Annotated in this window: 215 protein-coding genes, 16 pseudogenes and 1 riboswitch (2 of these 232 only partly in view); of the genes and pseudogenes, 125 read left to right on the top strand and 106 right to left on the bottom strand. The window is 65.0% G+C overall.

The genetic code is table 11. From position 1 onward, the window contains the following. A protein-coding gene (locus tag ACSKB9_RS09675; RefSeq protein ID WP_438072781.1) for a hypothetical protein crosses the window boundary here: on the bottom strand, window positions 1-381 show its 5' end (the start). The gene continues 450 nt to the left of window position 1, outside the view; the window shows 381 of its 831 coding nt (coding positions 1-381); its start codon is at window positions 379-381; the stop codon falls past the left edge of the window. A gap of 221 nt (window positions 382-602) precedes the next feature. After that, complete coding sequence (locus tag ACSKB9_RS09670) at window positions 603-5,570, bottom strand: negative regulator of septation ring formation (protein ID WP_438072779.1); 4,968 nt, start codon at window positions 5,568-5,570, stop codon at window positions 603-605. 382 nt (window positions 5,571-5,952) lie between these two features. Between ACSKB9_RS09670 and ACSKB9_RS09665 the strand changes: the two genes are divergently transcribed. Beyond that, window positions 5,953-6,330, top strand: coding sequence for an Hpt domain-containing protein (locus ACSKB9_RS09665; RefSeq protein ID WP_438072777.1), 378 nt, complete (start codon window positions 5,953-5,955; stop codon window positions 6,328-6,330). A gap of 161 nt (window positions 6,331-6,491) precedes the next feature. Then, on the top strand, window positions 6,492-6,812 hold the full coding sequence (locus tag ACSKB9_RS09660; protein ID WP_016841525.1) for a 2Fe-2S iron-sulfur cluster-binding protein: 321 nt from the start codon (window positions 6,492-6,494) through the stop codon (window positions 6,810-6,812). A 6-nt stretch (window positions 6,813-6,818) separates the two neighbouring features. On the opposite strand, the gene ACSKB9_RS09655 is transcribed toward ACSKB9_RS09660, so the two are convergent. Further along, window positions 6,819-7,280, bottom strand: coding sequence for an acyl-CoA thioesterase (locus ACSKB9_RS09655; RefSeq protein WP_092085034.1), 462 nt, complete (start codon window positions 7,278-7,280; stop codon window positions 6,819-6,821). 164 nt (window positions 7,281-7,444) lie between these two features. Between ACSKB9_RS09655 and ACSKB9_RS09650 the strand changes: the two genes are divergently transcribed. Then, window positions 7,445-8,473, top strand: coding sequence for an NAD(P)/FAD-dependent oxidoreductase (locus tag ACSKB9_RS09650; RefSeq protein ID WP_057016688.1), 1,029 nt, complete (start codon window positions 7,445-7,447; stop codon window positions 8,471-8,473). Window positions 8,474-8,627: 154 nt separating this feature from the next. After that, on the top strand, window positions 8,628-9,194 hold the full coding sequence (locus ACSKB9_RS09645; protein ID WP_057016746.1) for a DUF2147 domain-containing protein: 567 nt from the start codon (window positions 8,628-8,630) through the stop codon (window positions 9,192-9,194). A 69-nt stretch (window positions 9,195-9,263) separates the two neighbouring features. On the opposite strand, the gene ACSKB9_RS09640 is transcribed toward ACSKB9_RS09645, so the two are convergent. After that, window positions 9,264-11,231 carry a hypothetical protein gene (locus ACSKB9_RS09640; protein ID WP_438072774.1) on the bottom strand — a complete coding sequence of 656 codons (1,968 nt, stop codon included), beginning with the start codon at window positions 11,229-11,231 and terminating at the stop codon, window positions 9,264-9,266. A 102-nt stretch (window positions 11,232-11,333) separates the two neighbouring features. Continuing rightward, window positions 11,334-12,410, bottom strand: coding sequence for a lysylphosphatidylglycerol synthase transmembrane domain-containing protein (locus ACSKB9_RS09635; protein WP_028337716.1), 1,077 nt, complete (start codon window positions 12,408-12,410; stop codon window positions 11,334-11,336). A 617-nt stretch (window positions 12,411-13,027) separates the two neighbouring features. Between ACSKB9_RS09635 and ACSKB9_RS09630 the strand changes: the two genes are divergently transcribed. Next, window positions 13,028-14,416 carry an MFS transporter gene (locus ACSKB9_RS09630; protein WP_438080134.1) on the top strand — a complete coding sequence of 463 codons (1,389 nt, stop codon included), beginning with the start codon at window positions 13,028-13,030 and terminating at the stop codon, window positions 14,414-14,416. A 147-nt stretch (window positions 14,417-14,563) separates the two neighbouring features. Continuing rightward, complete coding sequence (locus tag ACSKB9_RS09625) at window positions 14,564-16,966, top strand: EAL domain-containing protein (protein WP_438072772.1); 2,403 nt, start codon at window positions 14,564-14,566, stop codon at window positions 16,964-16,966. A 79-nt stretch (window positions 16,967-17,045) separates the two neighbouring features. Here the strand turns inward: ACSKB9_RS09625 and ACSKB9_RS09620 are convergent, their stop codons facing one another. Beyond that, a complete protein-coding gene (locus ACSKB9_RS09620; RefSeq protein WP_438072770.1) occupies window positions 17,046-17,480 on the bottom strand; it encodes a hypothetical protein in 435 nt (144 codons plus the stop codon). 44 nt (window positions 17,481-17,524) lie between these two features. Here ACSKB9_RS09620 and ACSKB9_RS09615 point away from each other — a divergent pair, with 44 nt between their 5' ends. Then, a complete protein-coding gene (locus ACSKB9_RS09615; RefSeq protein ID WP_438072768.1) occupies window positions 17,525-18,178 on the top strand; it encodes a hypothetical protein in 654 nt (217 codons plus the stop codon). An 18-nt stretch (window positions 18,179-18,196) separates the two neighbouring features. Here the strand turns inward: ACSKB9_RS09615 and ACSKB9_RS09610 are convergent, their stop codons facing one another. Beyond that, on the bottom strand, window positions 18,197-19,540 hold the full coding sequence (locus tag ACSKB9_RS09610; protein WP_438072767.1) for a PLP-dependent aminotransferase family protein: 1,344 nt from the start codon (window positions 19,538-19,540) through the stop codon (window positions 18,197-18,199). A 255-nt stretch (window positions 19,541-19,795) separates the two neighbouring features. Between ACSKB9_RS09610 and ACSKB9_RS09605 the strand changes: the two genes are divergently transcribed. Then, window positions 19,796-19,957: a DUF1127 domain-containing protein gene (locus tag ACSKB9_RS09605; protein ID WP_080583391.1), complete on the top strand. Its 162-nt coding sequence runs from the start codon at window positions 19,796-19,798 to the stop codon at window positions 19,955-19,957. Window positions 19,958-20,224: 267 nt separating this feature from the next. Next, complete coding sequence (locus ACSKB9_RS09600) at window positions 20,225-22,765, top strand: sensor domain-containing protein (protein WP_438072765.1); 2,541 nt, start codon at window positions 20,225-20,227, stop codon at window positions 22,763-22,765. Between the two features lie 124 nt (window positions 22,766-22,889). Here ACSKB9_RS09600 and ACSKB9_RS09595 read toward each other — a convergent pair. Both ACSKB9_RS09595 and ACSKB9_RS09590 read right to left on the bottom strand, forming a co-directional pair. After that, window positions 22,890-24,529: pseudogene (locus ACSKB9_RS09595) on the bottom strand (arylsulfatase). A 13-nt stretch (window positions 24,530-24,542) separates the two neighbouring features. Then, window positions 24,543-25,541, bottom strand: a complete 999-nt coding sequence (locus ACSKB9_RS09590; RefSeq protein WP_438072763.1) for a formylglycine-generating enzyme family protein — start codon at window positions 25,539-25,541, stop codon at window positions 24,543-24,545. 406 nt (window positions 25,542-25,947) lie between these two features. Between ACSKB9_RS09590 and ACSKB9_RS09585 the strand changes: the two genes are divergently transcribed. Together ACSKB9_RS09585 and ACSKB9_RS09580 are read left to right on the top strand one after the other, a co-directional pair. Then, on the top strand, window positions 25,948-27,039 hold the full coding sequence (locus ACSKB9_RS09585) for a SphA family protein (protein WP_438072761.1): 1,092 nt from the start codon (window positions 25,948-25,950) through the stop codon (window positions 27,037-27,039). A gap of 650 nt (window positions 27,040-27,689) precedes the next feature. Further along, window positions 27,690-27,821: pseudogene (locus ACSKB9_RS09580) on the top strand (IS5/IS1182 family transposase); the annotation flags it as partial. 223 nt (window positions 27,822-28,044) lie between these two features. Here ACSKB9_RS09580 and ACSKB9_RS09575 read toward each other — a convergent pair. Together ACSKB9_RS09575 and ACSKB9_RS09570 are read right to left on the bottom strand one after the other, a co-directional pair. After that, window positions 28,045-28,470 (bottom strand): universal stress protein, encoded by a 426-nt coding sequence (locus ACSKB9_RS09575; RefSeq protein WP_016840840.1) that lies wholly within the window; start codon window positions 28,468-28,470, stop codon window positions 28,045-28,047. A 157-nt stretch (window positions 28,471-28,627) separates the two neighbouring features. Next, window positions 28,628-29,169, bottom strand: a pseudogene (locus tag ACSKB9_RS09570) (SixA phosphatase family protein). Window positions 29,170-29,264: 95 nt separating this feature from the next. Between ACSKB9_RS09570 and ACSKB9_RS09565 the strand changes: the two are divergent. The 5 genes from ACSKB9_RS09565 to ACSKB9_RS09545 all read left to right on the top strand — a co-directional run bounded on the left by ACSKB9_RS09565 (window position 29,265) and on the right by ACSKB9_RS09545 (window position 37,169). Then, complete coding sequence (locus ACSKB9_RS09565; RefSeq protein ID WP_438072759.1) at window positions 29,265-30,761, top strand: NAD(P)/FAD-dependent oxidoreductase; 1,497 nt, start codon at window positions 29,265-29,267, stop codon at window positions 30,759-30,761. 75 nt (window positions 30,762-30,836) lie between these two features. Then, window positions 30,837-31,337: a peptide-methionine (R)-S-oxide reductase MsrB gene (gene msrB / locus ACSKB9_RS09560; RefSeq protein ID WP_057016674.1), complete on the top strand. Its 501-nt coding sequence runs from the start codon at window positions 30,837-30,839 to the stop codon at window positions 31,335-31,337. Window positions 31,338-31,520: 183 nt separating this feature from the next. Next, a complete protein-coding gene (locus ACSKB9_RS09555) occupies window positions 31,521-33,353 on the top strand; it encodes a flagellar hook-basal body complex protein (protein ID WP_438072757.1) in 1,833 nt (610 codons plus the stop codon). 46 nt (window positions 33,354-33,399) lie between these two features. Further along, a complete protein-coding gene (flgK, locus tag ACSKB9_RS09550; protein WP_438072755.1) occupies window positions 33,400-35,304 on the top strand; it encodes a flagellar hook-associated protein FlgK in 1,905 nt (634 codons plus the stop codon). Further along, window positions 35,286-37,169, top strand: a complete 1,884-nt coding sequence (locus ACSKB9_RS09545) for a flagellar protein (RefSeq protein WP_438072754.1) — start codon at window positions 35,286-35,288, stop codon at window positions 37,167-37,169. Before flgK ends, ACSKB9_RS09545 begins: the two co-directional genes overlap by 19 nt. Window positions 37,170-37,304: 135 nt before the next feature. Here ACSKB9_RS09545 and flbT read toward each other — a convergent pair whose 3' ends face one another. After that, window positions 37,305-37,736, bottom strand: a complete 432-nt coding sequence (flbT, locus tag ACSKB9_RS09540) for a flagellar biosynthesis repressor FlbT (protein WP_028337700.1) — start codon at window positions 37,734-37,736, stop codon at window positions 37,305-37,307. 366 nt (window positions 37,737-38,102) lie between these two features. On the opposite strand from flbT, the gene ACSKB9_RS09535 reads away from it, so the two are divergent. The 3 genes from ACSKB9_RS09535 (at window position 38,103) to ACSKB9_RS09525 (ending at window position 40,239) form a co-directional block, all read left to right on the top strand. Next, window positions 38,103-39,272 (top strand): flagellin, encoded by a 1,170-nt coding sequence (locus tag ACSKB9_RS09535; protein ID WP_028337699.1) that lies wholly within the window; start codon window positions 38,103-38,105, stop codon window positions 39,270-39,272. Between the two features lie 207 nt (window positions 39,273-39,479). After that, on the top strand, window positions 39,480-39,845 hold the full coding sequence (gene flaF / locus ACSKB9_RS09530; RefSeq protein WP_016846762.1) for a flagellar biosynthesis regulator FlaF: 366 nt from the start codon (window positions 39,480-39,482) through the stop codon (window positions 39,843-39,845). Window positions 39,846-39,873: 28 nt separating this feature from the next. Further along, a complete protein-coding gene (locus ACSKB9_RS09525) occupies window positions 39,874-40,239 on the top strand; it encodes a hypothetical protein (protein WP_438072752.1) in 366 nt (121 codons plus the stop codon). 18 nt (window positions 40,240-40,257) lie between these two features. On the opposite strand, the gene ACSKB9_RS09520 is transcribed toward ACSKB9_RS09525, so the two are convergent. The 4 genes from ACSKB9_RS09520 to ACSKB9_RS09505 form a co-directional block, all read right to left on the bottom strand. Then, window positions 40,258-40,644, bottom strand: coding sequence for a hypothetical protein (locus ACSKB9_RS09520; RefSeq protein WP_076825676.1), 387 nt, complete (start codon window positions 40,642-40,644; stop codon window positions 40,258-40,260). 160 nt (window positions 40,645-40,804) lie between these two features. Further along, on the bottom strand, window positions 40,805-41,308 hold the full coding sequence (locus ACSKB9_RS09515; RefSeq protein ID WP_092084913.1) for a hypothetical protein: 504 nt from the start codon (window positions 41,306-41,308) through the stop codon (window positions 40,805-40,807). A gap of 19 nt (window positions 41,309-41,327) precedes the next feature. Continuing rightward, the gene (flgJ, locus tag ACSKB9_RS09510) at window positions 41,328-41,684 is read right to left on the bottom strand and encodes a flagellar assembly peptidoglycan hydrolase FlgJ (RefSeq protein WP_028337696.1); all 357 of its coding nucleotides are present in this window, start codon (window positions 41,682-41,684) and stop codon (window positions 41,328-41,330) included. Beyond that, the gene (locus tag ACSKB9_RS09505; protein WP_038385504.1) at window positions 41,684-42,808 is read right to left on the bottom strand and encodes a flagellar basal body P-ring protein FlgI; all 1,125 of its coding nucleotides are present in this window, start codon (window positions 42,806-42,808) and stop codon (window positions 41,684-41,686) included. Before ACSKB9_RS09505 ends, flgJ begins: the two co-directional genes overlap by 1 nt. A gap of 268 nt (window positions 42,809-43,076) precedes the next feature. Between ACSKB9_RS09505 and ACSKB9_RS09500 the strand changes: the two genes are divergently transcribed. Further along, window positions 43,077-43,490, top strand: coding sequence for a flagellar assembly protein FliX (locus ACSKB9_RS09500; RefSeq protein WP_057016669.1), 414 nt, complete (start codon window positions 43,077-43,079; stop codon window positions 43,488-43,490). 57 nt (window positions 43,491-43,547) lie between these two features. Here the strand turns inward: ACSKB9_RS09500 and ACSKB9_RS09495 are convergent, their stop codons facing one another. After that, window positions 43,548-43,934: a winged helix-turn-helix transcriptional regulator gene (locus ACSKB9_RS09495; protein ID WP_028337693.1), complete on the bottom strand. Its 387-nt coding sequence runs from the start codon at window positions 43,932-43,934 to the stop codon at window positions 43,548-43,550. A gap of 104 nt (window positions 43,935-44,038) precedes the next feature. On the opposite strand from ACSKB9_RS09495, the gene ACSKB9_RS09490 reads away from it, so the two are divergent. The 3 genes and pseudogenes from ACSKB9_RS09490 to ACSKB9_RS09480 all read left to right on the top strand — a co-directional run bounded on the left by ACSKB9_RS09490 (window position 44,039) and on the right by ACSKB9_RS09480 (window position 46,272). Continuing rightward, window positions 44,039-44,650: an NAD(P)-dependent oxidoreductase gene (locus ACSKB9_RS09490; protein WP_229160160.1), complete on the top strand. Its 612-nt coding sequence runs from the start codon at window positions 44,039-44,041 to the stop codon at window positions 44,648-44,650. Window positions 44,651-44,860: 210 nt separating this feature from the next. Further along, window positions 44,861-45,227, top strand: a pseudogene (gene dksA, locus ACSKB9_RS09485) (RNA polymerase-binding protein DksA). A 238-nt stretch (window positions 45,228-45,465) separates the two neighbouring features. Beyond that, window positions 45,466-46,272, top strand: a complete 807-nt coding sequence (locus ACSKB9_RS09480) for a phytanoyl-CoA dioxygenase (protein ID WP_438072749.1) — start codon at window positions 45,466-45,468, stop codon at window positions 46,270-46,272. A 30-nt stretch (window positions 46,273-46,302) separates the two neighbouring features. On the opposite strand, the gene ACSKB9_RS09475 is transcribed toward ACSKB9_RS09480, so the two are convergent. Beyond that, the gene (locus tag ACSKB9_RS09475; RefSeq protein WP_438072748.1) at window positions 46,303-46,575 is read right to left on the bottom strand and encodes a winged helix-turn-helix transcriptional regulator; all 273 of its coding nucleotides are present in this window, start codon (window positions 46,573-46,575) and stop codon (window positions 46,303-46,305) included. A gap of 252 nt (window positions 46,576-46,827) precedes the next feature. Between ACSKB9_RS09475 and ACSKB9_RS09470 the strand changes: the two are divergent. Both ACSKB9_RS09470 and ACSKB9_RS09465 read left to right on the top strand, forming a co-directional pair. Next, window positions 46,828-47,857 (top strand): annotated as a pseudogene (locus tag ACSKB9_RS09470) (SDR family oxidoreductase). Between the two features lie 108 nt (window positions 47,858-47,965). Further along, entirely contained in the window at window positions 47,966-48,751 is a 786-nt protein-coding gene (locus tag ACSKB9_RS09465; RefSeq protein WP_057016665.1) for a 2-keto-4-pentenoate hydratase, read from the top strand. Between the two features lie 112 nt (window positions 48,752-48,863). On the opposite strand, the pseudogene ACSKB9_RS09460 reads toward ACSKB9_RS09465, so the two are convergent. Continuing rightward, a pseudogene (locus ACSKB9_RS09460) lies at window positions 48,864-49,615 on the bottom strand (carbonic anhydrase). Between the two features lie 653 nt (window positions 49,616-50,268). On the opposite strand from ACSKB9_RS09460, the gene ACSKB9_RS09455 reads away from it, so the two are divergent. The 5 genes from ACSKB9_RS09455 to ACSKB9_RS09435 all read left to right on the top strand — a co-directional run bounded on the left by ACSKB9_RS09455 (window position 50,269) and on the right by ACSKB9_RS09435 (window position 52,494). Next, a complete protein-coding gene (locus ACSKB9_RS09455) occupies window positions 50,269-50,592 on the top strand; it encodes an ArsR/SmtB family transcription factor (protein WP_438072746.1) in 324 nt (107 codons plus the stop codon). Further along, window positions 50,589-51,020: an SRPBCC family protein gene (locus tag ACSKB9_RS09450; RefSeq protein WP_057018633.1), complete on the top strand. Its 432-nt coding sequence runs from the start codon at window positions 50,589-50,591 to the stop codon at window positions 51,018-51,020. The genes ACSKB9_RS09455 and ACSKB9_RS09450 overlap by 4 nt, the downstream gene beginning before the upstream one ends. 217 nt (window positions 51,021-51,237) lie before the next feature. After that, window positions 51,238-51,471 (top strand): hypothetical protein, encoded by a 234-nt coding sequence (locus ACSKB9_RS09445; protein WP_076825666.1) that lies wholly within the window; start codon window positions 51,238-51,240, stop codon window positions 51,469-51,471. 59 nt (window positions 51,472-51,530) lie between these two features. Next, the gene (locus ACSKB9_RS09440; protein ID WP_076825664.1) at window positions 51,531-51,962 is read left to right on the top strand and encodes a DUF1801 domain-containing protein; all 432 of its coding nucleotides are present in this window, start codon (window positions 51,531-51,533) and stop codon (window positions 51,960-51,962) included. A 34-nt stretch (window positions 51,963-51,996) separates the two neighbouring features. Continuing rightward, entirely contained in the window at window positions 51,997-52,494 is a 498-nt protein-coding gene (locus ACSKB9_RS09435) for an N-acetyltransferase family protein (RefSeq protein ID WP_438072743.1), read from the top strand. Window positions 52,495-52,524: 30 nt separating this feature from the next. On the opposite strand, the gene ACSKB9_RS09430 is transcribed toward ACSKB9_RS09435, so the two are convergent. The 7 genes and pseudogenes from ACSKB9_RS09430 to flgF all read right to left on the bottom strand — a co-directional run bounded on the left by ACSKB9_RS09430 (window position 52,525) and on the right by flgF (window position 57,586). Next, on the bottom strand, window positions 52,525-52,845 hold the full coding sequence (locus ACSKB9_RS09430; RefSeq protein WP_050387610.1) for a hypothetical protein: 321 nt from the start codon (window positions 52,843-52,845) through the stop codon (window positions 52,525-52,527). Between the two features lie 202 nt (window positions 52,846-53,047). Further along, entirely contained in the window at window positions 53,048-53,341 is a 294-nt protein-coding gene (locus ACSKB9_RS09425; RefSeq protein WP_028337177.1) for a hypothetical protein, read from the bottom strand. Between the two features lie 96 nt (window positions 53,342-53,437). Beyond that, window positions 53,438-53,770 (bottom strand): hypothetical protein, encoded by a 333-nt coding sequence (locus ACSKB9_RS09420; RefSeq protein ID WP_375166679.1) that lies wholly within the window; start codon window positions 53,768-53,770, stop codon window positions 53,438-53,440. A gap of 429 nt (window positions 53,771-54,199) precedes the next feature. Continuing rightward, on the bottom strand, window positions 54,200-54,952 hold the full coding sequence (flgH, locus tag ACSKB9_RS09415; protein WP_438072740.1) for a flagellar basal body L-ring protein FlgH: 753 nt from the start codon (window positions 54,950-54,952) through the stop codon (window positions 54,200-54,202). A gap of 5 nt (window positions 54,953-54,957) precedes the next feature. Continuing rightward, window positions 54,958-56,013 carry a flagellar basal body P-ring formation chaperone FlgA gene (gene flgA / locus ACSKB9_RS09410; RefSeq protein ID WP_438072738.1) on the bottom strand — a complete coding sequence of 352 codons (1,056 nt, stop codon included), beginning with the start codon at window positions 56,011-56,013 and terminating at the stop codon, window positions 54,958-54,960. A 2-nt stretch (window positions 56,014-56,015) separates the two neighbouring features. Further along, complete coding sequence (gene flgG, locus ACSKB9_RS09405) at window positions 56,016-56,804, bottom strand: flagellar basal-body rod protein FlgG (RefSeq protein ID WP_028337173.1); 789 nt, start codon at window positions 56,802-56,804, stop codon at window positions 56,016-56,018. Between the two features lie 16 nt (window positions 56,805-56,820). Then, a pseudogene (flgF, locus tag ACSKB9_RS09400) lies at window positions 56,821-57,586 on the bottom strand (flagellar basal-body rod protein FlgF). A 381-nt stretch (window positions 57,587-57,967) separates the two neighbouring features. On the opposite strand from flgF, the gene fliL reads away from it, so the two are divergent. From fliL to ACSKB9_RS09380, 4 genes are read left to right on the top strand one after another with little or no spacing between them, the layout of a single operon-like run. Continuing rightward, the gene (fliL, locus tag ACSKB9_RS09395; RefSeq protein WP_057018626.1) at window positions 57,968-58,456 is read left to right on the top strand and encodes a flagellar basal body-associated protein FliL; all 489 of its coding nucleotides are present in this window, start codon (window positions 57,968-57,970) and stop codon (window positions 58,454-58,456) included. A gap of 19 nt (window positions 58,457-58,475) precedes the next feature. Further along, complete coding sequence (gene fliM, locus ACSKB9_RS09390) at window positions 58,476-59,678, top strand: flagellar motor switch protein FliM (protein ID WP_438072735.1); 1,203 nt, start codon at window positions 58,476-58,478, stop codon at window positions 59,676-59,678. Next, entirely contained in the window at window positions 59,675-60,139 is a 465-nt protein-coding gene (locus ACSKB9_RS09385) for a DUF6468 domain-containing protein (protein WP_438072733.1), read from the top strand. The genes fliM and ACSKB9_RS09385 overlap by 4 nt, the downstream gene beginning before the upstream one ends. Next, window positions 60,136-60,960, top strand: a complete 825-nt coding sequence (locus ACSKB9_RS09380; RefSeq protein ID WP_438072732.1) for a MotE family protein — start codon at window positions 60,136-60,138, stop codon at window positions 60,958-60,960. The genes ACSKB9_RS09385 and ACSKB9_RS09380 overlap by 4 nt, the downstream gene beginning before the upstream one ends. A 12-nt stretch (window positions 60,961-60,972) precedes the next feature. Here the strand turns inward: ACSKB9_RS09380 and ACSKB9_RS09375 are convergent, their stop codons facing one another. Further along, window positions 60,973-61,419, bottom strand: coding sequence for an SgcJ/EcaC family oxidoreductase (locus ACSKB9_RS09375; protein WP_438072731.1), 447 nt, complete (start codon window positions 61,417-61,419; stop codon window positions 60,973-60,975). A gap of 441 nt (window positions 61,420-61,860) precedes the next feature. Here ACSKB9_RS09375 and ACSKB9_RS09370 point away from each other — a divergent pair, with 441 nt between their 5' ends. Next, window positions 61,861-62,775, top strand: coding sequence for a c-type cytochrome (locus tag ACSKB9_RS09370; protein ID WP_438072729.1), 915 nt, complete (start codon window positions 61,861-61,863; stop codon window positions 62,773-62,775). A 1,091-nt stretch (window positions 62,776-63,866) separates the two neighbouring features. On the opposite strand, the gene ACSKB9_RS09365 is transcribed toward ACSKB9_RS09370, so the two are convergent. From ACSKB9_RS09365 to ACSKB9_RS09355, 3 genes are all read right to left on the bottom strand, one after another. Continuing rightward, window positions 63,867-64,775, bottom strand: a complete 909-nt coding sequence (locus ACSKB9_RS09365) for a pentapeptide repeat-containing protein (RefSeq protein ID WP_438080132.1) — start codon at window positions 64,773-64,775, stop codon at window positions 63,867-63,869. A gap of 2,134 nt (window positions 64,776-66,909) precedes the next feature. Beyond that, window positions 66,910-67,128: a hypothetical protein gene (locus ACSKB9_RS09360; protein WP_438072727.1), complete on the bottom strand. Its 219-nt coding sequence runs from the start codon at window positions 67,126-67,128 to the stop codon at window positions 66,910-66,912. Continuing rightward, window positions 67,125-67,745: a glyoxalase superfamily protein gene (locus tag ACSKB9_RS09355; protein ID WP_438072725.1), complete on the bottom strand. Its 621-nt coding sequence runs from the start codon at window positions 67,743-67,745 to the stop codon at window positions 67,125-67,127. Before ACSKB9_RS09355 ends, ACSKB9_RS09360 begins: the two co-directional genes overlap by 4 nt. Window positions 67,746-68,018: 273 nt before the next feature. Here ACSKB9_RS09355 and ACSKB9_RS09350 point away from each other — a divergent pair, with 273 nt between their 5' ends. The 5 genes from ACSKB9_RS09350 to ACSKB9_RS09330 all read left to right on the top strand — a co-directional run bounded on the left by ACSKB9_RS09350 (window position 68,019) and on the right by ACSKB9_RS09330 (window position 71,796). After that, window positions 68,019-68,255: a hypothetical protein gene (locus ACSKB9_RS09350; RefSeq protein ID WP_438072723.1), complete on the top strand. Its 237-nt coding sequence runs from the start codon at window positions 68,019-68,021 to the stop codon at window positions 68,253-68,255. Between the two features lie 25 nt (window positions 68,256-68,280). After that, window positions 68,281-69,225 carry a LysR family transcriptional regulator gene (locus tag ACSKB9_RS09345; RefSeq protein WP_438072721.1) on the top strand — a complete coding sequence of 315 codons (945 nt, stop codon included), beginning with the start codon at window positions 68,281-68,283 and terminating at the stop codon, window positions 69,223-69,225. A gap of 221 nt (window positions 69,226-69,446) precedes the next feature. After that, the gene (locus ACSKB9_RS09340; protein ID WP_438072720.1) at window positions 69,447-70,157 is read left to right on the top strand and encodes an SDR family NAD(P)-dependent oxidoreductase; all 711 of its coding nucleotides are present in this window, start codon (window positions 69,447-69,449) and stop codon (window positions 70,155-70,157) included. A gap of 22 nt (window positions 70,158-70,179) precedes the next feature. Beyond that, the gene (locus tag ACSKB9_RS09335) at window positions 70,180-70,431 is read left to right on the top strand and encodes a tautomerase family protein (protein ID WP_038385470.1); all 252 of its coding nucleotides are present in this window, start codon (window positions 70,180-70,182) and stop codon (window positions 70,429-70,431) included. A 120-nt stretch (window positions 70,432-70,551) separates the two neighbouring features. Beyond that, complete coding sequence (locus tag ACSKB9_RS09330; protein WP_438072718.1) at window positions 70,552-71,796, top strand: YbfB/YjiJ family MFS transporter; 1,245 nt, start codon at window positions 70,552-70,554, stop codon at window positions 71,794-71,796. On the opposite strand, the gene ACSKB9_RS09325 is transcribed toward ACSKB9_RS09330, so the two are convergent. The 5 genes and pseudogenes from ACSKB9_RS09325 to ACSKB9_RS09305 all read right to left on the bottom strand — a co-directional run bounded on the left by ACSKB9_RS09325 (window position 71,793) and on the right by ACSKB9_RS09305 (window position 75,663). Beyond that, on the bottom strand, window positions 71,793-72,944 hold the full coding sequence (locus ACSKB9_RS09325; RefSeq protein ID WP_438072716.1) for an aminotransferase class V-fold PLP-dependent enzyme: 1,152 nt from the start codon (window positions 72,942-72,944) through the stop codon (window positions 71,793-71,795). The genes ACSKB9_RS09330 and ACSKB9_RS09325 overlap by 4 nt on opposite strands. Window positions 72,945-72,999: 55 nt before the next feature. Continuing rightward, window positions 73,000-73,473 (bottom strand): hypothetical protein, encoded by a 474-nt coding sequence (locus tag ACSKB9_RS09320; protein ID WP_438072714.1) that lies wholly within the window; start codon window positions 73,471-73,473, stop codon window positions 73,000-73,002. Further along, the gene (locus ACSKB9_RS09315; RefSeq protein WP_438072712.1) at window positions 73,380-73,820 is read right to left on the bottom strand and encodes a hypothetical protein; all 441 of its coding nucleotides are present in this window, start codon (window positions 73,818-73,820) and stop codon (window positions 73,380-73,382) included. The genes ACSKB9_RS09320 and ACSKB9_RS09315 overlap by 94 nt, the downstream gene beginning before the upstream one ends. A 155-nt stretch (window positions 73,821-73,975) precedes the next feature. Further along, a pseudogene (fliP, locus tag ACSKB9_RS09310) lies at window positions 73,976-74,725 on the bottom strand (flagellar type III secretion system pore protein FliP); the annotation flags it as partial. Beyond that, the gene (locus ACSKB9_RS09305) at window positions 74,722-75,663 is read right to left on the bottom strand and encodes a flagellar biosynthetic protein FliO (protein WP_438072711.1); all 942 of its coding nucleotides are present in this window, start codon (window positions 75,661-75,663) and stop codon (window positions 74,722-74,724) included. The pseudogene fliP and the gene ACSKB9_RS09305, both read right to left, overlap by 4 nt. Window positions 75,664-76,022: 359 nt before the next feature. Between ACSKB9_RS09305 and flgB the strand changes: the two genes are divergently transcribed. From flgB to ACSKB9_RS09260, 9 genes are all read left to right on the top strand, one after another. After that, window positions 76,023-76,433 (top strand): flagellar basal body rod protein FlgB, encoded by a 411-nt coding sequence (gene flgB / locus ACSKB9_RS09300; protein ID WP_028337153.1) that lies wholly within the window; start codon window positions 76,023-76,025, stop codon window positions 76,431-76,433. A gap of 39 nt (window positions 76,434-76,472) precedes the next feature. Then, entirely contained in the window at window positions 76,473-76,898 is a 426-nt protein-coding gene (gene flgC, locus ACSKB9_RS09295; RefSeq protein WP_438072707.1) for a flagellar basal body rod protein FlgC, read from the top strand. A 28-nt stretch (window positions 76,899-76,926) separates the two neighbouring features. After that, on the top strand, window positions 76,927-77,238 hold the full coding sequence (gene fliE / locus ACSKB9_RS09290; protein WP_057018333.1) for a flagellar hook-basal body complex protein FliE: 312 nt from the start codon (window positions 76,927-76,929) through the stop codon (window positions 77,236-77,238). Between the two features lie 145 nt (window positions 77,239-77,383). Beyond that, on the top strand, window positions 77,384-77,647 hold the full coding sequence (fliQ, locus tag ACSKB9_RS09285) for a flagellar biosynthesis protein FliQ (RefSeq protein WP_016844766.1): 264 nt from the start codon (window positions 77,384-77,386) through the stop codon (window positions 77,645-77,647). Between the two features lie 18 nt (window positions 77,648-77,665). Next, window positions 77,666-78,436 (top strand): flagellar biosynthetic protein FliR, encoded by a 771-nt coding sequence (gene fliR / locus ACSKB9_RS09280; protein WP_016844767.1) that lies wholly within the window; start codon window positions 77,666-77,668, stop codon window positions 78,434-78,436. An 11-nt stretch (window positions 78,437-78,447) separates the two neighbouring features. Continuing rightward, a complete protein-coding gene (flhB, locus tag ACSKB9_RS09275) occupies window positions 78,448-79,521 on the top strand; it encodes a flagellar biosynthesis protein FlhB (protein WP_057018335.1) in 1,074 nt (357 codons plus the stop codon). Between the two features lie 142 nt (window positions 79,522-79,663). Further along, window positions 79,664-82,228 carry a cell cycle histidine kinase CckA gene (cckA, locus tag ACSKB9_RS09270; protein ID WP_438080130.1) on the top strand — a complete coding sequence of 855 codons (2,565 nt, stop codon included), beginning with the start codon at window positions 79,664-79,666 and terminating at the stop codon, window positions 82,226-82,228. Between the two features lie 242 nt (window positions 82,229-82,470). Continuing rightward, window positions 82,471-83,433, top strand: coding sequence for a Tim44 domain-containing protein (locus ACSKB9_RS09265; protein WP_438072704.1), 963 nt, complete (start codon window positions 82,471-82,473; stop codon window positions 83,431-83,433). Between the two features lie 150 nt (window positions 83,434-83,583). Beyond that, window positions 83,584-84,261 (top strand): lectin, encoded by a 678-nt coding sequence (locus tag ACSKB9_RS09260; RefSeq protein WP_438072702.1) that lies wholly within the window; start codon window positions 83,584-83,586, stop codon window positions 84,259-84,261. A gap of 125 nt (window positions 84,262-84,386) precedes the next feature. On the opposite strand, the gene ACSKB9_RS09255 is transcribed toward ACSKB9_RS09260, so the two are convergent. Further along, window positions 84,387-84,782: a DUF3606 domain-containing protein gene (locus ACSKB9_RS09255; protein ID WP_438080128.1), complete on the bottom strand. Its 396-nt coding sequence runs from the start codon at window positions 84,780-84,782 to the stop codon at window positions 84,387-84,389. Between the two features lie 152 nt (window positions 84,783-84,934). Between ACSKB9_RS09255 and ACSKB9_RS09250 the strand changes: the two genes are divergently transcribed. Continuing rightward, entirely contained in the window at window positions 84,935-85,642 is a 708-nt protein-coding gene (locus ACSKB9_RS09250) for a glutathione S-transferase (protein ID WP_438072701.1), read from the top strand. A gap of 101 nt (window positions 85,643-85,743) precedes the next feature. Here ACSKB9_RS09250 and ACSKB9_RS09245 read toward each other — a convergent pair whose 3' ends face one another. Both ACSKB9_RS09245 and ACSKB9_RS09240 read right to left on the bottom strand, forming a co-directional pair. After that, complete coding sequence (locus tag ACSKB9_RS09245) at window positions 85,744-86,100, bottom strand: GFA family protein (protein ID WP_057018339.1); 357 nt, start codon at window positions 86,098-86,100, stop codon at window positions 85,744-85,746. A gap of 9 nt (window positions 86,101-86,109) precedes the next feature. Then, entirely contained in the window at window positions 86,110-86,784 is a 675-nt protein-coding gene (locus tag ACSKB9_RS09240) for a methyltransferase family protein (protein ID WP_438072699.1), read from the bottom strand. A gap of 146 nt (window positions 86,785-86,930) precedes the next feature. Between ACSKB9_RS09240 and ACSKB9_RS09235 the strand changes: the two genes are divergently transcribed. Further along, window positions 86,931-87,257 carry an ArsR/SmtB family transcription factor gene (locus ACSKB9_RS09235; RefSeq protein ID WP_438072697.1) on the top strand — a complete coding sequence of 109 codons (327 nt, stop codon included), beginning with the start codon at window positions 86,931-86,933 and terminating at the stop codon, window positions 87,255-87,257. Further along, window positions 87,257-87,697: an SRPBCC family protein gene (locus tag ACSKB9_RS09230; protein WP_438072695.1), complete on the top strand. Its 441-nt coding sequence runs from the start codon at window positions 87,257-87,259 to the stop codon at window positions 87,695-87,697. The genes ACSKB9_RS09235 and ACSKB9_RS09230 overlap by 1 nt, the downstream gene beginning before the upstream one ends. Here ACSKB9_RS09230 and ACSKB9_RS09225 read toward each other — a convergent pair whose 3' ends face one another. Together ACSKB9_RS09225 and ACSKB9_RS09220 are read right to left on the bottom strand one after the other, a co-directional pair. Beyond that, a complete protein-coding gene (locus ACSKB9_RS09225) occupies window positions 87,698-88,159 on the bottom strand; it encodes a hypothetical protein (protein WP_438072693.1) in 462 nt (153 codons plus the stop codon). Window positions 88,160-88,261: 102 nt separating this feature from the next. Beyond that, window positions 88,262-88,579 carry a hypothetical protein gene (locus ACSKB9_RS09220; protein ID WP_438072691.1) on the bottom strand — a complete coding sequence of 106 codons (318 nt, stop codon included), beginning with the start codon at window positions 88,577-88,579 and terminating at the stop codon, window positions 88,262-88,264. Between the two features lie 231 nt (window positions 88,580-88,810). Here ACSKB9_RS09220 and ACSKB9_RS09215 point away from each other — a divergent pair. Both ACSKB9_RS09215 and ACSKB9_RS09210 read left to right on the top strand, forming a co-directional pair. Continuing rightward, window positions 88,811-90,467: pseudogene (locus ACSKB9_RS09215) on the top strand (fumarate hydratase). 9 nt (window positions 90,468-90,476) lie between these two features. Next, window positions 90,477-91,148, top strand: coding sequence for a DUF429 domain-containing protein (locus ACSKB9_RS09210; protein WP_438072689.1), 672 nt, complete (start codon window positions 90,477-90,479; stop codon window positions 91,146-91,148). Here ACSKB9_RS09210 and ACSKB9_RS09205 read toward each other — a convergent pair. The 5 genes from ACSKB9_RS09205 to ACSKB9_RS09185 all read right to left on the bottom strand — a co-directional run bounded on the left by ACSKB9_RS09205 (window position 91,145) and on the right by ACSKB9_RS09185 (window position 95,351). Beyond that, on the bottom strand, window positions 91,145-92,089 hold the full coding sequence (locus ACSKB9_RS09205; protein WP_438072688.1) for an SH3 domain-containing protein: 945 nt from the start codon (window positions 92,087-92,089) through the stop codon (window positions 91,145-91,147). The genes ACSKB9_RS09210 and ACSKB9_RS09205 overlap by 4 nt on opposite strands. Before the next feature lie 20 nt (window positions 92,090-92,109). Then, the gene (locus tag ACSKB9_RS09200) at window positions 92,110-92,406 is read right to left on the bottom strand and encodes a hypothetical protein (RefSeq protein WP_438072686.1); all 297 of its coding nucleotides are present in this window, start codon (window positions 92,404-92,406) and stop codon (window positions 92,110-92,112) included. A 118-nt stretch (window positions 92,407-92,524) separates the two neighbouring features. Continuing rightward, window positions 92,525-93,079 (bottom strand): inner membrane-spanning protein YciB, encoded by a 555-nt coding sequence (locus tag ACSKB9_RS09195; protein WP_438072684.1) that lies wholly within the window; start codon window positions 93,077-93,079, stop codon window positions 92,525-92,527. Between the two features lie 49 nt (window positions 93,080-93,128). Then, window positions 93,129-93,704 (bottom strand): hypothetical protein, encoded by a 576-nt coding sequence (locus tag ACSKB9_RS09190; RefSeq protein WP_438080126.1) that lies wholly within the window; start codon window positions 93,702-93,704, stop codon window positions 93,129-93,131. A 243-nt stretch (window positions 93,705-93,947) separates the two neighbouring features. Continuing rightward, complete coding sequence (locus tag ACSKB9_RS09185; protein ID WP_438072682.1) at window positions 93,948-95,351, bottom strand: carotenoid oxygenase family protein; 1,404 nt, start codon at window positions 95,349-95,351, stop codon at window positions 93,948-93,950. A 113-nt stretch (window positions 95,352-95,464) separates the two neighbouring features. Between ACSKB9_RS09185 and ACSKB9_RS09180 the strand changes: the two genes are divergently transcribed. Further along, window positions 95,465-96,190, top strand: coding sequence for a TetR/AcrR family transcriptional regulator (locus ACSKB9_RS09180; RefSeq protein WP_438072681.1), 726 nt, complete (start codon window positions 95,465-95,467; stop codon window positions 96,188-96,190). A gap of 506 nt (window positions 96,191-96,696) precedes the next feature. Here the strand turns inward: ACSKB9_RS09180 and ACSKB9_RS09175 are convergent. After that, the gene (locus ACSKB9_RS09175; protein ID WP_438072679.1) at window positions 96,697-97,269 is read right to left on the bottom strand and encodes a hypothetical protein; all 573 of its coding nucleotides are present in this window, start codon (window positions 97,267-97,269) and stop codon (window positions 96,697-96,699) included. Between the two features lie 195 nt (window positions 97,270-97,464). Between ACSKB9_RS09175 and ACSKB9_RS09170 the strand changes: the two genes are divergently transcribed. Beyond that, a complete protein-coding gene (locus ACSKB9_RS09170) occupies window positions 97,465-98,136 on the top strand; it encodes an SET domain-containing protein (RefSeq protein WP_438072678.1) in 672 nt (223 codons plus the stop codon). Between the two features lie 103 nt (window positions 98,137-98,239). Continuing rightward, window positions 98,240-99,000, top strand: a protein-coding gene (locus ACSKB9_RS09165) for an IS5 family transposase (RefSeq protein WP_438072676.1) whose coding sequence is annotated in 2 segments (ribosomal slippage) — window positions 98,240-98,585 and window positions 98,585-99,000 — 762 coding nt in all. Because the reading frame shifts where the segments join, the coding sequence is not laid out codon by codon here. A 13-nt stretch (window positions 99,001-99,013) separates the two neighbouring features. Here the strand turns inward: ACSKB9_RS09165 and ACSKB9_RS09160 are convergent. Further along, window positions 99,014-99,304 (bottom strand): DUF6522 family protein, encoded by a 291-nt coding sequence (locus ACSKB9_RS09160; RefSeq protein ID WP_438072674.1) that lies wholly within the window; start codon window positions 99,302-99,304, stop codon window positions 99,014-99,016. Then, window positions 99,301-99,735 carry an RrF2 family transcriptional regulator gene (locus ACSKB9_RS09155; RefSeq protein WP_438072672.1) on the bottom strand — a complete coding sequence of 145 codons (435 nt, stop codon included), beginning with the start codon at window positions 99,733-99,735 and terminating at the stop codon, window positions 99,301-99,303. The genes ACSKB9_RS09160 and ACSKB9_RS09155 overlap by 4 nt, the downstream gene beginning before the upstream one ends. A gap of 83 nt (window positions 99,736-99,818) precedes the next feature. On the opposite strand from ACSKB9_RS09155, the gene ACSKB9_RS09150 reads away from it, so the two are divergent. Together ACSKB9_RS09150 and ACSKB9_RS09145 are read left to right on the top strand one after the other, a co-directional pair. After that, entirely contained in the window at window positions 99,819-100,280 is a 462-nt protein-coding gene (locus ACSKB9_RS09150) for a group III truncated hemoglobin (RefSeq protein WP_438072670.1), read from the top strand. Further along, a complete protein-coding gene (locus ACSKB9_RS09145) occupies window positions 100,277-100,435 on the top strand; it encodes a hypothetical protein (RefSeq protein ID WP_194295321.1) in 159 nt (52 codons plus the stop codon). Before ACSKB9_RS09150 ends, ACSKB9_RS09145 begins: the two co-directional genes overlap by 4 nt. Before the next feature lie 55 nt (window positions 100,436-100,490). On the opposite strand, the gene ACSKB9_RS09140 is transcribed toward ACSKB9_RS09145, so the two are convergent. Then, window positions 100,491-100,889, bottom strand: a complete 399-nt coding sequence (locus tag ACSKB9_RS09140) for a hypothetical protein (RefSeq protein WP_092085014.1) — start codon at window positions 100,887-100,889, stop codon at window positions 100,491-100,493. Window positions 100,890-100,921: 32 nt separating this feature from the next. Next, entirely contained in the window at window positions 100,922-101,146 is a 225-nt protein-coding gene (locus tag ACSKB9_RS09135) for a hypothetical protein (RefSeq protein WP_438072667.1), read from the bottom strand. A gap of 94 nt (window positions 101,147-101,240) precedes the next feature. Between ACSKB9_RS09135 and ACSKB9_RS09130 the strand changes: the two genes are divergently transcribed. The 3 genes from ACSKB9_RS09130 (at window position 101,241) to ACSKB9_RS09120 (ending at window position 103,519) form a co-directional block, all read left to right on the top strand. Next, window positions 101,241-102,065 carry a helix-turn-helix domain-containing protein gene (locus ACSKB9_RS09130; RefSeq protein WP_438072666.1) on the top strand — a complete coding sequence of 275 codons (825 nt, stop codon included), beginning with the start codon at window positions 101,241-101,243 and terminating at the stop codon, window positions 102,063-102,065. A gap of 63 nt (window positions 102,066-102,128) precedes the next feature. Beyond that, the gene (locus ACSKB9_RS09125; RefSeq protein WP_438072664.1) at window positions 102,129-102,794 is read left to right on the top strand and encodes a DsbA family oxidoreductase; all 666 of its coding nucleotides are present in this window, start codon (window positions 102,129-102,131) and stop codon (window positions 102,792-102,794) included. 86 nt (window positions 102,795-102,880) lie between these two features. Next, window positions 102,881-103,519: an NIPSNAP family protein gene (locus tag ACSKB9_RS09120; protein ID WP_438072662.1), complete on the top strand. Its 639-nt coding sequence runs from the start codon at window positions 102,881-102,883 to the stop codon at window positions 103,517-103,519. 268 nt (window positions 103,520-103,787) lie between these two features. Here ACSKB9_RS09120 and ACSKB9_RS09115 read toward each other — a convergent pair whose 3' ends face one another. Together ACSKB9_RS09115 and ACSKB9_RS09110 are read right to left on the bottom strand one after the other, a co-directional pair. Continuing rightward, window positions 103,788-104,972: a GNAT family N-acetyltransferase gene (locus ACSKB9_RS09115; protein WP_438072660.1), complete on the bottom strand. Its 1,185-nt coding sequence runs from the start codon at window positions 104,970-104,972 to the stop codon at window positions 103,788-103,790. Between the two features lie 173 nt (window positions 104,973-105,145). After that, entirely contained in the window at window positions 105,146-105,598 is a 453-nt protein-coding gene (locus tag ACSKB9_RS09110; protein WP_438072658.1) for a hypothetical protein, read from the bottom strand. 159 nt (window positions 105,599-105,757) lie between these two features. Here ACSKB9_RS09110 and ACSKB9_RS09105 point away from each other — a divergent pair, with 159 nt between their 5' ends. From ACSKB9_RS09105 to ACSKB9_RS09075, 7 genes and pseudogenes are all read left to right on the top strand, one after another. Continuing rightward, the gene (locus tag ACSKB9_RS09105; RefSeq protein ID WP_438072656.1) at window positions 105,758-105,985 is read left to right on the top strand and encodes a hypothetical protein; all 228 of its coding nucleotides are present in this window, start codon (window positions 105,758-105,760) and stop codon (window positions 105,983-105,985) included. A 120-nt stretch (window positions 105,986-106,105) separates the two neighbouring features. Beyond that, window positions 106,106-107,008, top strand: a complete 903-nt coding sequence (locus tag ACSKB9_RS09100; RefSeq protein ID WP_438072654.1) for a caspase family protein — start codon at window positions 106,106-106,108, stop codon at window positions 107,006-107,008. After that, entirely contained in the window at window positions 106,989-107,555 is a 567-nt protein-coding gene (locus ACSKB9_RS09095; protein WP_438072653.1) for a hypothetical protein, read from the top strand. Before ACSKB9_RS09100 ends, ACSKB9_RS09095 begins: the two co-directional genes overlap by 20 nt. Window positions 107,556-107,626: 71 nt before the next feature. Then, window positions 107,627-109,365 (top strand): annotated as a pseudogene (locus ACSKB9_RS09090) (pyrroloquinoline quinone-dependent dehydrogenase); the annotation flags it as partial. A gap of 27 nt (window positions 109,366-109,392) precedes the next feature. Next, complete coding sequence (locus tag ACSKB9_RS09085; RefSeq protein ID WP_438080634.1) at window positions 109,393-109,650, top strand: hypothetical protein; 258 nt, start codon at window positions 109,393-109,395, stop codon at window positions 109,648-109,650. Window positions 109,651-110,469: 819 nt separating this feature from the next. Then, window positions 110,470-111,432 (top strand): alpha/beta fold hydrolase, encoded by a 963-nt coding sequence (locus ACSKB9_RS09080; protein ID WP_438072651.1) that lies wholly within the window; start codon window positions 110,470-110,472, stop codon window positions 111,430-111,432. Between the two features lie 354 nt (window positions 111,433-111,786). Continuing rightward, window positions 111,787-112,080 carry an HdeA/HdeB family chaperone gene (locus ACSKB9_RS09075; protein WP_168854955.1) on the top strand — a complete coding sequence of 98 codons (294 nt, stop codon included), beginning with the start codon at window positions 111,787-111,789 and terminating at the stop codon, window positions 112,078-112,080. 378 nt (window positions 112,081-112,458) lie between these two features. On the opposite strand, the gene ACSKB9_RS09070 is transcribed toward ACSKB9_RS09075, so the two are convergent. Next, complete coding sequence (locus tag ACSKB9_RS09070; protein WP_076828387.1) at window positions 112,459-112,920, bottom strand: PaaI family thioesterase; 462 nt, start codon at window positions 112,918-112,920, stop codon at window positions 112,459-112,461. Window positions 112,921-112,958: 38 nt separating this feature from the next. Then, window positions 112,959-114,434, bottom strand: coding sequence for an amidase (locus ACSKB9_RS09065; protein WP_438072648.1), 1,476 nt, complete (start codon window positions 114,432-114,434; stop codon window positions 112,959-112,961). A 328-nt stretch (window positions 114,435-114,762) separates the two neighbouring features. Between ACSKB9_RS09065 and ACSKB9_RS09060 the strand changes: the two genes are divergently transcribed. The 3 genes from ACSKB9_RS09060 (at window position 114,763) to ACSKB9_RS09050 (ending at window position 115,703) form a co-directional block, all read left to right on the top strand. Then, the gene (locus ACSKB9_RS09060; protein ID WP_225647285.1) at window positions 114,763-114,894 is read left to right on the top strand and encodes a peptidylprolyl isomerase; all 132 of its coding nucleotides are present in this window, start codon (window positions 114,763-114,765) and stop codon (window positions 114,892-114,894) included. A 176-nt stretch (window positions 114,895-115,070) separates the two neighbouring features. Continuing rightward, window positions 115,071-115,373 carry a hypothetical protein gene (locus ACSKB9_RS09055; RefSeq protein WP_057018365.1) on the top strand — a complete coding sequence of 101 codons (303 nt, stop codon included), beginning with the start codon at window positions 115,071-115,073 and terminating at the stop codon, window positions 115,371-115,373. Between the two features lie 99 nt (window positions 115,374-115,472). Beyond that, window positions 115,473-115,703 (top strand): hypothetical protein, encoded by a 231-nt coding sequence (locus ACSKB9_RS09050; RefSeq protein ID WP_438072646.1) that lies wholly within the window; start codon window positions 115,473-115,475, stop codon window positions 115,701-115,703. Between the two features lie 67 nt (window positions 115,704-115,770). On the opposite strand, the gene ACSKB9_RS09045 is transcribed toward ACSKB9_RS09050, so the two are convergent. The 3 genes from ACSKB9_RS09045 to ACSKB9_RS09035 form a co-directional block, all read right to left on the bottom strand. After that, on the bottom strand, window positions 115,771-115,974 hold the full coding sequence (locus ACSKB9_RS09045; protein ID WP_438072645.1) for a hypothetical protein: 204 nt from the start codon (window positions 115,972-115,974) through the stop codon (window positions 115,771-115,773). Between the two features lie 1,028 nt (window positions 115,975-117,002). Beyond that, entirely contained in the window at window positions 117,003-117,242 is a 240-nt protein-coding gene (locus ACSKB9_RS09040; protein WP_028337110.1) for a hypothetical protein, read from the bottom strand. A gap of 722 nt (window positions 117,243-117,964) precedes the next feature. After that, window positions 117,965-118,201, bottom strand: coding sequence for a hypothetical protein (locus tag ACSKB9_RS09035; RefSeq protein WP_438072643.1), 237 nt, complete (start codon window positions 118,199-118,201; stop codon window positions 117,965-117,967). Window positions 118,202-118,649: 448 nt separating this feature from the next. Here ACSKB9_RS09035 and recA point away from each other — a divergent pair, with 448 nt between their 5' ends. Both recA and ACSKB9_RS09025 read left to right on the top strand, forming a co-directional pair. Continuing rightward, a complete protein-coding gene (gene recA, locus ACSKB9_RS09030) occupies window positions 118,650-119,738 on the top strand; it encodes a recombinase RecA (protein WP_438072641.1) in 1,089 nt (362 codons plus the stop codon). A 337-nt stretch (window positions 119,739-120,075) separates the two neighbouring features. Further along, complete coding sequence (locus tag ACSKB9_RS09025; protein WP_438072639.1) at window positions 120,076-120,954, top strand: hypothetical protein; 879 nt, start codon at window positions 120,076-120,078, stop codon at window positions 120,952-120,954. Window positions 120,955-120,987: 33 nt separating this feature from the next. Here the strand turns inward: ACSKB9_RS09025 and ACSKB9_RS09020 are convergent, their stop codons facing one another. The 4 genes from ACSKB9_RS09020 to gcvT form a co-directional block, all read right to left on the bottom strand. Next, on the bottom strand, window positions 120,988-121,419 hold the full coding sequence (locus tag ACSKB9_RS09020) for an acyl-CoA thioesterase (RefSeq protein WP_092090370.1): 432 nt from the start codon (window positions 121,417-121,419) through the stop codon (window positions 120,988-120,990). Window positions 121,420-121,600: 181 nt separating this feature from the next. After that, window positions 121,601-124,474, bottom strand: a complete 2,874-nt coding sequence (gene gcvP / locus ACSKB9_RS09015) for an aminomethyl-transferring glycine dehydrogenase (RefSeq protein ID WP_438072637.1) — start codon at window positions 124,472-124,474, stop codon at window positions 121,601-121,603. A gap of 23 nt (window positions 124,475-124,497) precedes the next feature. Next, a complete protein-coding gene (gene gcvH, locus ACSKB9_RS09010) occupies window positions 124,498-124,863 on the bottom strand; it encodes a glycine cleavage system protein GcvH (RefSeq protein WP_057018368.1) in 366 nt (121 codons plus the stop codon). A gap of 20 nt (window positions 124,864-124,883) precedes the next feature. Further along, complete coding sequence (gcvT, locus tag ACSKB9_RS09005) at window positions 124,884-126,029, bottom strand: glycine cleavage system aminomethyltransferase GcvT (protein ID WP_438072635.1); 1,146 nt, start codon at window positions 126,027-126,029, stop codon at window positions 124,884-124,886. Between the two features lie 141 nt (window positions 126,030-126,170). Further along, window positions 126,171-126,259: riboswitch (glycine riboswitch) on the bottom strand. A gap of 201 nt (window positions 126,260-126,460) precedes the next feature. Here gcvT and alaS point away from each other — a divergent pair. Both alaS and ACSKB9_RS08995 read left to right on the top strand, forming a co-directional pair. Next, window positions 126,461-129,148, top strand: a complete 2,688-nt coding sequence (alaS, locus tag ACSKB9_RS09000; protein WP_438072633.1) for an alanine--tRNA ligase — start codon at window positions 126,461-126,463, stop codon at window positions 129,146-129,148. Window positions 129,149-129,159: 11 nt separating this feature from the next. Beyond that, window positions 129,160-130,410, top strand: coding sequence for a cyclic nucleotide-gated ion channel (locus ACSKB9_RS08995; RefSeq protein ID WP_438080124.1), 1,251 nt, complete (start codon window positions 129,160-129,162; stop codon window positions 130,408-130,410). Window positions 130,411-130,508: 98 nt separating this feature from the next. Here the strand turns inward: ACSKB9_RS08995 and ACSKB9_RS08990 are convergent, their stop codons facing one another. The 3 genes from ACSKB9_RS08990 to ACSKB9_RS08980 all read right to left on the bottom strand — a co-directional run bounded on the left by ACSKB9_RS08990 (window position 130,509) and on the right by ACSKB9_RS08980 (window position 134,114). Continuing rightward, window positions 130,509-131,009: a DUF3455 domain-containing protein gene (locus tag ACSKB9_RS08990; RefSeq protein ID WP_438072631.1), complete on the bottom strand. Its 501-nt coding sequence runs from the start codon at window positions 131,007-131,009 to the stop codon at window positions 130,509-130,511. Window positions 131,010-131,045: 36 nt separating this feature from the next. After that, window positions 131,046-132,260 (bottom strand): NADP-dependent isocitrate dehydrogenase, encoded by a 1,215-nt coding sequence (locus ACSKB9_RS08985; protein WP_438072629.1) that lies wholly within the window; start codon window positions 132,258-132,260, stop codon window positions 131,046-131,048. A 126-nt stretch (window positions 132,261-132,386) separates the two neighbouring features. Then, the gene (locus ACSKB9_RS08980; RefSeq protein ID WP_438072628.1) at window positions 132,387-134,114 is read right to left on the bottom strand and encodes an alpha/beta hydrolase family protein; all 1,728 of its coding nucleotides are present in this window, start codon (window positions 134,112-134,114) and stop codon (window positions 132,387-132,389) included. 314 nt (window positions 134,115-134,428) lie between these two features. Between ACSKB9_RS08980 and ACSKB9_RS08975 the strand changes: the two genes are divergently transcribed. Continuing rightward, window positions 134,429-135,628: a TrmJ/YjtD family RNA methyltransferase gene (locus ACSKB9_RS08975; RefSeq protein ID WP_438072626.1), complete on the top strand. Its 1,200-nt coding sequence runs from the start codon at window positions 134,429-134,431 to the stop codon at window positions 135,626-135,628. A gap of 246 nt (window positions 135,629-135,874) precedes the next feature. On the opposite strand, the gene ACSKB9_RS08970 is transcribed toward ACSKB9_RS08975, so the two are convergent. The 4 genes from ACSKB9_RS08970 to ACSKB9_RS08955 all read right to left on the bottom strand — a co-directional run bounded on the left by ACSKB9_RS08970 (window position 135,875) and on the right by ACSKB9_RS08955 (window position 139,473). Then, window positions 135,875-136,720: a class I SAM-dependent methyltransferase gene (locus ACSKB9_RS08970; RefSeq protein WP_438072624.1), complete on the bottom strand. Its 846-nt coding sequence runs from the start codon at window positions 136,718-136,720 to the stop codon at window positions 135,875-135,877. Between the two features lie 190 nt (window positions 136,721-136,910). Further along, window positions 136,911-137,147, bottom strand: coding sequence for a hypothetical protein (locus ACSKB9_RS08965; protein WP_438072622.1), 237 nt, complete (start codon window positions 137,145-137,147; stop codon window positions 136,911-136,913). Window positions 137,148-137,327: 180 nt separating this feature from the next. Then, window positions 137,328-138,020, bottom strand: coding sequence for a glutathione S-transferase C-terminal domain-containing protein (locus tag ACSKB9_RS08960; protein WP_438072620.1), 693 nt, complete (start codon window positions 138,018-138,020; stop codon window positions 137,328-137,330). Between the two features lie 214 nt (window positions 138,021-138,234). Beyond that, on the bottom strand, window positions 138,235-139,473 hold the full coding sequence (locus ACSKB9_RS08955; RefSeq protein WP_438072618.1) for an ABC transporter substrate-binding protein: 1,239 nt from the start codon (window positions 139,471-139,473) through the stop codon (window positions 138,235-138,237). A 245-nt stretch (window positions 139,474-139,718) separates the two neighbouring features. Here ACSKB9_RS08955 and ACSKB9_RS08950 point away from each other — a divergent pair, with 245 nt between their 5' ends. After that, the gene (locus ACSKB9_RS08950; RefSeq protein WP_438072616.1) at window positions 139,719-140,447 is read left to right on the top strand and encodes an SDR family oxidoreductase; all 729 of its coding nucleotides are present in this window, start codon (window positions 139,719-139,721) and stop codon (window positions 140,445-140,447) included. A 16-nt stretch (window positions 140,448-140,463) separates the two neighbouring features. Here the strand turns inward: ACSKB9_RS08950 and ACSKB9_RS08945 are convergent, their stop codons facing one another. Both ACSKB9_RS08945 and ACSKB9_RS08940 read right to left on the bottom strand, forming a co-directional pair. Then, complete coding sequence (locus ACSKB9_RS08945; protein WP_438072614.1) at window positions 140,464-141,681, bottom strand: diguanylate cyclase domain-containing protein; 1,218 nt, start codon at window positions 141,679-141,681, stop codon at window positions 140,464-140,466. A 298-nt stretch (window positions 141,682-141,979) separates the two neighbouring features. Continuing rightward, window positions 141,980-142,645: a TetR/AcrR family transcriptional regulator gene (locus ACSKB9_RS08940; protein WP_438080123.1), complete on the bottom strand. Its 666-nt coding sequence runs from the start codon at window positions 142,643-142,645 to the stop codon at window positions 141,980-141,982. A gap of 254 nt (window positions 142,646-142,899) precedes the next feature. On the opposite strand from ACSKB9_RS08940, the gene ACSKB9_RS08935 reads away from it, so the two are divergent. The 7 genes from ACSKB9_RS08935 (at window position 142,900) to cynS (ending at window position 149,769) form a co-directional block, all read left to right on the top strand. After that, window positions 142,900-143,442: an OsmC family protein gene (locus ACSKB9_RS08935; RefSeq protein ID WP_038385944.1), complete on the top strand. Its 543-nt coding sequence runs from the start codon at window positions 142,900-142,902 to the stop codon at window positions 143,440-143,442. 36 nt (window positions 143,443-143,478) lie between these two features. Beyond that, entirely contained in the window at window positions 143,479-144,654 is a 1,176-nt protein-coding gene (locus tag ACSKB9_RS08930) for an acyl-CoA dehydrogenase family protein (RefSeq protein WP_438072612.1), read from the top strand. 125 nt (window positions 144,655-144,779) lie between these two features. Beyond that, window positions 144,780-145,658 carry a sulfurtransferase gene (locus tag ACSKB9_RS08925; RefSeq protein WP_438072611.1) on the top strand — a complete coding sequence of 293 codons (879 nt, stop codon included), beginning with the start codon at window positions 144,780-144,782 and terminating at the stop codon, window positions 145,656-145,658. A gap of 106 nt (window positions 145,659-145,764) precedes the next feature. Then, window positions 145,765-147,156, top strand: a complete 1,392-nt coding sequence (locus tag ACSKB9_RS08920; protein WP_438072609.1) for a CmpA/NrtA family ABC transporter substrate-binding protein — start codon at window positions 145,765-145,767, stop codon at window positions 147,154-147,156. Between the two features lie 157 nt (window positions 147,157-147,313). After that, window positions 147,314-148,153 (top strand): nitrate ABC transporter permease, encoded by an 840-nt coding sequence (gene ntrB, locus ACSKB9_RS08915; protein ID WP_438072608.1) that lies wholly within the window; start codon window positions 147,314-147,316, stop codon window positions 148,151-148,153. A gap of 196 nt (window positions 148,154-148,349) precedes the next feature. Then, window positions 148,350-149,261, top strand: a complete 912-nt coding sequence (locus ACSKB9_RS08910) for an ABC transporter ATP-binding protein (RefSeq protein WP_438072606.1) — start codon at window positions 148,350-148,352, stop codon at window positions 149,259-149,261. Between the two features lie 19 nt (window positions 149,262-149,280). Then, on the top strand, window positions 149,281-149,769 hold the full coding sequence (cynS, locus tag ACSKB9_RS08905; RefSeq protein ID WP_438072604.1) for a cyanase: 489 nt from the start codon (window positions 149,281-149,283) through the stop codon (window positions 149,767-149,769). A gap of 67 nt (window positions 149,770-149,836) precedes the next feature. Here cynS and purB read toward each other — a convergent pair whose 3' ends face one another. The 3 genes from purB to ACSKB9_RS08890 form a co-directional block, all read right to left on the bottom strand. After that, the gene (purB, locus tag ACSKB9_RS08900) at window positions 149,837-151,267 is read right to left on the bottom strand and encodes an adenylosuccinate lyase (protein ID WP_438072602.1); all 1,431 of its coding nucleotides are present in this window, start codon (window positions 151,265-151,267) and stop codon (window positions 149,837-149,839) included. Between the two features lie 166 nt (window positions 151,268-151,433). Next, window positions 151,434-152,324, bottom strand: a complete 891-nt coding sequence (locus ACSKB9_RS08895) for a hypothetical protein (RefSeq protein ID WP_225647254.1) — start codon at window positions 152,322-152,324, stop codon at window positions 151,434-151,436. Between the two features lie 316 nt (window positions 152,325-152,640). Further along, the gene (locus ACSKB9_RS08890) at window positions 152,641-153,468 is read right to left on the bottom strand and encodes an isocitrate lyase/PEP mutase family protein (protein WP_438072600.1); all 828 of its coding nucleotides are present in this window, start codon (window positions 153,466-153,468) and stop codon (window positions 152,641-152,643) included. Window positions 153,469-153,580: 112 nt separating this feature from the next. Between ACSKB9_RS08890 and ACSKB9_RS08885 the strand changes: the two genes are divergently transcribed. After that, window positions 153,581-154,525 carry a LysR family transcriptional regulator gene (locus tag ACSKB9_RS08885; RefSeq protein WP_253589906.1) on the top strand — a complete coding sequence of 315 codons (945 nt, stop codon included), beginning with the start codon at window positions 153,581-153,583 and terminating at the stop codon, window positions 154,523-154,525. A gap of 29 nt (window positions 154,526-154,554) precedes the next feature. Here the strand turns inward: ACSKB9_RS08885 and ACSKB9_RS08880 are convergent, their stop codons facing one another. Next, on the bottom strand, window positions 154,555-154,878 hold the full coding sequence (locus ACSKB9_RS08880; RefSeq protein WP_438072598.1) for a DUF1476 domain-containing protein: 324 nt from the start codon (window positions 154,876-154,878) through the stop codon (window positions 154,555-154,557). A 349-nt stretch (window positions 154,879-155,227) separates the two neighbouring features. On the opposite strand from ACSKB9_RS08880, the gene purC reads away from it, so the two are divergent. From purC to ACSKB9_RS08845, 7 genes are all read left to right on the top strand, one after another. After that, on the top strand, window positions 155,228-155,995 hold the full coding sequence (gene purC / locus ACSKB9_RS08875) for a phosphoribosylaminoimidazolesuccinocarboxamide synthase (protein ID WP_016843454.1): 768 nt from the start codon (window positions 155,228-155,230) through the stop codon (window positions 155,993-155,995). A 15-nt stretch (window positions 155,996-156,010) separates the two neighbouring features. After that, window positions 156,011-156,253 carry a phosphoribosylformylglycinamidine synthase subunit PurS gene (gene purS / locus ACSKB9_RS08870; RefSeq protein ID WP_057018386.1) on the top strand — a complete coding sequence of 81 codons (243 nt, stop codon included), beginning with the start codon at window positions 156,011-156,013 and terminating at the stop codon, window positions 156,251-156,253. 11 nt (window positions 156,254-156,264) lie between these two features. Continuing rightward, entirely contained in the window at window positions 156,265-156,519 is a 255-nt protein-coding gene (locus tag ACSKB9_RS08865; protein ID WP_057018387.1) for a hypothetical protein, read from the top strand. Beyond that, a complete protein-coding gene (gene purQ, locus ACSKB9_RS08860) occupies window positions 156,516-157,217 on the top strand; it encodes a phosphoribosylformylglycinamidine synthase subunit PurQ (protein WP_438072595.1) in 702 nt (233 codons plus the stop codon). The genes ACSKB9_RS08865 and purQ overlap by 4 nt, the downstream gene beginning before the upstream one ends. A gap of 102 nt (window positions 157,218-157,319) precedes the next feature. Continuing rightward, window positions 157,320-158,243: a tripartite tricarboxylate transporter substrate-binding protein gene (locus tag ACSKB9_RS08855; protein ID WP_438080122.1), complete on the top strand. Its 924-nt coding sequence runs from the start codon at window positions 157,320-157,322 to the stop codon at window positions 158,241-158,243. 130 nt (window positions 158,244-158,373) lie between these two features. Then, window positions 158,374-159,978 carry an ABC transporter substrate-binding protein gene (locus ACSKB9_RS08850; protein WP_438072593.1) on the top strand — a complete coding sequence of 535 codons (1,605 nt, stop codon included), beginning with the start codon at window positions 158,374-158,376 and terminating at the stop codon, window positions 159,976-159,978. Between the two features lie 248 nt (window positions 159,979-160,226). After that, entirely contained in the window at window positions 160,227-160,823 is a 597-nt protein-coding gene (locus tag ACSKB9_RS08845) for an invasion associated locus B family protein (protein ID WP_083715041.1), read from the top strand. 42 nt (window positions 160,824-160,865) lie between these two features. On the opposite strand, the gene ACSKB9_RS08840 is transcribed toward ACSKB9_RS08845, so the two are convergent. Continuing rightward, window positions 160,866-161,843 carry a DMT family transporter gene (locus ACSKB9_RS08840; RefSeq protein ID WP_438072591.1) on the bottom strand — a complete coding sequence of 326 codons (978 nt, stop codon included), beginning with the start codon at window positions 161,841-161,843 and terminating at the stop codon, window positions 160,866-160,868. A gap of 235 nt (window positions 161,844-162,078) precedes the next feature. On the opposite strand from ACSKB9_RS08840, the gene pstS reads away from it, so the two are divergent. Further along, window positions 162,079-163,140 (top strand): phosphate ABC transporter substrate-binding protein PstS, encoded by a 1,062-nt coding sequence (gene pstS, locus ACSKB9_RS08835; protein ID WP_438072589.1) that lies wholly within the window; start codon window positions 162,079-162,081, stop codon window positions 163,138-163,140. 14 nt (window positions 163,141-163,154) lie between these two features. On the opposite strand, the gene ACSKB9_RS08830 is transcribed toward pstS, so the two are convergent. The 3 genes from ACSKB9_RS08830 to ACSKB9_RS08820 form a co-directional block, all read right to left on the bottom strand. Next, window positions 163,155-164,165, bottom strand: coding sequence for a methyltransferase (locus tag ACSKB9_RS08830; protein WP_057018393.1), 1,011 nt, complete (start codon window positions 164,163-164,165; stop codon window positions 163,155-163,157). A gap of 247 nt (window positions 164,166-164,412) precedes the next feature. Continuing rightward, window positions 164,413-166,647, bottom strand: a complete 2,235-nt coding sequence (locus ACSKB9_RS08825; protein ID WP_438072587.1) for an alkaline phosphatase family protein — start codon at window positions 166,645-166,647, stop codon at window positions 164,413-164,415. Window positions 166,648-166,892: 245 nt separating this feature from the next. After that, window positions 166,893-167,291 carry a rhodanese-like domain-containing protein gene (locus ACSKB9_RS08820; protein WP_438080120.1) on the bottom strand — a complete coding sequence of 133 codons (399 nt, stop codon included), beginning with the start codon at window positions 167,289-167,291 and terminating at the stop codon, window positions 166,893-166,895. A gap of 68 nt (window positions 167,292-167,359) precedes the next feature. Between ACSKB9_RS08820 and ftrA the strand changes: the two genes are divergently transcribed. Then, a complete protein-coding gene (ftrA, locus tag ACSKB9_RS08815; protein WP_438080118.1) occupies window positions 167,360-168,385 on the top strand; it encodes a transcriptional regulator FtrA in 1,026 nt (341 codons plus the stop codon). A gap of 22 nt (window positions 168,386-168,407) precedes the next feature. On the opposite strand, the gene ACSKB9_RS08810 is transcribed toward ftrA, so the two are convergent. After that, window positions 168,408-168,884 carry a PaaI family thioesterase gene (locus ACSKB9_RS08810; protein WP_438072585.1) on the bottom strand — a complete coding sequence of 159 codons (477 nt, stop codon included), beginning with the start codon at window positions 168,882-168,884 and terminating at the stop codon, window positions 168,408-168,410. Between the two features lie 171 nt (window positions 168,885-169,055). On the opposite strand from ACSKB9_RS08810, the pseudogene purL reads away from it, so the two are divergent. Further along, a pseudogene (purL, locus tag ACSKB9_RS08805) lies at window positions 169,056-171,287 on the top strand (phosphoribosylformylglycinamidine synthase subunit PurL). A 97-nt stretch (window positions 171,288-171,384) separates the two neighbouring features. On the opposite strand, the gene ACSKB9_RS08800 reads toward purL, so the two are convergent. Both ACSKB9_RS08800 and soxR read right to left on the bottom strand, forming a co-directional pair. Beyond that, entirely contained in the window at window positions 171,385-171,645 is a 261-nt protein-coding gene (locus ACSKB9_RS08800) for a GlsB/YeaQ/YmgE family stress response membrane protein (RefSeq protein ID WP_016843463.1), read from the bottom strand. A 108-nt stretch (window positions 171,646-171,753) separates the two neighbouring features. Then, window positions 171,754-172,230 (bottom strand): redox-sensitive transcriptional activator SoxR, encoded by a 477-nt coding sequence (soxR, locus tag ACSKB9_RS08795; RefSeq protein WP_438072583.1) that lies wholly within the window; start codon window positions 172,228-172,230, stop codon window positions 171,754-171,756. 132 nt (window positions 172,231-172,362) lie between these two features. Here soxR and ACSKB9_RS08790 point away from each other — a divergent pair, with 132 nt between their 5' ends. Then, a complete protein-coding gene (locus ACSKB9_RS08790) occupies window positions 172,363-173,478 on the top strand; it encodes an efflux RND transporter periplasmic adaptor subunit (protein ID WP_438072582.1) in 1,116 nt (371 codons plus the stop codon). Between the two features lie 33 nt (window positions 173,479-173,511). Continuing rightward, complete coding sequence (locus tag ACSKB9_RS08785; RefSeq protein WP_438072580.1) at window positions 173,512-176,592, top strand: efflux RND transporter permease subunit; 3,081 nt, start codon at window positions 173,512-173,514, stop codon at window positions 176,590-176,592. A 1-nt stretch (window position 176,593) separates the two neighbouring features. Here the strand turns inward: ACSKB9_RS08785 and ACSKB9_RS08780 are convergent, their stop codons facing one another. Beyond that, on the bottom strand, window positions 176,594-177,778 hold the full coding sequence (locus ACSKB9_RS08780) for an acyltransferase family protein (RefSeq protein WP_310881207.1): 1,185 nt from the start codon (window positions 177,776-177,778) through the stop codon (window positions 176,594-176,596). Between the two features lie 187 nt (window positions 177,779-177,965). Between ACSKB9_RS08780 and ACSKB9_RS08775 the strand changes: the two genes are divergently transcribed. Further along, window positions 177,966-178,139 (top strand): DUF1328 domain-containing protein, encoded by a 174-nt coding sequence (locus ACSKB9_RS08775; protein WP_024582607.1) that lies wholly within the window; start codon window positions 177,966-177,968, stop codon window positions 178,137-178,139. A 128-nt stretch (window positions 178,140-178,267) separates the two neighbouring features. Here ACSKB9_RS08775 and ACSKB9_RS08770 read toward each other — a convergent pair. Then, window positions 178,268-178,626, bottom strand: a pseudogene (locus tag ACSKB9_RS08770) (DUF427 domain-containing protein). A gap of 187 nt (window positions 178,627-178,813) precedes the next feature. Between ACSKB9_RS08770 and ACSKB9_RS08765 the strand changes: the two are divergent. Together ACSKB9_RS08765 and ACSKB9_RS08760 are read left to right on the top strand one after the other, a co-directional pair. Further along, window positions 178,814-179,050: a BolA family protein gene (locus tag ACSKB9_RS08765; protein ID WP_016843470.1), complete on the top strand. Its 237-nt coding sequence runs from the start codon at window positions 178,814-178,816 to the stop codon at window positions 179,048-179,050. Between the two features lie 33 nt (window positions 179,051-179,083). Next, window positions 179,084-180,312: pseudogene (locus ACSKB9_RS08760) on the top strand (low temperature requirement protein A). Here the strand turns inward: ACSKB9_RS08760 and ACSKB9_RS08755 are convergent. The 3 genes and pseudogenes from ACSKB9_RS08755 to egtB all read right to left on the bottom strand — a co-directional run bounded on the left by ACSKB9_RS08755 (window position 180,273) and on the right by egtB (window position 182,972). Beyond that, entirely contained in the window at window positions 180,273-180,668 is a 396-nt protein-coding gene (locus ACSKB9_RS08755; RefSeq protein ID WP_438072577.1) for a DUF4345 domain-containing protein, read from the bottom strand. The pseudogene ACSKB9_RS08760 and the gene ACSKB9_RS08755 sit on opposite strands and share 40 nt — an antisense overlap. Before the next feature lie 27 nt (window positions 180,669-180,695). Continuing rightward, window positions 180,696-181,665 (bottom strand): annotated as a pseudogene (egtD, locus tag ACSKB9_RS08750) (L-histidine N(alpha)-methyltransferase). Window positions 181,666-181,718: 53 nt separating this feature from the next. Further along, a complete protein-coding gene (gene egtB / locus ACSKB9_RS08745; protein WP_438072575.1) occupies window positions 181,719-182,972 on the bottom strand; it encodes an ergothioneine biosynthesis protein EgtB in 1,254 nt (417 codons plus the stop codon). Between the two features lie 291 nt (window positions 182,973-183,263). Between egtB and grxD the strand changes: the two genes are divergently transcribed. The 4 genes and pseudogenes from grxD (at window position 183,264) to ACSKB9_RS08725 (ending at window position 186,842) form a co-directional block, all read left to right on the top strand. Next, a complete protein-coding gene (gene grxD, locus ACSKB9_RS08740) occupies window positions 183,264-183,596 on the top strand; it encodes a Grx4 family monothiol glutaredoxin (protein WP_016843475.1) in 333 nt (110 codons plus the stop codon). Beyond that, window positions 183,509-184,051 (top strand): annotated as a pseudogene (locus ACSKB9_RS08735) (O-acetyl-ADP-ribose deacetylase); the annotation flags it as partial. The gene grxD and the pseudogene ACSKB9_RS08735, both read left to right, overlap by 88 nt. Before the next feature lie 141 nt (window positions 184,052-184,192). Continuing rightward, entirely contained in the window at window positions 184,193-185,476 is a 1,284-nt protein-coding gene (locus ACSKB9_RS08730; protein ID WP_438080116.1) for a serine hydrolase domain-containing protein, read from the top strand. Window positions 185,477-185,579: 103 nt separating this feature from the next. Beyond that, window positions 185,580-186,842, top strand: a complete 1,263-nt coding sequence (locus ACSKB9_RS08725; protein ID WP_438072572.1) for a serine hydrolase domain-containing protein — start codon at window positions 185,580-185,582, stop codon at window positions 186,840-186,842. 76 nt (window positions 186,843-186,918) lie between these two features. Here the strand turns inward: ACSKB9_RS08725 and ACSKB9_RS08720 are convergent, their stop codons facing one another. The 6 genes from ACSKB9_RS08720 to murI form a co-directional block, all read right to left on the bottom strand. Beyond that, the gene (locus ACSKB9_RS08720; protein WP_438072571.1) at window positions 186,919-187,986 is read right to left on the bottom strand and encodes a threonine aldolase family protein; all 1,068 of its coding nucleotides are present in this window, start codon (window positions 187,984-187,986) and stop codon (window positions 186,919-186,921) included. Between the two features lie 92 nt (window positions 187,987-188,078). Further along, a complete protein-coding gene (gene rpsD / locus ACSKB9_RS08715; protein WP_438072569.1) occupies window positions 188,079-188,696 on the bottom strand; it encodes a 30S ribosomal protein S4 in 618 nt (205 codons plus the stop codon). Window positions 188,697-188,964: 268 nt separating this feature from the next. After that, window positions 188,965-189,750: an acyltransferase gene (locus ACSKB9_RS08710; RefSeq protein ID WP_253607955.1), complete on the bottom strand. Its 786-nt coding sequence runs from the start codon at window positions 189,748-189,750 to the stop codon at window positions 188,965-188,967. Window positions 189,751-189,870: 120 nt separating this feature from the next. Then, window positions 189,871-190,260: a cupin domain-containing protein gene (locus tag ACSKB9_RS08705; RefSeq protein ID WP_168858981.1), complete on the bottom strand. Its 390-nt coding sequence runs from the start codon at window positions 190,258-190,260 to the stop codon at window positions 189,871-189,873. 204 nt (window positions 190,261-190,464) lie between these two features. Beyond that, window positions 190,465-191,241 (bottom strand): HpcH/HpaI aldolase family protein, encoded by a 777-nt coding sequence (locus ACSKB9_RS08700; RefSeq protein WP_438072567.1) that lies wholly within the window; start codon window positions 191,239-191,241, stop codon window positions 190,465-190,467. Between the two features lie 157 nt (window positions 191,242-191,398). Continuing rightward, window positions 191,399-192,196 (bottom strand): glutamate racemase, encoded by a 798-nt coding sequence (gene murI, locus ACSKB9_RS08695; RefSeq protein WP_438072565.1) that lies wholly within the window; start codon window positions 192,194-192,196, stop codon window positions 191,399-191,401. Between the two features lie 184 nt (window positions 192,197-192,380). On the opposite strand from murI, the gene ACSKB9_RS08690 reads away from it, so the two are divergent. Both ACSKB9_RS08690 and ACSKB9_RS08685 read left to right on the top strand, forming a co-directional pair. After that, a complete protein-coding gene (locus ACSKB9_RS08690) occupies window positions 192,381-192,953 on the top strand; it encodes a cytochrome b (RefSeq protein ID WP_438072563.1) in 573 nt (190 codons plus the stop codon). Then, entirely contained in the window at window positions 192,950-193,990 is a 1,041-nt protein-coding gene (locus ACSKB9_RS08685; RefSeq protein ID WP_438072562.1) for an agmatine deiminase family protein, read from the top strand. Before ACSKB9_RS08690 ends, ACSKB9_RS08685 begins: the two co-directional genes overlap by 4 nt. Window positions 193,991-194,045: 55 nt before the next feature. On the opposite strand, the gene ACSKB9_RS08680 is transcribed toward ACSKB9_RS08685, so the two are convergent. The 3 genes from ACSKB9_RS08680 to ACSKB9_RS08670 form a co-directional block, all read right to left on the bottom strand. Further along, complete coding sequence (locus tag ACSKB9_RS08680; protein ID WP_438072560.1) at window positions 194,046-195,218, bottom strand: M20 aminoacylase family protein; 1,173 nt, start codon at window positions 195,216-195,218, stop codon at window positions 194,046-194,048. 168 nt (window positions 195,219-195,386) lie between these two features. Beyond that, window positions 195,387-196,055 carry a response regulator gene (locus tag ACSKB9_RS08675; protein ID WP_438072558.1) on the bottom strand — a complete coding sequence of 223 codons (669 nt, stop codon included), beginning with the start codon at window positions 196,053-196,055 and terminating at the stop codon, window positions 195,387-195,389. Window position 196,056: 1 nt separating this feature from the next. Continuing rightward, window positions 196,057-197,427, bottom strand: coding sequence for a sensor histidine kinase (locus ACSKB9_RS08670; protein WP_438072556.1), 1,371 nt, complete (start codon window positions 197,425-197,427; stop codon window positions 196,057-196,059). A gap of 244 nt (window positions 197,428-197,671) precedes the next feature. Here ACSKB9_RS08670 and ACSKB9_RS08665 point away from each other — a divergent pair, with 244 nt between their 5' ends. The 7 genes from ACSKB9_RS08665 (at window position 197,672) to ACSKB9_RS08635 (ending at window position 203,418) form a co-directional block, all read left to right on the top strand. Then, window positions 197,672-198,454, top strand: coding sequence for a MotA/TolQ/ExbB proton channel family protein (locus tag ACSKB9_RS08665; RefSeq protein WP_438072555.1), 783 nt, complete (start codon window positions 197,672-197,674; stop codon window positions 198,452-198,454). Next, window positions 198,451-199,140, top strand: a complete 690-nt coding sequence (locus tag ACSKB9_RS08660; protein WP_438072553.1) for a hypothetical protein — start codon at window positions 198,451-198,453, stop codon at window positions 199,138-199,140. Before ACSKB9_RS08665 ends, ACSKB9_RS08660 begins: the two co-directional genes overlap by 4 nt. Continuing rightward, on the top strand, window positions 199,133-199,741 hold the full coding sequence (locus ACSKB9_RS08655; RefSeq protein ID WP_438072551.1) for a hypothetical protein: 609 nt from the start codon (window positions 199,133-199,135) through the stop codon (window positions 199,739-199,741). The genes ACSKB9_RS08660 and ACSKB9_RS08655 overlap by 8 nt, the downstream gene beginning before the upstream one ends. 620 nt (window positions 199,742-200,361) lie before the next feature. After that, window positions 200,362-200,496 carry a hypothetical protein gene (locus ACSKB9_RS08650; RefSeq protein ID WP_016843141.1) on the top strand — a complete coding sequence of 45 codons (135 nt, stop codon included), beginning with the start codon at window positions 200,362-200,364 and terminating at the stop codon, window positions 200,494-200,496. Then, the gene (locus tag ACSKB9_RS08645; RefSeq protein ID WP_028336783.1) at window positions 200,493-201,086 is read left to right on the top strand and encodes a TetR family transcriptional regulator; all 594 of its coding nucleotides are present in this window, start codon (window positions 200,493-200,495) and stop codon (window positions 201,084-201,086) included. The genes ACSKB9_RS08650 and ACSKB9_RS08645 overlap by 4 nt, the downstream gene beginning before the upstream one ends. A 107-nt stretch (window positions 201,087-201,193) precedes the next feature. Beyond that, on the top strand, window positions 201,194-201,934 hold the full coding sequence (locus ACSKB9_RS08640) for a metallophosphoesterase family protein (protein ID WP_438072549.1): 741 nt from the start codon (window positions 201,194-201,196) through the stop codon (window positions 201,932-201,934). A 5-nt stretch (window positions 201,935-201,939) separates the two neighbouring features. Further along, window positions 201,940-203,418, top strand: coding sequence for a serine/threonine protein kinase (locus ACSKB9_RS08635; protein ID WP_438072547.1), 1,479 nt, complete (start codon window positions 201,940-201,942; stop codon window positions 203,416-203,418). 13 nt (window positions 203,419-203,431) lie between these two features. Here the strand turns inward: ACSKB9_RS08635 and rpe are convergent, their stop codons facing one another. After that, complete coding sequence (rpe, locus tag ACSKB9_RS08630) at window positions 203,432-204,133, bottom strand: ribulose-phosphate 3-epimerase (protein ID WP_028339914.1); 702 nt, start codon at window positions 204,131-204,133, stop codon at window positions 203,432-203,434. 252 nt (window positions 204,134-204,385) lie between these two features. Here rpe and ACSKB9_RS08625 point away from each other — a divergent pair, with 252 nt between their 5' ends. Then, the gene (locus tag ACSKB9_RS08625; RefSeq protein ID WP_438072545.1) at window positions 204,386-205,165 is read left to right on the top strand and encodes an EF-hand domain-containing protein; all 780 of its coding nucleotides are present in this window, start codon (window positions 204,386-204,388) and stop codon (window positions 205,163-205,165) included. Between the two features lie 158 nt (window positions 205,166-205,323). Here ACSKB9_RS08625 and ACSKB9_RS08620 read toward each other — a convergent pair whose 3' ends face one another. From ACSKB9_RS08620 to ACSKB9_RS08595, 6 genes are all read right to left on the bottom strand, one after another. Next, complete coding sequence (locus tag ACSKB9_RS08620; RefSeq protein ID WP_438072543.1) at window positions 205,324-206,319, bottom strand: P1 family peptidase; 996 nt, start codon at window positions 206,317-206,319, stop codon at window positions 205,324-205,326. Between the two features lie 180 nt (window positions 206,320-206,499). Further along, on the bottom strand, window positions 206,500-207,618 hold the full coding sequence (locus ACSKB9_RS08615) for a branched-chain amino acid ABC transporter substrate-binding protein (protein ID WP_229162539.1): 1,119 nt from the start codon (window positions 207,616-207,618) through the stop codon (window positions 206,500-206,502). Window positions 207,619-207,784: 166 nt separating this feature from the next. Beyond that, entirely contained in the window at window positions 207,785-208,534 is a 750-nt protein-coding gene (locus ACSKB9_RS08610) for an ABC transporter ATP-binding protein (protein WP_018272406.1), read from the bottom strand. Next, complete coding sequence (locus ACSKB9_RS08605; RefSeq protein WP_438072542.1) at window positions 208,531-209,364, bottom strand: ABC transporter ATP-binding protein; 834 nt, start codon at window positions 209,362-209,364, stop codon at window positions 208,531-208,533. The genes ACSKB9_RS08610 and ACSKB9_RS08605 overlap by 4 nt, the downstream gene beginning before the upstream one ends. Then, the gene (gene livM, locus ACSKB9_RS08600; RefSeq protein ID WP_310881187.1) at window positions 209,361-210,686 is read right to left on the bottom strand and encodes a high-affinity branched-chain amino acid ABC transporter permease LivM; all 1,326 of its coding nucleotides are present in this window, start codon (window positions 210,684-210,686) and stop codon (window positions 209,361-209,363) included. The genes ACSKB9_RS08605 and livM overlap by 4 nt, the downstream gene beginning before the upstream one ends. Before the next feature lie 10 nt (window positions 210,687-210,696). Further along, entirely contained in the window at window positions 210,697-211,614 is a 918-nt protein-coding gene (locus ACSKB9_RS08595; RefSeq protein WP_028339921.1) for an ABC transporter permease subunit, read from the bottom strand. A gap of 369 nt (window positions 211,615-211,983) precedes the next feature. Here ACSKB9_RS08595 and ACSKB9_RS08590 point away from each other — a divergent pair, with 369 nt between their 5' ends. Continuing rightward, complete coding sequence (locus ACSKB9_RS08590; protein WP_162832451.1) at window positions 211,984-212,130, top strand: hypothetical protein; 147 nt, start codon at window positions 211,984-211,986, stop codon at window positions 212,128-212,130. Between the two features lie 89 nt (window positions 212,131-212,219). Here ACSKB9_RS08590 and ACSKB9_RS08585 read toward each other — a convergent pair whose 3' ends face one another. Then, window positions 212,220-212,978 carry a hypothetical protein gene (locus tag ACSKB9_RS08585; RefSeq protein ID WP_057018424.1) on the bottom strand — a complete coding sequence of 253 codons (759 nt, stop codon included), beginning with the start codon at window positions 212,976-212,978 and terminating at the stop codon, window positions 212,220-212,222. 192 nt (window positions 212,979-213,170) lie between these two features. On the opposite strand from ACSKB9_RS08585, the gene ACSKB9_RS08580 reads away from it, so the two are divergent. Further along, a complete protein-coding gene (locus ACSKB9_RS08580) occupies window positions 213,171-213,704 on the top strand; it encodes a hypothetical protein (RefSeq protein WP_438072539.1) in 534 nt (177 codons plus the stop codon). A 72-nt stretch (window positions 213,705-213,776) separates the two neighbouring features. On the opposite strand, the gene ACSKB9_RS08575 is transcribed toward ACSKB9_RS08580, so the two are convergent. The 3 genes and pseudogenes from ACSKB9_RS08575 to ACSKB9_RS08565 form a co-directional block, all read right to left on the bottom strand. Then, window positions 213,777-214,160, bottom strand: a complete 384-nt coding sequence (locus ACSKB9_RS08575; RefSeq protein ID WP_092090102.1) for a carboxymuconolactone decarboxylase family protein — start codon at window positions 214,158-214,160, stop codon at window positions 213,777-213,779. A 253-nt stretch (window positions 214,161-214,413) separates the two neighbouring features. Next, entirely contained in the window at window positions 214,414-215,196 is a 783-nt protein-coding gene (gene pcaD, locus ACSKB9_RS08570; RefSeq protein ID WP_438072537.1) for a 3-oxoadipate enol-lactonase, read from the bottom strand. A gap of 83 nt (window positions 215,197-215,279) precedes the next feature. Next, window positions 215,280-216,636 (bottom strand): annotated as a pseudogene (locus tag ACSKB9_RS08565) (3-carboxy-cis,cis-muconate cycloisomerase). Between the two features lie 208 nt (window positions 216,637-216,844). Between ACSKB9_RS08565 and ACSKB9_RS08560 the strand changes: the two are divergent. The 8 genes from ACSKB9_RS08560 to ACSKB9_RS08525 form a co-directional block, all read left to right on the top strand. Next, window positions 216,845-217,291, top strand: coding sequence for an SRPBCC family protein (locus tag ACSKB9_RS08560; RefSeq protein ID WP_016840413.1), 447 nt, complete (start codon window positions 216,845-216,847; stop codon window positions 217,289-217,291). A gap of 155 nt (window positions 217,292-217,446) precedes the next feature. Further along, window positions 217,447-217,932 carry a (2Fe-2S)-binding protein gene (locus ACSKB9_RS08555; protein WP_028336799.1) on the top strand — a complete coding sequence of 162 codons (486 nt, stop codon included), beginning with the start codon at window positions 217,447-217,449 and terminating at the stop codon, window positions 217,930-217,932. 36 nt (window positions 217,933-217,968) lie between these two features. Beyond that, window positions 217,969-218,775 (top strand): FAD binding domain-containing protein, encoded by an 807-nt coding sequence (locus ACSKB9_RS08550; protein WP_050383296.1) that lies wholly within the window; start codon window positions 217,969-217,971, stop codon window positions 218,773-218,775. Window positions 218,776-218,823: 48 nt separating this feature from the next. After that, window positions 218,824-219,732 carry an AAA family ATPase gene (locus ACSKB9_RS08545; protein ID WP_438072534.1) on the top strand — a complete coding sequence of 303 codons (909 nt, stop codon included), beginning with the start codon at window positions 218,824-218,826 and terminating at the stop codon, window positions 219,730-219,732. Window positions 219,733-219,842: 110 nt separating this feature from the next. Further along, window positions 219,843-221,045 carry a vWA domain-containing protein gene (locus ACSKB9_RS08540; RefSeq protein WP_310881182.1) on the top strand — a complete coding sequence of 401 codons (1,203 nt, stop codon included), beginning with the start codon at window positions 219,843-219,845 and terminating at the stop codon, window positions 221,043-221,045. Window positions 221,046-221,073: 28 nt separating this feature from the next. Next, the gene (locus tag ACSKB9_RS08535; protein WP_438072532.1) at window positions 221,074-221,397 is read left to right on the top strand and encodes an XdhC family protein; all 324 of its coding nucleotides are present in this window, start codon (window positions 221,074-221,076) and stop codon (window positions 221,395-221,397) included. Window positions 221,398-221,399: 2 nt separating this feature from the next. Further along, window positions 221,400-222,101 carry an XdhC family protein gene (locus ACSKB9_RS08530; RefSeq protein ID WP_438072530.1) on the top strand — a complete coding sequence of 234 codons (702 nt, stop codon included), beginning with the start codon at window positions 221,400-221,402 and terminating at the stop codon, window positions 222,099-222,101. Further along, window positions 222,098-222,767, top strand: the beginning of a protein-coding gene (locus ACSKB9_RS08525) for an NTP transferase domain-containing protein (RefSeq protein WP_438072529.1). It continues 935 nt past the right edge of the window; the window shows 670 of its 1,605 coding nt (coding positions 1-670); it begins with the start codon at window positions 222,098-222,100; the stop codon falls past the right edge of the window. Before ACSKB9_RS08530 ends, ACSKB9_RS08525 begins: the two co-directional genes overlap by 4 nt.

Below are 222,767 nucleotides of genomic sequence, written 5' to 3'. Positions count from 1 at the left end.
GGAGCCTGCCGGGCTGACCGGCGGGGCCTCGGTGCGGCGCGAGCTCGTCATGCCGAGATCCGGCGGCGGCAGCGTCGAGGCGCTGTTGCCGTTGTCCCGCATGCGCACGTCGCCGCGGCCGCCGGCGGCAGCCACCACCGGCTCCTCGTGGCGAACGCTGGCGCGGTTGGTCGAGACCACGTCGAGTCCGCGGCCGTGATGAGCGACGATGCGGTTCAGCTCGGCCAGCGCCTCGATCTGGTCGACGATCACCTTGCGCATCTGCGCGGTGTTCTCGGCGGCCTCCTGCGGCATCTCGAGCACGCCGCGGCGCAGCTCGTTGCGGGTGGCCTCGAGCTCGTTGTGCATCTCGCTCGCCATCTGCTTCATCGCCGTGACCATCGCGGAGAACTTCTCCGTCGAATTCCTTGAACATCGCATCGGTCTCGGCGTTGCTCTGCTGGTAGAGGTCGTTCATCGCGTCGACGGTCTGCTGACGCTCGTTCTCGGCCGCCTGGCGCACCGCCTCGAACTGCCTGCTGATCGCAGCCGAACCGGCGCCTGCGGTCTCCGCCACCACACGGGCGATGTCGCGGGCGCGTTCCTCGGCCGCTCCGAGCAATTCATCGAGCAGCCCGGTGAAGCGCGACAGCCGCTGGTCGAGATCGGTGGTGCGCAGGTCGATGGTCGTGACCAGCGCTTCCAGCGCCGACTTGCGCTCGCTGACGGAGGCCGTCGTCGAGCGGTTGGCCTGCTCGACCACGGCAGCCGCATCGATCAGCGCCTTGCCATGGGTCTCGAACTGGCTCGATAGCGCGCCGAGATCTTCCAGCGCCTTGCCGGTCTTGCTGTTGAACACCGTGAGCTGGTCTTCCAGCGTCTGGGTTGCCACGCCGTTGCGCGAGGTGACGTCGTTCATGGCGGACACGAAGTCGGCCACGCGGGTCACCAGCGCGCGCTCCAGCGAGTTGAGGTTGTCGTGGGCGCCGGTCGAACACTTCCTGCAAGAGGATGTTGCCTTCGCGCAGCCGCTCGAACAGCGCGACCGTATCGGTGCGCAGGATCTTGCTGGTCTCCTGCATCTCCGTGACGGCCGAGATCGAGACCTGGCGCGACTGGTCGATCGCCGTGCGCGAGGCCTGCTCGAGCTCCTTGAGCGACTTCGCCACCGCGCCGGTCGCCTGATCGCCGGCCGAGGTGATGTTGCGCGCGACATCGCTGCCATGGGCCGCCATCGACTGCGAGAAGGCGAGGCCGCGGGTTTCGATCGCCTTCAGCGCATCCGCGGTGGCGCGATCCATGTCGCTCGACAGCTGCGTGGTCTTGGCGGTCAGCGCCTCGACCAGCGAGCCGCGGCGGCCGTCGACCATCTGCGACAGACGCTCGGTCTGCTGCTGCACATAGGTGACGATCTCGTCGGTCTTGCCGGTCATCGCCGAGCCGAAGGCGCTGGAGGCCGACAGCACCGAACGTTCGATGTCGGCGGAGGTCGTCTTGACCTTGGTCGAGACCTCGTTGGACATGGTGATCAGCGCGGCCTGCGCGTTCTGCGCCGAGGTCTGGATGTTGTCGGTGGTCTTGACCGTGACCGCACCCAGCGCGCGCTCGATATCGGTCGAGAGCGTGCGGATCTGGGCGGCGGCATCGGCAGAGGTCGCCGCAAACGAGCTCTGGGCCTCGCGGGCGCTGCCCAGGATGGTCTGCGCAGTCTCCGCACTGGCCGTGGTCAGCGAGCGCTCGATCTCGGCGGAGATCTCGCGGATCTGGCTTGCGGCTTCGCTGGAGGTTGCCACGAACGAGCTCTGGGCTTCGCGGGCGCTGCCGAGGATCGCCTGCGCGGTGTTGGTGCCGACCGAGGTCAGGGTGCGCTCGACATCGACGGCCAGCGACTTGACGTGGTTGGCTGCTTCCGTCGACGCGGTGACGAGGGTGTTCTGCGCCTCGCGGGCGCCGGCCGTCAGCATCTCGACGGTGCCGGAGCCGGCCATCGACAGCGCACGCTGGATGTCGGCGGCAAGTGCCGACACCTTCGTCGCAGCCTCGGTCGACGCGTTGACCAGGGTGCTCTGGGCCTCACGCGCGCCTGATGTGATCGATTCCGCGGTGGCGGAGCCGGCCATCGACAGCGAACGCTCCATATCGGCCGCCAGCGAGCGGACCAGATCGGTGGCCTCGGTGGATGCGCCAGCCAGCGTGCTCTGGGCCTCGCGGGCGGAAGCGACGACGGCTTCCGCGGTGGCGGAGCCTGCCATCGACAGCGAGCGCTCGATGTCGGCCGACAGTGTCCGGACCAGATTGGTGGCGTCGGTCGACGCACCGGCGAGCGTGCTCTGGGCCTCGCGGGCGGAGGAGACGACGGCTTCCGCGGTGGCGGAGCCGGCCATCGACAGCGAGCGCTCGATGTCGGCCGACAGCGTGCGCACCAGATTGGTGGCGTCGGTCGACGCGCCGGCCAGCGTGCTCTGGGCCTCGCGAGCGGAGGCGACGATGGATTCCGCGGTGGCGGTGCCGGCGGTCGAGAGTGAGTGCTGCACGTCGGCCGCGAGCGTGCGGACCAGGTTGGCGGCTTCGGTGGATGCACCGGTAAGCGTGCTCTGGGCCTCGCGAGCGGAGGCGACGACGGCTTCCGCAGTCGCGGTGCCGGCCATCGAGAGCGAACGCTCGACGTCGCTGGCGAGCGACTTGACCTGGCCGGTGACGTCGGTGGACGTCGAGATCAGCGTGGTCTGGGCCTCGCGGGCACCGGTCATGATCGCCTCGGCGGCGGCAGAGCCGGCCATCGACAGCGACTGCTCGACATCGGTGGCCAGCGACTTGACCTGGCTTGCGGCCTCGACCGAGGCGCTGACCAGCGTGGTCTGCGCGTCGCGGGCGCCGGACAGCACGGAGGCTGCGGTGGCGCTGCCGGCCGCCTGCAGCGTGCGCTCGACATCCTCGGACAGCGCCTTGATCTGCGAGGCGACGTCGCCGGAGGCCGTGACCAGCGACACCTGCGCGTCGCGGGCACTGGTGAGGATCGAGTTGGCGGCGCTGGTGCCGACGGCGGTCAGCACGCTCTCGACCTCGGCCGAGCTCAGCTTGAGCTGGTTGCCGACGTCCGCGGACACCGTGAGCAGCGCCTGCTGCGCGGTGCGCGCGCCGGTCTGGATGGTTTCGCTGGTGTTGACCACGAGGTTGGTCAGCGAACGCTCGGCGTCCTCGACATGGGACTTGATGCTCGACGACAACAACTCGGCGCGGGACATCAGGTCCTCGCTCGCCTGGCGGCCGCTGCTCTCGATGCGGCCGGCGACGGCCTCGACGCGCGAGCCCAGCAGATCCTCGAACTGCGCGACGCGGGTGTCGATGTCGCCGGCGATGACGCCGACGCGGCTCTCGATGCCCTGCTGGATGTCGGCGAACCGCGCCGAGATGGTGTCGGTCAAATTCGCGCTGTGACCATTGATGGTGTCGGCGAGGCGGGTGCTGTGGCCGTTGAGGGTGTCGACCAGGCGGACGCTGTGGCCGTCGATGGTCTCGGTGACGCCGTTGATGCGATGGTCGACCGCGGCGATCGCCTGCACGGTGCCTTCGGTCAGGGTGGTGGTGAGCAGGCCAAGCCGCGAGTCGATCGACTGGATCGCCTGGGAGGCGCCGTCGGTCAGCTGGGTCGCGAGCGTGCCGAGATGGCCGTCGATGGTGTCGGTGACCGACTTGGCGCGGCTCTCGAAGGTGACCTCGAGGGACTTCATGCGGCCGTCGATCGCATCATCGAGCGATTGCAGACGGCCGTCGAACGAGCCGATCTTGCTGGCGAGCGAACTATCGAACGACGACAGCTTGTCGGTCAGCGAAGTGTCGAGATTGGTGACGCGGCTGCCGAGCGTGGTCTCGAACTGCAGCAGGCGCTGGTCGAGTGAGGCGGTGATTTCGCCGCTGTTGGTGGTGACACGATGGTCGAAGGTGTCGACATAGGTCTTCAGGCTGTCGGCGATGTCCTGGGTCCGCTGGCCCATGCGCTCGACGATGTCGCCGCCGAAGGTCTTCACCGTGCGGTCGAATTCCGAGATGTGGCGGGTGATCAGCGCGCCGAGCGTGCCGGAGTCGCGGGCGAATTTCTCGGCGAGCTCGCTGCCGTGGTTCTTCACCAGGTCGTCGAACGCGCTCATCTGCAGCGACAGCGAGTCGTGCGCGGTCTCGGTCTGGCCCACCACCTTGGCGACCAGCGAATTGACAGTGACGTCGAGCGCCTCGCTTGCCTTGTCGCCGGACGTCATGATCTGGCCGGCGAGGCGGTTGCCGGCATCGTCGATCTTGCTGACGAGGTCGTTGCTGCGCAGCTCGAGCTCGAGCAGCAGCGAGTCGGCGGAGTTCTTCAGGGAGTCGTGGACCTCTTCGGTACGGTCGGAGATGCCGTCGACGATGACAGACGAACGCTGCTCGAACTCGCCGGTGATGCGGTCGATGCGCTCGTTCAGCAACTCGTGGACGCGATCGGCCAGATCGACGAACTCGTCATGGACGTGGCCGGTCTTGAAGTTGAGGCTGGTGGTCAGCCGCTCGGAGGCGTCCATCACCGCGCGCGTGGTCTCGGCGCTGGCTTCCTCGAGGCGGTCGAGCAGGTCGCCGCCGCGCTCGCCGAGCGCGAGGATCATGTTGTCGCCGGCATGGCTCAGCGCGGTGGTGATGTGCTGGCCGCGCTCTTCCAGCGCGCCGGTGATGCTCTTGGCGACCTCGTCGACGCGCGAGGCGATCGCGTCGGAGATCAGCGCGATGTCGTGGCGCAGGTCGATCTGCACGCCGGAGATCGCGCTGCGCACCTGCTCGGCCTGGCCGACCAGATTGTCGCGCTGGTGGGCGATGTCCTGCAGCAGCGCGCGGATGCGCACCTCGTTGTCGGAATAGGCGCGTTCCAGCGCCGCGACCTCGTTGGCAACGAGGGTCTCGAGTTCGCCGGCGCGCGCGATCGCGCGCTCGACGCCGTCGCCCATCGCCGCGACCTCGCGGCGGATCGCCTGGCCGACCGTCACCATGGAATCGGCGGCGGCGTTTTCCGGCTCGGAGAATCGCATCGCGACCTGCGCCATCGATTGCGCGATCATCTGCATGCGCTGACCGTGTGCGGCGAGGCTGGCGAGATGGTCGAACAGCAGGATCGGCACGGCGAACAGCGCGGCGAGGCCGGCGAGCACCAGGACGCCGGTGCCCTGGGCCATCGAGGCCTGCAGGGCCGGCCAGAACGCGATGGTGAGGATGACGCCGCCCAGCAGCCAGGCGCCGGAGCAGACAAAGAACAGCGTGAAGGCGTTGCGCGCGCGTCCTCCCTGCAGCGTCTGCAGCATCTGGCCGATGGTTTCGCGATCATCGTTGGCGGCGCGGCGCGGCGCGCGCGGTTCTTCGATCGGCTCGAACGCCGAACGATCGGAATTACTCGGACGGAACTCGAACGATGTGGCTGAAAAATCGGCGGCGGGCGGCAGGTTCGGCGGCGCGGCGCCGTCGTTGAGGGGGCTGCGATTCTCCGCGCCCTGTTCGCTGATGTTGAGGGCTTCCTGGATGGCAGAAAGCGCGACTTCGGTGGGATCTTTGACCTTCTTGGGAGTGTTCGCCATGTTCAGTCTGAGCCCTCTCACTATTTTACGCGTCGGCGAGCCTGCGATCGTCCCCACGCAAGCTCGAAGCCGGTGCCCACAAGCGGAGCGCAAGCCGGCCCCCTGGGCGGCTTGTCCGCTACATCCGCAAACATCCTATTGGGAGAGCGATGCGAATGAAATGCTTGCGATTAATACTTTCTTAATCATCGTTAACAGCTTTGCGCCATAAGGCCTTATGGGCACTCGAAATTCCCGCTGTAGAGCGCCGATTGTGTCCGGAAATTGTCCAGAATCGGGCGGTTTTGCCGATCATCCCAACAACAATCCGTTAACCAGTTTCGTGATTGGCTGGGGCAACGATCCGCCGGCAAGGGCCCGGCGGAGACGACAGGGACAGGCCATGCCGCTTCACCTCGAACGGGTCGAATGGACGCAATCGCCGCCGCTGGCGCCCGGCGCCGGGCCGATCGACGTCGATCATCTTCAGCGCATGACGCTGGGCGATCCGGGCCTCGAGCGGGAAGTGCTGGCCATGTTCTCGACCCAGTCGGCCCGGATCCTCGGTGAACTGGCCACCTTGCCGCCCGAGGCGGCGACCCATGCCCACACCCTGAAAGGATCGGCGCGGGCGATCGGCGCCTTCGGCGTCGCCGAGGCTGCTGCCCAGCTGGAGACCGCGCTGACCGGCGGTTCCGATGCGGCCCAGCCGCTCGCCGCGCTCGGCGCCGCGATCGCCGAGGCGCGCACGGCGATCGAGTTGATCCTGGGCCGCTCCTAGGCGTCCGGTATCTCGGCGGCCCGCCGCGACGGCTTGGGCGGCTTCCCAACCGGCGGGCAGGTTTTCGGTCTCCGCGCTAGCGCTGTGCGGATCGACCCGTTATACGACTGCCCGGGACCTTTCCATCCATCGTCCGGCGCATTCCGGCAGCACGAGCAATCATGGCCAAAATCCACTTTATCGACCATTCCGGCGAGAAACGCACAGTTGACATCGAGAACGGCGCGACGGTGATGGAAGGCGCGATCCGCAACGCCATTCCCGGCATTGAAGCCGAATGCGGCGGCGCCTGCGCCTGTGCGACCTGCCATGTCTATGTCGATGAAGCCTGGCGCGAGAAGGTCGGCGCGCCGTCGCCGATGGAAGAGGACATGCTGGATTTCGGCTTCGACGTGCGTCCGAATTCGCGGCTGTCCTGCCAGATCAAGGTGACCGACGATCTCGACGGACTGGTCGTGTCGACGCCGGAGCGACAGGCCTAAGATCTCTTATTCGCCGTCCGGATTCACCCCGCGACGGACCCAGCGGCGGAAGTTCTGCTTGACCTCCGCCGGCAGCGGCGCCGGCCTGCGCGTGGCCTCATCGATCATCACCGTGACCGCCTTCGCCGACGCCACGCATCTGCCTTCCGAAAACACCACCTGGTCGAAGGTGGTCGATGTGCGTCCAAACTTGACGAGACCGAGCCCGAGCTCGATCTGACCCGGCCAGTGCAGCTCGGCGCGGAAATGGATGTCGAGGCGCACCATGATCCAGCCGAGCCCCGCCGGCATCAGCCCCATGCTGCGGTCCTTCACCAGCGTGACGCGGCCGGTTTCAAAATAGCTCGCATAGACGGCGTTGTTGACGTGCCCGTTGGGGTCGAGATCGGCAAAGCGCACATTGTCGGACAGGCGGTAGGGAAAGTCTTCCAGGCGCGGCGCATCGTCAGCACGAACAGGGGCATTCACGAGGGGGATCTCCGTCGGTTTCCCGCCCATACAGCCGACTTGCGCAGGCTCGGCAAGGGGTTGCCGCGCCAGCCGCTGTCCCTATTATGCATGTCGCGATCCGGCCCACTTGGCTGGACAGGCGAAAAAGCCGTCCAGTCGATCTCAACTGAAAAGAAGCGGACATGAGCGAAGCGATCAAGACCGATGTGCTGATTATTGGCGCGGGCCCCTGCGGACTGTTCGCCGTGTTCGAACTGGGCCTGCTCGACATGAAGGTGCATCTGGTCGACATCCTCGACAAGATCGGCGGGCAGTGTGCCGAGCTCTATCCGGAGAAGCCGATCTACGACATTCCCGGAATTCCCTTCGTCACCGGTCAGGGCCTCACCGAACAGCTGCTGGAGCAGATCAAGCCGTTCAATCCGACCTTCCATCTCAACGAGATGGTGGAGAGCATCGAGAAGATCGGCGATCCCTTGTTCCGCGTGAAGACCGATGCCGGCAAGGAGTTCGAGTGCAAGGTCGTCGTGATCTCGGCCGGCGGCGGCTCGTTCCAGCCGAAGCGCCCGCCGGTGCCGGGCATCGAGGCCTATGAAGGCACGTCGGTGTTTTATGCCGTGCGCAAGATGGAGCAATTCCGAGACAAGAACATCCTGATCGTCGGCGGCGGCGACTCCGCGCTCGACTGGACGCTCAATCTGCATCCGATCGCCAAGCGCATCACGCTGCTGCACCGGCGCGACGATTTCCGCGCGGCGCCGCACAGCGTCGAGCAGATGCGTGCGCTCGTTGCCGACGGCAGGATGGATCTGAAGATCGGCCAGGTCACGGGGCTCGAAGGCGCCAACGGCCAGCTCTCGGGCGCGGCGCTCAAGGGCAACGACAATGCGGTCTCGACGATCGCCTGCGATACGATGCTGCCGTTCTTCGGACTCACCATGAAGCTCGGTCCGGTCGCGAACTGGGGCGTGGCGCTGGAGAACAATCTGGTGCCGGTCGACACCGCGGCGTTCGAGACCAACGTGTCAGGCATCTTCGCGATCGGCGACATCAACACCTATCCGGGCAAGCTCAAGCTCATTCTCTCCGGCTTCCACGAGGGTGCGCTGATGGCGCAGAAGGCGCACCGCTACGTGTATCCGGACAAGCGGCTGGTGTTCCAGTACACAACCTCGTCATCGAGTCTGCAGAAGAAGCTCGGGGTGAACTGATTTCACTCGGGCAGAGACCAATGCCAGGGGCATGGGCCACTTCCTGCGCGGCTCCTGCGCGGCGCGGGCACTGTCCGTAGCGGGCACTGGAACGCTCCGTGAAATGGCCGTAGTCTGCTTGTAGTCGAGTTGGTCGATTGATCAGGTGATGATGATGCGGAACACGCTATCCAGACTTCGGCTGATCCTCGCGATCGCCACGGCCTTTGCGCTAGCTGCTCCGCTTGCGGCCTCGGCGGCCGACCCGTCGGCTGCCGGCCTGTGGCAAAAGATCGAAGACGGCAAGCCCGAGGGCTGGTTCCTGGTGATCGAGCGCAATGGCCTGTTCGAAGGCATGATCGCAAAGATGTTCTCATCGCCCGGCGACCCGCCCAATCCGGTTTGCTCGAAATGCACCGACGATCGCAAGGACATGCCGTGGCTCGGCATTCCCCTCATCCGCGACATGAAGCGCAACGGGCTCGCCTATGAAGGCGGCAACGTGCTCGATCCGCGCAACGGCAAGGTCTACAAGGCCAAGATGACGTTGAGCGCCGATGGTCAGACGCTGACCATGCGCGGCTTTCTCGGCATCTCGCTGTTCGGCAAGGATGAGGTCTGGACCCGGCTGCCTGACACCGCGGTGGCCCAACTCGATCCCGCGATCGTCGCCAAATATCTGCCGGCGCAAGCCGCCGTGGCGAAGCCGGCGGCGCCGGTGCCCGCGACGAAGCGGCACTAACACTTCTCTCTCGCTGACGCTCCGATCTGCGCACGCTCGTGCTCCGCTCTTGCGTGGCAGCGTGAGCGTTCAGCGCTGTCCCGTCGGTGCAATCGGCATCGGCAGTGGCGCGACCGGCTCGGTAATCACTTCGGGCACAGCGGTATTCAACTGCAGCACGGTGGTGGCCGCGGGGACCGCCGCATCGGCCATCGCGGCATGGCCTTCGGCGCTCGGATGCACCGCGCCGCCATACACCGCCGACAGGATGCCCCATGTCGCGTCGTGGATGTCGCTTGGCTGCATCGAGGACGGCAGGCCCTGCGGGTAGGTCATCGCCGTGAAGTAGCTGTCATTGGCGTCGCGGATCCAGCGCGCGCGCGGCAGATAGGCGCGGTATTCGCCGGCGCTGCGGCCGCATTTCAGCGGCTGGTTGGCCGCGGCGACGATGTCCGAGACGAAGCTGTCGCCGTTGGCGGCGAAGCAGTCGCGGTCGAATTCCGGATCGGTCGAGGCGCGTGCGCAGAAGCCATGGCTCGCAAACGCGTCCTGATGCGCATCGACGAAAGTCATGCGGTCGGCCTGCGGATTGCGGCAGATGATGCCGGACTGGCACTGCGCGATCGCCTTGAGCTGCGGCAGGAACTCGTTCTGCACGAAGCTCGAGACCGACGCGAGGCGGTTGGGATCCGCATTGAACGAGGGATGGATCTCGAAGCCGGCGCGGCCGCCGGGGCAGGGCGCGCCGCCATTGGCCAGCGCCGGATTGGCATAGGCCGTGTAGATCACGTGCGAGAGATCGCCGCCGACCAGCGGCTTCAGCGCATCGCGCAGCTTGGCAAAATCGGCCGGCAGGTCGCGCGCCAGCGCCGAACGGGCATCCTCGACGCTGGCCATCGAGCCGCCGCGGCTGAACAGCGTGCGCTCGGTCGGAGTATCGACGATCACGTTGGCGACGAGGCCGGAGAAGTAGATGTCGTTGGCGCCGATCGACAGCAGCACGAGGTCGAGGGTGCGGTCGGGCTGACGGCGCTTGGCGGCGGCGAGTGCCGTGCGCAGCTCCGCGATCTGGCCGTTGACGGTGCCCGAGCAGGTGTTGGCTGTCTTCGTCGGCAGGCATTCCCGCGCCTGCTGCGAGCCGAGCAGGCCGTCGGCGATGGTGGCCCCGGTGCAGGCCAGCGGCAGATAGGTCACCGCGATGTGCGGATATTGCACGGCGAGCGCGAGCGCCGTGCGGGTCTGGTAGCTGTACAGCGACCGGTGACAGGCCGAGTTGAGCCACAGCGCGCTCTGGCGCTGCCAGTTGGTCAGGGTGTCCGGTGCTTCGCAGGCGCGGCCGCCTTTGTAGCCGGCGCGGCTCGGCCGGTAATATTGCGCTCCGCCGAGATAGGAGCGGAAGCAGAACCCCTCGTCGGAGAGCGCAATCGCGCGGTCGGGATTGCCCTCGCCGGATGCGATGCTGTCGCCGAGGCCCGCGATCAGCAAGTCACGTACCTCGATCTGCGTCGTCACGCGCTGGTTGGCGTCCGAGCCGCTTGCGACGTCGACGGTCGCGACCGTGGTGCGGCCGTAGCGGACGCGCAGGTTGATCGGCTCGGCGCAATCGAATGTCGAGGATTGCGGCCCATCGCCGTCGTCGAATGACCAGGCGCAGGTCGCGCCGACCGGAACCGGCCCGGTGAGCCGTACGACGATCGGATGATCGATCGGCGTCAGATAGCTTTCCTTGACGTTGTCGCGCGTGCAGGGCTCGCTGACGCGGCCCTGCAGGTCGATGCAGAGCCGGTTCACGGTGTTGCGCGCCCAGCCGCGGCCGTCGCTTTGCAGTTCCAGCGTCTGTTCCGAGGCCAGCACGCTGCGGCCAAGCCCGCTTTCGACATGCAGGCGGAAGTCGCGTTCCTCGCGGAACAGGCGGAAGCGGTTGCGGACCTCCCAGGAGATCTGCAGCTGGTTGTCCTGCGCCTCCGCGGCCGATGCGAAGACCGCGGCCAGCGCGCTGCCGAGCAGCACGCTGCAGACCGTCACCCGAAACGAAAATCGAACCAAAAAGCCAATCATGGCGCGGTTTGACGCGAGCGGTACGGCGAAAATAAGAGAAGCGGCCGCGAGGATCGAAAATCCGGGGTCGAGGGCCCGCACAGGGGCCGATAACGTTGTCCGTTACCGTTTCAGCTGCCTGACCCGCTGCTGCCGGCTTTCGATCGGTTGCCGCACGGTCGCCGAAGCCGTGCAGGCTTGGCTTAGTCGTTTCCGCTCTTGCCAAGGCTGCACCACGTTGAGCCAGAGCTCGCGCATGCCCATGATCGAGATCGAAATCCCGAACGGGATCAGGAAGTAGAGGATGCGGAACACGACCAGCGTCGCCAGCAATTGTTCCTTGCTGAACTCCGGCAGCGCCACCAGCATCGCGGCGTCGAACACGCCGATCGAGCCGGGGGCGTGGCTGGCGAAGCCGAGCAGCGTCGCCAGGATGAACACGACCGCCAGCGAGACGAAGTCGATATGCGGCTCGGTCGGCATCAGCAGGTACATCGCGAGCGCGCAGAAACCGAGATCGACCACGCCGATCAGGATCTGCAGCAGCGTCAGCTTGGCCGAGGGCAGCACCACCTTCCAGCCATTCTGGCCGAGCTCGCGGCGCTTCTCGCCGGTCAGGAGCCAGACGAAATAGGCGCCGATGCCGGCAAGGCAGCCGAGCGCGATCAGCCGGTTCATCGCCGGCGGCAGCAGGTCCATCGCCGACGCCGCCGCCGGGTGCCAGGCCATGCCGAAGCCGAGCACGAACAAATTGCCGAGCCAGAAGGTCAGGCCCGACAGAAAGCAGATCTTGGCGACGTCGATCGCGGAGAGGCCATAATCGGAATAGATCCGGAAGCGGATCGCGCCGCCGGTAAACACCGTGGCGCCGATATTGTGGCCGATCGTGTAGCTCGTGAAGCTCGACAGCGCTGCGATGCGGTAGGGGACATGGATCTTGCCGATCGTGCGCAGCGCGAAGAAGTCGTAGAAGGTCAGCGTGCAGAACGCCCCGACCACGCAGAGCGCCGCCAGCGCGATCCGGTGCGGCGCGATGTTGGTGAGCGCGGTGAGAATGATGCCGGTATCGACGCCCTTCAGGGTGTGAACAAGCGACGTGATCGCGAACGCGATGATCAACACACTCGCGGCGATCCCGAGCCGTTTCCAGCCGATCTTTTCCTTGAAACCACGCCCAAGCGTGGTCAGCAGCCGAAGCATTCATCCTCCCGGCGGGGCGGCAAATTTCAGTGGGACCCGGTCACGGACGGCGACGGGTGACGGGCAAACGCACCGTACGCGATGACCCATAAGGCAAAACCGATGCGTTGTGCAGCCCTTGACAAGCCAACCTTCGGCCCTCGTCCAGCGTCATTGTCATATTGGCTACATATGTTCTCGCTCTGCGGAATGTGAGTCGCAGGACCGCGATGGGGCCACTGCATGTTCCGCCGTTTCAGGCGGTTTCGTCGGCTTTTTTGCCGATTTTGCGGCCGTCCCGGCGTCGATGCGGGTTCGTTGGCGCGAGGCGAATGGACGATATGCATCAGCATGGGGACGGCTGAGCCGGCTGTGACGTTTACCAAAGTGTGAAGTCGACGCACGCATGCGCATGATCCGCCCTGCGCTCGGGCCGGTGAGCCGCGCGAGGGCGGTCCGTAGGTCTATTGAGGCAAAACGCCGCGCAAGCGGGCCGCTGTCGGACAGATCGGCCAGGCACGCGATTTCACACTTCGATCCGTGGCGAAGTGTTGCGGCGAAACGAAGGCCTATGTCTCGCATTGGTTGCCGAGAGCAAGGACAAGACCATGCAACAGACATCCCTGAACGTCCGGCACATGCCGGACCGCCGCGCAACGTCGCATCGGCAAACGAGCGGGCTCGCGGCGACGTTGACGCTTGCCGCGATGAGTCTCGGCTATGGCGTCGTGCAGCTCGACGTCACCATCGTCAACACGGCGCTCAACGCGATCGGCGCCTCGCTCGGCGGCGGCGTTGCCGAACTGCAATGGGTGGTCAGCGCCTACACGATTGCCTTTGCGGCCTTCATCCTGACCGCGGGCGCGCTCGGCGACCGGATCGGCGCCAAGCGCATCTTCATGGCCGGGTTTGCGATCTTCACCGCGGCATCGGTTGGCTGCGCGGTCGCGCCTGATGCGGCGACGCTGATCGCCGCCCGCTGCGTGCAGGGGCTGGCCGCGGCCATCCTGGTGCCGAACTCGCTGGCGCTGCTCCGCCATGCCTATGAAGACGAGAAGGCGCGGGGACGGGCGGTCGGTGTCTGGGCCGCGGGCGCGAGCCTTGCGCTGACCGCCGGCCCGTTCGTCGGCGGCGGACTGATCGCGCTGGTCGGCTGGCGCGCGATCTTTCTGGTCAACCTGCCGATCGGCCTCGCCGGCTTGTGGCTCGCCTGGCGCTTTGCCAGCGAAACCACGCGTCATCAGCAACACCGGCTCGATCTGCCGGGGCAGGTCGCGGCGATCGCCGCGCTCGGCACGTTGGCCGGCGCGCTGATCGAAGGCGGCGCGCTCGGCTGGGGCAACCCGTTCGTGATCGCAGGCTTCGCTCTCGCCGCCGTCTTCTCCGTGCTGTTCGTCTGGCGTGAGGCGCGCGCGCCGCAGCCGATGCTGCCGCTCTCGCTGTTCCGCCACCGGATGTTTGCCCTGACCTCGCTGGTCGGCCTCCTGGTCAATGTCGCGTTCTACGGCCTGATCTTCGTGCTCAGCCTCTACTTCCAGCAGGTCAACGGGCTGTCGGCGTTCGCCACTGGCCTCGCGTTCGTGCCGATGCTCGGCGCCGTGCTGCCCGCCAACCTGATCGCGCCGCATGTCGCGGAGCGGATCGGCGCGCCGGCGACAATCGCGCTCGGCGCCGCTCTCTCCGCCGCCGGCTGTCTTGCGATGCTGTTCATCGGCCCCGGCACGAGCTACCTCGCAATCTGCCTGCAATTGCTGGCCATGAGCGGCGGCCTCGGCCTGCTGGTGCCGCCGCTGACATCGGCGCTGCTCGGCAGCGCCGAGCCGCAGCATGCCGGCATCGCGGCCGGAGTGTTGAATGCGACCCGGCAGACCGGCAGCGTGCTCGGTGTTGCACTGTTCGGCTCGATGGTCAGCCGGTCCGCGGCCTTCATCGCCGGCCTGCATGCGGCCCTCGTCATCTCCGCCGGCGTATTGCTGGCGGCCGCTGCACTGATCTGGATCGGCGCATGGTCAGAGACTCGGCGTTGAGACGCACTGCCGCGAGGCATCTCCGCGTTGCCCTTGCGCGATCGCGTGCATTCAAGGCTTTTTCACCATGCGTGGAACCTTGCTGCGGTGCGGTTACCGTTCCTACACGAATGCGTCTGTTCTTATAGGTCCATAAAGGGGGCCTATATGTATCGCGTTCTGACTTGTCTCACTTTGGAACATGACTGGCGGTTGGTCGTCCTCGGCGGGGTGATCTGCCTGCTCGCCAGCGCCGTCGCGATCAGCCTGTTTCACCGTGCCCGCGCTGCGCAGGGGCGGGCCCGCGAGATCTGGATCGGCCTCGATGCGGCGGTCGGCGGTTGCGGTATCTGGGCCACCCATTTCGTTGCCATGCTGGCGTACGATCCCGGCATCGAGGCCGGGTACAACATTCCCATCACGCTACTGTCGCTGGTGCTCGCGGTTGCGATCCTGGCGGTCGGATTGGCCGTCGCCACGCTCGATGGACGCTGGCAGACGGTTGCGGCCGGTGGCGCGATCGTCGGCGCCGGTGTCGCGGCGATGCATTACACCGGCATGCTCGGGCTGGAGCTGCCCGCGCGCATCGTCTGGTCGCCCGGCATCGTCGCCTCGTCGATCGCGTTCGGAAGCCTGTTCGGCGCGCTCGCGCTCGTCGTTGCGACGCGTGGCGAACGTTTCGGCACCACCGCCGCCGCGACCGGTCTTCTGACCGTCGCGATCGTCTCGCATCATTTCACCGCGATGGGCGCGGTGACGCTCGTCCCGGATCCGACGATCGTGTCCGGCGGACTTACGGTCTCGCCGCGCGTGCTCTCGTTCATGACCGCCGTTGCGGCCTTCGCGATCCTCGGCCTCTCGCTGATCGCCTCGATCCTCGACCGTCGCGCCAAGACCGAGCTTCACAAGCAGAAGATGGTGCTGGATACCGCCCTCGAGAACATGTCGCAGGGGCTGTGCATGTTCGATGCCGACGGCCGCATCATGCTGTTCAACGAGCGCTACAGCGAGATGATGGGGCGCAGTCGCGTGCCGCTGCAGGGACGCCTGCTGATCGACGTCCTGCAGGACCTCCATTCCATCGGCGAGTGGGACGGCGATCCCGAGGAGTTCTGCAATGCTCTCGTCGCCGAGGCAAGGGCCGGCCACAGCGCGACGCGGATCGTCAGCCGCAACGAGCGCGCGATCCGTGTCGTCGACCAGCCGATGAAGGGCGGCGGCTGGGTCGCGACCTTCGAGGACATCACCGAATGGCAGCAGGCCCAGGAACAGATTTCGCACATGGCGCGGCATGACGCGCTGACCAATTTGCCGAACCGGACGCTGTTCCGCGAGCAGCTCGAGAAGGCCTCGAGACTGGCCAAGCGTTCCGACCAGCTGGCCGTGCTCTGTCTCGATCTCGATCATTTCAAGGAAATCAACGACACGCTCGGACATCCGATCGGCGACGCGCTGCTGCGCGAAGTCGCGCGCCGGCTGGGCCAATGCGTCACCGAGCACGACACCGTGGCGCGGCTCGGCGGCGACGAATTCGCCATCGTGCAGTTCTGCAGCAATTGCGAGCCGTCCGTCGTGTCGTCGCTGGCAAGTCTCGTGGTCGAGCGGATCGCTGCGCCCTACGAGATCGGCGGCCATCAGCTCGTGATCGGCGTCAGCATCGGCATCTCGCTCGCGCCCGAGGACGGCAAGGATCCCGACGAATTGCTGCAAAAGGCCGATCTTGCGCTGTACCGCGCCAAGGCCGACGGCCGCGGCACCTATCGCTTCTTCGAGACCGGGATGGATGCGCGTGCGCAGGCGCGGCGCCTGCTGGAGCGCGACCTGCGGCTCGCGCTCGAGCATGACGAGTTCGAGGTCTACTACCAGCCGATCCGCGATGTCGCGGGCGATCGGATCGTCGCCTTCGAGGCGCTGGCGCGCTGGAACCATTCGTTGCGTGGCCTGATCGCGCCGAACAATTTCATTCCTGTCGCCGAGGAGACCGGGCTGATCGTTCCGCTTGGCGAGATCGTGCTGCGCAAGGCCTGCACGGATGCCGCGGGCTGGCCCGAGGCTGTCGCGGTTGCCGTCAATCTCTCGCCGGTGCAGTTCAAGAACCCGAACCTGGTGTCATCGGTGAAGGCGGCGCTGGAAGCATCCGGCCTGTCGGCGGACCGGCTTGAGCTCGAGATCACCGAATCGGTGCTGCTGCAGAACAGCGAGGCGACGCTCGCGGTGCTGCATGAGCTGCGCGGCTTCGGCGTCCGCATCTCGCTGGACGATTTCGGCACCGGCTATTCCTCGCTGAGCTATCTGCGCAGCTTCCCGTTCGACAAGATCAAGATCGACCGGTCTTTCGTCACCGACCTTGCGACACGCGAGGACTCGATGGCGATCGTGCGCGCGGTCACCGGCCTCGGCAAGAGCCTCGGCATCGTCACGACAGCCGAAGGGGTCGAGACCGCTACCCAGTTCGACCTGCTGCGTCGGGAGGGCTGCACGCAGGCGCAGGGCTATCTGTTCAGCCCGCCGCGACCGGCAGCCGACGTCGCCAAGATGTTGCGTCGGGTGCCGGAACGTTCGGTCGCCTGAGTTGGAAGGCCGGAGAGCTGGATTCTGGTTTGGACGCGTTTTCATCACGCGAACCGCGTCCACTTCGCTCGAAAACGCTCTAGCTCTTGCGCAGGGCAAAATAGGCGCCGCAGAACGCCATCAATGCGCCGAGGCACAGGGCGGCAAGGCCCGCGAGCACGGCGGAAATTGTCGAGACCGTGCTCGGCGCCGACGCCGCCTGGCCGGCGCCGGCCAGCATCAGCACGCCGACGATGATCAGGAAGTTGCGCATCCGTTGCGGGATCTGGCCGGCCACCGCGCTGTGCATCAGATTGGCGGTGAAGTAGCCGCCCGAAAATCCGACGCTCGCGATCAGCCACCACGCGATCGCCGCACCCGCCGGCATGAACTCATGGCTGTCGGAACGCCACAGGCCGCCGAGGTCGAGCCCGTAACGCGCGCCGAGCATGTGCACGGCAAGCGCCAGCAGCACGCCGGATATCATCGCGCCGCCGAGGATGAGGTAGCGCGGAAAATAGGTCGTCTCGGGCATGGCTCGCTTGTAGGATAGCCGTGACGTTCCGCGCAAGCGCGCGGATGGATTTGGACGGGTGGAACGGCGGCTTGCCAACAACGTTGCAGGATCGATCGGAGGCAGGCGAGGGCTCGCCGCTGCGCTACGCCTACAAGGCCTCCTTGATCGGTTCGGCGCACCAGTTCGAGCTGACCGAGGACGGGCTGGCGTGGCGGATCGCCGGCAGGTCGGGCGTGTGGGATTACACCGACATCTCCGTCGTGAAGCTGTCCTATCGCCCGGTCTCGATGCAGCAGCAGCGGTTTCGCGCCGACATCGATAACGCCAAGGGCGGGCGGATCGCGATCCTCTCGACCACCTGGCAGACCGCGACGCTGGTGGCGCCGCAGGGCCATCTCTACCGCGACTTCATCGTCGAGCTGCATCGCCGGATGCAGGCGGCGGGTAGCAACGCCAGGCTGGTCGGAGGCCTCGGGCCGAAGACATACACCGCCGCGCTGGCGCTGCTGGCCTGCCTTGCGGTGGCAATGATCGGATTGCTGCTGACGGCGCTGCTGACCTCGAACTGGATGGGCGCGCTGTTCCTGGTCGGCTTTGCGGCGCTGTTCACCTGGCAGGTCGGCGGCTTCGTCACGCGCAACCGGCCGCGGCGCTACAGCTTCGATCAATTGCCCGATGCGCTGCTGCCGAAGGCGGTTCGCAATCAAGCCCGATGACGTGCGACGGCGTCGCACTCACTCCGTCGAGTCAAAATCCTCTTCGGTCGCGCTCAGCATGCCTGCCAGCGTGCGCAGGCCGAGGTCGAGTTGCTCCATCGGCGGCGCGGCCAGCGCGAGTCGCACCGCATTGGGAGCATGGCCCGGTGTGGCTGCGAAGGTGGTCGACGGCGTCAGCGCGATGTCGCGGCGCGCCGCGGCCGCGACCAGGGTCTGCGAGCGCCAGTGCGGCGGCAGCGTGAGCCAGAGATGATAGGACTTCGGGTTGGTCTGGATCTCGAAATCGGCCAGATGCTTCGCCGCCAGCTGCTGGCGGCGGCCGGCGTCGATCCGTTTCAGCCGTGACAATTCGGCGGCGGTGCCGTCGGCCATCAGCCGCTGCCCCGCGGCGAAGGCGTAGCCCGACGCGGTCCAGCCGCCCGAGCGCACCGCGGCCATGATGCTCTCGCGCAGCCGCGGCGGCGACACGATGAAGCCGAGCGCGAGGCCCGGCGCGACCTTCTTCGACAGGCTGTCGAGCACGATGCAGCTGTCGGGCGCGAGCGCGGCGAGCGGCGCCTCATCGTCGAGGAATCCGTAGACGCCGTCCTCGATGACGATGAGGCCGAGCTTCTCCACCACGCGCAACAGCTCGGCGCGGCGCTCGGCCGGCATGGTGATGCTGAGCGGGTTCTGGATCGTGGGCTGGACGTAGATCGCGGACAGGTGCGCCTCGCGATGCGCCTTCTGCACCGCATCCGGTCGCACGCCGTGTTCGTCCATCGCGAGCGGCACCAGCGAGATGCCGAGCCGCGCCGCGATGCCCTTGACGAACGGGTAGGTCAGCGCCTCGACGCCGCAGCGTCCGCCGGGTGGCACCACGGCGGCGAGCGCGGCGGCGATGCATTGCCGGCCATTGGCGGTGAACACGATCTGGTCGGGATTTGGCGTCCAGCTTTTGCGCGCCAGAAATTCCGAGGAGATGGTGCGTGCCGCCCGCGTGCCAAAGCTGGTCGCCGGCCGCAGCGCGCCCTCGAGCACCTCGGGCCGCTCCAGTCCTTCGAGGCTCTTGGCGATCATCGTCGCCTGGTGCGGCAGCAGCGGATAGTTGAACTCAAGGTCGATGCGGGCGCCGCGCGGCTCGGTCGGGGCCGTGATGCCGCGGCGTGCCTCGCCGGACACGAAAGTGCCGCGGCCGACTTCACCGACTACCAACCCGCGCCGCAACAGTTCGGTGTAGACCCGGCTCGCCGTCGAGACGGCGATGTTGCGGTCATAGGCGAAATGACGCTGCGGCGGCAGCCGGTCGCCCGCCTTCAGCGCGCCGCTGGCGATCTCGGCGGCCACCGCATCCGCCAGCTTCAGATATTCGAACCTCGACATTATTGCACCGAGAGCAATGTTTTACTTGCTCCGAGCAATGTACCGGATCATTTAGGAGGGAACAAGCCCATGATTGCACCGAGGAGCGCGCAAGCAATCCGAGGTCCCCACGACGCAAGCGCTGAAATGGCGTTTGCGTCAATGGCGTAGCTTTGTCCATGGGCAGCGAAGGAGATGATAATGTCAGCGATATCCTCAGCCGCTGCAGTGCCCGCGCGGCCTGGTACATTAGGCGGATTGCTCCGATTGCTCCGAGTGTGGGGCGATGCACTCGCGACCTATTGGGTGCGCCGCGAGGCGATCAAGACGCTGCGCCAGCTCGATGACCGGGCGCTGCGTGATATCGGACTCTCGCGCTGCCAGATCGAGACCGCCGTCACCGGCGACTTCGACCTTGAGCTGGTGCGGATCCGTTAAGATGCCGGTGCTGCGCTAATGCATGATCCGGAAAAGTGCGAAGCGGTTTTCCAAAAAGGTCATGCTCAAACAAAGAGCTAAAGCGCGATGACAATTCAACCCAATCACGTCGCGCCTTAGGGCCGGGCGCCGACTGCCGGTTGCAGAATTCACCGAAACTACACCAAAGAAGCGGAAGAGCCCCGGCTCGTCACCGCCGTCGCTCCAAGGTTGTGACGCTCTATGCTAGCCTGTTAGCTGCGTACGCTAGCGTTGAGTTGGGGACCGATGGCCGCTCGCAAATTGTCGCAAGGGCAGGCCCCGACCCGGGAAGCGCGTCGCCGCTGGCATGAGGAGCGATCGCTGCGCTGTGCGATCCGGTTGGCCCGCATGGGCTACTGGGAGTCGCAGAGTGCCGCCGCGACCGATCTCTGGATATCGCCCGAGCTCGCCGCATTCTACGAATTCGACACAGCCGACGGCTACATCCCCATCGCCACGGTGCGCGAGCGCTATCTGCCTGAAAGCCGGAAGCTCCTGGAGGCGCATTACGCGGCCTGCTGGGCGGAGGGGCGGCCCTATGCGGTGCGGACGAGGCTCCGCAGTTCCGATGGCAGCCTGCTCGACTGCGTGGTGCACGGCGAGCCGGAATTCGACGCGGACGGCCAGGTTCGACGCGTGTCCGGCATCGTCCGCGACGTCACGGAGGAGACCTCCGCGCTGCGGCGCCTGGCGGAGAGCGAGCAACGGCTGGCCGATTTCGTCAGCACCGCCTCGGACTGGTGCTGGGAGAGCGACGCCGAGCATCGGCTGCTGCCCTATCCCAAATCGCTTGCCGGCAATGCGGCGTTCCAGACGGTGGCCGCTGGCAGGAAGGCGCGCTGGGAACTGACTTATGCGCCCGAGGATGGCGAGGCGATGGCGCGGCACCGGGCCGATATGGAGGCCCATCGCCCTTTTCGCGACTTCACCTATACGCTGATCGGCAAGGACGGCTCGCGCGTCAGTATCTGCACCAGCGGCAAGCCCATCTTCGCCGATGACGGCAGCTTTCTCGGCTATCGCGGCACCTCCAGCGACATCACCCAGCTCAGGGCGGCCAAGGCGCTGCTCGACCAGCGCACGCGGGCGCTGGAGGAGGCCCACCGCCTCGGCAAGATCGGCACCTGGAGCTTCCGGCTGGACAGCGGCCGCCCGATCTGGGCGCCCGAACTCTACCAGCTCCTCGGCTTGCCCGACACGTTCGAGCCGACCGACGAGAACATGGGACCCTATTTCCTGGACGGCGACGCCGACCGCTTCCGGGATGTGCAGAAACGGGTGCTGCGCACCCGCCGGACCGAGGCCACCGACCTGCGCATCCTGCACGCGGACGGCATGCCCCGCGATCTGGCTGTGATCTGCAAGGCGGAGGTTGCCCACGACAAGGTCATCGGCATCGTCGGTACCGTGCAGGACGTCACCGAGCGCAAGGAAGCCGAGCGCCAGCTCGAGCAGCTCGCCTACAGCGATCCATTGACCGGCCTTGCCAATCGCGCGCTGTTCACGCGCCAGCTCGCCGCCCTGACCGAAGGCTGCTCCCAGGGAGGCCGGACTGGTGCGCTGCTGCTCATCGACCTCGATCGCTTCAAGGAGGTCGATGATTCCCTCGGCCATGCCGCCGGTGACGAATTGCTGATCAAGGTGGCGGCTGCGTTGCGGCAGGACTTGGGGCCGCGCGCCTTCATCGCCCGGCTCGGCGGCGACGAATTCGCTGTGCTGGCGGACGGATGCGACACGTCCGACGCCGCGCTGACCGGGCTTGCCGATCGGCTCGTCGGCAAACTGTCCGGCCCCGTCGATCTCGCCGAGGGCGAGGCCTCGGTCGGCGCCACCATCGGCATCGCCCGCTTGCCGGAGCACGGCGCGACGGCTGAGACCGCCGTGCGCAACGCGGACCTCGCGCTCTACATGGCCAAGGAGGCCGGGCGCGGCCGGGCGCAACTGTTCGAGCCGGTCTATGCGCAGGCGGTCGATGAAAGGCTCGATCTCGGCCGCCATCTGCGCCACGCCGTGGAGGCCGGCGCCCTCGAGGCCCATTACCAGCCGCAGGTGGATCTGAAGACCGGCCGCGTCACCGGTTTCGAGGCGCTGCTGCGCTGGACCCATCCCGAGCGCGGGCCGATCTCGCCGGCGGAGTTCATCCCGATCGCCGAAAGCTCCGGCCTCATCGTCGACCTCGGCCTGTGGGTGCTGCGCGAAGCCTGCCGGCAGGGCCGCGCCTGGCTGGATGCCGGGATGCCGCCGCGCTCCATCTCGGTCAATGTCTCGCCGGCGCAGATCTGGAGCGTGGATTTCGAGACCGCGGTCTCGGCCATCCTGGCAGAGACCGGCTTTCCGGCGGAGCTGCTCTGCCTGGAGCTGACCGAAAGCCTGTTCGTGGATCATACCGAGCAACGGATCAGTCGCACGCTGACGGCGCTGTCCGGCTTGGGCGCTCGGCTGGCGCTGGACGATTTCGGCTCGGGCTATTCCTCGCTCGGCTACCTGACGCGCCTTCCTTTCGACTGCCTGAAAGTGGACCGCGCCTTCGTGGATGGCATTTCCACCGCGCCGGAGAAGCGCAAGCTGCTCGGCGGCATCATCGCCCTGTCGCACGGGCTCGGCATGACGGTCGTGGCGGAGGGCGCCGAATTGTCCGCCGAACTGGACGTGCTCGGCGGGCTCGATTGCGATTTGGTGCAGGGCTTCGTGTTTTCCCCGCCCATCGCCGCCGACAAGGCGCCGCTGGTCGCCGCCAGTATCGAGCGCGAGGTGCGTCGGATGCAGCCGCAACGGAATCGCCTCTAGGCGAACACCGCTCTTGGCCCGCTCCACTCCCGGAAGCGGATTTCGGTAAACCGACCTGCGATATCGAAAGGCTGAAGGAGACGGTGTTGGGCGGCATGGACGCCGCCCAACACGATCATGAATCTCATTTTGCCATTGCCGTCCTGGCGGCCTCGATTTTCGCCTTCACGGCATCGAGGTTGAAGCTCGCGCCCTTCTGCATCGGCGGAAACTCGACTGCGGTCATGGCCAGCTTCTCGACCTCCTGTTGAACGAACACGAAGCGCCAGAACTCATATTTGAACCAGTCGAAGTACTGTTGCGCGCCGTATTTGGTCCCGCTGTCGGGCCAGCCCGTTCGCTCGAACGGATCCAGACGGAGGTTGATCAGGTAGGGGACGTCAACCTTGGCTTTTTCGCCCAGCCAGCCACCGGGCTGGTCGATGAAACGATACTTGTAGTCGTCGATGCGCACGGCCCCCAGCTCGCTCTCGCCGAAGTACCAGATTTCGTGTCGGTTCGACGGACCCTTGCCGGTGATCATGTCCATCTGATTATAGCCATCTAGATGGCACTTGTAGTTGCGATCCCCGATTTGCTTGCCCTTCTTCAGTTGCTCGACAATATCAGGGTTGCCGGCAGCCGCCAGCAGGGTCGGGAACCAGTCCAGACCGGAGATGATGCCGTTCTCGACCTTGCCCGCCGGCACCTTGCCCGGCCAGCGGATCATCGCCGGCGCGCGGAAGCCGCCTTCCATGACCGTACCTTTGCTCTGCGCGAAAGGCGTCTGTCCGCCATCCGGCCAAGTGAAGACCTCGGTGCCGTTATCCGTGGTGAAGATGACAATGGTGTTGTCATCCACGCCCATGTCCTTGAGTTTTTTCATGACGAGGCCGACATCGTCGTCGAGCTGCGCCATGCCGGCTTCATGAATCGACCACCGTTCTTGGAGTTGCGCATCGCCTGGTACTTCGGCGACAAATGCGTGACGATGTGCATGCGGGTCGGATTGAGCCACAAGAAGAACGGCTTGTTATCGGCCTTGGCCCTTTCAATGAACGACAAGGCGAAGTCTCGGATCTCATCGTCCACCGTCTCCATCCGCTTGGGATAGAGCGTTCCGGCGTCTTCAATCCTCTGCTTGCCGACCTTGCCCCAGCGGGGATCCACGGTGGCGTCGTCCACATTGGTCGCCCACGAATGGATCATGTTGCGCGGGCCGACCTTGTTCAACAGCTCCTGCGGATAAGCAGGGTGGGCCGGATCTTCCATCGCGTCGAGGTGATACAAATAGCCGAAGAACTCGTCGAAGCCGTGCACGGTCGGCAGAAATTCGTTCTTGTCGCCAAGGTGGTTCTTGCCGAATTGGCCGGTGGCATAGCCCATGCCCTTGAGCGCGGTGGCAATGGTCACTGCCTCCGCCGGCAAGCCTGTGGGGGCGCCGGCCTGGCCGACCGTTGTCATGCCGGTGCGGATCGGCAGCTCGCCGGTGATGAAGTTGGCGCGGCCTGCGGTGCAACTCGCCTCGGCGTAATAATCGGTAAACAGCATGCCTTCTGCGGCGATCTTGTCGAGGTTCGGCGTCCGGCCGGCCATCATGCCACGATGGTAAGCACCGATATTCCAGATGCCGATGTCGTCCCCCATGATGACGACGATATTGGGCCGCTGTCCGCTCGGTGTCTGCTGCGCTTGGGCCAGTGCCTTTTCGACCGATGCGGCGGCGCCTAATGCGGATGCCGCCGCCAGGCTTGTCGTCGCGAGCAAAACATTTCGACGGCTCATATCGCGTGAGGCGTTATCCTTGTCGTCGCTCATCACTTGCTCCCTTCCTTATGATGCATCGAAAGCCAACATGGCTCGTGGACGTATCCACCGCTTCCGCATGGCGCGCAGCCGGGCGATAGCGACGGCAGTAATTCGGCGCGCAGAGATGCGAGCCGCCTTTGAGAACCTTGCGGGAAATCTTGATCTTGGGCAGAGACGGGTCGTGGCTGTCTTGCTCTCGCCCGCCGCGTGGATCGTGAGGAACGCAGCACGCCTTGGCCGCGTCGGGCGCATGCCTGGTGGACCACCAATCGGTGGTCCACTCCCAGACGTTGCCGATCATGTCATGAAGGCCGTAGCCATTCGGCGGGAACGCCGTCACCGGCGAGGTGCGCGTGTGACCATCGTCGCTGAGATTCTGGTATGGAAAAACACCTTGCCAGGTATTCGCCATTGGCCTGCCGGCGGGCATCAGCTCGTCGCCCCAGGCGAACTCGGCTCCGTCGAGGCCGCCGCGCGCGGCAAACTCCCATTCGGCTTCGGTCGGCAAGTCCTTGCCAGCCCACGCCGCGTAGGCCTCGGCATCACGATAAGCAATGTGGACCACGGGATGATCGTCGAGGCCGCTGATCGAACTGCGGGGGCCGTACGGCCGGCGCCAGTTGGCGCCAAATTTGAAACGCCACCATTGCGACCAGTCGCGCAAATCGACCGGACGCTTCGGTGGCGTGAAAACCAGCGACCCTGCCTTGAGCATGTGCGGCAGCGCGCCGGGATAGTCCTTTGCGTCAGGCCGCGTCTCCGCTGACGTCACGTAGCCGGTTGCGTTGACGAACTTGCGAAAATCGCGATTGGTGACCGGCGTCCGGTCCATCCAGAAGCCGCTCACCGAGACGCGATGGACCGGCGCCTCTTCGGCATAGTGGCTGTCGGAGCCCATGCGGAACGTGCCGCCCGGAATCCAGGCCATACCCCCCTCACTGGGCCCATCCGACAAAGGTACGCCTGCCGCAACGCCAACGTCGTGCATGGGCTACTCGCAGTGAACGAGTTTCAAAATTACGAGCGTCGCCCCAGGAATCTCTCTCTCTCGGCAGCTTTTTAGCGCCAATTCTTCCGGGGAGGAGCGCGGCTTAACACCTTAGTCAGTCAACATGACAATCGAACATCTGAAGCGGTGGTACGTTCGCAGCGGCACAACCTTCTTCTATTGATCTAGATCAATCGAGCCAGGCCGCCTCTTCCTTGCCGAGAGCCCCTGACGACTATGCAAAAAGTGCCAGGGTTGTGGCGTTATGGACACAACCTTCCACTAAACCTCCGGCTGAACTCAACTCTGCCGAATTCGCGTGGACGAACGGCGGCGTCAGCTTATTCTTTCCGAGTTTCTACCCCGCCGGAGCAATGGTGGGATCGCGAGAGTCGGGGAATCGGCGATGCGGCACTTTAAACTGAATCTGGGACGCAGATTTTTTTCGCAGTGGCATTTGAGTGTTGGGGTGCTTGCCGCTCTGCTGGTGCTTTCCACCCAAGCGGCCCGTGCCGATGAAAATGGCATCAGCTTTTGGCTGCCCGGATTTTTTGGCAGCCTCGCGGCTGTTCCTCAGCAGGCGCCGGGCTGGTCGGTGACCTCGGTTTATTATCACACCTCTGTTTCCGCCGGCGGCGACGTGGCGCGGTCGCGCGAAATCACGCTTGGTCGCTTTCCCGCGAATCTGACGGCCAACGTCAACGCGAGCGTCAATGCGAATGTAAATCTTGGACTTGTCGCCGGGACCTACACCTTTGCAACGCCGGTGCTGGGCGGTCAGGCCTCTGCCAGCCTGTTGGCGACCTACGGCTCCAACTCCACGTCGCTGGCGGGATCGCTCGTTGGGACATTGACGGGACCGGGCGGCGGCACGTTCCCCTTCTCCCGGTTTGACAGCATCGACAGCTCGCTCATCGCATTCGGCGACCTGATCCCGCAGTTCGCGCTGCGCTGGAATGCCGGTGTCAACAATTACATGACGTACGTTACCGCCGACCTTCCGGTCGGCGCCTACCAGTCGGGCCGCCTTGCGAATCTGGGGCTTGGGCACTGGGCAGTCGACGCAGGCGGCGGCTACACCTATTTCGATCCAAAGACCGGGCACGAATTTTCGACGGTGCTGGGATTCACGTACAACTTCGTCAACCCCTCCACCCAATATCAAAGCGGCGTCGACATGCACCTCGACTGGGGCGCATCGCAATTCCTGACCAAGCAGTGGCAGGTCGGCCTCGTCGGTTACCTCTATCAGCAGCTCGGCTGCGACAGCGGCTCCGGCGATCGCGTCGGCTGCTTCCGGTCGCGCGTGGCCGGTGTCGGCCCGCAGGTCGGCTACATTTTTCCGGTCGGAGACATGCAGGGATATCTGAACCTGAAGGGCTACGGCGAATTCGCCAATGAAAATCGGCCAGCAGGCTGGAACGTCTGGCTGACGTTCAATCTTCAGCCCGCGGCGCCAACGCCGCCGACATCAACAAGGCCCAGATTCACGAAATAGCAATAGCGGTGACGCTGCCACCGGTGCCGTGCTGAAGGCTCAATCTGGCGCGGCGGTAGCGACGCAATCAGCCAATGGATACTCCGCGAGCGTGCGGACATGTCGGGGTTGGGGCCAAAACAGGGACATCAACAGGACGATGCCAGAGTCATGGCAGCTTGTCGGCGGCCATGGCCTGATGCACTTTTTCGCTTTGCGTTGATCCCGGGGCTTCAAACCCGATTCACTGTCCCGGCCATAACGCCGATAAACGATCCGGTGAAGAAAGAGGCACTAAGCACCATTAGACTGCCCGTCACGGAGAGAACAAACTTGTCTTGAACAAAATGAAGTACGATCCACCCCAGCAGCAGGCAAATTAGCCCGCAGCCTGCCGGCCAAATCGCACGCCGCCGAACTGCGAGCCGCTGGGCCGGGCCAAGCAGCTCAGAGTTCCGTGATAGATTCAGGATCGACGAAACGATACCTCGAAACTCAAGGCTACCACGATCAGACAGGCAGTGAGGAAGTAACCAGACATTACCCTTGGTGCCAACCGTTACCATCTTGAAGGATACAGGCGAGACAATAGCGTGGCTTGATTGCCTCGACCTTAAGGGGATAGCGAACAAACTGCTGTATCGGACCACCTATTCCAAACTCGTCAGCGAAGTCCGCTCAAGTACTGCCGGCGTGTGGCAACGCGCTACGACAAACTCGCTGCCAACTGCCTCGCATTCATCCAACTCGCGTCAATCCGGCTGTGGCTACGCGCTAATGAGTCCACGTCCTGGTTGGATTAAAGCAGGCTGAGATTAGGCTGCGACCGCAAATAGGGCGCGTCCCCTCTCTCGCCTGGGGGCGAGGGGATGTGGGCGCAATTTCGGAATATTAGAAGAATATTCCTGAGTTGCCCGACGTGTCAAGTCGCCTGGTCGAACGCCGGCCGCCGCCGGCTACTTTGCATGGGGTTGTTTTCGATATTTTGGCAGCGCCGCCTGCGGCGACCCCGTAACTCATCCCGCTTTAGTGCCGTACCACCAGCACCGAGCATTTGGCGTAGCGCACCACGTGCCCGGCATTGGAGCCGAGGAAGTAGGTGCGCATCGCCGGCCGGTGCGAGGTCATCACGATCAGGTCGGCCTTCATGGTCGCGGCCTCCTCGAGGATCTCGTGATAGATGCCGCCCTGGCGGACCACGCCCGAGATGCGGGAGGGCGCGATGCCGGATTCGCGCGCGACGATCGCAAGCGCCTCTTCCGACGTTTCGCGCTGCTGGCTGTCGAAATCCGCCGGCACGTATTCGGCGAGCATCACCGGCGTCATCGGCAGCACGTTGAGCAGACGAACCGTCCCGTTCCATGTTTGCGACAATGTTGCAGCGGTTGCGATCGCCGGCTTCGCCAGATCGGTATCGGCGAGGTCGATCGGAACGAGAATGGACTTGTACATCTGCGCCTCCTGTCCGCGATTGGTCTGGAGCCGTTTGGTCCCGGTGCCCGGGACGCGCGCCTTCTTCTTCTTGAAGTCGTTCTGGTATCGACGCGAACCGGTCCCCCTGTCGCGCAGAGGCCAATATAGCATGGCGGCGCGGCGCTGTCCGCTTGCGTCAGCTGCGCGAGGCCTGCTTCAACAGCTTAGGGCTGACGAACAGGACGAGCTTGCCGCGCCGGAACGAGACGTCGTTCCAGTCGTCGGTCGCGAAGTCGAAGACGGCGAGCCCCGAGGTCGGCAGATTGTTGCCGAGCGCGCGCTTTGCGGCCTCGTCGCCGCTGCCGGTCAAGGTCAGCGCGAGCTCGTGCATGCCGGGGTTATGGCCGATTAGCATCAGCCGCTTCGGATCGGTGACCGAAGCCATCCGGATCGCGGTCAGCAATTGCGCCGGATCGGCGCCGTAGAGGTCCGGCACGAATTCGACTTTCGGCGCAGACCCGGCGCCCTTCAGCACCTCGCGCACGATCTCCAGGTCTGCCTGGTGCGGACAGCCGGCGAGACCAGCGCCAGATTGGGCAGGGGTGGATGACGGGCGATCCAGCCGCCGATCTCCGCTGCGTCGCGGTGGCCGCGCTCGTCGAGACGGCGGTCCTGGTCGTGCCCCGAAGGCGCGTCGTGTTCGGTTTTGGCGTGACGCAGCAGCAGCAAACGGCGCATGGACTTCCATTCTCGATTCGGTCAGGTCGAATTAATTCTACAGGCTCATGCCCTGGACAAGGTGACAAGCGCCGCAGCGGTCCGTAAGAAACGCCATGAGCGAGAGTTCCACAAGTGCGGCGGACGGCCCCGATCAGGCGGCCTCGCCGTTCCGCGACCGTCTGGCGTTCGACCTCGACGTCGACATTTGCGTGGTCGGGGCCGGACTGGCCGGCCTGACCGTGGCGCGTGAGGCGGCGCGGCTCGGTGCGAGCGTTGCCGTGCTCGAGGGCCGCCAGATCGGCTGGAACGCCTCCGGTCATCATCTCGGCACCGTGATGCCGGGATTCGGCCTGCCGATATCAGATGTGATCGAGCGCGTCGGCCTCGACGATGCCCGCGAATTGTGGGCGCTATCGAAGGAGGGCGCCGACTATGTCCGCGCCACCGCTACCGAAGATTTGATCCCGGGCATCAAGCCGAGCGATGGCGCGCTGGAAGTCTCCAATGTCGATGTCGGCGAGGCGCTGATCGGCCGTCTGCAGACGCTCGGCGAGGATTTCGCGACCGAGGTCGAGGGCTGGCAGGTCGATCGCGTGCGCAGCGTGCTCAGGACCGGCCGCTATTTCCACGGCATCTATTATCCGAAGGCGTTCCAGATCGATGGCCGCAAATATGTGCACGGCCTCGCCGCGCTGGCGATGCGAGCTGGCGTGCGGATCTTCGAGGAGACGCCGGTCGTCAGCATCGATTTTTCCGGCATCCGCAAACGCATCGTGACGCCGACGGCGCGGCTGCGGGCCAACCATATTGTCCTCGCCGGCAATATCCATCTCGGTGCGCCGTTGAAGCGGCTGTCCGATACGCTGCTGCCGGTGTGGCGCTACGCGGCATTGACCGAGCCGCTCGGGGAGCGGCTGGCCGAGACCATCGCCTTTCCCGGCTCGGTCGTCGACAGCGACGGCATCGACCATTTCCGTGTCGTCGATGGCGATCGGCTGCTGTGGGCCAGCCCCGAAACCACCTGGGACGCACGGCCGGAGCGCCTCAGCTCGGCGGTGCAGCGCCGCGTCGCCACGGTGTTTCCGCAACTCGGCAAGGTTCCGATCGCGGAGATGTTCGGCGGCGCGGTCGGCGTCACCGTGCATGGCATGCCGCAGATCGGCCAGTTGCGCCGGGGCCTGTGGGTGGCGAGCGGCTTCGGCCGGCAGGGACTCAACACTTCGGCGCTCGCCGGGCAGCTGATCGCGCGCAGCATCCTGCGGGGCGACGATCGCTGGCGGCTGTTTTCGCCGTTCGAGTTGGTCTGGGCCGGCGGCACCACCGGCCGCGTCGCCGGTCATTTCGTCAGCCTGTGGGCGAGGGGGGCCGCGTCCGTGGCGGGTGTTCTGGCGCGCTACCGCGAGGGTGCACGTGCGAAGGAACGCGTGCGCGAGGCGCGGCTCGCCGAGGCCGATCTCAGGGCGGGAACCCGGGGACCTGCACCCCGCCGCCCACCCCCGTCGGCCGTCCGGCCGGCGCGTCCGTCCGCGCCCAGGCCGATCGAGGACGGCGAGGCGCCGTATCCGGATGCCTCGCAAGAAAGTGAGCGGATCTCCGACGGGCGGATGTAACGTCCGCCGGCGGGGTTCGTATCTGTTGACGAACCTCGGGCACGCCCCCTGAGCCGTCCGCACCGGAGATGATTGATGATCGATCGCCGCATCCTGCTTGCTTCCGTCGCCGGCCTGTTCGGTTTCGCCGCCTTCCGCTGGCTGCGCGCCTCGCCGGCGCAGGCCGCCGAGAAATTCGAGATCGAGAAGACCGACGCCGAATGGCGCGCGCAGCTGACGCCGCAGCAATACGAGATCCTGCGCAACCAGGGCACCGAGCGGCCGGGATCGAGCCCGCTGCTCAAGGAGCACCGCAAGGGCACCTTCGCCTGCGCCGGCTGCGACCTGCCGCTGTTCTCGTCCGAGACCAAGTATGAGAGCGGCACCGGCTGGCCGAGCTTCTACAAGCCGCTGGACAATGCGGTCGGCACGACGTCGGACCGCACCTTCGGCATGGTGCGCACCGAGGTGCATTGCCGCCGCTGCGGCGGCCATCTCGGCCACGTCTTCGACGACGGCCCGAAACCGACCGGACTGCGCTACTGCATGGACGGTTTCGCGCTGGTGTTTCACCCGGCGGCGCCGTCGGCGACCTGACATTCCTTCCCGGCAATTGTTGCCGCTCCCGGCAAATGTGCCCCGGTCGAACGACCGGGGCATTTTTTTCAAGCGGATGATTTTGTTGCGTTTTGTTTCGTGGCACGACCTTTGCGACATGCTCCGCCGATGCGGCCATTCCTGTGATTGCCAGCCGCCGGGAATCGAATTGGAGAACATGTCATGGGTATCTTCGGCGCTCTCACGACGGCTGTCGGTGGCTTGCGCGCGGGGTCGTACGCGCTCGAAAACATCTCCGGCAACATCGCCAACTCCCAGACCACAGCCTTCAAGCGCATCGATACCTCGTTCCTCGACCTCGTCCCGCAGACCGCGCTGACCGCGCAACTCGCCGGCGGCGTCACCGCGCAGTCCCGTTCGACCAACTCGGTGCAGGGCGACGTCCAGTCGGCATCGGTCGCGACCTTCATGGCGATCAACGGCAACGGTTTCTTCGCGGTGCAGAAGCCCGGCAGCTTCACCGACGGTGCGCCGGTGTTCGACGGCGTCGACCGCTACACCCGCCGCGGCGATTTCCAGCTCAACAAGGACGGCTATCTCGTCAACGGCGCCGGCTACTATCTCGAGGGCGTGCCGATCGACCCGACCACCGGCAACCCGGCAGGCTCATCGCCGCAGGTGCTGCAATTCAAGAACAACTTCCTGCCGGCGCAGCAGACCACCAAGATCGACTATCGCGCCAACCTCGCGTCCTATCCCTTGACCACCGCGCACGACACTTCGGTTCCCGGTTCCGAGCTGATCCGGCCGGGCGCGTTCAGCGCCGGCTATAACCCGCTGGTGCTGGGCACGCCGGCCGCGCCGTATACCGATTCCTCCGTCACCGGCACGGAGCAGAAGAACAAGGCGACGCCGTCGGTGGACAATACCGCCGCGACCTTGCTTTCGGGCGCTGCGGGCACCGATTCAATCAACACCAGCTTCAGCGCCGGTTCGGCCGGCCCACCCGTCGTGCCCGCCGATACGATCACGGTCAACGGCACCGTCATCACCTTCGTGGCTTCGGGTGCGACCGGCAACCAGCTCAACGTCACCGACAGCATCGGAACGCTGCTCGCCAAGATCGACGCGATTACCGGCACCACGACGCCATCGACAATCAGCGGCGGCAAGATCACTCTGCACTCCGGCAAGTTGGCGGACCTCAACGTGACGAGCTCGAACTCGACCGCCTTCGCGGCGCTCGGCTTCACCGGCTCGGCGGTTGCGACCCGCGGCGGCGGCGGCACGGTCGGCACCGGCCAGGTGGTCGGCAACGACAACTCGACCTTCCTGAACGAATCCGTCTCGGGCGGCGCCGTTACGGCCTACGACGTCTCGGGTGCGCCGGTGAACCTGCAATTCCGCTGGGCCAAGACCGACAGCTCCTCGCTGGGCAGCCCACATACCGACACCTGGAACCTGTTCTACCAGGTCAATCCCAATGCGACCGGCACGCAGGTCTCCTGGCAGAACGTCAACGTCAACTTCACCTTCGCCTCGAACGGCCAGATGTCGCCGGCGATCTCCTCGGTGGCGCTCACCAATGCCGTCGTCAACGGTGTGTCGCTGGGCAGCCCCGTGATCAATTTCGGCTCCGGCGGCGTGACCCAGTTCGCCGACGCCAACGGCAACGTTCAGGTCAACCAGATCCAGCAGGACGGCTTCCCCGCCGGCCAGCTGCAGTCGGTCAGCGTCTCCACCAACGGCCGCATCGTCGGCAACTATACCAACGGCCGCAACATCGACCTCGCCGAAATCTCGGTGGCGACCTTCAACGGCACCAACTTCCTCAAGCGCATCGACGGCGGTGCGTTCGAGGCGACCGACGAGTCCGGCGCGGCGCTGTTCGGCAAGGCCGGCACCATCGTCGGTTCCTCGCTCGAGAGCTCGAACACCGATATCGCCGACGAATTCACCAAGCTGATCGTGACCCAGCAGGCCTATTCGGCGAACACCAAGGTGATCACCACAACCAATTCGATGGTGCAGGATCTCCTGAACGTGGTGCGCTGATCGCATCGTTGCTGCACGTGTGAAGAAGTAAAGGCGAGTACACATCATGGGTTTGAGCCAAGCCCTCTCCACCGCGATGTCGGGCCTGCGCGCCACGCAGGCCTCGCTCTCGCTCGTGTCGTCGAACGTCGCCAACGCGGAGACGCCCGGCTACGTCAGGAAGACGCTCAACCAGGTCACCGGCACCACCGGCCAGTACGGATCGAGCGTCCTCATCACCGGCGTCAACCGCCAGCTCGACGAATTCCTGCAGACCCAGCTTCGCACCGAGACGTCGGGCGCGGCCTACGCCGACGTCCGCTCGGATTTCCTGGCCAATTTGCAGGGCGTGTACGGCAATCCCGACTCCACCGGCACGATCGAGGACGCCTACAACAAGTTCCTGACCGCGCTGCAGGGGCTGTCGACCAGCCCGGAATCGCAGTCGGCCCGCATCGGCGTGATCAATGCCGCGCAATCGATGGCGCAGCAGCTCAACGCGACCTCGCAGGGAATCCAGACGCTGCGCGCCAACGCCGAGGCCGGCATCAGCGACTCCATCAACAGCGCCAACAATGCGTTGCAGCAGATCGCGTGCCTCAATGTCCAGCTGGCGGCCAATGGCGGCACGACCGATGCCTCGACCGCGGCATTGCTCGATCAGCGCGACCGCTACGTCACGCAGCTCTCGCAGCTCATGGACATCCGCACCGTCACCAACAGCCAGAACCAGGTGAGCGTGTTCACCAATTCTGGCGTGCAGCTGGTCGGCACCGAGGCCGCGACGCTCAGCTTCAACGCCCAGGGCACGATGACGCCCAACACGTTGTACAATACCGACCCGACCAAGAGCACGGTCGGCACCATCACCATCACGTTCCCGCATGGCGGCACCTATGACATGGTGTCGACCAACTCGATTCGCTCCGGCAAGATCGCCGCCTATCTCGAGTTGCGCGACAACACGCTGGCGCAGGCCCAGACACAGATCGATCAGTTCGCCGCCGCGATGTCGAGCGCGTTGTCGGACAAGACGACCGCGGGCACCGCGGCGACGGCGGGGGCGCAGTCCGGCTTCGACCTCGATCTCTCGGGGCTGCTGAACGGCAACACCATCCACGTCTCCTACAAGGACAACACCACCGGCCTCACGCATAATCTGTCGATCATTCGCGTCGACGATCCGAGCGTGCTGCCGCTGAGCAATACCGCGACCGTCGATCCGAACGACGAGGTGCTGGGCATCGATTTCTCAGGCGGCATGAGCTCGGTGCTGTCGCAGCTCAACGGCGCACTCGGCGGAACCGGCCTGCAATTCTCCAATCCGTCCGGGTCGACGCTGCGCGTGCTCGACGACGGCGCCGTCAACAAGGCCGATGTGACCGCGGCGTCGGTCACGTCGACAGTTTCGTCGCTGACCTCGGGCGATCCGCACCTTCCGCTGTTCACCGACAATGGCGGACTCTACACCGGCGCGATCACCGCGAACGGCTCGCAGACCACCGGCCTTGCCGCGCGCATCAGCGTCAACACCGGCCTGATCGGCGATCCCTCGCGCATGGTGGTGTACTCGACCAATCCGCAGACGCCGGCCGGCGACACCACGCGCGCCAACCTCGTTCTGAACCAGCTGTCGAACGCCTCGTACAGCTATTCGCCGCAGACCGGCCTTGGCACGTCAGGCGCGCCGTTCACCGGCACGCTGCTCAACTTTGCCAAGCAGTTCATCAGCCAGCAGGGCGAGTCGGCGACCGCCGCCAAGCAACTGGCTGACGGCCAGGACGTCGTGCTGAACACGCTGCAGACCAAGATGGACTCGACCTCCGGCGTCAACATGGACGAGGAGATGGCGCATCTGCTTTCGCTGCAGAACGCCTATTCCGCCAATGCGCGCGTGATGTCGTCGATCAAGCAGATGTACGAACGCGCTGCTGCAGCTCACGTGAGGGTAACATGTCGATCGACGGCGTAAGCGGCAGAACTTCCTATATCGGCACCACGATCCTCAACCTGCGGAATCAGCTCAATGACCTGACCACGCAGCTTGCGACCGGCAAGGTATCGACGACCTATGCGGGGCAGGGGCTCGATCGCGGTTTCGCGCTCAGCCTGCGCGCGCAGATCAGCGGCATCAACGCATTCTCCGATACCGCAACCAACCTCAACACGCGCCTGAGTGTCGCGAACCTCACCCTGCAGGGCCTGTCCGACGTCGGGACCCAGGTGAAGAACGCCGCGACGACGGCGACGCTGACGCTCAACGACAGCGGCCAGACCTCGGGCCAGATCACGGCGCAGGCGGCCTTCGCCAACGCGGTCGCGATGCTGAACAGCCAGTCGGGCGACCGCTATCTGTTTTCCGGTCGCGCGATGGATACGCCGGCCACGGTGTCCGCCGATACCATGCTCAAGGGCACGGCAACCCAGGCCGGCCTGACGCAGCTCATCAATGAGCGCAAGCAGGCCGATCAGGGCGCCGGCATGATGGGACGCCTGAGCGTCTCGTCGCCGCCGGCGACCACGACGGTCACGAGTATCGCCGAGGACGGCTCGCCGTTCGGCCTGAAGCTCTTGTCGGTGCAGTCGTCGTTGACGGGTGGCGCCACGGTGACGCAGCCGGCCGGCACGCCGAAGACCGCGTCGGTCGATCTCGGCGCCGTCAATCCGAAGGACGGCGACAAGATCAAGTTCAACTTCACGCTGCCCGACGGCACCACCGAAGCGATCGAACTCACGGCGACCACGACGAACCCGCCGCCCGCCGGTTCGTTCCTGATCGGCACCGACACCGCGGCGACGACGGCCAACCTGCAGTCGACGCTGACCTCGTCGATCAAGACGTTGAGCGACACGTCGCTGGTCGCGGCGTCCGCGGTCGCAGCGTCGAACAATTTCTTCAATCCGGTCGCGACCGTCTCGGGCGCCGCGGTCAACAACCAGAACACGCCGCCGGCGCCGATCAGCGGCGCCACGGCGCTGTCGGGGGCGGCGGGCACCGACTCGCTGTCGACGAGCTTTGCCGCCGGCGATACCATCACGGTGAACGGCACGCCGATCACCTTCGCGGCCTCGGGCGCCACCGGCAACCAGGTCAACGTCACCGACAGCGTGCAGACGCTGATGGCCAAGATCGACCAGATCAGCGGCACCAAGAACCCGTCGACCATCAGCAACGGCGCGATCACCCTGCACGGCGCCGACGGCGAGAGCCTGTCGATCTCGAGCTCCAATACCGCCGCACTCGGCGCGCTCGGCATCGCCAACAACACCACCGCAGCGCCGGCGCCGCTCAGGGTAGGGGGACCGCCGTTCGACACCGCGACCAACCTGGTCGCGGGCACGCCCGGCAACACCGTCTACTGGTACACCGGCGAGAATGGCCCGGGATCGGCGCGCGGCACCGCGGTCGCGCAGGTCGATCAGTCGATCACCGTGCAGTATGGCGCGCGCGCCAACGAGCAGGCCTTCCGCTATTTGCTGCAGAACGTCGCGGTGTACGCAGCCGTCACCACCAATGCCAGCAACCCGAATGCGAGCGCGCAGGTGACGGCGCTCGCGCAGCGCGTGAGCGCCAACCTCGCCCCGCAAAACGGTCAGCAGCAGATCCAGGACGTGCAGGCCGAATTCGCCGGTGCCCAGACCGCGACCAAGGCGGCCACCGATCGGCAGACCCAGCTGAAGGGGATGGCGGAAACGATGCTCAACTCGGTCGAGGGCGTCAATCAGGACGAGGTCGCGACCAAGATCCTGGCGCTGCAAACCAGCTTGCAGGCGTCGTACCAGACCACGTCGATGCTGTATCAGACGACGCTGCTGAAATATCTCCCGATCAGCTGATCACGCGCCCCTGAACTCCAGCCAGCAAAAAGGCCTCCGCGCGGAGGCCTTTTTCGTTCAGTCGAGTGGGGCTAGAGCGTTTTCAAGCGACGTGGACGCCGGTTCGCGCGAAGAAAGGCGTCAAAACAAGAAGCTCTACGCGCTCTTGCGTGTGTCGTCCCGTTCGGCGTTCTGCTGGTCGCGCGCGGTTTCCAGCAGCTTCTCTTCGTGTGCGATCAGCTTCTTGGATTCCTTCAGCGCGTGATAGAGGTCGCCGTTGAGGATGAAGTTGTTGACGCTTTCGATGAAGGGCCACGCGCTCGGCATCGCGGTGATGATGTCGCGCACCAGACTGAAATAGGTCGGGTGGTGCGCCATCGGGTCCGGCGACAGATACATCAGCTGCACGGCCAGATAGATCAGCTTCGCGGGCGTATCCGCGGTCTCGGGCGTCAGGATATCCTTCTCGCGCAGGATCGGGATGCGGTCGCCGTCGATCAGCAGGCGGGCGCGCTGGTCGGTGTTGGTGATCACGCAATTGCCGACGATGATGCGTTCGTTCGGTTTGAGTTCGACCTTCAGGGCCATGACCGTTCTCCTTTGCCTGCAGTCGCGCGACGTCTTCGCTGGCGGAGCGAAGTTGTTCGGCACTGCTTAGCAGCCGCCGTTGCGGGCAGGGGCCGATGCGACAGCGATCCTTTCCCATGATGGTTAATGCTTGGTGAACGAGGGGCGGGCGCTGGCGTCGTTATCTGGCCGGAATTGTCAGTCGTCTCAGTAGCTTTCGGGGTGAACCTCGCCCAATGGCGACAATTTTATTCTTCGGCCTTTGTCTCAAATGCCGTGCCGGAGATTTCTTTTTCCTTCGCGGCCAGACCGCAGGATCGGCCATCCGCCCGATCAGAAAGGATTGGAGCGGCTTTTTCCTCAGTTTCACACCAGAAAGGTATGAAAATGTCCGATATCATTCTCTCCTCCTCGGTTCGCCAGAACCTCCTCTCCCTCCAGTCCACCGCCGATCTGCTCTCCACGACGCAGAACCGCCTTGCCACCGGCAAGAAGGTCAACACGGCGCTCGACAACCCGACCAACTTCTTCACCGCGCAGTCGCTCGACAACCGCGCCAGCGACATCAACAACCTGCTCGACGGCATCGGCAACGGTGTGCAGGTGCTGCAGGCCGCCAACACCGGCATCACCTCGCTGCAGAAGCTGGTCGATACCGCGAAGTCGATCGCCAACCAGGTGCTGCAGAGCCCGACCGGCTACACCACCAGGTCGCAGGTCACCTCGACTGCGGCGCTCGGCGGCACGTCTGCCAACCTCGTCGACGGCACCACGATCAAGAGCGGCGACGTGCTGGCGATCGCGGCTTCGGCCGGCCAACCCGCCTTCAGCTTCACCTTCGGCGCCAGCACGTCGCTGGCGCAGCTGAACACGTCGCTGGCGGCGAGCAACCTGACGGCGAGCCTCGACAGCTCCAACAAGCTCGTCATCACCACGACCAATGACGCGGCGTCCTCGACGATCGGTGCGGTGACCTTCACCAACACCGGCGGCGGCACCGCGACGTTCAGCGCGGCCGGCACGGCCCCGGTCGCCGACCAGGCCTCGCAGTCGGCGCGCGCCGCTCTGGTGACGCAGTACAACAACACCATCGCGCAGATCACGACCACGGCGCAGGACGCCTCGTTCAACGGCATCAACCTGTTGAACGGCGACAGCCTGAAGCTGACCTTCAACGAGACCGGCAAGTCGACACTCAGCATCACCGGCGTCACCTTCAATGCCAGCGGCCTCGGTCTGAAGGCGCTGACCGCCGGCACCGACTTCCTCGACAACAACTCGGCGAACAGCGTCATCTCGTCGCTGAGCTCGGCGAGCTCCGCGTTGCGCAGCGAAGCCTCGACGCTCGGTTCGAACCTGTCGATCGTGCAGATCCGTCAGGACTTCTCGAAGAACCTGATCAACGTGCTGCAGACCGGTTCGTCCAACCTGACGCTGGCCGACACCAACGAGGAAGCGGCCAACAGCCAGGCGCTGTCGACCCGCCAGTCGATCGCGGTCTCCGCGCTGGCGCTCGCCAACCAGAGCCAGCAGAGCGTGCTGCAGCTGCTCCGCTAAGCGCGCCGGCAAGTGCTTCGGGAACGGCGGGGGAAACCCCGCCGTTTTCTTTTGTCTCCGGGATATTACGGTGTCTGTCCATGCCGTCAGAACGACGCATTTCGTAACGGCTGCTAACCATATTTAAAGGCGCCGGATGCATAAATATCGGGCGCTAGAATTGCGTCTTCGCGGCTCGAGAAATCCGCATCCCATCGAGGTCATTGAATGTCGAATGCAGCCCAGGCCTACGCTCGTACCTCCACGACGACGGCGTCCCCACGTGAAATCGAAGCGCAGGCGCTGTTGAAGGCCGCGCGGCAGCTGCAGGAAGTCCAGACGAACTGGAACGGTCCCGACAAGGCGCTCGATCACGCGTTGCTGTTCAACCGCCGGCTGTGGTCGATCTTCCTCAGCGCCGCGCAAGGCGACGACAATCCGCAGCCGCTGGAGATTCGCCAGAACATCGCCAATATCGGCGTGTTCGTGATGAAGCAGACCGTCGATATCCAGATGAATCCGGATCCGGCGAAACTGAAGTCGCTGATCGATATCAACTGCAATATTGCCGCCGGCCTCTCGGGTCGCGGCTGATCGATCGATTCCTGACGGAGCCCTCGGCATGGCCGACGTGTTGAGCATCCTGTCGGCCAACTACAAGGCCGCCGGCCTGACGGTCCCGTCGAAGACGCCCTATGTGGCCGTCGATCCGAACCTCTATGAGGGCAGCTGGAGCGGCAAGTACGCCAACAACAAGTCGTTCAACATCTCGGTGTCGAACGTCGATGGCTTCCGCGCCAAGGTCCACTACCAGAGCGACGGTACCAGCAAGTATCAGGACGTGCTGATCAAGGATGGTGGGTTCCGGATCGGCGATACCAAGTTCGCGCTGGTGAAGCAGGGGACGGCGTTGATCGCCAATGTCGTCACCGATCCGGCCACCGGGGCGACCTATCTCGACAAGGCCTACGCCACGCAGAAGACCTGAGCGGTCGTTGGTCCGCGCCTAGGCGCGGCGATCGGTGGCACGCACCCGCGTCGGCGCGTCCTTGCTGAGATCGAGCGCGTGGAAATAGGCGCGGCGGCGCAATACGGCTTCTTCCGGAAACTGCCTCACCACCAAATTCGTGCGATTATCGACCACCTGATAGACCACGGCGCGCGCGTCGCGGTCGATGATGACCTGATCGCTGACCGACGGAGCCTGATTTGAAATCGATGCGTTGACGGCGTCGGGATCGATGGTGACGCGCACGCTCGGCTCCGGAGCGGTGACGCTCTGGCTCGCCGGCAGTTCAGTCTTGACCGCCTTCTGCGCCGTATCGCTCGTGGGAGAGACCATCGGCGCCGCGACCGGTGCCCCCACCGGCTTGATGTTGAAATCTGTACTCATGGCAGCCTCGTAGTGCACAGGCACTAGTTTGCTTGAGTCAAATCCCAACCCCTCACGATCCGCAACTCTACGGGGAACCTCTCAATAGGCTGTTAGAAAACACGCTGAATGCCGCGCTGCCGGGGCGGCGTCGAATTGAGCTAAATTGTAGGCGTAGGCGTCAGAGTGTGCGGCTGATCGCGATCGGCGTCATGTTGCGGGGGCCCGGCGTGGCGCGCTGTCCGCTCGCGGTATAGGTGTTCGGAATGTTGCGGCGCTGCACCTCGGCATTGACGCCGCGCACGATGCCTTCGGAGACGGCGTGCGCGGTTGCAAGCACGGTCAAATTGACCTGCAGCATGGCGCGGAATGTCTCGTGATGACGGCGCAGTGTCGCGAGCAGCTCGGGATCGGTCTGCGACAGCATCTTCTGCATCGATTTCAGATGCTCCACCGCGAGCATGTAGCGCCGCGACAGCTCGGACTTCTGCGGCTCGAGCCGCATGCCCTCGCGGATCTTGCCGGCGCGGACGAACTCGGTCTCCTGCTCGATCACGGCAAGCAGGCCGCTCATCACTTCGGTCAGCTCGTTGGCGAGACGCGCGACGTCCGGCGGCGTCGACGTCGCGGACCGCGCGGCGGAGGCGGATGCTACTGGCCGCGGCTGCTGTGGACGCTGGTTCATCGCGCTGCTCCTTGAAACCCTAGCTCTTGTTCGCCTGCTGCAGGATCAGCGAGCGGAACACTTCGTTGGAAATGCCGACGCCGCCGGCCTTGGCGAAATTCTTCGAGTATTCGTCGGTCAGCATCGACCGCCACGCGCCGGTGCCGACGGTGTCGCCGTACGGGCCATCGCCCTTCAGGCCGGTCGTCATCTGCGAGAACATCGAATTGAGGAACATCGATTCGAAATCGGTCGCGGTCGCCTTTGCCTTGGCGGCCTGCTGCGGCGTCACCTTCTTCAACGCGTCCTGCAGCACGGGATCGGGGCGGCCGTTGAACATCGGCATCAACGCCTTGTTCGGCATGCTGCCGGTGGTGCTGTTGATCAGGCTCGCCATCACATCACCTCGATGTCGGCTTCGATCGCGCCGGCGGCCTTGATCGCCTGCAGGATACTGATGAGGTCGCGCGGTCCGATGCCGAGGCCATTGAGGCCGTCGACCAGTTGCTGCAGCGAGACGCCGTCCTTGACCACGGCGAACTTCTTGCCGTCCTCGCTGACGCCGACGCTGGTGCGCGGCGTCACGACTGTCCGGCCGCGCGACAGCGGATTGGGCTGGCTGACCTGCGGACTCTCGGAGATCGAGACGGTGAGATTGCCCTGCGCGACGGCGACGGTGGCGACGCGAACGTCGCGGCCCATCACGATGATGCCGGAGCGCTCGTCGATCACGATCTTGGCCACCAGATCGGGATCGACCTGCAGCTGCTCGATCTCGGTCAGGAAGGCGACGACGTTGCCCTTGAACTCCGTCGGGATCGCAAGCTGCACCGTGGAGGGATCGATCGGCTCGGCGGTCTTGACGCCGAGATAGTCGTTGACCGCGGCGGCGATCCGCTTGGCGGTGGTGAAGTCGGCGTTGCGCAGCGCGAGGCGTACATTGGGCAGGCGGTTGAGCGCGAACTCGATCTCGCGCTCGATGATGGCGCCGTTGGCGATCCGGCCGACGGTCGGCACGCCGCGTACGACGCTGGCGGCGGCGCCTTCGGCCGCGAAGCCGGCGACCGCCACCGATCCCTGCGCCACCGCATAGACATTGCCGTCGGCGCCGAGCAGGGGGGTGACGAGCAGGGTGCCGCCCTGCAGGTTCTTGGCATCGCCGAGCGCCGAGACGGTGACGTCCATGCGCGTGCCCTGGGTGCCGAACGCCGGCAGATTGCCGGTCACCATCACCGCGGCGACGTTGCCGGTGCGGATGGTGGCGCCGCGGATGTTGACGCCCATGCGCTCGAGCATCGCTTGCAGCGATTGCTTGGTGAAGGGGATGTTGTTGAGCGTATCGCCGGTGCCGTTGAGACCGACCACGAGGCCGTAGCCGATCAGCTGGTTCTGGCGCACGCCCTCGATATTGGCGAGATCCTTGATCCGCGACGTCGCGGCCGCCGGCATGACGGAGGCCGCCAGCGCCAGCAGCGCGGCGCAGGCCACTCCGAACAGATTTGCGATGCGGATGCCGGGCATCCCGATGCTCCCCTCGAACTGAACTCGCGGATCGCGCGACACTCCCATGACGGCGATCCGCCATTAACCATGCGAGCTGCGTGCCACTCTGCTTCGCTTGGGCAATGTGTTGATATATTTATCGAAATTGTCGGATCGTCATTTTCCTCCGGTTCGCCAGGGAGCGCGAAACTGCCGCGCGGCGGCAGAAGTTGCCGGGTCGTTTACGCGCCGTTAACCATAAAACAGCGATGCTCGGCCCATTCAGGCCTGCGGGATCATCACGACGATGCGCATCTACGGACCGAACGGCACCACGCTTGGCACGTCCACCAGCGCCACGCGGCGTACCTCGTCGAGCGGCTTCTCGCTGCCGGATGCGACGACCGCGCAGGAGGAGGTCCGCTCCACCGCGGCGCCGAAGGCCGCCGCCAGCCTCGATGCGCTGCTCGCGCTGCAGGGCGTTGAGGACCCGACCGAGCGCCGCAAGCGCTCGGTGGCCCGCGGCAAGGGCGCGCTCGACGTGCTCGATGCGCTCAAGCTCGGCCTGCTGTCCGGCAATTTCGATTCCTCCACGGTGAACCGGCTGCGTGACGCCGCGGCGAGCCTGAAGGAATCTTCCGGCGATCCCGGTCTCGATGCCGTGCTCGGTGAGATCGAACTGCGCGTCGAGGTCGAGCTCGCCAAGGCCGGGCAATACTAGGCTCCTCCCGATCAACTCACCTGTCCCACGCCGCCAGTGCCTGCGGGCCGAAGTGCCTCAGGCCGCCAGCGCCTTGCGCTGCGCGTCGTAGCGGCGCTGCGCGGCCAGCACGTCCTTCAGATTCCGTTCGGCCCAGTCGCGCAGCGGGTCGACGGCTTCGGCGAGCGTCGATCCGAGCGGCGTGATTGAATACTCCACCGTCACCGGCACCGTTGCGATCGCCCGGCGACGCAGCAGCCCGTCGCGCTCCAGGCTTTTCAGCACCTGCGACAGCATCTTCTGCGAGATGCCTTCAATCGCGCGTCGGAGCTGGTTGAAGCGCATCGGCTCGCTGCGCAGCAACAGCAGGATCAGCACCGCCCATTTATCGCCGACCCGGTCGAGGATCTGGCGCGTCGGGCAATTGGCGGCATAGGCGTCCGGCTTGAGGCTCGTGGCTTTCATCGCGGTTACTCCGGCGTGATCAGGTGAGGCGAGAGTGCCTTCTTCACACCTACATCCTTTTCGCTATCTAGTCACCATTGGAAACTATCAATCGGAGACTTGAGATGAAGATCGCCATCGCCGGCGCGTCCGGCCAGGCCGGCTCGCGCATCACCGCGGAACTCGCCCGCCGCGGCCACGCCGTCACCGCCATCGCCCGCAACCCGGAGAAGATCGCCAGCCTGCCCAATGTCACCGCCCGCAAGGGTGACGCGAACGACCAGGCCGCCCTGGCCGCGCTGTGGGCCGGCCACGACGCCGCGGTCAGTTCGATCCATTTCCTGGCCAGCGACCCCGCCAAGCTGATCGGGGCGGCCAAGTCATCCGGGGTCGGCCGCTATCTCGTGGTCGGCGGCGCCGGCAGCCTTGAGGTGGCGCCGGGCGTCCGCCTGGTGACCACCCCCAACTTTCCGCCCCAATACAAGGCCGAGGCCTCCAAGGGGGCTGAATTCCTCGACCTGCTGCGCCAGGAGAAGGACCTGAACTGGACCTTTTTGTCGCCCTCGGCGCTGTTCGTGGCCGGCGAGCGGACCGGCAAGTTCCGCCTCGGAACCGACCAGCTTCTGACCGCAGCCGACGGCAAAAGCTCGATCTCGTTCGAGGATTTCGCAGTTGCACTCGCCGACGAAATCGAGCGCCCGGCCCATATCCGCCGGCGTTTCACGGTCGGCTATTGAGGGGGCAGGGCCGTCCCCGGGCAGGGCGGATAAGTTTGCCTGTGCAAGGCCTTGGGGGCGGCCCGCCTTTCGCGGTGGCAGATATTGTCTGTCACATGACGTGGCTATATAAGGCGCCGCGCGGAGGAGTTGTGTTCCCTCCGCCTGACAGGGACATGGCTGCCTTTGGAAAAGCTGAAGAACTACCGGCCGACTGAAAAAGAGCCTTTCATGAATGAGCGGCAGCGCGATTATTTCCGCGCCAAGCTGCTGGCCTGGAAGGATGAAATCCTCCGCGAAATCGAAGGTCACGTTGCAGACGTTGCAGGAAGAGAACGTCAATCATCCCGACCTCGCGGACCGAGCGTCCTCGGAAACCGACCGCGCGATCGAACTTCGTGCCCGCGACCGTCAGCGCAAGCTGATCTCCAAGATCGACGCGGCGCTCCAGCGCATCGAAGACAACACCTACGGCTATTGCGAAGAGACCGGTGAACCGATCTCGCTGAAGCGGCTCGAAGCTCGCCCGATCGCAACGCTGTCAGTGGAGGCGCAGGAACGCCACGAGAAGCGCGAGAAGGTCTATCGCGACGAATAGTGGCGACGGATCGCCACGGATTGCTACCGGCGCGTACCGATTGTACGTTCGCGCCGCCATGATGACACGCACTCTCAACATCGATTCGGTGTTTTTCCTGGGCTGATCCCGCTTCCTCCCGGAAGCGCTGAGCGGCCACACGAGCTTTCGCTCCTGGGATTCCAGTGAAACCGAATGAGCCGGTCAGGTTCCGCGCATCGCGGAGCATCGATGGCCGGCGACAGTTTGAGAGACAATCATGACCCGTCGAAACGACCCGCGTGCGCTTGACGGCGCGCAGATCGAGCAATTCATCCAACAGGGCTTTGTCCGGATCGACCGCGCCTTTCCCCGGGAACTCGCCGACCAAGGACGTGCCATCATGTGGCGCGACTTGCCATGCAGCGAGCACGACCCTTTGACTTGGACCCAACCGGTGATCCGGTTGCCGGGGTACGGCGGTACGCCGTTTCGCGAAGCGATCAACACGCCGCTGCTGCACCGGGCGTTCGATCAGATCGCCGGTCCCGGCCGCTGGCGTCCGCGCGACGACATCGGAACCTTTCCGGTGCGCTTCCCGCATCCGGACGATCCCGGCGACGCCGGCTGGCACATCGACGTCAGCTTCCCCGGCGAAGATTGCGACCCGAACGAGCGCAGCGACTTCTCCGCCTGGCGGGCCAATGTCGTCTCGCGCGGCCGGGCGCTGCTGATGCTGTTCCTGTTCTCCGACGTCGGCGAGGACGACGCGCCGACCCGGATCAGGGTCGGCTCGCATCGGTCGATGGCGCGCTATCTCGCGCCCGCTGGCGAGGCCGGGCGCGCACGCATGGTGCTCGACGATGTCGGCGCCGACTGCGAGGTCGCGCTCGCGACCGGCGAGGCCGGCACGGTCTATCTGTGTCATCCGTTGCTGGTGCATGCCGCGCAGAAGCATCGGGGCACGACGCCGCGCTTCATGGCCCAGCCGTCGCTCGCTGCCGGCGAACCGTATCGGCTGGAACGTGCGGATGGCGCGTATTCGCCGGTCGAGATCGCGATCCGAAAGGCGCTTGGCATGGAGTGATCGGACGCCGATCTGAAGGCGAGGCGATATTCAGGCCAACCCGGCTCCGAGTATCGCCTCGCTTGCCTCCGCCTGACGGCGCGGGCCGAACGTCTTCGACCATGCCAGCAATTCGCGGAAAGCCGGCGTCAGGCTCCAGGCCGAATCCGTCAGCTCGTATTCGACCTGCAGCGGCTTCTCGGCGAGCACCCTGCGCGCCACCAGGCCGTCGCGCTCGAGCTCGCGCAGCTGCGCAGTCAGCATGTGCTGGGTGATCGGCGCGAGCGCGCGGCGCAGCGCGCCGAACCGCACACCGCCATTCATCAGCGTGAACAGGATCTCGAGCTTCCATTTCCCCCGAGCGCATGGATCGCGTGCTTGAATTCGATCAGCACATTGGGGTCGGTGGGCAGCTCTCGCATTCACCGCCGTCACACATATCGCTGGTATTGTTTTCCATACCGGTCTCGAATTTCATCCTACTTGTCCAAGATCAGATAGTGACCAGATGCGGCCTGTGCAGGGCGGGCAGTGCAATGTTGGGCCCATCCGCCGAACCATGAAGAGGGCAGGGACATGAGCACGGTTTTGGTCACAGGCGGATCGGGATTCATCGGCGTGCATACGATTCTGCAGCTGCTCGCCGACGGGTATGCGGTGCGAACGACGGTGCGCAATCCGGGTCGCAGCAACGACGTGATCGCGATGCTGCGCGAGGGTGGCGCGCTGGCGCCCGACCAGGTCGGCTTCGTCACCGCCGACCTGCTGCGCGACGACGGTTGGCGCGAGGCGGCCACCGGGTGCGACTACGTGCTGCATGTCGCATCACCGCTCGGCGCCCGTGTGCCCGAGGACGAGAATGAGCTGATCGTCCCGGCGCGGGAAGGCACGCTGCGGGTGTTGCGCGCCGCGCGTGACGCAGGCGTCAAGCGCGTGGTCGTGACGTCGTCGTTCGCGGCAATCGGCTACGGCCATCCGCCGCAGGCGGCGCCGTTCAACGAGACCGTATGGTCCAATCTCGATGGCGAGGGCGTGCAGGCCTATCCGAAATCCAAGACGCTGGCCGAGCGCGCCGCCTGGGATTTCGTGGCGCGCCAAGGCAATGGCCTCGAGCTTGCCGTGGTCAACCCCACCGCGGTGTTCGGCCCGGCGCTCGGTGCCGATTTCTCCGAGTTCGATCGGCATCATCAAGGCGCTGCTCGACGGCGCGATGCCGGTGGTGCCGCGGATCCATTTCGGGCTCGTCGACGTGCGCGATGTCGCCGACCTGCATCTGCGCGCCATGATGTCGCCCGAGGCCCGCGGTGAGCGCTTCCTGGCGGTCGCCGGCGAGACCATGTCGATCCTCGGGGTCGCCCGGGTGCTGCGCGCAAAACTCGGCAGCAAGGCGCGTCGCGTGCCGCGGTTCCAGGCGCCGGACTGGATGATGCGGCTCGCCGCACGGCGCAACCCGATGGCCCGTGCCGCGCTGCCGCTGCTCGGCAAGGTGCGCCGCGCGACCAGCGCCAAGGCGCAGCACCTGCTCGGCTGGCGCCCGCGCGGCAATGAGGAGATGATCGTCGCGACCGCGGAGAGCCTGATCCGGCTCGGTCTCGTCAAGGCCTGACGGCAGCTCCCGTGCAGCGTGCTTGCCAGACGCGTCGGCGAGTGCTGAATTGCAGCGAGCAGACGGAGGCGCCACCGCGCCGCCGAGAACACCAGGGAGGCTGCGCAGATGGATCGGGTCCTCGCGGCCGCAAAGGCGATCGCCAGCGCGCGCCGCAGCCGGGCGCCGCTCAAGGCGCTTCCGAAGGACGTGGTGCCGCGCGACGAGGCCGAAGGCTATCAGGTGCAGTACGCGCTGCACGCTCTGATGCAGCCACACGTCGGCAGCCTCGTCGGCTACAAGATCGGCTGCACCAGCGCGGTGATGCAGGAATATATCAACATCCCGCACCCCTGCGTCGGTGGCGTGTTCGAGAAGGTCGTGCATGACAGCGGCGTGCGGCTGCCGGCGGCCGAGTTCGTCCATGTCGGCGTCGAGTGCGAGATCGCGGTGCGGCTCGCCCGCAATCTCGCTCCCAGCGAGGCGCCGTTCACCGCCGAATGGGTCGCGGAAGCGATCGATGCCTACTATCCCGCGATCGAGATCGTCGACGACCGCTACGTCAAATGGGAGACATTGGGCGCGCCGACGCTGATTGCCGACGACTTCTTCGCCGCCGGTTGCGTGCTCGGGGAGGAGGTGCCGCGCATCACCGTGCCCGATCTGCGCGCGGTCGCGGGACGCGCGATCGTCAACGGCAAGGAAGAAGGCCGCGGCACCGGCGCCGACGTGCTCGGGCATCCCCACAACGCGCTCGCCTGGCTCGCCAATCATCTCGCTACCGAAGGCCGTGGCTTGCATGCCGGCCAGATCGTACTGACCGGCAGCCTGGTCAAGACGGTGTGGCTGAACGCGGGCGACACGGTCGTGATGGAGCTCGACGGCCTCGGCAAGGTGGAAGCGGCGTTTACGTGAGGTGACGTTGTGCGAGCCTGCCTCCACATAAGGACGTCGTCCCTGCGAAAGCAGGGACGACACCGAGCGTGTTGCGCGACCTTGACCTGACTTTACTGAATTCACCTGACTTTCAAGTCGCCGGGCGCCTGGCGTCCGTGACCAGTTCGACCTTGCCGTCGGTCAGCCGGTAGACCGCGCCGACCACCCTGAGCTTGCCCTGATCGACCGCGGCGCTGAGGATCGGCGTTGCCGATTTCAGCTTCGCGACGTTGTCGATGACGTTCTGCCTGATGGCGTTGGCGAGCCGGTCGCCTCCCTTGCCTTCGGTCGCCTTCACCGCCGGTGCGATCGCATTGACCAGCGAGGGCAGATGGCCGGGCAGGGTGGTGTTGTCCTTCAGCGACTTGATGGCGGCGTCGACCGCCCCGCAGCTGTCGTGGCCGAGCACCATGAACAGCGGCACGTTGAGCACGGCCGATGCATATTCCAGGCTCGCGATGGTCTCGTCGCTGGCAAAATTGCCCGCGATGCGGCAGACGAACAGATCGCCGCGGCCGGTGTCGAAGGCGTATTCCGGTGCGATGCGGGAGTCCGCGCAACTCAGGATGCCGGCGAACGGATCTGTCCGCCGGCCAGCGCCTCGCGCTCGTGCTTGAAATCATGCCGCCGCGAGACGCCTTCGACATAGCGGTGATTGCCCTTCACCAGCCGCTCCAGCGCCGCGTCCGGCGCCAGCACATTCTGCGGCTTCGGCGGCGATTTGGTTTCCCTGGCGGAAACCGGCGGGGCAAGGGCGAGGCTGGCGGCGGTGCAGGCCGCGGCAGCGAGGAAGCGGCGCCGGGAGGTCTGGGTGGGAGCTGCGATTTCGCAAAGCTGGCACATCAAAAATCTCCGTAAAATTATCCGAGAATAGCAATCGCGTCCGTGCAAAGGTTGTAGATCATGCGCAGTGCCACCGCAACGATGTGGTTTCACGCGCTCGGATGCTGCAGGCGGGACTCGTCGTTGCAATAGTGCATGACAATTCGCTTCGGTGGTTATGGGTCCCTGCTTTCGCAGGGACGACGACGAGGATGGTTCTCGATTCAAGATGGCAAACACGCGGTGTCATCGCCCGCGAAAGCCACACACACGATCGTCGTCCCGGCGAAAGCCAGGACCCATAACCACCGCACTTGATGATAAACGGGATCGTGGCCCCAGCATCGCGCAACAACTCTCATTTGGGGTAATGGGTCCTGGCTTTCGCCAGGACGACATGGAATGGGCTGCGCGCGTTGTGAGTCAAACTTCCGCATTCTCGCGACATGATTTGCCGAGCTTTGCTCTTCGTTCCGCCCTGAGTTGCCCGACGGGCCGATCGGCGCAGCCGGATAACCTGCGGGTTATGAAAGGCGCGGGCGGTCTTGGTGTGCCATCGCGCCGGAAAACCCCGGGTGGCGCGGCCGCCGTCGAGCCGCCGAAGTTTGCGATTGAACTCATCCATAGCTGGTTGGTTATACGTCAATCCATAACCAATGGGTTATTGATCGCAAATGCCTGACGCTCACGACATCCTGTTTCGAACCCTTGCAGACCCGACCCGCCGGGCCATCTTCGAGCGCCTGTGCCGCGAGGGCGAGCAGACCGTCGGCGCGCTGACGGCCCGCGCCAGGATCTCGCAGCCGGCGGTGTCGAAGCATCTCGGCGTGCTGAAGCAGGCCGGGCTGGTGCGCGACCGCCATGAAGGCAGGCAGACCCATTACAGCGCGCAACTCGGCGCGCTGGCGCCGCTGATCGACTGGACCAGCCAGATGGCGGGCTTCTGGCAGAACCGGTTCGACCACCTCCAAGATCTCCTCAAAAGGATGGACCAATGAACAAGACCACCGCTGAAACGCGTTCCGCGATCGTCGAGCGTGAATTTCCTCATCCGCCGGAAAAGCTCTGGCGCGCGCTGACCCAACCGCATCTGATGGAGGAGTGGCTGATGAAGAACGACTTCAAGCCCGAGGTCGGGCACAGCTTCAACCTGCGCGGCGAGTGGGGCGGCGTGCTGGACTGCAAGGTGCTCGCTGTGGAGCCGCACAGGACGCTGTCCTACACCTGGAATTTCGTGCATGCGGATGCCGCCTACAATCTCGAGAGCGTTGTGGTCTTCACGCTGACGCCGACGGCGACCGGCACCCATCTGCGCGTCGAGCAGTCCGGCTTCCAGCCGCATCAGAAGCAGGCCTATGGCGGCGCTCATGCCGGATGGAAGCAGTTCCTCGAGAATCTCGATCAGCTGATGGCGCGGCAAGGTTGACGGTCTCTCTCTCTCTCTCTCTCTCTCTCTCTCGTCATTGCGAGCCAACGGGTCGGCGCATAGCGCCGCCCGATGACAGGCTCCGCGAAGCAATCCATCGTGCCGCATACACGGATAGATGGATTGCTTCGTCGCTTCAGCGCAAAATTGCTCTGCAATTTTGTCGCGAGCTCCCCGCAATGACGCTGGATCATTCACTCACCAACAGGAGGTCACATTGAACTGGAACAACTGGATCCGGCAATCGCACCGCTGGCTCTCGATCGCCTTCACGGTCGCCGTCATCATCAACATCGTCGCCATGGTCCTGCAGCAGCAGGCGGTCTGGATCGGCCTGCTGGCGCTGTTCCCGCTGATCTTCATGCTGCTCAGCGGCCTTTATCTGTTCGCGTTGCCATATCTGTCGCCGCGGCGTCAGCATGGGGGATCGACGTCCGCGTCCCAAGTGTGATTGCATGACGTGACGACTTGACGTGACGACTTGGGGCGGATGAGGCGCGAGAGACAGCAATGACGGCATCGGAACGTATCGACCGGATGATCGAGGACCTCACCGACTGGCGCGGCAAGACGCTCGCCAGCCTGCGCAAGAGCATCCTCGCCGCCGATCCTGAGATCATCGAGGAGTGGAAGTGGATGGGCAGCCCGGTGTGGTCGCGCGACGGCATCATTGCGGTCGGCAACGCCCACAAGGGCAAGGTCAAGCTGACCTTCATGTATGGCGCGCAGCTGCCCGACCCCGACAAGCTGTTCAACACCGGCTTCGAGGGCAATGCGCGGCGCGCGATCGATCTGTTCGAGGGCGACAAGATCAACGCCCCTGCGCTGAAGACGCTCATTCGTGCTGCGATCGAACTCAACCAGGCCAAATCCAGGAAATCTGCGAAGAAGCCGGCAAAGAAGGCCGCGGGTACCCGCGCGACCGCAAAGAAGAAGGCGTGAGCTGCGCCGCCATGGTGCTCGCGATCCATCCGCGATGATCAAGACCAGGCTCGCCACATTGTCCGATGCGGACGCCATCTCCGCGCTGTTGACGGCCAACAACGGGGAGCACGGTGGCATGCTGCTCGGGCAATGGCCGCGCGACGTGATCGAGACGCGCATTGCAAGCGGGCAATCGATCGTCGTCGCGACCGACGATGAGGGCAGACTGCTCGGCGCGCTCCTGACGTCGGAGACGGGATATGGCGAGGCGCCGCCGGTGCAGGCCATGCTGAAGGCCTGGCCGGGGCGGGCAGATGCGTATGTTTATGGTCCGGTGTGCGTCTCGCGGGACGCGCGCGGCCTTGGCGTGCTGGATGCGTTGTACGCGAAGCTTCAGGCGACGTTCCCCGGCCGCGAGGCAATCCTGTTCATCAGGGAAGACAACCCGCGTTCGCTCAAGGCGCATCTGCGGCTCGGCATGCGCGAGGTCGCGCGATACGACTTCGGCGGCAAGGTCTTCATTGTCCTGAGCGACAGGCCCGACGCGTGAATGCGGCCGTCGCGCTCCCGCGCAGGCAAGCTAGGCCGAGATGTCGACCGCCTGGCCGGCCTTGCCGGCGTTCTTCTGGAACGCCTGCTCGATCAGCTCCTTGATCTTCTGCTCGACCGCGGCGCGCTGATCCGGCGTCATGTTCTTGAGATCTTCTTCCGACATGCCCATGCTTTTGAGGATGTTCGCGCGCATCCGGTCCATCGGGCTCATCTGCGCATATTTGAGAAACTTCTGCTCGACGGTGTCGCCGAGCGAGCTGCCGCCGGTGGCGTCGGCGGTCAGCGGTTTCTTCAATGTGCCAGTCGTCATGCTGGCGGTGACCGATCCAAGGGCCGAGATCGACGTCATCTGCGCGCGCAGTCCCCATTGCAATGCTGCAATCGTGGAGCAAATGGCGTGCCATCCGTTGCAGCCGTGATTTCAACGGGATCGCGACGCCGCCACGGGCGCACGACGCGCAGCCGGCAGCTTCTGCCGGGCGAAGTTTGCCGGGCGCTGCCGTCAGGCTATGGTGTGCACGATCACGGGACCAGCGACCCGGTTGCGGCCGCTATGCCTTGGTATGCACGATCACTGGACCCGCAACCGCGGTGGCCTGGCCGACCAGCAATGGGCCGAGATTGTCGTCGATCCAGGCCAGCGCGCGGCGGTTGGCCTCTTCGGCGCCGGCATGGTTGTTGAAGACGCTGATCGCGGTGACGGTATCGTCGCCGGCATAGACCACGTAATAGGCCATGAAGCCTTCAACGTCGCTGATGATCGGGATTGCGCCTTCCTTGATCCGGCGCGCGAGTTCCTCGGCGCTACCAGTCTTCGCCTTGGCGTGACGGATGGCGGCATACATGCGTTCCTCCTTCCGGCTGCATCGATCGGGCTGCGCTTCGCGCATGCGCGATCGTACGCCGGACCGGGTGGCGACGCCATCGGGATTGCGGACGGATTAGCTGAAACGCCTGCTCACGACCGTCGTGCGCCGGCCGGGGAGCTTCGGCAGCCTCGCCACACCCGCGCGTGTTGTCGTGGTCCTTGGGCCGGGGGCGGGCTCCGGCTCCTGTTGCTGCAGAAACAGCGTGGCTTCGAACAGCACGCCGGGGGCCTGCTTGGCCGTGCCCGAGCACACCGCCCGGTTGCCGTTGAACGAGCCGGTCAGCTGCGCCTCGACCTCGTCGCATCCGAACACGGTGGTGAACGGGCCGTCGGCATAGCGGTGCGTCGTCAGCGTCGCCGTGAAGCGGTCCTGATCGAGTTGATAGGTGCCGCCATAAATGAACATGGCGTCGCCGCCCGAGATCCTGCCATTTGCAAGCTGGACTATTCCGGTGCCTTCGCCCCGCGGCGTCCGGAACCACGCCGCATATCGTCCGTCTCTTTGCATGACCGTCATACAAACAGAAAACCCTGCGTTGTCGTCTCCCTACGTTGCAAGCGCCGGGACTTCTACTGCGCGCTGCTGCGAGGGTTAACGAACCGACAAGGCGATGGCGCGACTTTCGTAAAGCGGTATCGGACTGGTGCACGGCGATCGCGCCGGCGCACGCCATCGGTCACAAAAAGCCACGACCCTCGCCAGGGGAGCTAGCGAGGGCCGTGTTGGTACACCGCGCCGCGCCTAGGTTCGCGACGAGATGTGGGAGCTCGTAAAAGTCCTACTCAGGCATGATCCGTTTCCGAAAACCGGTTTCCACTCTTCGGGATCATGCCGTCAGAAGGGCAGCAGCACGTCGAGAACCTGCTGGCCGTAGCGCGGCTGTTGCACGTCGGTGATCTGGCCGCGGCCACCATAGGCGATGCGGGCCTGGGCGATCTTCGAGGAATTGATGGTGTTGTCGCTCTGGATGTCCTCCGGGCGCACGATGCCGGCCACGATCAGCTCGCGGATTTCGAAGTTGACGCGAATCTCCTGCTTGCCTTCGACCACGAGGTTGCCGTTCGGCAGCACCTGGGTGACGACCGCGGCGACGTTGGTCTGCAACGCTTCCTGGCGGTTCACCGAGCCCTTACCGTCGCTGGAGGCCGTGGAGTCGGCGGTCAGGATGCGGCCGGGCAGGATCTTGTTCGGCTGCGTGATGGTCTGCGAGCCCAGGAAGTTGGTGATGCCCGAATCCTCGGAGTTGGTACGGCTGCGCTGGGTCTCGTTGGCGATCGCGGCCTTGTCGGTGAAGTTCACCGTGATGGTCAGGATGTCGCCGACGCGCGCGGCGCGCTGGTCCTTGAAGAAGGCGCGGGAGCCGCTGCGCCACAGCGAGTTCGGACTGTAGGAGGCGACCTCGGGCTTCGGCATCGGCATCTGCACCGGCTTGTAGCCGGGCTGGGTGGTCGGATTGTCGATCGACGACAGCTTCGGCTGCTCGCCGATCTGGGAGAGACGGTCGATCGACGAGCAACCGCTGGCGATCGTTCCGAGCGCGAGCAGCGCACCGGTCAGGACGAGGCGGTTGATGCGGTACTGGGACATGAACTTTACTCGGCGTTTGGTGCGACTGAACTCAGCTTGACGGAAGCGGAATTGGATTCGGTGGCGTCGGCGGTCGGCGCCGGGCGCGGGGTCGCGACCGAGATCGAGACCTCGCCGCGGCCGGTGACGACGCCGGAGACGGCACGCTTGGACTGCAGATTCATCACGCTGACGGTGTCGCCCTCGGCGCCGCCATCCATCGCCTTGCCGCGGATCGTCAGGTAGAGGCCGGCGGTGCGGTAGATCAGCGTGACGTTCTGGTCGCGGGTGACGAGATCGGGCTTCGCGAGGTCGGCGACGCGCAGCGCCTGGCCGGGGCGGAGCTGGCGGCGGACCTGCATGCCGACGGCGCTGTCGCGCACCGCCGCGTCGTTGCCGATTTCGGCCTTCGGACGGCGCTCGACGATCACGTCGGAGGCCTTCAACACGTCGCCGCGCTCGACATTGCGCGTCAGCACGGCGGCCTCGATGGTTTCGATCGCGGTTCCGGTGAAGCGCAGCTTCGACGGCGCGGCGCCGGCGTCGTTGCCGATCTCGAAGGTCAGGTCGAAACGCGTCGAGCGCGGGTCGTAGCGCACGGCGATCGGCTGCATCGCGCCGGTATTGGTGGCCTCGAGGCGGATGTCGCCGGGATCGCGGTCGAAGGTCAGCGCGATGTTGCCGGCCCTGCCGAGCCCGTGGCGGCCCTCCAGCGCGCGCGACACCTGCTGCTCGATCTCCTTGCTGTCGATGGTGCGTGCCAGCCGGGTGACGGTGATCTCCTTCAGCTCGCGGGCATCGACGCCGATCACCTGGTGCGAGCGCAACACGTTCAGCACCTGCGCGACCGGCAGCGTGCCTGTCGTGCCGAGGTCCGGAGCGCGGTAGACCGCGACGCTGCCGGCGCTGCCGGCATTGTCGATGAGGTCGCCGACCCGCACGATGTCGTCGGCGACCGTGATGCTGGCGCGCAGCGTCGGCACCGCGATGGTCTCGCGGCGGCTTTGCGCGGCGGACGGCGCCACGGTGACGGCGAGGAGCGCGGCTGCGATCAGGAGTGAGCGGGCGATCATCGACATCATCCTCAGCGGAACAGGTTGGAGGTCGACTGCATCATCTGGTCGGCGGCGGAGACCACCTTCGAGTTCATCTCATAGGCGCGCTGCGCGGCGATCAGGTCCGAGATTTCCGAGACCACCTCGACATTGGCCTGTTCGAGGTTGCTCTGCTGCATGTCGCCATAGCCGTCGGTGTTGGCGGTGCCGTCCTGCGGCTGGCCGGAGGCCGGCGTTTCCTGGAACAGATTGTCGCCGATCGGCATCAGGCCGGCCTTGTTGATGAAGCGGGTCAGGCCGATCTGGCCGATGTTGGTCGATGCGGTCTGGCCCGGCAGCGTCACCGAGACCTGGCCCTGCGCATTGATGGTGAGGCCGGACGCGTTCTGCGGGATCGTGATCGTCGGCTGCAGCAAATTGCCCTGCGCGTTGACGATGCGGCCTTGATTGTCCATCTGGAACGAGCCGTCGCGGGTGTAGGTGAAGGTGCCGTCCGGCATCAGGATCTTGAAGAAGCCTTCGCCGCGGATCGCGATGTCGAGATCGTTGCCGGTCGGCGACAGCGTGCCCTGGGTCATCATGCGCGGCGTGCCGACGGTCTTGACGCCGCCGCCGAGGTCGATGCCCATCGGCATGATGGTGTTCTGGTCGGAGGCCTGCGCGCCGACCCGGCGCACATGGTCGTAGATCAGGTCCTGGAACGCGGCGCGCTGCTTCTTGTAGCCGGTGGTGCGCAGGTTCGCGATGTTGTTGGAGATCACCTGAACGCTGAGTTCCTGTGCCGCCATTCCGGTCGCAGCTGTATAAAGTGCGCGCATCGGTCAATCCCCTGGATCAGTTCGGCACGTCGGCGAGCTTCTCGATCGCCGATTTGTGCAGGTCGCTCTGCTGCTGCAGCAGCGAGGCGATTTGGGTGTAGGTCCGCGTGATCTCGATCATGCGGCTCATCTCGACGACGGAATTGACGTTCGACTTCTCGATGAAGCCCTGGCGGATCTGGGCCTTGGTGTCCGGCAGAGCCTGCGTGCCTTCGCCCGGCGCGTAGAGGTTGGAGCCTTCCTTCAGCAGGCGCTGGGCCTGCGCGAACGAGACGAGGCGCAGCTTGCCGCGGATCGAGTTCGAGACGGGAGGTGCCCTCGAGCACGGTGATGTTGCCGTCGGCGGCGATCGAGACGTCGTGGTCGGTCTGCTGGAAGGTGATCGGGCCGGCGGTGCCGAGCACCTGGTAGCCCGAAGCGGTGACCAACTGGCCGCGATTGTTGATCTGCAGGCTGCCTTCGCGGGTGTAGCGCTCGCCGCCCGGCGTCTGCACCACCAGGAAGGCATTGCCGTCGATCGCGACGTCGAGCGGGTTCTTGGTCTCTTCGGTCGGGCCCTGCGAGAAATCGTGGAAGGTCGCGCGGTCCTGCACGAAGGAGACGCGGCGGTCGGAGGAGGCGAAATTGTCCTCATGCGCGTTCGAGGACAGATATTCCTGGAACAGCGACCGGTCGGCCTTGTAGCCGTTGGTGTTCATGTTCGCGATGTTGTTGGAGACGACATCCATCTGCCGTTCCAGCACCATCTGCTTCGATAGGCCGACCAGAAGCGTATTCTGCATCGGTGGTTCTCCCCTGTGAGGCGATCCGAATGCAGGTTCTCCCAAACCTTCACGCCGGACCCGTCGGTAACCATTGGGTTCTCCCAAACCCGCGGGTTACGCCGTCCTCTCAGCGAAAGCCGTGCCAACTTGGAATAGTGTGTTATTTGAATGGTTTAGTTGTCTTACCGGGTGTGGCCCGGGGCGGCAGAAAGGTCTTGTTGACCATGTTTGCCCGGCAGTTTTTTCCTAGTGGAAGGTAAATCCTAAGCTTCCGTTAACCATTATGACCCCAGTGTTGCCGGCATTGGGGCGCGTGTGCGCCGGCGGCATTGTATCGCGTCTTCAGGCCAAGGCTGGGGCAAATCGCGTTCGCATCCTTCAGAGTGAAGCGAGCGGACGATGGCAGACGAGGAAAAGACGGACAGCGGCGAGGGCGCGGCCGCTCCGAAGAAGGGCAAGCTCAAGCTGATCATTGCCGTCGTCGGCTTCCTCGTCGTGCTCGGCGCGGGCGCTGGCGGCTGGTTCTTCTTCATGCGCGGCCACGGCGAGGAGCAGCACGCCGAAGCGCCGCCGCCGAAGCCGCCGAGCTTCGTCGACGTGCCGGACATGCTGGTCAATCTGGTCGGCGCGCCCGGCGAGCGCGTGCAATATCTCAAGCTGAAGCTCGTGCTCGAGGTCAAGGAAGAGAAACAGGTCGAGGCGATCAAGCCGGCGCTGCCGCGCGTCACCGACCTGTTCCAGACCTACATGCGCGAGCTGCGCCCGAGCGACCTCAACGGCTCGGCCGGCCTGTTCCGCCTCAAGGAAGAGCTGACCAAGCGCGTCAATCTCGCGCTGGCACCCAACCAGGTCAACGCGGTGCTGTTCAAGGAAGTCGTGATCCAGTGACGGGGTGGATGTAAAAGCCATGGCCGGCAACGACCAGATGGACCAGGACGCCATTGCGGCGCAGTGGGAAGCCTCGCTCGATTCCGAGGATCCCGCGGCGGCCGCGGCGGAAGCGGCCAAGAACGAGCTCACCGAGAACATGGCGCTGCAATGGGCCGCCATGGTCGAGGACGGCAGCCGCGACTTCGGCAGCAAGAGCACCAATGGCGAGCGCGTGCTGTCGCAGGAGGAGATCGACAATCTCCTCGGCTTCACGGTCGGCGACGTTAGCCTCGACGACCATTCCGGCATCCGCGCCATCATCAATTCCGCGATGGTGTCCTACGAGCGTCTGCCGATGCTCGAAATCGTGTTCGACCGCCTGGTGCGGTTGATGACGACCAGTTTGCGCAATTTCACCTCCGACAACGTCGAGGTCTCGCTCGACCGCATCACCTCGGTGCGCTTCGGCGACTACATGAACTCGATCCCGCTGCCGGCGGTGCTCTCGGTGTTCAAGGCGGAGGAGTGGGAGAACTTCGGGCTCGCTACCGTCGATTCCAGCCTGATCTATTCGATGATCAACGTGCTGCTCGGCGGCCGCCGCGGCCAGACCCAGCTGCGCATCGAGGGCCGGCCCTACACCACGATCGAGACCAACCTCGTCAAGCGCCTGGTCGAGGTGGTGCTGTCGGATGCCGAGCAGGCGTTCCGGCCGCTGTCGCCGGTGACCTTCACGATCGACCGGCTCGAGACCAACCCGCGCTTTGCCGCGATCAGCCGCCCGGCCAATGCCGCGATCCTGGTGCGCCTGCGCATCGACATGGAAGACCGCGGCGGCAATGTCGAATTGCTGCTGCCCTACGCCACCATCGAACCGATCCGCAACGTGCTGTTGCAGATGTTCATGGGCGAAAAGTTCGGTCGCGACCCGATCTGGGAAGGCCATTTCGCCACCGAAGTGGCGCAGGCCGAGATCTCGGTCGACGCGGTGCTCTATGAAGCCGATATCCCGCTGAAGGAGCTGATGAAGCTCAAGGTCGGCAACACGCTGCCGCTGGATATCCGCTCCGACGCGCTGGTCTCGGTGCGCTGCGGCAACGTCACCCTGACGGAAGGGCGCATGGGCCGGGTCGGCGACCGCGTCGCGATCCGCGTCACCAAGAATTTGCGTAAACCCCAAACCACCTTCGCGATGTTCGAGAAGGCGGACGAGCGGACCAAGATGATGGAGGCACCATGAGTCATGTGCTTGGATTAGCAATCGAGAGTCTGGTAGCCGTGCTGCTGATGCTGACGATCGGCTATTGCTGGCTGCTCAACAAGCGGCTGCAGCGGCTGAAGGCCGACGAGCATTCGCTGAAGGCGACGATCGCCGAATTGATCACCGCGACCGAGATTGCGGAGCGGGCGATCGGCGGGTTGAAGCACGCGGTGCGCGACGTCAATGAGAACCTCGGCAACCAGCTCGATGCGGCGACGCAGATGTCGGCGCTGCTGAAGAACCAGCTGGCGGAGGGTGACCACGTGGTGCGCCGCTTGTCCAAGATCGCGCTGGCCGCGCGGCCATCGGAGCCCGCGCAGGCACCGACACAAGCAGCTGCGCCCGCCGCGCCGGCGCCCAGGGTCTCGGCCGCGCACGCGGTTGCCGCGGCGGCTGAAGCCTTCACCGAGCGCAGGAGGGCCGGCGGCCTCGCTGCATGAAGTTGCTTCGTGACATCAGAGTGATGCCTGTGGTGCTGGTCGCGATCTTCAGCCTGATGGTGCTGAAGGTCGCGGGCCTCGTGCTCGATGGCGGTTACGTGTTTGCCGACGATACGCCGCCGGCCGGCCCGGCTGGCCCATCTTGGGCGCAACAGAATTTCAACTTCCCCGGCGCCGGCAAGGCGGTGGTTGACAGCAAGATCAAGGCCGATCCCGGCGACATCACGGGATCGGTCGAGCACAAGGACGCCAAGAAGGACGAGAAGAAGGACGAGGCGCCGAAGCCGGCCGTACCGGCCGCGGAGCCGTCCAAGCCCGATGGCGTTGTCGTCAATCTGGATGCCCCGGCGCCAGTGTCGGCGTCGGAGCGCGCGATCCTGGAACGGCTACAGTCGCGCCGCCAGGAGCTCGAGACGCGCGCGCGCGAGGTCGAGATCCGCGAGAGCCTGCTGAAGGCCGCCGAGAAGCGCATCGAGGCCAAGGTCGAGGAGGCCAAGGCCAACGATGTCAAGGCGAATGCCGATGCCGCGGCAAAGGCGGAAGCCGATGCCGCGCGTTTCAAAGGCATCGTCACCATGTACGAGAACATGAAGCCGAAGGACGCCGCAAAGGTGTTCGATCGCCTGGAAATGAACGTGCTCTACCAGATCGCCTCGCAGATCCAGCCGCGCAAGATGTCCGACATCCTCGGCCTGATGCAGCCGGAAGCCGCCGAACGGCTCACGGTCGAACTCGCCCGCCGTGCCGGCGGCGACAAGTCGGCCTCGACCGACGATCTTCCCAAGATCGAAGGCAAGATGCTCACGCCGAAGACGAATTGATGGGGTCTGTCGTCAGGTTTTCGGGAGTGGAGACCGGTGCAGATGGACAATCTTCCAATCCGAGCCTTGCTTCGCGATCACGAATGTGACGCGGCCGAGACTGCTATAAGGCTGGCCATCCTTCATGACGCCGGAGATGGTGTCGAACCCGGCAAGCACCACCGTCCTCTCGTCGATCAGGAGAGCCTCTGCGCTTTGCAGCGCCACAGTGTTGGGGGGCGAATTGAGGATTGTCGCTTCGAAGTATTTGCGGATTTGCTCTGGCTTCGTCATGACGACCTTGCCGAACGTCCCGATCATGGTCGCTTCCGGGGCATAGAAACTGACGATACCGTCAAGGTCGGCGTCAGCGAAGGCTTTGCTCCAGCGCTCAACGAGCTGCGCTGCGTCCTCCTTCGGACCGGCTTGGGCAATCGAGACACTCATTAAGAGAGCAAGAATTGATAGTGGCTTTCGCATGGGCGATCCTCTCAAAAAGAAATTATTGCAGAACAATCGGAAATCGAGTGAGGCAGCAGTGCTGCTTCCGCGTTGCGATAAATCATTATTACCAATCAACGGGGCGGCTTGACCGCTCCGATGTCCGTCCGGCCGAGTTCGCCAAGTCGCCCCGATCCGGTGCAAATGGACAAGCGGGCACAAGGCGGCCTGATGGTCACGATCCTTTGCCGACATAAGCGGAGCAGGGCGGCTTGTGGCCCCCTCTCGTGGCGCCTCGGCGTACATCCGTGCCGAACGGCGCCAAGGCCATTGCAACAGAGCCATCGCGGACATTGCCAAAGTGCTTGATGCGGGTCTAGCATTGGCGTGAGGAAGGCCAGCGTGACTTCGCTGCTTTGGAGCCTTCCGCGATTGCGGTCGCATGGACCGCCGCTTGAGTTGATTGATTGAATTGCTCTTGTGCCGGGCGCGAAGCTGCGCCCGATCAGGAAATTGAATTTTTCATCACCAGGAAATTTCGAGGAAACCAATATGCGTAGCCTGTTCATGATGCTTGTCGTCATCGCCACCACCAATCTGGCATGGGCCCAATCCGAACTCGTCAAGCGGGGCGATTACCTTGTCAACGGCATTCTGGCTTGCGGCAATTGCCACACGCCCAAGGGACCGAACGGCGATGTTTTGGAGAAGGCATTCTCGGGCGGAGGTTACTGGGACGAGCCGCCATTCACAGTGCATGCCGCCAACATCACGCCAGACAAGGAAACAGGCATCGGAAACTGGAGCGATGCCGATATCAAGAAACTGCTGCGGACCGGGCAAACCCCAAAGGGCGTGCATACCGCGATGGTCATGCCGACCAGCTTCTATCACATCCTGACTGAAAATGATCTCGACGCGGTCGTCGCATATTTGCGTACGATCACGCCGGTCCACAACAAGGTGCCCGATCCGATCTACAAGGTGCCTCAAGTCGAGAACGTTCCGCCGGGCGGCGAGAACCCATTCGCCGAACCGATGATGAGCGACAAGGTGCAGAAGGGATTTTATCTTGTCACGATCGCGCATTGCATGGCGTGCCATACGCCGATTGGACCGAGGGGACGAGAATACAAGAGCAGTCTTGGCGCGGGTGGCGTCAAATTCTCCGGGCCGTGGGGTATCTCGGTCTCACGCAACATCACGCAGAACAAGACCAATGGGATCGGCACATGGAGCGACGACGAGATCAAGCGTGCGATCACCGAAGGTGTCAGCCGCGACGGCAGCCGTCTCGGTCGACCGATGGGATACCACTACTACGCCCGGATCAGTTCCGATGACCTCGATGCCATCGTGGCGTATTTGCGCACGGTACCCGGCAGCGCGGAGTAAGGCTCGTTGCAAGGCCAAATCCTGTCCGGTCACTGCCGCGCGGCGGGCTCCCGGCTGACTCCAAAGGATAGCGCGCCCCGCCAGCTGTGGCGCTCGGCGGCGCTCGGAACAGGGTTCAGCTCCAAACCGAGTGCTTTTGGTCGCCATTCCGTGGCAGGGGCCGGTCCGAAACAATCCGTTGACGTTAACAGGTCCTTAACGCCGCCCGATCCAAGATCGGGAGGCGTGGGCGAGGCGCTTCGCGCTTGGTGTGGCTGGGGTCCCGAGAAGACGTTCGAGATGGCGCGAACCGCTGCCGCTGGAACATGGTCGCTAGGCCGCGCCTGGGCGCGGACCGCGCGTCTGTGCCTGCTTGCCACCGCCCTTGCGCTTACAACCCTTACCTATCCGACTGCGGCGCGGGCCGAAGACGCGGTGCCGGGTGAGGCGACATTCTCCGCCGCGAACGGCTATGCCCGGCTGGTGCTGAAGCTGAAGGAGGATGTCGAGTCGGAGGTCACGACCGCCGGCTCGATCATCGTGATCCGCTTCAAACGTCCGGTCGATATCCCCGTCGAGAAACTGCAGGATGCGGTGCCCGATTATGTCGGCGCCGCGCGCCGCGATCCCGACGGCTCGGCGATCCGTCTGTCGCTGGCGCGCCGCGTCTCCATCAACACCATGACCGCCGGCGAGCGCATCTTCATCAACTTCCTGCCCGACAGCTGGACCGGCCCGCCGCCGTCGCTGCCGCAGGAGGTGATCCGCGAGCTTGCCGAGCGCGCCCGCGCCGCCGAGCGCCTGCTGCGCATGCAGCGTGCCGCCGACGCCGCCAAGAAGAAGCCGCCGGTGCGCGTTCGCGCGCTGGTGCAGCCCACCTTCGTCCGCTTCGTGTTCGAGGTGCCCGACGGGGTCAGCGTCTCCTCGGTGCTGAACGAGCAGAAGTTGACACTGTCCTTCAACTCGGTCCTGATCTTCGACCTTGCCGATGCCAAGGTTGCGGCCCCACCGAATGTCGCGTCGATCAGCGCGCGCGCCGATACGGACACGTCGGCAGTCGACGTGTCGCTGATTGGCGATGTCGACGTGCATTCGTTCCGCGACGAGAAGAACTACATCGTCGACGTCGCCTTCCAGCAGAACGAGCAGCAGCAGGCGGCAAAGCCCTCACTGAGCTCGTTGTTGCCGGCGCGCGCCAAACCAAAAGGCGCCGCGGCGATCGCGCCGGTGACGTCGGAAAGCATCGCCCAGCAGGCCAAGATCGAGATCAAGCCCGAACAGTCCAAATCCGAACCGGCGAAGTCCGAGCCTGCCAAGTCCGAGCCTGCCAAGTCCGAGCCTGCCAAGTCCGAACCGCAGCACTCTGAGCCGCTCAAGCCGGAGCAAGCCACGAGCGAGCAACCGGCGGCCGCGCCCGCCAAAACGGAGCAGCCCCGATCGGAACCGTCCGATCCCGAGCTGCCGAAAATCGCGGCGGCACCTGCGGCCAACGCCGAGAACGCTGCTGCGCCGACCCCGCCGCACGACGGTGGCGCCGGCTCTGCGGCGGAACAGAACACGGCGCCCGTGACCAACGCACCACAGCCGGTGCCCGCTGTCGCCGCCGCGCCGGCGATGGAAGCGCCGAAGGCGGCTGCCGCGCCATCGCCGCCTGCTGCCGAGGCCCGTGCCGGCGGCAAGCCCGCGGTCGAGGCCCAGCGGGATAGCGACGGCTTGCGCGTGACATTCTCATTCCCCGGCGCGACGCCGGCGGCACTGTTCCGCCGCGCCGACACGGTCTGGATGGTGTTCGACACGGCTGAGGCAATCGACGTCGATCCGGTCCGCGCCAAGGCCGGCTCGCTGATATCAGATGTCAGCCGGATCGCGCTGGAAAAGGGCCAGGCGGTGCGCTTCCGCCTCAACCGGCCGCAGATGCCGTCGCTCGAAAGCGACGACCGCTCGCGCGGCGTGAGCTGGACGCTGACCTTTGCCGACCGGGTGCAGAAACCGCCATTGCCGCTCACCGTGGTGCGCAACATCTCGGAGCCCTCGCTCGCCAATGTCAGCGTACCGCTCGCCAATCCCGGCCAGCTGCACAGACTGGTCGATCCCGACGCCGGCGATACGCTTTGGGTGGTGACCGCGCCGCCGCCGACCCGCGGCATCATCAAGCGGCAGGATTTCGTCGAGCTCTCGCTACTGGAATCGATCCACGGCGTCGTGGTTCATCCGAACGCGGACGACGTCAAGGCCGAGGTCGGCGCCGACAAGGTGATGCTGGGCCGGCCGGGCGGCCTGACGCTGTCATCGGCCGACGTCGCCGCCGAGCGCGCGACCGCGGCGGTGAAGCCGTTGTTCGATCCGGACGAGTGGCGCAAGAACCAGTCGGACACGTTCCTCAAGCAGCTCGACGGCCTGATTGCGGCGACCGCGTCGGCCAATGCCGAGCAGCTGCCGCAGGCGCGGCTCGATCTCGCCGACTTCTACATGGCGCGCGGCCTGTATCAGGAAGCCCATGGTGTCGCCAATCTGATCCTGTCCGAGAGCAAGCGCGGCAGCGAGACGGCGTCGGTGGTGATGGTGCACGCGGTCGCCAGCATCCTGATCGGCCACCCGGCGCAGGGCCTGAAGGATCTCGCCAATCCGGTGATCGGCAACGGCTACGATTCCCAATTGTGGAAGGGGCTCGCCTTCGCCCGCGAGGGCAAATGGGCCGAGGCGCGCGAGAAGTTCAAGAACGCCGAATTCGCGGTGGCGACGCTGCCGCCCGATTTGCAGCGCATCGTCACCATGGACTCGATGAAGGCCTCGCTCGAGGTCAAGGACTATGCCGGAGCCGCGCGGCGCAAGAGCGATCTCGACGTGGTCGGCGTTCCCGGCGAGCTGAAGCCCGCGGTTGCGGTGCTGCGCGGCCGGCTGGCCGAGGCGCTCGGCCAGGAGAAGGATGCGCTCGACGCCTATCGCTTCGCCGCCAATTCGGCCGACCGCCAGGCTGCCGCCGAGGGCAGGTTGCTGGAGACGCTGCTCAAGCAGAAGCGCGGCGAGATCGGCCGCGACGATGTGCTGAAGGAACTCGAACTGCTGTCGATGCTGTGGCGCGGCGACAATATCGAGCTGAAGACGCTGTACGTGCTGTCGAAGATCTACGCCGAGACGGCGCGCTATGCCGACGCTTTCGCGGTGACGCGTGCCGCGACCCGGCTGCAGCCGAATGCGCCGGAATCGCGCCAGGCGCAGGATGCCGCCTCGGCCTTGTTCGTGCAGCTCTACCTCGGCCCCAGGGGCGACGAGATGTCGCCGATCGATGCGCTCGGCACCTTCTACGAATATCGCGAACTGACGCCGATCGGCCGCCGCGGCGACGAGATGATCCGCCGTCTCGCCGACCGCCTGGTCGGTGTCGATCTGCTCGACCAGGCCGCCGACCTCCTGCAATACCAGGTCGACAAACGGCTCGAAGGCGCGGCCCGCGCCCAGGTCGCGGCGCGCCTTGCGATGGTCTATCTGATGAACCGCAAGCCCGACCGCGCCGTTGCCGCGCTGCGCTCGACCCGGATCGCGGACCTTTCCGGCGAACTGCGCCAGCAGCGGCTGCTGCTCGAGGCGCGCGCGCAGAGCGACGTCGGCCGGCACGATCTCGCGCTCGACATCATCTCGAACATCACCGGCCGCGAGGCAATCCGGCTGCGTTCCGACATCTATTGGGCGTCGCGGCACTGGCGCGAGGCGTCCGAGCAGATCGAGCTCTATTATGGCGACCGCTGGCGCGACTTCACCCCGCTCAATCCGGGCGAGAAGGCCGATATCATCCGCGCCGTGGTCGGCTACGCGCTTGCCGAGGACGCCATCGGGCTGTCCCGGTTCCGCGAGAAATACGCGCCGCTGATGTCTGGCGATGCCGACAAGCTCGCCTTCGACTCGGCCAGCAAGCCGGTGGCGACGTCCAGCGCCGAATTCGCCCAGATCGCGCGAATGGCCGCCAGCGTCGACACGCTCGACGGCTTCATCCGCGAGATGAAGACCCGCTTCCCCGACGCCACCGCCCGCGCGCCATTGCCCGATCCGGTCGCGACCGGATCGGTGACTGACAAGCCAAAGGTCGCGCCGGTGAGCGCGCTGCCGGCGATCAAGGGCGAGCGCCGCGCCAGCGCGGCGCCGTAGCCGCGCTGGGTCTCACGGCCCGGCAGACACCCACGCGGTCGAAATGATCCCGGTGGCGTCGAGCGCGATCCGCCAATGCGAGGCACCGTTGGCGTGCCGCACACTGTAGACATCCTCGCCCTGCGCGCCGACGCCGAGGAAGCGGGTGGCTTCGATCGCGCCGAGGTCGGCGAGGAAAGGCTGCAGGTGTGGCAATTGCTCGCGGGTCGCCGCGGCGAGCGCAGGGGTCATGTCCGCATAGTCGGGCTGTCCCGATGCGCCCCCTCGATCAGGCGGCGGAGCGCAGCCTCGGTTCCTGGAGCCGGCGACTGTTTCTTCACACGCTCTGCGGTGCGATCCGCAATCTGTTTCGCACTAGCAGCGTCAATGCGCGGCATCGGCTTGTCGCCATTTTGATGCAGGATCAGTGACGTCGCCTGACCGTCAGCCGCGATGACAAAGCTGATCTGCGCGTCGACCTCCCTGGCGAAAAACCCGGTCTGGCTCTCCGCAAAGAACGGTACGGCACGCTGCCCGGTGAGCTGTACAGCCAAGTGGTGATCCTCGCGCATCACACTGAGGACGGCTTGCTCGCTGAGCTGGTAGAAGCCGGCATAGCGGTCGAGCACCGCGGCAGCGACTGCGATCTCTTGCCGCACGACATCCGGCGGCGATCGCGGAGCGGAAGCCGGCACATCGGCGGATCCGCCGGCGGCCTGTATCCGTGCCGCCAGCGTGTTCCAGTCGCGCTGGCCGAACAGTTTGGCGATAAGTTCCAGGCTGTCGCTGTGGGTGAGGGGGATCGATTTGGCGCCGAGCGCTTCGCGCAGGGTTTGCGCCATGGCCTTGGCATCACGAAAGTCGCGCATGGGATCAACCTTTGCATCGACGAACGGAAAGCGTCAGGGGCTTGCGTTGCTGACCCGTTCGCGCGGGCAAAGGAAGCCTGAAACATGGCTTGATACCTTCACCGTCCCCGGGTGGGGTGCAAGCGGCGGGTGGTATCGACCCTGCCAAATGTTCGCCGGGGACGAGCATTTTGTCAATTGCAACTGGTTGTGATCGCACGCGTGCTCTCGACATCCTGCCGTCAAATCGGCAACCATGGCGTCAGTTGCACAGCGCCGGGAGGACGTCGTTACATGAGCAAGCCGATCAAGACCGAAGCCGAACTGATCGCGATGGCGCGGGCCGAACTGAGGGCCCATGCCGACTGCCCCGACGGCATCGACATCTCCGTGCTGCGCGACGGCGACAGCTGGGAGTTTCGCGCCAGCGCCAATGACGCCACGGTGGCGAGGCCCGGCTATCCCGAATGCGTCGCGATGCTGGTGCAGATCGGCGACCACCTCAGCAAGCAGTATGACGTGAAGGAGTAACGGCGACCGCGAAGCGAGGGGATCGATGGACCGCATCGACGCCATGAAGGTCTTCGTTGCGGCGGTCGACGAGGGTAGCCTCGCCGGTGCCGGGCGGAAACTGCGGCGCTCGCCGGCAGCGGTCAGCCGGGCGATCGCTTTCCTTGAGCATCATGTCGGCGCCGAGCTGTTACATCGCACGACGCGCTCGCTGAAGCTGAGCGATGCCGGCCAGCGCTATGCGGCCGCATGCCGTCGTATCCTCGGCGAGCTCGAGGAAGCCGATATCTCGGCGGGCGGCGAGCGGTCAGTGCCGCGCGGCACGCTGACCGTCACCGCGCCCGTCGTGGTCGGCGAGGACGTGCTGCGGCCGGTGCTCGATGCCTTCATGACGGACTACCCGGCGGTGTCGGTGCGGCTCGTGATGCTCGACCGCACCGTCAATCTGATCGACGAGGGGATCGACGTCGCGCTGCGCATCGCCCATCTCGCCGATTCCAGTTTCATCGCGATCAAGCTCGGCGAGGTACGCCGCGTGGTCGCGGCATCGCCCGGCTATCTCGCGCAGCATCCGCTGATAGCCGAGCCGGCTGATCTGGCGAAGCACCAGATCATCGCCATGACGCATTTCGGGCTCGACTCCTGGAGCTTCCCGCCGGCCGCGAAGTCGAAGATCGCGCGCGCGGTCCAGTTCACGCCGCGGCTGGTCGTCAACACGGTGCGCGCGGCGGTGGCCTCCGCCAGCGAAGGACACGGCGTCACCCGGCTGTTCTCGTATCACCTCGCCGAGGAAATCCGTGACGGGCGGTTGCAGATCCTGCTCGCCGGCGACGAGCATCCGCCGCTGCCGGTGCATCTTTTGGCGCCGCAGGGTCGCTTCGACGTGCCCAAGGTGCGCGCCTTCGTCGATTTCGCGACGCCGCGGCTGAAGCGCTATTTCGAGCGGCTGTCGCGCGAGGCCAGCAAGGCTGGCGCAAAAGCGCGACGATAGGTTCATCGCGCTTTTGTTCTGTTTGTTTGCGCATGATCTCTGCGCAAACGCTTCGCGTTTGTCGCGCCGGAAAACCGCTTCACACTTTTCCGGATCATGCTCAGTCGTTCGCGCCGCGGAAGAGTGTCTGCCGAATAGCGGGCATTCGCGCGGAAAGCGAATGTATCTAGCTTGCTCTCCATCGAAGCGGCGCTGGGTCGCTTCACAGATGGAGAGAGATCATGGGTGCAGAGCAGAAGGTTGCCATCGTCACCGGTGCGTCGCAGGGCCTCGGCGAGGCCATCGTCAAGGGCTATCGCGACCGCAACTGGCGTGTCGTCGCCAATTCCCGCAGCATCAAGCCGTCGAGCGACAGCGACGTTCTGACCGTGGCAGGCGACATCGGCGATCCCGAAGTCGCCGACCGCGTCGTCAAGCAGGCGCTCGGGCGCTTCGGCCGCATCGACACGCTGGTCAACAATGCCGGCATCTTCCTGGCCAAGCCGTTCACCGACTACACCGACCAGGACTACGCGCAGGTGCTGGCGACCAATCTCAACGGCTTCTTCTACATCACCCGCCGCGCCGCCAGGGAGATGGTGAAGCAGGGGTCCGGACACATCGTGCAGATCACAACCAGCCTCGTCGATCACGCCAACAGCAACGTGCCCTCGGTGCTGGCCTCGCTGACCAAGGGCGGCCTGAACGCCGCCACCAAGTCACTCGCGATCGAATATGCCGCCAAGGGCATCCGCGTGAACGCGGTCTCGCCGGGTGTGATCAGGACACCGATGCATGCGCCGGCAACGCACGACTTCCTCGCCAAGCAGCATCCGGTCGGACGCATGGGTGAAGCCAAGGACATCGTCGACGCCGTGCTGTTCCTGGAAGGCGCGGGCTTCGTCACCGGCGAGATCCTGCATGTCGACGGCGGCCAGAGCGCTGGCCACTAACGAGCACGATCCGGAGAGTGTCATGCCTATCGTCACCATCCAGGTCACGCGTGAGGGGACGGCGCCGGGGGCGTCGTCCACCACGCCGGAGCAGAAGGCTGCATTGATCAAGGGCGCCAGCGAGTTGCTGCGTGACGTGCTTGGCAAGCCGATGGAGTCGACCTTCGTTATCATCGAAGAAGTCGATACCGATAATTGGGGCTGGGGCGGGCTTCCCGCGCTGGACTATCGCAAGAAGCTCGCTGCAGCTGCGGCGTCCAAATCTTCCCGCTGAAGGCTTCCCCAAACCGAATGTGCACCTCTCCCGATCGGGAGAGGTGAGCCGTGATCGCTGCGAGCGATTGCTGCGATCGCAACTAATCATTTTTCACGAACGGCCGGAGGGCCTACTGCGATGTCCATGTCAGCCAACGTCAATCATCAGCCGCGCCATCATCACGCCGCGCCGTATCGCGATGCAGGCGGGCCGCTTTGGCTGTCCGCGGTCGCGGGGCTGTGCGCCTCGCTGGTCGGGCTCGGACTGGCGCGCTTCGCCTACACGCCGCTGATCCCGGCTTTGATCGCCGCAAAGTGGTTCACGCCGGCGGAAGCGGTCTATCTCGGTGCGGCCAACCTTGCCGGCTATCTCGCCGGCGCGCTGATCGCCCGCGATCTCGGAGCGCGCATCGGCTCGGTGTGGGCGCTGCGCGGCATGATGGTGCTCGCCGCGATCACCTGCTTTGCCTGCGCGGTGCCGATCTCCTTCGTGTGGTTCTTCGGCTTCCGCTTTCTCGCCGGCGTCAGTGGCGGCGTGATCATGGTGCTGGCGGCAACCGCGATCCTGCCGCATACCGCGCCGAGCAAGCGCGGCCTGATCGGCGGCGTGATCTTCGCCGGCGTTGGCCTCGGCGTCGCCGCATCCGGCACACTGGTGCCGCTGTTGCTGCAGCAGGGCGTCGAGCAGGCCTGGTACGGCCTTGGCGTGCTGTCGGCAGTGCTGACACTGATCAGCTGGAAGGCGTGGCCCGCCGAAGCTCCTGCCGCGCGTGGCGTGGTCGAGCAGCCCGCCGCGTCGCATGGCGTGCGCTCGCCGCTGGTGATCGCGCTGTGCCTGGAATACGGCCTCAACGCGCTGGCGCTGGTGCCGCACATGGTGTTCCTGGTCGACTTCGTCGCGCGCGGGCTCGGGCAGGGGATCGCGGCGGGATCGCATTACTGGGTGCTGTACGGCATCGGCGCCGTGGTCGGTCCGTTGCTCACGGGACACCTCGCCGATCGCGCCGGCTTCGCCGCGGCACTGCGCGCGGCGTTCCTGATCGAGGTCGTTGCGGTTGCGCTGCCCGCCGTGACGACATCGCCTGCCGCGCTGATCGTGTCGAGCCTGATCGTCGGCGGCTTCACGCCCGGCATCGTGCCGCTGGTGATCGGCCGCATCCACGAATTGATCCCGCATTCCGCGGCGAGCCAGCGCTCAGCCTGGGCGCAGGCCACCACGACCTTCGCGCTGTTCCAGGCGGCGGGCGCCTACGGCCTGTCCTGGCTGTTCGCGCGCTGCGGCGGCGACTATGCGCTGCTGTTCGTGATCGGCGCGGCCGGAGTGGCCGTCGCGTTAGCGATCGAACTGTTCGGCGTCGTCGGACTGCGGCACAAGTCCAGCTAACCGCGCAACGTTTTGGTCAAGACAGTGACGAGGCGATCGACATCGGCCTCGTCGTTGAAAACGTGCGGCGAGATCCGCATCCGGCCGAGCCGCAATGCGACATGGATGTTCTCGGCGGCGAGGCGCGCGATCAGTTCTTTCGGAATGCCGCCCGCCATGCCGAGGCTCAGGATGTGCGGCGCGCGCACGCTGTGCGCCGGCACGTCGAGTCCGAGGTCACGCACGCCGCCCGCGATCCGCTCGTTGAGCATCGCGAGCCGCGCGCTGACGGCAGCGGCGCCCCATTCCGCCATCATCTCCATGCCGATCGAGGCCATCTCCAGCGTGATGAAATGATCGCGCTCGCCCATGTCGTAACGCGTGGCGTTGTCGACATAGGCGAGATCGCCGAAATAGACCGGGTTCTCGGAATTCACGTTGCGGCGGCCACTGGAGGTCTGCTCCAGCGGCACGCCGTTCTGGTGGCGTTTTGCAATGTAGAGGAAGGCGCGGCCGTAGGGGCCGATCAGCCATTTGTAGGTCGGAAACATCACGGCGTCGGGGTCGAGCCTTGTCACGTCCATCGCCACGACACCCGCACTCTGCGTCGCGTCGATCACGAACATCGCGCCCTGCCGCCGCAGCGCGGCCTGCACCTTGTCGACGTCGATCATGCCGCCGTCCGACCAGTGCACCGAGGAGATCGAGGCGAGGCCGACCGGCGGCGCGCCCGGCCGCTCGATCGTTGCCAGCACTGCCGATGTCCAGTCGCCGTCGGCGGGCTGGCGCACGGTGTCGACGACGAACCCTTGCGCCTCGGCGCGGGCGTGCCATTCGAGGACCGGCGAGGAATGGTCGTTCTCCAGCACGATGACGCGGGTGCCGCGCGGAATGCTCAGCGCCTTCGCCACCGTCGCGACGCCGTAGCTGATCGCGGGGATCAGCGCGACATCGTCAGGTGCGGCATTGATCAGGCGGGCCGCCGCGCTACGGGCGCGCTCATGCTGGCGGCCGGCGAAGCCGGGATCGATCGTCCAGGGCTGGCCTTTGCGTCCGACCGCTGTGCGGCCGGCATCGAGCGTCTTCAGCGGCAGCGGGCTGTAGGACGCCGAATTCAGGTAGCAGACCTCGCGTGGAACCTCGAACAGATGGCGCTGGGAGGGAAGCATGTCGTCTCGTTTGCTGGAATTTGCGGATCATGACGTGACGCCGAAGAGCGCGCGCTCATCCGTCATACTGGTCCGGCCCCATCGCCCAAGGCGCCTGGTCATAGCCGTTGGCGAAGGTGCGGTTGGTCTGCGCCGGGTTGCGATTGACCAGCGGCCGCAGATACATCGGGTGGGTAGCGCTGCGCACCTCGTGCTCGACGGTGAACAGATGCCGGCCGTCGGCCGGATCGACGATATCGCAGAAGCGGTACTGGTATTGATTGTCTTCGCGGGAGACCAGATTGCGTTCGCGCAGTCGCTGGTAGGGGCCCGAGAAGTCCGTGATGTAGATCTGGATGTGATGGCCGTCGAATTCGCCCTGCGCCGCGTCGCTCTCGCGGAATTGCAGATACTGATCCTTGCCGACCTTTGCGCGCGCGACGACGCCATCGCTGTTCACGACGCTGGCGGGGATGCCCATGATCTCAGGATAGAACCGGCTGATCGCCTCAGCCGTGCCGCGCGGCACCTCGAACTCGACATAGGGCATGCCGAGCGCGATGCGCCCGAACCGTTTGGCGTCCGGTTCAAAGCAGCGTAGCCGGTTGCCCAGGGGCAGATGGCCTCGACGTGATCATTGCGCTCGCGATAGCTGAACGCGGTGCCCTCGAGCTTGGGCGCGACCGCGGCGAGCCGCTGCAGCAGGGCCTGCCGCCCGGCGATCACGATGCCGGTGTGGCCGCGCAGCACCTGCTGGCGGCCGGTCGGCAGGTGAAACTGGCTGCGGCCGACATTCACCCACATGTTGCTGTCGGAGACCATCAGATAGGGATCGCGGGTCAGCCCGATGCCGGCGACGTAGAACAGCGTGGCGAGGCGCTGGTCCGGCACCTGCACGTTGACATGTTCGAGATGGATGGCGTTGCCGAGATCTTCTGCGGCGCGGTCGAATGGCTGCTGCACGGCGCGGCTCCCTGGATGCGGTGCCGCGCATGATAGTGCAACGGTGTGGCCGATCCAGCTGACGGGCCATGAATGTTTCGCAGGGCGCTACCCCCGTAACTCTGCACCAGGCTGCCGGCGACCAAAGCCCAGCCGTCGACCAGCACGAAGAAGATCAGCTTGAACGGCAGCGAGACCACCACCGGCGGCAGCATCATCATGCCCATCGACATCAGGACCGAGGCGACCACGAGGTCGATGATCAAAAACGGCAGGAACAGCAGGAAGCCGATCTCGAAGGCGCGTTTCAGCTCGGAGATCATGAAGGCCGGCACCAGGATGCGCAGCGACATCTCCTCCGGCGTCGCCGGCGGCGGCTCGCCGGAGAGGTCCATGAACAGCTTCAAATCCTTCTCGCGGACGTTCTTCTGCATGAAGCCGCGCAAGGGGACCGAGGCGCGCTGCAACGCGTCCTCAACGCCGATCTGGTTGGCGACCAGCGGCTTGATGCCGTCGTCATAGGATTTCTGCAGCACCGGCCCCATCACGAAGGCGGTGAGGAACATCGCAAGCGCGATCATCACCGAGTTCGGCGGCGCCGTGGCGGTGCCGAGCGCGGTGCGCAGCAGCGAGAGCACGACCACGATGCGCGTGAACGACGTCATCATGATCAGGATCGACGGCGCGATCGACAGCACCGTCAGCAGCGCAATCAGCTGGATCGCGCGCTCGGTCACGCCGCCATTGCCGTCTCCGAGATTGATGCTGATATCCTGCGCCATCGCCGGATCAGCGAGGGATCCGGCGGCGATCAGGACAGCGATGAAAAAAACTCTACGCGGGACTGCCCCTGGCCTCACGAAGGATTCTTCGGTCGGCCGAGCAGCGAGGCCATCTCGTCCTCGAGATTCTCGAACCCGCTCTTCTGTCCGCCGGCGGGCGGGGCGGGCGGCTCGCTGCGCTGCGGGCGCGCCGGCGGCGCCTCGGGCGCAACCGGCGGCGCGACGGTCTCGCCGGCGCCGGTCGGGCGGCGCAGCGCCGCTTCGAGCCGTTGCGCCATCTCGGCGAGATTGGCGTCGGCGTTCGATGGAGGCGGCGGGGCCGGAGGCGCCTGCGTTGCAGCCGGCGGCGGTGCCTGGGGAGGCGGTGGCGGCGGCGTCACGGCGCGCTCGGCTGTGCGCAGCGGTGGCGGCGCCTTCGGCGGCTCGGCGGCGCGCGGCGGACGCGGGACGACCGGCTCGGAGCGCGGCGGCAGGCGTGGCGGCATCGGATCGGGCCGCGGCTCGCCGCGTTCGGGCGTGAAGCCCGCGAGCGGATCGCTGCGACGCTCGGCGATCGGTGGCGGGGGCCGGCGCAGCTCGTCGGCGAAGGAGGGCCGCGTCTGACGCGGCGGCAGCTCCGGCTCGGGAAGGTCGAAATTGTCGGAGCGGGCGGCTTCGCTCTCGTTCCAGGCTGCATCCGGAAGCGGCGCCACGCGCGGCGGCGCGGCATCGGCTGCGACCGCGGGGCGGGTCGACATTTGATCGCGCGCGGGCATCGCGCGGACGATATTCGGCTCGACGACGATATCGGTGGGGCCGCCGATCATCAGGAGATGCTCGATGTTGTCGCGGCGGACCAGCACCAGGCGGCGCCGCCCGTCAACGGCGGCAGCGTCGATCACCGCCAGGCGCGGCATGCGCCCGCGGTTGGCGTTGGCCCCGAGGCGGTTTCCGGCGAAGCGGCGGACGAGCCATGCGGTCACGCCGATCAGCGCCAGCACGACAACGAATGCCAAGACGAATGTAATGACCTGCATATTGGAGTCCCCGGCCATCTTGGCCTTCCTCAGCTTTCGCCATCAACGGGCGCGGATTGATAGGTGCGGTTTGCGCAGCGAATCGCGCCCGAGATTCGCCTTATTTCTTAATTCCCAGCGGCTTGCAGCCGGCTGTTCTATTAATAAACCGAAAATCGCTTGTCCCAAAACGACTTCTCAGCGCCCCACGCTGTCTTGGTTTGTGCTGGTTAACGCAGCATTCGTGGCGAAAATGCGCTCGCAGGCCGCAGTTGCGGCGTTCTCCACGGATCCGTCCGGCATTTTAACCACCCGTTAACCATACACCGGGCAAATTCTGCCTACCTCGGAAGAGCCCAGAGGTTAACGGAGCCGCGGCGATGGCCATGAACGATCTCCCGATCCTGTCGGCGTTGCGCACCAAGATGCAGTGGCACCAGGAGCGCCAGCGGGTGCTCGCCGAGAACATTTCCAATTCCGACACGCCGAACTTCCGGCCGCGGGACCTGGTCGAGCCGAAGTTCGACCGGGCCGGCGCCACGGTTGGCGGCGGCGTGGGGACGCTGCCGATGATGCAGACCAGCGCTACCCACATGGCGGCGTCCGGCGCGCCCGACAGCTTCGACAACGATCGCGGCAAGAGCGGGTTCCAGACCCGTCCGGCCGGCAACGCGGTCAATCTCGAGGAGCAGATGCTGAAAGTGTCGGCCAACCAGATGGACTATGCGGCCGTCACCTCGCTCTACAGCCGCAGCCTGCATCTGCTGAAGACTGCGATCGGCAAGGGCTAGAGCAAGGGTTAGCCCGCCTGACGGCGGCAGGAGGATCCCATGGCAGATGGAACAAGCGATTTCGCCCGCTCGATGAGCATCGCGACCTCAGGCCTGCGGGCGCAGGCGGGGCGCATGCGGGTGATCTCGGAAAATATCGCCAATGCCAATTCGACGGCGCAGACCGCGGGCGGCGACCCTTACCGCCGCAAGGTGCCGACCTTCTCCTCCACGCTCGATCGCACGCTCGACGCCCAGGTCGTGGCGCTGGGCCGGATCCGCCCCGACCAGTCTTCGTTCCGTGTCAAGCACGAGCCGGGCAATCCGGCGGCGGACGCCTCGGGCAACGTCAAATATCCGAACGTCAATGCGATGGTCGAAATGACCGACATGCGCGACGCCCAGCGCTCCTACGAGGCCAACCTCAACATCATCAGCGCGACGCGGCGGATGATCCAGCGCACGCTCGACATCCTCAAGTCCTGACGCAACAAGAACAGGGAACGTAAATATCATGGCTTCACCGACAGTCGCCGCCAACGCCTACGCCAACCTCGCCAAGATGATGGAGCGCGGCGGCGCCGAGAAGGCCGGGCAGGCCGTCGCCGGCCCATCCTTCAGTGCGCTGCTGAAGGACTCCGTCGGCAGCGTCCTGGAGGCGGGCAAGAAGTCCGACGCGCAGACCATGGCGATGACCTCGGGCAAGGCGAACGTGATGGATGTGGTGACGGCGGTCGCCGACACCGACGTTGCGGTATCGACGCTGGTCTCGGTGCGCGACCGCGTGATCCAGGCCTATGAAGACATCATGAAGATGCCGATCTGACGTCGCTTGCGACGCCATCCCGGGGCGATGCGCAGCATCGAGCCTCAGATGTGCAATTGCACATCAAAGATCTCGAGGTTCCGGGTTCGATGCGTTGCATCGCCCCGGAACGACGGTGCAAACAACTGACAGCGAGAACTCAACAATGACCGGCCCCGAAACCCTCGACGTGGCGCGCGATGCGATCTGGACCATCGTGGTGGTGTCGTCGCCCCTGATGGTGGTCGGCCTCGTGGTCGGCGTCGTGGTGTCGCTGTTCCAGGCGCTGACGCAGATCCAGGAGCAGACCCTGATCTTCGTGCCGAAGATCCTCGCGATCTTCGTCACATTGCTGCTGGCGCTGCCGTTCATGGCGGACTCGCTCAGTAGCCACATGATGCGGATTTCATCGCGAATCATCGGCGGTTGATGCACTAATGCCGCAGTCATGCGCATCGATGTCTCCCTGCTGCCGGCGCTGGCCGCGATCTTCGTGCTGGTCTTCGCGCGCGTGGGCGCGATGGTGATGCTGCTGCCCGGTTTCGGCGAGAGCAACATCCCGGCGCGGGTCAAGCTGTCGATCGCGCTATTGCTGACGCTGATCATCCTCCCCCTGCATCGCAACGCCTATCATGTCGACCTGACGTCGATCTCCTCGCTCGGCGTCCTGATGGTGCATGAGCTCATCATCGGCATCGTGCTCGGCGCGACCGCGCGGGTGACGTTGTCGGCGCTCAACGTCGCGGGCTCCGTGATCGCGCAGCAGCTCGGCCTCGGCTTCGTCACCGCGGTCGATCCGACCCAGGGGCAGCAGGGCCAGATCATCGGCAACTTCCTCACCATCCTCGGCCTCACGCTGCTGTTTGCGACCGACAGCCACTATCTCGTCATTGCGGCGCTGAGCGAGAGCTACCGCATCTTCTCGCCGGGCGAGATCATGCCGACCGGCGATGTCGCCGCGCTTGCGACCTCGGCCTTCTCCGCCGCCTTCAAGATCGGCCTGCAGCTGTCCGCGCCGTTCTTGGTGTTTGGCCTGGTCTTCAACATCGGGCTTGGCGTGCTGGCGCGGCTGATGCCGCAGATGCAGGTCTATTTCGTCGGCGTGCCGCTCTCGATCATGGTCGGGTTCCTGATCTTCGGCGTCGTGCTCGCCGCGATGATGAACACCTATCTCGACTATTTCCTCGGCGTCATGCGCCAGCTCGCTCCGATGAACTAGGGGGAGAAGAAGTGGCGGACGATACCGAAGACAAAACAGAAGACCCTACGCAAAAACGTCTCGATGAAGCCCTCGAGAAAGGTGACGTCGCCAAGAGCCAGGAGGTCAACACCTGGTTCGTGATCGCCGGCGGCACCTTGGTGTTGTCGACCTTCTCGGGTTCGATCGGCAGCGGCATCTTGATGCCGCTTCGTAACCTGATTGCCAATTCATGGATGATCCGCACCGACGGCGCCGGCCTGCTGGCGCTGACCCAGTCGCTCGGCTACGCGGTGGTCGCCGCGATCGGCGTGCCGTTCCTGTTGCTGGCGCTGGCCGCGATCGCGGGCAACATGGTGCAGCATCAGCTGGTGTGGTCGGGCGAGCAGCTGAAGCCGAAATTCTCCAAGATCTCGCCGGCGGCCGGCTTCAAGCGGCTGTTCGGCAAGCAGGCGGTGGCGAATTTCCTGAAGGGCCTGTTCAAGCTGATTGCGCTCGGCGCCGTGATGGTCGCGGTGCTGTGGCCCGACCGGATGCGGATGGAATCCTTCCTGCGGGTCGATCCGGCCGAGCTGCTGCCCGCCATCACCGGCATGACGGTGCACCTGTTGGCGGCGGTGGTGGCCATCCTCGCTGCGGTTGCGATCGCCGATTACTTCTTCCAGTACCGGACCTGGTACGAGCGTCACAAGATGTCGCTGCAGGAGATGAAGGAGGAGTTCAAGCAGTCGGAAGGCGACCCGCACGTCAAGGGCAGGATCAAGCAATTGCGGGTCCAGCGCGCCAAGAAGCGCATGATGGCCCAGGTTCCGAAGGCCTCGGTGATCATCACCAACCCGACCCACTATTCGGTGGCGCTGGCCTACGACCGCAGCATGTCGGCGCCGATCTGCGTCGCCAAAGGCGTCGACAATCTTGCCTTCAAGATCCGGGAGATCGCCAAGGAGCACGACATTCCGATCGTGGAGAACGTGGCGCTGGCCCGGGCGCTCTATGCGACGGTCGAGCTCGACCGGGAGATCCCGGTCGAGCACTATCACGCGGTTGCCGAAATCATCGGCTACGTGATGCGGCTGAGGCGCGGCTTGTCCGGCCTGCGGCAGTAAGGGGCGGAAAACCCGCTTGAAATGCGCGTAACTTGCGAAATTGCCGCCTGTTGGACTTGCGTTTTCGGGTCCGATTCAGGCACTCAGGGGCGAGGTGGCCGGCCGGTCGCCTTCGTGATGCAGACGAGCCATGTCTCTCCAGATGACCGCCGATAGCAACGATCCTTCCGTGACCGAGCCTTTCGTGGCCCACGGGCCAGCGCGGCGGAACGGCAGCATCCTGCTGGTGGTCCTGATCGCCGCCGGCATCGTCGCGGTGGCGGTCTGGCTGATGACCATCGGCCGCACCGAGGCGCAGCCCTATATCCTCGGCGTGCTGGCGCTGCTCGCCACCGTCGGGCTGTTCAACCTGTTCGCCCTTGCCGCTGGCATCATCCGCTTCTCCGACCGTGCCACCGATGATCCGGTGATGGCGCGGATCGCCGACCAGGCCCAGGAAGGGCTCGTCGTCACCGACTCCCGCGGCCACGTGGTCTATTCCAACGCCGCCTATCTCACGCTGACCGGCGCGGCCGGGCCGCAGGACGTCCGTCCGGTCGAGCGCGTCTTCATCGGCAACCCCGACGTCTCCGAGGCCGTGTTCCGCCTTTTGAAGGCTGCCCGCGAGGGCAAGCGGCAGCAGGAGGAGGTCCGCGTCGCCGGCCAGGAGGCCGGCCAGGGCCGTTGGCTGCGCCTGCGGGTACGCCCGCTCGGCGAGGGCAAGCGCGATGCGAAATATGCGGTTTGGTCGATCGCCGACGTCACCCGCGACCGCGAGCGCCAGGAAGACGTGTTCCAGGAGCTGCGGCACGCGATCGAATATCTCGATCACGCGCCATGCGGCTTCTTCTCGGTCAATCCGGCCGGCGAGATCGCCTATGTCAACGCCACGCTGGCCAACTGGCTGGACTACGATCTGGCCGAGATCGGCTCGGGCGGCCTGAAACTGACCGACATCGTCTCGGGCGACGGCGCGGCGCTGTTGACCTCGATTGCGGCGGTGCCGGGCGAGGTCAAGACCGAGGTGTTCGACATCGACCTGCGGATGCGCGGCGGCAAGACCGTGCCGGTGCGGCTCTATCACAAGCTCGCTTTCGGCTCCGACGGCGCGGCGGGCGCCTCGCGCACGCTGGTGATCAGCCGCGCCCGCGACGAGCATTCCGATCCGGAGCGCGCCGCCGAGGTGCGCTTCATGCGCTTCTTCGACCATACGCCGATGGCGATCGCGACCGTCGATCGCGGCGGCAATGTGGTCGGCGCCAATGCGCGCTATGCCAAGCTGGCGCAGGGCCTGAACGGCGACGGCGGCGCCGCCAAGTCGATCTTCCGCGCCGTCAATCCGCGCGACCGCGGCCTGCTGATCGCCGCGATCAACCAGGCGGCCGAGGGCCAAGGCGACATCGCGCCGGTCGAGGTGATGCTCGACGGGCCCAAGGAGCGCTTTGCCCAGTTCTTCGTCACCACCGTCGAGAAGGACGAGCGCGACGCCGAGACCGCGATCGTCTACATGCTCGAAACCACCGAGCGGCGCGCGCTGGAGAACCAGATCAACCAGTCGCAGAAGATGGAGATGGTCGGCCAGCTCGCCGGCGGCATCGCGCACGACTTCAACAACGTGCTGTCGGCCATCATGATGGCCAACGACTTCCTGCTGAACGCGCACAAGCCGACCGACCCGTCGTTCCAGGACATCATGCAGATCAAGCAGAACGCCACCCGCGCCGCGACGCTGGTGCGGCAGCTGCTTGCATTCTCGCGCCGCCAGACGCTGCGGCCGCAGGTGCTCGATCTCGGCGATGCATTGAGCGACCTCACAATGCTGCTGCGCCGGCTGATCGGCGAGAAGGTCAAGCTCGACCTCGTGCATGGCCGCGACCTGTGGCCGGTGAAGGTCGACGTCTCGCAGTTCGAGCAGGTGGTGGTCAATCTCGCGGTCAACGCGCGCGATGCGATGCCCGACGGCGGCAAGCTGATCATCCGCACCGCCAATGTGCCGACCGAGGAAGCCGCCCAACTCGCCAACAAGGGCATGCCGGCGGCGGACTATGTGAAGATCGAGATCGCCGACACCGGCACGGGCATTCCGGCCGAGATCATCGACAAGATCTTCGAGCCGTTCTTCTCGACCAAGGAAGTCGGCAAGGGAACCGGCCTCGGCCTGTCCACGGTCTACGGCATCGTCAAGCAGACCGGCGGCTTCGTCTATGTCGATTCCGTGCCGGGCGGCGGCACCACGTTCCGGATCTATTTGCCGCGGCATCGCCAGGAGCAGGAGGTCGCACCGGAGGCCCAGGCCGGCAACGGTGCGGCCAAGGAAACCGCCATGGAAGCCGCCAAGCCGAAGCCCGATCTCACCGGGCAGGGCACCATCCTACTGGTGGAGGACGAGGACGGTCTGCGCTCGCTCAATGCGCGCGGCCTGCGTTCGCGCGGCTACAGCGTGATCGAGGCGGCGAACGGCGTCGAGGCGCTGGAAGCGTTCGAGGAGAAGAACGGCGCTGTCGATCTCGTCGTCTCCGACGTCGTGATGCCGGAGATGGACGGCCCGACGCTGCTGAAGGAAATGCGCAGCCGCAACGCGGAGCTGAAGATCATCTTCGTCTCAGGCTATGCCGAGGACGCCTTCGAGAAGAGCCTGCCGGAGAACCAGCAGTTCGCGTTCCTGCCGAAACCCTTCACGTTGACGCAGCTGGTCGCCGCGGTGAAGGAAACCATGACGGCGAACTAGCCGGTTGCCGCGGCAACCGGCTTTACTTCTCGCAAGTGCGAGGCGAAATTCCGCGGTAACTGTGGTTGAAACCGGGCCTCATCCCGCGGTAGGACGCGCCGTCGCATCCACAAGGACCATAGTGTCACATCTCCGCGACCGAGGGCCGCAGCCGCGGTTCCCGTTTCCCGCTTCACTTTTAACCGGCCCTGCCCATCTTAGGGGCGTTTCCCCATGCCGGGGAATCCTTTGAGGAAACCAACATGAATTTCTCGCAACGCACGCGTGGAATTGTTCGGGCGATCGCCGTCGCGATGGCGCTGGCGCTGCCCGTGATGATGACCGTTTCGGCGGCCGACGCCCGCGTTGGCGGCGGCGGCTCGCGCGGCTCGCGGACATTCTCCGCGCCGCCCTCGACCAACACGGCGCCGGGCTCGGTTGCGCCGATGAACCGCACCTTCAGCCAGCCTGGTAGCCCGAACATGGGCGCGCCGGCGGCGGCGAATTCCGGCGGCCTGTTCGGTCGCGGCGGGATGGGCCGCGGCCTGCTCGGCGGTCTGGCCGCGGGCTTCCTCGGCGCGGGCCTGTTCGGCATGCTGTTCGGCGGCGGGCTGTTCTCGGGTCTCGGCGGCCTGTCGTCGATGCTCGGCCTCTTGCTGCAGATCGGTCTGATCGTGCTCGTGGTTCGCCTTGCGATGTCGTGGTGGCAGCGCCGCAACACGCCGGCGGCCGCCTATGCGGGTGGCCCCGACGTCGGCCCCGGTCCGCAGGCGAACGCCCGCTCGGGCTTCGGCTTCGGGCTCGGCGGCGGATCGAATGCGCCGGTGGAGATCGCGCCTGGCGACTATGAGACGTTCGAACGGCTGCTCAGCGACATCCAGACCGCGTGGTCGAACGAGGACATCGCGAAGCTGCACACGCTCGCGACGCCGGAGATGGTGTCGTACTTCTCGAAGGATCTCGAGGAGAACAAGGCGCGCAACGTCACCAACAAGGTGACCAATGTGAAGCTGCTGCAGGGCGATCTGGCGGAAGCCTGGCGCGAAGGCGACAGCGAATATGCGACGGTCGCGATGCGCTACTCGCTGGTCGACACCGTGCTCGAGCGTGGCACCGGCCGTCAGGTCGGCGGCAGCACGCAGCCGGAGGAGGTCACGGAGGTCTGGACCTTCGTGCGCCAGCGCGGCGGCAATTGGGAGCTTTCGGCGATCCAGCAGACCAACTGATCGATTGCCGGAGATGACAGATACAAGGCGCCGCGGCCTGGTCCGCGGCGCCTTCGTTTTGTGCATTCATTCACATGTCGCGGCGCCGGAATATCCGGAGGGCCTGCGGGTTGATCTCAGCGGACCATAACAACCATCGGGAGGATTGAGATGAAGATCGTTGCGCATATCGCGGTTCCGGCCTGTCTTGCGTTCGTCGTCGTGGCGGCGCCGCCGGCGGCGGCGCAGACCGCCGACACCAGCTTCTTCCTGACCAGCAACGGCATCGGCAACGGCGGCAATCTCGGCGGGCTCGCCGGCGCCGACAATCATTGCCAGACGCTGGCGCAGGCCGCCGGCTTCGGTGCGCCGAAGACCTGGCGCGCCTATCTCTCGACCCAGGCGGCCGACGGCAAGGCGGCGGAGAATGCGCGCGATCGTATCGGCAAGGGACCGTGGAAGAATGTAAAGGGCGTCGTGGTCGCCAAGGACGTCGCCGACCTGCACAGCGCCGGCAACAATCTCACCAAGCAGAGCGCCCTGTCCGAGAAGGGCGAGGTCGTCAACGGTGCCGGCGACACGCCGAACCGCCACGACGTGCTGACGGGGTCGCAAGCAGACGGTACGGCGTTTGCGGTCGGCGAGGACCGCACCTGCAAGAACTGGACAAGCAGCACACAAGGCGCCGCCATGCTCGGGCATTTCGACCGCAAGGGCCTGCGCGACGACGAGCCGTCAAAATCCTGGAACACGTCGCATCCCTCGCGCGGTCCCGACGGCGGCTGCTCGCAGGCCGACCTGAAGAGCACCGGCGGCGACGGCCTGCTGTACTGCTTCGCGGCGAACTGAGAGGACGGGGAACGGCGCATGAAAGTCCGTCGTCATTGCGAGGAGCGATAGCGACGAAGCAATCCATCTGTCCGCATATGCTGGGCGATGGATTGCTTCGCTTCGCTCGCAATGACGGAAGCCGCTCAGCTCTTCTTGCGCTTTGCGGTCTTCTTGGCAGCCTTCTTTTTCTTCGCGGTTTTCTTCTTCGCCGCGAAATAGGCTTCGACCTTCTTCGAGGAATGTCCGACGGCTGCGACCGCGGTCTTGAGCCGGGCAGGGGTCACCTTGAACTTCTTCGACCAGTAGCGGACCTCGTAGGGCTCGCTGATCGCGATCCGCGCGCGGTCGGCGGCCTTGTGGCGCTGCTCCTTGAAATGGGCTTCCACCTTCTTGGCGGAGTGCCCGACCTTCTTGACGGCGGCTTTCAGCTTCGCCGGCGTGACCTTGAACTTCTTGGACCAGTACGCAACTTCGTAGGACTCGCTCAACGCGATCAGAGCGCGATCCGCCGCGCCCCGCTTCTTCTTGCTGTCCGCCATAAGATGATCCTTCATCGAAGATTCGGCGTTGGAACCTTAGCAGCCTCTGTGCGGTTCGCACAGGCAGCGGTGTGCGATGGACGATCTGATCGCGGCGTGGCTACGATCGAGTTGAAGCGAACCGATGCGGCGAAGTTTTCGGAGGTAAGTGCATGCACTATCAGCTTTACTACTGGCCGATGATCCAGGGCCGCGGCGAATATGTCCGCCTCGCGCTCGAGGATGCGGGCGCCGGCTACACCGATGTCGCGCGCGCCAAGGGCGGCATGGGTGCCATGACGAAGATGATGGAGGCACACAAGGGCACGCCGCCCTTCGCGCCGCCGTTCCTCAAGGCCGGCAGTCTCGTGATCGGGCAGACCGCCAATATCCTGCTCTATCTCGGCGCGCGCCACGGCCTGGCGCCGAAGGCGGAGGGCGGAAAGCTCTGGGTGCACCAGCTGCAGCTGACGATCGCGGACTTCGTGGTGGAGATCCACGATACTCATCATCCGCTCGGGCCATCGCTGTATTACGAGGACCAGAAGGCTCCGGCGAAGAAACGCTCCGAGGAGTTCTGGGATTCGCGGGTGCCGAAATATCTCGGCTATTTCGAGGATCTCGTGCAGGCCAACCGAGGTGCGTTCGTCACCGGCCGCCGGCTGACCTACGCCGACCTGTCGCTATTCCAGATCGTGGACGGCCTGCGCTACGCGTTTCCGAAGCGGATGGCGGCATTCGAGAAGAATATCCCGCGCCTGATCGCGCTGCGCGATCGCGTCGCCGAGCGGCCGAACATCCAGACGTATCTGGCCAGCGAGCGGCGGATTCCTTTCAACGAAGAGGGCATTTTCCGGCGCTACAAGGCGCTGGATTTGTGATCGCCGTCATTCCGGGGCGCGAAGCGAACCCGGAATCTCGCGCCACAATCTCTGGATTCCGGGTTCACGCTCCGCGTGCCCCGGAATGACGGCGTGGAAGGCTACCGGCTCCGCCCATCCACCGGCGTCATCGCGATCTTCGACAGATCGATGCCATCGATGCAGCTGACATTCAGCGCCACGATGTCGGTGCCGTCGGGCTTCTTGCCGCGCGCGAACACGTCGACGCCGCAATCGACGCAAAGTTGATGGCGGATCGCATGGCGGTTGAAGAGATATTCCTTGAGGTTCTCGGCGCCGGCGCGAAGCTGGAAGCTCGACGGCGGCATGAACACGAAGTGCAGGCCCTTCTTGGTGCAGATCGAGCAGTTGCAGGCCGTCACCATGGCCATATCGGTGGTGCATTCGAAGCGGACCTGTCCGCAATGGCAACCGCCGGTGTAGGTCTTCTCCGCCATGATGATCCCTCACCACAGCCCGGGCACGAGGCGGTAGCGCACCCGTGCCGTATAATCGGCGTAGCCTGACAATCCCGTCACCAGCGTGCGCTCCTCAATCCGGGTGCGGATCGCAAACATCACGAAGAACACCGGCACGAAGGCGAGGCCCCACCAGGAGCCGAGCGTCAGCGGCACGCCGATGAAGAACAGCATCACGCTCGTATACATCGGATGGCGGACCAGCGCGTAGGGACCGGTCGAGATGACGTGATGGTCGCGCTCGGTCTGCACCTTCACGACCGGCGCGGCGAACGAGTTGGTGCGGAACACCCACAGGATCGCCACGGTCGAGACCAGATACAGCACAAGGCCGAGCACGATCAGCGTCACGCCGTCATTGACGCCGCCAAAGCGCCGGTCGAGCCCCATCGCGACGAACCACAGCACGGCAACGACCAGGAACACCAGCATGAACCGCTTGTCCTCGGTGGGCTGGCCTTCACGCGCGGTGAGGCGCATGCGCTCGGCCAGCAGTCCGGGATCGACCTTGGCGAGCCACAGCCCGCAGGCCGGGCCGATCACGGCCGAGGCGATCAGATAGGCCCATGCGCCGGGCCAGTGCAGCGTACCTGCGAAGGCAAACAGCAGCACGGCCATGGCGATGACGAAGAAGGTATTCTGCAGAAGGAGCTTTGCGATCATGAGCGGCTCCGCGCGATTCCAGTCGATATTATCGCACCCTTTTCCCGGCAAACATGCGACCGCAGCGATCAACTTTCGGAGCAAGCGAGACGTTCCTCCGTCGCGACTGTCTTGACAATCATATAAGCAATTTCTTATATATTTTCATGCCCGCCGCCACGCAGCTGACCGATGTGTTGAAGACCCTCGCGGACCCGACGCGGCGAGCGGTATTCGAGCGGATTGCGCGGGAAGGCGAGATCGCCGCGACCGGCCTGGTGCAGGGTTCAAAGGTGTCGCAGCCGGCGGTGTCGCAACATCTGCGCGCGCTGCGCGATGCAGGGCTGGTCGCTGAGCGCCGCGACGGCCGGCATATCCATTATCGCATCGCGCCGAAGGGGCTCGGTCCGCTGATCGACTGGCTCGGCCATTACGAGACGTTCTGGGCCGAGCGCTTCGCAAATCTGGAACGGCTGTTGAAGGAGAGTGAGTGATGGGTGAGACGCACGCGATCACGGTCGAGAAAATGCTGCCTTACGCGGCCGATAAGATCTGGCGGACGCTGACGACGAGCGATCGAATCGCGAAGTGGCTGATGCCGAACGATTTCGTGCCGGCCGTTGGCCATCGCTTCAATTTCCACACCAAGCCGATGGGCGACTGGGACGGTGTCGTGCATTGCGAGGTGCTGGATTGCGATCCGCCGCGCCTGTTGCGCTACTCCTGGAAGGGCGGCGCTGATACCAATCCGGAATACGGCTCGAAGCTCGATACGATCGTCACCTGGACGCTGACGCCGGTCGAAGGCGGTACCCATCTGCGGATGGTGCATGACGGCTTCGTGCTGCCGGGCAACCGCTTCGCCTTCGACATGATGAGCCCGGGATGGGGCCGGGTGCTCGACGCCATCGCGCGCATCACCGGCGAAGGCTGATCACTCGTTGTTGCCGCGACGAACCGTGATCGAGGCGTCGGTCTTGTTGCGGGTGCATTCGAGGTCGAGGCGGCGATAGCGCATCGTGATGGTGTTGCCGCGCAAGATGCCCATGCGCTTCAGGCAGCGTGAGGTGCCGGTGACGGCGTCGTCCTTCGGCACGGTGAAGATCAGCGCCGTGGCGGAGCCGACCAGGTTGAAGAACTCCGGCTTCATCTTGCGATCGGTCTTGGCGTAGAGCTCGATCGAGTAATCCTTGCCGCGGCAGCCAAGCGACAATTCCTTCGCCGCCGGGTGCGTGAGATAGGTGATGTTGGCGGCGCTGAAATTGACCTTCAGCCCGTCGATCTGGCCGGCGAGCTGCTTGGCGATGTCCACGCAGGGATCGGCATGCGCAGGCGCTGCGACGAAAACCGTCGCCAGCGCGATCAGCGCGGCCGGCAGAGTGGAGCGGATGCTCAAAGGCAAGCGTCGGCGCAACGATGCTGTCACGAAATACCCCCGCGGTATGAAAGTACGCGAAGCTACATGCAGGCTCCCGCGGAGCGCGTCAATATGGCCACGTCAGGACGAGCACTTGCCGTCCTGCGCCTTGGAGGCCCCGGCGGCCCGGCGCTCGCAATCATTGCCATAGGTCTTACCGTCGCAGCCGCATACGGGCTTGAAGATCTTGTTGCAGATCGTTCGGCGGAACGCGCAGGTGCCGGTCTGGTCGAAGCGGCCGCAGGTCCCGGGCTTGAACTGGCAGAACTGGCCGCGACCGCTGCATTGCAGTCCGGCAAGGCCGCCGCACGGCCTGCCGAGGCGGGCGGCATCAGCGCCGGTCGGGATCACGACCAACATGGCCAGCGCCGCGAACCAGACGAAAAGCGCTGTCTTCATGAAGGTCTCCTGATGGCTTCCTGATGGTTTCCTTGGCCGTTCCGCGGCTTGCCGGCGTTGTGGCAACCTGGGATTACGATGGCATGAAACATAGCACGTGGATTGCCGGTCCCACGCATGGCTGGAAGGCGGCCCGCTTCCCTTTCCTTTGTCGGAAAAAGGCTTAGAACGGCTCTACATTGCCGGCGGCCCCGCGGCCGGCACCGGCCTTTCGAAACCGACGAGCAACTCATGAACGCCCCCTCAGCCTTCCCCGACCAGCAGAAGCCCGTTCCGCCCTACAAGCACACGCCTCTGTTCCCGCTTGGTGCCGACACCACGCCCTACAAGAAGGTCACGAGCGATGGCGTCCGGGTCGAGAAGGTGTTGGGCAAGGACATGCTCGTGGTGTCGCGGGAGGCGCTGCGCGCGCTTTCCGAGGCGGCCTTCGGCGACATCAACCACTATCTGCGGCCGGGCCATCTGAAGCAGCTCCGCTCGATCCTCGAGGACAAGGAAGCCAGCGACAACGACAAGTTCGTCGCCTTCGATTTCCTGAAGAATGCCAACATCGCGGCCGGCGGCGTGCTGCCGATGTGCCAGCGACACCGGCACTGCGATCATCATGGGCAAGAAGGGATGCAACGTCATCACCGACGGTGACGACGAGGCCGCGCTGTCCGAAGGCGCGCGCGATGCCTATCTGCGCCGCAATCTGCGCTACTCGCAGGTAGCTCCCTTGTCGATGTATGAGGAGAAGAACACTGCCAACAACATGCCGGCGCAGTGCGAGATCTACGCCGAGGGCGACGACGCCTACAAGTTCATGTTCATGGCCAAAGGCGGCGGAAGCGCCAACAAGAGCTTCCTGTTTCAGGCGACGCCCTCGGTGCTGACCAAGGACCGGCTGCTCGCCTTCCTGAAGGAGAAGGTGCTGACGCTCGGCACCGCGGCGTGTCCCCCGTACCACCTTGCGATCGTGATCGGCGGCACCTCGGCCGAGCTCTGCATGAAGACCGTGAAGCTCGCCTCGGCGCGCTATCTCGACGCGCTGCCGACCCACGGCTCGGCCGACGGCAATGCGTTCCGCGACCTCGAGATGGAGCAGGAAATCCTCAAGATGACGCAAAGCTTGGGGGTGGGCGCGCAGTTCGGCGGCAAGTATTTCTGCCACGATGTGCGCGTGATCCGGATGCCGCGCCACGGCGCCTCGCTGCCGATCGGGCTCGGCGTGTCCTGCTCGGCGGACCGCCAGGTGCTCGGCAAGATCACCAGGGATGGCGTCTATCTCGAGGAGCTCGAGCACAACCCGGCGCAGTATCTGCCCGCGGTCGAGCAGTCGCTCGGCGGCGAGGTTGTCAAGATCGACCTCAACAAGCCGATGAAGGAAATCCTCGCGACACTGTCGCAATATCCGATCAAGACCCGCGTCTCGATGACCGGCACCATGATCGTGGCGCGCGACTCCGCGCACGCCAAGCTGCGCGAGCGGCTGGAGAAGGGCGAGCCGCTGCCCGATTATTTCAAGAACCATCCGGTCTATTACGCCGGTCCCGCCAAGACGCCCGATGGCTACGCCTCCGGTGCGTTCGGCCCGACCACGGCGGGACGCATGGATTCCTTCGTCGACCAGTTTCAGGCCGCGGGCGGATCGATGGTGATGGTTGCCAAGGGCAACCGCGCGGTCGCGGTGCGCGAGGCCTGCAAGAAGCATGGCGGCTTCTATCTCGGCTCGATCGGCGGCGCCGCGGCGAACCTCGCCGAGCACTGCATCAAGAAGGTCGAGGTGGTCGAGTATCCCGAGCTCGGCATGGAAGCGATCTGGCGCATCGAGGTGGTCGATTTCCCGGCCTTCATCATCATCGACGACAAGGGCAACGACTTCTTCAAGGAATTGAATCTCGGTTGAGGATCCGGGTTGATTGCGGTCGGCCTCGACGGATTTTCCAAAGGCTGGGTCGCCGTCACCATCGACGGCGACCGGCGTACGATTTCCTTTCACAGCGACATTGCGGGCGCGCTTACGCGCCCGTTCGATCGCGCCGGGATCGATATCCCGATCGGTCTGACCGATGACGGCGAGCGCGATTGCGACCTGCTTGCGCGCGCAAGATTGCGCCCGCACACCTCGCGTGTCTTCGCCGGCGCGCGGCGCTGGCTGTGGCAGCAGTTTGACGAACCTGATCTCGCGAATGCGGAAGCACTGCGCCGCGGCCAGACCCGTGTGTCGCGCCAGCTCTGGCATCTCGGCAAGAAGATCATGGAGGTCGACGGGTTCGTGCGCGCGAACGCCACGCGCGATATCCGCGAGGTGCATCCCGAGCTGGTGTTCCTGCAATTGAACAGCGGCGAGCCTTTGCCGCGCAAGAAGTCGGAGGAGGGCGATGCGCTCCGACGCAGGCTGCTGAAGCGATCAGGCTTCCGCGAGATCGATCGCTGGCAGACGGAAGTTCGGACCGGCACCGGCGCGAAGCGCGACGATGTGCTGGATGCGTGTGCAGTGGCGCTGGCTGCGCGCGAACCATGCGGAAGCGTTCCCGAAGCGCCGCCGCGAGACGCGTACGATCTGCCGATGCAGATCTGGTTCTAGCTGCAGTTCGTCACCTGGTTGGAGCACAGGCTGCGCCACCAGCCGCGCACGCCGTCATGGCTCTCCACCAGCGCCCAGTGCCCGCTGCAGGCGAGGATGCGTTTCGGACCATCGTCGGTATCGAACTCACCGCCGAGCTTGCGCAGCGCCGGCGTCCACTTGGCATCGACGAAGGGCGCCTGGAACAGCCCGCCCATGCGGGTGTAGCCGTTGGCGTAGCTCGCGCCGACCTTGTTGGTGGCAACCCATCCGCGCCCGGCATAAGGCTTTGGCGCGTTGCGCGGATAGCGCTTGTCGTCCTCGTAGGCCTTGCCCGGCGGCATCGCGCCCTCGATCAGGAACCAGCCGTCCTTGAAGCCGATGATACGAAACTCGGTGAGCCAGCCGCCCTCGGGCGTGTTCTCGGCCCCGCCCATCTTGAGATGGTAGGGTGGCGGCAGCTTGCCGAGCACGCGTGCCTTCACCGACGGCTCGGCGCGCACGTTGAGGCCCGCGAGGTCCTTGTCCTCCGACCAGGCGCCGAGGTCGCATGGCTCGGTGCCCGCGGGCAATGCGTTTCGGTTCGCGTCAAGTTCGGCCTGGCGCGCGGCAAAATCGTTGTCCGCGCCGTCGGCATTCCCTGTCGCGATGTCGCTCGGACCGCGCGGCTTCAATTCGGCCGACAGCGCGCGCGTGCCATCCTTGCTTAGCGTCACGACCATCATCTGACGCGGCGCGAAGACGCTTGCCGGCGTCTTCGGGTCTTCCGCGCTCGCGGCATAGACCGCGAGGTAGCCGGTGGTGCGGGCGGCATCCGTGCTGGAAGAGGTGCCCGCAACATATCCGGCCGGCACCAGCGCGACCGCGCTCCCGCGCCACGCCGGTTCGGCTTCGCTTGCCTGCTGTGCGGAAGCCGTCGTGGCTGATACCGCCAGGACGGCAATGGATGCCAGGATGCGCATGCGTGGTGCGCGTGCTGCGGTTACGTCCGCGTGCCGGTGAAGGGGAAGCTGCCCATCGGGCCGATGCCCATCTCGCCGGAGATGCCGTCGCCGGAGACCTTGCCGGTGAATTCGAGCGTCAGCGGCATCGGGTTGGTGATGGAAACCTTCCAGGCGACGTCGTCGCCGTTCACGGTGCCGTCAAAGATTTCGGTGGAGTTGCCCTCGGCGCCCTGCGTGCCGGTGAGCGTGCCGCCCGAGCTTGCCAGCGACAGCGTCGCCTTGCGCTCGCCCATCGGCGTCGTCATCGTGAGATTCCAGTTTCCGTCCACCGCCATTGATGTCTCCCCTCCAGGTGAAGCGCCTTCAAGCGAAATGGCTACCGTTCGCGCGAAGAAAACGCGTGCGCGGGTATAGCCCATCTTGCCGCGCGCGCCTAGTTCGCGGCTGCGGCGATCAGGCGCGGGCGGCGGCGCGCAGCCGGCTTCCGACCAGGACGCGGAAGGCGACATACTGGATCGCGAAGGCGGCGATCTTGGCGCCGACCAGCACCACCGACACGTAGAATGCCCAGAGCTTCATGTCACCGGTCGCCGCGATCGCAATGGTGCCGGCCGCGAGGATGAACATCAGCCCGGCCCAGGCGTAGCCGGCGAGGGTGGCGTATTCCGGAATCGTCTCGGTCACGATCGGCGGCAGATAGCGCAGCATCCAGCCGCGCCTGAGCATGATCGCGCCGATCGCGATGTGGCCGATCGCGGGCTTCGCCAGCACGAAGCGCGGATCGTTGGTGAGTAGCGTCGCGCCGCCGAGCACGATCACCAGCCCAAGGCTCGCCCAGGTCATGTAGCCGAGTGACTGTCCCTTGACGCGCGCATAGACCACTTGGGCGATTGCGCCCGCGATCGCAACGCCGGTGGCGATCAGGACATTGTCGGTGGCGAAATAGACCACCAGGAAGACGATGGTGGAGAGGAAGTCGCTCGCAAGCCTGGCAAATACGCTCTTCATCGTCGTGGTTTCCGTTTCCTCGGGATAATGGTTGTGATGATGGCAGCGTCTAGCGTGAGGGCAGCGCGCCGGCCGGCGGCGTCGCGTCCTTGACCGCGCGATAGTGCGGATACCAGTGGGTAAAGCCGACCGCGGCATTGCGTGCGGCGAAGGCGATCAAGAGGCCGGTCCACAGCGGCAGCGCCGGCACGTATAGCACCGCAACGTTGCCAATCAGCATGAGCAGCATCGCCACGGTCCAGGCGCCGGTGATCAGGTAGTTTGCATGGAGGAAGCCGGGCAGCTTCGCGGTCTCGGCATCGACCTGCTCCAGCGCGTATTGCCGCGTGAAGGGACGGCCGATCATGATCGAGCCGAGCGACACCAGCAGAATGCCGGCATCGACCGCGATCTTCACCGCGGTGTTGCTCAGCGTCGCATCGACGAAGGTCAGGTAGGAGCCGATCGCGGCGAATATGACGACCGAACCGACGCCGAGGATCTTGATGCTGCGGCCGCGCGCGACGTCGAACGCGATGACGGCGAGGCAGATCAGGGCGGCACAGAGCAGGCTCACCGTGGCCGAGGTCACCAGCATCAGCATGGCGAAGGCGCCGTAGGGAGCGAGGATCAGGAAGATCGTCATGGTGAGCCTCATCGGCTTATCTTTACAGTGTAAAGATAGCCTAACGGTGAGCAACGGGGGCGTCAAGCGAAATCTTTACAGTGTCAAAATCGTGAGGCGGTGGAAAAATCCAAGGTTTGGCAATGACATAAAGTGACCGACCGCTCGTTTTCGGTCGGCGGCGACAGAGACGTGGATGCCCGGGACAAGCCCGGGCATGATGCGTGGAGAGGTTGGCGCACTGACGTCCGGGGTGATCGTTGGCTACTCCGCCCCAACCCAATTGCCGTGGAAGCCATCGGGCACGCGGTGGCCGAGATGGACCAGCGCGGTCGGGCCCGCTTCGACATCTTGCGCGTTGAACACGGCGAGGTCGCTGCGGTTTTCGCGGGCGCGCCAGACCACCGCGAGCAGCCAGCCGTCGCCTTCCGCGGCGTCAGCGCTGCGCTCGACGAAGACAGGCTCGGAGATCGTGTCGCCGGCGGGCAGCAGATAGTGGCCGAGCCGCTTGCCACGGCCGTCGACATGCACGATGCCTGACAGCGCGCCGAACATCGGCAGATCGGGGTTGGCGCAGGCGTACCAGCCGTGATTGCTGGCAAATCCGGCGCGGCGATCGTCGACGCGGGGAAATTCGCCGGTGAGGTCGTCGAGATAGGTTTGCGTGAAGCGGTCGGTGTTGCCGGAGAGGTCGAAGGTCCAGCGGCAATAGCGCGCGCGGTTCTTCCGCGGGTCCGTCGGCGAGCCGTCGGGATGATTGAACAGCGGCGCTTCCTCGAACTGCATCACGTCGGCGATGATGCGGTTGCCGTCTTCCCACGCGTTCATCACGTGGAAAACGTAGCAGGTCTCGGCGCGGAACCAGACGATGTCCTTTGACGCGCCGCTGCGCTTCATGACACCGACATAGGCGCCTTTCTCCGGCTCCCAGGCGTAGGGCGCCTGTCCGCGCATCGCGCGCTGCATGCTGCCGGTGATCGGCAGGATCGGAAACAGCACATGATTCTCGGTGACGATGAAGTCGTGCACCATGCTGGCATAGGGCGCCTCGAAACGTTCGACCCGCGTCACCACGCCGGACGTGCTCACCGCGCCGAACGACAGCGCCGGCGTCAGCGGGCCCGCGGCGTTATAGCCGAAGAACACCATTTCGCCGGTCGCCGGATCGATCTTCGGATGCGCGGTGAACGGGCCTGTGATCGCGCCCTTGTAGTCGCAATAGCCGAGGCGATTGAGCGTGCCGGGCTCGATCTCGGTCGGCAGATGGCCTTCCTCCAGCGCGAGCAGGCGGCCGCCATGGAAGATAATGTTGGTGTTGGCGACGCCGCCGTCCGTCGTCGTGGTGGCCGGCGCATCCGGCATCTTGCGGCCGAAGCCGCCGAACAGCGCGCGGCCGGCATCGTGCTCGGCCTGCCATTTCGGCGTACGGACCCAGCGGTTGCGGTAGCTGGCGCGGCCGTTCTCGAGATGGAAGGCGTGCAGCATGCCGTCGCCGACGAACCAGTGCGCGCCCGGCGCCTCGAACTGCGGATTGGGGCCGTTGCGATAGAGCGTGCCGTTCAGCTCGCGCGGCAATTCGCCCGAGATCTTCAGGAACGGCGCGTCGGCTTCGAATGGGATCGGCGCCAGATTGGTGCGCGCAGCATTGGATGTGACCTGGTCGAGCATTCCGCATCTCCCTGCATTTATGATCTTTACATCGTAAAGATATCAATAAGAATGACGCCGCCGATCGTCAAGCAAAATCTTTACAGTGTAAAAATTGCGACTTATAAGGCCGCATGGCAAGAATCTCCAAAGAAAACAAGGCGACTCGCCCGGCACGGGCTCCGACCCGTCGGGTTGCACGGACTGCGGCAGTTCGTCCGGTCCAACGGCGCCGCGCCAACGACACGCCGTATCATCACGGCGATCTGCATGAGGCACTATTGAAGGCCGCCGAGCGCGTGCTCGAGCGTGATGGATTGGCGGGGCTGACATTGCGTGCGGTGGCGCGCGAGGCCGGCGTGTCGCACGCCGCCCCGACGCATCATTTCGGCGATCTCACCGGTTTGCTCAGCGAACTCGCGGCGATCGGTTTCCGGCAATTCGGCCTCGCGATGGCGGCTGCGGACGCTTCGGCGGCCACGACGCCCGAGAAGGGCGTGGCGAGCGCCAAGGCTTATGTTGCCTATGCCCAGGCACATCCCGGCATGTACGGGCTGATGTTCCGCAGCGAGCGGCTCGATCACTCGCGCCCGTCGCTGCACGAGGCGTCCGAGGCTTCGTTCGCAGGGCTGACCCGCGGCGTCGGCGCCAGCCGGCACGAGCAGATTTCCAAGGAGCAGCTTACGTTGGATCAGGCCGCCGCGATCGCGTCGGCCTGGTCGCTGGTGCATGGTTTCACCATGCTGCTGCTCGACGGACGCCTCAAGACGATCCTGGATCGGTCGCCGGAGGGTACATCCGCGGAAACGCTGTTGACCGCGATGCTGCGATTGTCCGCGGGCCGCTCGGCGCGGCCGTAGCGCAAGACGGCGAAAGCCAAGGCGGCAAAAGCCTCGACGCGGAAGCGCGCCGGCAGTGCACGCGAAAAGGATCCGCGCGGCGGGCTCACCGCGGACGGCCGACGCGGCATGCGCTGTCGGCCCATGCCTGGGGTGAACCCGTTCCCAGAACAGTGGCCGCCGCGCGCCGCATCGCGGCCAAGGGCGAACGGCTGCTGCAACGCTACAAGCGTGCGAGGCAGAAGAGCTGAGGTTCTATTCACCTCGCCCCGCCTGCGGCAGGGCAATCGCATATGGCTCTAGCACCGGTGTTACCGCGCCGTCATGGCCGGGCTTGTCCCGGCCATCCACGTCTTTGTGTCGCGGAAACCAAGACGTGGATGCCCGGCACAAGGCCGGGCATGACGAGTTTGTGGAGCGATCGAGCCCACATGCGATTGCCCTGCCGCAAGCGGGGCGAGGTCGGAACGCATCGCTAGAAGCGTTCCGGGTGAGGGGAGGGGAGAGGGAGCGCAACGCCGTGCGCGCTAGCGTTTGGTCAGCGACGTGGTCCGGCCGCTCTGTCCGATCGTCTTCACCGCATCCGTGCCGCATTTGAAATCGCGGGCGAAATCGTCCGCCGCCTGCCGCGCCAGCTCGTTGGCGTTGGGATTGGCCGCGACGTCGACATAGGCGACATGACAGACATCGCCCGGCGGCAGCCGGGTCACGGCGAGCATTGCCCGCGAGACCGGGCCGCCGCGCTTGTCCTGCTCGCTGTTGTCGGCGATCTGCCAGCGCTGGATGATCGCAAACGGTTTGCCGCCGGCTGCACGCCATTCGACCCTATCGCCGGTCGAGCTGAACGGGCCGAACCAGGCCTGCGCCGCCGGTTCCCTGGCTGCCGCCTCGCGGTTTCGGCCCACCGAGACCACTTCGCGCAGGTCGCCCTCGTTGATCAGCACCACAAGTCCGGATTTTCCCGGACAGACCCTGGTGGTGCTGCCGTCCTCTTCGCTGGGCTTGCCGATCATGCGGCAGGCCTTCGGCGCGGTCGATGAGTAGCTGCTGCTGATCGCCTCAGAGCCGGCATGACCAGGATTTGCGCTGGCGGCCGTCATAAAGACTGTTGCAAAAGCAAGGTATTTCATCGGGGGAAACCTGCGATCCGGACGTTACTTTGTGTCTGACATATGCAATCTGGGGAAGGTTCAATAGACACGCGGGAAACACCTGACAGGCGCGCGGAATCGTCCTGAGAAGGGCGGCTTCGCAACTTCTGTCGCGTGCACCTGCGTGCCGTAACCTCGATCGTCATGCCCACGATATCATCCAACAAGCCCTATCGCGTCGGCCGTTCCCGTACCGGTCTTGGCCTTTTCGCCACCAAGCCGATCAAGAAAGGCACCAAGATCATCCGTTATTTCGGGCCGTTGCTCGACTCGAAGAAGAAGGATGAGGACGCGATCGAGAACAAATATCTGTTCGAGCTCACCAACCGCTGGACCATCGACGGCTCGATCCGCGAGAACGTCGCGCGCTACATCAACCACGCCTGCAGGCCGAACGCGGAATCCGACGTTCGCCCACGCAAGCGCAAGGTGTTCATCCGCGCCATCAAGGACATCGAGCCGGGCGACGAAATCAATTACGACTACGGAACCGACTATTTCAAAGCCTATCTGAAGCCGATCGGCTGCAAGTGCGATGCCTGCGAGAAGAAGCGCAAGAAGAAGCGCGCGGAGGCGAGGGCGGAGCGGGTGCGGCTGAAGGAAAGAGCCGAGCGGAAGGCACAGCGCAAGGCCGAAAAGCTCGCCGAGGAGCGGGCCAGGCAGCGGAAGGCGAAGAAGGCTGCCAAAGCAAACGGCAAGCTCGCCAACGGCACGGCGATGAACGGCAGTCACCTCAATGGTCACAGCCTGATCAACACGGCGGGCAAGAAGGCCGCCTCGTCGAAGCGCGGCACCGCTCGGGCGCTGAACGCCTGAGACCCACGTCGCCCGAAAACGCTCTAGGACCGATCGACATTCAGGATTCCCAAGCGGTTTGATCGCTGATTCATAGAGTTCCGTGATTCGAGACACGGAGCAGATGGTGGCGGCGAAACGATATGAGCTGACGGAGGCGCAATGGGCGAGGATTGCGCCACTGCTGCCGGGGAAAGCTGGCGACCCGGGACGTACGGCTGCGGACAATCGACTGTTCGTCAACGGATGTTTGTGGGTTTTGCGATCGGGCGCACACTGGAGCAACCTGCCGGAACGGTACGGCAAGTGGAAAACGGTGCATCAGCGCTTCAGCCGCTGGTGCCATGCCGGCGTCTGGGAGTGCGTGTTCGCTGCTCTGACCGCCGATCGCGACAACCAGTATCTGATGATCGACAGCACCATCGTTCGCGCCCACCAGCAGGCGACGAGCGGAAAAGGGGGGCCAAAGATCAGGCGCTGGGGCGTTCCCGAGGTGGACTGACCACCAAGATCCACATGCTGGCTGATGCGCTCGGCCGTCCGCTCCGCTTCATCGTCACGGCTGGGCAAGTTAATGACATCACCCAGGCGCCCGCACTGCTCCACGGCCAGAGCGGCGATGCCGTGCTCGCCGACAAGGCCTATGACAGCAACGCCCTGCGGGCGATCATTGCGGAAATCGGCGCAACGGCGGTAATCCCGTCAAACCGCACCCGCAGGATCATCATTCCGCACGACGCCGACGCCTACAAACAGCGCAATCGCATCGAGCACTGCTTTTGCCAGCTCAAACACTTCCGACGCTTGGCAACCCGTTATGACAGGCGAGCCGCCAACTTTACCGGCTTCGTCCATCTCGCTGCCGCAATGATCTGGATGCAATGAATGTCGATCGGTCCTAGCCGCCCGGCCGGTGCGCCGCGCGTGGCAACGGTGAATTGCCGAAATCCAGCGTCGAGCGCTGGATGATCGTGCCGTGCTCGTCGATGACGAGACGGAAACGCTTGCTCCCCGAGAAGAATGTGAGGCGATGGCGCCCCTGATCGGCGTCGAGCCCGCGCTCCGAACGCGTCGTGATTGCGCCCGAGCGCATCCCGGCCTGCAGCAGCGGAACCGCGATACCAAGGCCCTCGGCGACGATATTGGCGTCGACCTCGAACGCGCCGTCTGCGAATGCGATCGTCGTCATGATGACCTCGCGGGATGGCGGACGGGACGCGGCAGGTAGGCGCATTCGGCGAGCGTCGTTCCGTCGAGCTCGCGCATGAAGGCCTCGCGTGCCGCCGCAAGCTTCGCCTTCAGCCGGCAGCGCGGCAGCAGCAGGCAATCTCCGCCATCATCCCTGAAACATTCGACCAGCGCGCTGTCGCCTTCCAGCGCACGGACCACCTGGCCGAGGGTGATGGTCTCCGCCGGCCGCGCCAGCGAGAACCCGCCGCCCGCGCCGCGCTGGGTGGCAATGAAGCCGGCGTCGGCAAGGTCGCGCACCACCTTGGCAAGGTGATTGCGGGAAATGTCGAACTCGGCCGCGATCTCGCTGGTCGCAAACGACCGGTCCGGCTCGCCGGCCAGCCGCATCAGGGCGCGGAGCGCAAAATCCGTGAACAATGTCAGGCGCATGGAAGCCCTTCGAAATCAGCACTTGGCGGATCAGCTATAGCAGGCTAAATAGGCATTTGAAATACCTATTCAGGATGTGACCCATGACAGCAGCAGAGCGCCGCGAGCAGATCACCGCCGGGATTGTCGCGCGGACCGGGATCACCGAGGTCATGATCGAGCAGCTGGTGCGCGCCTTCTACGCCAAGGTCCGCAAGGACCCGATGATCGGACCGGTGTTCGAGACCGGGATCAGCAATTGGGAGCCGCATCTGGCGCAGATGTGCGCGTTCTGGTCTTCGGTTGCGCTGATGACCGGGCGCTATCACGGCACGCCGATGGTCAAGCATATGCCGCTGCCGATCGACGCCGCGCATTTCGACCGCTGGCTCGAACTGTTCGAGGCGACCGCGGCCGAGCTGTGCCCGCTTGACGCGGCGGCGCATTTCATCGATCGCGCGCGGCGCATCGCCTCGAGCCTCGAGATGGGCGTCGCCGGCGGACAGGGCGTGATGCTGGCGGTCGGCGAGCGTTACAGGCGAAGCGAAGCAGGAGCAGTGCAATGAGGAACAGAGCGAAAGCGATCGCGCGTGCGATCGACGGCGCGTGGTTTCATCAGGATCAGGCCGATCCGTTTGCCGGCAGCAGTCTGGTGCCGATGCTGATCATCGGCCTGGCGCTGACCTTTGCCGGCATGATCGTCGCGGTCGTGCTGAGCTGACGGAAACGGCCGCCGCGTTTGCCGCGACGGCCGCTCGTCACATCCGGCATTCGATTTACGCCGCGACCGTCTCGCCGCTGCGGCGCAGCCCGACATATTGCAGCTCGGCGAACACGCCGGTGGCGATTGCCTGGGCCAGGATCACGATGGTCCCGAAGAGGTTCGGCGACACCGCGCCCGACAGCAGCAGCGCGATGCTGGCGAGCGTCCAGGCCGCGTTGCCGACGACCACCAGCATCACCAGCAGCTTCGGCACCGACATGCGCGTGCCGAGCCAGCCGACCAGCGCGGTATAAGCGATCAGGAACAGGCCGGTCTCGCGCAGCAGCGCTTCCGGCAGGCCGAGCAGCGATGCCAGCGCGCCGGCGTCGAGCACCATGGCTATGGCGGATACGCCGCTGAAGACGGCGTCGGCAAGCAAAGCGCGGCGCAGCAGCTGGGATGAATGGATCATGGCAGTGTCTCCTCGGGTTGGGATGGGGGTGGTCAGGGGAACAGCGACTGCAGCTGACGCCACAGCCGGAGCGGACACAGCGCCTTGCCGACCCTCATCTCGACCGCATAGACCTGCGCGAACACGAACACGCCGGTCGCGTGCACGAGCGGCTGCGGCATGTTGAGCGAGCGCGCCAGCAGCCAAGTGGCCAGATGGACCAGCCACGGGAGCAGGACGGCGAGGGCGCGGACAAGGGATAGCATCAGCATGGTCATCTCCTGTGCCGTGGAGGATGAGCCGGCCGATGCGCCAATTCGATTACCTCAGGCGTAATGGAACGGGTGAATTCCGCATGGTAGGTTTTGCATCATGAACGCACATGCATCCATGGCGCGGGCCGAGCCCGCAAAACCCGTCCCGATCGGCGAGCACCTGCGCGAGTGGCGGCAGCGCCGTCATCTCAGCCAGCTCGACCTTGCCGTTGATGCCGAGATCTCGGCGCGGCATTTGAGCTTCGTCGAGACCGGCCGCTCGGCACCCTCGCGCGACATGGTCCTCAAACTGGCGGAGCGCCTCGACGTGCCCCTACGCGAACGCAACGTGCTGCTGGTCGCCGCGGGTTTCGCGCCCGCATTCCCGCAACGCTCGCTGGATGATCCGGCGCTGAAATCGGCGCGCGAGGCCATCAACCTGGTGCTGAAGGCGCACGAGCCCAATCCGGCGCTGGCCTATGACCGGCACTGGAATCTGGTCTCCGCCAATCGCATGGTGGCGCCGCTGCTCGAGGGCGTGCCGCAGCGGCTGCTCGGCCAGCCCTTCAACATCCTGCGGCTTGCCTTCCACCCCGAGGCCCTCGCCCCGCGCACCGTGAACCTCGCGGAATGGGCCGCGCATCTTCTGGAGCGGCTGCATCGGCAATGCGAGGCAACGGCCGATCCGGAGCTGCTCAAGCTCTATCAGGACCTCAAGTCCTATCCGATCCCGGCGCGGTCGGCCCCGATCACCACCGACAACAACGTCGCGCTCCCCTTCAAGCTCCGCCTCAATGGCGAGATCCTGAGCTTCATCTCGACCACCATGGTGTTCGGCACGCCGGTCGACATCACGCTGCAGGAACTGGCGCTGGAGACCTTCTTCCCGGCCGACGAGCTGACCGCCGAGCGGATGCGGCAGATGGCAGCCAGTATGAAATAGCGGCTTGTCTCGGAGCGCTTTCGGCCTACCTTTGGGGTTCCATTTTCCGCCGGGAACCCCGCCATGAGCGATCTGAAGCCACTTCGCCTCGACATCGTCTCCGACGTCGTTTGCCCCTGGTGCTATATCGGCAAGCATCGCATCGAGGATGCGCTCAAGCTGGTGCCCGATGTACCGGTCGAGGTGCATTGGCGGCCGTTCTTCCTCAACAACTGGGTGCCGCGCGAAGGCATCAGCCGCGAGGAATATCTCACCGCCAAGTTCGGCTCGGTCGAGGCCTACAAGGGCATTGCCGGCCGCGTGGTCGCCGCCGCCAATGAGGAGGGGCTCACCTACCATCCCGAGCTCGTCAAGCGGCAGCCCAACACGATCGACTGCCATCGCCTGATCCATTGGGCCGAGGCCAGGGGCAAGGCGGCCGAGATGAAGCAACGGCTGATGGAGCTGTATTTCCGCGACGGCGGCGATCTCACCGACAGCAACGTGCTGGTGCAGGCGGCAAGCGATGTCGGGCTCGATGCTGACGACGTGCGCAAGCGTCTTGCCACCGACGAGGATGTCGCGCTGGTCTCGGCGCAGGCCCAGGAGGCCGCCGAGAAGGGTATTTCCGGCGTGCCGACCTTCGTGTTCGCGCAGAAATACGCGGTGTCCGGCGCCCAGCCGGCCGAGCAACTCGCCCGCGCCATCCGCCAGGTCTCGGCCGAGATCAACGCAGAGGCTGCGGAGTAGTCCGCAATCCCTATCGAAAGCCCGGCTCATGCCGGGCTTTTTCGTTCGCCCACATCATCCATCGGAAACAATCAGGGGAGACCACCATGATCTATGAGCTGCGCACCTATACGGTCCGTCCAGGCGCCGTCGGCGAGATGGTGAAGGCGGCGAGCACGATCTCGCGCGATATCCGCGCCGACAATTTTGGCAAGCTGGAAGGCTACTGGATCACCGAGATCGGTCCGCTCAATCAGGTCATGCACATGTGGAGCTACGCCGATCTCAACGAGCGGACGCGGCTGCGCGCCGAGCTCGCCAAGAACCCGCGCTGGACCGGCGAGTATATTCCGGTGATCCGTCCGCTGCTGGTGCGCCAGGAGGTGCGGCTGCTCAATGCAATCATCCCGCCGGTGGCGCCGGTGACATCAGGCAACATCTACGAATTCCGCAACTACCGCGCCAAGCCGGTCGGCGGCGCCAAGCAATGGCTCGATCTGATCACCGGCGTGATGCCGGAGCGCGAGAAATACTCCAAGATCGTCGGTCTCTGGACCACCGAAGCCGGGCAGCCCAACGAAGTCTGCCACATCTGGGCCTATCCCGATCTCAACTCCCGCGCCGCCGCGCGCGGCAACGCGATGAAAGATCCGGCCTGGCTGGAATTTTTGAGCAAGGGCACGCAGGTGCTCGAGGAGATGCACTCGACCATCATGCTGCCGGCACCGCATTCGCCGTTGCAGTAAGAGCGCGTCGCGACGAGCCGTGTTGTCCCAAGCGCAAGACAGAGAGGCCGCCGGTTGAGGCGGCCTTTTCGTCTTTGCGTCAGGATGTCACGAGCGCCGGCAAAAAGCCCCATCCGATGTTTCCATCAGATGAGGCTTTCGAAGCAAGGGCGCGCGCCGTCTGAGAACCAGCGCGCCGCAACGCTAGTCGGGCCAGCTGACACCAACCTGACGGCGGCAGCCCGTTGTTTCCCGATGTGTCTGCATGCCTACGAAAGGGTAAACCGCATTATCCGGGCTTGCCGCGCCGGCTGCGGATGAAGCGGACGGCGCCGCGCGCGGCTTCGTAGGCGAAGTTGTTCAGGCTCAGCGCGATGTGAATGGCGGGCACCAGCGGATCGCGGCGCCGCAGCGGCAGCAAGACGTCGCCGATCGCGAAGCGGCCGCGCCAGATCGGGTCGATCATGGGGTGGCCCGGCGCCGCGGTGGAATTGGCCGAATTGATCGTGGGATCGGCGCAGAGATGGCGCGTCAGCTCCAGCGTCAACTGCGTGCCGGGCGAATGTTTCGCAAAGCGCTCGTCGACGCCGATCTTGAAGAAGAAGGCGCGGTCCTGGTGACGCACCACGATGCCGCCCGCGACCGGCGTGTCGCCCGCATGCAGCGTGATGATCTCGCAGCGGCCGGCTTCGGCCATCGTCGACGTCGCGCGGCGGATGAAGGCCGCATCGCCGGCATGCTGGCTGAGCGCCGTGCCGCGCTTTCCCTTCCAACCACCGGCTTCGAGGACAAGGAAAGTCTCGAGCGCCGTCGCAACCTCGCGCGGCGTGCGAGCGACATCCAAGCGCACCGCGCCGTGGTCGGACAGGCGATGATGCTGGCGGCGCAGCTCCTTCAGCTTCTTGGGCCCGAGCGCGTCGCGCAACAATTCGTCCGCATCGCGCGTCGCATCCAGCTGGGCGCGCTGATAGGCGCTCAGTATGCGCGGCTGCAACCCGTCTCGCGCCAGCACCGCGCGGATCGCCGCCATGGCCGGGCCCTCGAGCGACATGGTGCGCAGGATCAGCGCATGCGCGCCCGCATTGCGCGCCTGCCGCAGCATCTTGCCCGCCGCTTCCTCGGCGGCGTCGCGGTCGAGCAGCGGCGTGCACAGCGTGCCATAGGGTTCGACGCCGACCAAAGCGGGCAGGGGAATCCGGTAGATCCGCCGCATCGGAACGACGGGCAACAGGCCGATCAGTTGCCCGGCATCGTCGGCGGCGCTGAGCAGCGCCGCGCCGGTGCGGCCGCGCGCGGAGGCATCGACCGCCAATTCCCAGTCCGCCTGATAGTAACCATTGGCCTCGATCGCGCGCGCGGCAAGCGCACGCCATGCATTGAGCGGCGCGGCCGACAGCGGCGGCAAGGTGCGATCGTTCGTGGCATCCTTGCGCGATGCACGGTGCACCATTGCTTGGTCAGCAATATCGGCCACGTCCTTGTTTCCCCACTCCGCGAGGCTGATTGGGCCTTGCGTTCGTCAGGGCAACGCTAGCGGAAAGAAATGGAAAATGCCGTTGAGGCCACCGCGCAATTTGAACGGTCGTGTTAACGGACCGTTCAGCATACCCGGTGCGCAGCGGCTTGGCCGGCTCGCCGGCTCAAGCGCTAGGGTTTGGCGCCCCGCTGCGCTTCCGCCGCAACGGTGCTCTCGACCGGCTCGTAAGTCTCCGTCACGCAATTGTCGTCGGCCCCGACCTGCCGGCGATCGAAGATCGAGCCTTCATTGATGAAGACGCGATAGGTCTGCGTCCCCAGCGGCTTGCCGATCACCGATGTCAGCTCGGCGCGCACGCAGGCCGTCCAGCCGGTGCCGCGCGGGTCGTGCAGCGGGGCGGAGACCCGAACATGGGTCGGCTGTGAACCGGCCGTGAACACCGAATCCAACTTGCCCGCGACCAGCCGTTTGACGTCCGGAGGCGTCTCGAGCGGCGCCGGCTCGGCGGCCTTGACCTTCAAGGCCTCCGGCCAGACCGCGTGGCTGTCCGCCAGCCCGCAGCCACTCAATATTAAGGCGGCGCCGGCCAGCAGCGCCGCCAGATGTACTTGTCCCTGTCCCATTCAGCGCATTTAATGTGCCGCCGCCAGGATTGCGCCCCCTGGCGGCGCTGAATTCGCATCAGGCGGCGCTTTGTCGATCAACAAATGTCGAGCGACAAGTTATCGTTGGGGTAGAGGTATTACCGGATGTTGCTGCGGCGGCGGGGGAGACAGACTGACATGAAACGCTTCACGGTTGCTGCCGTCATTCTGGCGCTGCTCGCGACACCCACGCTCGCCCAGGGCCGGCGAGGGGGCGGTGGGGGCGATACGAAGACGGAGCAGAAGCCCAAGGTCGACGAGAAGGCCTACAAGGCCGCGCTCGATCGGATCCCCGAGCCCAAGGAGAGATATGATCCTTGGGGCGTCACCAAGCCGGCAGCGGATCCGGCCAAGAAGCCGAAATAGCCGGGCTCACGAACTCGGCAGCCATTCGACCGTCGTCGGTCGGCAGTACATTGCCGCATGGCATGAACCTTGGCCTGACGGCCTCCGACCCATCTCCGATGTCATTTGTCGGAGGCCGCCATGCTTCGCCGTTCGCTCCTCAGCCTGATTGTTCCGGCAGCGATCCTGCTCGGCGCCGTGCCGGCATCGGCGGAAAACCGGCTGGCGCTGGTGATCGGGCAGTCGGCCTACAAGTCGGTGCCCGCGCTGCCGAATCCAGCCAACGACGCCAGGGCTGTGTCGCAGATGCTGACCGATGCCGGATTTGCGGTGACGGCCGCATCGGATCTGTCCCAGGACGAGATGCGCGCACGGCTCAGCGATTTTGCCGGCCAGGTGGCGGCGAAGGGCGCCGACACCGTGGCGCTGGTGTTCTATGCCGGGCATGGCCTGCAGATCGACGGCGAGAACTATCTGGTGCCGGTCGATGTCGATCCGAAGCGCGAGGCTGATATCCCGATCCAGGCGGTTCGGCTCAACGACGTCCTGAATACGCTCACCTCAGTTCCGAGTCGGATGCGCATCGTGCTGCTCGATGCCTGCCGCAACAATCCATTCCCGGAACTCAGCAAGACCGCGGGGCATGGGCTCGCCATCGTCGATGCCAGGGTCGGCGCGCCCGGCACGTTTGTCTCGTTCTCGACCTCGCCGGGAGCGGAAGCCGAGGACGGCAGCGGCGCCAACAGCCCCTACACCAACGCGTTGCTGGCCTCGGCCAAGGAGCCGGGCATCCCGATCGAGGACACCTTCAAGCGCGTTCGCCTGGCGGTGAACAGGGCAACCGACGGTCGCCAGACGCCGTGGGACTCGTCCTCGCTCACCGACGACTTCCGTTTCATGGCGGGTGCTGCGGCGTCGCCCGCAGTGACGCCGCCGCCGGCCGCAGCCAAACGCACCGTCGACGAATGGAAGCGCGAGTTGCAAGGCAAGCCGATCGAGGCCGCGAATGAACTGATGGTGGTCGATGGCTCCGACGAATCCTGATGAGGCCTTCGCCGCGATCTTCGCCGGCACGCCGCGTGGCCTGCAGGCGCGCGACTGGCTCGACCGGCATCGCCGCATGGTGGCGTGGAATAACGCCGTTCTCGCCAACACGGCCGCGGCCTATCGCGGCTTCCTCGCGCAATATCCTGACACCGACCTGACAGCGACCGCGCGCAAGATGATCGAACGGCTGCGCTACCGTCCCGATCCGGCGCCCGCCGTCGCGCTCAGCGTGCCCGCGACCAGCGTCGCGCTGGCGGCGCCGACCTGTCCCTGCAACGCGGTGCCGCCGCAACAGCCGCTGCAGCAGAGGGCCAACGTGCCGGTGAAAAAGCGTGCCGATCCCGATCCGCCGCGGCGCGCGGGCAAGCGCCCGCCGCGCGTCGTCGTTGAGGACGACGTCGTGGTGGTGCGCCGTCCGCCTCCAACCGTGGTCTACGAGCCTGCCGGACCGCCGATCGGAATCGGAATCGGGATCGGCATCGGCGGCGGCGGTGGTGGTTATCGCGGCAACTACGGCGGCGGCTATCGCCGGGGTGGATACTGACGCGCCGATCGCGTAAATGCTTTCCCGCATGAGATGCGGCGCCTGGTGATCGCATCCTGGGGGAGGACGCGATGCGGTCGCTGTTTTGCCTGCTTGCCGCGCTGCTGCTGTGTGGTCAGCCGGCGCGCGCCTGGGAGTATTGGGGCGGCGATCGCGGCGGACAGCGCTTCTCGCCGCTGACGCAGATCACATCGGACAATGTCGGCACGCTGCTGCGCGGCTGGGAATTCCGCACCGGCGATCTCGATACGCGCCCGCCCGAGGTCATGAAGCGCACCAAGTTCGAGGTGACGCCGCTGTTCGTCGAGGACAGTCTGATCCTCTGCACGCCGTTCAACGAAGTGATCGCGCTCGATCCCGGCACCGGTGTGCAGAAATGGCGTTTCGATCCGAAGATCAGCATGGCGCAACGGCCGGCCAATCGCTTTGTCTGCCGCGGCGTCGCGCACTGGACGGACGATCGTACGGCGGAAGGCGCCGCCTGCAAGTCACGCATCTTCACCGGCACCAACGACAGGCGCCTGATCGCGCTCGATGCCCGAACCGGCAAGCCTTGCGCCGATTTCGGCAACGGTGGCGAGATCAGGATCGACATTGGCATGAAGCTGGAATGGCCGGGCGAGTTTCAGATCACGTCGGCGCCGGTGACGGGACGCGGCGTGGTCGTGGTGGGGTCCGCGATCGGCGACAACCGGCGGGTCGACGCGCCGCTCGGCGCGGTGCGCGCCTTCGATGCGCGAACCGGCCAGCCGCGCTGGAGCTTCGATCCGCTCGTGCATGACGGGATCGAGGCCGGCCACAGCAATGTCTGGGCCCCGATGTCGGTCGACGAGGAGCGCGGGCTGGTGTTCCTGCCGACGACTTCGCCCAGTCCGGACTTCTGGGGCGGCAAGCGCCCCGGCAATGACGAGCACGCCAATTCCGTGGTCGCGCTGCGGATCGAGACCGGCGAACTCGCATGGGCATTCCAGACCGTGCATCACGACGTCTGGGACTACGACCTGCCGGCGCAGCCGACGCTGGCGCGGATCGACGCCGGCGACGGTCAGCGCGACGTCGTGATCCAGCCGACCAAGCAGGGCTTCGTGTTCGTGCTCGATCGCGACAGTGGCAAGCCGGTGTGGCCGGTCGAGGAGCGCGCGGTGCCGCAGAACGGCGCCGAGGGCGAGAGGCTGTCGCCGACGCAGCCGTTCCCGACCCACGTGCCGCCGCTGCTGACGCAGCGGATGACGGCCGATGATGTCGCCGGGTTGCTGCCGGGCATCGGGAGCTCGGCTTGCGAGACGCTGCTCGCGCAATCCCGCAATGAGGGCCTTTACACGCCGCCGTCGACGCAGGGCACTGTGATCTATCCGATGACCGGCGGCGGTGTGAACTGGGGCGGCGCGGCGTTCGATCCGGTCAATCAGATCCTCTACGCCAATGTCAGTCATGCGGCGCACATCGTCACACTGATTCCGCGCGACCAGGCCAACGGCTTCAATCCGCCGCCGGGTCATGAATTCGGCCAGCAGGAGGGGGCGCCGTTCGCGATGTCGCGGGCGCTGGCGAAGTCGGCGGTCGGGTCGCCCTGCAACAAGCCGCCATGGGGCGAGACGGTGGCGGTCGATCTCAGGGCCGGCAAGATCCTCTGGCATTCGTCGGTCGGCACAGCGAGGATCTCGCACCGCTCGGCATCGCGCTCAAGACCGGCACGCCGCTGGTCAACGGCGTCGCGATCACCGCGGGCGGCCTGGTGTTCACCGGCGCGATGGATGCCTATCTGCGCGCGTTCGATGCCAGATCGGGCCGGCAGTTGTGGCTCGGCCGGCTTCCGGTGCCGGGCGTCGCCAATCCGATGACCTATCTCTGGAAGGGCGAGCAGTACGTCGTGATCGGCGCCGGCGGCCATTCCGAGGCCGGCACATCGATCGGCGATAGCGTGGTGGCATTTCGCCTGCCGCGCCAGGGCGAGGGGGCATCGTTGTGGACCCGCCTGATCGATCGGCCCGGCGGGCGGTTCACCGCCAAGGCTGTGGCCGCCGGTCTCGTGCTCGTGGCCCTCGTTGCGCTGTTCTGGCGCGGGCGGCGGAGCCGCCGCTCGCGATCCGCTTAGGTGCTCCCTGCCGCAGTGCGCGCCGCCAAAATATCGAAAACAACCCCATGCAAAGGTGCCGGCAGCTGCCAGCGTTCGAAAAGCAACTTGACACGTCGGGCAACTCAGGGTTACTTTTCTACTATTCCGAAATGGTGCAGGCGTCGCCTCGCTCCGCTAAAGCGCGATGAATTCAGGTTGAATCAGCCTGGCGGCATTCGCTGCATCTCCCCCGCAACCGGCAGGGCAATCGCACATAAAAATCTGTCGGGCAGCGTCCTCGCGGCCATCCTTCGAGACGCCGCTGCGCGGCTCCTCCAGCGACAAAGGCGAAGCCTTTGCGCGGGGATGACGGGTCGTGTGTTGCGGCACAGCAGGAGACCCTCATGGTGAGGAGCGCCGCTTGTGGCGCGTCTCGAACCACGAGGCCGAGGTGCCTCCAAGGGTCATATGCGATTGCCCTACCACAACCAGCGAGGGAGCGCAGGTTGTTCGCGGATGCAGTTGAACCCGGGGCGTGGGCTCATCTGGGATATCGGTTCCGAGATGCGGGCACGCGGCGTTGACCGCGGGGATGTCGCCCTGTGGACCAACTTCGGTCCGGTGTTGGATGCAAGTCCGGACTTCTCACCAACGATCCCCGACCGCCGCATTTGACCCGAAGCCGACCTTGCGCCGATGCTGCCGGAGGCGCGGTGCGGGCTCGAAAATAAATTCGTAGAGCATGTCGTTTTGGCGGTCCGCCGTTCGACTGGGTGTCGGCGGGGCCACTTCGGTTGTGGCTGGAGCTCACAATGTGACTGATTAGCTATCAGATCAATGATCTTGCGGAGGTTGGCAATGACGATCTCGCTTCGATTTATAGAGACAAATGGCATTCGAATGCACCTGGCCGAAGCAGGGAGCGGCCCCACTGTGCTTCTCTGCCATGGCTTTCCGGAGTGCTGGTATTCGTGGCGGCACCAATTGGAAGCGCTCGCTGCCGCCGGATATCGCGCCATCGCGCCCGACATGCGTGGTTACGGGCAGACGGACAAACCGGATGCGATCGATCAATACACTCTATTGCATTTGACCGGAGACATGGTCGGATTGCTCGACGCGATCGGCACGGATCGAGTGGTCGTTGTCGGACATGATTGGGGAGCGCCGGTCGCTTGGCGCTGCGCTCTGTTTAGACCGGATCGATTTAGGGCTGTCGCTGGCTTGAGCGTGCCGTTTCCGGTGCGTGGTCCCGACCGACCAAGCACTGTCATGCCGAGGGCCGAAAAGCAGCGCTTCTATCAACTGTATTTCCAGACGCCGGGCGTTGCCGAGGCAGAACTCGAAAAAGACGTCCACAACGCAATCAAGACGACATTGTTCGCCCTATCTGGCGATGCGCCGGTTGAGGATCCTGCGTCGCTCACGATGCTTCCTAGTGAGGGGGGGTGGCTTGATGGGAAGCCTACAACCCAATCATTGCCGACGTGGCTCACGGACAGTGACATCGAATTTTACGTTGAGGAGTTCAAGCGCACCGGCTTTGGAGGAGGTTTGAATTGGTATCGCAACATTGATCGCAATTGGGAGTTGCTCGCACCATGGTCCGGCGCAAAGGTTCAGGTCCCGGCACTCTATGTCGTTGGCGATCGAGACGGGGTTTACAGATCGCCGAGTTGGAGCCATCTCGTCCCTAGCCTGAAACAGTTCGTGCCCTTGCTTCGCGAGACAATAGTCTTGAAAGGTTGCGGTCATTGGACTCAGCAAGAGCGCGCCAAAGACGTAAGCAATGCGATCCTGGAATTCCTGAAACAGTTATAGATCGCGAACGGGGACTTGCGTAGACGCGGCAAGCAACGCAACGTCGCGTTTTGGCCCTGAGCGGACATTCCCCAAAGCATCGCCGAGGTCTGCTTTGAGAGCGGCACGGATCTCGCTATCCCGCTCGTATACACTGGATTTTCGAGTACACGCCCTGTTCTCATCACGCTCTAGCGCGGCGCCGTCACAAATCAGAAACACGAATTCTCAATCCGTGCAGCGAAGCGATGTGCGGACTGATTTGCGCGATGCCGTGCTTGCGTTCGTCGCGACGCTTCGCTTACGAGGTCGCGAGCGGAGCCGCCGGGCTTCCGGCGACCTGTTCATTTCAGATCATTGCCCATGGAGATTGCGATGAAGATCACTGCCTCGATCATGCTTGCCGCCGCGCTCGCTCTGTCGTCGGCGCCGGCCAGCGCCACCGTCCTCGATCTCTCGACCATGACCTGCAAACAGTTCGTCGAAGGCGGAGACGACACCATCAAAATGGTGCTGGTCTGGATGGACGGCTGGTATAAGGGCGACTCCGACGAGGCGATCATCGACACCGACGTGTTCACCGAGAACGCCAAGAAGTTCGGCACCTATTGCGGAAAGAATCCGACCATCAGCATCGTCAACGCGGCGGAGGCCGTGCTCGGCAAGTAAATCTTGCAGCGTGATTAGCCTGAACCCTCATGGTGAGGAGCGCGGAACGCGTGTCTCTGTACGATGCTTCGCATCGCCAGGCGAACCGTGAGGCCGGGCTGGTAACCTCGTCCTTCGAGACGCCTGCTGCGCAAGCTCCTCAGGATGACGGGATTGAAGGCGGGACAACATGTCCGACGTCGTCCCTGCGAAAGCAGGGACCCATAACCACAGGGTTTAATTGTTGCGGAAGGCTGTGGCCGCAGCCCTGCGCAACAATGGTCTTCGGTGGTTATGGGTCCCGGCTTTCGCCGGGACGACACTGAATGTTTGGTGCCGCTCCTCCGCCATACATTCACATCCTTCAGGATGAGATAGACCGGCCATGATGCGAGAGGCCTATCCCGGCAGCATCGCGAACGCGCTCGACACCATCGCCACCGGCTTGTTGTCGGTGGCAGAAGATAGCGTGACGCGACCGAAGCTCATGGTGCGGCCGAGCCGGACCACGCGAGCGTCGGCCAGCACGTCGGACGCCGTCACCGCGCGCATGAAATGCGTGGTCTGGTCGACCGTCGTCATCGGCCGGTAGCCCTTGTTGGCCGCGAGGTTGGCGAGCACCATCGCGGTGTCGGCGAACGCCATCAGCGCCTGGCCGCAGACGATGCCGCCATTGCGGCACAACCGCTCGGAAAACGGCATGCGCAGGATGGCGCCGGGCTGCCAGTCGGCATCGCCGGCAGGCGGCGTGATGTCGAACTGCTCGATCGACAGATTGAGGTCCTGCACCCATGGCGCAAAGACGTCGCCGAGCACGCGTTTCGCGTCGTCGATCCCGAATTCCCCGGCTTGCTGCTGCATGACGTCCCGCTCCCTCTGTTGATGCTATCTATCTTGTTCTAGTTGCGCGTGACATGCACGGCCGGCGTGTTGCCCGCATTCCACTTGCCGTCGATCGCCCGTTCGATCTGGGCGGCGAGCTGCAGCAACAGCCCGTCACTCGCTTGCTTTCCGATCGCCTGAATGCCGAGCGGCAGGCCGTGCTCGTTGGTCGCGAGCGGCAGCGAGATCGCGGGGATGCCGCAGAGATTGGCGAGCGGCGTGAAGGCGAAGTTGCGCCAGAGATTGCCGAACCAGTCCAGCACCGACGGATTGTCGCTGATGGTGAGATATTCCGTGGTGCCGACCTTCGGCGTCGGCAGTGCCGTGATCGGCGTCAGGATGATGTCCCAGTCCTCGAAGAAGGCGCCGAAGCCGCGCGAGGTGGTGTTGAAGACGGCCTGCATGCGTGCGCGATCGGCGAAGCTGAAGTCGCGGCCATGCTCCCAGATGCGGATGTTGATCGGCTCGATCAGCTCCGCCGGCGGCCGCTCCAGCCCGCGCGCGGCGAGCATGTTGCCGATCACGACGGCGAAATTGCTGATGTAGCAGGTGGTCTGCGCCGCGAAGGCTTCCCGATAGTCGATCGCCGGCAGTGCATAATCGACCTGATGGCCGAGGCCTTCGAGGAAACGTCCGACCCGCTCGAGCTCGGCTGTGATGTGCGGCGTGGCGCGATAGTCGCCCCATGTGTGCGACAGCGCGATTCTGAGCCGGCCGGGATCGCGCGCGATCATTGCGGCATATGGCTCGGGCGAGGTCCAGAACGGCATGAACTCGCCGGGCGCAGGTCCCCGGCAGGCATCGATGAAAACAGCGGTGTCGCGCACCGTGCGCGACTGGCAGCCCTGGATCGAGACCAGCCCGGTGAGATCGGACAGATGCGGCGCGAGCGAGAACACGCCGCGCGAGACTTTCAGCCCGATATTGCCGTTGACCCCGGCGGGAATGCGGATCGAGCCGCCGCCGTCGGTCGCATGCGCGATCGGCACCGCACCGGCGGCGACCATCGCCGCGCTGCCTGCCGACGAGCCGCAGGTGGTGTAGTCGGTGTTCCAGGGATTGCGCGTGACATAGACCGCGGGATTTTCCGCCGAGCTGCAGACCCCGAACTCCGGCGTCGTGGTGCGGCCGATCAAATTGAGGCCGGCCTTGCGCATCTTCGCCGTCAGGAAGGTGTCCGCCGCGGCGCGATTGCCGCGCATCATCAGCGAGCCCATCTCCTGCAGCCGCCCCTTCAAGGTCGGGCCGAGGTCCTTCATCAGGAAGGGCAGGCCGGCGAACGGGCCGTCGAGGTCGGCACCGTCGCGCGCCGGATCGGCGATCACATCGTCGAACAGCTCGACGACGCCGGAGAGCGCGGGATCGACCTTGGCGACGGCGCTGGCTGCCTGCGACGCCAGCTCACGGGGCGTCAGCTCGCAGGACCTGACGCGCTCCGCGAGCGCCGTCCCGTCGTGCTGCGTCCACTCGTCCCAGCTCATCGCCAAAGTCATTTGATCGATTCCTTTTCTGCTTTGTTGCGCACTGTAATTTGCGCGGCCGTCCGGTCAAACCAGTGCGCGCCGGCAGCCCGTCCGACGCGCGCTTGCGCTCCGACGCGCACTGCGCTGCGCTCCGACGCGCACTGCGCTGCGCTCCGACGCGCACTGCGCTGCGCTCCGACGCGCACTGCGCTGCGCTCCGACGCGCACTGCGCTGCGCTCCGACGCGCACTGCGCTGCGCTCCGACGCGCACTGCGCTGCGCTGCAAGTGCCGTGCCCGGCTTGAAAATGCCCCAGTTTCGGCGCCCAATCGCCCCCTCGCGAGTGGTGGGGGCGTGCATGTTCCGCAGGTTGGTGTTGCTGGGCGGCGTGGTTGTGATCGGGCTTGCGCTCAGCGGTTGCACGCGCTGCGGTCCGATCTGGGACGACTGGATGCAGTCGCCGAAATCCTGCAAGTCAGACCATCTCTAAGGGCATGATCCGGAAAAGTGGAAACCGGTTTTCCGAAAAAGATCATGCTCAAACAAAGAGATGAGAACATGATGCGATTCCGCGGAAACGCATCATGTTCGGGGCCGGGGCAGGCGCGCTTGGCGACGGCTTTGTTGCGGTGATATACCGCCGACGAAAATGCAGGGAGTGTTCTCATGAGAGTTTTGAGCGCAGTTGCGGTTGCGGTGCTGCTGTCGGCGCCGGCCTATGCGCAGATGCCGAACGTCAACCTGATGCCTGAGGTCAAGACCAAGACCCAGGATGAGAAGGAGCAGGACGCGGTCAGGGACAAGGCCTACAAGGATTCGCTCAGCAAGATTCCCGATGCCAAGGGATCGTCCGATCCTTGGGGCGTCGTGCGCAGCGATCCGCCGAAGGCGGCCGCCCATCCCGCCAAGCCGAAGACCAAGACCGGAAGCTCCGCGCAGCCCGGAAGCGCCGCGCCGCGTAGCCAGTAACGCCCGTTCGGGGCGACCTCGTCCGCCTCCCTCCGACTCGGATTCTCCCGCCGCCACCCCTATATTGGGGGTGTCGTCAATTGGTCCGGAGTTGCGGCAATGGTGTCTCGTCCGCGCGATCTCGCCAGCCGGATGGCCGAGCGGCGAAAGCCGGACGACGGCTATCTGCGCGAGACCTTCAGCCTGCCACGCGATCAGGCCCGCGTGAGGGCGCGTGACTTTCTCAAGCGCTACCCGAAGGCGGCCTATATGAGCGCCATCGAGAGCTGGCGCGAGCTCCCCGGCGGCGACATCGAGTTCACGATGCGGCGGCTGGCAAGCGCGGACTGAAGCGTTTTCGAGCGAAGTGCGCGGGCCAGCGCGTCAGGGCCCCGCAGCGTGCGCGACGGACTGTGCCTCAGTCCCCATTGCTGCCGCGGGTCCGTTCCCGCCCCAGATTGTTCAGCTCGCGATCGATCCGCAGCTGCACGCGGCGGATTGCCAGAAGATCGAGCTTTGCTTCGGTTTTGCCCGTGAAGACGCGATCGCCGATCTGGAAGCGCCATTTCCAGACGCCGGCCGTCAGCTGAGTGACGCTGAACTCGATGCCCCTGTGGATCATCTGTACGGTTCCGCGAATGAAGGGCGGTCGTCGGTATTTAAACCATTAGTTGTAGTAATGATCAGCACCCGTAAAAAGATCGTGTGAAAGGCCGCGCCCGTTCGAGCCGTCGTTGTGGATTCCGGAAGGGGTTTCGTCCGCCGGCAGCGTCGCCAGGGAATCGTCGCCAGCTGTATTGCCTGCCCGGCGACGCGCAATTCGCGTTGGTTGAGCAGGCCAATGTTACGAACACTGGCGGAACCCGAGTCTTCCGTCGAACGCTACGGAGTTTTTCCAGGGCTCAGGAGGGGTACGAAGGTAGTATGCAGATTGTGCCAGCCGTTATCGGACGCCGTCGCGCCTGTCAGGTTAACTTGTTGATTATCAGGGGAACTTCGGGCGCAAGGCGCGTCGCATGGCCGGAACTTTGTTCTTGGCCGGAGAACTACGGAATTTTAAACGGCCCCAACAGGGGGCCGCCAACCCGTCCCGGAGGCGGGTTTTCCTCCAGCAGTCGGGGGGCTACCTGTCTGGCTGGGGGCCCCCAAATAAGGGCACTGCCGGGTCAATTGTTCCAGTAAACATTCCGCGAGAACAGATCGCGACCCGCAGGAAATTATGGGGCCAGAACATCTGAGGGCCTTCTCAGTAGTCCTACCGAGAACATCGGCTAACCCTTGGTTACGACGGGGTTAAACCCAAGCCGGGCCACTCGAAAAATCAAAGCAGGCCATTGTGGATGGAAACAGGCCGGCACCGGTCTGTTGGTGCTGTCCTAGTTAGGACACTCGCTTGGGGAAATCAGGACACTCATTCACTTATGCAAATGCCCTTCCGCGCCATGGAGGTTCTAGCTTGAGGTGGGGGTGTCCAGAATCTTTCCCTACCCCACGGGCGCTCCTCGGCCTCAGCCTCCCTGTCGGGTGCTGGGGCCGTTTGTTTATGTAGAATCCAGTTCGGCTGGGGCCGCAACACTCGGAGGGTCCCTGCCCAGTAGCGGCGCGGTGAGGCGGCCTCAGCGTTCGTTCCAACGCGCTGGGGCCGTTTCTTCAGGACACCTGATGCCGGCGCACTTCTCCGGCCGCCATGTTGAGAATTGGGATGTGATCGGCGGCCAGCTGTCGCTGAATGAGGCTAACAGCCCATCCCTCCGGGATTGCATCCAGCACTCGGTCAACGGCTTCTTCGCGCGAGGTCGCGGCGAGCCAGATTTGGACCTCGCCGTCATCGGTCGTCACCCGGACTAGATGAACCTCGGTCGCCTGTTGCATGAGCAATAAAAGCGGCATCGAGGGAATCGTTTCAAAAATCTTCGCTTAAGTTAAGCCTGGAACCGCAATTAGGGCGCTATCGCTGACATGCCTACTTTAATGCGGACACGAAGACCGTGGCGCAAGCTCTCTGTATGTTCAGGCTCAGTCACCACGACGGCGTCGAGTACGGCTTCATGGCGTTGGCGGCGATATCGTTCGTAGCGCTCATCGTAGGTATAGGCGCCCTGTTTATGTGATGAGCCTGTCATCTCATGGATGATCCAACCGCCTTGGCCTCAGCGTGTACCCCCTCGCTGGGGCCGTTCTTTGGGCCAAGAAAAATCCCGGCTCGCCGGGCTTCATAGTTCAAGCTGACCTGCGAGATAGCGCCGCTTCTCGACTGCCGCGATGTCGAGAGCCTTTCAGCACCTCATTCACGCGACCGGGATTCACGTCATATGTCGCAGCGATTCGACGGGAAGGGCCTGTAATGAAAGAGGCCGCCAAGTGAGGCGGCCTCTTTCTCACATGAATATTGCAATCGCAGCGATAGCAATGGGGCACAGCCCCAGCACCACAGTGCTCGCCCTAAAAAGTAGGTCATTGGTCATGACACAACCCCTGCGTGGGTTGAAATCTAACTCCGGATGACCACCAAACCAAAGTGCAGTTTGTGCCATGCTAGGAAATTAATCGTGCGCTAGATGAGATAATCGTGCGCTAAATGAGAATAGGCCGCCAACTGAGGTGAGGCGGCCTTACTCTGCCAGTTCGCTGCGGATGCGGTCCCGGTGCTGAACGTGCAGAACCTGGCACGAGTAGAAGTTATCCAGAAGCTTCTTCGCCTCCGTTAGGTCATGGCCATGACTGGCGAGGCCTTCAATCAGTTCCTCTTGCTCGGCAATGTGTCGTTCGCCTTGGGCAATATGCCGCTCGGCTTGCTCCAGATGGCGAAGCTGCATCTCGCGGTGCGCTATTGTGGAATGGTTCGGCATGGCCGCGCTCCCTTCCTATGCAGGCGGGAGCGCTCTCGGTCTCTCAGCCACCGACGCCTACGGGCAAAGCCTTGGCCGGTGAAAGCCTTGGCCGGTGATGGTAATATCGTATCACGTTCCATTGCTCCCGGTTCGTTCTCCCAAGATTAAATTCCCTGATCGCGGTCAAAGGCGGGACGGGGATAGAACATCTGGTGGGGTGCCTCGGTAGTCCTACTGAGAACATCGGCCAAGCTACGGTTTCCGTTCGCTTAATCGGAATTAGGACACTCTCAAAATCAAATGAGGACACGGGGGCTTAAATACGGCCAGCACTTGGTCTGCTCGAAAGAACATATTGCGAACTTAGAACAAACATGGTACGAGGTTCCAATCAGCAACGCATTCCACCCGATCTCATCGCCCGTTTTCCCGCTAGCGAATCCCCGCCATAAGGAGCACATCCCAAATGTCCGCCACCGCACTGCGTATCGTCGAAGGATCCTCCATGGACAAGTCCAAGGCCCTCTCAGCCGCGCTCTCCCAGATCGAGCGCCAGTTCGGCAAGGGCTCGGTGATGAAGCTCGGCAAGAACGACCGTTCGATGGATGTCGAGACGGTGTCGTCGGGGTCGCTCGGGCTCGATATCGCGCTCGGAGTCGGCGGTCTGCCGAAGGGGCGCGTCGTCGAAATCTACGGGCCGGAATCGTCGGGCAAGACCACGCTGGCGCTGCACACCGTGGCGGAAGGCCAGAAGAAGGGTGGCATCTGCGCCTTCATCGACGCTGAACATGCGCTCGACCCGGTCTATGCGCGCAAGCTCGGCGTCAATATCGACGAGCTCTTGATCTCGCAGCCGGACACCGGCGAGCAGGCGCTGGAGATTTGCGACACGCTGGTGCGCTCCGGCGCGGTCGACGTGCTGGTGGTCGATTCGGTTGCGGCGCTGGTGCCGAAGGCCGAGCTCGAGGGCGAGATGGGCGATGCGCTACCGGGTCTGCAGGCCCGCCTGATGAGCCAGGCGCTGCGCAAGCTCACCGCCTCGATCAACAAGTCGAACACGATGGTGATCTTCATCAACCAGATCCGCATGAAGATCGGTGTGATGTACGGTTCGCCGGAGACCACCACCGGCGGCAACGCGCTGAAATTCTACGCCTCGGTCCGCCTCGACATCCGCCGCATCGGCGCGATCAAGGAGCGCGACGAGGTGGTCGGCAACACCACCCGCGTCAAGGTGGTGAAGAACAAGCTGGCGCCGCCCTTCAAGCAGGTCGAGTTCGACATCATGTATGGCGAGGGCGTTTCCAAGATGGGCGAGATCCTCGACCTCGGCGTCAAGGCCGGCATCGTCGAGAAGTCCGGCGCCTGGTTCTCCTATGACAGCCAGCGGCTCGGCCAGGGTCGCGAGAATTCCAAGGCATTCCTGAAGTCGAATCCCGACATCACCGCCAAGATCGAAGCCGCGATCCGGCAGAACTCCGGCCTGATCTCCGAGCAGATCCTCGCCGGCACACCCGAACGCGACGCCGAGGGCGAGGAGCCGACGGAGGAGTAAGTCTCCGGCATGATCCGGAAAAGTGCGAAGCGGTTTTCCCTCGCGACAAACGCGGAACGCGTTTGCGCGGAGATCATGCTCAAACGAACACATGACTTCGCTGCAAGCGGGCGCTGAGGACGTTGAGTTGCCGACGTCTTCGGCGCCCGTTTGGTTTTGTGTGTCTTTTGTAAAGCAGTTGATCCTCAGCTTGCGGTGCTGATGCCATCCCGCGTAGCCGGAGAGCATCGTTACAAGTCTGATCCTGGCGACAAGTGAACTCGCGAGCTATCGCCTGAGGCAGGCGGGAAGGGCGGACATCGTCGTCGGGTTGAGGCCGCGCTTCGTTTGGGGGAAAATGCCCTCGTCGGATGACCTCACGACCCTGCTGGAACCGCGTTCCGCAAAGCACGTCGATTTCGACACGCACTGGCTCGACTTCGCCAGTTCAAGATGGACCGGCTCGATCGGCAGGGACATCGGTCTTGTCGAACTGTGTGAGCGTTGCGACAGCGTAGAGCTATGGGCTGATCCCCAGCCGAATGACCAGTTGGTGCTGGCCTGGTTGCTCGACGTGCTCCGCCCGCACCGCCACATCGTAGCGAAGCTCAAGCTGGTCCAGAACGATGTCGAGATCGGCAGGTACCGAGGCGAGAGCTTGGCGAAATGGCGATTGCCTGCACTTGCGGTGACCGATGATCGGCTGGAATTGGCCGGTCGCGCCTGGACTGCCTATCGCGCTCCGACGCCCGAGCCCTGTTTCGACCTTCTCATGCAGGATCTGTCGGCCATCCCGCAGCTCCGCGCGGCGCTGATTGCGTTGCTCGAGGAGCTACCCGGGCAAGACACCGGCCTCGGCGCGTCCGAACTGCGGATGCTGGATCTCGTTGCCGACGGCGAGACAAGCCCACAGGTCCGTTCAAGCGAGCTGAACAGGGAACGCGGCGTGTTCGATTTTCAGGAAGCGGAGCTGATCCTGGACCGGCTCGCCTATTGTCCATCACCGGTCCTGACCGGATTCCCCGCGGAGATCGAAGCGCCCGACGATCTGAAGGCCCGAAACAACCGACTCCTGCACAGTCGGCTGTCGCTCACCGATTTCGGCCAGGAAGTGTCGGATCGCGAGCTCGACTTCAGCCAATACAACACGATCCATCGCTGGTGGGGCGGCACCGAACTGACCAATGAGCGCCTGTGGCGCTGGGACGCCGAGAGCCGGGCCTTGGTTGCCCCGTAAGCCTGATCCGCACAACCTGTGTGCGCAATCAGCCTATGCCAGCGTCTTCTCCCGGCTTGCGATCAGTGCCCGCAAATCCTCGGTCACCGCGACCGACTGATGGGTCTTCTGATCGGTCGCGACCCAGATGATCTCGCCGGTGGCGCGCAAATCATCGGAGCCTTTGGCGAAGATCGCGAGCGCAAGATTGATCGAGGAGCGGCCGATCCGCGCGACGCGGACGCAGACCTCGATGTCCTCGTCGAACCGGATCGGCGCCTTGTACTCGACGACCGATTTCACGGTGTGGAAGTCGATGCCGGTCCGCGCCACCTCGCCGAGATAGTCGTAGCCGAGCGCGCGGAAATATTCGGTGATCGCGGTGTCGAAATAGGTGAGGTAGTGGGCGTTGAACACCACGGCCTGCGCGTCGACCTCCGAATAGCGGACGCGAAACGGGAAATGGAACCAGAATTCCTCGCGCATGTTTCCTCCTGCCGCGGGCGGCCCTCGCTATCGTTCGTCCCGCGGTTAGCAGGGACGTTACGATCGCTGGACCGTAGGATGGGTAGAGCGCAGCGAAACCCATCGTTCACGGAGCGTGATCAGCAGTGATGGGTTTCGCTGCGCTCTACCCATCCTACAACAATGGCTACGAGAAGGGCGCTTACTCAGCCGCCTGCGCGTAATCCTCGACCGGCGGGCACGAGCACACCAGGTTGCGGTCGCCGTAGACGTTGTCGACGCGGCCGACCGGGCTCCAGTATTTGTCGGACCGTGACACGCCGTCCGGGAAGCAGCCTTCGGCGCGGGTGTAGGCCCTGTTCCAGGCATCGTCGGCGATGTCGTGCACGGTATGCGGCGCGTGGCGCAGCGGCGAGGCCTCGACCTTCCAGCGGCCCTTCTCGATCTCGGCGATCTCGCCCCGGATCGCGATCATGGCGTCGCAGAAGCGGTCGATCTCGAACTTCGATTCCGATTCCGTCGGTTCGATCATCAGCGTGCCCGCCACCGGGAAGCTCATGGTCGGCGCGTGGAAGCCGTAATCGATCAGGCGTTTTGCGATGTCGTCGACGGTGACGCCGCTGGTCGTCTTCAGCGCCCGCGGATCGACGATGCACTCATGCGCAACGCGGCCGCGCTCGTTGCGGTACAGCACCGGGAAGTGCGGCTGCAGCCGCGCGGCGATGTAGTTGGCATTGAGGATCGCGATCTCGGTCGCCCGCGTCAGACCTTCGCCGCCCATCATCAGGATGTAGATGTAGGAGATGGTCAGGATCGACGCCGAGCCGAACGGTGCGGCCGACACCGCGCCGATCGCATGCGCCGTCGCTCCATCGGTCGCGGGATGGCCCGGCAGATAGGGCGCAAGATGCGCCTTCACGCCGATCGGGCCCATGCCGGGGCCGCCGCCGCCATGCGGAATGCAGAAGGTCTTGTGCAAATTGAGATGGCTGACATCGGCGCCGTAATCGCCGGGCCGCGACAGTCCGACCTGCGCGTTCATGTTGGCGCCGTCGAGATAGACCTGTCCGCCATGCGCATGCACGATGTCGCAGATCTCGCGGATATGCTCCTCGAACACGCCGTGGGTCGACGGATAGGTGATCATGACCGCGGCAAGGTTGGCGGAGTGCTTCTCCGCCTTGGCGCGGAGATCATTGACGTCGACGTCGCCGCGCGCATCGCACGCGACGACCACGACCTCCATGCCGACCATCGCGGCCGACGCCGGATTGGTGCCGTGCGCGGAGGAGGGGATCAGGCACACCTTGCGGTGCGGCTCGCCGCGCGCGAGGTGATAGCCGCGGATCGCCAGCAGCCCGGCATATTCGCCCTGCGCGCCGGAATTCGGCTGCAGCGAGACCGCGTCATAGCCGGTGATGTCGCACAGCCATTGCTCCAGCCGCTTGAACAGCGCGTGATAGCCCTTGGCCTGATCCGCGGGCGCGAACGGATGCAGATTGCCGAACGCCGGCCAGGTCAGCGGGATCATCTCGGTGGTGGCGTTGAGCTTCATCGTGCAGGAGCCGAGCGGGATCATCGCGCGGTCGAGCGCGAGGTCACGATCGCTGAGCTTGCGCATGTAGCGCAGCAGCTCGGTCTCGGAACGATGCGTATTGAACACCGGATGGCTGAGGAAGGCGCTGGTGCGCCGCAGCTCCTTCGGCAGCGCCTCGTGCGCGCCGGCCTCGATCTCGGCATAGCTGAGCTTGCCGCCGAACACGCGCCACACCGCCTCGACCGTCTCCGGCGTCGAGGTCTCGTCGAGCGCGATGCCGAGCGTGGTCGCGCCGATCCGCAGATTGATCCGCTCGGCCTGCGCGCGGGTGACGAGCTCGATCTGCTTGCTACCTGCCTCGACGGTCACGGTATCGAAGAACGCTTCGCTGGTCGGCGCAAAGCCGAGCTTGCGCAGGCCGGCGGCGAGCACGGTGGCGCGACGATGCACGCTGCGTGCGATATGGGTCAGGCCCTCGGGACCGTGATAGACCGCATACATCGAGGCGATCACGGCGAGCAGCACCTGCGCGGTGCAGATGTTGGAGGTCGCCTTCTCACGGCGGATGTGCTGCTCGCGGGTCTGCAGCGCGAGGCGATAGGCGGGCTGGCCACGCGAATCCACCGAGAGGCCGACGATGCGGCCGGGCAGCGAGCGCTTCAGCGTGTCGCGCACCGCCATATAGGCGGCGTGCGGTCCGCCATACCCCATCGGCACGCCGAACCGCTGCGCCGAACCGATCGCGATGTCGGCGCCGAGTTCGCCGGGCGAGGCGAGCAGCGTCAGCGACAGCAGGTCCGCCGCGACGATCGCAAGCGCGCCCTTGGCGCGCAGCGACGCGATGGCAGGCTTGAGGTCGCGTACTGCGCCCGACGTTCCCGGATATTGCAGCAGCGCGCCGAGCACGTCGGCGCTGTCGAGCTCGGTCAGGGGATCGCCGACCACCAGCGCCCAGCCCAGCGGCGCGGCGCGCGTGCGCATCACCGCCAGCGTCTGCGGATGCACCTCCTTGTCGACGAAGAACACCTTCGCCTTGACCTGCGAGTGGCGCTCGGCGAGCGCCATCGCTTCCGCCGCGGCGGTCGCCTCGTCGAGCAGCGAGGCGTTGGCGACGTCGAGCCCGGTGAGATCGCAGATCATGGTCTGGAAGTTGAACAGGGCCTCGAGCCGGCCCTGGCTGATCTCCGGCTGGTACGGCGTATAGGCGGTGTACCAGGCCGGGTTCTCCAGAATGTTGCGCTGGATCACCGCGGGCAGGATGGTGCCGGAATAGCCCTGGCCGATCAGCGAAGTGAACACCTGGTTCTGCGCGGCGAGCTCGCTCATATGCGCGAGCGCCTCGGTCTCGCTCAGCGCCCGGCCGAGATCGAGCGGCGCCTTCTGGCGGATCGACGCCGGCAGCGTCTCATTCATCAGCGCCTGCAGGCTCGCGGCGCCGACCGTCTCCAGCATCGCGTTGACGTCGCGCGGCGACGGTCCGATGTGGCGGCGGACGAAATCGGTGGCGGCTTCGTTGATCGGCTTGAAGGGCGCGTTCATGACGTGATCCTCGGGGTGATCCTTTAGGCGGTGTGCGCGGCGTAGGCGGCCTCGTCCATCAGGCCGCCGAGCTCGCCCTTGTCGGCAATCTTCAGCTTGAAGAACCAGGCCTTGCCCCCGGCATCCGAATTGACCAGCGCGGGCTCGGCGGCGAGCGCGTCGTTGACCTCGACCACCTCACCGCTGATCGGTGCGTAAACGTCGGAAGCGGCCTTGACGGATTCGACGACAGCGGCGGCCTCGGCCTTCTTCAGGCTGCGGCCGACCTTGGGCAGTTCGACGAACACGACGTCGCCGAGTTGCGACTGCGCATAGTCGGTGATCCCGATCGTGGCGACGTCGCCCTCGATGCGGAGCCATTCGTGGTCAGACGTGTACAGCGTCGTCATGGGGATCGATCCTTTGGCGTTCAGCGTTTGTAGGTATTGGGGACGAAGGGCGTAGCGGCGACCTTCAGCGGCAGCCGCTGGCCGCGCACTTCGGCGAAAACGGTGGTGCCGACGGCGGAAAGGGCGGTGGGCAGGTAGCCCATCGCAACTGGCGCACTGAGACTCGGGCCGAAGCCGCCCGAGGTCACCTTGCCGATCTGCTCGGTCGAGCCGGCATCGGCGAACAGTGCGGCGCCTTCGCGCACCGGTGCGCGGCCGTCGGGCTTCAGGCCGACCCGCCGGCGCGCGGCGCCATCTGCGAATTGCGCGAGAATCTTGTCGGCGCCCGGGAAGCCGCCGGCGCGGGCGCCGCCGCTGCGGCGAACCTTCTGCACCGACCATTCCAGCGCGCCTTCGACCGGCGTCGTCGTGGTGTCGATGTCATGGCCATAGAGGCACAGCCCGGCTTCGAGCCGCAGGCTGTCGCGCGCGCCGAGCCCGATCGGCAACACGTCGGGATTGTCGAGCAGCGCGGTGACCAGGGCTTCCACCTTGTCTGCGGGCACGGAAATCTCAAAGCCGTCCTCGCCGGTATAGCCGGAGCGCGAGACGAAGCAGTCGACGTCGCCGACGCGGCGCGGACCGGCGTCCATGAATTTCATCGAACCGACATCTGCACAAAGTTTCGCCAGCACCGATTCGGCTTTCGGGCCCTGCAGCGCGATCAGCGCGCGGTCGGCCAGCGAGACGATCTCGCAGGCGTCGGAGAGATTCGCACGCAGATGCGCCTCGTCCTCGGCCTTGCAGGCGGCGTTGACCACCAGGAACAGGTGATCGCCGAAATTCGCCACCATCAGGTCGTCGAGCAGGCCACCGTCATTATTGGTGAATTGCGCGTAGCGCTGCCGTCCCGGTGCGATATCGACGATGTCCTGCGGCACCAGTTTTTCCAGCGCGAGCGCGGCATCCGCGACCTTGCCGGATTTGGCCTTCAGCACGAGCTGGCCCATGTGCGACACATCGAACAGGCCGGCTTCCTTGCGGGTGTGCAGGTGCTCCTTCAGCACGCCGGCCGCGTATTGCACCGGCATGTCATAGCCGGCGAACGGCACCATCTTGGCGCCGCGCGCGAGATGCAGCGCGTGCAGCGGGGTCTGTTTCAGCGGGGAGGTTTCGCGCGCAAGCATCACAGGGCCCTCGCGGTTCCCGCCGGGGACCTATTTCCCCTTGAGAAACCTGCAGAAAGCCCCATCTGTCGCTGTGCCTGAGAGTATTATCCCGTCGGCGGACGCATCGGGGCGAACCCCAGCGTCTCTTTCCAGATGTCAGACGTCACGCGGTCCTTTTGCCTGAGAGTTTCCGGGGCGGTTGCTCCTTCGGCGCCGGCGATAAGGCCGGTCTCTCCCGACGTGACTAGGTATAGGTAGGTAGAAAACACGGCGCCACCAAGACTGTCAACGCAGCTGCAGCAACTATCCAATGGGCTTTGTGCTGCCGCGGCAAGCCCATGATCCGCCTGCACAGTTTCTGGACACCGCAGCTGGCAATGTCTAAAAGCGTTCGGCCGGAAAATGACGCCTTTTTGCGGCTGGCCGGCCCCTTTTCCGATTGGATGAACATGAGCAGCGTCAACGACATCAGGTCGACATTTCTGAACTTCTTCAAGGAGAACGGGCACGAGATCGTGGCCTCGTCGCCGCTGGTTCCGCGCAACGACCCGACCTTGATGTTCACCAATGCCGGCATGGTGCAGTTCAAGAACGTCTTCACCGGCGTCGAGAAGCGCGGCTATCAGCGCGCCACGACGTCGCAGAAGTGCGTGCGCGCCGGCGGCAAGCATAACGACCTCGACAATGTCGGCTACACCGCGCGCCATCTCACCTTCTTCGAGATGCTCGGCAACTTCTCGTTCGGCGATTACTTCAAGGAGCGCGCGATCGAGCTCGCCTGGAATCTGATCACCAAGGATTTCGGGCTGAAGAAGGACAAGCTGCTGGTCACCGTCTACCACACCGACGACGAGGCGGCCGGCTACTGGAAGAAGATCGCGGGCTTCTCGGACGACCGCATCATCCGCATCCCGACCTCGGACAATTTCTGGGCGATGGGCGACACCGGCCCGTGCGGACCGTGCTCCGAGATCTTCATCGACCGCGGCGAGCACATCTGGGGCGGCCCTCCGGGCAGCCCGGATGAGGATGGCGATCGCTTCCTCGAATTCTGGAACCTGGTGTTCATGCAGTACGAGCAGGTGACGAAGGAGGAGCGCGTAGCGCTGCCGCGTCCCTCGATCGACACCGGCATGGGGCTCGAGCGCATGGCCTGCATCCTGCAGGGCGTTGAGAGCGTGTTCGAGACCGATCTGTTCCGCAATCTGATCGATGCCGCCGCGTCTACCCTCGGGCACGGTCCGAACGAGCAGAACGTCGGGTCGTATCGGGTGATCGCGGACCATCTGCGCTCGTCCGCGTTCCTGATCACCGACGGCGTGCTGCCGTCGAACGAGGGCCGCGGCTACGTGCTGCGCCGGATCATGCGCCGCGCGATGCGCCATGCACAGCTCTTGGGCGCGAGCGAGCCGCTGATGCATCGCCTGGTCTGGGCGCTGGTCCGCGAGATGGGCCAGGCCTATCCGGATCTGGTCCGTGCGGAGAAGCTGATCGAGGAGACGCTGCGGCTGGAGGAGACGCGCTTCCGCAAGACGCTGGCGCGCGGCCTGTCGATCCTCGACGAGAAGAGCGCCGGCCTCAAGAAGGGCGACATGTTCGACGGCGACACCGCGTTCACGCTGTACGACACCTATGGCTTCCCGCTCGATCTGACGCAGGACGCGCTGAAGTCGCGCGGCATCAGCGTCGACCAGGCGTCGTTCACCGACGCGATGGAGCGGCAGCGCGTGAAGGCGCGTGCCTCCTGGGCAGGTTCGGGCGAGGCGGCGAGCGAGGCGATCTGGTTCCCGCTGCGCGAGAAGCTCGGCGCGACCGAATTCCTCGGCTACGAAACCGAGAGCGCGGAAGGCGCGGTGACGGCGCTGATCAAGGACGGCGCCGAGGTCGAGAGCCTGAAGGCCGGCGAGAGCGGCGCGATCGTGCTGAACCAGACCCCGTTCTACGGCGAGTCCGGCGGCCAGGTCGGCGACACCGGCGTGCTGACCGGGGAGGGCGTCAAGTTCCGCGTCACCGACACGCAGAAGAAGGCCGGCGATCTGTTCGTGCATCTCGGCACGGTGGAGCAGGGCACGCTCGGCGTCGGCACCACATTGCAGCTCGAGGTCGATCACACCAGGCGCTCGTCGATCCGCGCCAACCATTCGGCGACGCATCTGCTGCACGAGGCGCTGCGCCAGGTGCTCGGCGATCACATCGCGCAGCGCGGCTCGCTGGTCACGCCGGACCGGCTGCGCTTCGACTTCGTGCATCCGAAGCAGATCACGCCGGAAGAGCTCGCCCGGATCGAGGACATCGCCAACGATGTCGTGCTGGAGAATGACGAGGTCACGACCCGGGTCATGGGCGTCGACGATGCTCGCGAGGCCGGCGCCCGCGCGCTGTTCGGCGAGAAATACGGCGACGAGGTTCGCGTCGTGTCGATGGGCAAGGGCGCCCGCGATCACGGCCAGAACGCGCTTGGCTGGTCGGTCGAGCTCTGCGGCGGCACCCATGTCCGCCGCACCGGTGACATCGGCATGATTTCCGTGACCAGCGAGGGCGCGGTCGCGTCCGGCGTGCGCCGTATCGAGGCGCTGACCGGGCACCATGCGCGCAAGCACGCCAACGACACCATCGCGCTGGCCAAGACCGCGGCGCTGGAGCTGCGCACCACGATCGACGACGTGCCGGCGCGCATCACAGCTCTGATGGAAGAGCGCAAGAAGCTCGAGCGCGATTTGTCCGACGCCCGCAAGAAGCTCGCGATGGGCGGCGGCGGTGCGTCGAACGGCGCCGCCTCAGCCGTTCGCGAGGTCGGCAATGTCAAGCTGCTGGCGCGCGCGGTCGAGGGCGTCGAGACCAAGGATCTCAAGAGTCTCGTCGACGACGGCAAGAAGCAGATCGGCTCGGGCGTGGTCGCGATCGTTGGCGTCACCGAGGACGGCAAGGCCGGCATCGTGGTCGGCGTCACTGCCGATCTGACCGCGCGGTTCAACGCGGTCGAGCTCGTGCGCAAGGGCTCCGAGGTGCTCGGCGGCAAGGGCGGCGGCGGCCGGCCCGACATGGCGCAGGCCGGCGGGCCCGACGGCGCCAAGGCCGACGCCGCGCTGTCGGCGATCGAACAGGCCATGACCCAACAGGCATCGGCCGGCGCCTGACGGAGAGGCTGATCGTGGCGACGGCTCCGCTCAAGCCCACGATCGGCGATCCCGGGCTGCGCGACCGTCTCTACGAGCTGCTCGAACGCGATGATCTGCCGCATTCGGGCGGCTTGCGCTTTGCCCGGGTCATCGTCGCCATCATCGCCGTCGATGTGCTGGCGGCGATCCTGGCCTCGGTGCCCGAGATCGACGCACAGCTCGGCTGGCTGTTGACGACCATCGAGATCGCGGCGGTCATCGCCTTCGCGCTGGAATATGTCGCGCGGCTCTGGAGCGTGGTCGGCCACTCGCTGCGCGACATGACGCCGGCGCGGGCGCGGCTGGAATACGCCTTCTCGGCGCTCGGCGTGATCGACCTGCTGGCCTTCCTGCCGTCGGCCGTCGCGCTTGCGATCGGCGACAAGACCGCGCTGGTGCTGTTCGGCATGCTGCCGTTCCTCAAGCTGGTGCGCTATTCGACCGCGATGCGCTCGCTGCTGGCGGCGCTACATGCCGAGCGGCGCACGCTGTTCGGCTGCGTGGTGATCCTGACCGGCGCCGTGCTGCTGTTTGCCTCGCTGCTCTATGCCATCGAGCACAGGGTGCAGCCGGACAAGTTCGGCACCATGCCGCAGGCGATGTGGTGGGCGATCGTGACGCTCGGCACCGTCGGTTACGGCGACGTCGTCCCGATTACGCCGCTCGGCCGGACCGTCACGGTGGTCGCGATCGTCGTCGGCTTCGCGATGATCGCGCTGCCGGTCGCGATCATCTCGACCGCGTTCGCCGACGAGGTCCGGCGCCGCGACTTCGTCGTGACCTGGGGCATGCTGGCGCGGGTGCCGCTGTTCTCACATCTCAACGCTGCCGATATTTCCGACATCATGCGCTTGCTGCGGTCGCAGACCATCGAGGCCGGCGAGGTGCTGGTGCGGCGCGGCGATGCGGCATCATCGATGTATTTCATCACCGCGGGCGAGGTCGAGATCGACCTGCCGAGCCAGCTTGTGCGGCTTTCCGACGGTGCGTTCTTCGGCGAGATCGCGCTGCTGCGGCGGACCAGCCGCTCCGGCACGGTGACGGCGACGCGCAAGACCAAGCTCCTGGTGCTCGATGCGCAGGATTTCCATGCCCTGATCGAGCGCATGCCGGCGCTCGCCGCGCATGTCCGGGAGACCGCGGAGGCGCGGCTTGCCGATCCGCTCGCGGCCGGCGGCGACCTGGCCGCCGCGGAGATCGCCCAGGCGCCGCGCGAGACCGACGGCGGCATCCGCGACTAGTCTAGAACCTCATTCCGATTGAATCGGAACGAGGCTCTCGAATTCTTCGTTTGGCGCGTTTTCTTCACGCGAACCGGTATCCACTTCGCTCGAAAACGCTAGTCCCGTCGCAGGAACACGTAATCCGCCGAGTAGGCCGCGCTCTTCAGCGCGCCTGATTTGTCGCAGGCGCCGCTGAGCTCGCCGCCCGAGGTGTTGATCCGCTGCACCGTTGCGACGCCGGAGAGCAGGCCGTTGCCGCGGTGGGCGATCACCTCGAGCTTCAGCCAGGCAATGTCGGAAGGCGTTGCGCCGGGTGCGCTGCCGGCGGTGCGGGCGGTCACGGCGCTGCCGTCGACATGCTCCCAGTTCGGACCCGCATAATGCCGGCCGACCGTGCGGCCGTCGGCGATCAGGGTCGCGACCGGTTCGCGGAACGACCAGGCGAGCCTGCCGTCGGTGACCGGCTTGCACTCATAGACCTGCACGCCCTCGGCATGGACCGACAGAACCGGGGACTCGCCGGGCGCCGCGACGGCGTCGGGCAGGGGATCGGCAGCGAATGCCGCCGACCCGGTTAGCGAGAACGATGCGAGCACGACGGCTCTGACAAGGGCCATGGTCATGCTCGCACCTGTCTTCCCAGGATGACGGCCTCAGGCCGCGATCGCCTTCACGAGGTTGTCGGACACCTTGTCGAGGAATCCGGTGGTCGAGAGCCAGCGCTGGTCGGCGCCGACCAGGAGCGCGAGGTCCTTGGTCATGTAGCCCTCTTCGACGGTCGCGACGCAGACCTTCTCCAGGGTGGTGGCGAACTTGGCCAGTGCCTCGTTGTTGTCGAGCTTGGCGCGATGGGCGAGGCCACGGGTCCAGGCGAAGATCGACGCGATCGAGTTGGTCGAGGTCTCCTTGCCCTTCTGGTGCTCGCGGTAGTGGCGGGTCACGGTGCCGTGGGCGGCCTCGGCTTCCACAGTCTTGCCGTCCGGGGTGAGCAGCACCGAGGTCATCAGGCCGAGCGAGCCGTAGCCCTGGGCCACGGTGTCGGACTGCACGTCGCCGTCATAGTTCTTGCAGGCCCAGACGTAGCCGCCGGACCATTTCAGCGCCGAGGCCACCATGTCGTCGATCAGGCGGTGCTCGTAGGTCAGGCCCTTGGCGTCGAATTCCTTCTTGAACTCGCGGTCGAACACCTCCTGGAAGATGTCCTTGAAGCGGCCGTCATAGACCTTCAGAATCGTGTTCTTGGTCGACAGATAGACCGGGTAGTTGCGCATCAGGCCGTAATTGAACGAGGCGCGGGCGAAATCGACGATCGAGTTGTCGAGATTGTACATCTCCATCGCGACGCCGGCGCCGGGCGCCTTGAAGACTTCCTTCTCGATCACGGTGCCGTCCTCGCCGACGAACTTCAGCGACAGCGTGCCCTTGCCGGGGAACTTGATGTCGGTGGCGCGGTACTGGTCGCCATAGGCATGGCGGCCGATGATGATCGGCTTGGTCCAACCGGGAACCAGGCGCGGCACGTTCTTGCAGATGATCGGCTCGCGGAAGATGCAGCCGCCGAGGATGTTGCGGATGGTGCCGTTCGGCGACTTCCACATCTGCTTCAGGCCGAACTCCTTCACCCGGGCCTCGTCGGGGGTGATGGTGGCGCATTTGACGCCGACGCCAACCTTCTTGATGGCTTCGGCGGCGTCGATGGTCACCTGGTCGTTGGTCTCATCGCGGTATTCCATGCCCAGATCGAAATAGAGCAGTTCGACATCCAGGAACGGGTTGATCAGCTTGTCCTTGATGTACTGCCAGATGATCCGGGTCATCTCGTCGCCATCGAGTTCGACGACGGGGTTGGATACCTTGATTTTTGCCATGACGGGGAGGCCCTCTTGGGAACGGCGCGCTTTTGACGGCGGGGGTGGAAAATACGCCTGCGCTATAGCACCGCCCGGGGGCGGGCGGAAGCGGAGGGGGTATGCACTTTAAGCCCATCTTTTCAGCTAAAACGCCGCCTGCGTCGCGGTCCCGGCCACGATGTACCAAGTCACGAACAGGCCGGCGATCAGCGCCCCCGGCAGGCTCGATCCGGTCCGCCGCCAGGTGAAGGTCGCGATCACGGCGACGATCGCGAGCAGGGGCACGAACTGGATCGCGACGATGGTCGAGAGCGGCACGAAACCGGGGTCCGGGACCGGGTTGAACAGCTTCCCCGTCAGCCACAGCGTGCCGTATTGCAGCACCAGCAACACGATGAAACCGAACGTCAGCGCCAGGATGTTGGTCAGGTACAGCGCCCCGCGCGGCGCATCCATGGTCGAGAAATTCCGGTGCAGCACGTGCAGCGCCACGACGAAAAACGCCGTGAACGGAATCAGATAGATCAGGAAGATGAGGAATTGCTTCGCGCTCATCAACTTGAGTGCGACGATCCAGAAGCGGAAGTCGATCTTGAAGGCGAGGTCGGCAAGCCACAGCGCGGCATAGCCGACCGCGACCGAAGCCAGCGCGATCACGACGGATTGACCGACGAGGCCGGTCCGGCTGGCGCGCCTCGGGGCGAACCGCATCAGGGCGAGCGTGATCAGGCCGTTGATGATGGCCCAGACCAGGATCTGGTTGGTGATGCCCTGCGGCAGGAACGCGCTTGGGGTGACGAAAGTGCCGCCCAGTGCAAAGGCCGGGTAATAGGTCAGCGCCGGGATGAAGGCGGACAGGATGAACGCCGCGGTCCAGCGCCGGCCGCTGGCAGCCGCATGCGGCGGCATGGTGCCGTCGGCAACTGCCGGCAGCCGCAGGCGGGAGAACATCGGCGCCTCCAGCAGCCCGTCGAACGTCCCGATGACCAGGGCAATGAAACCGACGAGGGCGATGAGCGTGCCGATCTCCTTGCGGAACCAGATCTGATCATCGACCGGCCGCGAGGTGCCGCCCTTCAATGTCTTGGCGAACCAGTCGAGGCTGTAGCCGATCGCTTCATGCGAGATGTGCTCGGCCGGATGGGTCATCGCCGGCGTGTACAGCACCCGCGCGGTACCGTTGGCCGGGTCGCCATAGACCTTGCCCGGCTCGACCGCGCCTTGCGTGCCGAACAGCGCCCAGAGCTTCGGGCTCTTGGTGACGTCGCGGGCGAGCTGGACGCTCCACATCAGGTCAGGGAATTCCTCGTACTGCGCGAACACCAGCGCGGTGTTGCGCGGCCAGTTCACCGTACCCTCGGCGGCGAACGGCTTGCCGGTGGACGAGCCCTCCAGCACCATCGACTTGTAGTCGTTGGGCTGAGCTGCGGCAGCCGCCAGCACGGTCCAGCCGCCCATCGAATGGCCCTCGAGTCCGATATTCTCCTTGTCGACGAATTGGAGGCTGCGGAGATAGGCAAGGCCGTCAGATCCGCCAAAACCGTTGGCGAAGGAGGGCGGGTCGCTATAGCCGTGGCCGGTCTGGTCGAGCGCGAGCACCACGTAGCCGCGGCGGGCGAACTCGATGGCGAAGCCGTCCTGGGTCTCGCGCGAATTGATATAGCCGTGGACCGCGAGGATGCCGGGCGCCGGGATCTGCGGCGTGGCATTCGGCGGGATGTAGAGCAGGGCGCTCATGGTATTGCCCTTGGCGCCCTTGAAGCGCACATCCTCGATCCGGATGCCGCCGGCGGTCTGCGTGAAGTGGGCGAGCAGGCCCCCCGCCACGATCAAGATCAGGCCCACAATCGCCAGCGTCCATCTGCCCCGCATCGTCGTTCCCCCCAAGGTGCCTCGCCGTTCAACCGGCGTCTCAAGCGTGCCTTTACAGCTTCGCTTTGGTTGTGGTTGATAGCCTATCCGAAGGCCAAGTGCGCGCAAGCGGCAGCCTTCGCTTCGTGCGATTGGGATTCCGATTGAGGATTCGCAAACGCCGCTAACCCTGTTATCTCCTTCTAGAAAATGGTCCCGCGCAAAACCGGTGCAAAGCTGGTCGGTGCGGTCTGGACCCCTGCATGAGATTTTGAATCAGCGTCCTCGGAAGCTGATTCAAAACCTTCAGACGTTGAATCAGAAAGTGAAGTGAGATGTCCGGCACCGACAAGACCAAGGCAGGGCACGACCTTGCCGGTCCCGTCGTCATCCTGGTCGAACCGCAGCTTGGCGAGAACATCGGCATGGCCGCGCGCGCGATGGGCAATTTCGCGCTGTCGAGGATGCGCATCGTCAACCCGCGCGACGGCTGGCCGAACATTGCCGCCCAGCGCGCGGCCGCCGGCGCCGACCACATCATCGGTTCCGTCGAGCTGTTCGACACCGTCGAGCAGGCGATCGCCGATCTCACGCTGGTGTTTGCGACCACCGCCCGGGCCCACGACCAGGCCAAGCCGGTGGTCGGGCCGGAAGGCGCGGCGAGTGAGATCGTCGGTCATGTCGCATCCGGCGGCGGCGCCGGCATTCTGTTCGGGCGCGAGCGTGCCGGCCTGACCAATGAGGAGGTCGCGCTCGCCAACCGCATCATCACCTTCCCGGTCAACCCAGGCTTCGCCTCGCTCAATCTGGCGCAGGCGGTGCTGTTGATGGGCTACGAGTGGTTCAAGCTGTCGACCACGGGCACGCTGCCGTTCGCGATGCCCGAGCGGTCCGAGCCGGCCTCCCAGCACCAGATGCAGGCGTTCTTCGACAACCTCGTTGCCGAGCTCGACAAGGTCGAGTTCCTGCGGCCGGCGGAGAAGCGCGACACCATGCTGGTGAACCTGCGCAACATCTTCACGAGGATGGATCCGACCAAGCAGGACATGCACACGCTGCACGGCGTGGTGATGGCGATCGCCGAGGGCCGCAAGGGCCCGGCCAAGGGCGGGGTGCTCGACGGCGCCCAGGCGACGCGCTTGCGGGCGCTGCTCGCCGAGCAGGGGCAGGGCGGCGCGACCGCCGACAGCAGCAGCACGGTGCGCGGCCTCGCCCGGCTGCTCCGCCGCAACCCGACCGACGCCGAACGGATCCTGTGGCAGGCGCTGACACGGGACCGCCGCTTCGCCGGCCAGTTCAAGCGCCAGACCCCGGTCGGCCGCCACATCCCCGACTTCGTCTCCTTCGTGCACCGGCTTGCAATCGAGCTGGTCAACCCGAACGAGAGCGAGGCCATCGGGGCCGACCGCGCCAAGCGCAGAGCCTGGCTCGAAGCGCGCGACTATCGGGTGGTCGACATGCGGGTTGCCGATGTCGAGCGCGACCTCGACGCCGAGCTCGCGCGGCTGGAGGCGGGGCTGCGGCAGGAGCGGTAGCTTACGCAATTGCTCTGTCCGCGGAGCAAGAACGGGATTCGAGTAAGCGACTCTTTCCACACGTCGTCCTGGCGAAAGCCAGGACCCATAACCACCGCATTGGATTGTGAAAGGGATCGTGGCCGCAACGTCGCGCAACAATTGAGATTTGGGGTAATGAGTCCTGGCCTTCGCCAGGACGACACCGTGTTGGTGCGCCGCAGATGGCACGATTTCTGCCGTCGCAATCCCGAAGGCAGCATCTCGCTAGGCTCGTGCCGACACGAGCCACAGACCCACATGCAGGTCGCGCCCATCCGCTCCGAGGCTTGCGGCGAGCGCGTTGCGTACCGCTTCCATGGCGCGACGCCGTTGATCGTCCGTGGCATTCTCGAGCAGCGCAGGCAGCGGGCCGGCCTCCGTGATGAAGGCCATGCTTTGCGTGAGGTCGCCGCCATCGATCGGCACGTCGGTGGCCTTCAGCGCAATCTCGTGAAACCCGGCCTCGGTCAGGATGCCGCGAACGCGATCCTCGCGCGCGAACGAAAACATCCCGGGCGCCAATGGATCGAGCGGCGGCTGTGGCGGCACGTGCGGTCGGGCCGCCTCGATGGGTACGCGAAACCACGGCGACTCCGGCATGGTGCGAAAACAGACGAACACCAGCCGCCCGCCCGCTTTCATGCCGCTACGGATGTTGGTGAAGGCCCTGACCGGGTCATCGAAGAACATCAGGCCAAAACGCGAATACACCAGATCCGCCCAGCGCGGTTCGAAGCCGTAGATCGTTGCGTCGGCCAGCGCACAGGTCACGTTGCCAAATCCCGCCTCGGCGACACGATGCCTGGCCAGATCCAGCATCGGGACCGAGATATCGACACCCACCACAGCACCCGACGGACCAACAACCGAGGCGAACGCCAACAGCGTGTCACCGGTGCCGCATCCGATATCGATGACCCGCTCACCCGGCCTTGCCGCCGCAGCACCCAGGCTGACGCTGGTGACCGACGTGAAGACTTCGCTGATCACGGCTTGCTGCGAAACCCATGAATGCCCCATGGTGCTGTTCCAGAACTCTGCTCCTCGGGGGTTTGGCGTGGGCGTCTGCATTTGATGAAATCTCCTGGTGCTGAAAACGGAATGTCGTCTGAAACAAACTGGACAAAATTCCGGATCGAAGGCGAGGCTGAAATGTCCGTACCGGGCATTTAGCGAATTGCGGCCGACGTGCTTTGCATCTCGGCTCTAGGCCATCAGGACGTCTTCGCGCGATCCGCATCTGATGGATGCTGGACGGCGCTCAGGTGGTGGATTCATTGCCGCCGCCCTTCGGCTTGGAAATCGGAGGGATGCAGCTACCGAAGCGTGGATCGAGCGGATCGTAGCGCGACCTCATTCTCGCAAAAATATAGAGCGCCGCCAGTGCGAAGGAGCCGAGCAACAGCAAGCCCCAAGCAGGTGGCGGACCTGCAATCAAAAGCAGAACTGCTCCAACGAGTACTAACGGGAAAATGCCCGAAGACAGTTTTGAAGCCATGACCGGCTCCGCAGTTAGCGCAAGGACGGGATACTACCCCCGAAATCGATCTATTGGCGAGAGGCCGGCTGCGACACGCCAGCGCAGATATTTCCACCTGCGCCGTGGACGGAGCAACGGCCTGTTCGCTCACCGCCGCGGACGTCACTATTGCGAGTTAGAGGTTGAGTTGGTTTCGGCTCACGTACTCACTGCTGCGTGGATGGCGCGGCAATGTTGTACCAGGGCATCGTGCGAGACCACGAATTGCTTCAACGGCGTCTCGATGTCGTAGAAGTAGATGTTGGCCACGAAGCCATAGATGCCGGCGTCGATGGTCGTCGGTCTGTCGCCATGCACATAGCCTTGGCTCGGGATCAGGCTCGCCAGTGCGGCGAGATCGGCGAGGCCGCGGGCCATCGCGGCGTCGGGCTCGAAGCGGCCGATGCCCTGGTAGTAATAGCGCTGGGCGTTGAACTCCTTGGCCTTCATCAAGCCGTCGTCGGTGAGGGCCGGATGCTCGCGCTTGAGCGCATCGCGGAATTGGGACCAGTAGCGCGCGTCCTGCCAGCGCGAATAGGACATCACCCAGTAGAGATCGTCGAGCGTCCGCGTGACGAGGAGGTTGGTCGTGCGCTGCGCCGGCGTCAGCGCGGCATCCAGCGTCACGCCATATTTTCCGGTGACATAGGCGAGGATGGTCTCGCTGTCGCCGACAGTGTCGTCGCCGTCGACGACATAGGGCAATTGCTTGCGCGGCGCCTTCGATGCATCGAAAATATGTTCGTGCCGGAACGGCACGCCGGCGAGCTTCAGAAAAGCGAATACCTTCAGACCATAGCCATTGTTGTCGGCGACGCCGAACAACGGCGGATACGAATAGAGCGTGAGCATGATGGCTCGCCACGTTCGAGGTCGCCACAGGCTACCTCAGAATCCGTCGGTTGGATACGTCAGGCAGGCAAGCCCGCCTGTCGCGTCGCAGCGCCTGAAACGATTGCCTACAATCCGTAGTTGATGTCTTATTGTCGTCCTTGTCCCGGGGCGGGCGCGCGTTTCGACGAAGCCTACGGGCGCATTTTGCGCCGGCGGTGCACGCCCCGGACGATCACGCCTTCGAGATCCCGCCGTCGATCACCGGCCCCATCGGCTCGTAGCGCTCGCCGCTGAAGCGCACCAGTTGCAACTGCTCGAGCGGACAATAGTCTGATGGCGAGGTGTTGATCCGGATGCCGGGCAGCAGCATGTCGGATTCGAAATCCTTCAGGTTGGCGGCCTGCTTGATGATGCTTTCGGACGAGACGTCGTCGCCGCACTGCTTGAGCACCTGGACCAGGATCTGGCTGGTGAGATAGCCGGTAACGGCGTAGATGTCGTTCTTGGCCGCCGCCGGATCGTATTTGTCGAGGAAGGCGCGCCATTTCTGGATGGCGGGATCGTTGTCCCAGGCGGCGTCGACAGGATCCTTCAGGTAGGCGCTCGAAATGATCCCCTTGGAGACGTCGAAGCCCGCGGCCTTCAGCGTCGAGCCGGCGGAGGAGGCGTTGTTGCCGATGTAATGCGCCGGCTGCCAGCCGAGCTCGGCGATCTTCTTGATGCCTTGGGCGGCGAATTTCGGCGTGGTCATGCTCATGAAGACGTTGGCGCCGGCGGATTTGCAGCGGACCACCTGGCTGTCGATGGTCGGGTCGGCGGTCTCATAGGACAGCTCCGCGACGATTGCGGACGTCTTGCCGCCAAGTCCGTCCTTGAAGCCCTTCAGCACGTCGCGGCCGAAATCGTCGTTCTGGTAGACGATGCCGATTTTGGGATCGTTCTGTGTCGACAGCACATGCTGCGCGAAGGCGCGGCCCTCGATCTGGTAGCAGGGCTGGAACCCCATGGTGTAGGGGAAATTCTTGTAGTCGCCGAACTTGGTCGCGCCCGAGGCGATGAAGAGGTGCGGGACCTTCTTCTGGTTCATGTACTTCATGATTGCCGCATTGGTCGGCGCGCCGAGCGGCGCGAACAGCACGTCGATCTCGTCGCCTTCGACCAGCTTGCGCGCCTGCTCGACGGTCTTGGCCGGGCTGTAGGCATCGTCATAGGTGATGTACTTGATCATGCGGCCGTTGATGCCGCCTTGCTCGTTGATCATCTTGAAATAGCCGCCGGGGGTGCGGCCGATCGACGAATAGACCGCGGCCGGTCCCGAATAGGCGTCGATGTTGCCGATGACGATCTCGGTCTTGCCCTCCGTCTTGCCTCTGGCGATCGCGGGCCTGCCGAGCAGCAGCGCGGCTGACGTGGCCGCGGCGCCCTTGATGAGGTGACGGCGCGATAGCCGGGGCGAACGGTTCCTTGTCATTGTAGTCCTCCGCTTCTTCTTGTTGGCCGTTTTGGCATTATTGGCCGTTTGGCAGCCTCTGACGGGCATGTCGGCGCGCAGCATTCCACAGCGGTGCTTTGGGACTTGTGTGCAGTCGCTACCATCTGAAATTTTCGCACGATGTCAGCCGCGGAGGCCGCGTTCCCCCATCCTCGGTTACCGACATGCCGTCCGGGATTGCTATACTGCGGCGACTGTCGTGGTGATCTCAGCAGGGTGGACCGATGGCGAAAGTGTTGGAAGGCAAGGTGGCGGCCGTGACCGGGGCGGCGTCGGGGATTGGACTGGCGAGCAGCGCGGCGATGCTGGCCGCGGGGGCGCGCGTGGTGATGGTCGACCGCGATGCCGTCGCGCTGCAAGCGCTCGCCCGCAAGCACGGCGATGCGGTGGTCCCGCTGGTGATCGACCTGCTCGATCCCGCGCAGTGTGCAACCTTGCTGCCCAAGGTGCTCGAGAAGACCGGCCAGCTCGACATCCTGCACGCCAATGCCGGCATTTATGTCGGCGGCGATCTCGTCGATGCGGATACGATTGCGATCGACCGGATGCTGAACCTCAACGTCAACGTCGTGATGAAGAACGTGCACGACGTGCTGCCGCACATGATCACGCGCGGCACCGGCGACATCATCGTCACAAGCTCGCTCGCCGCGCATTTCCCGACGCCGTGGGAGCCGGTCTATGCGTCGTCGAAATGGGCGGTCAACTGCTTCGTGCAGACGGTGCGGCGCCAGGTGTTCAAGCACGGCATCCGCGTCGGCTCGATCTCGCCCGGGCCCGTGATCAGCGCGCTGCTGGCGGACTGGCCGCCCGAGAAGCTTGCGGAGGCCAAGGCGGCCGGAAGCCTGCTGGAGGCCAGCGAAGTCGCCGAGGTCGTGATGTTCATGCTGACCCGGCCGCGCGGCATGACCATCCGCGACGTCGTGATGCTGCCGACGAATTTCGACCTGTAACGGCGAGCGCCGCGCCTCAGGCGGCGCTGCGATCGGTGGCGGGCGCCGGGCTGTGCTGCGTGAGGCGGCGCAGTGCGGCGACATTGGTCGCGACGGAAGCCATCCGGCACCGCGCCTTGCCTTCGGATTTCGCCTCGTACAGCGCGGCGTCGGCGGACGCCAGCAGCTGTTCGGCCTCGGTGCCGTGCTCAGGCGACACCGCGATGCCGACGCTGACGCCGACCTCGGCCGAGATGCCGCCCGCGAGCTGATAGGGCATCGTGACGGTCTGGATGATGCGCTGGCCGGCCGTGAGCGCCTGTTCCGCCGTGACGCCGCTGACCAGCACCACGAACTCGTCGCCGCCGAGCCGTGCGATTACCGCGGTTTCGGGCAGCGCACGCCGCAGCCGCTCCGCGGTCAGCATCAGCACCTGATCGCCGGCGGCGTGGCCATAGGTGTCGTTGACCGGCTTGAAATTGTCGAGGTCGAAGAACAGCAGCGCAAAGGGCCCGCCATTCCCGGCGGGGGCCGCCAGCTTTGCGTTCAGCGCCGCGACGAAGCCGGCGCGATTGCGCAGGCCGGTCAGGGTGTCGTGATGAGCAAGATGGCCGTTCTCGCGCTCGGCGCGCATGGTGGCGATCAGCATCTTGTTGAGGCGGAAGGCCGCCACCGTCATCGCCGTGAGATACAGCGGCACCTGCATGACGACGATGAAGAGCAGCGGCTCGCCGGCAAGGGCCGCGCCCGGAACGATCGGGCCGAGGCTGAGCAGGATCATGGTGCCGGCAAGGCGCGGGGCGCTGAAATTTCGGAAGCAGATGCCGCCGACCATCGCCGCCGCCGATAGCGAAGCCAGCAGCGCAACCACCCAATCGCCGCTTGCGAGGCTGATCAGGATGCCGAAGCCGACGCTGGCGCTCCAGGCGACTGCAAGCACGAGATGCAAATCGGTCGGGGTCGGCCGCTGCTCGCGCGCGGCGCGATGCGCAACCACGAGCACGACGAGGCGCGAGAGGCAGATGACGAGTTCGAGGACGACCCAGGTGATGAACAGCGCGGTCGGCTCGCAGATCGCGATCACGGCTGCGACTGCGACGGTATTGACCGCGCCAGCCGCAAACACCGGCAGCGAGCCGTAGAGATCCCCGATCAGCGCCGCGCGGATGTCGTCAGGTACGCCCGGTCCGGCGTAGGCGAGCCAGCGCATCACGCCCCAGCGCGGCTGGCTGTATCGTCCTTTTTCGGACTGCATTGTTCTTGCCTCGTACTTTCACCGCGCAACTGACCCGGCCGGACCTAACAGGCGTTTAAGGCCGGCGCCGATCGCGCGGCGTGATTGACGGCAAGTAAACCCGGCGGGCGATCGCGCCGCAGAAATACCGACGCCGGAGGTCGCGACGATCGGTTCGGCCGGCGGCGAGAAGGATGAAGTCTGCGCCAATGCCGGCCTTGCCAGGGTGGCGGACGCGCTGAAACAGCGCGGACGCCGCGTCGGCAGACAATCACATGTGAAAAGGGCAGGACTGCCGCGGATTGCGGCGGCCGTTGCGTTACATGGCGAGGAGCTGTTGTTCGGCCGCGCCGCCGGCGCGCTTCGGCTTCTTCGCCTTGGCCGGCGCGAACAGATTGCTGGCGGCAAGGCCCGCGGTGTCGGCGACAGCCGGATCGCACGACACCATGGCCGCGACGATGGCGCCGTCGATCAGCAGCGCGAGCTGGTGCGCCAGCACGGCCGGCTCGGCCGCGCCCATCTCGCCTGCGAGCTTCTCGATATGCGCCAGCACCACCTTCTTGTGCTTCAGCGCGATGTTGCGGAACTGCTTGGCGTCCTTGTCGTGCTCGGCGACCGCGTTGATGAAGGGGCAGCCGTAGAAGCGCTCCTCGGCGAACCAGGTCTTCAGGGCAGGGAAAATCCGCGACAGCTTGGTCTGCGGATCGCCGCCGCCGGCCTCGATCGCGCCGATGAACCATTCGCGCCACTGGCGGCCTTCGCTCTCCAGCACCGCATGCACGAGGTTGGTCTTCGAGCCGAACAGCTTGTAGAGCGTGGTCTTCGCGGTGCCGGCCTCGTCGATGATCGCATCGATGCCGGTGGCGTTGATGCCGTTCTTGCAGAACAGATGCGTCGCGGCACTGAGCAGGCGCCCGCGCGCCGATTCATCGTCGCCGGCGGTGAACGCCGCGGCAGGTTTTTTCTTCGCAAGCGATTTGGCCATGCGCGGCAGTAAATCGGAGCGCGGCAGAATCATCAAGTCGCATCTTCATGCCCTATCGATGCGCTGAAAATCATCGCGGTCGCGCGGCATTTGCTTGGCGATTGAGCAGGCCGGCGCTGATCAATCCGCAGGCAGGTCCACCTAAGCGCCTGCGGGATTTCGCCTTTTGATTTGCGGCGGGACTGGCACGCTTCGTGCAGGAAACAGACCGTTCGGTATCCTGACCAATTCCATCGCTCCCAGGGAGAAAACTGATGACCGCTGTCGCCCAGAAAACCGCACTGACCGGCTGCCTCGCGCCGATCGACAGAGGCGGGCTCGAGCAGCTCATTGCCAATGGCAAGGCGAACCCGAAGGTGATCAAGACGCTGAAGTGCAAGACGGTCGCCGAAGGCAAGTTCCGCCACGCCAACTACATCCGCAACCTCGCGCCCTACATCGTCGACGAGCCGCCGGGCCTGCTCGGCGACGACACCGCGCCCAATCCCTCCGAGGCCTCGCTCGCCGCGCTTGGCTCCTGCCTCGCGGTCGGCCTGCACGCCAACGCCGTGCATCGCGGCTGGATCGTCAACAAGCTCGAGCTCGAGCTCGAGGGCGATCTCAACATCACCGCGGTGTGGGGCACCGGCGACGTCAGCGAGAAGCCGGTCGGCTTCACCGACGTCCGCGTCAAGGTCGACATGGAGTGCGAGGGCGTCTCGCAGGCCGAGATCGACGCGCTGGTCGCGCATGTGAAGAAGTGGTCGCCGGTCGCCAACACCTTCACCCGTCCCGTCAATCTCGAGGTCAGCGCGTAAACGCCCGACCGGCAATTCAAGGTGCGGAGATCATCCATGGGTTCACTGGCTTTGTCGCGGGTCGCAGCTCAAGATCCCGCACCGACCATTGCGGACGAGGTTGCCCGCCTTGCCCGTCAGGAGCTGGCGCCGATCGCAGCCGCGGTCGATGCCGGCTCGGTCTATCCCGGCGAATTCCTGCGCCGGCTCGGCAAGGTCGGCGCCTGGAGCAGCCATGTGCCGCAGGAAGGTCCTGCCGACCTGCGCTGGGCCATCCAGTCGATGGCTGCGCTCGGCGAGGTCTGCGGCGCCACCGCCTTCATGGCGTGGTGCCAGAACACGCTGGTCTGGTACGTCGCCAATTCCACCAACATGAAGCTCGCCGCGCGCTTCGGTGACTGCTTCGCCCGCGGGCGCGCGCTCGGCGGCACCGGGCTCTCCAACCCGATGAAGAGCTTCTTCGGCATCGAGCGGCTGAAGCTGAAGGGCCGCAAGGTCGATGGCGGCTACATCGTCCGCGGTGCGCTGCCCTGGGTGTCGAACCTCGGGCCCGGCCATTACTTCGGCACGATCTTCGAGCGCGAGGACGAGGGCACCAAAGGCGAGCCGGGCGGCATCGCAAGCGGCGAGCCGGGCAGCATCGCAAGCGGCGAGCTGGGCAGCACCGTGATGTTCCTCGCCGACTGCTCCGATCCCGCGATCACGCTGACGCCCTGCAAGCCGTTCCTGGCGATGGACGGCACCGGTACCTATGGCGTCCAGTTTCGCGACGTGTTCGTGCCGGACGAACTGATCCTGGCCGAGCCGGCTGCGCCGTTCGTCAAGAAAATCCGCGCCGGCTTCATCCTGTTGCAGGCCGGCATGGGTCTTGGGCTGATGAAGGATTGCATCAACATCATGGACGAGGTCCATGCGCCGCTCGGACACGTCAACCGCTATCTGCCGCAACAGCCGCTGCAATTCCGCGAGCTCCATGCCGAGTTCGAGACGGAGGCGATGGCGCTGGCAAGCGACCCCTACAATGCCGATGACAGCTACTGGCGCCGCGTCGTCGCACTGCGACTGCGGATCGGCGATGCCAGCGTCGCATTCGCACATGCCGCGATGCTCCATTGCGGCGCGCGCGGTTACCTGATGAGCCACCGCGCCCAGCGCCGGCTGCGTGAGGCCTATTTCGTCGCCATCGTCACGCCCGCCACCAAGCAGCTGCGCAAGATGCTGGCGGACGGCTGAAGCATGATCCGGAAAAGTGGAAACCGGTTTTCCCTCGCGACAAACGCGGAACGCGTTTGCGCGGAGATCATGCTCAAACAAGTTCGGGACCACCACAACTGCAACCACAGACAGGAGAGGCTGCCATGACGGACGTTCTGATCACCGCCGGCGAACTTGCCGAGCTCGTCAAGAAAGACCCGTGTGTCATCATCGACACGCGAAATCCGGATGCCTATGCGGCCGGCCATTTGCCCGGTGCCGTCAATGTGCATGACATCTTCACCTTCCTCGCGACCTCGACGCCGGAAGGCATCCACGAGCTGAAGACCAAGTTCGCTGATGCGTTCGGCGCCGCCGGTCTCTCCGGCAAGGAGACCGCGGTGATCTACGAGCAGTCGATGAATTCCGGCTTCGGTCAGTCCTGCCGCGGCTACTACCTGCTGACGATGCTGGGCTATCCCAAGATCAAGGTGCTGCATGGCGGCTTCGATGCCTGGAAAGAGGCCGACCTGCCGGTGACCACCGACGTTGCGGTGCCGGCGAAGGCCGCCTTTGCGATCGTACCGGAGGCCGGCGATATCATGATCGACGCCAAGGCGATGCTGGCGGCAGTCGGCAAGCCCGGCGTTGCGATCCTCGATGTGCGCGACGTCGACGAGTGGATCGGCGAAAGCTCCTCGCCCTACGGCAAGGATTTCTGCCCGCGCAAGGGCCGCATTCCCGGCGCGGTGTGGCTCGAATGGTACCGCATGATGAAGCCGACCGCCGAGGGCCCGCGCTTCAAGTCGAAGGATGAGATCCTGGCGGAATGCGCCACCGTCGGCATCTCGCAGACCACGCCGGTCTATCTCTACTGCTTCAAGGGCGCGCGCGCCTCGAACACCTTCCTGGCGCTGAAGAACGCCGGCGTGAAGGACGTGCGGATGTACTTCGGCTCCTGGAACGAGTGGTCGCGCGACCCGTCGCTGCCGATCGATGAGGGCTTGCCGACCGCGCCCGTCGTCACCGGCAAGGCGGCATAGAACCTGCATGCTTGTTGGTGTCCGGCGGCGCAAAACGCGGCCGGACGCCGATCAATGAACCGGATCGCGGAGCTCTCTGCGTTTCGGTGCGACAATGGGGCGCAGCATGTCCATGTCAGATGATCCCTTCGACGCCGACCGCGTGCTCACGCGATCGGGTTGCGCTTGCGGCTGGCATCGCTCGGCCGCCGAGCATGAGCAGGCCGCGCGCACGTTGCGCTGCGAGCCGGTCGCCGACCTCAGCGAACAGAAGCGTTACGAAGGCATCGTCGCGTCGGCGGTGATGCGGGCGGTGTTTCCGCAGGATGTCGCGCGCCGCGCTTTTCTGAAATCGGTTGGCGCTGCGACGGCGCTCGCCGCGCTGTCACAGTTCTTCCCGCTGAAGACGGCGACGGAGGCGTTCGCCGACGCCGGACCGCCGGAGAAGAAGGACCTCAAGGTCGGCTTCATCCCGATCACCTGCGCGACCCCGATCATCATGGCGGCGCCGCTCGGCTTCTATGCCAAGCAGGGCCTCAACGTCGAGGTGGTGAAGACCGCCGGCTGGGCGGTCATTCGCGACAAGACCATCAACAAGGAATACGACGCCGCCCACATGCTGGCGCCGATGCCGATCGCGATCTCGCTCGGCCTTGGCGCCAACGCTATCCCGTTCACGGTCCCCGCGATCGAGAACATCAACGGGCAGGGCATCACGCTGGCCATGAAGCACAAGGACAGGCGCGATCCGAAGGACTGGAAGGGCATGAAGTTCGCCATTCCGTTCGACTACTCCATGCACAATTACCTGCTGCGCTATTACCTCGCCGAGCACGGGCTCGACCCGGATACCGACGTGCAGCTGCGCTCGGTGCCGCCGCCGGAGATGGTCGCCAATCTGCGCGCCGACAACATCGACGGTTTCCTCGCGCCCGACAATATCTGCCAGCGCGCGATCTATGACGGGGTCGGCTTCCTGCACATCCTCTCCAAGGAGATCTGGGACGGCCATCCCTGCTGCAGCTTTGCCGCCAGCCGCGAGTTCATCACGACGGCGCCGAATTCCTTCGCTGCGCTGACCCGCGCGATCGTGGATGCCACCGGCTACGCGGCGAAGGCCGAGAACCGCAAGCAGATCGCGGAAGCGATTGCGCCGGCCAACTACATCAACGCGCCGGTGACGGTGCTGGAGCAGGTGCTGACCGGCACCTATGCCGACGGGCTCGGTGGAGTGAAAACCGATCCGAAGCGCGTCGATTTCGATCCGTTCCCCTGGCAGTCCTTTGCGGTGTGGATGCTGACGCAGATGAAGCGCTGGGGCCAGATCAAGGGCGACGTCGACTACAAGGCGGTCGCCGAGCAGGTCTATCTCGCCACCGATACCAGGAAGGTGATGGCCGAGATGGGCCTCGCGCCACCCGCCACCTCGTACAAGTCGTTCTCGGTGATGGGCAAGAGCTTCGATCCGGCCAAGCCCGACGATTATCTCGCGAGCTTCAAGATCAGGAAATCGTCGTGAGAGAGCAAGCTTTCTCCACGATGTCGTCCCTGCGAAAGCAGGGACCCATAACCACCGCTGTTGGTGATTGCGCACGACGTCTCCCCGCGTGCCTCACTGCGACGGCACGGCGTATGGGTCCCTGCTTTCGCAGGGACGACGCGGGGAGGGAGTGCGCGTGACCTTCTCCCTTCGCCTTCGCGCCGCCATCGTCTCGATCGCGCTGCTTGCCGGCTTCCTCGGCGCCTGGCACCTCGCCACCCGCGGCAGCGGCACGACGGCGGCCATGAGCCCCGAATACGCCAGGCTGATGGGGCTGACCGCGACGCAGGGCAAGTCGGCGATGCCCGGACCGCTCGATGTCGGCGCCAAGCTGTGGGAGCATCTGAAGCGGCCGTTCTACGACAATGGCCCGAACGACAAGGGGCTCGGCATCCAGCTCGCCTATTCGATCGGGCGCGTCGGGCTCGGCTATCTGATCGCGGTCGTCGTCGCGATCCCGCTCGGCTTCATGATCGGCATGTCGCCGCTGATCAGCAGGGCGCTTGATCCGTTCATCCAGGTGCTGAAGCCGATCTCGCCGCTGGCCTGGATGCCGCTCGCGCTCTACACGATCAAGGATTTCTCGATCTCGGCGATCTTTGTCATTTTCATCTGCTCGGTGTGGCCGATGCTGCTCAACACCGCGTTTGGGGTCGCGGGTGTGCGCAAGGAGTGGATCAACGTCGCGCGCACGCTCGAGGTCGGCACCATCAGGCGCGCCTTCACCGTGATCCTGCCGGCGGCGGCGCCGACGATCCTGACGGGCATGCGGATCTCGATCGGGATCGCCTGGCTCGTGATCGTCGCCGCCGAAATGCTCGTCGGTGGCACCGGCATCGGCTACTTCGTCTGGAATGAGTGGAATAACCTGTCGATCACCAATGTGATCATCGCGATCCTCCTGATCGGCCTCGTCGGCATGCTGCTCGATCAGGTGCTGGCGCGGTTCACCCGCATGGTGACGTTTCCGGAGTAGCGATGACCGACAGCCGCATTGCAGCCCCTTCACCTCGCCCCGCCTGCGGGGAGAGGCCGATCGCGAAGCGATCGGGTGAGGGGGAGTTTCCGCGAGTCTATCTGCCGCCGTGCTCGCGGAGGAAGCCCCTCACCCCAACCCTCTCCCCGCGAAGAGCGGGGCGAGGGAGCGCAGTCCATTCGTGGAGCTTCCGCGGATGACCGACAAGTTCATCTCGATCGAGGGCATCGCGCGGCGCTATCCCGGCGCCGGCGGCGGCGTCACCACGGTGTTCGAGAATTTCTGGCTGTCGATGGCGCGCGGCGAGTTCGGCTGCGTGATCGGCCATTCCGGCTGCGGCAAGACCACGGTGCTGAACATCCTCGCCGGCCTCGACGAGCCGAGCGAGGGCACGGTGATCGTCGACGGGCAGGGGATCGAGGGCACCAGCCTTGACCGCGCCGTGATCTTCCAAAGCCATGCGCTGCTGCCGTGGCGCACCGTGTCGGGCAATGTCGCCTATGCTGTCAGCTCGAAATGGCGCAAATGGGACCGTGCGCGGGTGAAGGCGCATGCGCAGAAGTTCATCGATCTCGTCGGGCTCACCGGCTCCGAGCACAAGCATCCGTCCGAGCTCTCCGGCGGCATGAAACAGCGCGTCGGCATCGCGCGGGCGCTGTCGATCACCCCGAAGATCATGCTGATGGACGAGCCGTTCTCGGCGCTCGACGCGCTGACCCGCGGCACGCTGCAGGACGAGGTGCGGCGGATCTGCCTGGAGACCGGGCAGACCACCTTCATGATCACCCATGACGTCGATGAGGCGATCTTCCTCGCCGACAGGATATTCCTGATGACCAACGGTCCCGGTGCCGTGCTGGCCGAGATCGTCGAGAACCCGCTGCCGAAGGAGCGCGGCCGCATCGACCTGCACCGCCATCCCTATCACGATGCGCTGCGCAACCATATCGTCGATTTCCTGGTCAGCCGCAGCAAGAGCTTTGACGCCGAGGTGACCGGTCACGATCCGCGCCGCGTGCCGACGGTGCGGCCCGGCGTCGGCGAGCCCGTGATCGTCTCGCCGCCACGCGCCGTCGAACCCAATCCCGCGCAGAGCGCTGCGCGCTGAAGCCCAAGGAGGAAACCTGATGAACCGCGAAGACCTCACCGAGAAGCTGCTCGACATCAAGCGCGAGAAGGGCTGGAGCTGGAAATACATCTGCGAGAAGGTCGGCGGCTATTCCGATGTGCTGATCACGGGCGCGATCCTCGGCCAGATGAAATTGACAAAGCCGCAGGCGGCGAATGCCGGCGAATTGTTCGGGCTGTCGAAGGCCGAGATCGCGATGCTCAACGAGGTGCCGATGCGCGGCACCGGCACGCCGATGCCGCCGACCGATCCGCTGATCTACCGCTTCTACGAGATGGTGATGGTCAACGGCCCGGCCTGGAAGGCGCTGATCGAAGAAGAATTCGGCGACGGCATCATGTCGGCAATCGACTTCGATATGGCGCTGGAGCGCGTCGCCAATCCGAAGGGCGACCGCGTCAAGATCACCATGAGCGGCAAGTTCCTGCCGTACAAATATTACGGCGCCAGCGGCAACGTGCCTGAATACGGCTTCAAGGAAGAGTAAGGCGAGGGGGCGAATGGCGAGTAGCGAATGGATTCCTGCCCATTCGCTACTCGCACCTCACCAATCGCTACAGGATCGTGCCCGGGTTGTAGCGAGCCGCCTCAGGCTTGGCCTTGGCCAGAGCCTCGACCTGCTCGGCGAAGAAATCGACCTGGGCGCCGGCGTCGCCGGAGTTGGCGCGACCCTGGTCGAGCACGTGCTGCAACTCGGCTGCGCTCAAGCCAAGACGCTTGTCGGCGGCGAGGCGCTGCAGCAGATCGTTCTGCACGATCTTGCCGGTGCGCAGGTCGCCGATGGCCGCGACGGCATGCTCCTTGATCGCCTCGTGGGCGCCTTCACGGCCCGCACCCTTCTTGACCGCTTCCATCATCACCGTGGTGGTCAGCAGGAAAGGCAGATAGCGGTTGAGCTCGGTCTCGACGACGGCTTCGAACACCTCCATCTGGTCAAGCACCGTGAGCAAAGTTTCGAGCAGGCCATCCATGGCGAGGAAGGCATCGGGCAGCATGACGCGGCGGACGACCGAGCAGGAGACGTCGCCTTCGTTCCACTGATCGCCGGCAAGGCCTGCGGCCATCGCGAGATAGCCCTTCAGGATCACATGCAGGCCGTTGATGCGCTCGCAGGAGCGGCTGTTCATCTTGTGCGGCATCGCGGAGGAGCCGACCTGGCCCTTGGCAAAACCTTCGCTGGCGAGTTCGTGGCCTGCCATCAGGCGGATGGTCTTGGCGAAATTGCCGGGCCCGCTGGCGAGCTCGGTGAGCACGCTGACCGCACGGAAGTCGAGGCTGCGCGGATAGACCTGGCCGACGGCATCGAGGGCCTTCGGCAGGCCAAGGTGAACGAGGACGCGCTGCTCGAGCGCGCGCGCCTTGCCGGCATCTCCGTTGAACAGGGTGATCTGATCGAGACGGGTGCCGACCGCGCCCTTCAGGCCGCGGGCGGGATAGGTCTGCAGCACATTGACCAGGCTCTGATGCGCCAGCAGCATCTCCTCGCCGGACATGGCGATGCGCTTGCCGAGCGTCGTGACCTGCGCGGCCACGTTATGGGTGCGCGCGGTGAACGGGATGTCGCGCAATTGCTTCGCGCGCGTGGCAAAGCGGATGAGTGCGGCGATGCTCTTGGTCTCGATGAGCTGCAGCGCGCGGTAGACCTGCAATTGCTCGACGTTCTCGGTGAGGTCGCGGCTGGTCATGCCCTTGTGCAGGTGCTCGTGACCGGCGAGCTCGCAGAACTCCTCGATGCGCGCCTTGACGTCGTGACGGGTGACGCGCTCCCGCTTCATGATGGAGGCCAGGTTGATCTGGTCCTTGACGCGCTCGTAGCTTTCGATCACGCCATCCGGCACCGCGATGCCGAGATCGCGCTGGGCCTTCAGCACGGCGATCCAGTAGTCGCGTTCGAGGCGGACCTTGCCTTCGCCACTCCAGATGGCGCGCATGGCGGGTGAGGCGTAACGTTGGGCGAGGACGTTGGAAATGTGATCTTGGGACATCCCGCTCTCTTGGCATTGCCTGAGGCTGGCTGCAAGCCGCGACCTGCGATGAATCGTCAGGTCTGGTAACGCTCGGCCGGGCTTGCGGTGCTGGCGCCAGCATACCAGATTCTAGAAGGCGCCGCCTCGGGCAATCCGGGGCGGCGCAGGCATGCTTCGCCCCGCGTCAGAGCGAGAAGGTCACTGCGGCGGGTCCGCAGCTCAGGCCGGCCGTGTTCGGCACGGCCGTGTCGCTGGTCCAGTTGTCCTCGCCGTCGGTCGTCTTGTACAGGAACTGGCCGTTGGGCCCCTGGTGCAGGACGTACAATGTGTCGTTGAACACGACCGGCGCGGCATTGCCGAAATTGCCCGGCGTGTCGGGGACCTGGCGGTCGGCTCCCCAGCTGCCAATGCCGTCGAACCGCTTGAAGAAGAAGAGGCCCGTGGGGTCGTTGAAGAACAGGTAGATCCAGTCCTTGTAGGAAGCCGCGCCCGGACCGTTGCTGAGGCCTTCCGTGCCGGCAACCGGATTGCTTCGCCAGGTGCTGCGGTCGAAGGTCGCGTACCAGAAGCGGTTCATGTTGCCGGGTTCGCTATAGCCGGGCCCGCGGCCGAACACGTAGAGCGTGTCGCCGCGCACGACCGCGGCCGGGGTGTCGACGTTCTGGTAGGCGACGGAGATGAGATGGTTGGTTCCGGATGTGTTGATCTCGGGTCCGAAGCTGGTGCCGTCGTAGGTCTTGTACATCAGGTCGGACTGGCCGGGATTCGAGTACAGCAGATAGATCAGGCCGTCATACACGGCGGCCGCCACGCCGCCGCCGACGCCGGCCATGTTGGGCACCTGGGCTGCCGCCGTCCACAGCTCGCCGTCATAGACCCTGTAATAGAGGGACTGGTTGATCGGATAGAACACATACAGGTTGGTGTTGAAGACGACGGCTGCCGGCGTGTTGCTGATCCAGGTGTTCCCCGGCATCGGGACATCGCCGCTCCAGGCCTCGCCGTTGAAGACGTTCGTAAAAAATTGCGGACTGTTTCCAACGCCCTTGTGCAGGGAAAACAACCAGCTCTTCATTTTGGAAATCCCCCATGGCGACGAGACGCCGCCTCTGATCATCGGTGTAGATTGGATCGACGTGCGCAGGATCGATTGGAATGAACTGATCGTACGCCTACCCCCGTCGTGTTCTACGTCCGATTCACCGACGGTTGTGTGAAGCTGTTCACTCACCCTGGAGGAGGAGACCATATATGTCGTGCGCAGACTGAGAATCGCGGCCGCGCAAGGCACGCCGCGACGTGAGTGGCGACTTGTCGGAAGACGGATTTCGAGGAGATGAGAGAAGCGCGAATAGCGAATGGATGCTTTCCGATTAGCTATTCGCTGCGCCCTATTCGCCTTTCGCTGCGGCGAACGCCGCCCGGACCTCCTTCACCGGCGCCATGTCGCGGACGAAGCCGAATGCGCCGTTGTCCTTCATCTCGCGGGCACAGCGCAGGAACGCAGCCAGCGCGTGGCGCTGCATCGCGCCGCCGACGCTGATGCGCTTGACGCCGGCGGCCGACAGCTGCTCGACCGTCAGGGTCGGATCGGCATAGCCCATCACCAAGTTGAAGGGCTTGTTGACCGACGACACCACGGTCTTGATGGTGGCAAGATCGTAGAGGCCCGGCGAATACAGCACGTCGGCGCCGGCGGCCTCGAACGCCTGTAGCCGCTTGATGGTGTCGTCGAGGTCCTTGCGGCCGTGCAGGAAGTTTTCCGCCCGCGCCGTCAGCGTGAACGGGAAGGGCAGCGCCCGTGCGGCCTCGACCGCGGCCTGGACCCGCTCGACCGCCAGCGAGAAGTCATAGATCGGGCGCTGCGGGTCGCCGGTCGAGTCCTCGATCGAGCCGCCGACCGCGCCGGCCTCGGCGGCGAAGCGGATCGCCTCGCACGCGAGCTTCGGCATGTCGGCGCCGCATTTTTCCAGATCGGCATTGACGGGCAGGTCGGTGGCCTCGGCGATCACCCGGCAATTCTCGATGATCTCATCGAGGCTGACGGTCGAACGGCCGAGCGTATTGGCGAGCCCGAGACTGGTGGTTGCGAGCGCCTCGAAGCCCATGGATGCGAGCAGCTTCGCCGTCCCGGCGTCCCACGGATTTGGAATGATGAAGGCGCCGGGCCGCTGATGCAGCTCGCGAAACCGTGCTGCCTTGTCCGCCTGGGTGCGCATGTGAACTCCTGCTGTTGTCAAAAGCGACTGAAAGCAGCGATAGGGCGGTTTCGCCCATCAGACAAATTTGTTATTTCTCTCGATGTCATCAGCTTTTTGCATGAGGAGAGCGATGGACAGCGACGCGCTCAACACGTTCCTGGTGGTGCATCGGCGCGGCGGGATCTCGCATGCCGCCAAGGCGCTGCACCGCTCGCAGCCGGCGATTTCGCGGCGCATAGCGCTGCTCGAGCAGGAGCTCGGGGTGCCCCTGTTCGAGCGGATCGCGGGCAAGACGCGGCTGAGCGATGCCGGGCGGGTGATGGTGCCCTATGCCGAACGGGCGGTGGCGGCGGCGCAGGATGCCGAGAACGCGGTGCGCGCGCTGCTGCGCGACAATTCCGGCCCGGTGGCGCTGGCGGTGACCGGTACCCTCGCCGGCGAGCGGCTCTCGAACGTATTGAAGCGCTTTGCCCGCCGGCATCCGGACGTTGCGCTGACGCTGCGCACCGCGACCAGCGCCGAGGTCAGCGACCTGATCCGGCGCGGCGAGGCGACGATCGGGTTGCGTTACGACCGCGACCGCTCGCGCGACCTCGATTGCGAGGTGCTGTTTGCCGAGCCACTCGGGGTGGTCTGCGCGCCGGACCATCCGCTGGCGGGACGCCGGGTCGGCAAGCTTGCCGATCTCAGGGATGAGCGCTGGATCGCCTTCCCGGAGGTGCCAGGACGCCGCGAAATCACCGCCTCGCACGTCTTCGCCCTGTTCCTGACGCACGGGCTCGGCGAGGTCGCCTGGACGCCGGTCGACAGCCTGACGGCGCAGAAGCGGCTGGTCGAGGCCGGGCTCGGGATCGCGCTGCTGTCACAAAGCAATGCGGCGGAAGAATTGGGTAGCTCGAGGATCGCGACGATCCGCGTCGGCGATCTCGCCGCAAGTCACGAGGTCGTCGCCGTGACGCGGCATGGCGGCTTCCTTAGCGCCGCCTCACGCCGTCTGTTCGACATCCTCCGTGCCGACTTCACCAAGGCGAGGGGCACAAATACGTCGCGCCGGAACGGTGTCCGGCGCGCGTAAAAGTCGACTTGGTAGGGTGTACCGGGAACTCAGCTTCCCGCCTTGACCTGGGCCGCGGCCACCGCCAGCAGCTCGTCCATCTTGGCGCGGATATCGCGCTCGGTGACGGCCTGGTCCTTGGCGGAGAGGTCCTTCAGAACCTTGTGCAGCACGTCGTTGTCGCCGGCTTCCTCGAAGTCGGCGGCGACCACTTCCTTGGCATAGGCGCTGGTGGCATCGCCCGTGATGCCGAGCTTCTCGGCGGCCCACAGGCCAAGCAGCTTGTTCCGGCGGGCTTCAGCCTTGAACTTCTGCTCCTCGTCGAGGGCGAACTTCTTCTCGAAACCTTCCTCGCGCTTGTTGAATTCGCTCATGGCTGAAGTTCCAATTCCCTTGCTGAATGAGGGCCGCCGCGCGTTGCGGCAGCCCCTGTGCCTGCCTAGATAGGTGGGAGGAATCGGCAAGACAACGAGCCGTTAAGCCGCAGGCAAAACTGGCGGAATCGGCCCTTTATGATAGGGCGGTATAAGTGCCCTCAAGGGGGCACTATCGATTGTGCTGGATGGGCCAATCGGATAGGTTGCCAACAGGCATGGTTCTTGTTCTGTTTCCAGTTGGATTGCCCAGGTTCCAGGCCTCCGCGGCAGCTCCGTCGTGGGTCGTAACCCCAAGTCATCCGGAGCACCCAAATCCATGGATTTCAACAAAACACGGTACATCCCAATGAGCCGTCGACGCCGTATTTATGAAGGCAAGGCCAAGGTGCTTTACGAAGGCCCCGAGCCGGGAACCCTGATCCAGCACTTCAAGGACGACGCGACCGCGTTCAACGCCAAGAAACACCAGGTGATCGAGGGCAAGGGCGTCCTCAACAACCGGATTTCGGAGTACCTGTTTCAGCACCTCAACGACATCGGGGTGCCGACCCACTTCATCCGCCGCCTCAACATGCGCGAGCAACTGATTCGCGAGGTCGAGATCGTGCCGCTCGAGGTGGTGGTGCGGAACGTCGCCGCCGGCTCGCTGTCGCAGCGGCTCGGGATCGAGGAGGGCACCCAGCTGCCGCGCTCGATCATCGAGTTCTATTACAAGAACGACCAGCTCAACGACCCCATGGTGTCGGAAGAGCACATCACCGCCTTCGGCTGGGCGACGCCCCAGGAGATCGACGACATCATGGCGCTGGCCATCCGCGTCAACGACTTCCTGACCGGCCTCTTCCTCGGCATCGGCATCCGCCTCGTCGACTTCAAGATGGAGTGCGGACGGCTATTCGAGAACGAGATGATGCGGATCATCGTCGCCGACGAGATCTCGCCGGACTCCTGCCGGCTGTGGGACATCAAGTCGAACGAGAAGCTCGACAAGGACCGTTTCCGCAGGGATCTGGGTGGCCTGCTCGAGGCCTACACCGAGGTCGCCAAGCGGCTCGGCATTCTGATTGAAAACGAGCGGCCGGCCGGTAGCGGCCCGGTGCTGGTGAAGAGCTAAGCTGAAGGGACGACCGTGAAGGCACGTGTAACTGTGACATTGAAGTCGGGCATCCTCGATCCGCAGGGCAAGGCGATCGAGGGTGCGCTGAAATCGCTCGGCGTCGACGGCGTCGCCAGCGTTCGCCAGGGCAAGGTGTTCGACATCGAGCTCGCCGCGACCGACAAGGCCAAGGCGGAAGCGGCGCTGAAGGCCGCCGCCGACAAGTTGTTGGCGAATACCGTGATCGAGAATTATGCCATCGAACTGAAGGCGTAAGGGGCGAGCAAATGGCCGACGTGACGATGGAGCTGATGTTCGAAGTGATGAAATCGGTCCAGGCGCGTTTGGCTCAGGTCGACGGCAAGATCGATGAGTTGAAGCAGGAAATGCAGGCATCGCGAACGTCTCAGAATGGTATCCGCCAGGAAATTACCGGCGTGTTCCAGGAGATTTCCGGTATTCACGCGACGCTGGTTCGCCACGAAGGGCGTCTTGACCGCATAGAGACACGTCTCGAATTGAACGAAGTACCAACTCCATGAAATCAGCCGTCCTCGTCTTCCCCGGCATCAACCGCGAGCGCGACATGGCGCGTGCGCTCAAGCTCGCATCCGGCAATGAGACCGCGATGGTCTGGCACGCCGAGACCGCGCTGCCCAAAGGCACCGACCTCGTAGTGGTGCCCGGCGGCTTCTCCTACGGCGACTACCTGCGCTGCGGCGCGATCGCGGCGCGCGCGCCGGTGATGGACGCGGTGCGCGACTTCGCCGCCAAGGGCGGGCTCGTGCTCGGCGTCTGCAACGGTTTCCAGATCCTCTGCGAGTCAGGGCTGCTGCCGGGCGTGTTGATGCGCAATGCCGGGCTGAAGTTCATCTGCCGCGACGTGCATATGCGCGTCGAGCGCTCCAACACCCCGTTCACCCGCGGTTACAATGCCGGCCAGGTGATCCGCGTGCCGGTGGCGCACGGCGAGGGCAATTACGAGGCGGACGAGGAGACGCTGAAGCGGCTCGAAGGTGACGGGCGGGTGCTGTACCGCTACTGCTCGCCGGAGGGCGTGGTGGACGAGGCCTCCAATTTGAACGGCGCCGCGCATTCGATCGCCGGCATCGTCAATGAGCGCGGCAACGTGCTCGGCATGATGCCGCACCCGGAAAACCACGTCGAAGAGATCATGGGCTGCACCGACGGCCGCGGCCTGTTCGCAGGTCTGGTCCAGCAGTTCGAAAAGGCGGCGTGACGACGACAGCGTTTTCGAGCGAAGTGGGGACCGGTTCGCGTGAAGAAAACGCGTCAAAATAAATGGCTCGGGCGGTGGTGCGTTGCCGCGGCTGCGGCGCTTTTGCTTGCGACGTCGGCCTATGCCCAGGACTTCCCGAAGCGTCCGATCACGATGATCGTGCCGTTCACGGCCGGCGGCACCTCCGACGTCATCGCCCGCGCGGTCGCCGACCAGATGAGCGCTGCGCTCGGCCAGAGCATCATCATCGAGAATGTCGGCGGCGCCGGCGGCTCGACCGCGCTCGCCCGCGCCGCGCGCGCCGAGCCGGACGGCTACACCATCGCGATCGGCAATGCCGGCACCAACGCCGCGACCTACACGATCTATCCGAAGCTGCCGTTTACGCCTGACTCCTTCGCGCCGATCGCCGTGGTCGCCAAGACCTTCGGCATCGTCGCGCTGCGCAAGGATTTTCCGGCCAAGGACCTCAAGGAATTCATCGACTACGCCAGGAAGAATCCGGGCAAGGTCAATCTCGGCCATGCCGGCGTCGGCTCCTCGAATTACCTGATCTGCAAGAGTTTTGTTCATGCCGCCGGCATCGACGTGCAGCTGGTTGGCTATCGCGGCGCGGCGCTTGCGCTGACGGACGCGATCGGCAGTCAGATCGACGGCGTCTGCGATGCCGCGGCCTCGGTGTCGCAGGCGATCGACGACAAATTGGTGAAAGCGGTCGTGGTCGGCTCGACGGTACGGCTTGCGTCGTTGCCGGAACTGCCGACCTCGGCCGAGGCCGGACTGCCCGAGTTCGAGGCGCAGGGCTGGAACGGCCTGTTCGCGCCGAAGGGCACACCGCCCGAGATCATCGCCAAGCTCAACGCCGCCGCGCGCACCGCGGTTGCGAGCGAGGCGGTGAAGAAGCGCTTCGCCGACCTGTCGACCGTCGCCCCCGACGCCAATGAGCTCGCGCCCGAGGCGCTGCAGCAGCTCGTGACCCGCGACGTCGCGAAATACCGCACGCTGCTGGCGGACGATAAGAAGTAGAGGGTCATCGTCGCTGCGTTGGCTCTGCCCTCGACGCGGTCGCCGAGGCGGCGAGCCTTGCGTCAGCCGCTCGCCAGACTGGCCTGAAATTTGCTGGTGATCTCCCGATCGATCAGGACGGGAGCGCATCATGCTCATTCGCAAGGCTCACTGCACGATTGCGTTCCTATGCGCGCTGCTGTGGTCGCATTGGGCGATGGCCGAGACCACGTTGCGCATCGCCATGACGGCGTCCGATATCCCGACGGCCACCGGGCTGCCGAATAACGGCTTCGAAGGCATGCGCTTTCTCGGTTATCCGATCTTTGAAGGTTTGGTGCTGTGGAATCTGAGCGGAACCGACCGCTTGGCGACTTTGCGTCCCGGACTCGCGGAGAAATGGGAACAGGACCCCGTCGACAACAAGACCTGGATTTTCCATCTGCGCCAGGGCGTCAAATTCCACGATGGTACCGATTTCAATGCCGATGCCGTGATCTGGAATCTCGATCGCTACTTCAACAGCGAGAGCCCGCAATTTGAGCCGCCGAGTTCGGCGATGTCGCGGGCGCGGGTCCCGGTGACGGGCAGTTACCGGAAGATCGATGACGCAACGGTGGCGATCTCGACGACGAAGCCGGCATCCTATTTTCCCTATATGGCGGTCTATCTTCTGTTCACCTCGCCCGCCTCATTCGAAAAGGCCGGCCGCGACTGGGCCAAGGTCGCGACGTTGCCGGCTGCCGGCACCGGGCCGTTCCGCATCACCAGGATTGTGCCGCGGCAAGAGGCAGATCTGGCGCGTTGGGACAAGTATTGGGACACGAGCAAGACAGCGAAGGTCGACAATGTCGTGTTGCTGCCGATCCCCGAGGCCAATTCGCGGCTGGCCGCCTTGCGTGCCGGCCAGGTCGACTGGATCGAAGTGCCGCCGGCCGATGGCGTCGACTCGCTGAAATCCGCCGGCTTCACCATTACCACCGGCTCCTATCCGCATGTCTGGCCGTGGTTCTACAACATCGGCGCCGCCAACAGCCCGTTCAAGGACGTCAGGGTTCGCCAGGCCCTGAACTACTGCATCGATCGGGACGGGCTGGTGTCCCTGCTCAACGGGACCGCAGAGCCGTCGGTCGGCTGGCTCAAGGCCAGCGATCCCGATTTCGGCGCGCCGGTCAATCACTACAAGTTCGATCCGACCAAGGGCAAGGCGCTGCTTGCCGAGGCGGGTTACACGTCGGCGAAGCCATTGGCGTTCAAGGTGCTGATCTCGAATTCAGGCTCGGGGCAGATGCTGCCCCTGCCGATGAACGAATTCCTCCAGCAGAACCTGAAGGAAGCCTGCGGGGTCGATGTGGAATTCGACGTCATCGAGTGGCAGGTGCTCCTGACGGCGGCCCGGGCCACGCCCGACAGCCCAACTTTGCGCGGCGCCATGGCGCTCAATATCAGCTCGCCTTCGTCGGACGCCGGCGTGATGGCGCGCTATTTCCTGGCCGCCAATTTTTCACCGAACGGTTTCAATTTCGAGCAATGGAAGGACGACGAGTTCGAAGCCGCACTCAAGACGATTTCGGAAGCGACCGATCCGAAAGTGATCTCGGCGGCTTACCGCAAGGCGCATGAGCGCCTCGTCGACGATCCGCCCTGGCTCTATATTGTCCACGATCTGAACCCTCGCGCGATGAGTCCGAAGGTGAAGGGTTTTGTGTCGCCCCAATCGTGGTTCGTCGACCTCACGCTGGTCAGCGTGCAATAAGCCGGAATCCAGCATCGTCGCCCGCATGGCTGCGCCCGAGTGCGAGCGAAGCGGTGAAGAAGCGGTTCGTCGACCTGTCGACGGTCGTACCCGACGCCAATGAACTCGCGCGCCGAGGTGCTGCAGCAACTCGTGACCCGCGACGTTGCGAAGGACGACAAGAAGTAGCATTTCTGCGGCGTGCAACGCCCTGATGCGGACACAGTCCGCGACGAGCCTGAGTTCAGGTCTGATCGGGGAAAGCGGCCATGCGCCGTGTGATCTTGCGTTGCTGCGCCGGCATGGCGCTTGCTTGGCTGGTTGCCGGCCCAGTAGCCGGCGAACAGGCTACGTTGACTTATCCCCCCTGGACGAAGTTCTGCATAGCCGACACCTGCATTGTCGGGCGAGAGGGGCGATCGAAGATAGAGAACATAGACTGCGGGGCAGTCGTGGCAGCCGCGCTGATCGCGCGCACCGGAGATTCCAGGAAGACGTTGCGCGTTTTCTTGCCGACCCGGGTGATAGTCGAACGTGGTGTTCGGATCATTATCGATCAGGGACAAGCGATTGAGCGGCCCTACGCGGGCTGCTTTGCCTACGGTTGCACGGCTGACTACGACGCCGGACCGGAAATGGTCGATCAGCTCAAGCAAGCGCATGCGCTCACTCTGGAAGCCTTCGATAAGGCCAATTCGCCGATCAGCCTGACCGTGCCGCTCGCCGGATTCGCTGATGCCTACGATGGACCCGCACAAGAGACGAAGGTCATCGAGGAGGTGCTTTCGGCGGAGGAAAAGCAGGCGAGATCGGAGCGTGCGAAGCGCGCCGAAGAGGAGCGCAAAGCGCGCTGTGAAGCGAGATAGGCGACCGCAAATAGCGGGTCTGTCAGATTCGATGAGCAGCAGCTAAAGCCTGCGCAGCCACCGTTTGACTGCTTCGCCCGGCACCGTCATCGCGGCGACGCCGGCCATGACCAGCACGAGGCCGAGCGCGAGATTCGACGGCACGGATTCCCCGAGCAGGATCACCGACAGCGCGACGCCGATCGGAATGCGAAGATAACCTTGCGCATTCGTCGTCAGCGTGCCGAGCCGCGTCAGGCACATGTAGAACAGCATCAGGCCGAACGCGCTGGAGAAGATGCCCATCACGACGGTGGCGACCAGCGCCTGCGGCGTCGGGTGCAGGGTCCAGGGATGGTCGACGATCAGGGCGACCGGCAGCAGCACGGTGCCGCCGAACAACAGCGAGCCGGCCGCCACGACCATCGGATCATAGTCCGACAGCCGAAGCCCGAAGATCGTGGCGCAGGCGAACGAGACGGTGGCGAGCAGGATCGCGATCTCGGCGAAGATCTCCTTGCCGAAGCCCGAGAGTGCGTCGAGGCCGATGATCGCGACCGTGCCGGCGAGGCCGAGGATCGCGCCGACCAGCTTGAGCAGAGAGGCCGGCTCGTGTCGCGTGATCGCCCAGGTGATGAGGAAGGCGAAGATCGGCGTCGTCGAGGCCAGCACCACGGTGTTGGATGCCGGCACGTAAAGCTGCGCCCAGGTGATTACCAAAAACGGGATCGTGGAGTTGATGGTCTGCTGGAAGGCGAACAGCTTCCAGGCCTTGAGGTCGGTCGGGATGCGGATGCCGCGAATGCGCAGCACGATGAGCAGGAAGGCGGCGGCCACCAGCGAGCGCGCGGAAATGAAGGTCACCGGCGGGATCGAGCCGAGCCCGATCTTGGTCAGCGGGTAGGTCGAGCTCCAGCAGGAGGCCAGCGCCAGCAGCAGCGCATAGTCGCGCCAGCCGGGCGCGCCCGGCGCTGGCGTGGGCGAGGTGGGCACTTTCGCGGGAGCCGTCACGCCGCCCGTTTTCGCTGTGCTCTTCGGCACCTTGATTTGGCTCCCTTCGCGCATTGGCGCGCGAAGCAGCAATCTAGCGCGGCGGCGCGATGCAAGGCTAGGGTATTGAATTTACGCCGATATCCCGCTTGGAGGAATTGGCGGGCTGCGTCTGTGGGACTGAGGCTGGCGTCGTCCGGGTGCCAATCCGACGCCTCCGGCGTATGCTACCGTTTTGTGACTTGGCCCACACGGGCGTCTGGCTCGTCCTGCTAGGCTCAACAGCATGACGAAGCATTTCAGATTACCGATCATTTTCACTGCACTCGTCGTCGCAACGCAATGCTTTGCTGCGGAGACCAAGGGCGCGGGCTCAACCTTCGTGTCGCCGGTGATGGCGAAATGGATCGATGCCTACAAGGCCAAGACCGGCAACACCGTCAGCTATCAATCGGTGGGCTCGAGCATCGGCGTCGGCCTGATCAAGAAGGCCGCCGTCGATTTCGGGACGAGCGATATGCCGCTCGATCCGAAAGAGCTGGACAGGCTCGGCATGGTGCAATTCCCGATCGTGATCGGAGGCGTCGTGCCGGTGGTCAACATCGCGGGCGTCAAGCCCGGCCAGATCCAGTTCACCGGACAGCTGCTCGCCGATATCTTTCTCGGCAAGGTCAAATCGTGGAACGATCCGGCCATTCAGGCGGTCAATCCCGATCTGAAGCTGCCGCGCGCGGCGATCACCGTCGTTCATCGCCTTGATGGGTCGGGGACAACGTTCAATTGGTCGAACTATCTTGCGAAGGTCAGTGCGCAGTGGAAGGCAAGCGTCGGAGAGGGCTCGTCGGTCGAGTGGCCGGTAGGGCTCGGCGGCAAGGGCAATGATGGCGTCGCCTCGCTCGTCAGTTTGATTCCCGGGTCGATCGGCTATCTCGAATATGCCTACGCGCTGCAACGGCTTGACCGGATTTCCTTCGGTCTGGTGCAGAACAGTGCCGGCAATTTCGTCACTCCGGACGCCGCATCGTTCCAGGCTGCGGCGTCGAGTGCGGACTGGACGACGACGCAGGATTTTTACCAGGTACTCACCAACGCTCCCGGCGAGGACGCATACCCGATCACGGCCACGACCTTCGTCCTGATGCACAAGCAGCCGAAATCGCCCGACGGGTCGGCAACCGCGATCGACTTCCTGCGCTGGTCATTGCAGAGCGGCAAGCCGCAGGCTCAATTGCTCAACTACGTTCCCCTGCCGGCCACGCTGGTCGAGCAGATCGAGCAGTATTGGCAGCATAATTTCGAGGCGCTTACGGCGTCGGCAGCGGCGTCCGGAAAGCGGACTGATCGGTAGACCACGCGGATACGCTACTTAAATCCGATCACCATCGAATCCGGGCCAACGAGCGGTTCGACCCGCGTTCGGGAAAATCCGACGTCGCGCATCCAAGCCTGACAGTCTTCGCCTGTGTAGTCAAACCCACCGGCGGTTTCGATCAGCATATTCAAGCTCATCAGAAGCCCGAAAGCGTTTTCGCGGCGATCGTCATCGATGATGGCGTCATAAACAATGATTGCGCCACCTTTCGGAAGCGCATCGAATGCCTTGCCGAGAAGCGCCCGTTTCTTGGCAAGGTCCCAATCATGAAGGATGTGACCCATGATGATGACGTCAACCTCCGGCAGCGGGTCCTCGAAGAAGTTTCCTCCCCGAAACCGCACCCGATCCTCCAGCCCGCGCTGAGCGATAAATTCCTCGAACACCGGCTTGACCGCGGGAAGGTCGAAGCCGATGCCGGTGAGGTGCGGATGGTCGTGTGCGAGCGTGGCAGGCACCATGCCCTGAGCCGAACCGAGATCCATGAAAGTCTTGTACTCGCTCCAAGGGAACTTGCCGGCAATAGCATGCGCCGCACCCGCGCTTATTGCGCTCATCGCGGTCAGAAATCCCCGCAACCGATCCGGATCGGCATACAATGCCGCAAATAAGTCTTCTCCTCCGCCCTTGCCCTCGTTCTGCAATTCGCCGCTGCGCAGGGCCTCCGTGAGCGATCCCCAAAAGCCATAGAGCCGGGCATTCGCCATCTCCAGAATGCCTCCGATGTAGGATGGCTTGGCGCGATCGAGATACAGGTCCGTGTCCGGGGTGTTGCTGTAGATGCCGTTCTCGCGCTCAAGCAATCTGAGCGCCACCAGCGAATCGAGGAAGTCGCGGGCCGATCGCTGATGCAACGCAAGCGTCCTTTGCAGCGTCGGCAGGTCAGCGGGGCCATCGGCCAACGTACTGAACACGCCCAGTTCGACGGCGCTCAGGAGCGTTTTGGACGCCCAAAAGCCCAGACCAATCTGCATAATATGTTCCGGTGTTGCCGCGCTCATGACTTGATCCCAATTGGTTGTCACTGCTGGTGCAGCCGGGTGAACATGTCGCCCCTGGTTCGGGCCTGGTGCGCCGGGAGGTGGCAGGGGTTCACCACGGCGTCATTTCAAATAACGGCGAATAAATTTGATTTTGACACTTCCGTTCGGTGAACGCCAGTGGCGCAGGACTGGCGAGAACGAATCAGCGATGGACGCCGCTCCGGCGTCCATCGCGTGAGCTGTGCCTGAAATGCCGGACCATGCTCTAGCGCAGGACCTGGCCCAGTACCTCGCCGTCGACCTGCTGCGGTGCCGAGCCGAGGATCCGCATGATGGTCGGAGCCACGTCGATATTGCGCATGTGCCGCACCACGGTGTCCTTGCGGATCTGCGGCCCGGCGGCGATGAACGTCGCGCTCATCACCGGAAGCTCGGGGTCGTGACCGTGGGCGCCATAGAAGTTCGGCATCGACAGCATGGTGGTTGCCGCGTTGAACGGCGCGTCGCCCTGGCGCGCGACGCCGGGGTTCTGGATGCCGTCGAAATTGTAACCGGGCGCCATCAGCGCGAACACGTCGCCATAGTCCTGGCCGACGGTCCTGCTGATGCATTGTCCGGTTCCGGCGTCGCATTGCAGCGGCCGGGTCTCGACGACGGTGAAGATGCGCTGGTCCTTGAGTGAGTAGTTGAAGCGGGCATTGGGGTCGACCGCGTTCTTCACCGCGTCAGTGATCTGCGCCACCAGGGTGCGGTAGGTCGCCAGATCAACGGTGCCGCCGAGCTCGCGGTTCTGCAGGTTGATGTAGATGTCGGCGGCGGGGCCGGAGGTGCGGATCCCGACCTTGCTGGTGTCGATACCGGCGTTGCGCAGGATGTTGGTGAGATTGACCGAGGTGTGGAACGGCGCGAAGCCGTGGTCCGACACCACGATCACGTTGCTGTCGCGGCCCGCCGCATCGGCGATCTGCTTCACCGCCTTGTCGGCCGTCTGGTAGGCGAAACGGATGTAGGACGCGTAGCGCTTGACCTTGGCAGCATCCTGGTTGGCGCCGATCGAATTCGGGTCGGTCGGGTTGGTGCCCTGGCGGGGATCGGTCAGCAGGAACTGGTGCTCGGAGCCGTCGGGCTGCTCGATATAGACCATGACGAGGTCGGCGTCCGGATGGGTCTTGATCGCGCGCTCGCCGATATTGGCCTGGTAGCGCACGAAGGTCTTCACCATGTCCTCGAACATGGTCTCGATCTCGACGTCGGGGAAGCTGGCAAAGCCCGGGCTCAGGCGCTCCGGAATGCGGAAGTCGGCCTGCGGACGCCAGAACCCGATGTTGTTGTTGATGTCGTCGACGTCGGCGAGCACAGGCGTATTGCGCGGGATGTAATTGGCGCCGTAGCGGGCGAAGCGCACCACCGAGAGATCGGGAGACAGCGCAGAGACGAAGTACGCGGCACCAACCTTCGCCCCGCTGCCTTCAAAGAAGAACGGTGCGTTCTCGCCGCCGAACTTGACATAGGCCGGTCCGGTCGACGGCGCGTGGAACGGTCCTGCGGTGATGCCGCGGTTGGCGTCGAAGAACACCAGCGTGTCGTAGTTCACCTTGCGATCGTTGGTGGTGTCGATCGCGGCGACGCGGATCGAATATTTGACATCGAGCGTCGAGGCATTGGTGCAGGTCGCGGTTGCCGCGGCCGAGCAGGAGAACGTCTCGATCGGTGCCGAGGTCACCAGCACCGGGCTGAAAGAGAAATGGCCGGCAGCCTGCAGCGCCGTCACGATGCTCGGGTCGGCCGTGAAGTCGCCTCGCGACAGCGAGAAGCCCTGGGCCCCGATGCCGCCGAACGCGCCGAACGGGACCGTGAAGTCGGTGATGCGGGTCGGCTGGGCCGGCTGCACCACGGTCTTGTTGATGGAGATGTCGGCGCCGTCGCCGCCGGGCCAGGTCGCCGTGACAACCTTCTTGCCCTGCTGGCGCAGCTGCACCCACAACGGCACCGCGGTCGGGTGCGGCGACGGCCCGAGCGGATTCTCGCTGTAGCCGCCGATCGGCGCCGCAAAGCCGCTGATGCTGCCGGAGATCGGCCCGACGATCGGCTCGAACGTGTTCGAGGGGATGTCGTTGTGGACCGCCGTGGAGCCGGTCGCGATCGCGATATGCGACACCGCGGTGAGCGACGGTGACGCCGTCACGTTCTGCAACGCCACTGCGCCGCGTCGGCTGAGCCGGGCGAGGCCGCCGTCGCGCGGCAGTACGCCTTCCTCGATGAATTTCTGGATGAAATCGGGCTTGGCACCGTCAAGCGAGATCATCACCACGTGCGGCTTGCGGCCGTGATGACCGCCGTCATGATCCTGGTCTTGATCCTGATCGTGACCGCGAGCATCGCCAACGCCGCGATCACCATTATCGCCGTCTTGACCGGCGCGCGCCGGAGTTGCAGTCCACACCAGCGATGCGACAAGCGACATCGCCGTCGTAACGGAAACGAACGTCTTCAATTTCATGAGAATGCCCCATAGTCGCTGTGCGAACGCACAAACGGAAACCGTTCGGCAATCTACGGAGGCTTGGCTGACGGGCATGTGACGCATGCGCGACGACGCAACGACAGCACGTCGTCGCGTCACAACTCGAGTTTGCATTGCTTCACGCGAAGAACGCGCGTGAACACAACGAAGTAGCGTTCGGCTTTCGATTCAATCCGTGCCGATGTAACGGCTGGATGACGGCGCGTGTCCGCAGCCGTGGCTCAGCCGTTGCCCGTGGCAAGCTCGAAGCCTTCATCCAGCCAGCCGGTGATGCCGCCGGCCATGATCTTCACCGGTCGACCAAGTTCTGCGAGACGCAGCGCACCACGAGCGGCTCCGTTACAATGCGGTCCGGCGCAGTAGGTGACGAACAACGTACCTTCGGGCCAAGCATCTGTTTTCGAGCGGATGATCTTGCCATGCGGCAGGTTGATGGCGCCCCGGACATGGCCCTTGGCGAACATCGCCGGGCTCCGCACATCCAGAAGCACGAAATCGGCGCCCTTGGACAGTGCGTCATGCACATCCCAGCAATCAGTCTCAAAAGTGAATTGGGCGGCAAAATGCTCACGGGCGATGTCGCTCGGGGCGGCCGAAATCTCGGTGACTGCGGATTTCATCATGGGCTCCAGTCTCTGGTGTCGCCGCCGATATGGACGCCGTGTGCCCCCTCTTGCAATTGGCGCAGATGACAAGATACGTAAATATCATGCCAATCACGTCGAAGCGCCCGATCCGCTTTCAAACCACCGGTCCCCTGGTCGTAGCGCTGCTCTATGACGGACTCTGCACCTTCGAGTTCGGCATCGTGGCCGAGGTCTTCGGGCTTCACCGTCCTGAGATGGGGCCGGGTTGGTATCGCTTCGCAAGCTGCGCGATCGAGAAAGGACCGCTACGCGCCCACGGCGGTTTCGCGCTTCAGCCCGACCGTGGGCCGGAACTGCTCGCCAAGGCGGATATCATCGTCGTCCCGGGCTGGAAGGGGGCGCACGTTCCCGTACCTGAGAGGCTTTGCGACCAGCTTCGCGCCGCCCATGCCCGCGGAGCACGGCTCGTGTCGATCTGCTCAGGGGCATTCGTGCTGGGTGCGACGAGGTTGCTCGACGGTGGCACCGCGACCACGCATTGGCGCTATGCCGCGGCACTACAGAACCGCTTCCCGAAAGTGCACATAGATGCGAGCTCGCTTTATCGCAGTCATGATCGGGTCTTCACGTCAGCGGGTAGCGCGGCCGGGATCGATCTGCTGATCGACATCGTACGGCAGGACTTCGGCCCCCGGGCGGCGAATTCTGTTGCACGGCGCCTGGTCGTGTCCGCCCATCGCACGGGAGGGCAAGCGCAATTCCTGGAGCGCCCCGTTCCCGTTCAACCGGGCCGGGAGATCGCGCCACTACTGGATCGGATGCGCAACAATCTGAAGCGGAGCTGGACCACAGGCGCCATGGCGCGCGAGTGCAAAATGAGCTTGCGTACCTTCCTGCGTCGCTTCCACGAGGCAACAGGCCGTAGTCCTGGAGACTGGCTGGTCGAAGAGCGGATCGAAGCTGCCAAAATCCTCTTGTGCGAGCGGCCCCTGAGCATCGAGACGATTTCCGCCGCCGTCGGCTTTGGTTCGGCCCACGCGCTCCGCCATCACTTCCGCAGCAAAGCCGGCCTCACTCCGACGGAATACAGATCACGCTTCATACCGGTCGGCGTCTTGGCGAAATGACGATCCCCAGGCTGCTCGAACGCTATGCGTCAGCGGCCGGCGTCCTGCGCTTCACCCGCTTGATGGTGCCGGAGAAGGTGAACAGCGGCCGCTCCGCCGATGTCAGCATGCCCCGCACGAAGATCAGCGACATGCCGGCGCGGGTGACCTCGCCGGTGCACTCGATCAGGTCGCCCTCGCGGGCGGCGTCGAGGAATTCCGAGGCGAACGACACCGTGACGCCGGGGCCCTGCAGCACCGAGCCGGCGAGCGCGAACAGGCAGTAATCCGCGAAGGTCATGAAGCAGCCGCCGTGGACGTTGCCGGAGCCGTTGAGGTGCTTCTTGCCGACCCGGAATGCGCAGGTGATGCGGCCGTTCTCGTCCATGCGGTGGTAGAACGGGCCGGTATGGGTCTCGAAATTGTCCCGGGTCCAGGTTCGCCAGCCGGCGAATTCGCCCTCGGTTTCGACGTGCAGGTCGGGGCGGCGGTTGAATGCGGTTTTGGCGAGCTCGTTCACGAAATATGGCCTTCAATTATCGGGTTCGGGTCCTTAAATCCGATCCATCCCCATTGTGCAAATCCCGGGACCAAATCCCGGGCCGCGGCCAGTTGCCGCAAAGCTCTGGACAGGCCGGAAATGGGCCTGAAAGGCCTTTCGCCCCCGTTCTATCTACCTATTAAGGGTCCCATGAACGCGCCCAAGAACGACGCCAAGAACGAGCCCCAAATCACCCCCGAACTCGTCGCCGCCCACGGGCTGAAGCCGGACGAGTACGAGCGGATCCTGAAGCTGATCGGGCGGGTTCCGACCTTCACCGAGCTCGGCATCTTCTCGGCGATGTGGAACGAGCACTGCTCGTACAAGTCGTCGCGCATCCATCTGCGCGGGCTGCCGACCAAGGCCCCTGGGTGATCCAGGGCCCCGGCGAGAATGCCGGCGTGATCGATATCGGGGACGGGCAGGCCGTGGTCTTCAAGATGGAGAGCCACAACCACCCGAGCTACATCGAGCCCTACCAGGGCGCGACCACCGGCGTCGGCGGCATCCTGCGCGACGTCTTCACCATGGGCGCGCGCCCGATCGCCTGCCTGAACGCGCTGAGCTTCGGTGCGCCCGAGCATCCCAAGACCCGGCATCTGGTGTCCGGCGTGGTCGCGGGCGTCGGCGGCTATGGCAATTCCTTCGGCGTGCCGACGGTCGGCGGCCAGGTGCGTTTCCACACCCGCTATGACGGCAACATCCTGGTCAACGCCATGGCGGTCGGCCTCGCCGATGCCGACAAGATCTTCTACGCGGCGGCCTCCGGCGTGAACATGCCGATCGTCTATCTCGGCTCCAAGACCGGCCGCGACGGCATCCACGGCGCCTCGATGGCCTCGGCCGAATTCGACGACGCCTCCGAGGAGAAGCGCCCGACCGTGCAGGTCGGCGATCCCTTCGCCGAGAAGCTCTTGCTGGAAGCCTGCCTCGAGATCATGGAAAAGGGTTGCGTGATCGCGATCCAGGACATGGGCGCGGCGGGCCTGACCTGCTCGGCGGTCGAGATGGGCGCCAAGGGCGATCTCGGCGTCGAGCTCGACCTCAGCGCGGTACCGACCCGCGAGACCGGCATGAGCGCCTACGAGATGATGCTCTCGGAAAGCCAGGAGCGCATGCTCATGGTACTGAAGCCCGAGAAGGAGAAAGAGGCCGAGGCGATCTTCAGCAAATGGGGGCTCGATTTCGCCATCGTCGGCTACACCACGCCGACCAAGCGCTTCGTCGTCAAGCATGCCGGCGACGTGATGGCCGACCTGCCGATCAAGGAGCTCGGCGACGAGGCGCCGGTCTATGACCGTCCGCACGTCGCCTCGAATGCACTGCCGGTGATCCGCGGGCAGGACGTCAAGCGGCCGGTCGGCATCGCGGAGGCGCTGGAAAAGCTGATCGGCACGCCCGAGCTGTGCTCGAAGCGCTGGGTGTGGGAGCAGTACGACCACGTCATCCTCGGCAATACCATGCAGCGCCCCGGCGGCGATGCCGCGGTGGTTCGCGTCGAGGACGGACCGAAGGGCCTTGCGCTCACCGTCGACGTCACGCCGCGCTATTGCGAGGCCGATCCGTTCGAGGGCGGCAAGCAGGCGGTCGCGGAAGCCTGGCGCAACATCACTGCGGTCGGCGGCCGGCCGCTCGCGATCACCGACAATCTCAACTTCGGCAATCCGGAGCGGCCCGAGATCATGGGCCAGTTCGTCGGCTGCCTGAAGGGCATTTCGGAGGCCTGCCGCGCGCTGGACTTCCCGGTCGTGTCCGGCAACGTCTCGCTCTACAACGAGACCAACGGCCGCGGCATCCTGCCGACGCCCTCGATCGGCGGCGTCGGCCTGCTCGACGACTTCACCAAGTCCGCGACCCTGGCGTTCAAGGCGGCCGGCGAGGCGATCCTTCTGGTTGGCGACACGCAGGGCTGGCTCGGCCAGTCGGTCTATCTGCGCGACGTCTGCGGCCGCGAGGAGGGCGCTCCGCCGCCGGTCGATCTCGCTGCCGAGAAGCGCAATGGCGACGTGGTGCGCGGCATGATCCACGCCGGCACCGCGACCGCGGTGCACGACGTCTCCGACGGCGGTCTTTTCGATCGCGCTCGCCGAAATGGCGATCGCAAGCGGCATCGGCGCGCAGCTCATGGCGGCGCCATCCTCGATCGTGCCGCATGCCTACTGGTACGGCGAGGATCAGGCCCGCTACATCGTCACCGTGCCGGCCGCCGACGCAGGCCTCGTGCTGGCCAAGATGAAGGGTGCCGGCGTGCCCTGCGCGCGCATCGGCACCACCGGCGGCGACGCGATTGCGGTGGCTGGGGAGTTGCCGGTTGCGGTCGAAAGCCTGTCGCGCGCCTTCGAGCACTGGCTGCCGAACTACATGCACGGCACTGCCGCCTGATCCGGCTGGATCAGGCGCCGCGAGCAACGATTCAATGGCGCGATGAACCCATCATCGCGCCATTTCTATTCCGAACGTGATCCCTTCGGATCATGCCTTATGTCGCGCCGCGGACCGCGCGCCAGGCAAAGATGATGATGCAGGCGCCGATGAAGCCGGCGACGAGATAGCTGAGCCAGCCTCCGCCGAGCGATACGCCGAGCAGACCCAACAGCCAGTTCGCCAGCGCGGCGCCGACAATGCCGAGGATGATATTCATGAAGATGCCGGTTCCGGATTTCATGAACATCTCGGCGAGCCAGCCCGCCAGTCCGCCGACGATGATGGCGGCGATCCATCCAACTTGAGGGTCGTTCATCTCAGGACTCCCTAGGGTCAAGCAGTCCGGCCAGCATACCTGAGAATCACCTGGCGCGATGTGACCAAAGGCAGGTTGTGCGCAACTTGTCCGCCGCGAAAAATGCCGTCAGCCCCGCCGCTTGCGCCGTGCTCGGCGTTCGGCTGCGGTGATCAGGATGCGCGGGCCCGGCCCCTGGGCGCCGAGCTTGTCGTCGCAGTTGCGCAGCGGGCAATCGGTCACCGACAGGCAGCCGCAACCGATGCAGTTGAACAGCTTGTCGCGGAGATCGGTGAGATCGTCGATGCGCTGCTCGAGCGTCTCGGTCCAGGCCCGCATCGCGCGCTCCCATTCGCGCACGGTCGGCGCGCGATCGAGCGGTATCGCGGCGAAGGTCTGCCTGATCTCCTCCAGCGGGATCCCGGCGCGCTGCGCGATCCTGATCACCGCGATCCGCCGCAGCACCCCGCGCATGTAGCGCCGCTGGTTGCCGCCGGTGCGCCGGCTCGCGATCAGTCCCTTGCTCTCGTAGAAGTGAAGGGTGGAGACGGCAAGTCCGCTGCGCCGCGCCACTTCGCCGACTGAAAGCTCCTGCGCAAGCGTCATTGCAAATCCTGGATTAGAAGTCCTGCAAGCTGCCAGCCTTGACCTCAACCATACTCTGAGGTTCTATATCAGTTGCGGGCTTGCAGGGGCAAGCTTCCGGCCGACACGCCGGGGTTCGTTCTTGGAAGCAATATGCCGTCCGCATCATTTTCGTCGCGCCGCTGGCTCGGGCTTCGTGCCAGGCCGTTAGGCATCACCGTTCTGTTGCTCGCCTGTGCCGCGGCCGGCTTGTTTGCCTGGCGCGCAGGCGGATCCAGCGCCTCGGCCAAGCCCACCGCCGAAGCCCCGCCGACGCCGGTCGCGGCGATGGTGGTGCGGACCGAAACCCTGCCGCGGTCGATCGAGGCGATCGGCTCGCTGCAGGCGGTGCGTCAGGTGATTCTGGCGCCGGAGGTTGCCGGCCGCGTCACCGCGATCAATTTCGATGCCGGCATCGATGTCGCCGAGGGCGCGCCGCTGGTGCAGCTCTATGACGCGCCGCTGCGCGCCGCGCGTGCGGTTACGGTCTCCAAGGGACGTTTCGCGCAATTGCAGGAGAAGCGTGCGCAGGGCCTCGCTCCGTCCGGCTTCGTGACCCAGGAGACGCTGCAGCAGCGGCAGGAGGATCTGAAGCAGGCCGACGCCTCGCTCGATCAGCTCGATGCGCAGATCGCGCAGATGACGATCCGCGCGCCGTTCGCGGGCCAGATCGGTCTGCGCAAGGTCAATCTCGGCCAATACGTCAATGCCGGCGATGCGCTCGCGACGCTGACCGCGCTCGACCAGCTCTATGCCAATTTCACCGTTCCGCAGCAGCGCCTGTCAAATCTGAAGGTGGGAGGCGCGGTGACGATCCGTACCGATGCTTTCCCCGATCGGGTGTTCGAGGCCAAGATCAACGCCATCGAGCCGCAGGTCGCCGAGGACACCCGCAATGTCCTCGTGCAAGCCCTGTTTCCTAATCCCGACCGGCTGCTGCGGCCGGGCCTCTTCGTGATGGTGAACGTCGTGCTGCCGCCGCAGGCCGACGCCATCGTGGTGCCGGTCACGGCGATCCAGACCAGCGCATCCGGCGAGAGCGTGCTGGTCGTGCGCGACAACAAGGCGGTCGGCGTCGCTGTCAAGACCGGGCAACGGATCGGCGAGCGTGTCGTGGTGGAGCAGGGGCTTGCGCCCGGCGATCACATCGTCACCGCGGGCCAGCTCCGCGTCATGCCCGGCGCGGCCGTCCAGACGACCATGGCGGAGACGCCGGAGAAGGGGCGCTGACCCGCGAGCGGTAGGCGACCAAAGGCAAGCATCATGCATTTCACCGACATCTTCATCCGCCGGCCGATTCTGGCGACGGTCGTCAGCCTGCTGATCCTGTTGATCGGCACCGCAGCGATGGTCTCGCTGCCGGTGCGGCAATATCCCAACATGGAGAGCGCGACGATCCAGGTCGACGTCTCGTTCCCCGGTGCGACCCAGGACGTGATGCAGGGCTTCGTCACGTCTGTCATCGCGCAGTCGATCGCGACCGCCAACGGCATCGAGTACATGACCTCGAACTCGACGCTTGGCCTCAGCCAGATCAAGGCCAAGCTGGTGCTCAACGCCAATGCCGACCGCGCCATGACCGAGGTGCTCGCCAAGGTGCAGCAGGTCAAGTACCGCATGCCGGCCGGCGTGTTCGACCCTGTCATCACCAAGATCACCGACGGCGCCTCGGCGGTGCAGTACATCGCCTTCACCAGCGACACGCTGACGCCGGCGCAGATCACCGACTTCGCCACCCGCGTGGCGCAGCCGCTGCTCACCTCGGTGCCCGGCGTGGCGTCGGCCGACACCTCGGGCGGATCGTCGCTGGCGATGCGGGTGTGGATCGATCCGTTCAAGCTCGCGGCTCGCGGGCTGACCGCGGCCGATATCTCCGCCGCGCTGCGGTCCAACAACGTGCAGGCGGCGCCGGGGCGGCTGCGCGGCGAGATGACCGTCACCAACATCACCGCGGCGACCGATCTGCGCAATCTCGACGATTTCCGCAAGATGGTGATCAAGACCGGCGCCGGCGGCGGAGGCCTGGTGCGGCTCGGCGACGTCGCCACCCTCGAGATCGGCGGCGAGAACTACGATTCCAACGCACGCGACAGCGGCAGGCCCACCGTCTACATCGCGGTGCAGCCGACCCCCGACGGCAACCCGCTGGAGATTGTCGCCGCCACCGCCAAGGTGATCGAGGACCTCAACCGCGTGGCGCCGCCCGGCTTGAAGGTCGCCGACGTCTTCAACATCGTGCACTTCGTCAAGGCTTCGATATCGGAGGTGCAGCATTCGCTGGCCGAGGCGATCGCGATCGTGGTGGTGGTGATCCTGCTGTTCCTGGGCTCGTTCCGCTCCGTGCTGATCCCGGTGGTCACCGTGCCGCTGTCGCTGGTCGGCACCGCCGCGATGATGCTGGCGCTCGGCTTCTCGATCAATCTGCTGACCCTGCTCGCGATGGTGCTGGCGATCGGGCTCGTGGTCGATGACGCCATCGTGGTGGTGGAAAACATCCATCGCCACATCGAGGAAGGACGGAGCCCCGGCGACGCCGCTCTGATCGGCGCGCGCGAGATCATCGGTCCCGTGATCGCGATGACGATCACGCTCGCCGCGGTCTATGCGCCGATCGGCCTGATGGGTGGCCTGACCGGCAGCCTGTTCCGCGAGTTCGCCTTCACGCTGGCGGGCTCGGTGGTGGTCTCGGGCGTCATCGCCCTGACCTTGTCGCCGATGATGAGCGCGCAGCTGCTCGGCGAAGCCATCTCGCACGGCCGGTTTGCCCGTTTCGTCGAGCATCAGTTCTCAAGGCTGTCGCGCGGCTATGGCCGGCTGCTGGCCGCGACGCTCAAGATGCGCGCCGCGGTGCTGCTGGTGGCATTCGGCGTGCTGGCGGCGATCGTGGTGCTGTTCCTCGGCAGCCAGCGCGAGCTCGCGCCCTCCGAGGACCAGGGCTATGTGTTCACCGTGCTCCGCGCGCCGCAATATGCCAGCGTCGACTACACCACGCGCTCTTCCGACCAGATCGAGCAGCTGTTTCGCTCGTTTCCCGAATACCACGCGAGCTGGTTCATCAACGGTACCGATGGGCAGAACCATGCCTTCGGCGGCATCACCCTGACCGATTGGGACAAGCGCAAGCGTTCGGCCAACGACATCCAGAACCAGCTCTACGGCATGTCCTACGGCGTGCTCGGCGCCAGCGTGACGCCGTTCCAGCCAGCGGCGCTGCCGGCGGCGACCGGCGGCCTGCCGTTCCAGATGGTGGTGCGCTCGGCCGGCGATTTCGCCACCATCTATCAGGAGGTCGAAACGCTGAAGGGGGCCGCATGGAAGAGCGGGCTGTTTGCCTTCGTCGACAGCGATCTCGCCTTCGACAGCCCGACCGCACGGATCACCATCGATCACGCCAAGGCAGCCGAGGCCGGGGTCAGCATGCAGACCATCGCCGACACCCTCGCGGTGCTGGTCGGCGAGAACTATGTCAACCGCTTCAATTTCTTTGAACGCTCCTATGAGGTGATCCCGCAGGTGCGCCAGGCCGACCGGGTCACGCCGGAAGGGCTGGGAAACTTCAACGTCCGCTCGAGCTCGGGGCAGATGTTTCCGCTGTCGACGGTGATCAAGGTCAACGTCAAGCCGGAGCCGAACCGGCTGCCGCAGTTCAATCAGATGAACGCGGCGACGATCTCGGCGGTGTTGAAGCCCGGCGTCACCATGGGGCAGGCGGTGTCGTTCATGCAGGCGCAAAAGCTGTCGCCGGGCATGACCGTCGACTGGCTGTCGGACAGCCGGCAATATGTCCAGGAGGGCAACCGCCTCATCGTCACCTTCGGCATGGCGCTGATCGTGATCTTCCTGGTGCTGGCGGCGCAGTTCGAAAGTTTCCGCGATCCGCTGGTGATCATGGTCACGGTGCCGCTCGCGGTCTGCGGCGCGCTGCTGCCGCTGTATTTCGGCTTCACCACGCTGAACATCTATACCCAGATCGGCCTCGTCACGCTGATCGGGCTGATCTCCAAGCACGGCATCCTGATGGTGAGCTTCGCCAACGAGATCCAGCACCATGAAGGGCTCGACCGGGTCGCCGCGATCCAGAAGGCGGCCGCGGTGCGGATGCGGCCGGTGCTGATGACGACAGCCGCGATGGTCGCGGGCCTTGCGCCGCTGCTCTATGCCGACGGCGCCGGCGCGGCGAGCCGCTTCGCGATCGGCATCGTCGTGGTGATGGGCATGCTGATCGGCACGCTGTTCACGCTGTTCGTGCTGCCGACCTTCTACATCCTGATCGCCCGCGACCATCGCGCGGCGGCCGCCCCGCGGCTAGAAAGCGTGGCGGCGAGGGGCGAGATCGCGGCGTAGTCTAAAGCACGTATCTCGAGCCTGGAATCTTGCGCAACACGGCCGTGACCGCCCAGCTCAGCGCCACGGTGGCGAAGAACGCGATCGCGGCCTTGGCGAAGGCAGGCAGATCCATATCGAACAGCCAGTACTGCAGCCACAGCACGATCGGATAGTGCACCAGGAACATGCCGTAGGCGTCGCCCTGCATACGGTCGAGCAGCGTCGGGCCCGACGATTTCGATTGCAGGAAGTAGGCCAGGATCGCGAACAGGATCGAGGCGCTGAACAGCACATAGAAGGTACCGTAGATCCCGAGATACCAGCCAGGCAGCGGATCGGGATTTCCGATGATCATGCGCTTGATGTAGATCATCACCCACATCAAACAGTACGGGATCAGCGTAATGCCGGTCCAGAACCAGCGGCGCTCGGTCAGCCGTCCGTGCGCGCTGAGCACGCCGCCCTCGAGGTTTGCCGCTCCGATTCCCGCGCCGATGAAGAAATAGGACGCATACAGCAGCACGCGGCTCGCCTGCACCGAAAACGGTCCGAACTCGAACCAGTAGTTCTGGCCGTAATGGACCAGCATCGGCAGGTAGGCGGCGACACTGACGATGACGAGGAACAGCCAGAACTTTGAGGGACGTTGAAATCCCTTGATCGACAGGCGGTTGATCGGATCGAGCAGACGCGGCGACACCCGGTACAGAAGGCTCGCCGTGAGGTCGAAGGCCATCAGGACATAGACGAACCAGATCGGGCCGCTTGGCCACGGCCCGATCGTCATGGTTCTCCACCAGAATTCGGAGAAGCTCAGCCCCGGCGTCGCACGCAGCGCGATCGCGTAATAGGCGATCGGAATGACCGTGACAGCGCAGATCACGAACGGCAGGCCGAGCCGCAGCAGCCGGTCGCGCAGGAAGATCAGCCATGGCTTGTTGCCGAGCCCCGGCCAGACGAACAGCCCCGACAGGAAGAAGAACATCGCCATGAAGAAGCTGTCGGTGGCGAGCACCACGCAGTCGAAGCCGATCCACGATGTCGGGTCGGTGTGCCCGAAATAGGTGTAGGGGATCACCGCGTGATGCAGCAGCACGACCAGGGTCAGGAAGGTGCGCGCGCGGTCCAGCGCGACATTGCGCTTGTGGAGCTTCGGTGCTGCCTGGATGTCGACGGCCGGAGCCGCGTGAGCAATCGATTTCATGGTGCCACCAGCCGGGTCTGCACCCTGATGTTGCAGTCGGGAACCTGATTCAGCAAGGCCCAATCGGCCGGATGGGGGAGTATCGAGGTCGGTCATCTCGGCGAAGCTGTTTCGTCTTTGGAACTGCGGTCGGGTGCGGGCGTTCTCGTCCGACCTGGCGGACACGCGCGGCTATGAGGAGCGGGCAATGACAATTCTGAAATGGGCGCTGATCTTCCTTGTCGTGTCGATCATCGCGGGCTTGCTCGGCTTCACCGGCATTTCCGCCGCCTCCGCCGACATCGCGCGCTTTCTGTTCTATGTGTTCGTCGTGATCTTCCTGGTGCTCCTGATCCTCGGGCTCACGATATTCAGGGTATAGCCGGGATCGGGGCCAAGCGCTCCCGACGTCATGCCCGGGCCTCGCCCGGGCATTGCCGGTTTGCAGGCTGGGTCAGCGCGCGACCAAAGGCCGGGCGGGGCCCGGCGCTTGCGGCAGGCGACGATCCCCTAGGCGACTTCCTCGATCTTCACCTTGTCCGGATAGAAGGCGAGGTGGCCGGCGATCTCTGTCATCGCCGGGAAGGGCTCCTCATAGGTCCAGATCGCGTTGTCCAGCGTCTTGCCGTTGGCCTTGATGCTGAAGTAGCTCGCGTCCCCCTTGTACGGGCAATGCGTGGTCCGCTCGGTGCGGGTCAACAGCTCCATGTTGGCGTCCTGTCGGGGACGTATTGCACGGCCGGATAGCTCGCTTCCTTCAAGGTCAGCGCATGCGTGGTCTCGGCGATCAGGACGCCGTCGGCGGTGACGCGGACGCGCTTGGCATTGGGCGTGATCGTAATGGGATGATCGGGGCCGGGGAGCTTCATGATTCTGCGCCTCTTCTGGTCATTTCGGTGTGATGGCTTGTGACCGATTGATGCAGGTTTAAATCGCTGGGAATGGGAATATAGTGTGCCCGGGATGACCTAGTAGACCCCAAGGGCTAGGTTTTATCCTTAGATTTATCTGGCCGATCTGGCCCTGATTCGAACGACCTGACGGAGGTGGACTGGGATGCCGATGGACGCCCGTGATATCGAATCGATGATCAAGGCAGCGATTCCCGATGCCGAGGTGACGATCCGCGATCTGGCCGGCGACGGCGACCACTACGCCGCCACTGTTATTTCCGAGTCCTTCCGCGGCAAGTCCCGCGTCCAGCAGCACCAGATCGTCTACCAGTCGCTGAAGGGCCAGATGGGCGGCGTGCTGCACGCGCTGGCCCTGCAGACCGGCGTGCCGGAAGGCTAGGCCCGGCAAAGCTGCGGGCGGGGGCCTCGAGCGATGGTGGACAATCCGCGTGGCGCGATGTTTCGCGTCATCGTGCCGAACCAGCACAGCCGCGTCACCAATGCCGAGCTGTTCTTCGACCTCGTCTTCGTCTTCGCCGTCACGCAGCTGTCGCATACGCTGCTGCACCACTTCACCCCGCTGGGGCGGTGCAGGTCACGCTGCTGTTCCTCGCGGTGTGGTGGGTGTGGGTCTACACCACCTGGGTCACCAACTGGCTCAATCCCGACCTGACGCCGGTCCGCCTGCTGCTGTTCGTGCTGATGCTGGGCGGGCTGTTGCTGTCGACCTCCATACCGACCGCCTTCGAGGGCCGCGGGCTGTGGTTTGCCGGGACCTATGCGGCAATGCAGGTCGGCCGCACCGCGTTCTGGCTGCTGGCGACGCCGCGGCGCCGGACGGCGGTGCGCCACAACGCCATCCGCATCCTGACCTGGCTGTCCTGCTCGGCCGTGCTGTGGATCCTCGGCGGATTCGCCGAACATGAGACGCGGATGTGGCTCTGGATTGCGGCGCTGACCATCGAATATATCGCGCCGGCCGCGCGATTCTGGACCCCTGGGCTCGGCTTTTCCTCGATCGAGGCGTGGTCGGTCGAGGGTGGCCACATGGCCGAGCGCTGCGCCGGCTTCATCATCATTGCGCTCGGCGAGGCCATCGTGGTCGATGGCGCGACCTTTGCCGAGCTGACCTGGACGCCGGAGAATGTCACCGCGTTCATCTCGGCGCTGGTCGGCAGCATCGCGATGTGGTGGATCTATTTCCACAAGGGCGCCGAGGCCGGCTCGGACATGATCTCCAAGTCGGAGGAATCCGGCCGCGTGGCGCGGATCGCCTATACCTACCTGCACATGCCGATCGTCGGCGGCATCATCCTCACCGCGGTGGCCGACGAACTGGTGCTGAAGCACCCGTCCGGTCATTCCGATCTGAACACGATCGTCAGCTCGGTCGGCGGGCCCATGCTGTTCCTGGTCGGGACCATCCTGTTCAAATATGTGATCCGCAACTTCCTCCAGCTGTCGCACGGCGTCGGCATCGTCGCGCTGGCGATCACGGCCTATTTCGCCCGCGAGATGTCGCCGCTGGTGCTCTCGCTCGTCACCACCGCGATCATGATCGTGGTCGCGGCATGGGAGTCGATCTCGCTGCGGTCGACGGGGAAGAGGAATAGCGGCCGCCGCTACTTGCGGGCGGCCTTTGCTACCAGGTGCTGCCAATAGACGAACAGCGGTGCGCCGATTACTTCGAGCGCGGTGAAGCCCACGAAGGGCAGCGGCGGCGAGCCGACCATCAGCATCGACAGCAGCCTGCCGATGCCGCCGAGGAAGATGCCGCCCCAGACCACCCGAAACAGCACGCTCTCGCTTTCGATCCGCGGCACCAGCCAGAGCAGCGTGAGGCCGAGACCGAGCCAGACCCCGCCGAAGAAGCGCAGATTGCTGTCGAGCACCGGCAGTGCCGGAACGCCCGCGGCGGCGTAGAGCGGATCATTGACACCCAGCATGGTGATGATGCCGGTCAGGATCGGGACCAGGGCGAGCAACGCCGTCGCGATCTGCAGCGAACGCCTGCCCATGATTTGCCCCGTCTCTTGGTTTGGGCGCTAGTCCGCGACCAGCGCGTGCACCGAGAACATCGTGTTGGCGTCGGTCCAGCTTTCGCGCACCGTCCAGCCCGCGCTGCGGGCGAGCGCGGTGAAGCGCTCGAGCGAGTATTTGTAGCTGTTCTCGGTGTGGATGCTCTCGCCCGGACGGAAAGCAAAGGTGTTGCCGAGGATGCGCACGGTCTGCGCCTTGCGACTGATCAGGTGCATCTCGATGCGATGGCGGTCGCGGTTGTAGATCGAGCGGTGCGTGAAGCCCGACAGATCGAAATTGCCGCCGAGCTCGCGGTTGATGCGAACCAGCACATTGAGGTTGAACCGCGCGGTGACGCCGGCCGCGTCGTTATAGGCGTCGTACAGCACGCGCTCGTCCTTCTCGAGGTCGACGCCGATGATCATCTGCGCGCCGTGGCCGAGGATTTTTCGCGCGCTTCGCAGGAAGGCCAAGGCCTCGCTCGGCTCGAAATTGCCGAGCGTCGAGCCGGGAAAGAAGCCGACCTTCGGCATCGTGGCGACGGCCTCGGGCAGCGTGAACGGCGTGGTGAAATCGGCCGCGACGGGGTAGATGCCGAGGCTGGGGAAATCCTTCTGCAGACCGTTCGGCCTGGGCTTTCAGGAAATCGCCTGAGATATCGACCGGCACATAGGCTGCGAATTCGCAATGCTCGAGCAGCAGGCGCACCTTGGTGGTCGCGCCGGCGCCGAACTCGACCAGCGCCGCGCCGTCAGGGATGATCGCGGCGATCTCGTCGCCGCGGTCGCGCAGGATGCCAAGCTCGGTGCGCGTCGGATAATATTCCGGCAGCACCGTGATCTGCTCGAACAGCTCGGAGCCGGTGGCGTCGTAGAAATATTTCGGCGACAGCCGCTTCGGGTGACGGGCGAGATCGCCAATCACGTCGCCGGCAAACACCGATGTCGCTTCGTCGAATGGATACGCTTTGGCCAAAGCGGCGGCATGCACATTCATGATACTCTCCCGAACGCGCTTACCGACGCGTTATTGATGTCGACAGGACTCAATCAGGCATAGTCTGCGAGGCGTAACCCCGTGAATTGCCAGCGATGGTGTGGATAGAAGAAGTTGCGATAGGTGACGCGGCTGTGACCTGAAGGCGTCGCCAGCGACGAGCCGCGCAGCACGAGCTGGTTGACCATGAACTTGCCGTTGTACTCACCGAGCGCGCCTTCGATCGCGCGGTAGCCCGGGTAGGGCGAATAGGAGCTGCGGGTCCATTGCCAGACGATGCCGTAGGCGTCGTTGAGCAGGCCGGCGCGCGCGGCGACCTCCCATTCCATCTCGGTCGGCAGGTGCTTGCCGGCCCATCGGGCGAAGGCGTCGGCCTCGTAATAGCTGACGTGGCAAACCGGCGCGGACGGATCGATCGGCTGCAGGCCGCCCAGCGTCATGATCCTCCATTCGCCGTCGATCTCGCGCCAATGGCCGGGTGCCTGCCAGCCCTCGCTGCTCACGGTGCCAAAGCCATCCATCAGCCACAGCGTGGCGGTGGAATAGCCGCCGTCCTTCATGAAGGCGAGCCAGTCGGCATTGGTGACGAGGTTCTTCGCGAGCTTGACCGGGCCGACCAAGGCGCGATGCGCGGGCTTCTCATTGTCGAAATGGAAGCTGTCGTCGCCGTGGCCGACGGTGTGGATACCTTCGTTGAGCGTCACCCATTCCTCAACCCCGTGCTGCGACGCCGGGAAGCGCCACGCCGGATCGTAGGCCGGCGGGATCGGGTTCTGCGCGAAGGCATGCAGGATGTCGGTGTACATCAGCTCCTGATGCTGCTGCTCGTGATTGAGGCCGACCTCGACCAGCGGCACCAGCGCCTCGAGCGTGTCGGCACCGGCAGTCTGGAAGAATTTCACCACCTCGGCGTCGACATGGCGGCGGTAGGCGGTGACTTCGTCGGCGGTCGGGCGGGTCAAATGGCCGCGCTGGTGGCGGGCGTGCCGCGGACCGGCGGTGACGTAATAGGAATTGAACAGATATGCGTAGTCCGGATGGAATGGCGTGTAGCCCTTGACGTGCTCGCCGAGCAGGAACTGCTCGAAGAACCAGGTGGTATGGGCGCGGTGCCATTTGGCTGGGCTCGCGTCCGGCATCGACTGGATCAGCTGGTCTTCGGGCGACAGCGGTGCGGCCCGCCGTTCGGTCTCGTCGCGGACGGCGCGATAGGCGTCCACCAAGCGCTGGGCGAGCGGGCCGGATTCGGAGGACAGTGACGGGGGGACGGCGGGAAGGGCGGCCGCGGCAGAGGCTGGTTTCGTCACAGGGGTCTCCGATTCAATGGAGAGAACGTTGCTTCGGCAAACTGGTTCCCAACGGACAGTTCGTCCTAGATAGGGGCTCCGTTACGGGAAAAAAGCCTCCCCCGCGATGATATTGGGGCCGTCAGATAATCCCGGCCCATTTTGGGCGCCCGCAGCGCCCGGTGCATGCCAGATTTCCGCCATTTTGCTTTGGATGCACAATGGTTTGAGCTACATATATAGTCAGTCACGGGTTAGAAGGGTGGGCCGGCCCGTCAAGGCCTGAGAGCGCCGCCCCCGAAGGAAGCGAAAATGAGCATCGAGCAATTCATCGACAACGAAGTGAAGTCGAACGACGTCGTGCTGTTCATGAAGGGCACGCCGCAATTCCCGCAGTGCGGGTTTTCCGGTCAGGTCGTGCAGATCCTCGACCACATCGGCGTCGGCTACAAAGGCCTCAACGTTCTCGAATCCGCCGAGCTGCGCAACGGCATCAAGGTCTATTCGAACTGGCCGACGATTCCGCAGCTCTATGTGAAGGGCGAGTTCGTCGGCGGTTGCGACATCATCCGCGAGATGTTCCAGGCCGGCGAATTGCAGCAACTGTTTGCCGACAAGGGCATCCCGGTCGACGTGGCTGCCTGACCTTGACGGCGCGCCAGATCGGCAAGGCGCGGCTCGAAGTCATCGTTACCGACATCACGACCCTGCGCGTTGACGCCATCGTCAACGCGGCCAATTCATCGCTGCTCGGCGGTGGCGGCGTTGACGGTGCGATCCATCGTGCCGCGGGCCCCGAGCTGCTCGCTGAGTGCCGCACCCTGTACGGCTGCAAGACCGGCGATGCCAAGATCACCAAAGGCTATCGGCTCCCGGCGAAGCACGTGATCCACGCCGTCGGCCCGATCTGGCACGGCGGCATTCAAAACGAGGATGCGCTGCTCGCATCCTGCTATCGCCGCGGCATCGAGCTGTGCCACGCCAATCAGCTGGGCTCCATCGCATTTCCCGCCATCTCGACCGGCGTCTATCACTTCCCGCCGGATCGCGCCGCCGACATCGCGGTCAAGGCCGTCGTCGATGCCCTGGCCGCCGCACCCGGCCTCGCGCAGGTGATCTTTTGCTGCTTTTCCGCACAAAGCGGCGAGCTTCATCAGAAGGTCGCGGGGCCTTTGGCAGCCCTTGTGCCTGATGATACCGCCGCTACACTTCCCCGTGATTTCCGGGGAGGGATAATCCAAATGCATTCATTTCGTTTGACGTGCGCGGCCGCGGCCGCCGCGGTGGTGCTGGCGGCGCCGGCGTACCCGCACACCGAGGGCACCTACGAGATTCCGGCGGGTGCGCATTTCAACCGCGACAAGCTCGCCAAGATCAGCGAATTCTTCAAGAACGAGGTCGCGACCGGGAAGATTCCCGGCGCCATCGTGCTGATCCAGCAGCACGGCAAGCCGGTCTATCACGAGGCCTTCGGCGTGCAGGACGTTGTCAGCAAGGTGCCGATCACGGACAAGACCATCTTCCGGCTGGCTTCGATGTCCAAGTCGATCACCGCCGTCGTCTCAATGCAGCTGCTGCAGGAGGGGAAATACAAGCTCGACGATCCCGTCTCGAAGTACATCCCGTCCTTTGCCAACGTCAAGGTCGGCGTCGAGAAGAAGGCCGAGGACGGCACCAAGACGCTCGAGCTGGTGCCGCCAAAGCGGCCGATCACGATCCTCGATCTGATGACGCATACGTCGGGTATCACTTACGGCTTCTATGGCGACAGTCTGGTCCGCAAGGCCTACAAGGAAGCCAATATCTACGGCGGAGATTTCGATCTCGCCGAATTCGCCGAGCGGATCGCCAAGCTGCCGCTGCACAACCAGCCCGGCGCGCTCTGGCAATACGGCCATTCCACCGACATTCTGGCGCGCGTGATGGAGGTGGCCACCGGCGAGAAGCTCTCGGCGATCGAGCACGAAAGGCTGCTCGACCCGCTCGGCATGAAGGACACCGGCTTCTTCGTCACCGATCCCGAGAAGCAGAAGCTGATGGCCGAGCCGATGCCGAACGACAGCGACTTCCGGGTCGGCCGGGTCAACGATCCGACCAAGGTCAAGAAATGGGAGTCCGCCAGCGGCGGCATGGTCTCGACCATGGCGGATTATTCGCGCTTCGCGCAGATGCTGCTCAATGGCGGCACCCTCGACGGCAAGACCATCCTGAAGCCCGAGACGTTCAAGGAGCTGACGACCGACCGCGTCGGACCGGGCTCCGGCGTCGAGCGCGACTTTTTCTACTTCCCCGGCGACGGCTTCGGCTTCGGGCTTGGGATCGCGGTGCGCACCGATCCCGGCACTGCGAAGCCACCACCGCCCGGCGATCTCGGCGAGCTGAAATGGGACGGCGCCAGCGGCTGCTATTATGTCATCGACCGCAAGCAGGACTTCTTCTTCGTTCTGCTGGAGCAGACGCCGACCCAGCGTCAGCGCATCCAGCGGACGCTGAAGCAGCTCGTCTATGAAGCCATGGAAAACTAGAGCGGTTTCGAGCGAAGTGGATACCGGTTCGCGTGAAGCAGCGCGTTGAAAAGAAGGGAATGACGGCATGATCCGATTCAGGCGGATCGGCTCATGCGCTTGCATGCGTGGGGGCCGCGCGTTCGTCGCGTCACTCGCGTTCGCGTTGGTCGCAACGATTGCGAAGGCCGGCTCCGCGGGGCCGGCCGCGCATAGCTTCTCGGCGGAGGGCCTCGCCAGGGTCTCCGACTATGTCAGGAACGAGGTCGCGACCGGAAAGATCCCGGGCGCGATCCTGCTGCTGCAGCAGCATGGCAAGCCGGTCTACTACGAGAAGTTCGGGGTTCGCGACGTCGCCACCGAGCTCTCGATGAGCGCGGATACCATCTTCCGCCTCTATTCGATGTCGAAGCCGATCACCACGGTCATCGCGATGATGCTGGTCGAGGAAGGCAAGCTCGCGCTCGGCGATCCGGTGTCGAAATATATCCCGGCCTTTGCCGACATGAAGGTCGGGGTGGAAAAGCGCGGCGATGAGGGCAAGATGGCGATGACGCTGGAGCCGCTGAGGCGCCCCATCACCATCGAAGACCTGATGCGCCACACCGCCGGCCTGCCTTACGGCTATTACGGCGGTGGTATCGTGAACAAGACCTACGCCGATGCCGGCCTGTTCAACAACGATCCCGACAATGCCGAATTCGTGGCGCGGCTCACGTCGCTGCCACTCGCCGAACAACCCGGCACGCAATGGGATTACGGCCATTCCACCGACGTGCTCGGCCGCATCATCGAGGTGATCACGGGGAAATCGCTGTTTCAGGTCGAGAAGGAGCGGCTGCTCGGCCCGCTCGGGATGAACGAGACCGCGTTCTATGTCGCCGACCGGGCGAAATGGCCGCTGATCGCCGAGCCGATGCCGAAGGATCGCACCATCAGTCCGGTCGCCGACGTCCGCAATCCGCGCAAGCCGCTGCGATGGGAATCCGGCGGCGGCGGCATGGTCGGCACCATCGGCGACTATGCGCGCTTCTCGCAGATGCTGCTGAACGGCGGCAGCTATGAGGGCAGGCGCTATCTGAAGCCGGAGACCATCGCGCTGATGGCGAGGGACCATATCGGTCCGGAGACCGGCGTCGTGCGCGACCAGAACTACTATCCCGGTCCGAACTCCGGCTTCGGCCTCGGCTTCGCGGTCCGCACTTCGGTGCCGGCGAACACAGACTGGCCGCTGGGCGAGTATCGCTGGGACGGCGTCGGCGGCACCTTCTTCTTCATCGATCCCGCGGACGACCTGTTCGGGATCTTCATGGTGCAGACGCCGTCGCAGCGCGGCCGGATCCAGCAGGAGCTCAAGACCCTGATCTACCAGGCGATGGGACGGTAGAATTCAGCTTCGAAGCCCGGATCAAGCGAACGGGGCGCGCGTTCGCGCGACCCGTTGGCTCCTCAGAGCTACAAGACTACGCCGCGCGCACGATGTCCCTGACGTGTCCGACCGCTTCCTCGATCATCGCCGCGGTGACATCGAGATGCGTGCAGGCCCTGATCCGGCCGTCCATCATCGCCAGGGTCACGCCGCGCTTGCGCAGCTCGGCGACCATCTTGTCGCCTGAGACGCCGGCGCCGTCGGGCTTGAAGAAGACGAGGTTGGTTTCCGGCGCCTGCACCGCGATGCCGTTGATCTGCGACAGGCCGCGCGCCAGCGCCCGCGCTTTGGCGTGGTCGTCGGCGAGGCGGTCGACATGGTGATCGAGCGCATGGATGCAGGCGGCGGCGCAGACGCCGGACTGCCGCATCGAGCCGCCGAGCCGCTGCTTCCAGCGCCAGACATCGTCGATGAAGGCGCGGGTGCCGGCGATCACGCCGCCGATCGGTGCGCCGAGGCCCTTGGAGAAATCGATCCAGGCGGAATCCCAGCCTGCCGTCATGTCGCGCGGCGAGATGCCGGACGCCACGGTCGCATTGAGCAGCCGCGCGCCGTCCATGTGGGTGACAAGGCCGTGGGCCTTGGCGATGCGCACGACCTCGTCGAGCACCGCCTTCTTCCAGATCGTGCCGCCACCGATATTGGCGGTCTGCTCGACGCTGACGAGCACCTGCGGCGGCTGGTAGCGGGTGCGCGGATGCAGCGCGGCCTGGAAGGTCTCAGGCGTGAACTGGCCGTCATCGCCCGGCAGCTGCGTGATCTGGAAACCGCCGAGCGCGGCATGGGCGCCGCCCTCGCGCGCAATGATATGCGCGGTCGCATGCGCCAAAATCTCGTCGCCGGGGCGGCAATAGGCCAGCGTCGCCGCGACGTTGCACATCGTGCCCGACGGCATGAACACGGCGGCGTCCTTGCCGAGCAGATCGGCGACGCGGGCGCAGAGCTCATTGGTGGTCGGATCGTCGCCGACCTGCTCGTCGCCGACCTCCGCCTTCGCCATCGCCTCGCGCATCGCCGGCGTCGGCCTGGTCTGCGTATCGGACAGAAGGTTGATGCGGACGGGCGGGGCCTTGGGATCCGGCCGGGCAGGGGTGTAGTGCATGATGTCTCTCTCGGTCGATATGCCCTGACTTTAGCCAAACAAAAAGGCCCCGGCAAAACCGGGGCCTTTCGGATATCGCAATGCTGCAGTGATCAGCGCGAATAGAATTCGACGATCAGATGCGGCTCGATCTGCACCGGGAACGGCACGTCCGAGAGGCCGGGGGTGCGCGCGAACGTCGCGGTCATCTTGGAGTGATCGACCTCGATGAAGTCGGGGACGTCACGCTCAGGGAGCTGGGCCGCTTCCAGCACCGGCGTGAGCTGCTTGGAGGATTCCTTGACCTCGATGAGGTCGCCGACCTTCAGCTTGTAGCTGCCGATGTTGACCTTGCGGCCGTTCACCTTGATGTGGCCGTGGTTGATGAACTGGCGCGCGGCGAACATCGTGGAGACGAACTTGGCGCGGTAGACCACGGTGTCGAGACGGCGCTCCAGGAGCCCGATCAGGTTCTCGCCGGTGTCGCCCTTCAGGCGGCTGGCTTCGACATAGATGCCGTGGAACTGGCGCTCGGAAATGTTGGCGTAGTAGCCCTTGAGCTTCTGCTTGGCGCGCAGCTGCACGCCGAAGTCGGAGAGCTTGCCCTTGCGGCGCTGGCCGTGCTGGCCGGGGCCGTATTCGCGGCGGTTCACGGGGCTCTTCGGGCGGCCCCAGATATTCTGGCCCATGCGGCGATCGATCTTGTACTTCGCCTCACTGCGCTTTGTCATCGCGTCCTCTTTGTACAGCCGTCGCACCCAGCGCCCGGCGTTTTGTCAGTCTAGGGTTTGAGGAGACGCGCCCTCCTGTGTACCGGCCAAAAGGCCTGTACCGACAGGTCCGCCTCGAAAGCTCGGGGAGGACCACGGGTCGCGAAACGCATCGCGGGCCGAAACCGGCCCGCGAGCAAGGTGGTCTTAAGGAGAAACTCCGGTTCTGTCAAACAAAACGCAGGGCATTTTGGGCCGAATCGGCGTCAAAATTGGCCAATTTCGTCCGTCAGAGGCGGCTTCCGGCCGCCCGGACCAGCCGGGCATCGGCTTGCGGCCGGCCCGCGCCCAGTTCGGCGGCGATTTCGCCGCCCAGCACCTGCTCGAGGCGGATCAAGGTCTGCGCGATCAGGGCGGCGTCGCAGACCAGATGGTCCCAGCGCACCACCACGTCGACGGTGTGGTCCGGCCTGATCACGCCATAGCTCAACAGGAATGGCCCGGGGCTCAGCGCGTGCAATTCGCCGGGGCCATAGGCCGCGACCGAGGTCACGCCAAAGCTGCCGCAGAAATTGGCGCGCTGCCGGCCAAAATTCATCCCGATCGCCCACGCCAAGCGGCGCAGCGGAAGCGGCAGGCGGGTCACGCAGAGCATTTTGCGGAACGAGGGGATTTCGTGCAGCGGCGCGGTCTTGGCGCGGCGGATCAGCGCGTCGACCTCGGCGAGCGGCATCTCGTCGGCGGCACAGACGCGCTCGAACAGCACGCAGTCCTCGCCCTTCTCGACGCGCGCAATCGCCACCATGCCGACGCTGCGCGGCAACTCGTAGAGGCAAGGCCAGGGCCATTTGACGTGCAGCGTGCGCAAGGTTGGCTCGGTCCTGGCGACCAGCGCGAATGCCTTGACGAAGATGGCGGCCCAGCCCGGTGCCTGCGCCGCACGTGCACGAGCCTCGACGATTGCCCGCACGTTCAGGGTGCGCTTCAGGGAGACCAGCGGCACGCCGGCCGATGCATGCATCAGATCGGCGACGAGACGGCGCGGCAATGAAATTTGACGAAATTTACCGCGCATCCGTTCGGTTCAGTTCCTTAGCAAACAGGCAAAAAATCAAAGGCCCGGCGAGCTCAAATGGTTGCTCGCCGCACCTGAAGCTCAGATGAACCAACTGGTCGGAGACCAAGGGGTTTCTGCTCACGGCGCTGGTTTTGCCAACGGCTCGCCGGCCTTGACCACATAGACGCCGAGCACCTTGAGCGGCTGGTCGCCGGACGTCTTGGCGTCGTGCACCGCGCCTTCCGGGATCTGGTAGGAATCGCCCGCCTTCAGCTTCAGCGGCGGCTTGCCGTCGATCAGAAGCTCGAGCTCGCCTTCGAGCACATAGCCGGTTTCAGCGCCGGGATGGGTGTGACGCCCCGACGCACCCCCGGCCGGAACCTCGGCGATCGCGGTGACCGTGTTGTAGCCCGGCGGAAAATCAACCTTCTGCAGCGGCGTCCGCTTGATGCCGCTCTGCTGCGCCAAAGCAGCGCCGGCACCGGCAAGGGCAATCACAGTGAGACCAAGCAGTAATTTCCTGAACATGGATTTTCCTCCCAACCCGCAAAACTCTAGCAGCGCGGAATCGCGGCGGAAAGCGGGCGATATGTGATGTGCACTTGCGACGTTGGGATTAGTCCGTTCATCGAACAGCGCGGGTTTGTGCCGCTTATTCATGAGCTACTCAGGCGAACGAGCTGTATCGGCGACACGCATCGTTCACTCCGTCGCGGCGGCCGCGTTTGACGCCTACCGCTTGATCCCCGCATACGCAGCCGCGATGCCGCGCTGGAACAGCGACCAGTCGAAGCCGAGTGCGAGCGCGAGGTAGCCGCGGTCGATCATCGCATTGGCCTGTTCGGCGGTGCGCGCGACGCCGCCGATCGGCACGCCGCTCTTCATGATGCCTTGTTCGGCGCGCTGCATCAGCGCGACCACTTCGGGATCGTCGGGCAGACCGCGCTTGTTGATCGAGGTGGCGAGATCGCCGGGACCAATCACCGCGAGGTCGATGCCCGGTGTCGCCATGATCTCGTCGATGCGGTTGACGGCATCGACGTGCTCGATCGTGATCATGCAGATCATGTCGTCGTCAGCGGTCGCCATATAGTCGTTCATCGAGACGCCCCAGCGGAACGGCGCATGGAACGGTCCCCAGAGCCGGTCGCCTTGCGGCGGATAGCGCACGCTGCGCACCGCCTTCACCGCATCGCTTGCGTTGCAGATCATCGGAAAATTGATGCCGAGCGCGCCGATGTCCATCGGTGCCTTGGCGAGATGCGGCTCGTTGGCGGCGATCCGCACCATCGGCACGCAGGGCGTGCCCGAGGTCGCCACGATCATCGCATGGGCGGTGCCGAGATCGATCGGACCGTGTTCGAGATCGACGATGATCCAGTCCAACGACTGCGCCATGATCTGCACGGTCTGGATGCTCGGAATGGTCGCGATCGCGCCGAAGGTCGGGCGCTTGTCGCGCCACTGCTTGCGCAGGCGGTTGAGCGGTGTCAGTGGGGCTGCGGTCAAATTCGGTCCTCCCTCGAAGGAGAGCTGAGGCTAAAGCATGATCCGGAAAAGTGTGAAGCGGATTTCCGAAAAGATCATGCTCCAACAAAAGCTAGAGCGCGATGATGATTCAACCCAATCTCATCGCGCTCAAGCGGCGTTGTGACGGCGAAAAGGATCAGGCCGGGACGCGGCCGCCGAAGAATGGCGTCAAGGCTTCCGTCAGCGCGTGCGGGCGCTTCGAGGTGAAGATCATCTCGGCGCCGGCCTGGTCGCTCTCGTGGCCGGCAGGGCCGAGCAGGTCGGCGACGCGGCGTGCGATCGCCGGCGCCGGATCGATCCAGTCGACCGGCCAGGGCGCGAGCCTCCTGAGGCGTTCCAGCAGCAGCGGATAATGCGTGCAGGCGAGCACGACGGTGTCGGTGCGGGCGGGATCGTGGGCGCCATCGCCGACGAAGCAGGGCGCGAGCTCGGCCGCGATATCCTCGTCACGCACGCTCGCGCCGCTGAGGGCGGCCTCCGCCAGCGAGGCGAGCTCGCCGGAGCCGACCAGCGTCACCTCGCAGCCCTGCGCAAAGTCCGAGATCAGCTTGCGGGTATATTCGCGCTTCACGGTGCCCCTTGTGCCGAGCACCGACACGCGCTTCGTTTTCGACGAGGCGCAGGCCGGCTTGATCGCCGGCACGGTGCCGACGAAGGGCAAAGGATAGGCGTCGCGCAAATGCGCCATGACCAGCGTGGACGCCGTATTGCAGGCGATCACGACGAGGTCGGGCGCGTGGGCCGCGATCAGCTCACCGACCAGCGGCACCACGCGGGCGATGATCTCGTCCTCGCCGTGATGGCCATAGGGGAAGAAGGCGTCGTCGGCGACATAGACGTAATGCGCGTCGGGCCGGGCGCGGACGATCTCGCGCAGCACGGTGAGGCCGCCGAGACCGGAATCGAACACAAGGATGGTCGGGGGAGTGGACACGCGAAAACTCTATCCGAAGCAGGGTTACCATTCAGTTGTTTTTGGCTATCCGGCCGCTTCGGCCGACAAAAGGCGGTGAAGCCGGGAATTTCACATGGCCTTGACCGATAGCTGCAAGTATCACGGCAAACTATTGCTGCGACGTGTGAAATCCAAAAATGCGGCCGCAAGGGGGCCACGCGACATGATCCGCAATACCGCCGCGAGCTGGGGCTCGCTCGCCCGCGCGTTCCACTGGGTGCTCGGCATCGCCATCATCGGCATGCTGGCCTATGGCTGGTGGATGAACCACGTCCCGGCGCGGGCGGACAAGTTCTTCTACCGCTCGATCCACGCCGATATCGGCTACCTGGTGCTGCTGCTCACCGTGCTGCGGCTGGTCTGGCGCGGCGTCAACCCGACGCCGGCGCTGCCGGCCGAGATGCCCTCCTGGCAGCGGATCGCCGCCCGGGTCAGCCACGGCGCGCTCTACGCCGTCACCATCCTGGTTGCGATGCTGGGCTGGGCGCATTCCGGCGCCCGCGCCCAGGATTATTCGAACTTCTTCGGCCTGTTTCACATTCCCCAGATCACCTCGCCCGACAAGGCGGCGGCGGATGCCTATGAGGATCGCCACATCTTCTTCGCCTATGTGCTGCTGGCGCTGATCGTGCTGCACCTCGCCGCGGTCGCCTTCCACCACTTCGTCAAGCGCGACCGTGTCGCCGCCCGGATGGTGGGGACGGGCGCGGCGGACCAAGCCGGTTTGTCCACATGAGAAACTCCGCACCGGACGCTGGCCGCCGCTGGCGGATGCCGGACGAGAGCGCTTTGCATGTCGCCACCTGGATGGCGTTCGCGCACGACACTAAGATCTGGCGCAAGCAGCGGCTGCTTCCGGTGGTCAGGGAAAACCTCGCCCTGGTCGCGAAGGAGATCGCGGCTCATGAGCCCGTGAACATGCTGGTGCGCAAGGAAGACTACGATATTGCCGCGCGGCTATGCGGCCCTCGGGTGAACCTCGTTGTTCAACCGCTCGACGACATCTGGATCAGGGACACCGGACCGGTCTTTGTAACGAACCCGTCAGGGCAACTCGGAGCCGTCGGCTTCAACTTCAACGGCTGGGGCGGGAAGCAAAGGCATGCGCATGATGCCAAGATCGCGGAACGTGTGGCCGAGCTTGCGCAAGCTGAGTTCATCAAGGCCGGCCCGAAGCTGGAGGGCGGCGGCATCGAAGTCGACGGCGAGGGGACAGCGATCATCACCAAAAGCTGTGTTCTCAACGACAATCGCAATCCTGGTTTGACGAAGGATGAATGCGAGGCTGAACTCTTCCGCCTGCTCGGGCTGCAGAAGATCATCTGGCTACCCGGCTGTCACAACAAAGACGACATTACCGACGGCCATACCGATTTCTACGCGCGCTTCACCAGCCCGGGCGTCGTTGTCGCGGGCCTGGAGATGGATACGTCGTTCGACGATTACGAGGTGACGAGAGAACACCTGGCAATCCTGCGCAAGTCGACAGACGCAAGAGGTCGACACCTGAAGGTCGTGGAGTTGCAGGGACCGTCGACGGTCCGTCCAAAGTACGGAAACGACGACGGCTTCGCCGCCGGCTACATCAACTTCTATGTCTGCAACGGTGCCGTGATCGCGCCGGAATTCGGTGATGCGGCGGCGGACCGCAACGCGCGCGACAAGCTGCGCGACCTGTACCCGGACCGGGAAATCATCCAGCTCGACATCGACGGCATCGCCGCCGGTGGCGGCGGCATCCACTGCGTGACGCAGCAGCAGCCGCGCTTGTGAAAGCTGGCGGCCCGGTCGCGAAGCGGGCGACCGGGCCGTGGCTGCACGAGCGGCGCTAGCCCGCCGGCATCTGCTTCTCGACCAGCCGCACCCAGTAGGAGGCGCCGTGGCCGAGGATGTTGTCGTTGAACTTGTAGGCGGGGTGGTGGCACATCGGACCGTCGCCCATGCCGAGGAAGACGAACGCGCCGGGTCGCGCTTCCAGCATGAAGGCGAAATCCTCGGCGCCCATCACCGGCACCAGATTGTCGTTGACGCGGTCGGCGCCGACCACGTCGCGGGCGACCTCGGCGGCGACGCCGGCCTCGCGCGCGTGGTTCAACGTCACCGGATACATGCGTCCATAATCCGTCTCGGCCGAGCCGCCATAGGCCTTGGCGATGCTGGAGGCGACCTCGCCGATCCGGCGCTCGACCAGGTCGCGCACAGCGGGATCGAGCGTGCGCACGGTGCCGCCCAGAGTCACGGTCTCCGGGATCACGTTGAACGCGGTGCCGGCCTCGAACATGGTGATCGAGATGACCGCCGATTTCAGCGGGTCGACATTGCGCGATACGATCGACTGCAGCGCATTGATGATCTGGGCGCCGATCAGCACGCTGTCGACCGCCTCGTGCGGGGCGGCGCCGGCGTGGCCGCCCTTGCCGTGGACCACGATCTTCAACGTGTCCGACGAGGCCAGCATCGGGCCCGGCGTCGTCGCGAAGTATCCCTCGGGCAGGCCGGGCATGTTGTGCAGGCCGTAGACCTCCTGGATGCCCCACCGGGTCATCAGCCCGTCGTCCACCATCGCCTTGCCGCCGGCGCCGCCTTCCTCGGCGGGCTGGAAGATCACGACCGCGGTGCCGTCGAAATTGCGGGTCTCGGTGAGATATTTGGCGGCGCCGAGCAGCATCGCGGTGTGGCCGTCATGGCCGCAGGCGTGCATCTTGCCGGGAATCTTCGAGGCGTAGGCGACGCCCGAGGCCTCCGCGATCGGCAGCGCGTCCATGTCGGCGCGCAGGCCGATGGTCTTTCCCGAAGTGGCTTTGCGGCCGCGGATCACGCCGACCACGCCGGTGCGCCCGATCCCCGTCACCACCTCGTCGCAGCCGAACTCGCGCAGTCTGTCGGCGACGATGCCGGCGGTGCGATGGACTTCGTAGAGCAGTTCGGGATTCTCATGGAAGTCATGGCGCCAGGCGGCCATTTCATCCGAGAGGGCGGCAACGCGATTGACGATGGGCATGGGGAGCGTCCGTTTCTTGTGAACTTTGGTGGGCGGGTCAGCGTAGCGTAACCCGCCGACTTGTCACGCGGGAATGGCGTCAGTATCCCGGATGAGCGCAAGCGGTATCCGGGGATATGCACAACCAGCCCCGGGTGTCGCTGCGCTCACCCGGGCTACGGGAACGGGCTACAAATTCGCCAGTCCGCATTCGACGGCGAGGCGGACCAGCTGGGCGTCGGTCCGCATGCCGGTCTTGGCCTTGATGAGGTAGTGATAGTTCTGCACGGTCTTGGTGCTGAGGTTGAGGTTGGCGGCGATCTGCTCCTTGGTGCTGCCGGCGGCCAGCTGCCGGAGGATTTCGATCTCGCGCTCGCCGAGCTGGTCGAGCGCCGATCGGGTCGGCACCAGGCTTTCCATCGCCAGCACGCGGGCGACGTCGTCGCTCATCGCATGCTCGCCGCGCGCCACCGAGCGGATCGCCGCGATCAGCTCGGCCGGTTCGCTGCCCTTGGTGACGAAGCCGCTGGCGCCGGAGCCGAATGCCGCTTTCACCTGGGCCGCCTCGCTGTGCATGCTGAAAACGAGGATGCGCGCGTCAGGGTCGCGCGCGCGGATGTTGCGGATCGCCTCCAGCCCGCTGGCACCCGGCATCGAAATATCCATCACCACCACATCGGGCTGGTGCGACTTGAACGCGCGATAGGCACTGGCGGCGTTGTCGGCTTCGGCGACCACGCGGAAATCGTCCTGATGCTCGAGCACCCGCCGATAGCCCTGACGGACGACCGGATGATCGTCCACCAGCAGGATCGAGATGCCCCGGATCTTCGCCGTTGTCGTCGCCACGGTTGTCATCTCAGGCGGCGAGCGGGATCGTGGCGGCGACCGACAGGCCGCGGCTGGCGCGCGCGATCGACAGCGAGCCGCCGAGGGCTGTGACGCGCTCGCTAACGCCGGTGAGGCCGAAGCCCGCAGATTGCGCCACCTTGGCCGCATCGCCTCCGCCGTCGTCCTCGACGCGCACCAGCAGGGCGTTCTCGCTTCCGGTGCGCCGCTCGATCCGCACCACGATCTCGCGCGCCGAGCTGTGGCGCAGCGCATTGGTCAGGCATTCCTGCGCGACGCGATAGGCGGTGGCGGCGACCGTGCCGCTGATGTCGGCAAGGTCGCCCTGCAGATCGAGCTGGATCATCGGCTGCGCCGAGCGCGACCGCCAGCTGTCGACGAGATCGACCAGGCTTGCCTCCAGCCCGAGCTCTTCGGCCGGCGGATGGCGCAGCCGGTTCAGCGTATCGCGCAGGCACGCCATGATGCGGCGCGTCGCCTGCGAGATCATCCGTGCATCCTGCGCAATTTCGGTGCCGGCGGCGTATTTGTCCCCGGCGCTTGCCTCGATCGAGTTGGCGAAGGCGAGGATCGCGGTGAGATTCTGGCCGAACTCATCGTGCAGCTCGCGCGCCAGCGTGAGGCGTTCGTCGTTGCGGATTTCGAGCAGCCGCCTGGTCAGCACCGTGCGTTCCTCCTCGGCAAGCGCGAGGCGGTCGCCGAGATCGCTGACGGCGCGCCCGATCATCGCGAGCTCCATCGAGCGGACGCGCGGCAGCGGCGTGCGGTACTCGCCGTCGGCCATGCGCCGCAGCGCCGACACGATCGAGTGGGCGGGCGCCAGCGTGTGCGCGATGGCGAGCGAAGCGAGCAGCGCGATGGCGAGCGCCATCAACAGCGCGACATGGATGTTGTCGAGAATGTGCTGCCAGGCGAGCGCGATCGCGGCGTCCGGATCGGCGATGGCGCGGACGGTTCCCGCGGTCGCGGCGCGGGCGCTGATCGGCCGCTCCGCGGTGGCGTGATCGCCGAGCACCATCTGCACGGTGGCCGCGAACCAGCGCGGCGGCATCTTGCCGATCCCCTTGCTCTGGCCGCAGAGCGGCTTCTCGAAGGCGCCGGCCGGTTCGAACTGCACGCAGATCCCCGGCGCGATCAGGCCCATGGTTTCGATGGTGCGCCAGTCCGGTGCCGGCAGCAATTGCTCCCGCATCCGGTTGCTGCGCAGCAGCAATTCGCGCCAGTACAGCGCTTCGAGCGATTGCGAAACCCGCTCGGCGGACGCCTGCGTGGCGCGATCGACGCTGCGATAGGCGTCGATCGTGGCCCAGACGGTGGCTGCACCGAGGCATAGCGCGACGATCACGAGCAGGCGGGCGACCAGTTGAAGCACGAGGCGCATGCGATCACTCCACGGCCAGAGCATGATCCGGAACGAAGAGAAGCGGCTGGTCATGCTCAAACGAGAGGTGCGATGCTAACAGCACCGCTGTTCCCCGCCAATCGCAAGCATGCGAAGCTGTGCAGGTCGGGAAATTTGCCCGACGGAATCTAGGCAGATGTCTTTGGACGGCGCAGGCCGGCTCTGCTCTAACGGAAAGTGAGGCCCGCACCGAGCCTCACGGAACACAGGGAGCTCACGCAGCATGGATGCCAAGGTCGACGTCGCGGCCGCATCGGCCAGCACGGACGCGGCGGAGCGCAGCGCCCTGCTGCTCTGGATGATCTTCACCGGCCTTTCGGTGTTCGCCGCATTCCTGCTGTGGCGCTACGGGCTGATCCGCCTCATGATCAGTTCCGACCGCACCTACATTTCCAGCGTGATCGCCGTCCTCTATATCGTCACCTGTGTCCATTGCTTCTGGCGGACGCGGGCGATCGCGCGGGAAGGCGAGGTGGCGCGCTCCTGCCGCACCATCCTCGCCGCGCCCGATGGCGCCAAGATCCTTGCATCAGGGGCGCTTGCATCAGATGTGCGCGGCCTGCCCGGCGGGCTCGTCACAGATCATATCAAGAGCCTGGTGCAGAAGGCCGAGGCGCAGGCCAAGGGGCGCATCGACCAGGCCCTGCTGCTGCGCACGCTGGCGGACCGGCTGCGCGGGTCGAACGGCTTCGGCGCCTTCGTCTCCGATACGCTGATGAAGCTCGGCCTGCTCGGCACCATCATCGGCTTCATCATCATGCTGGCGCCGATCGCTTCGCTGGATGCCGCCGACAAGGTCGCGATGAAATCGTCGATGGGCCTGATGAGCGACGGCATGGCGGTCGCGATGTACACGACGCTGGCCGGGCTGATCGGATCGATTCTGGTCCGGATCCAGTATTACATGCTCGATAGCGCGACCCAGCGGGTGTTTTCCGATGCCGTCGTGCTGACCGAGACGCACGTCACGCCGGCCCTGGAACGTCGCCTTGGTACGCCGTCATGATGGATGAGTTCGGGCTCTATCCGCGCGAGGAGCCGTTCGATCCGCTCGGCGTCATGCTGTTCAAGGCGCTGCAGGTCATCGCCTTCCTGTTCTTCCTGGCACTGCTCGCGGTGTCGCCGGACTCCAAGGAAGGCAAGATCGAATCCAAGGCGGAGTTCATCATCACGATGGACTGGCCGGACAACCACCCTGATGATCTCGACCTGTTCGTGCAGGATCCCGCCGGCAACATCGCCTGGTACCGGCATCGCGAGGCCGGCTTCCTGACGCTCGACCGCGACGACCGCGGCGGCGCCAACGACTTCATCGTCGTCAACGGCAAGAAGATCGCTTCCCCAATCCGCGAGGAGATCGTCACGCTGCGCGGCATCGTCGCCGGCGAATACACCGTCAACGTCTCGCATTTCCAGGCGACGACCGGCGAGCCGGTGCAGGCCAATGTGAAGGTGCAGAAGCTCAATCCGACGGCGCAGGTGATCTTCGACGACAAGCTGACCGTCGATCACACCGGCGACGAGAAGACCGCGGTCAGGTTTCGTCTCGATGCCGAGGGCAAGGTGATCAACGTCGACCGGCGGCCGAAATCGCTGCTCGAGACCTTCCGCAGCAGCTGGCGCAACGGCGGCGACCTCGATCCGAACACCGGCGTCCCGAAATCCGGCGTCAGGGTGCTCCGCCGTGATTAGTCTGCAGTCGGTCATTCTCACGCTTGCGGTCGCATACGCGGTGGTCGGTGCGCTGCTCTTGATCGTGCTGGTCTATGCGCGGCTGCACTGGTCGCTGAAGGCTGTGGTCATCGTCGTGACCAGCGCGTTCTATTTCGCCAGCTTCGGCGGCATGCGCGGTCTGCTCGGCTGGGCGTCCGCGGAAAAATTGCCGGCGAACTTCAAGCTGCTGTCGACGCGGATCGTGGAGCCGCATTCGCTGGAGGGCGACCCCGGCTCGATCTATCTCTGGGTCGAGGAGCTTGACGAGGACAACAGGCCGAGCGCGATCCCGCGTGCTTTCCGCATTCCCTATAGCGACGCGTTGGCGGAGCAGACCCACACCGCCGAAAACGAGATCAAGGCCGGGCATCCGCAAGGCGGGCGGGCGGCGGATTTCGGCGGTGGCGACGGCACCATCATGGACTTCGTCAGGGAGTACATCACGCCGAAGACGATCGTGGAGACGACAGGCGGCGATTCCACCACGGGGACGTTCGTGGCCCCGCCGGCCGGCGCGCAAGGGTCGGTGTTCACGCCGCTGCCGCCGCCCCGGATGCCGCCCAAGGACGAGCAGCAATAGCAGGATGCCTACCCAGAAGGTGGCACAAAAATAGGGATCGGCAATAATCAGTCAGCGGGATGGACAGTAATCATCCGGAATTCCTCAATTCCCTGAAGTGTGTAGTCTTGGGGCTAACCGGGGCTAGATTTCATCCCGAAGCGATTTTCCCGGCAAAGGGGCCGCTGCGTGAAGCGGCCCCTTTCGATTCCGGCGCCAAGGCCCGGTGAGGGGCCGGCGCGGTGAGGCGGGCTCACAGCACCGTCAGGAATGCGATCGCAAGAACCATCAGCCACCCGACAATGACGAGCGAGACCACCGCGCCCGCGGTGATCTTGGCGATCTCCTTCAAGGTCATTGGCCGGTCCATGCAAGTCTCTCCCAGGTAGCCCCGAGTGAGACATAGGCGCGGATTGGCAGATCGCCCCCGCTGCTCACGGAACGTTGTAGCGCCCATCAGCCGGGGGGCTTTCCCGGGAGGACCGCTGTCATTTCACAAAATATTGTCTGACAGATATTGAAATCTGTCAGCGGGATGGTGTATATACTCATCAGCCCAAGGGAGGAGGGCGCCCAGTGGCTGTTCCGGCGTTTGGCCGGGGGAGCCGGACTTAATTTGACTACCTCGAAGGACTACCTCCATGACCATAGAAATCTTTCAATTGACCGCCCAGATTCAACAGTGGCTCAATCTTCGCGTCGCCCGCCACTTGGCCGCCCAGGCCGCCAAGTTCACCCGCGGGCAGGACAGCGATAACCAGACGGTAAACGCATGAACGAGGCGGTGGTTTTGACACCCGAGCGGATCCTTGAGGCAACTGAGGATGTCTTGAGGCGCTTCGGGCTGACCAAGGCCACCGTTGTCGACGTTGCCCGTGCGCTGGATGTCAGCCACGGCAGCGTCTACCGTCACTTCCCCAGCAAAGCCTCGCTGCGCGATGCCGTCGCCAAGCGCTGGCTCGACCGCGCCAACGAGCCGCTGTGCAAGATCGCAGCCGGCGATGGCCCGGCGCCGGAGCGGCTGGAGCAATGGCTGCGCACCGCCTTCACGATCAAGCAGAAGAAGGTCTGTGACGATCCCGAGATGTTCGCGACCTACCTGGCGCTGGCGCAGGACGCGCGCGAGGTGGTGGAAGCCTACAAGGACAAGCAGGTCGATCTGATCGCGAAAATCCTGTCCGACGGTGTCGCGCAGGGCGTGTTCGAGATCGACAATGTGAAGGCGACCGCGCGCGCTGTGTTCGACGCCACCGTCCGGTACCATCACCCGGCGCATGCTGAGGAATGGGCCAAGCCGGAATGCCCGGGGCGGATCGATGCGCTGCTGGCCCTGCTGCTGAAGGGCCTGCGGGTCTGCAAGCCCTAGCTGAGCTTTCTGCCGACATCCCCTGACCACCTGATGCCTTTGGCCCGATTGCGAGCCCGGGGCCGCGTGTGCTTGATATCGGACAGGGATCAGCAACGCGGACCACGATGCGGCTTGCACTGTTCGCCGATATTCACGCCAACCGGCAGGGCTTCGCCGCCTGCCTCGACGCTGCGCATGCGCGCGGCGCCGAGCGGCTGATCTGCCTCGGCGATATCGTCGGCTACGGCGCCGATCCCGAATGGGCCGTCGACACGGTGATGGACCTCGTCGCCAAGGGCGCGGTCGCGGTGCGCGGCAATCATGACAATGCGATCGGCGTGCCGAGCGACAGCATGAATGCCGAGGCGCAGGCCGCGATCGACTGGACCCGCGGCCGGCTCAGTGGCGAGCAGAAGGCGTTCCTTGCCGAGCTTCCGATGTCGCGGGAGGAGGACAATCGGCTCTACGTGCACTCCGAAGCTTCGGAGCCCGCGAAATGGCGCTACGTGCGCGACACCGCCGACGCCGCGCGCAGCATGATGGCAACCGAGCTGCAGATCACGTTCTGCGGCCACATCCATCGTCCCGGCCTCTATTCGATGTCCTCGACCGCCAAGATGACGAGCTTCGTTCCGACTTCGGGCATCGCCGTTCAGTTGCTGCCGGGGCGGCGCTGGCTTGCGGTGCTCGGCTCGGTCGGCCAGCCGCGCGACGGCGATCCCGCGGCGTCGTTTGCGATGTTCGATACCATAAGCCGCGAGATCACCTTTCATCGCGTGCCCTACGACGTCGCAACCGCGGCGGCGCGGATCAAGGCGAACGGCCTGCCGCACTGGCTCGCCGACCGCCTGCCGCTCGGCCGGTGACGCCGATGGCGGCGCTAGCGATGCAGGCGGGCGCCGAGATCGATGGCTTCACCATCGGCGAACGCGTGCACCGCGGCGGCATGGCAACGCTGTGGAGCGTCACCCATCCCGGCATCACCGTGCCGCTGCTGATGAAGGTGCCGCTCACCTCGGAGGGCGAGGATCCGGCCGCGATCGTCAGCTTCGAGATGGAGCAGATGATCCTGCCGCGGCTGTCGGGGCCGCACGTGCCGGCCTGTTTCGGCACCGGCGACTTCGAGCGCCAGGCCTATGTGGTGATGGAGCGCATCCCTGGGCAGACGCTCTACAAGCGGCTTGGCGAGCTGCCGATGCCGTATGAGGAGGTGAGGGTGATCGGCGGCAAGGTCGCCACCGCGCTCGCCAGCCTGCACCGGCAGAACGTCATCCATCACGACATCAAGCCGAGCAGCATCATGTTCCGCGAGCGCGGCGAGGCGGTGCTGATCGATTTCGGCCTCTCGCATCACCGGCATCTGCCCGACCTGTTGCAGGAGGAGTTTCGCCTGCCTTACGGCACCGCGCCCTACATGGCGCCGGAGCGCCTGCTCGGCGTCCGCGACGATCCGCGCAGCGATCTGTTTTCGCTCGGCGTGCTGCTCTATTTCTTCACCACCGGCGTGCGCCCGTTCGGCGAGACCGAAAGCCTGCGCGGCATGCGCCGGCGGCTGTGGCGCGATCCCTATCCGCCGCGCGAGCTGAAGCCCGACTATCCGCCTTGGCTGCAGGAGATCGTGCTGCGCTGCCTGGAGATCGACCCCGCCGCGCGCTACCCGACCGCGGCGCAGCTTGCCTTCGATCTCGGCCATCCCGATCAGGTGAAGCTGACGGCGCGGGCGCAGCGGCTGAGCCGCGACCCGCTCAGCACGGTGTGGCGCCGCCGCTTCAATCTCGGCGCGGTGCCGCCGCGGCCGAAGTCCGATGTCGCAGCCCAGCTCGCCTCGAGCCCGATCGTTGCCGTCGCGCTCGATATCGGCGAGGGTGCCGAGGCGCTGAACGACACCATCCGCGTCACCGCCGAGCGGGTGCTGTCGACCTCGCCGTCGGCGCGGCTCGCCTGCGTCAATGTGCTGAAGCTCAATCGCCTGGCGATCGACCGCACCCATGACGAGCAGGGCCAGAACAAGCACGTCGACCGCCTGGTGGCGCTGCAGCACTGGGCGCGGCCGTTCGGGCTCGAGGAGGGGCGGCTGACCGTGCATGTGCTGGAGGCGATCGATCCCGCCGCCGCGATCCTGGAATTCGCAGCGGTCAACCTGGTCGACCACATCATCATCGGCGCGCGGCAGAACTCGCTGCGGCGCGCGCTGCTCGGCAGCGTGTCCGCCAGGGTCGCGGGGGAAGCACCGTGCACGGTGACCGTGGTGCGGCCGTCGCGGCTGGCATCGCAAGCGGACGACGGCGAGGGCGATGAGGCGGCGGAGCAGGCGGCGAATGCCGCGGCCACGCCGCCCGCAGTGTTCTAGTTTCCCCGGATCGTCAGATCGCCTCGCCGCGTGCCTCGGCCGCCGCATGGCGGATCGCGGCGATGTTGGTCTTGTAAGCCTCGACCGTGCCGCCCTTGAACACGGCGGATCCCGCGACAAAGGCGTTGGCGCCGGCGGCCGCGAGCTGGCCCGCGACGTCGGGTGCAACGCCGCCGTCGACCTCGATGTCGATCGGGCGGCCCGCGACCATCGCCCTGACATCAGAGATCTTGCCGATCGCCGAGCGGATGAAGGCCTGGCCGCCGAAGCCGGGATTGACCGACATGACCAGCACGAGGTCGATCAGGTCGAGTACATATTCGATCGCGCTCGCCGGCGTTGCCGGATTGAGCGAGACGCCGGCCTTCTTGCCGAGCGCGCGGATCGCCTGCAGCGAGCGGTGCAAATGCGGGCCGGCCTCGGCATGCACCGTGATGTGGTCGCAGCCCGCCTTGGCGAAAGCTTCCAGATAGGGATCGCAGGGCGAGATCATCAGATGGGCGTCGAAGATCTTCTTGGTGTGCGGCCGCATCGCCTTGATGACGTCGGGGCCATAGGAGATGTTCGGCACAAAGTGTCCGTCCATCACGTCGAGATGGATCCAGTCGGCGCCGGCCTGGTCGACGGCGCGGACCTCCTCGCCGAGCTTTGAGAAATCCGACGCCAGGATCGACGGAGCGATAACGAGGGGACGCGGGGTGAATGACTGAGTCATGTCAGCTGTTCCGGAACACTTCAGGGGGCGACGGGTGAGTCCGCCTAACATGCGGACGCGTGGCGGGCAATGCGAGCGGACGGCGCTCTGCGACCGGAAAATTCTTCCGCCGGCGGCAGCTCTTGCCGGGTGCGCGGAACCCGCTTCGATGCGGGAACGCCTGGTTTTGCTGGGTTTTTGCCATGGCACGCCCTTTGCTCAGCCACTGACCAGCGTTTGAGCCGCCAGGCGCGGCCCTGTTGGAGTATTGCCATGCTGTTCGCCCTTGGCGCTGCGTCGTCGGCCATTGACCTTTTGAGCTCGCTGATGTCGTCGAAGTCGACGACCCAGACCGGCAGCTCCAGTCAGGGGGCTAAGACCACCGGCCTGTTCGCCCCTTCGACCGGTACATCGACGTCGACCGGGAGCAGCACCGGCAGCGTCTCTCCGCAGATTTCGCCGCTGACGATGGGCGCGCTGATTTCCGCGCAAAGCCAGTCCCAGACCGCGGTTTCAAACAGCCCGACGGCGGCCAGCCGCTCGGATGCGCTCAAGGACCTGTTCTCGCAGATCGATGCCGACGGCAACGGCAAGATCACCCAGTCGGAATTCGAGAACGCGCTCGGCGCCGGCGGCACCAATACGGCGCAGGCCGACGACGTGTTCTCCAAGCTCGACAGCAATGGCGACGGTAACGTCAGCCTCGACGAGATGTCCCAGGCCTTGCAGGGCCACAAGGGCGGCGGCCATCATCGCCATCACATGGCCAGCGGCTCGACCGATGGATCCGGCTCCGGCGCGGGCGGATCGAGCTCCGATCCCCTGATGCAGGCGCTGGACGGCGCGACCTCGACGTCGGTGACCAACAGCGACGGCTCGACCACCACGACGACGACCTACGCCGACGGCTCGAAGGTGGCGATGACGACGCCGGCCGCGTCCTCCGCGACCCTCAACGCGGCCTCGTCCTACAATATCGTCGAGCAGCTGATCCAGCGCCAGGCGAAGGCGATCTCGGCGCAGGACTTCGCTGCGATTTCGGTCAGCGCTTAAGACGAGACTGGTAATTTCCGTCATTGCGAGGAGCTCGGCGACAAAATTGCAAAGCAATTTTGCGCTGGAGCGACGAAGCAATCCATCTGTCCACATGTGCGGACAGATGGATTGCTTCGCTTCGCTCGCAATGACGGCAGAGCCAGAAGCGCGATGATCTATCCGAACCTGTCCCGCCAGCTCGGCAGCGCGCCGGCGAATGGCAGCGCGGTCGCCGAATGGACGCCGCGGGCGATGGCGCGCGCCACCGTGTTGGCGGCGAGTGCACCGAGCCTGGTGAGGCCGAACAACGGATCGATCGGCTTGGCGCCGGTCGCGGCGGCAAACACCACGTCGCCGTCGAGCGGCGCGTGCACCGGATAGATCGCGCGCGCCATGCCCGTCTGCGCGATCATCGCAAGCCGCCGCGCCTGCGGCTTCGTCAGCTGCGCATCGCTCACCACGACGACGAGGGTGGTGTTCTCGGCGGCGCTGGCGCCGGCGCCGCCCTTCAGCCGCGGCTTCAGCATGTCCGCCGTGAACGAGGGCGGCAGGCCGCGCCCGCCGAATTCACCGCCGACCTCGAACGGCGCCGCCCAGAACCAGGGGCCGCTGCCGACCGTGACGCTGCCGACCGCGTTGACCACCGCGAGCGCCGCGACCGTCACGCCGTCGTCGGTCACGTCGGACGCCGAGCCCAGGCCGCCCTTCAGGTTGGCCGTGGTCGCGCCCATGCCGGCGCCGACGCTGCCGAGCTCGAAGTCGTCGGAGGCGGCATTGGCCGCCGCGTAGCCGAGGTCGCGATAGGGCGGAAAGCGTCCCCACGCCTTGTTGCCGCCGTTGAGCAGGTCGAAGCAGATCGCGCCCGGCACGATCGGGATCACCGCGTCGCGGATGCGGAAGCCGCGGCCGCGCTCGGCGAGCCAGGCCTGCACGCCGCCGGCGGCGTCGAGCCCGTGCGCCGAGCCGCCGGACAGCGCGATGGCGTCGATTGCCTCGACGACGTTGTGCGGCGAAAGCAGCGCTTCCTCGCGGGTGCCCGGACCCCCGCCGCGGACATCGATCGAGGCGACCGCCGGCCGCTCGAACAGGATGGCGGTGACGCCGGAGGCGACTGTGGGATCGTCGGCATGGCCGACGGCAACGCCGGCAATATCGGTGAGAAGGTTTTTCACGATGGGTCCATCCGCCTGCTGTCCGATCGATCCGGTATAGCAGCCGCGACGGATGCATCAACCGTCGGGCACGTGCGGGCGGAGACGTGCGGTAAGACTTGCAGGCATCAGGTCAAAAAACGCCCCGGCGGCGGACCGGGGCGTTCTCGTATCTCTGATTGGATCGGACGCGCGAGAGGCTCAGGAGCCCTTCGGGTTGATCTCGGTGTAGTTGCCCTTGGCATCCCACTTGTAGACGACGTAATCGATCGCCTTGATGTCGCCCTTGGCGTCGAAGGCCATCTTGCCGAGCACGGTGTCCCACTCGCCGGCCTTGATGGCGGCCATCACCTTCTTGGCGTCGGTGGAGCCGGCCTTGGCGACGGCCTGCGTCCACACCTGCATCGCGGCGTAGGTATAGAGCGTGTAGCCCTCGGGGTCGATGTTCTTGGCCTTGAACTTCTCGACGATCGCCTTCGCGGTCGGCTTGTTGCGCGGGTCGGGGCCGAAGGTGAACAGCGTGCCTTCGGCGGCGGGGCCGGTGATCGAGGCGAACTCCTTGTCGTTCATGGCATCGCCCGCCATCAGCACGGTCTGCAGGCCCTGGTCGCGCATCTGGCGCAGGATCAGGCCGGCTTCCTGGTGGTAGCCGCCGACATAGACCAGATCGATGTTGTCGCGCTTCAGGCGCGAGACGATCGAGTTGAAGTCCTTGTCGCCCTTGTTGTAGGACTCGAACATCTTCTCCTGGAAGCCGGCCTTGTTCAGCGCCTTCTTGGTCTCGTCGGCGAGGCCTTTGCCGTAGGTGGTCTTGTCGTTCAGGATCGCGACGTTCTTGCCCTTGTAGTTCTTCATGATGTAGTCGGCGGCGACCAGGCCCTGCTGGTCGTCACGGCCGCAGACGCGCGCCACGTTCCAGAGCTTGCGCTCGGTGAACAGCGGGTTGGTCGAGGCCGGGGTGATCTGCAGCACGTTGGCGTCGGCATAGGCCTCGGAGGCCGGGATCGAGGACGACGAGCAGAAATGGCCGGCCACGAACGGGATCTTCGAAGAGCCGATCTTTTCCGCGATCGAGCGCGCCTGCTTCGGATCGCAGGCGTCGTCGTCGGCTTCCAGCGCGAGCTTCTTGCCGAGCACGCCGCCGGCGGCGTTGATGTCGGCGACCGCCTGCTCGGCGCCGTTCTTCATCTGCCGGCCGAAAGCGGATTCGGAGCCCGTCATCGGGCCCGCGACGGCGATGGTGATGTCTTGCGCGAACGCGCTCGCCGATAATGCGAACGAAGCGCCAAGTGCCAGGCCGATCAGCTTCAGTGATTTCATGAGACGTCCCTCGTGGTCGTTGCCTCTTGCGGAAGGGCCCGGCACGCCGGGCCCCAAAACCGCGGGCATTCTCAGCTGATTTCGCGGCGAAGTCACCGGCAATTTTCAGGCAAATCGACGCTGCATCCGCCGCGTCTTGCTTGCGGGGGCGGCACGGAACGTCAAGCTAGCCGCGGCGGCCGCCTTCCAGATAGGCGGCGCGGATTTCCGGGCGCTGCAGCAATTCGGCGCCGGTTCCGGCCAGCGTGATCAGCCCGTTGACCATGACATAGCCGCGATGGGCGAGCTTCAGCGCATGGTTGGCGTTCTGCTCCACGATCAGGACGGTGAGGCCGTCCTGCCGGTTCAGCGTGCGGATGGCGTCGAAGATCTGGCGCGCGATCAGCGGCGCGAGCCCGAGCGAGGGCTCGTCCAGCATCAACAGCCGCGGCCGGCTCATCAAGGCGCGGCCGATCGCCAGCATCTGCTGCTCGCCGCCCGACAGCGTGCCGCCGCGTTGTGCGACGCGTTCCTTCAGGCGCGGGAACAGCGCGAACACCCGCTCCAGCCCGGCTGCGCGCTCGGCCTCGCTGCATTCGGTGGCATCGGCGCCCATCTGCAGGTTTTCCGCGACGCTCATGCGCGGAAAGATCCGCCGGCCCTCCGGCGATTGTGCGATGCGCAGCCGCGCGATCTCGTGGGTCGGCACGCCGGTGATGTCACGGCCGTCGAACTCGATGGCGCCGGCGCGGGCGCGCGGCCGGCCGAAGATCGTCATCATCAGCGTCGACTTGCCGGCGCCGTTGGCGCCGATCAGGGCGACGATCTCCCCGCGATTGATCTCGATATCGACGCCCTTCAGCGCCTCGATCTTGCCATACGCCGCGCGCACGCCGCGCACCGCGAGCAGGGGTGTCGTTGCCTGTGCCGCGCTCACGTGCCGCTCTCCATCACGGCGATCGCCTCTTCCTCGTCGGCGCCGAGATAGGCGGCGATCACCTTGGGGTCGTCGCGCACCATCTGCGGCGTGCCTTCGGCGATCTTGACGCCGTAGTCCATGACCACGACGTGATCGGAGATCTCCATCACGACCGACATGTCGTGCTCGATCAGGAGGATCGAGGTGCCCAGTTCGTTGCGGATCGACAGCAGCAGCTCGTTGAGCCCGCCGCTCTCGCGCGCGTTCAGACCCGCCGCCGGCTCGTCGAGACAGAGCAGCACAGGTTCGGTGCACATCGCGCGCGCGATCTCGAGCCTGCGCTGGTCGCCATAGGGCAGGTTGCCCGCGGCATCGTCGGCGCGGTCGAGCAGGCCGACGCGCGCGAGCCAGGTCCGCGCCAGATCGATGGCGCGCTGCTCGGCCTCGCGCCAGGATGGCAGGCCGAGCAGCCCGAGCAGGGTCAGGCCCGAGGCGCGCATCAGCGCGTTGTGCTGGGCGACCATCAGATTTTCCAGCGCGGTCATGCCGGGAAACAGCCGGATGTTCTGGAAGGTGCGCGCCACCTTGGCCTGCTTGGAGATGCGGAAATCGTTCAGCCGCTCGAGCTGGACGTTGCGGCCGTCGTCATGGGCGAGGCGGATCGCGCCCCCGCTCGGCCGGTAGAACCCGGTGATGCAGTTGAAGACGGTGGTCTTGCCGGCGCCGTTCGGCCCGATCAGCGCGGTGATCTTGCGCCGCTCGGCCGCAAAGGACAGCTCGTTAACCGCGACGATGCCGCCGAAGCGCATCATCAGGCGGTCGACGGTGAGGATGTGGTCGCCGCTCATCCGTGGCCTTCCTTCACGAGGTCGGACGAGATCGCCTGGTTGCGTTCCAGGAACACGGTCGGCGCGCGATGGCCGATCAGCCCGCGCGGCCGCCAGATCATCAGCAGTACCATCGCCATACCGAACACCAGCATGCGGTATTGATCGAGGCCGCGGAACAGCTCGAAGCCGCCGATCATGGTCAGCGCAGCGAGCGCCACGCCAAGCTGCGAGCCCATGCCACCGAGCACCACAATCGCCAGCACCAGCGCCGATTCCTGGAAGGTGAAGGATTCCGGGCTGATGAAGCCCTGCCGGGTGGCGAAGAACGCGCCGGCGAGGCCGCCGAACATCGCGCCGGTCGCGAACGCCGTCAGCTTGGTCGTCGTGGTGTTGATGCCGAGCGCGCGGCAGGCGACCTCGTCCTCGCGCAGCGCCTCCCAGGCGCGGCCGATCGGCAGCCGCCGTAGCCGGATCGTCACCCAGTTGGTGATCAGCGCCATCGCCAGGATCAGATAGAACAGGAAGACGAGGCGGTGGGTCGGCGAGAATTCGATGCCGAGCTTGGCGGCGAGCCCGTCGTCACCCGCCGTCAGCGGAATGCCGAACATGGTCGGGCGGGGAATTCCCGAGACGCCGTTGGGGCCGCCGGTCAGGCTCTGCCAGTTGATGATGACGAGGCGGATGATCTCGCCGAAGGCGAGCGTCACGATCGCAAGATAGTCGCCGCGCAGCCGCAGCACCGGGAAGCCGAGCAGCACGCCCCAGAACGCCGCCAGGATGCCGGCAAGCGGCAGGCAGACCCAGAACGACAATCCGAAATTGGTCGCAAGCAACGCATAGGAATAGGCGCCGACCGCGTAGAACGCGACATAGCCGAGGTCGAGCAGGCCGGCGAGGCCGACCACGACGTTCAATCCCCATCCCAGCATCACATAGGTCAGGACCAGGATCGACAGGTCGAGAATGTAGCGCTGGTTGTAGAAGATGACAGGCACGAGGAAGGTGAACACCAGGAGCGCCGGCGCCAGCCAGCGGCCGGCGAACGACATCGCCGATTGCACCGGCTTCGGCACGACGCGGTCCTTGTCGACCGGTCCCCACCATTGCCGCAGCAACTCGACGACGATGCTGCCGCCGAACACGGTAGCGACAAGGGCTGCGAGGTCGCCGAACCGCGTCCAGTAGATCAAGCCGCCCTGCGGCCCGGCCTCGGTGCGAATGCCGATCATCAGCGAGAACAGCACCAGCGCGACAAGGGCGCTGATCAGGGCCTTCTTGAGAATGAAGGCGCTGCCCGAGGGCTGCGCGGCGTGCGAGGGGCGGGCTGAGGTCGCGCTCACGAAGTGCCTGTCAGACTTTTTCGACTTCGGGACGGCCAAGCAGGCCGGTCGGCATGAAGATCAGCACCACGATCAGGATCGAGAACGCGGCGACGTCCTTGTACTCCACCGAGAAATAGGCCGACCAGAACGTCTCGATCAGGCCGATCGCGAGTCCGCCGAGCATCGCGCCCGGCAGCGAGCCGATGCCGCCGAGCACGGCGGCGGTGAACGCCTTGATGCCAGCGACGAAGCCCATGAAGAAATCGACCAGGCCGTAATACAAGAGATACATCATGCCTGCGACCGCGGCGAGCGCGGCGCCGATCACGAAGGTCATCGAGATGGTGCGGTCGACGTCGACGCCGAGCAGCGCGGCCATGGTCTGGTCCTGCTCGCAGGCGCGCATGTCGCGTCCGAGCCGGGTGCGCGAGACCAGCCAGGTGAACAGCGCCAGCACGACGATGGTGGCGAGCACGACCATGATCTGGATGTTGGAGAGCTGCACGGCGAAGCCCGACGAGCCTTCATGCAGCGTGTAGCCGCCGGTGATGATCGGCGGCACCGGCTTCACCCGCGCGCCCTGCGACACCTGCGAGAAATTGGTCAGCACGAATGACATGCCGATCGCCGAGAGCATCGGCGCGAGGCGGAACGAATGCCTTAAGGGTCGGTAGGCGATGCGCTCGATGGTCCAGCCGTAGAGCGCCGTGATCGCCATCGAGACCAGCAGCACGATCAGCAGGATCAGGGGGATCGCGGTGAGGCCGAGCGACACCAGCACCAGGAACGAGATCAGCGCGATGAAGCCGCCGATCATGAAGATGTCGCCATGGGCGAAGTTGATCATGCCGACGATGCCGTAGACCATCGTGTAGCCGATGGCGATCAGGCCGTAGATCGAACCGAGCACGAGGCCGTTGATCAATTGCTGGGCGAAATAATCCATACGCTGCCGTCAGAGCCTGTTCGGTTGAGAACCGACCAGGCTCTCGTGTTGATCTGGACGCGCTTTCTTCACGCGAACCGGTTCCCACTTCGCTCGAAAACGCTACGTCGAGGGTGACGCGGCGAGGGCCCCGGCAGCCTGATCCGTCGCGTCGTGTCGTTTTCTAACAGTGGAACCCCGGCCGCGGCAACAGCGTGGCAGCAGCAGAAAGGGCTTGTACATAACTAGTTTGGCGGATGCGGTTCCGATGTCACAGGGCCGACATGGCCTTGCCTTGCAATGATCACGCCGGAACCCGTGTTCCCCGAGCAACCGCGCTTCCGACGCGCGCGTTGTCCCCAGCTTGATGAAAGCAAAGGGAGTAGCTGAATGAGCAACCCAAATCAGAATCCGGGACAGCCGAACCAGAACCCCAATCAGAAGCCAGGCCAGCAGCAGCAGGGCGGCGGCCAGAAGCCCGGCCAGCAACAGCAGGATCCGGGCCGGCAGGGCCAGAAGCCCAATCCGGAGCGCTAATTCGGACAATTGAGCCGAACTGGCAGGGAGCCTCGCCGAAAGGCGAGGCCTTGTTCAGGCTAAAACCCTTTTCGCTTGGGCTGTCTCGTTCAGGCCAACTGGTCGGCGAAGCGGCCGCGGAAGGCGTATGAACCGAAATGCGTAAGCTCGCTTCGAAGGTCGAGCCAGATTTCGCCGCCGAGATCGATCCAGCGCCGGCAGAACGCGTAATCTTCGGACAAATACTCGCCGGTCGTCTTGTCGATCATGCATTCGAACAGCGACACGCGGTCGAGGTCGGCGCGCACGAGGTCGCCGGTGTTCAAGTCGTTGGACTTGTGGTTCGCCCGATATTTGAGTTCGGGATGGGCGTCGCACAGCCTGACGAGGGCGGATCGCTTCATCATGAGAAAGCCGGTTCCGGCATAGCGGACCTTGGCGAAGCCGTCGCCGCGAGATGTGATCTGGTCGCCCTCCCATGTGACGACATAGTCCAGCGAGGATGACGCGAGGTTCTTGCGCTTGGCGTCCGCAGCTCGCTGCACCTTTGCCCAATCGATGTGCTTGAGCGGATAGGCCGCGGCGGAAACGTCGGCACCGCAATCCAGCAGCCGGAAGACGGACTCGGGTTCGAACCCGATATCGGCATCGATGAACAGGAGATGGCTGGCGCCGGATGCAAGGAATTGGTGAGCCAGTTCGTTCCGGGCGCGCACGATCAGCGATTCGTTTCCGATCAGATGGAACTGGATGTCGATGCCTCGGGCAGTGGCCGCAGCCTGAAGCTTCAGGGAGGACAACACATAGGCCATCTTCAGATCGCCGCCGAAGCAGGGCGTTGCGACGAAAACGCGTGTTCTTTCGGTCATTTTACCCCCTTTATCCCCGGCCGACGCCGATCTTGCGCAGATCCCGGCCGGCCCCGATCGCATCGATCCGGAACCATGGCAGCGCGTTTAACCTTAACAAAGGGTTTAAATTGCTGCCGGCAATTGATCGGCGTTAGCTCGCGCCCTGAACCGTCGCCGGTCTGAAAGGCGCGGGATGCACGGGAAGCGGCAATGTCGAACAACTGGCGGATTAGCTCCTTCAACGGCGCACTGCTTGCGGCCTATTTCATTCCGGTCTGGACCATCATCGCCTTCAGCATCATGGTGTCGCCGATCCACGGCCTCTATGAGCGGCCGAGCGTATCGATCGCGTTCTATGCCAGCGACTATCTGCACCTCGGCAAGATGGCGACGGTGCGCCTCGCATGGCTGCTCGCGCTGGCGCGGATCACCGTGGTGGCGTTCTTCACAGTCTTCCTCGCGATGGCCGCCTTCTCACCGCTGCGCAAGAGCAGCAGCGGCGCCGACGAGGCGCTGGCGGTGGCGCTCTGCCTCGGCAGCGTGCTGAGCTTCGCCAGCATGATGATGGCCTCCAAGGTCGGCGAGGTCGAAGCGTTGCGCATGCATGCGGCCGAGCTCCTGATGCTGCTCGGGACCGCGATCGTGATGCTGTTCGAGACTGCGCCGAAGCGAGCTCAAGCGTCTGCCAATGCAGCAACGACCACCGAAACGCCCGCAGGCCAGCTATCCCTTCAGCAGCCCTAAAGCGCGATAGTCTTCGCGCTTTAGTCGTTTTTGCGCATGATCTTTCGGAAAACCGCTTCGCACTTTTCCGGATCATGCTCCTAGCTCGGCAATGATCGCGCCGGCTTCCTTGACGGCGTGGTTGGCCGCGGGCACGCCGCAATAGATCGCCTGCTGCAGCAGGATTTCCTTGATGTCGTCGGGTGTGAAGCCGCCCTCGGCGAGCGCGGCGCGCACATGCAGGCGGAATTCGTCCCACTGGCCGAGCGCGACCATGGTGCCGATCACAAGCACGCGCCGGGTGCGGTGATCGAAATGCGGCCGGGTCCAGATGTCGCCCCACGCATAGCGCGTGATCAGGTCCTGGAAGTCGGTGTTGAACGCGTTGCGGTTCTTGATCGACTTGTCGACCCATTCATTGCCGAGCACCTTGCGGCGCTGCGTCATGCCGTCGTCGCGGCGCTGATTGTCGTCCATGGATGTCTCCTCATGAAATCGTAGCCCGGATGGAGCGCAGCGCAATCCGGGGCTTCAGCGTTGGCCGAAGGACTTGTCCCGGATTTCGCTTCGCTGCATCCGGGCTACGTGCTGATTGTCGCCCATAGAGCATCTTTCCCGGTTACGTCATTCCGGGGCGGTCCGCAGGACCGAACCCGGAATCTCGAAGTTATGGATGCGGATCGAGATTCCGGGTTCGATGCTTCGCATCGCCCCGGAATGACGATGACCGTTACCGTTGCGTCAGGAAGCCGACCACGGCCTCGGTGAAGGCGTGCGACTGCTCGACGTTGGAAATGTGCGCGGCATCGAGCAGCGTCATGCTGGCGCCGGGAATGCCGCTGCGGATCATTTCGCCTGCCGACACCGGCGTTGCCATGTCCTGCTTTCCCGCGATCACGAGGGTCGGGCTCTTGATCTTCGGCAGCAGGGCGCGTTGGTCGAGTGTCGATAGCGCCTCGCAGCAGGCGAGATAGCCTTCGACCGGCGAGGCAATCAGCATCGCCTTCATGCGCGCCGCGGTTTCCGGCTCGCGCTCGCGGAAATCGGCGGTCAGCCAGCCCGCGATCACGGTATCGGCGACGGCGGCGATGCCGCCTTCCTTCACCGCCTTGATGCGGTTCAGCCAGTTGGTCGGATCGGGGTAGTAGCAGGCGGTGTTGGCGAGGATGATCTTGCCGAATCTTTCCGGGGCATTCGCTCCCAGCCACTGTCCGACCATGCCGCCCATCGACAGGCCGCACCAGTGCACCTTCTCGATGTTGAGGTCGTCGAGGATCGCCAGCACGTCGCGGCCGAACCGCTCCATGGAGTAGGGGCCCGCCGGCACGCCGGACTTGCCGTGACCGCGGCGGTCGTAGCGGATGACGCGGAACAGCTGCGTCAGCGCCCGCATCTGCGGCTCCCACATCTGCAAGGTGCAGCCGAGCGAGTTCGACAGCATCAAGGTCGGTCCGCCGTCGCGGCCGTCCACCTGGACGTTGAGCAGGCACCCGTCGGCGTTGATCATCGGCATCGTCTTGTCCCTCTCGTCATGCGCTTGCCGGGTCATCTGCGCGAAGACGCGCTTCGCGCTGTTGCCCGGCAATGACATCGTCGCTATTTGTCATCCAGTGAAGCCAGCAGGCGGTCGATCAGCGCTTGCGAGGCGCCCTGATAGGCCATCGGCTCGAACAGCTCCGCGATTCGTTTCGCGTCGAGATGCGCGGTGACCTTGGCGTCCGCTGACAGCACCTCGCGCAGGTGCTTCTTCTCCGCGACCGCGCGCTTGCTGGCGGCCTCGATCAGATGATGGGCGTCGCTCTTTCCGATCTTGTCGGCGAGCGCAAAGGTGACGGCTTCCGCCATGATCAACCCTTGAGTTCGCATCGAGATTGACGCGCATCCGCGCCGCATCGACCTCAAGCCCTTCGGCGAGATCGACGATGGCAGCAAGCGCGCCCGAGGTCACCAGCATCAGGCCCGGCAAGGTCGGCCATTCCGCATGCCACGGACCGGCGCTGCGCTCATGATCCTGCACCTGCGCGGCGAAGATCGTCGCGGCGAGATTCGGCGCCATGGTCGCAGCCCCCAGCGCGCTCGCGGCGGCGACCGGATTGCGCTTGTGCGGCATGGTGGAGGAGCCGCCGCGGCCAGCGCCGGCAGGCTCGAAGGCCTCGCCGACATCAGTCTGCATCATCAGCGAAACGTCGCGCGCGATCTTGCCGCAGCTGCCGGCGAGGATGGCGAACACCGACGCGGCCTCGGCGATGCGGTCGCGATGGGTATGCCAGGGCGCATCCGGCAGGGGCAGATCGAGCTCTTGCGCAAGGGCGGCGGCGACCGCAAGGCCCTTATCGCCGAGCGCGGCGAGCGTCCCGGCGGCGCCGCCGAATTGCAGCGCCAGCGTCTCGCGGCGCAGGCGCAGCAAGCGCTTGCGGGAGCGATGCAGCGCCGCGGCATATTCGGCGAGTTTGAGGGCGAACGGCATCGGCAGCGCATGCTGCAGCCAGGTCCGCGCCACCACGGCGGTGTCGCGATGGGCGCGCGCGAGCTTGGCGAAGCCAGCAACGGCGCGGTCGAGGTCGGCCAGCAGCGCGTCGATCCCCGCGCGCAGCGACAGCATCGTCGCGGTGTCGATGACGTCCTGGCTCGTCGCGCCCCAATGCACGTAGCGCGCCGCCTCGGCGTCCGCCTTGGCGACATTGGCGGTCAGGGCCTTCACCAGCGGGATCGCCAGATTGCCGGACCGCGTCGCGGCGTCGGCCAGCGCGGCCAGGTCGAATGATTCGGCCTTGCAGGCGGCGCCGATTGGTCCTGCGCCAGCTGCGGGAATCACCCCGCAGGCCACCTCGGCGCGGGCCAGCGCGGCCTCGAAATCCAGCATTTTCTGCAGCGTGGCGGCGTCGTCGCACACCGTGCGCATCGCGGCGCTCGACAGCATCGGCGCAAGCAGGGGAGAGAGGGCTGTGCTCATGGCCGGCGACCTAACCACTGTCGCGCGTCGATGCCAATGCCCCGGGGCTGCCTGCATTTTCAACAACGAGGCTTGCGCGATTTCGTGAACAATGGGCTTGGCTTGCTGCGGTTGCGAATATGCATCGCTCATCCTCCGAAGGTGCCCTTTCCTTTGTGTCCCGGCTGCTTTACTTGGGGAAAAGGTTCTAGCGATCGAGGAGGTCCCCATGGCCATGACAATGACCGGCGAAGTCCAGCTTGCAGCGCCGCGCCAGGCTGTGTGGGACAAGCTCAACGATCCCGAAGTGTTGAAGGCCTGCATTCCCGGCTGCGAAGAGCTGGAGAAGACCGACGAGGGCGGCTTCCGCGCCACCGCCAAGATGAAGGTCGGCCCGGTCTCCGCCCGCTTCAAGGGCAAGGTCACATTGAGCGATCTCGACCCGCCGAACGGCTACAAGATCTCAGGCGAAGGCGAGGGCGGGGTAGCCGGCTTTGCCAAGGGCGGCGCCACCGTGGGCCTTGCAGACAAGGATGGCGGTACGCTTCTGAGCTACAATGTGGAGGCGCAGATCGGCGGCAAGCTCGCCCAGCTCGGCCAGCGCCTGATCAACGGCGCCGCCAAGAAGCTGGCCGATGAATTCTTTGCAAATTTCGCCAAGGCGGTGCAGGGTTAGCCCCGCCTTTCGGCTGGATTATTCAGGTCCGGCCATGTCCTGGATGGGTGGCTCGAAAGGTTGCCCATCGCGGGGCGCGCCCATATTATGCCGTCTGGAATGATTTAAAACCGCCTGCTTCGCCGATATGCGGTGGCGCAGATAAGAGAGTGCTGATGGCCAAGATTTCAATGATCGTGAACGGCAACCCCGTGAACGCGAATGTCGACCCCCGTACCCTTCTGGTCCAGTTTCTGCGCGAAAACCTGCGGCTGACAGGCACCCATGTCGGCTGCGACACCTCGCAGTGCGGCGCCTGCGTCGTGCATCTGGACGGCAGGGCGGTGAAGTCCTGCACGACGCTTGCGGTGATGGCCGACGGTCACGAGGTCAAGACCATCGAGGGGCTTGCAGCCGACGGTGCGCCGCTGCATCCAATGCAGGAGGCCTTCCGCGAGCATCACGGCCTGCAGTGCGGCTTCTGCACGCCGGGCATGATCATGACCGCGGTCGACCTGGTCCATCGCAAGGGCCACGAGCTCTCCGACGAGGTGATCCGCGAGGAGCTGGAAGGCAATCTGTGCCGCTGCACCGGCTACCAGAACATCGTTGCTTCGATCGCCGCCGGCGCCAAGGCGATGGCGAAGTCGGACCTCGCCTAGTCAGCAATTCATCGCGAGCGCGATCAGGACATTCCAATGTACGAATTCAAATATCACCGTCCCGGCACCGTGCGGCAGGCCGCCAACCTGCTGGTGAAGAACGAGGACGCCAAGCTGATCGCCGGCGGCCACACGCTGGTGCCGGTCATGAAGCAGCGGCTCGCCAGCCCGCCGCATCTGGTCGATCTCTCCCACATCGAAGGTCTCGACACGATCGAGATGAAGGGCCGCTCGCTGGTCATCGGCGCCACCGCCAAGCATGCCGAAGTCGCGAACTCCGCGGTCGTGGGCGAGGCGATCCCGGCGCTGGCCGAGCTTGCCGGCCTGATCGGCGATCCCGCCGTGCGCCACCGCGGCACCATCGGCGGCTCGCTCGCCAACAACGACCCGACCGCCGACTATCCGGCCGCGGTACTGGCGCTGGGCGCGACCATCGTCACCAACAAGCGCCGCCTCAAGGCCGAGGAGTATTTCCAGGGCCTGTTCTCGACCGCGCTGGAGGCCGACGAGATCATCACCAAGGTGATGTTCCCGGTGCCGAAGAAGGCGGCCTACGTCAAGTTCCGCAACCAGGCCTCGCGTTATGCGTTGGTTGGCGTGTTCGTGGCCAAGCGTCCGTCCGACGTGCGCGTCGCGGTCACCGGTGCGGGCTCCGACGGCGTCTTCCGCGTCACTGCGTTCGAGGACGCGCTGAAGAAGCGCTTCTCGCACAAGGTGCTCGACGGCATCGCGGTTTCGGCCGACGGGCTGAACAGCGACCTGCACGGCAGTGCCGAATACCGCGCGCATCTGATCGGCGTTTTGACGCGCAGGGCGGTGGAAGCCGCGAACGCCAAGGACTAAGTACCAAGGCGTGACTTTGCTGACCTCTGTTCGAAGACTGGCTATTCCATGAGTGCATCGGCGTTACCCACTTCCGTCGATGCGCTCGAGGATCTCCTGACCTCGCGCGGCTACCTCGCCGAGCGGTCGCTCGCGACCGTGACCTATCTCGCGCTGCGGATGGGCCGGCCGCTGTTCCTCGAAGGCGAAGCCGGTGTCGGCAAGACCGAGATCGCAAAGGTGCTGTCGGCGGCGCTCGGGCGCAAGCTGATCCGCCTGCAATGCTATGAAGGCCTCGACGTCGCCTCCGCGGTCTATGAGTGGAGCAGCGCGGCGCAGATGATCGCGATCCGCCTTGCGGAGGCTTCCGGCGACACCGATCGCGACCAGCTCGCCAGCGACATTTTCGCCGAGCGCTTCCTGATCAAGCGGCCGCTGCTGCAAGCGCTCGAGCCCGATGTCGCGGGTCCTCCGGTGCTGCTGATCGACGAGCTCGACCGCGCCGACGAGGCGTTCGAGGCGTATCTGCTGGAAATCCTCAGCGACTTCCAGGTCACGATTCCCGAGCTCGGCACCGTGAAGGCGCCTGCGCCGCCGATTGTGATCATCACCTCGAACCGCACCCGCGAGATCCACGACGCGCTGAAGCGGCGCTGTCTCTATCACTGGGTGGATTATCCCACAGCCGAGCGCGAGCTCGCGATCGTCAAGTCGCGGGTGCCGAACATCTCCGCAAAGCTGTCGCAGCAGGTCGTCCGCTTCGTGCAGGCGCTGCGCAACCAGGATTTCTACAAGTCGCCGGGCGTTGCCGAGACCATCGACTGGGCCACCGCGCTGTCCGAGCTCGACGCCCGCTCGCTGACCCCGCAGGTCGTCGGCGACACGCTGGGCGCGCTCTTGAAGTATCAGGACGACATCGCGCGCATGCAGGGCGATGCGCTGCAGAAGACATTGAAGGAAGCGACGAGCGAGACGTAGCTCTTCGTCATTCCGGGGCGACGCGCCAGCGTCGAACCCGGAATCTCGAAGTTGTTGCGCGAGATTCCGGGTTCACGCTTCGCGTGCCCCGGAATGACAGGGTACAAACAATGGCGATCAACCACCTCGCGCCTCCGACCGGCCACATGGCCGACAACGTGATCGGCTTTGCCCGCGCGCTGCGGGCGGCCGGGCTTCCCGTCGGGCCGGGCTCGGTGATCGATGCGCTCGACGCGCTGCAGCTGATCGAGGTCGGCCATCGCTCCGATTTCTACGCCACGCTGGAAGCGATCTTCGTCAAGCGCCACGAGCACGCGCTGATCTTCCGCCAGGCCTTTATGCTGTTCTTCCGCGCCGCCGAGGAGTGGAAGAGCATGCTGGATTCGGTGCCGCTGCCGGACCACGCCAGGAAGAAGCCGCCGCCGGCCTCGCGCCGCGTCCAGGAGGCGATGGCGCAGCCGGCGCGGAGCGAGGAGCGGCCGCAGGCCCAGGAGCAGGAGCTGAAGCTCTCGGTCTCCGACAAGGAGATCCTGCAGAAGAAGGATTTTGCGCAGATGACCGCGGCGGAAATCGCCGAGGTGACGCGCGAGATCGCCAAGATGCGGCTGCCGCAGGCCGAGCTCGTGACCCGCCGCTACCAGCCGGACGCGCGGGGCCTGCGGCTCGACATGCGCCGCACCGTGCGCAACTCGCTGCGCACCGGCGGCGAGATCATCGACATCCGAAAGCTCGGCCGGATCGAGAAGCCGGCGCCGATCGTGGCGCTGCTCGATATCTCCGGCTCGATGAGCGAGTACACCCGCCTGTTCCTGCACTTCCTGCACGCCATCACCGACGCCCGCAAGCGGGTCTCGGTATTCCTGTTCGGCACCCGCCTGACCAATGTGACGCGGGCGTTACGGGCCCGTGACCCCGACGAGGCGCTGGCGAGCTGCTCGTCCTCGGTCGAGGACTGGGCCGGCGGGACGCGGATCGCGACCTCGCTGCACAGCTTCAACCAGCTCTGGGCCCGCCGGGTGCTCGGGCAGGGGGCCATCGTTCTCCTTATATCCGATGGACTAGAACGGGAGGCGGATGCCAAACTGGCCTTCGAGATGGACCGATTGCACCGTTCCTGCCGCCGCCTGATCTGGCTCAATCCGCTGCTGCGCTACTCCGGCTTCGAGGCCAAGGCGCAGGGCATCAAAATGATGTTGCCCCACGTTGACGAATTTCGCCCGGTGCATAACTTGACGTCCATCAAGGGCTTGATCGGGGCGCTGTCATCCCCGCCGCCGGCGCACCACCGCAGCCTGATCCGCTCTGTAGCCTAAGAAGCATCCGATTTCACAGGAGGCCGCCATGCTGAACCGCGACGAAGACATCCTGCAGGCCGCCGAGACCTGGCAGAAAGAGGGCCATGGCGTGGCGCTCGCCACCGTGGTCGAGACCTGGGGCTCGGCGCCGCGCCCGGCCGGCTCGAGCCTCGTCATCAATGACGACGGCACGTTCCTCGGCTCGGTCTCCGGCGGTTGCGTCGAGGGCGCTGTCGTGACGGAAGCGCTCGACGTCATTGCGAGCGGCCAGCCAAAAATGCTCGAATTCGGCGTTGCCGACGAGGCGGCCTGGAATGTCGGCCTGTCCTGCGGCGGCACCATCCGCGTGTTCGTCGAGAAGGTCGGTTAGCCGTGAAACTCGGGATCCTGAAAGAGCTGAACGCCGAGCGCGCCGCGCGCCGTCCGGTCATCATCGTCACCGACACCGCCAATGGCGATCAGCGCCTGGTCAAGGCCGCGGACATCGCCGCCGATCCGCTGCGCGCCGAGCTCTCAAAGCAGCTGCGGATGGGCAAGAGCGGCAATGTCGAGGTCGGGACCAAGAAGCTGTTCCTCAACGTCTACGCGCCGACCGCAAAGCTCGTGATCATCGGCGCGGTCCATATCAGCCAGGCGCTGGCGCCGCTGGCGCGCTCGCTCGACTATGACGTCACGGTGGTCGATCCGCGCACCGCGTTTGCGAGCCCGGAGCGCTTCCCCGACGTGCCGCTGGTCGCCGAATGGCCCGACGTCGCGCTGCCGCCGCTCAACGTCGATCACTACACTGCCTTCGTCGCGGTGACGCATGATCCGAAGATCGACGATCCGGCGCTGCTGCACGCCTTCGACCGCAACTGCTTCTATATCGGCGCGCTCGGATCGCGAAAGACCCACGCCAAGCGCGTCGAGCGGCTGCGCGCGCAGGGCGCCAAAGACAGCGACATCGCGCGCATCCACGCGCCGATCGGCCTCGATATCGGCGCGGTGTCGCCGTCGGAGATCGCGGTCGCGATCATGGCCGAGATCACCGCGCAGCTGCGCTTGCCCCCCAAAGAAAAAGAAGAAGCGGCATGAAATTCGGTCCCGCCAGTCCGGCCGACGCGATTGGCGGCGTCACCGTGCATACCCTCCGCCAGGGCGCGCTGGTGCTCAAGAAGGGCACCACGATCGGCCCCGCCGAGGTCGAGGCGCTGACCAAGGCCGGCGTCGACGAGATCGTCGTGGTGCGGCTCGACGAGGGCGACGTCTCCGAGGACGCCGCGGCCGCCAGCATCGCGCAGGCGGTGGCCGGCGAGGGCGTCAATGTCGAGCGCGCCTTCACCGGCCGTGCCAACCTGTTCGCGGCGCGCCCCGGCGTGCTGGTGATCGATCGCGCCGCGGTCGACCGCATCAACGACGTCGACGAGGCCATCACCTTCGCAACCCTCGCCGCGTTCAAGCCGGTGGTCGAAGGCGAGATGATCGCGACCGTCAAGCTGATCCCGTTCGGCGTCGAGGGGCGCTTACGCGATGCCGCCGTCGCGGTGGCCGGCAAGGATACGCTGCGGATCGCGCCCTATGTGATCCAGAAGGTCGGGGTGGTCTCGACGCTGCTGCCGGGCCTCGCGCCGAAGGTGATCGACAAGACGCTGCGCGTCACCGCCGAACGGCTCGCGCCGGCCGGCGCCACCATCATCGCCGAGCGCCGCGTGCCGCATGACGAGACGGTGCTGGCGGCCTCGATCAAGGAATTGCTCGAGC

The organism is Bradyrhizobium sp. BR 1433 (assembly GCF_051547665.1).
GTDB classification, from domain to species: domain Bacteria; phylum Pseudomonadota; class Alphaproteobacteria; order Rhizobiales; family Xanthobacteraceae; genus Bradyrhizobium; species Bradyrhizobium australafricanum.
The sequence above is the reverse complement of the archived record's forward strand: the minus strand, read 5'-3'. Positions and strand labels throughout refer to the sequence as shown.

Coding starts and splice junctions, on each gene's coding strand:
- ACSKB9_RS09670 (WP_438072779.1), bottom strand. CDS start 5,570: ATGGCGAACACTCCCAAGAAGGTCAAAGATCCCACCGAAGTCGCGCTT.
- ACSKB9_RS09665 (WP_438072777.1), top strand. CDS start 5,953: ATGCCGCTTCACCTCGAACGGGTCGAATGGACGCAATCGCCGCCGCTG.
- ACSKB9_RS09660 (WP_016841525.1), top strand. CDS start 6,492: ATGGCCAAAATCCACTTTATCGACCATTCCGGCGAGAAACGCACAGTT.
- ACSKB9_RS09650 (WP_057016688.1), top strand. CDS start 7,445: ATGAGCGAAGCGATCAAGACCGATGTGCTGATTATTGGCGCGGGCCCC.
- ACSKB9_RS09645 (WP_057016746.1), top strand. CDS start 8,628: ATGCGGAACACGCTATCCAGACTTCGGCTGATCCTCGCGATCGCCACG.
- ACSKB9_RS09640 (WP_438072774.1), bottom strand. CDS start 11,231: ATGATTGGCTTTTTGGTTCGATTTTCGTTTCGGGTGACGGTCTGCAGC.
- ACSKB9_RS09635 (WP_028337716.1), bottom strand. CDS start 12,410: ATGCTTCGGCTGCTGACCACGCTTGGGCGTGGTTTCAAGGAAAAGATC.
- ACSKB9_RS09630 (WP_438080134.1), top strand. CDS start 13,028: ATGCCGGACCGCCGCGCAACGTCGCATCGGCAAACGAGCGGGCTCGCG.
- ACSKB9_RS09625 (WP_438072772.1), top strand. CDS start 14,564: ATGTATCGCGTTCTGACTTGTCTCACTTTGGAACATGACTGGCGGTTG.
- ACSKB9_RS09620 (WP_438072770.1), bottom strand. CDS start 17,480: ATGCCCGAGACGACCTATTTTCCGCGCTACCTCATCCTCGGCGGCGCG.
- ACSKB9_RS09615 (WP_438072768.1), top strand. CDS start 17,525: ATGGATTTGGACGGGTGGAACGGCGGCTTGCCAACAACGTTGCAGGAT.
- ACSKB9_RS09610 (WP_438072767.1), bottom strand. CDS start 19,540: ATGTCGAGGTTCGAATATCTGAAGCTGGCGGATGCGGTGGCCGCCGAG.
- ACSKB9_RS09600 (WP_438072765.1), top strand. CDS start 20,225: ATGGCCGCTCGCAAATTGTCGCAAGGGCAGGCCCCGACCCGGGAAGCG.
- ACSKB9_RS09590 (WP_438072763.1), bottom strand. CDS start 25,541: ATGCACGACGTTGGCGTTGCGGCAGGCGTACCTTTGTCGGATGGGCCC.
- ACSKB9_RS09585 (WP_438072761.1), top strand. CDS start 25,948: ATGCGGCACTTTAAACTGAATCTGGGACGCAGATTTTTTTCGCAGTGG.
- ACSKB9_RS09575 (WP_016840840.1), bottom strand. CDS start 28,470: ATGTACAAGTCCATTCTCGTTCCGATCGACCTCGCCGATACCGATCTG.
- ACSKB9_RS09565 (WP_438072759.1), top strand. CDS start 29,265: ATGAGCGAGAGTTCCACAAGTGCGGCGGACGGCCCCGATCAGGCGGCC.
- msrB (WP_057016674.1), top strand. CDS start 30,837: ATGATCGATCGCCGCATCCTGCTTGCTTCCGTCGCCGGCCTGTTCGGT.
- ACSKB9_RS09555 (WP_438072757.1), top strand. CDS start 31,521: ATGGGTATCTTCGGCGCTCTCACGACGGCTGTCGGTGGCTTGCGCGCG.
- flgK (WP_438072755.1), top strand. CDS start 33,400: ATGGGTTTGAGCCAAGCCCTCTCCACCGCGATGTCGGGCCTGCGCGCC.
- ACSKB9_RS09545 (WP_438072754.1), top strand. CDS start 35,286: ATGTCGATCGACGGCGTAAGCGGCAGAACTTCCTATATCGGCACCACG.
- flbT (WP_028337700.1), bottom strand. CDS start 37,736: ATGGCCCTGAAGGTCGAACTCAAACCGAACGAACGCATCATCGTCGGC.
- ACSKB9_RS09535 (WP_028337699.1), top strand. CDS start 38,103: ATGTCCGATATCATTCTCTCCTCCTCGGTTCGCCAGAACCTCCTCTCC.
- flaF (WP_016846762.1), top strand. CDS start 39,480: ATGTCGAATGCAGCCCAGGCCTACGCTCGTACCTCCACGACGACGGCG.
- ACSKB9_RS09525 (WP_438072752.1), top strand. CDS start 39,874: ATGGCCGACGTGTTGAGCATCCTGTCGGCCAACTACAAGGCCGCCGGC.
- ACSKB9_RS09520 (WP_076825676.1), bottom strand. CDS start 40,644: ATGAGTACAGATTTCAACATCAAGCCGGTGGGGGCACCGGTCGCGGCG.
- ACSKB9_RS09515 (WP_092084913.1), bottom strand. CDS start 41,308: ATGAACCAGCGTCCACAGCAGCCGCGGCCAGTAGCATCCGCCTCCGCC.
- flgJ (WP_028337696.1), bottom strand. CDS start 41,684: ATGGCGAGCCTGATCAACAGCACCACCGGCAGCATGCCGAACAAGGCG.
- ACSKB9_RS09505 (WP_038385504.1), bottom strand. CDS start 42,808: ATGCCCGGCATCCGCATCGCAAATCTGTTCGGAGTGGCCTGCGCCGCG.
- ACSKB9_RS09500 (WP_057016669.1), top strand. CDS start 43,077: ATGCGCATCTACGGACCGAACGGCACCACGCTTGGCACGTCCACCAGC.
- ACSKB9_RS09495 (WP_028337693.1), bottom strand. CDS start 43,934: ATGAAAGCCACGAGCCTCAAGCCGGACGCCTATGCCGCCAATTGCCCG.
- ACSKB9_RS09490 (WP_229160160.1), top strand. CDS start 44,039: ATGAAGATCGCCATCGCCGGCGCGTCCGGCCAGGCCGGCTCGCGCATC.
- ACSKB9_RS09480 (WP_438072749.1), top strand. CDS start 45,466: ATGACCCGTCGAAACGACCCGCGTGCGCTTGACGGCGCGCAGATCGAG.
- ACSKB9_RS09475 (WP_438072748.1), bottom strand. CDS start 46,575: ATGAATGGCGGTGTGCGGTTCGGCGCGCTGCGCCGCGCGCTCGCGCCG.
- ACSKB9_RS09465 (WP_057016665.1), top strand. CDS start 47,966: ATGGATCGGGTCCTCGCGGCCGCAAAGGCGATCGCCAGCGCGCGCCGC.
- ACSKB9_RS09455 (WP_438072746.1), top strand. CDS start 50,269: ATGCCTGACGCTCACGACATCCTGTTTCGAACCCTTGCAGACCCGACC.
- ACSKB9_RS09450 (WP_057018633.1), top strand. CDS start 50,589: ATGAACAAGACCACCGCTGAAACGCGTTCCGCGATCGTCGAGCGTGAA.
- ACSKB9_RS09440 (WP_076825664.1), top strand. CDS start 51,531: ATGACGGCATCGGAACGTATCGACCGGATGATCGAGGACCTCACCGAC.
- ACSKB9_RS09435 (WP_438072743.1), top strand. CDS start 51,997: ATGATCAAGACCAGGCTCGCCACATTGTCCGATGCGGACGCCATCTCC.
- ACSKB9_RS09430 (WP_050387610.1), bottom strand. CDS start 52,845: ATGACGTCGATCTCGGCCCTTGGATCGGTCACCGCCAGCATGACGACT.
- ACSKB9_RS09425 (WP_028337177.1), bottom strand. CDS start 53,341: ATGTATGCCGCCATCCGTCACGCCAAGGCGAAGACTGGTAGCGCCGAG.
- ACSKB9_RS09420 (WP_375166679.1), bottom strand. CDS start 53,770: ATGTTCATTTATGGCGGCACCTATCAACTCGATCAGGACCGCTTCACG.
- flgH (WP_438072740.1), bottom strand. CDS start 54,952: ATGTCCCAGTACCGCATCAACCGCCTCGTCCTGACCGGTGCGCTGCTC.
- flgA (WP_438072738.1), bottom strand. CDS start 56,013: ATGATGTCGATGATCGCCCGCTCACTCCTGATCGCAGCCGCGCTCCTC.
- flgG (WP_028337173.1), bottom strand. CDS start 56,804: ATGCGCGCACTTTATACAGCTGCGACCGGAATGGCGGCACAGGAACTC.
- fliL (WP_057018626.1), top strand. CDS start 57,968: ATGGCAGACGAGGAAAAGACGGACAGCGGCGAGGGCGCGGCCGCTCCG.
- fliM (WP_438072735.1), top strand. CDS start 58,476: ATGGCCGGCAACGACCAGATGGACCAGGACGCCATTGCGGCGCAGTGG.
- ACSKB9_RS09385 (WP_438072733.1), top strand. CDS start 59,675: ATGAGTCATGTGCTTGGATTAGCAATCGAGAGTCTGGTAGCCGTGCTG.
- ACSKB9_RS09380 (WP_438072732.1), top strand. CDS start 60,136: ATGAAGTTGCTTCGTGACATCAGAGTGATGCCTGTGGTGCTGGTCGCG.
- ACSKB9_RS09375 (WP_438072731.1), bottom strand. CDS start 61,419: ATGCGAAAGCCACTATCAATTCTTGCTCTCTTAATGAGTGTCTCGATT.
- ACSKB9_RS09365 (WP_438080132.1), bottom strand. CDS start 64,775: ATGTTGCGCACCACGGTGAGCGGCAATGGCGGTTTCTGCACCCGGTCG.
- ACSKB9_RS09360 (WP_438072727.1), bottom strand. CDS start 67,128: ATGACCCCTGCGCTCGCCGCGGCGACCCGCGAGCAATTGCCACACCTG.
- ACSKB9_RS09355 (WP_438072725.1), bottom strand. CDS start 67,745: ATGCGCGACTTTCGTGATGCCAAGGCCATGGCGCAAACCCTGCGCGAA.
- ACSKB9_RS09350 (WP_438072723.1), top strand. CDS start 68,019: ATGAGCAAGCCGATCAAGACCGAAGCCGAACTGATCGCGATGGCGCGG.
- ACSKB9_RS09345 (WP_438072721.1), top strand. CDS start 68,281: ATGGACCGCATCGACGCCATGAAGGTCTTCGTTGCGGCGGTCGACGAG.
- ACSKB9_RS09340 (WP_438072720.1), top strand. CDS start 69,447: ATGGGTGCAGAGCAGAAGGTTGCCATCGTCACCGGTGCGTCGCAGGGC.
- ACSKB9_RS09335 (WP_038385470.1), top strand. CDS start 70,180: ATGCCTATCGTCACCATCCAGGTCACGCGTGAGGGGACGGCGCCGGGG.
- ACSKB9_RS09330 (WP_438072718.1), top strand. CDS start 70,552: ATGTCCATGTCAGCCAACGTCAATCATCAGCCGCGCCATCATCACGCC.
- ACSKB9_RS09325 (WP_438072716.1), bottom strand. CDS start 72,944: ATGCTTCCCTCCCAGCGCCATCTGTTCGAGGTTCCACGCGAGGTCTGC.
- ACSKB9_RS09320 (WP_438072714.1), bottom strand. CDS start 73,473: ATGCCCTATGTCGAGTTCGAGGTGCCGCGCGGCACGGCTGAGGCGATC.
- ACSKB9_RS09305 (WP_438072711.1), bottom strand. CDS start 75,663: ATGCAGGTCATTACATTCGTCTTGGCATTCGTTGTCGTGCTGGCGCTG.
- flgB (WP_028337153.1), top strand. CDS start 76,023: ATGGCCATGAACGATCTCCCGATCCTGTCGGCGTTGCGCACCAAGATG.
- flgC (WP_438072707.1), top strand. CDS start 76,473: ATGGCAGATGGAACAAGCGATTTCGCCCGCTCGATGAGCATCGCGACC.
- fliE (WP_057018333.1), top strand. CDS start 76,927: ATGGCTTCACCGACAGTCGCCGCCAACGCCTACGCCAACCTCGCCAAG.
- fliQ (WP_016844766.1), top strand. CDS start 77,384: ATGACCGGCCCCGAAACCCTCGACGTGGCGCGCGATGCGATCTGGACC.
- fliR (WP_016844767.1), top strand. CDS start 77,666: ATGCGCATCGATGTCTCCCTGCTGCCGGCGCTGGCCGCGATCTTCGTG.
- cckA (WP_438080130.1), top strand. CDS start 79,664: ATGACCGCCGATAGCAACGATCCTTCCGTGACCGAGCCTTTCGTGGCC.
- ACSKB9_RS09265 (WP_438072704.1), top strand. CDS start 82,471: ATGAATTTCTCGCAACGCACGCGTGGAATTGTTCGGGCGATCGCCGTC.
- ACSKB9_RS09260 (WP_438072702.1), top strand. CDS start 83,584: ATGAAGATCGTTGCGCATATCGCGGTTCCGGCCTGTCTTGCGTTCGTC.
- ACSKB9_RS09255 (WP_438080128.1), bottom strand. CDS start 84,782: ATGGCGGACAGCAAGAAGAAGCGGGGCGCGGCGGATCGCGCTCTGATC.
- ACSKB9_RS09250 (WP_438072701.1), top strand. CDS start 84,935: ATGCACTATCAGCTTTACTACTGGCCGATGATCCAGGGCCGCGGCGAA.
- ACSKB9_RS09245 (WP_057018339.1), bottom strand. CDS start 86,100: ATGGCGGAGAAGACCTACACCGGCGGTTGCCATTGCGGACAGGTCCGC.
- ACSKB9_RS09240 (WP_438072699.1), bottom strand. CDS start 86,784: ATGATCGCAAAGCTCCTTCTGCAGAATACCTTCTTCGTCATCGCCATG.
- ACSKB9_RS09235 (WP_438072697.1), top strand. CDS start 86,931: ATGCCCGCCGCCACGCAGCTGACCGATGTGTTGAAGACCCTCGCGGAC.
- ACSKB9_RS09230 (WP_438072695.1), top strand. CDS start 87,257: ATGGGTGAGACGCACGCGATCACGGTCGAGAAAATGCTGCCTTACGCG.
- ACSKB9_RS09220 (WP_438072691.1), bottom strand. CDS start 88,579: ATGAAGACAGCGCTTTTCGTCTGGTTCGCGGCGCTGGCCATGTTGGTC.
- ACSKB9_RS09205 (WP_438072688.1), bottom strand. CDS start 92,089: ATGCGCATCCTGGCATCCATTGCCGTCCTGGCGGTATCAGCCACGACG.
- ACSKB9_RS09200 (WP_438072686.1), bottom strand. CDS start 92,406: ATGGCGGTGGACGGAAACTGGAATCTCACGATGACGACGCCGATGGGC.
- ACSKB9_RS09195 (WP_438072684.1), bottom strand. CDS start 93,079: ATGAAGAGCGTATTTGCCAGGCTTGCGAGCGACTTCCTCTCCACCATC.
- ACSKB9_RS09190 (WP_438080126.1), bottom strand. CDS start 93,704: ATGACGATCTTCCTGATCCTCGCTCCCTACGGCGCCTTCGCCATGCTG.
- ACSKB9_RS09185 (WP_438072682.1), bottom strand. CDS start 95,351: ATGCTCGACCAGGTCACATCCAATGCTGCGCGCACCAATCTGGCGCCG.
- ACSKB9_RS09180 (WP_438072681.1), top strand. CDS start 95,465: ATGGCAAGAATCTCCAAAGAAAACAAGGCGACTCGCCCGGCACGGGCT.
- ACSKB9_RS09175 (WP_438072679.1), bottom strand. CDS start 97,269: ATGACGGCCGCCAGCGCAAATCCTGGTCATGCCGGCTCTGAGGCGATC.
- ACSKB9_RS09170 (WP_438072678.1), top strand. CDS start 97,465: ATGCCCACGATATCATCCAACAAGCCCTATCGCGTCGGCCGTTCCCGT.
- ACSKB9_RS09160 (WP_438072674.1), bottom strand. CDS start 99,304: ATGACGACGATCGCATTCGCAGACGGCGCGTTCGAGGTCGACGCCAAT.
- ACSKB9_RS09155 (WP_438072672.1), bottom strand. CDS start 99,735: ATGCGCCTGACATTGTTCACGGATTTTGCGCTCCGCGCCCTGATGCGG.
- ACSKB9_RS09150 (WP_438072670.1), top strand. CDS start 99,819: ATGACAGCAGCAGAGCGCCGCGAGCAGATCACCGCCGGGATTGTCGCG.
- ACSKB9_RS09145 (WP_194295321.1), top strand. CDS start 100,277: ATGAGGAACAGAGCGAAAGCGATCGCGCGTGCGATCGACGGCGCGTGG.
- ACSKB9_RS09140 (WP_092085014.1), bottom strand. CDS start 100,889: ATGATCCATTCATCCCAGCTGCTGCGCCGCGCTTTGCTTGCCGACGCC.
- ACSKB9_RS09135 (WP_438072667.1), bottom strand. CDS start 101,146: ATGACCATGCTGATGCTATCCCTTGTCCGCGCCCTCGCCGTCCTGCTC.
- ACSKB9_RS09130 (WP_438072666.1), top strand. CDS start 101,241: ATGAACGCACATGCATCCATGGCGCGGGCCGAGCCCGCAAAACCCGTC.
- ACSKB9_RS09125 (WP_438072664.1), top strand. CDS start 102,129: ATGAGCGATCTGAAGCCACTTCGCCTCGACATCGTCTCCGACGTCGTT.
- ACSKB9_RS09120 (WP_438072662.1), top strand. CDS start 102,881: ATGATCTATGAGCTGCGCACCTATACGGTCCGTCCAGGCGCCGTCGGC.
- ACSKB9_RS09110 (WP_438072658.1), bottom strand. CDS start 105,598: ATGGGACAGGGACAAGTACATCTGGCGGCGCTGCTGGCCGGCGCCGCC.
- ACSKB9_RS09105 (WP_438072656.1), top strand. CDS start 105,758: ATGAAACGCTTCACGGTTGCTGCCGTCATTCTGGCGCTGCTCGCGACA.
- ACSKB9_RS09100 (WP_438072654.1), top strand. CDS start 106,106: ATGCTTCGCCGTTCGCTCCTCAGCCTGATTGTTCCGGCAGCGATCCTG.
- ACSKB9_RS09095 (WP_438072653.1), top strand. CDS start 106,989: ATGGCTCCGACGAATCCTGATGAGGCCTTCGCCGCGATCTTCGCCGGC.
- ACSKB9_RS09085 (WP_438080634.1), top strand. CDS start 109,393: ATGACCTATCTCTGGAAGGGCGAGCAGTACGTCGTGATCGGCGCCGGC.
- ACSKB9_RS09080 (WP_438072651.1), top strand. CDS start 110,470: ATGACGATCTCGCTTCGATTTATAGAGACAAATGGCATTCGAATGCAC.
- ACSKB9_RS09075 (WP_168854955.1), top strand. CDS start 111,787: ATGAAGATCACTGCCTCGATCATGCTTGCCGCCGCGCTCGCTCTGTCG.
- ACSKB9_RS09070 (WP_076828387.1), bottom strand. CDS start 112,920: ATGCAGCAGCAAGCCGGGGAATTCGGGATCGACGACGCGAAACGCGTG.
- ACSKB9_RS09065 (WP_438072648.1), bottom strand. CDS start 114,434: ATGACTTTGGCGATGAGCTGGGACGAGTGGACGCAGCACGACGGGACG.
- ACSKB9_RS09060 (WP_225647285.1), top strand. CDS start 114,763: ATGTTCCGCAGGTTGGTGTTGCTGGGCGGCGTGGTTGTGATCGGGCTT.
- ACSKB9_RS09055 (WP_057018365.1), top strand. CDS start 115,071: ATGAGAGTTTTGAGCGCAGTTGCGGTTGCGGTGCTGCTGTCGGCGCCG.
- ACSKB9_RS09050 (WP_438072646.1), top strand. CDS start 115,473: ATGGTGTCTCGTCCGCGCGATCTCGCCAGCCGGATGGCCGAGCGGCGA.
- ACSKB9_RS09045 (WP_438072645.1), bottom strand. CDS start 115,974: ATGATCCACAGGGGCATCGAGTTCAGCGTCACTCAGCTGACGGCCGGC.
- ACSKB9_RS09040 (WP_028337110.1), bottom strand. CDS start 117,242: ATGCCGCTTTTATTGCTCATGCAACAGGCGACCGAGGTTCATCTAGTC.
- ACSKB9_RS09035 (WP_438072643.1), bottom strand. CDS start 118,201: ATGCCGAACCATTCCACAATAGCGCACCGCGAGATGCAGCTTCGCCAT.
- recA (WP_438072641.1), top strand. CDS start 118,650: ATGTCCGCCACCGCACTGCGTATCGTCGAAGGATCCTCCATGGACAAG.
- ACSKB9_RS09025 (WP_438072639.1), top strand. CDS start 120,076: ATGCCCTCGTCGGATGACCTCACGACCCTGCTGGAACCGCGTTCCGCA.
- ACSKB9_RS09020 (WP_092090370.1), bottom strand. CDS start 121,419: ATGCGCGAGGAATTCTGGTTCCATTTCCCGTTTCGCGTCCGCTATTCG.
- gcvP (WP_438072637.1), bottom strand. CDS start 124,474: ATGAACGCGCCCTTCAAGCCGATCAACGAAGCCGCCACCGATTTCGTC.
- gcvH (WP_057018368.1), bottom strand. CDS start 124,863: ATGACGACGCTGTACACGTCTGACCACGAATGGCTCCGCATCGAGGGC.
- gcvT (WP_438072635.1), bottom strand. CDS start 126,029: ATGCTTGCGCGCGAAACCTCCCCGCTGAAACAGACCCCGCTGCACGCG.
- alaS (WP_438072633.1), top strand. CDS start 126,461: ATGAGCAGCGTCAACGACATCAGGTCGACATTTCTGAACTTCTTCAAG.
- ACSKB9_RS08990 (WP_438072631.1), bottom strand. CDS start 131,009: ATGGCCCTTGTCAGAGCCGTCGTGCTCGCATCGTTCTCGCTAACCGGG.
- ACSKB9_RS08985 (WP_438072629.1), bottom strand. CDS start 132,260: ATGGCAAAAATCAAGGTATCCAACCCCGTCGTCGAACTCGATGGCGAC.
- ACSKB9_RS08980 (WP_438072628.1), bottom strand. CDS start 134,114: ATGCGGGGCAGATGGACGCTGGCGATTGTGGGCCTGATCTTGATCGTG.
- ACSKB9_RS08975 (WP_438072626.1), top strand. CDS start 134,429: ATGTCCGGCACCGACAAGACCAAGGCAGGGCACGACCTTGCCGGTCCC.
- ACSKB9_RS08970 (WP_438072624.1), bottom strand. CDS start 136,720: ATGCAGACGCCCACGCCAAACCCCCGAGGAGCAGAGTTCTGGAACAGC.
- ACSKB9_RS08965 (WP_438072622.1), bottom strand. CDS start 137,147: ATGGCTTCAAAACTGTCTTCGGGCATTTTCCCGTTAGTACTCGTTGGA.
- ACSKB9_RS08960 (WP_438072620.1), bottom strand. CDS start 138,020: ATGCTCACGCTCTATTCGTATCCGCCGTTGTTCGGCGTCGCCGACAAC.
- ACSKB9_RS08955 (WP_438072618.1), bottom strand. CDS start 139,473: ATGACAAGGAACCGTTCGCCCCGGCTATCGCGCCGTCACCTCATCAAG.
- ACSKB9_RS08950 (WP_438072616.1), top strand. CDS start 139,719: ATGGCGAAAGTGTTGGAAGGCAAGGTGGCGGCCGTGACCGGGGCGGCG.
- ACSKB9_RS08945 (WP_438072614.1), bottom strand. CDS start 141,681: ATGCAGTCCGAAAAAGGACGATACAGCCAGCCGCGCTGGGGCGTGATG.
- ACSKB9_RS08940 (WP_438080123.1), bottom strand. CDS start 142,645: ATGGCCAAATCGCTTGCGAAGAAAAAACCTGCCGCGGCGTTCACCGCC.
- ACSKB9_RS08935 (WP_038385944.1), top strand. CDS start 142,900: ATGACCGCTGTCGCCCAGAAAACCGCACTGACCGGCTGCCTCGCGCCG.
- ACSKB9_RS08930 (WP_438072612.1), top strand. CDS start 143,479: ATGGGTTCACTGGCTTTGTCGCGGGTCGCAGCTCAAGATCCCGCACCG.
- ACSKB9_RS08925 (WP_438072611.1), top strand. CDS start 144,780: ATGACGGACGTTCTGATCACCGCCGGCGAACTTGCCGAGCTCGTCAAG.
- ACSKB9_RS08920 (WP_438072609.1), top strand. CDS start 145,765: ATGTCCATGTCAGATGATCCCTTCGACGCCGACCGCGTGCTCACGCGA.
- ACSKB9_RS08910 (WP_438072606.1), top strand. CDS start 148,350: ATGACCGACAAGTTCATCTCGATCGAGGGCATCGCGCGGCGCTATCCC.
- cynS (WP_438072604.1), top strand. CDS start 149,281: ATGAACCGCGAAGACCTCACCGAGAAGCTGCTCGACATCAAGCGCGAG.
- purB (WP_438072602.1), bottom strand. CDS start 151,267: ATGTCCCAAGATCACATTTCCAACGTCCTCGCCCAACGTTACGCCTCA.
- ACSKB9_RS08895 (WP_225647254.1), bottom strand. CDS start 152,324: ATGAAGAGCTGGTTGTTTTCCCTGCACAAGGGCGTTGGAAACAGTCCG.
- ACSKB9_RS08890 (WP_438072600.1), bottom strand. CDS start 153,468: ATGCGCACCCAGGCGGACAAGGCAGCACGGTTTCGCGAGCTGCATCAG.
- ACSKB9_RS08885 (WP_253589906.1), top strand. CDS start 153,581: ATGGACAGCGACGCGCTCAACACGTTCCTGGTGGTGCATCGGCGCGGC.
- ACSKB9_RS08880 (WP_438072598.1), bottom strand. CDS start 154,878: ATGAGCGAATTCAACAAGCGCGAGGAAGGTTTCGAGAAGAAGTTCGCC.
- purC (WP_016843454.1), top strand. CDS start 155,228: ATGAGCCGTCGACGCCGTATTTATGAAGGCAAGGCCAAGGTGCTTTAC.
- ACSKB9_RS08865 (WP_057018387.1), top strand. CDS start 156,265: ATGGCCGACGTGACGATGGAGCTGATGTTCGAAGTGATGAAATCGGTC.
- purQ (WP_438072595.1), top strand. CDS start 156,516: ATGAAATCAGCCGTCCTCGTCTTCCCCGGCATCAACCGCGAGCGCGAC.
- ACSKB9_RS08850 (WP_438072593.1), top strand. CDS start 158,374: ATGCTCATTCGCAAGGCTCACTGCACGATTGCGTTCCTATGCGCGCTG.
- ACSKB9_RS08845 (WP_083715041.1), top strand. CDS start 160,227: ATGCGCCGTGTGATCTTGCGTTGCTGCGCCGGCATGGCGCTTGCTTGG.
- pstS (WP_438072589.1), top strand. CDS start 162,079: ATGACGAAGCATTTCAGATTACCGATCATTTTCACTGCACTCGTCGTC.
- ACSKB9_RS08830 (WP_057018393.1), bottom strand. CDS start 164,165: ATGAGCGCGGCAACACCGGAACATATTATGCAGATTGGTCTGGGCTTT.
- ACSKB9_RS08825 (WP_438072587.1), bottom strand. CDS start 166,647: ATGAAATTGAAGACGTTCGTTTCCGTTACGACGGCGATGTCGCTTGTC.
- ACSKB9_RS08820 (WP_438080120.1), bottom strand. CDS start 167,291: ATGAAATCCGCAGTCACCGAGATTTCGGCCGCCCCGAGCGACATCGCC.
- ftrA (WP_438080118.1), top strand. CDS start 167,360: ATGACAAGATACGTAAATATCATGCCAATCACGTCGAAGCGCCCGATC.
- ACSKB9_RS08800 (WP_016843463.1), bottom strand. CDS start 171,645: ATGAACGACCCTCAAGTTGGATGGATCGCCGCCATCATCGTCGGCGGA.
- soxR (WP_438072583.1), bottom strand. CDS start 172,230: ATGACGCTTGCGCAGGAGCTTTCAGTCGGCGAAGTGGCGCGGCGCAGC.
- ACSKB9_RS08790 (WP_438072582.1), top strand. CDS start 172,363: ATGCCGTCCGCATCATTTTCGTCGCGCCGCTGGCTCGGGCTTCGTGCC.
- ACSKB9_RS08785 (WP_438072580.1), top strand. CDS start 173,512: ATGCATTTCACCGACATCTTCATCCGCCGGCCGATTCTGGCGACGGTC.
- ACSKB9_RS08780 (WP_310881207.1), bottom strand. CDS start 177,778: ATGAAATCGATTGCTCACGCGGCTCCGGCCGTCGACATCCAGGCAGCA.
- ACSKB9_RS08775 (WP_024582607.1), top strand. CDS start 177,966: ATGACAATTCTGAAATGGGCGCTGATCTTCCTTGTCGTGTCGATCATC.
- ACSKB9_RS08765 (WP_016843470.1), top strand. CDS start 178,814: ATGCCGATGGACGCCCGTGATATCGAATCGATGATCAAGGCAGCGATT.
- ACSKB9_RS08755 (WP_438072577.1), bottom strand. CDS start 180,668: ATGGGCAGGCGTTCGCTGCAGATCGCGACGGCGTTGCTCGCCCTGGTC.
- grxD (WP_016843475.1), top strand. CDS start 183,264: ATGAGCATCGAGCAATTCATCGACAACGAAGTGAAGTCGAACGACGTC.
- ACSKB9_RS08730 (WP_438080116.1), top strand. CDS start 184,193: ATGCATTCATTTCGTTTGACGTGCGCGGCCGCGGCCGCCGCGGTGGTG.
- ACSKB9_RS08725 (WP_438072572.1), top strand. CDS start 185,580: ATGCGTGGGGGCCGCGCGTTCGTCGCGTCACTCGCGTTCGCGTTGGTC.
- ACSKB9_RS08720 (WP_438072571.1), bottom strand. CDS start 187,986: ATGCACTACACCCCTGCCCGGCCGGATCCCAAGGCCCCGCCCGTCCGC.
- rpsD (WP_438072569.1), bottom strand. CDS start 188,696: ATGACAAAGCGCAGTGAGGCGAAGTACAAGATCGATCGCCGCATGGGC.
- ACSKB9_RS08710 (WP_253607955.1), bottom strand. CDS start 189,750: ATGCGCGGTAAATTTCGTCAAATTTCATTGCCGCGCCGTCTCGTCGCC.
- ACSKB9_RS08705 (WP_168858981.1), bottom strand. CDS start 190,260: ATGTTCAGGAAATTACTGCTTGGTCTCACTGTGATTGCCCTTGCCGGT.
- ACSKB9_RS08690 (WP_438072563.1), top strand. CDS start 192,381: ATGATCCGCAATACCGCCGCGAGCTGGGGCTCGCTCGCCCGCGCGTTC.
- ACSKB9_RS08685 (WP_438072562.1), top strand. CDS start 192,950: ATGAGAAACTCCGCACCGGACGCTGGCCGCCGCTGGCGGATGCCGGAC.
- ACSKB9_RS08680 (WP_438072560.1), bottom strand. CDS start 195,218: ATGCCCATCGTCAATCGCGTTGCCGCCCTCTCGGATGAAATGGCCGCC.
- ACSKB9_RS08675 (WP_438072558.1), bottom strand. CDS start 196,055: ATGACAACCGTGGCGACGACAACGGCGAAGATCCGGGGCATCTCGATC.
- ACSKB9_RS08670 (WP_438072556.1), bottom strand. CDS start 197,427: ATGCGCCTCGTGCTTCAACTGGTCGCCCGCCTGCTCGTGATCGTCGCG.
- ACSKB9_RS08665 (WP_438072555.1), top strand. CDS start 197,672: ATGGATGCCAAGGTCGACGTCGCGGCCGCATCGGCCAGCACGGACGCG.
- ACSKB9_RS08660 (WP_438072553.1), top strand. CDS start 198,451: ATGATGGATGAGTTCGGGCTCTATCCGCGCGAGGAGCCGTTCGATCCG.
- ACSKB9_RS08650 (WP_016843141.1), top strand. CDS start 200,362: ATGACCATAGAAATCTTTCAATTGACCGCCCAGATTCAACAGTGGCTC.
- ACSKB9_RS08645 (WP_028336783.1), top strand. CDS start 200,493: ATGAACGAGGCGGTGGTTTTGACACCCGAGCGGATCCTTGAGGCAACT.
- ACSKB9_RS08640 (WP_438072549.1), top strand. CDS start 201,194: ATGCGGCTTGCACTGTTCGCCGATATTCACGCCAACCGGCAGGGCTTC.
- ACSKB9_RS08635 (WP_438072547.1), top strand. CDS start 201,940: ATGGCGGCGCTAGCGATGCAGGCGGGCGCCGAGATCGATGGCTTCACC.
- rpe (WP_028339914.1), bottom strand. CDS start 204,133: ATGACTCAGTCATTCACCCCGCGTCCCCTCGTTATCGCTCCGTCGATC.
- ACSKB9_RS08625 (WP_438072545.1), top strand. CDS start 204,386: ATGCTGTTCGCCCTTGGCGCTGCGTCGTCGGCCATTGACCTTTTGAGC.
- ACSKB9_RS08615 (WP_229162539.1), bottom strand. CDS start 207,618: ATGAAATCACTGAAGCTGATCGGCCTGGCACTTGGCGCTTCGTTCGCA.
- ACSKB9_RS08605 (WP_438072542.1), bottom strand. CDS start 209,364: ATGAGCGGCGACCACATCCTCACCGTCGACCGCCTGATGATGCGCTTC.
- ACSKB9_RS08595 (WP_028339921.1), bottom strand. CDS start 211,614: ATGGATTATTTCGCCCAGCAATTGATCAACGGCCTCGTGCTCGGTTCG.
- ACSKB9_RS08590 (WP_162832451.1), top strand. CDS start 211,984: ATGAGCAACCCAAATCAGAATCCGGGACAGCCGAACCAGAACCCCAAT.
- ACSKB9_RS08585 (WP_057018424.1), bottom strand. CDS start 212,978: ATGACCGAAAGAACACGCGTTTTCGTCGCAACGCCCTGCTTCGGCGGC.
- ACSKB9_RS08580 (WP_438072539.1), top strand. CDS start 213,171: ATGTCGAACAACTGGCGGATTAGCTCCTTCAACGGCGCACTGCTTGCG.
- ACSKB9_RS08575 (WP_092090102.1), bottom strand. CDS start 214,160: ATGGACGACAATCAGCGCCGCGACGACGGCATGACGCAGCGCCGCAAG.
- pcaD (WP_438072537.1), bottom strand. CDS start 215,196: ATGCCGATGATCAACGCCGACGGGTGCCTGCTCAACGTCCAGGTGGAC.
- ACSKB9_RS08560 (WP_016840413.1), top strand. CDS start 216,845: ATGGCCATGACAATGACCGGCGAAGTCCAGCTTGCAGCGCCGCGCCAG.
- ACSKB9_RS08555 (WP_028336799.1), top strand. CDS start 217,447: ATGGCCAAGATTTCAATGATCGTGAACGGCAACCCCGTGAACGCGAAT.
- ACSKB9_RS08550 (WP_050383296.1), top strand. CDS start 217,969: ATGTACGAATTCAAATATCACCGTCCCGGCACCGTGCGGCAGGCCGCC.
- ACSKB9_RS08545 (WP_438072534.1), top strand. CDS start 218,824: ATGAGTGCATCGGCGTTACCCACTTCCGTCGATGCGCTCGAGGATCTC.
- ACSKB9_RS08540 (WP_310881182.1), top strand. CDS start 219,843: ATGGCGATCAACCACCTCGCGCCTCCGACCGGCCACATGGCCGACAAC.
- ACSKB9_RS08535 (WP_438072532.1), top strand. CDS start 221,074: ATGCTGAACCGCGACGAAGACATCCTGCAGGCCGCCGAGACCTGGCAG.